Genomic DNA, 226,553 nt, shown 5'->3' on the forward strand with positions numbered 1-226,553 from the left:
GAAGCCGAGGGCCGCGACGTCCGCCTCCGCGAGGCGGCGCACGTAGTCGCCGCCCTCCTCCGGCTGCAGTCCCAGGCCGGTGGTGAGGACGAGTTCCCCTCCGGAGAGCCACGGCCGCGGGTCCAGCAGTTCGGTGGGCTGGACGAAGCCGATCTGGCGATCCTTCCCGGCCCGGCCGCCGCGCAGTGCCAATCCCAGTCCCGGTTGCCGCAGCAGCCAGGCGATGCCGACGCTCATGGGGTCATCGTAGAACGACTCGACGAAATGGCGCGGTGCGTTTCGCCGTGTTGTACGAAACGGCCCTGTCTCGGGTACCTGGCCCACTTTCATACTCGAATCATCTTTTCCGCCGCCGAGCCCGAGGAAGTCCCCCATGACGAGCATCGAATACCGCCTTCCGCAGCAGCGTCGCCTGGTCACCGCGCTGCCCGGCCCGCGCTCGGCGGCACTGACCGAGCGGCGCCGTACCGCCGTCGGGGCGGGTGTGGCGTCCTCCGTGCCGGTCTACGCGGCCGATGTCGACGGGGGCATCGTCGTCGACGTAGACGGCAACGCCCTGATCGACCTCGGTTCCGGCATCGCGGTCACCAGTGTCGGCGCCTCGGACCCGGCGGTCGTGGCGGCGGTGCAGGAGCAGGTCGCACATTTCACGCACACCTGCTTCATGGTCACCCCCTACGAGGGCTACATCGCCGTCGCCGAGAAGCTCGCGGCCCTGACCCCCGGCGACCACGCCAAGCGCACGGTGCTGTTCAACAGCGGCGCCGAGGCCGTCGAGAACGCGGTGAAGATCGCCCGCGTCGCCACCGGCCGCAGCGCCGTGGTGGTCTTCGACCACGCCTACCACGGCCGCACCAACCTGACCATGGCGCTCACCGCGAAGAACCAGCCCTACAAGGAGGGCTTCGGCCCGTTCGCCCCGGACATCCACCGCGTGCCCGCGTCCTACCCGTTCCGGGAGGGCCGCAACTACGACGGCACCGAGGTCACCGGCGAGCAGGCCGCCCACCGCGCGATCTCGCAGATCGACAAGCAGATCGGCGCGCACAACGTCGCCGCGATCGTGCTCGAACCCATCCAGGGCGAGGGCGGATTCATCGTGCCGGCCAAGGGCTTCCTGCCGACCCTCGTCGACTGGGCGAAGGCCAACGGCATCGTCTTCGTCGCCGACGAGGTGCAGACCGGCTTCGCCCGCACGGGTGACTGGTTCGCCAGCAACGACGAGAACGTCGTCCCGGACCTGATGACCCTCGCCAAGGGCATCGCCGGCGGCATGCCGCTCGCCGCGGTGACCGGCCGCGCCGAGCTGATCGACGCCGTGCACGGCGGCGGACTCGGCGGCACCTACGGCGGCAACCCCGTCGCGTGTGCCGCGGCGCTCGCCACCCTGGACCGGATCGAGCAGCTGGACCTGCGCGGCCGCGCCCGTCGCATCGAGCAGATCGCGACCGAGCAGTTGCGGGCGCTCGCCGCGGACGTCGACATCGTCGGCGAGGTCCGCGGCCGCGGCGCGATGCTCGCCGTCGAGTTCGTGCAGCCCGGCACCCGCGAGCCGAACCCGGAGGCCACCAAGGCGATCGCCGCGAAGGCGCTCGAACAGGGCGTCATCGTGCTCACCTGCGGCACCTACGGCAACGTCGTCCGCCTGCTGCCGCCGCTGGTGATCTCCGACGAACTGCTCACCGACGGCCTCGACGTCCTCACTGCCGCCGTCCGCGACGTCGCGGGCGTGCGCCCGACCCTGGCAGGAGCCACCCGATGACCCACACCCTTCCCGCGGGGGTCCCGACCCGCCTCTGGCTCGGCGGCAAACTCACCGACTCCGCCACCGGCGCGACATTCCCCGTCGAGGACCCGGCCACCGGCGCGGTCCTCGCCGAGGTCGCCGACGCCTCCGCCGACGACGGACTGCGCGCCCTCGACCTCGCCGTCGCCGCGCAGGCCGAGTGGGCGGCGACCCCGCCGCGCGTGCGGGGCGAGATCCTGCGCACCGCTTTCGAACTCGTCCACGCCCGCGCCGACGACTTCGCTCGCGTCATCACCCTCGAGATGGGCAAGACCGTCGCCGAGGCCCGCGGCGAGGTGAACTACGGCGCGGAGTTCCTGCGCTGGTTCGCCGAGGAGGCCGTGCGCATCGGCGGCCGCACCGCCACCGCCCCCGCCGGCAACGGGCGCATCCTCGTCACCAAGGAACCCGTCGGGCCCGTCCTGGCAATCACCCCGTGGAACTTCCCGCTGGCGATGGCCACCCGCAAGATCGGGCCCGCCCTGGCCGCCGGTTGCCCGATCCTGGTCAAGCCGGCCGCCGAGACCCCGCTGACGATGCTGCTGCTCGGGCAGGTCTTCGCCGACGCCGGCCTGCCGGCCGGGGTCCTGTCGATCCTGCCCGCCACCGACGCCGCGGCGCTCACCGGGCCGCTGCTCGCCGACGCGCGGCTGCGCAAGATCACCTTCACCGGCTCCACCGGCGTCGGCAAACTGCTGGTCCGCCAGTCCGCCGACCGGCTGCTGCGCACCTCCATGGAACTCGGCGGCAACGCCCCGTTCCTGGTGTTCGACGACGCCGACGTCGATGCCGCCGTCGACGGCGCGATGGCCGCGAAGATGCGCAACGGCGGCGAGGCCTGCACCGCCGCCAACCGCTTCCACGTCGCCCGCACTGTCGCCGGCGAGTTCACCGACAAGCTCACCGCCCGCATCGCGGCGCTGCGCACCGGCCACGGTCTCGACGACGGCACCGACCTCGGCCCGCTCATCACCGCCCGCCAGCGCGCCACGGTCGACACGCTGGTGCGCGACGCCGTCGAGCGCGGTGCCCGCGTCCGCACCGGCGGGCAGATCCCCGACGGGCCCGGCACGTTCTACCCGCCGACGGTGCTCGACGAGGTGCCGGCCGACGCGCGGCTGCTGCGCGAGGAGATCTTCGGCCCGGTCGCGGCGATCACCGTCTTCGACACCGAGGACGAGGCCGTCGCCGCCGCCAACGACACCGAATACGGCCTGGCCGCCTACTTCTACACCCGCGACCTGAACCGCGCGATGCGCGTGGCGGGCGCGCTGAAGACCGGCATGGTCGGTGTCAATCGCGGGGTCATCTCCGACGTCGCCGCCCCCTTCGGCGGCGTCAAGGAGTCCGGTTTCGGCCGCGAGGGTGCTGCCGAGGGCATCGAGGAATACCTCGACACCAAATACATCGCCCTGTAGCGGGACCACCAGGAATCGAATACCGGCTCGGTCCGGGAGTGCGGCACGTCGCACCCCCGGACCGAGCCGTATCTTGTTGCAGATCAGCCCTTCCGAAGCCGGTCCAGGCGGGCCTCGAGTCCGGCGATCATGGCGTCGAGGCCGGCGTCGAAACCGGCGTCCGGGGTGTAGTCGCCGCCCGATCCGGCGAACGCGTCGATCGCCGCGGTGAACACCGGGCTACCGCCGGCGAGGTCGGCGGTGTCGAAGATGTCAGCCGGGGCGTTGGCGTCGAGCGCGGAGCCGAAGATGAACGACTCCAGCGCGACGACGACCGGCACGATCGTCTCGATCGGCCACCCGGCGTCGGCGAAGCCCGCGGCCACCGCCTCGTAGACCGCCAGGGTGCGGGGCGCGCCCGCGACGGGCATCACGGCGATCACCGGGACCAGCGGCGCGTGCCGGGCGAACACGTCCCGGTAGGACAGGGCCCAGCGCCGCGTCGCCGCGGCCCACGGCTCGACGCCGAAACCGCTCACGTCGACCTTGGTCATGAGGTCCTCCTGCACCCACAGCAGGACGTCCTGCTTCGAGCTCACGTGGTTGTACAGGGCGGACGGGGCCACACCGAGGGCGCGGGCGAGCTTGGCGACGGTGAAGGCGTCGTAGCCGCCGTGTTCGATCACGTCGAGCGCGGCGTCGGTGATCACTTGCCGAGACAGCACTTTCGTCGACGGCCGACCGGCGCGCCGGTGCGTCCCCTCTCCCACGCCGCTTCCCTTCGTCTCACGATTTCCGGCCACGAATTGCCGCGAAGGTCTTCTCCTCGCGCCTCGATGAGGTTACAGTGTGATGCGACACATATGAATGTCGTTCATTTTCTCGAAGGGGAATCCCATGCAATCCATCGAGCGTGACGTCGTCGTCGTGGGGGCGGGCCCGTCCGGCCTGACCGCCGCCTACCGCCTGCGGCAGGCGGGCCTGCGGGTCGCCGTCCTCGAAGCCCGCGACCGCGTCGGCGGCCGCACCTGGACCGACACCATCGACGGAGCGATGCTCGAGATCGGCGGTCAGTGGGTCTCCCCCGACCAGACCGCCCTGATCGCCCTCCTCGACGAACTGGGCCTGCGGACGTTCGCCCGCTACCGCGAGGGCGAGAACATCTACCTCGACGCCGAGGGCCGGCCCGTCCGGTACCGCGGCGAGACGTTCCCCACGTCCGAGCACACCCGCGCCGAGATGGACAAGCTGATCGCGCTGCTCGACGAGCTCGCCGCCGAGATCGGCCCCCACGAGCCGTGGGCACATCCGCGGGCGCGGGAACTCGACACCGTCTCCTTCCACCACTGGCTCCGGGCCAACTCCGACGACGAGGAGGCGTGCGCCAACATCGGGTTGTTCATCGCCGGGGGCATGCTCACCAAGCCGGCCCACGCGTTCTCCGCGCTGCAGGCGATCCTCATGGCGGCCTCCGCGGGTTCGTTCAGCAACCTCGTGGACGAGGACTTCATCCTCGACAAGCGCGTCGTGGACGGTATGCAGCAAGTGTCGGAGCGGCTGGCCGAAAAGCTCGGCGACGACGTGTTTCTCGGAAATCCGGTGCGGACCCTGCACTGGTCCGAAGGCGAGGAGGCCGGGGCACCGGGGCGCGTGCGCGCGGTGGCCGACGGGGTCACCGTCGATGCCCGGTTCGCCGTGCTGGCCGTGCCGCCGAACCTGTACTCCCGCATCTCCTACGTCCCGCCGCTGCCGCGCCGCCAGCACCAGATGCACCAGCACCAGTCCCTCGGGCTCGTCATCAAGGTGCACGCCGTGTACGACACCCCGTTCTGGCGTGAAGAGGGCCTGTCCGGCACGTGCTTCGGCGCCGGAGCACTCGTCCAGGAGATCTACGACAACACCAATTTCGAGGATCCGCGGGGCACCCTGGTGGCCTTCGTGGCGGACGAGAAGGCCGACGCCGTCTTCGAGCTCTCCGCCGCGGAACGCAAGGCCGCGATCCTCTCGTCCATGGCTGGTTATCTCGGCGAGAAGGCGCTGAACCCGGTGGTCTACTACGAATCCGACTGGGGTTCGGAGGAGTGGACCCGCGGGGCCTACGCGGCGAGCTACGATCTCGGCGGACTGCACCGCTACGGCAAGGACCAGCTCACCCCCGTCGGACCGATCCTCTTCTCGTCGTCCGACCTCGCCGCCGAGGGCTACCAGCATGTCGACGGCGCCGTGCGCATGGGCGAGGACACGGCCCGGCGCATCCTCGACGCCCTCGGCTCCCCCGCGACGGCGACCGCAGCGTCCGGCGCCCCGACGCACTGACCGGCCGGACCACGACAAGACCGAACATACTGTTCCACAACACTTTTCACGCTCGCCCGGCGCCGGTTTCGGCATCAGGCCCGCTCACGACGAGGTGAGCATTCCGGTCCCGGCGACGCCGCCCCTCCGGCGGCGCCGCCCTCCGAACCCTCCGCACCCCATCCGCCGGCCGGATCCCCTGGCCCGGCACCACCGGTGCGGCCCACACTGATCACCAGAGTCCCTGCCCCCGGCCGGGCAGGCCTCCGAGAGGAACCCCGCCATGACCGATCTCCGCGAGAACTACATCGACGGCGCCTTCGTGCCCTCGACGGCCACGCAATCCCTGCCGCTGATCGACCCGGCCGACGAATCCCTCGTCGGCTCGATCCCGGTGTCGACCGCCGCCGACGTCGACGCCGCCGTCGCGGCCGCGCAGCGCGCGTTCCGGACCTGGGGCAGGACCACCCCCAAGGAACGCCAGGCGGCGCTGCTGAAGCTGGCCGACGCCCTCGAAGAGCACTGCGACGAACTCGTCGAGGCGGAGTGCCACAACACCGGCCAGCCGAAGTCCATGATCGCCGACGAGGAGGTCAAGGTCGGCGCGGACCAGCTGCGCTTCTTCGCCGGCGCGGCCCGCATGCTCGAGGGCAAGGCGGCCGGCGAGTACATGGAGGGCCACACCTCCTACGTGCGGCGCGAGCCGATCGGCGTGGTCGGGCAGGTCACGCCCTGGAACTACCCGCTGATGATGGCGCTGTGGAAGATCGGGCCCGCGCTCGCGGCCGGCAACACCATCGTGCTCAAGCCGAGCGACACCACCCCCGACAGCACGCTGGTGCTGGCCCGCCTGACCCGGGGCATCCTGCCCGACGGCGTCTTCAACGTCGTGCTCGGCAACGCCGCCACCGGCACCGCCCTCGTCGAGCATCCCGCGCTCGGCCTGGTCTCGATCACCGGCTCGGTCCGCGCCGGCACCGAGGTGGCGGTCTCCGCGGCCCGGCAGCTCAAGCGCGCGCACCTCGAACTCGGCGGCAAGGCCCCCGTCCTGGTGTTCGACGACGCCGACGTGCCGAAGACCGCCGAAGCCGTCGCGGCGGCCGCCTTCTTCAACGGCGGCCAGGACTGCACGGCCGCCACCCGGGTACTGGTCCACGAGTCGATCCACGACGACCTCGTCGACGCGCTGGTGCGGCAGGCCGAGCAGCTGCGTCCGGGCCGGCCCGACGACCCGGACGCGTTCTACGGCCCGCTCAACAACGCCGTGCACTTCCAGCGCGTCGCCGAGAAGATCGCCGCCCTGCCCGCCTCGGCGACGATCGTCACCGGCGGCAAGCGCGCCGGCGAGAAGGGCTTCTTCTTCGAACCGACGATCGTCACCGGCGTGGACCAGCACGACCCCATCGTGCAGGACGAGACCTTCGGCCCGGTCCTGACGGTGCAGTCCTTCACCACCGAGGACGAGGCCGTCGCGCTGGCCAACGACGTCCGCTACGGGCTCGCCGCGAGTGTGTGGACCCGCGATCACGGGCGCACCCAGCGGCTGTCCGGCGCGCTCGACTTCGGCGCGGTGTGGATCAACTGCCACATCCCGCTCGTCGCGGAGATGCCGCACGGCGGGTTCAAGCAGTCCGGCTACGGCAAGGACCTCTCCGCCTACAGCGTCGAGGACTACACCCGTATCAAGCACGTCATGAGCACCCACGACTGACCCTCCGCGGCCCCACCGCGCCGTCGCCGGAAGCCGGCCGTACCCCTACCGCCGGCTTCCCCTACCGGATCGGAATCCCATGAGACTGGTTGTCGGATACCTCGCCACCCCCAGCGGCGCGGACGGGCTGACGCTCGGCGTCCAGCTGGCCCGCAGTCTGGGCGCCGAACTCGACATCTGTATGGTCCTGCCCCCGGATCGCCCGGTGCCCTCCCGAGTGCCCGCCGAACCCGGGTACGAGGACGTCCTCGCCGGCACGGGCGAAGCATGGCTCGCCCAGGCGGCGGCCACGGTGCCCGACGACGTCCGGGCACACACGCACCTGAGCTTCCACGATTCCTTCGCGCAGGGCCTGCTCGACGAGGTGGCCCGGCTCGGCGCGCGCGCCGTCGTTCTCGGGGCCGCGGGCGACGGGCTCCTCGGCCGGCACTCCATCGGCACGGTGTCGTCCGAGCTGCTGCATTCGGCGCCCGTGCCGCTGGCCCTGGCACCGCGTGGATTCCGGCACTCCGCCGCGCCCCACGTCCGCGAGGTCACGTGCGCACTCGGCACCCGCACCGGAGCGGACGTCCTGCTCAGGACCGCGGTCCGCGCCTGCGAGCGGATGCGCACGCCGCTGCGGCTCGTCTCGCTCGTCGCCCTCGACCCGCAGGGTCTCGGCCGCGACGCGCGCAAGTCGCACGAACTCGCCCTCGAGTCGGCGCGGGCCCACGCCCGCACCCTGCTGGACACCGCCCGCGCCGAACTTCCCGGCGACTACCCGGTCAGGTCGCTCGTCGCGGACGGGGACACCGTCGAATCGGCGGTGGCGAAGCTCGAATGGCACGACGGCGACGTCGTGATGGTCGGCTCGAGCCGGCTCGCCCAACCGCACCGGCTCTTCCTGGGTTCGACGGCAGCGAAGATGCTGCGGGTCGTTCCGGTGCCCATGATCGTCGTTCCCAAGCACGAGTTCGAGAACAGTGAGTAGACCCGTCATGACGAATTCGCTTCCCACTACCGAGATCCGGGAGGTCACCCCGATGACCGCACCCACCGACGGGGTCGTCTCCAAGGGTCTGGCCGCCAGCCGGATCGGCACGTTCGCCGGGGCCGTCCTGGGCATCTCGTCCGTTGCGCCGGGGTACACGCTGACGGCGAGCATCGGCCTGATCGTCGCGGCCGTGGGGCTGAAGATGCCGGCGATCTTCATCGCCGGGTTCATCCCGATGTTCCTCACGGCGTATGCCTACCGCGAGCTCAACTCCGAATCACCGGACTGCGGAGCGTCGTTCACGTGGTCGACGAAAGCCTTCGGCCCGTACGTCGGGTGGATGTGCGGCTGGGGCATGGTGATCGCGACGATCATCGTGCTGTCCAATCTGGCCGCGATCGCCGTCCAGTTCTTCTACCTGTTCCTCGCTCGGGTCACCGGAGACGCCGCGCTCGCGGATCTACCCGGGAACAAGCTCGTCAACGTCGGCACGACCCTGGTGTTCGTCGCGATCGCGACGTGGATCGCGAGCCGTGGCATCACCACCAGCGAACGCGTCCAGTACGCGCTCGTCGGCTTCCAGATGGTGCTTCTGCTCGCGTTCGCGGTCGCGGCGCTCGTGCACGTCGGCGCGGGCGACGCGCCCGCCGGACTCTCGTTCGACGCGGCGTGGTTCGACCCGTTCCACGGGCTCGCGCTCGGCGCCTTCGTAATCGGCGTGACCGGGTCGATCTTCGCGTTTTGGGGATGGGACACGTGCCTGACCCTCGGGGAGGAGTCCCGGGACCCGAAGAAGACTCCGGGGCGGGCCGGGTTGCTGTGCGTGGCAACGATCCTGCTGACCTACCTGCTCGTGTCGGTTGCGGCGATGATGTACGCGGGAGTCGGCACGACGGGTCTCGGGCTGGGCAATCCCGACAACTCCGAGAACATCTTCGGCGCCCTCGCCGATCCCGTCCTGGGCCAGTGGGGCGGCCTGCTGCTCTTCCTCGCCATCTTCGTCTCGTCGGTGGCAAGCCTGCAGACCACCTTCCTGCCCGCGGCGCGGACGATGCTCGCCATGGGCGCCTACGGCGCGTTCCCACGCCGGCTGGCCGCGGTGCACCCCCGCTTTCTGGTGCCCTCGTACGCGACGGTCGTCGCCGGGGTCATCACCGCCGTGTTCTACGCCGGCGTGACGTTCCTGTCCGAACGGACCCTGCTCGACACCATTGCGGCGCTGGGAATCATGATCTGCTGGTACTACGGGATCACCGCGTTTGCGTGCGTGTGGTACTTCCGCGGACGGCTGTTCACCAGCGCCCGCAACGCCGTGTTCCGCTTCGCCTTCCCCCTGTCGGGCGGGATCATGCTCGCCGCCGTCTTCGCGATCTCCGTGGGCGAGAGCATGAATCCCGACAACGGCAGCGGTGCCGAGATCGGCGGCGTCGGGTTGGTGTTCTTCCTCGGCTTCGGGATCCTGCTGCTCGGCGCGGTCCTGATGCTGGTGATGCGGGTCCGCAACCCGCAGTTCTTCCGTGGGGAGACCCTCACGCGCAGTACCGCCGCGCTCACCGGTGAGACGGACGTGCTCTCTACCGACCGCGGTTGACCTCGGGCCGCACCGATCCCCGCCGGCCGGGCGCTCAGCGCCCGGCCGGCGTCTGTGCGATCAGGCCGGCGACCAGTACGCGCAGGCCGAATTCGAAGGCGGCATCGGCCCGTTGCGGATTCGGGCCGGCGGTCTGCAGCGCGGCGCGCATCGCGTCCCCGGTTTCGGGGACGTTCGCCCACACCACCTCGGGTGCGGCGAGATCGAGCGCCGAGCCGAGAACGAAGCTGTCCACCGTCGTGACGGCATGCAGCACCTGCTCCGGCGTGAACCCGGCATCGGTGAAAGCCTGTGCCAGAGCGTTGTACATCCCGAACGCGACCGGTGACTGCACGGTCTGCGCGGTGAACAGCGGGATCAGCCGCGGATGCGCGGCGTAGGCGCGACGGTACTCGCGGGCGAGGGCGGCGACGGTCTCCGGCCAGTCGCCGGCCGGGTCGCCCACGACGATGGTGGACATGATGCGTGCCCGCATGGCCTCGACGATCTCGGCGCGCCCGGACACGTGGTTGTACAGCGACGACGGCCGCACCTTCAGCCGCTCCGCCAGTCCGGGCATGGTGAAGTCGCCGGCGGTGTCCACCATCCGAATGGCTGCGTCCGTGATGATCTCGGGCGAGAGCAGCCGCTTGGGCGGTCGTGGCATACGAACACTCCTCGAAATCGTCGTGGGCTCTTGCCCTGAACGCGCTCGTCCACCATACTTAACGAATCAAATTCGTTTTATCCCCCGGACCGATTCCCGAGGACTCCATGCTCACCATCACCGCCACCACGCCGCCCGACTCGCTGTGCCGAGTGGAATCCCCCGATCGGCCGCCGCTGCGCGTCGGACTGGTCCAACACCGCTGGCACGACGACGAACGGGCGTTGCGCGCCGAACTCACCGAGGGCATCGCCACCGCCGCCGGGCTGGGCGCACGTGTCGTGTTCCTGCCTGAACTCACCCTCAGTCGCTACCCGGCCGACACACCCGGCGTCGCCGACGCCGCCCGGACGGCCGAGGACCTGCGGACCGGCCCGACCGTCGCCTTCGCCGCGGCCGCCGCCTCCGCCCACGGCGTGTTCGTGCACGCCTCCCTCTACGAACGCGCCGACGGTCCCGACGGACTCGGCTACAACACCGCCGTCCTCGTCTCCCCGGCCGGCGAACCGGTGGCCCGCACCCGGAAACTGCACATCCCCGTGACCGCCGGATACCACGAGGACACCTACTTCCGGGGCGGACCGGCCGACGACCCGTATCCCGTCCACACCCCCGACGGTCTCGACGGCGCCCGCATCGGCATGCCGACCTGCTGGGACGAGTGGTTCCCGGAGGTGGCGCGCGCGTACTCGCTCGCCGGCGCCGAGATCCTCGTCTACCCGACGGCGATCGGTTCCGAGCCCGACCATCCCGAGTTCGACACCCGTCCGCTGTGGCAGCAGGTGATCGTCGGAAACGGCATCGCGAACGGCACGTTCATGATCGTGCCGAACCGGCACGGCTGCGAGGGAGCCGTCACCTTCTACGGCTCCTCGTTCGTCTCCGACCCGTACGGTCGCATCCTCGTGCAGGCACCGCGCGACGAATCCGCCGTGCTGGTGGTCGATCTCGACCTCGCGCAGCGCCGGGACTGGTTGTCGCTGTTCCCGTTCCTGACCACCCGCCGCCCGGACACCTACGGCTCGCTGACCGCGCCGGTGGACGCGCACGCACCCTTCGGAGCCGCGCGATGAGCTGGCGCATGCCCGCGGAGAGCGAACCGCACGAGCGCACGTGGATGGCCTTCCCCACCGAGGGATACTCGCTGGGCGACACCGCGGAGGAGCACCACGAGGCCCGCGCCACGTGGGCGGCGGTCGCGCATGCCGTCGCCGAGTTCGAACCCGTCACCGTGGTGGCCGATCCCGGCCAGGTCGACGCGGCCCGCCGGTACCTGTCCCGCGATGTCGAACTCATCGAGGCTCCGCTCAACGACGCCTGGATGCGCGACATCGGGCCGACCTTCGTCCTCCACGACGACGGGCGCCGCGGCGGGGTCGACTGGGTGTTCAACGGCTGGGGCGCCCAGGACTGGGCCCGATGGGACCACGACGCCCGGATCGCGTCGTTCGTGCTCGAGCGCGCCGGCGTCGAGCGTGTGGCGTCGACGCTCGTCAACGAGGGCGGCGGCATCCAGGTCGACGGTCTCGGCACCGTCCTGCTCACCGAGACCGTTCAGCTCGATCCCGGCCGCAACCCGGACCTGGGCAAAGCCGCGGTCGAGGCGGAACTGCGGCGCACCATCGGTGCGACCTGCGCCGTCTGGCTGCCGCGCGGGCTGACGCGGGACCAGGAACGCTACGGCACGCGCGGGCACGTCGACATCGTCGCCGCGATCGCGTCTCCGGGTGTGGTCCTCGTCCACGACCAGCGCGACCGGGACCACCCGGACTTCGATGTCACCGCCCTGATCGTCGACCGGCTGCAGCACAGCACCGATGTCCGCGGCGAGCCGTGGCGCATCGTCCGAGTGCCGGCCCCGGCGACGGTGCGCGACGACGAGGGCTGGGTGGACTACAGCTACATCAACCACTACGTCGTCAACGGCGGGGTGATCGCCTGCCGCTTCGGCGACCCCGCCGACGACGAGGCCGCGGAGATCCTGGCGGCCGCGTATCCCGGCCGGCGCGTCGTGGGAGTGGACGCACGGCCGCTCTTCCGCCGCGGGGGCGGCATCCACTGCATCACCCAGCATCAACCGCGGTGACGGGTCCTGCGGTGCCGCCGCGGGACCGCCGCGGCGGTGCCGCGCAGGACCGATGCGGCGGTGCCACGCAGGACCGATGCGGCGGTGCCGCGCAGGACCGATGCGTCGGCACGTCCGGCATCGACCGGTCCGCTGGGGAGCGCCCGGAACGGATTCTCGAGCCGCGTCGGTGGTCGCTACCGTGCGGCCGTGCGGGACGCGGTGAAGGGCGTCGGACCCGTGATCGCCACGTTCCCCGGGCGCTCATCGGGGACGAGCACACAGTGGGTACGGCCGTAGACGGTGTACATGCACTTGTTGTTGTGGTTGCACCGTCCGGTCACCGTGTGGTCCGCGCGGATGCGCTCGATCAGATCCGGCTCCCGCAGCAGCGCGCGCCCCATGGCGACGAAGTCGAACCCCTCCCGCATTCCGGTTGTGATGTGGTCGTAGTTGTTGATCCCACCCAAGAGGATCAGCGCGGTGTGCTCCATGACGGGAACGAACTGGCGAGCGGACTCGAGCATGTACAGATCCTCGTAGGGATACGAACCCAGCGCCCGTTTGCCGAACAGGCGCACACCCGTCCTGAAGGGTTCCTTCATGACCGACGCGAACTCGTCGACCGGCACGTCGCCGCGGAACAGGTACATCTGCTTGAAGAAGGACGACCCCTGCGTCAGCTCGAGCGCATCGAGGTTGCGGTCCTGGTCGAGCAATTGCGCTGTGCGAAGGGACTCGGTGAGCCAGATGCTGCCGCGGATCCCGTCGTCCATGCTCATCTTCGCGGTGACAGCCACTTGCGTGCCGACCACTTCCCGCACCCGCCGGGCGATCTCACGGACGAAGCGGGAGCGATTGTCGATGCTGCCCCCGTACTCGTCCTTCCTGCGGTTCAGAAGCGGACTGAGAAACGAGCTCGGCAGATACAGATGGCCGAAGTGCAGTTCGATTGCATCGAACCCGGCCTCGACCGCGACGGCCGACGCCTCGCCGAATTGCTCGACGACCTTCTGGATCTCGGCACGATCGATTTCGCGGCAGTACTCGAAAGACGAAGGGTTGATCACCCGGCTCGGTGCCATTGCAGTGACACCTGTGATCTTCTTCGAGGCCACCACACCGGCGTGGCCGAGTTGAGCGGAGATTGCGCCACCGGCCTCGTGGACGGCATCCGTCAGCTTCCGCAGCCCGGGAAGCGCCTGCCGGTTCATCAGTATCTGGCCGGGCGCGCTGGCGCCCTCGGGAGCCACACAGCAGTACGCGACCGTCGTCATGCCCACCCCACCGCGGACGAAGCCGAGGTGGAAGTCGATCAGGTCGTCGGTGACCAGACCTTCGGGTGAACGCCCCTCCGATGTCGCGGCCTTGATGATGCGGTTGCGAAGCCGGACAGGGCCCAACATCGTGGGGGCGAACGGATCCCGGGGCGCAGTGGCCGACCCGGTCGAGGTTTCCGAAACGGTCATGACGAGCAGCCCTCCCGGCTGATGGAATGTGACCCCACTTACATTCCGCAGGCATCCGTAGCCGTGTCAACGAGCGTCCCTCTCAGCGGACACCCTCGCGAGCTCGATGCTCGTCCGGGATGGCCGCCCCCGGCGACGGTGCGTGACGAGGAGGGCCACCCTTCCGCCGCCGGGGCGGCGTCCACTGCATCCCAGTGTCGACGTGTCCGGTGTCGGCGAAGACGGCCCCCGGGACCCGCCCCCGCCTCTACTGTGTCTTCGGGACGGCCGGCGGCGCGTGCGGGAGGTTTCCAGTGACGGAGGAACGACCCGACACCGGGACGGCAGATCGGATCGTCGGTTCGATCGTCGACTCGACCGGCATCTCCCGTGCGAAAGCATTTCCCGCGCACATGCTTCCGTGGTTCGTCGAGGTCGGCGCCGGGGCGTCGCCGAGCTGGGCGGTGTTCTGCGTCGACGACCACCTGGCGTTCACACCGTCGCTGTCGGTGACGGGTGATCTGCGGCTCCGGATCGACCGCGACCGGCTCCGGTCCGTCGGCGACGGGATCCAGTGGGCTCCTGCCGATCTGTACGACCAGGACGGGACCCGGTCGTCGCTGTGCACCCGCGGGGTGCTCGAGCGCGTCGTGGACGCTCTCGCCGGGATCGGGGTGCAGGCCCGGATCGGGCACGAGGTGGAGTTCACGCTCGTCGGCGGGCACGGCGAGTGGGCCGCATACGGACTCGGCGCCGTCCTCGGGCAGGACGAGTTCGTCGCCGACCTGCTGCGTGCCGCCGCAGGCGCCGGACTGGGGATCGAACAGATCCACGCCGAGGCCGGTGCGCAGCAGTTCGAACTGTCCCTGTCGCCCGCCGACCCGGTCGGCTCAGCCGACGACCTCGTTCTCGCGCGCATCCTGATCGGTCGCACCGCGCGCGTCCACGGGATGCGCGCGTCGTTCTCCCCTGTGCCCGTCGCCGGCGGGTCGGGCAACGGCGCGCACGTCCACGTATCCTTCACCCGGGACGGGCGGCCGCTGCTGTCCGGCGGCGACGGCCCGCACGGGATGACGGACGCGGGCGGCAGCGTCGTCGCCGGCATCCTGCGCGCGCTCCCCGACTTCGGTGCCGTCCTCACCGGGTCCGTGCTCTCACATCTGCGCCTGCGGCCGGGCATGTGGGCGGGCGCCTGGTGCTGCTGGGGACTCGAGAACCGCGAGGCCGCGGTGCGGCTGTGCGCCTTCACCCCCGGCAATCCGCACGGCGCGCATCTCGAGGTCAAGCCGGTGGATCCGTCGGCCAACCCGTACCTCGCCTGCGCGGCGATTCTCGGGGCCGCGCAGGCCGGGCTCGCCGATGCGCTGCCGGTGCCGGTGGAGGTCCCGGTCGATCCGGCCCGGCTCACCGATGCCGAACGCGCCGCGCTCGGCGTCGACCTGCTGCCCACGAGCCCCGACGACCTGCTCGCGGCCCTCGCCTCGTCGCGGCTCGCCGGGGCCCTGTTCGGGCCGTCGCTGCTCGAGGCGCTGCTGGCGGTGAAGAGCTACGAGTTCGGCGAGTACCGCGCGCGGCCGCCAGCCGAGCTCGCGGAGCGGTTCCGCTTCGCATGGACCCCCTGAGTGCGTGGCGAATTTCACCGTAACGAGCGTGCGGGGACCGCCGATCTACGGCCGTCGGTAACTGTGGAGAACGGACGACCATGCACAACCTCGACTCGGTGGACCCCCTCGCGGCCACCCAGCCCATCGCCAAGCTGCTCGCCCCGAGCGAGCCGGCCGCGGCGCCGGCGTCGCACTCCGCGGCGCGGGTCCCGGCCTCCGGCGCCGAGGTCCGACGCGTCAAACGGCTGACCTACGGTGACGAGCCCCGCGGGCGCTCGTGGCGGCCGGATCTGTGGACGGTCGTCGGTGTGCTGGCCGTGCTGCTGGCGGTCGCGTTCGTCGTCGTCGCGGTGCTCGTCTCGGGGAACCGGTCGCAACCGTCGTACCGGCCCGGTTACGCACCGTCGGGCATGGGCGCTGCGTCCGTGCCCGTCGCAGCCGTCGCGTGAGGATCCACGACCTGCCCTCCTCCCGCTGAGCGGGATCGCCGGAGTGTCGCCGCCCTCCCGGGGCAGCAGCATCGACCTGCTGACCGAGTAGGAGGAGTGAATCGATGAGTGAATTCGAAGGCCGGGTCGCGCTGATCACGGGCGGGGCACGCGGGCAGGGACGCAGCCACGCGGTGGCGCTGGCCGAGCGCGGCGCCGACATCGTGCTGTGCGACCGGTGTGCCGACAGCCCGGTGGTGCCGTACCCGCTGGCCACCGAGGCCGACCTGGAGGAGACCGCGGAGGCGGTGCGCGCGACCGGGCGCCGGTGCCTCACCGCGAAGCTGGACACCGCGGACCGCCCGGCGATGGACGAACTCGTCGCGCAGGCGCACGCGGAGTTCGGCCGGATCGATATCGCGGTGGCGAACGCCGGAGTGTCGGTCGCCGCCCCGATCCAGTCGATGACCGAGGCACAGTGGGCCGAGGCGATCGGCTCGAACCTGACCGGGGTGTTCAACACGGTCGGGTCGGTGGCACCCGGCATGGTGGAGCGTGGGTACGGCCGGATCGTGACGATCTCGTCGATGCTCGGGCGCGCGGGCAGCACCAACATGGCGGCGTACAGCGCGTCGAAGTGGGGCGTGATCGGCCTGACCAAGAGCGCCGCGCTGGATCTGGCTCCGCACGGGATCACGGTGAACGCGATCGCCCCCGGGAACATCTCGACGCCGATGATCCACAACGACTTCCTCTACGGCCTGATGCGCCCGGACCTCGAGCACCCCGGCGCCGACGACGTGGCGCCGGTCTTCCAGAGCCTGCACGCACAGCCGGTGCCGTGGCTCGATCCCGCGGAGATCACCCGCGTGGTGCTGTTCTTCGCCGCCGAGGCGAGCGCCCACATCAGCGGCACCGTGCTGCCGGTCGACGCCGGCAACGCGGGCCGGGTGACCGGATAGGCGCCTCCGGCGCCGGTGCGTCCTTTGGGCGGCCAGGGCAGCCCAAAGGACGCACCGGGGGCGTCAGCCCCAGCGGGACTGACCGCCGTCGAGGGGGATGGTCGCGCCGGTGAGGTAGCCGGCGTCCTCGCCGACGAGGAAGACGACGGCCCGGCCGATGTCGGTCTCGGGATCGCCGATGCGACGCAGGGGGATTCCGGCGCGGAACTCCTCGGCCTCCTCGGGGTTGCGTTCCATCCACCGCTCGAGTCCCGGCGACAGGGCGTGGGGGGCGATGGCATTGACGCGGATGCCGTCGACGCCCCACTCGCACGCCGCGGCACGGGTCAGCGACCGCATGCCCTCCTTGATCGATCCGTAGACGCCGTAGTTGCTCGCGTCCCACCGGACCGCCGCCGAGGTGACGAGGTTGACGATTGATCCGCCCCCGCGTTCCTTCATCACCGGGTAGCAGGCCCGCATCAGCCGCAGCGTCGCGAGCGGTCCGGTGGCGAAGGACCGCTCGAACTCGTCGTCGGTGAACGACAGCAGCGGTCCGGGCCGGCAGTCGTTGGCGTTGTTGACCAGGATGTCCACGCCGCCGAAGTGCTCGACGGTGCGCTGGACCGCCGCGTCGACGTCGTCGGGGTTGCTGACGTCGCAGCGCACGGCGAGTGCCTTGCCGCCGAGCTCCTCGATCGCCTCGGCCGTCGAGATCACCTTGGATTCGGTGCGGCCCGCCGCCGCGATCCGCACGCCCTCCTTGGCGAGGGCGAGGGCGATGCCCCGGCCGATCCCCTGCCCCGCGCCCGTGATGAGCGCGACCTTGCCGTCCAGCTTGCTCATGTGTCCTGCTCCGGTTCTCTCGCCACTTCGGAAGTCCCGGTGCGTCCCAGGCTCCCCGTCCACTATCCTTGACCAAGCACTTGCTTGTCTATGTCGGTTTCCACCGTCGCCCGCGAAAAGCGTCGGACGGCAAGCAGTCTCGAACCGCTCCGAACTCGCAGAAAGGTAGCCACGTGCACCTTCCCAATCCTGCCGACCACACCGGGCGCGCCGTGATCGTCACCGGCGGCACCAAGGGCATCGGCTTCGTCGTCGCCGAGCACTTCCTCGCCGCCGGCGCCGACGTCCTGGTCTGCGCCCGCAACGAACCCGAGACGCTGCCCGCGGTCGACGGCCGCAGCGCCGCGTTCCGGGCCGTCGACGTGCGCGACCCGGCCGACGTGGCCGGCCTCGTCGACGACACCGTCGCCCGGTTCGGCCGGCTCGACGTGCTCGTCAACAACGCCGGCGGGTCGCCGGACGCCGACGCCGCCACCGTCTCCCCGCGCTTCGTGGAGAAGATCGTCGCACTGAACCTGCTCGCCCCGTTCTACGCCGCGCAGGCCGCCAACCGGGTGATGCAGGAACAGCCCGAGGGCGGCGCGATCGTCAACATCGGCAGCGTCTCGGCGCACGACCCGCAGCCCGGCACCGCCGCCTACACCGCCGCCAAGGCCGGCCTGCTGGGCCTGACGAAGGCTCTCGCCCTCGAATGGGCCCCGAAGGTGCGCGTCAACCACATCACCACCGGCCTGATCCGCACCGAGGCCGCCGCGTCGGTGTACGGCGACGACGGCGGCGCCGCCGTGACCCGGACCCTGCCGATGGAGCGGATGGCGGTCCCGTCGGACATCGCCCGGGCCTGCCTGTTCCTCGGCAGCGACCTGGCGGCCTACGTCAACGGCGCCGACCTCGCCGTCCACGGCGGCGGCGAGTTCCCGGCCCGGTACATGGCCCTGCACGGGAAGTGACCGCGCGGATCGGTGCCCGGATGCCGGGCACCGATCCCACGTCACGCGAACGACGCCCGCGCCCCCGAGATCACGGCCCGCCCGTCCCCGACCACCTCGAACGCCACGTCGTCGCATCCACCCCAGGCCCGCAACTCGGCGACGTCGCCGGGGAACACCGGCGCCGCGAAGCGGCCCTGCAGCGCGGTGAGATCCGCCGGATGCGCACCGACGAGCCGCGCCAGCGGCAACGTCGCCGCCGCGAGCGTGCACAGCCCGTGCATGATCGGACGCGGTTGCCCGATCCGCGCGGCCGCCTCCGGGTCGATGTGGATGTGGTGCCGGTCGCCGGTGAGCCGGTAGAGCGCGGCCTGGTTGGCGGCGGTGACCAGAGGCGCGGTCAGCTCCGGCTCGCCCTGCGGGGCCGCCGGCTTCGACGGGCCGCGCTCGCCGCCGAACCCACCCGCGCCGGGCGCGAAGATCGACCAGGTCGCGACGAAGTACTCGCACTCGACCCGGACCTCGAACACGGCCGCGGCGCCCTTGTCCCACACCTCACCCACCGACGCCCGCAGCTCCACCTCGCCGCGGCGCGGCAGCGGAGCCAGCACGGTCAGCTCCTGCGAGCCGTGCAGCGCGGTGCCGGTGTCGAACGCGCCCCGCGAGCCCAGCTCGTCCGGCGCCCACTGGGCCAGGGTCAGCGCGAACGTCGGCAGCACCCGCAGCCGGTCCTCGAGCACCAGGTCCAGGTCGGTGGCCGGCTGGGCGCCGACGGCGAGCGCGTACAGGATCGCGTCGCGCTCGTCGTAACTCACCGTGCGGGTGCCCAGGTCGGCGCCGCGCCACGCACCGGCCTTCTGCTCCACTGCCGTCATGTCGTGTCCTTCCGGTTCAGGCCGCGCCGAGGATCAGGCCGGAGGTGGGAACCGCGGTTCCCGCCGTCACCAGCACGTTCTCGACGCCGTCGGGTTGGTTGGTGGAGGTGCCGCGCAGCAGGCGCACCGCCTCGGCGATGCCGTTGACGCCGTGCAGATACGCCTCGCCGACCTGCCCGCCGTGGGTGTTGGACGGCAACCGGCCGCCGAGCTCGAGATTGCCCTCGCGGATGAAGTCCTTCGCCTCGCCGGGGCGGCAGAAGCCGAGTTCCTCGAGCTGCGGCAGCACCAGCGGGGTGAAGTGGTCGTAGAGGATCGCGGCGTCGATCTCGTCCGGGCTCAGGCCGCTCTGCGCGTAGAGCTGGCGGCCGACCAGACCCATCTCCGGGATGCCGGAGATGTCCGGACGGTAGTAGCTGGTCATCATGTGCTGGTCCTTGCCGGAGCCCTGCGCGGCGCCCTTGACCAGGACCGGTGTGTGCCGCAGGTCCCGGGCCCGCTCGGCGGAGACGACGACGAGCGCCTGCCCGCCGTCGGTTTCCTGGCAGCAGTCGAGCAGGTGCAGCGGCTCGGCGATCCACCGCGAGTTCTGGTGGTCCTCGAGCGTGATGGGCTTGCCGTAGAACCACGCCGCGGGGTTGTTCGCGGCGTGCTTGCGGGCGACGACGGCGACCCGGCCGAAATCCTCGCTCGTGGCACCGTACTGGTGCATGTACCGGCGGGCGAACATCGCGACCCACTGGGCGGGAGTCGCCAGTCCCTGCGGGGTCAGCCACGCGTAGGCCGCGCGGTCGGCGGTCGAATCCATCGGCCGGTCGTGCTGGCCGAGACCGAACCGGACCCCGGAACGTTCGTTGAACGCACGGTAGACCACGACGACCTCGGCGACGCCCGTCGCGACGGCCATCGCGGCCTGCTGCACGGTCGCGCAGGCCGCCCCGCCGCCGTACCCGATGCGGGAGAAGAACTTCAGTTCCCCGAGTCCGCAGTTGCGGGCGACGAGGATCTCGCCGTTGGTCTCCATCGTGTAGGTGGCCAGGCCGTCGACCTCGGACGGGTCGATGCCGGCGTCGGCCAGCGCCGCGACGATCGCCTCGCACGCGAGCTGCAGCTCGGAGCGGCCGGACTTCTTGGAGAACTCGGTGGCGCCGATGCCGACGATCGCGGCGGCACCGGAGAGCGGGGTGGTCATCGGGTTCCTCCCGGCCGGTCGGTGAAGGCGATCGTGACGGTGCCGGCGGCGTGGTCGCCGAGGCTGTTGGCGCCGCGGACGCGGACCTCGACGAGCCCGTCGGACTTGCCGACCACCTCACCGGTCATCGTCATGGTGTCGCCGGGGTAGTTCGGTGCGCCCAGGCGGATCTTCACCCGCCGCACCACGGCGCACGGACCGGCCCAGTCCGTGACGAACCGGCCCACCAGGCCGTTGCTGGTGAGGATGTTCATGAACACGTCCTTCGATCCGCGCTCGCGGGCGAGTTCGGGATCGTGGTGGACGTCCTGGAAGTCGCGGGTCGCGAGGGCGGTCGCGACGATCAGGGTGCGGGTGAGCGGGATCGCGAGTTCGGGCAGCACCTCGCCGATCTCGATGTCGTCGTAGCTGCGGTCCGTGGACACGGTGGCGGTCATGCCACCACCTCGACCCCGGCAGCGAGCTGGGCACCGAGCCGCGCCAGATCCGACGCGGACCCGCCGAGGGTGGCGCCGATCTGCTTGCCCCACAACAGGTGCCGATGCACCGGATAGTCGGTGTCGACGCCCATTCCGCCGTGCACGTGCGTCGTGCGGTGCACGACGCGCTGACCGCCGTCGGTGGCCCACCACTTGGCGACGAGCACCGATGTGCCCGGGTCCGCGCCCTCGGTGAGCAGCCACGCCGCCTGCCACAGCGTCACCCGCATGGCCTCGAGGTCGATGTAGCAGTCGGCGAGCTGATGGCCCACCGCCTGGAACGTCGCGAGCGGACGCCCGAACTGCATGCGCCCGTTGAGGTAGGTGACGGCCTGCTCGACCGCCCCGGCACCGACACCGAGCTGCAGGGCGGCGAGCGCGAGCTCGACGCGGTCGAGCAACCACTGCACCGCGGTGCCGTCGGCGGGGCCGAGCAGCTCGGCGGGCGCCGCGTCGAACGTGACGTTGCCGCAGATCTCCCACGTGGTGGACTGCGTCTGCTCCACGGCGACACCGTCACCGGCGAGGTCGACGACGAACAGCGCGGCACCGGCCGGCGTCGTCGCCGACACGATCGCGCGCTCCGCGACGTGGGTGACCGGGACGGCGGCCTTGGCGCCGGTCAGGTGCCACCCGCCGCCGGTCTCGGTCGCGGTGGTCGCCGGAGCGCCGTCGACGTACGGGCCGAACTCCTCGAGCCCGATCGTCAGGAACCGGCTGCCGTCGGCGACGCCGGGAACCAGCGCGGTGCGCTGCGCGTCGGTGCCGAACTCGACCACCGCCAGGGCGGCGAGCACGGACTGCCAGATCGGGACGGGCGCCACGTGCCGGCCCTGCTGCTCGAGCAGCACGTACAGCTCCGACAATCCGAGACCGCCGCCGCCGAGCTCCTCGGGCAGGGCGACGCCGAGCAGACCGGTGGTGGCGAGTTCGCGCCACAGCTCCCGGTCGACGCGCTCGTCGCCGAGCTCGACCTGCTTGACCCGGTCGATGCCGGCCTTGCCGGTGAAGACCTCGCGGGCGAGGCCGCGAATCGCTTCCTGCTCTTCGCTGAAGTTGAAATCCATCTACGAGTCCTCCCGTGCGGCCGGCCGGAACGCGGGCAGCGTCAAATCCGGGTCGGCGTCGATCCAGTCCAGTTCCACCGGCATGCCGATCTCCACCGCGTCCGGCGCGACACCGGTCATGTTCGCGATCAGGCGGGTGCCCTCCTCGAGTTCGATCGTCGCCACGACGAGCGGGTACTCGAAGCCGGGAATCTGCGGGTGGTGGTTGACCACGAAGCTGTAGACGGTGCCGCGGCCCGACGCGTCGACGGTGTCCCAGTCGAGCGAGCGGCACTGCCCGCACATCGGTCCCGTCGGGTGCCGCAGGGTGCCGCACGACGTGCAGCGCTGGATCACCAGCCGGTGCTCCTTCGCCGCCTCGAACCAGAAGGCGTTGTCGGCGTTGAGCGCCGGGCGCGGACGCAGCCCCTTCGGCTTCGCCTGCGCCGCATCGTCAGGCTGCGCCGTGTCCTTCGGCTGCGCCGTGTCCTTCGGCTGCGCCGTGTCCTTCGGCCGGAAACGGAGGGTGCGCCACCGCTGGGTGGCGACGACCTCGCCGGCGCCGTTGCGGTACGTCTTGAGCGTGGTCACGAAGTGCCCGGCACCGAGCCCGGTCCTCTTCTCCTCCGAGATCGACTCGATCACCTCGGTGAGCGAGACCCGGTCGCCGGGGCGCAGCTCGGTGAAGAACTCGAAGTCCGAGTCGGTGGCGACGACGGAGGTGAACCCGGCGGCGTCCAGGGTGGCGATCAGGTCGGTCCACACCTGCGACGGGTCGTTGTTCGCCATCTTGTCGGTGAAGGTGCGCATCGTCCACACCTGCGTCATGAGCGCGGGGGCGACGGCACCGTCACGGCCGGTGGCGCGGGCGGCCTCGTCGTCGAGGTAGATCGGGCTGGTGTCGCCCATCGTCTCGACCCAGTGCCGGATCATCGGGGTGTTGACCTCGTCCGGCCCCCACGTGGTGGGGGTCAGGGTCTGCCCCTCGAACGCCCGCAGCGTGGTCAGCAGTTCGCTCACTTGACCCTCTTCTCCCGCACGAGGCCCAGGCCCATGGTGCCGACCATGTCGCGCAGGACCTCGTTGACGCCGCCGCCGAACGTGTTGACCATGCCCTGCCGGGAGATCTGCTCGATCTGACCGGCCAGCACCGCGCCCGGCGATTCGGGACGGATGCGACCGGCCGCGCCGAGGATGCCCAGCAGCGTCCGGTACACGTCGACGTGGGTCTCGGTGCCGTACACCTTGGTGGCACCGGCGTCCGCGCCCGAGAGGGTGTCGGCCGCGACGGCGGCGGTCATCTTCCAGTTCAGCAGCCGCATCGCCTCGAGCTTCGCGTGCGTGCGGGCAAATTCCTGCTGCACCCAGGGAATTTCGATGGCGCCGTTCTCCTTCGCCCAGTCCAGCACCTGATGCCACAGCCCGTAGGTGCGGCCGCCGATCGCGGCCAGGCCGATGCGCTCGTGGTTGAGCTGGGCGGTGATCAGCGGCCAGCCGCCGTTGATCTCCCCGACCACGTCCCGGACGGGGACGCGGATGCCGCTGTAGTAGGTGGCGGTGACCGACAGGCCGCCGACGGTGTGGATCGGCGACCACGAGAACCCGGGCGCGTCGGTCGGCACCATGAGGATCGAGATCCCGCGGTGCTTGGGGGCGTCGGCGTCGGTGCGGCACGCCAGCCACACGTAGTCGGCCGTGTTGGCGCCCGAGGTGAAGATCTTGTTGCCGTCGACCACCCACTCGTCGCCGTCGCGCACCGCGCGGGTCTTCAGCGACGCCAGGTCGGTGCCGGCCTCCGGCTCGGTGTAGCCGATGGCGAAGACGATGTCGCCGGAGAGGATGCCGGGCAGGAAGCGGTCCTTCTGCTCCTGCGTGCCGTACTTCATCAGGGTCGGGCCGACCGTGTTGACGGTGACGAAGGGGAACGGCAGGCCCGCGCGCTGCACCTCGTCGAAGAAGACGAACTGCTCCTCGATGGACCGGCCCTGCCCGCCGTACTCCGTGGGCCAGCCGATCCCCAGCCAGCCGTCCTTGCCGAGCAGCGTGACGACCTCGCGGAAGTGCTCGCCCCCCACTCCCTGCTCACCGGCGCGGCGACGCTTGTCCTCCGGCAGCAGCGACGCGAAGTAGGCGCGCAGCTCCTTCCTGAGCGCGACCTGCTCCGGGGATTCCTTCAGATCCATCGCGAATTCTCCTAGCGACCGAATGTCGTTGTGACCTCGGACGCTAGTCAGCGGGGCCGCCGAGCGGGCGGACCGTCTCGGACAGCGGGAACCGCCCGGTCAGACCCGGCCGAGGCGTTCGGCACAGGCGGCCATCTCGTCGACGACCCGGTTCAGCGTCCCGGCCTTCGGCGACGCCGACAGCACCATCCGCGTCGCCCCGAGGGCGCGGGCCCGGTCGATGCGGGCCTCGTCGAGCCGCGGCAGCGTCGCCCCGAGCACCAGTTCCACGGCGCCGGGATCGCGGCCGGCCGACTCGGCGGCGCGGCGCATCTGCCCGATCGCCCGATCGAGATCCTCCCCGGCCAGGCCGAGCGGCTGGAATCCGTCGCCGAGGCGACCGGCCCGGCGGGCCGCGGCGGCGCTGTGCCCGCCGATGTACAGCGGCACCCCGCTCTCGCGGTGCGGCTTCGGCCAGCTGTGGGCGCCGCGGAAGGAGTAGAACTCGCCGTCGAAGTCCGCTCCCGCCGGGTCGGTGCCGGCCCACAGGGTGCGCATCACGGCGATCGCCTCGTCGGCGATCTTTCCGCGCCGGTCGAAGTCGCCGCCGCACGCCTCGATCTCCTCCCGCATCCAGCCCAGCCCCAGGCAGATCCGGACGCGGCCGCGGGAGAGCCGGTCGAGGGTGGCCAGACGCTTGGCCAGCACCACCGGATGGTGGTTGGGCAGCACCAGCACGCCCGTGGCGAGACCGAGGTCGGTGGTGGCACCGGCGACGAACGACAGCAGCTCGAGCGGGTCGGGCAGGTCGCAGTCGTCGGGCAGGTGGGACTTGCCGGTCGGCGAGTACGGATACGCGCTGCCGGTGTTCGCGATCACCACGGAGTGCTCGACGGCGGAGATCTCGTCGAACCCCAGTTTCTCCGCGGCACGCGCGAATTCGAGGATCCACTCGGGGTCCCCGCTGTGTCCCAGCTCGATCGGCACCACCACACCCAGCTTCACGTACGTCCGTCCTCTCGTGCCGCCGCTCCCCGAGCGGTCGTCTCCTCGATCAGTTTCGGCGCCCACACCACCTTGCCGAGCAGCCGGTCCGCCTCGGGCGCGGTCGCCAGCCACACCGCGGCGGCGGCGGGCACCGTCGCCGGCACGGCCTCGAATCCGGCGTCCTCGACGGCGCGCGTGCCGCCCCGGGCCCGGCCGGCCTCGGTGACGACGAACCCGGGGCTGAGGTTGAACGCCCGGATCCCGCGGCCCCGGTACTCGGCGTTGATCATCCCGGCGATCCGGGCGAACGCGGCCTTCGACGCGGCGTACGACAGGCCCCAGCCGCCCTCCCCCGGTGGGGCGGGCGGGTCGATCGCCGCCGACCCGGACACCAGATCGATCACCACACCGCTGCCGCGGTCGAGCATCGCCGGCAGCACCGTCTGCATCAACGCCACCTGGTGCAGGTAGTTGCCGTCGATCATGGCGGCGGCGTCGGCGAGGTCGATGTCGAGCAGCCGGTCCATGTTCCCCGCGGTCTGCGCGTACGCGTTGGCGACCAGCACGTCGACCCGGCCCCACGCGTCCAGGACGCGCCGGCCCGCGCCGCGCACCGATTCGACGTCGAGCAGGTCCATCGGGACGGGCAGCGCCCGCACTCCCAGTGCCTCGATCTCCGCGGTGGTGGTCTCGAGGCTGCCGGGCACGGCGATGGGTTCGTCGCCGTCGCGGCGGCTGCGGGGCGGCACGGCGCCCTGGCCCTCGCGGACCGTGCGGGCGGTGACGGCGACGTCGAAGCCCGCACGGGCGAACGCGAGGGCGGTCTCGCGTCCGATGCCGCGGCTGGCGCCCGTGACGAGGGCGACGCGGGTGCCGGGCATCGGCTACACGCTCAGCAGCCGCTGCCGGCCGTGTGCGGCGAATTCCTCGTCCAGGGCGGCCTTGTCGGACTCGCTCATCGCGGTGTACTCCGGCGCGCCGCGTCCCACCCACCGGTACACGGGCTCGGTGGTGTGCCAGCGCTGCGCCTGCAGCTCGCGCTTGAGGACCTTGTTCGAGCCGGTCACGGGAAGGTTCGTCGACACCCGCACGAACCGGGGAATCGCCTTCGACCCGAGATCGGCTTGGCCGGTGAGGAATTCGGCGAGCTCGGCCGGGTCGAAGTCGGTGAGCGAGGCGACCTCGATCGCCGCCATCACCTGATCGCCCGACCGCGGGTCCGGCACCGCGTAGACACCGGTGGTCACGACCTTCGGGTGCCGGCGCAGGACCCGCTCGATCATCAGCGCCGAGGTGTTCTCGCCGTCGACCCGGATCCAGTCGCCCTTGCGGCCCGCGAAGTAGATGAAGCCGGCCTCGTCGACGTAGCCGAGGTCGCCGGTCCAGTACCACCCGTTGCGGATCCGCTCGGCGTCGGCGACGTCGTTCTTGTAGTAGCCCTCGAAGGCGCGGGCGCCCTCCTTGTTGATCATCTCGCCGATCGCCTCGTCCGGGTTGAGCACCCGGCCGTGCTCGTCGAGCACCGCGCGGGCACACTCGGCGAACGTGTCGGGATTCACCACCGCGATCCCGGCGTGCGCGGGCCGGCCGAGCGCGCCCTCCGGCGCCGCCGGATCGAGCCGGACCGAACCGGCGCCCTCGCTCGAGCCGTACCCCTCGTACAGCACCGCGCCGAACCGGCGCACGAACTCGGCCTTGTCCTCCGGCGAGGCCTCGGTGCCGAATCCCCGCTCGAGCCGGTTGTCGGCGTCGTCGGGCTGTTCGGGGGTGGCCATCAGGTAGGCCAGGGCCTTGCCGACGTAGGTGAAGAACGTCGCGCCGAAGAACTTCACGTCGGGCAGGAACCCGGACGCGGAGAACTTGCGGGTCAGGCACACCGTCGCACCGTTGGCCAGGGCCGGGGCCCACAGCGCCATCAGCGCGTTGCCGTGGAACAGCGGCATGCAGCAGTAGTCCACGTCGTCGCGGTGGTGCCCGTACTTGGCGGTGTTGGCGTACGCGAGCCGCGACAACCGGCCCTGGGAGCACTTGACGGCCTTGGACCGGCCGGTGGTGCCGGAGGTGAACAGCAGCAGGAACAGGCTGTCCTCGTCGACGCCGTCGGCGATCGCCGGTTCCACCCGCTCGAGGCGGGCCGCGTAGCCGGGATCGTCGATCAGCAGGAAGCGGTCCTCGCCGAGGCCCAGGTCGAGGCCGCGCAGCTTCGCCATCCCGGCGGTGTCGGTGACGATGAGCTGGCAGTCCACGTACCTGATCTCGGCCTCGAGTTCCGCCGCGCCGCGCGTGGGATTGATGCCGACGACCGTCGCGCCCACCAGCGCGGCCCCGCCGAGCCAGAACAGGAAGTCCGGGACGTTGTCGAGGAGGATCCCGATGTGGAACGGGCCGTCGCCGCGCAGCGACCGCGCGAGAGCGCCACGCGCGGCGCTCTCGCGCACCACGGCGTCCCACGTCCAGTCCTGTTCCCGGGTCCGCAGGCCGAGCCGGTCGTCGCCGACGCGGTCGAGCAGCATCTCGGCGATGGTGGCGCGCTGCACGCCCGCTTCCGTCGCGGCGGTGCCGGGGTTCACGGTGCTCGTCATCGTTGCGGCTCCCTTCACGCCGTCCGGAGCACGCAGTGGGTGCCCCCGTAGATGGCGGTCATGCACTTGTTGCAGTGGTTGCACAGCGACGCGGCGTCCGCGTCCTCCTGCATGCGGTTGACGAGGTCCGGGTCGCGCAGCAGCGCCCGCGCGGCGGCGACGAACTGGAAGCCCTCGGCCATCGCCTCGTCGATGATCGCCCGGTTGGTGATGCCGCCGAGCAGCACCAGCGGCATCTTCAGCTGCGACCGGAACTGCTTGGCGTCCTCGAGCAGGTAGCCGTCGCGGTAGGGGTATTCACGCAGGAAGTGCTTGCCCACCAACTGGATTCCCAGCTTCGTCGGCTGCGGCATCACGGCGGCGAAGTCGCGCAGCGGCGCGTCGCCCTTGAACAGGTACATCGGGTTGAGCAGCGAGCTGCCGGCGGTCAGCTCGAGGGCGTCGAGCGAGCCGTCGGCCTCGAGCCACTTGGCGACCTGGATCGACTCGTCGAGCCAGAAGCCGCCGGGCACGCCGTCGTCCATGTTGAGCTTGGCGAGGATCGCGATCTTGTCGCCGACGGCGTCGCGGACGGCGCGGGCGGCCTCCCGCGCGAAGCGGGCGCGGTTCTCCAGCGACCCGCCGTACTCGTCCTTGCGCTTGTTGATCTTCGGGCTCAGGAACGAGCTGATGAGGTAGTTGTGCCCGAAGTGGATCTCGACGGCGTCGAAGCCGGCCTCGACGGCGCGGCGCGCGGCCTCGGCGTGGCCCTCGGTGATGCGGGCGATGTCCGCCTTGGTGGCGGGCTTGCTGAAGTTCTGGGTCGTCATGCGGAAGGCGCGGCTCGGCCCGAGGGCCGGGGTGCCGAGGTACTTCGCGGCGGCGACCGGACCGGCGTGGCCGATCTGCGCGGAGACCGCGGCGCCCTCGTTGTGGATCGCGTCGGTGAGCTTGCGCATGCCGGGCCGGGTCTCGTCGGTCCACTGCAGCTGACCGGGGGCGGTGCGGCCGTCGGGTGCGACGGCGCAGTAGGCGACCGTCGTCATGCCGACGCCGCCGGCGGCGGGCCGGCGGTGGAACTCGATGAGCTCGTCGGTGACGAGCCCCTTCGGGGTCAGGCCCTCGAACGTGGCCGCCTTGATCACCCGGTTGCGCAGGGTCAGCGGGCCGAGCTTCGCGGGGGCGAAGGGATCGATCCTTGTCGTCGGGGTATCGAGAAATGTGGACATGCGGTTGCTCCTCCGGCAGCGATTCTGCGCCGAACGTAGCCCCGGCTGTCGGGTGGATCACGGTGAGTCCCGCTCAGTGGTAACCACTACCGCACCCACGGCCCGACGTGAGAAATTGCAGTGGCACGCCTCACACGCGGCCGCGGCCAGGGTGAGGTCACAGGTCTATCGCCGCAGGTGACACGGTATTCACGTGACACGAAGGAAAGGTCCCCGCATGACTGCGTCCGCAGATCCCCGGCTGTACCTCGACGAGCTCGTCTCCCGCCTGACCGGCCCGGGTGGCCGGTTCGAGATCGTCGAGGAAGAGGTGCTCGGCGCCTCGATGCCGGTGATGAAGAACCGCGGCAAGGCCGTGGGCGAGCTGCTCGCCGACTCCCTGCGCTGGGGGGACCGCGACTACCTCGTCACCGCCGACCGCCGGCTCTCCTTCGCCGAGCACGCCGCCGCCGCCTACTCCCTCGCCCGGGCGCTGCGCAGCGACTACGGCGTCGAGAAGGGCGATCGCGTCGCGATCCTGGCCGCGAACACCCCGGAGTGGGTGATCGCGTTCTGGGCGAGCCAGACGCTCGGCGCGATCACCGTCGGGCTCAACGGCTGGTGGGTGCCGCGGGAGATCGAGTACGGCCTCGAGCACAGCCGGCCGAAGGTCCTCGTCGTCGACGCCAAGCGCGCCGAGGCCCTCGCGGACGTCGACACCACCGGGATCACGGTCCTGACGATGGAGGAGGACCTGCCCCGGCTGATCGCGCAGTACCCCGGCGCCGAGCCGCCGCGCGTCGACATCGACGAGGACGACCCGTCGGTCATCCTCTACACCAGCGGCACCAGCGGCCGGCCCAAGGGCGCGCTGCACTCGCACCGCAACCTGCTGGCGGTCGTCGACTACCACCGGTTCAGCGATGCCCTGCTCGCGGCGTTCACCGGCCGGACCTACAGCGACGACGTCCCCAGCGACCTGCGGTACCTGCTCACCTCGCCGCTGTTCCACATCGCGAGCCTGCACAACCTGGTGATCCCGCGGCTGGCGACGGGCAGCGCGGTGATCATGCACCAGGGTTCGTTCGACGTGGACAAGGTGCTGAGCCTGATCGAACGCGAACGCGTCACCAACTGGGGCGCGGTGCCGACGATGGCGTCGCGGCTGCTCGAGTACGAGGGCCTCGACAAGTACGACCTGTCGTCGCTGACGGCGTTCGCGCTGGCGTCGGCGCCGTCGTCGATCGCGTTCAAGGACCGGCTGCGCGAGAAGGTGCCGTTCGCGCGCGACGCCCTCGTCGACAGCTACGGCCTCACCGAGTGCAGCACCGCCATCGCGGTCGCCAACTCGCAGGACCTCGAGGCGTTCCCCGGCACCCTGGGCCGGCCGATCATCACGGTGAGCCTCGAGATCCGCGACCCGTTCGGCGAATGGCTGCCGGACGGGGTGGAGGGCGAGGTGTGCGTGCGTAGCCCGTTCGTCATGCTCGGCTACTGGGAGGACGAGGAGGCCACGGCCGCGGCGATCACCCCGGACCGGTGGCTGCGCACCGGCGACTACGGCGTCATCGAGAACGGCCGGCTGCGCCTGACAGGCCGTCGCTCGGACCTGATCCTGCGCGGCGGCGAGAACGTCTACCCCACCGAGATCGAGCAGACCCTCGACGAGCATCCGGCCGTGCGCGAGTGCGCCGTGATCGGCGTCCCGCACCCCGACCTCGGCCAGGAGGTCGCGGCGGTCGTCGTCCTCGCCGACGGGGCGAGCGCGACGGAGGAGGAACTGCGCGAGTACGCGGCCGAGCGCCTGTCGTACTTCAAGGTGCCCACACGCTGGCGGATCACGTCCGACCTGCTGCCCCGCAACGCGACGGGCAAGACGGTGCGCCGCGAGGTCAGCATCTAGTTGCGCGGGGCGGTGCTTCTTGCGCGCGTTCTCACGCGCGCAAGAAGCACCGCCGGTCGCGGATGCGGCTACTGCGACCGCGACACGAACCCGGGGTCCTCGACCGCCAGGCGCTGCCGCACCGGCTCGGGCATCGTCGAGCACGAGTCCGCACTCGGTCGGTCGTCGGCGTGGTCGGCGGCCGAATCCTCGATCCCCACCGACGCGACGATGTTCTCCCAGCCGCCCCAGCCGGCGAAGCGGGCGGGCAGATCGACGTTGGCGGCGCCGTTGATGTGGAACGCCGCGCTCGGGTACGACGCGTCCGGCGGCGTGGCGACGCCCCCGCCGGGCAGGCGCACCACGTCCTCCGGATTGGGCAGCATGCCCGCGAGCTGCATCGCGTGGTACTGGTACATCTCCCACGGCGCGGTGTCGAAGTAGTACCAGCTGGCCGCGCACACCCCGTACAGGTCGGGACCGAACTGCGCGTAGTTCAGGTACAGCTCCATGATGCGGGCGTCGGGCAGGGTGGTGCTCAGCAGGATCGACGGCACCGTCTCGACGGCTTTGCGGATCGCGCTCTGGTCGGGGGTGAAGAACATGTTCTTCGCGAGTTGCTGCGGGATCGTCGAATACGTCTGCTGTGGCTCACCCGTCAGGTGGGCGACGGCACGGTCGGCATAGTCGCCCCAGTGGAATGCCTGCGCACGAAGACCCATCTGGTCGTCCTCGTGGGCGATCACCGAGGCGACGACATAGCGGCTGACATGATCGAGCGAGACGTACTGGTAGGTGACCGGACCGTCGTCGATGCGCATGAACCGCGACGACGCCGGCGTCCACACCCGCAGCGACGCGGTGGCCGTCAACGCGATCAGCACGAGCGCCGCGACCGCCGCCCCGGCCCACTTCGCCCGCGCGGGCCAGGGGTTGCGCGGCGGCTGCGCCGGCAGCGGCGGCTGCCCGGGTCGGGCGACGGGTGGCCACGGCGGTTCGGGCCGACGGAATCCTGCGTATTCGGGCTCGCGGCGGGGCTGCGGCTCGGACCGGCGGGGCCACTGCACCGCGGAGCGCCACAGCCGGCGCGGCTTCGGGCCGCGGCCCTGCGGTTCCCGGCGCACCGGCGCCTCGGGCGTCGCCGCCCAGGCGCGCAGACGTGCGGCGACACACCGGGTGCACCGGCCGTCGACCCGCCTCTCGAACGGACCCACGGTCCGGCCGCACGTTGTGCACCTGCCCGGCCTCATCGCTGCACACGCCTCCCGCTGGTCACCGACACGACCCCCTCATCTTCGTCGCCGACGGTCACGGGCCGGTCTCGGGGGGGTCGGGACCCGGATGCTCAGTCCACCCGCGGCGCCCACTGGACGCCGTTGATGTGCGCACCGCCGTCGACGAACAAGGTGTTGCCGGTGAGGTAACGCGCGGCGTCGCTCGCGAGGAACACCGCGACGGGCCCGATGTCGTCGAGCGGGTCACCGATGCGGCCCATCGGGTTGGCCTGCGCCGACGCCGCCGCCATCTGGGGGTCGGCTGCAGCCACCCGGCGGAACGCCTCGCTCTGCGCGCCCGGGCAGATCACGTTGCAGCAGATCTGCTTCGGCGCCCATTCCCGCGCCGCGGTGCGGGTGAGGGTGCGCAACGCCTCCTTGGCGGCGTTGTACTGCACGGAGTACATGTGCGCGTTGACGCCGTTGAGCGAGCACAGGTTGATCACCCGGCCGGTGCCGTGGCGCTCGAGTTCCGGGAGGGCGCGCTGCATCGCCCAGAACGCCGCCATCACGGCCGTATCGAATCCGGCGCGCAGCTGCTCGTCGGTCATGTTCTCGAAACGGGCGTACCCGGAGCCGCGCCAGGCGTTGTTGACGAGGACGTCGAGACGGCCGAACCGCTCGACCGCGCCGTCGACCGCGGCGTGGACCTGGTCCTTGTCGGTGACATCGGTGCGCACGAAGTGGGCACGCGCACCCCACTCGTCGCGCAGCCACCGGGCGGTGGCGTCGCCGGCCTGCTCGTCGATCTCGGCGACGAGGACGTCCGCGCCCTCCCGCGCGTACGCCGCAGCGATGCCGCGTCCGATGCCCATGCCGGCGCCGGTGACTACCGCGACGCGGCCGTCGAGTGCTCCCATGCGGACTCTCCTATCGGGGGCGCGGAACCGTCTTGTCGATGAAGAGTCCCTCCACCGAGACGCACAGCTGCCCGTCGGCCGTCGTGATGCTGCCGACGGTGCGGATCTTGCGGCCGTCGACGGAGACGAGCCGGCCGGTGATCACCAGCGGCTCGAACAGCGGCGTGGGCCGGTGGTAGTTCGTCTCGAGCTTCGCCGTCATCCCGGACTTGCCGCCCCACGCGTTGGCGACGCCGAGCACATGGTCGAGGATGAGCGCGGACACCCCGCCGTGGACGCACCCGGGCGGACCCTGGTACGGCATCGTCAGCGTGACCGTGCCCCGCACCGAGCCGTCCTCGAGCCCTTCGAGGACCAGCGGTGGGGCGATGGCGTTCTCGGGCCCGGTGACCGGGTCGTGCCGGGTGACGCCCTCGCCGTTCCACATGTCGATCAGTCGTTCGGCGACCTCCGGGGCGTGCTCCTCGAGGTGGTCGGCGATGCTGTTCAGCTCCTCGGCGACCCGGTCGAGGTTGGCGTTGCCGCGGTCGGTGCGCAGCATGGCGTCGACGACGCGGCGCGCGGCGGCGGTCGCCCGGTCCACCGGCGCGTCCTGCGGCGCCGAGGTCAGCACCGTGCCGTGGGCGTGGGTGGCGGCGGTGGGATGCGTGCCGACCTTCACGGACGCACCTCCATGACGGCGTGCGTGAGGACGGGGGCGCCGTCGCGCTCCGGGCAGGTGGCCAGCAACGTCAGCCGGTCACCGTCGCGCCAGACGGCGGTCTCGATGGTCTCGCCCGGGAACAGCGAGCCGGCGAACCGCACCGACCAGCTCCGCACCCGCGCCGGGTCGCCGTCGAGCAGACCGTCGACGACGGCCTTGCACACGATTCCGTAGGAGGCCAGACCGTGCAGGATCGGCCGGTCGAATCCGGCGGCCTGTGCGAATGCGGGCTCGGCGTGCAGCGGGTTCATGTCGCCGCTGAGCCGGTACAGCAGCGCCTGCCGGGTGCCGGTGGGCGAGACGAGGACGGTGTCGGCGTCGCGTTCGGGCACCGCGTGCGGCGTCTCCGGGCCGGGTTCGCCCCCGAAGCCGCCCTCGCCGCGGGCCCAGATCTGCATGCCGGTGGTCCACAGCGGTGCACCCTCAGGGGTGGCGGCGGACTGTTCGAGCACGATGACGGCGGCCTTGCCCTTGTCCCACACGTGGGCCACGCGCGACGAGATGTGCGCCGTCCCGGAGGCGGGGATGGGGGCGTGCAGCTGCAGCGACTGCCCGCCGTGCAGGATGCGTCGCAGGTCGATGTCGATGCCGGGCAGGTTCATGCCGGCCGGCTTCAGGGCGCCGGCCGAGATGCCCTGACCGGCCACCATCGCGAACGTCGGCAGCACCCGCAGGTCCTTCTCGTACACCCAGCGCAGCTCGGCCGGGTCGAGTCCGTCGCCGCCGGCACCGAGGCCGAGGTGATACAGCATGACGTCGCGGTCGGTCCAGACCGCTTCGCGCACAGTCGGTTCGGCGGACAGCGCGATCTTCGGGTCGATGGGCACGGTCAGTTCTCCTTCTCGTCCGCGGATCCGGTGAGGGTCCCGGCCCGGTACAGCGTCACCACGCACGCGCCGCCGAGCCCCAGATTGTGTTGCAGGCCCACGCGGGCGCCGTCGACCTGGCGGTCACCGGCCTCGCCGCGCAGCTGCCAGGTGAGTTCGGCGCACTGGGCCAGGCCGGTGGCACCGAGGGGATGGCCCTTGGAGAGCAGGCCGCCCGACGGGTTGACCACCCACCGGCCGCCGTAGGTGGTGGCCCCCGACTCGACGAGCTTGCCGCCCTCCCCCGGGCCGCACAGGCCGAGCCCCTCGTAGGTGATGATCTCGTTGATCGCGAAGCAGTCGTGCAACTCGATCACGTCGACGTCGTCGACGGTGAGCCCGGACTCGGCGAACACCCGGGCGGCGGCCGCCCCGGTCATCGGGGCGCCGACGACGTCGATCATCGAGCGGCTGTCGAACGATTCGCCGGTGTCGGTGGTCAGCGTCTGCGCCACGATCTCGACGGCCCGGTCCTCGAGGCCGTGCTCGCGCACGAACGCCTCGCTCACCAGGACCGCCGCGCCGGCGCCGTCGGAGGTGGGCGAGCACTGCGAGCGGGTGAGCGGCGCGTGGATCATCTTGTCGCCCAGGACCTGTTCGAGGGTGTACTCGTCGCGGAACTGCGCGTAGGGGTTGTGCACCGAGTGCCGGTGGTTCTTCACCGCCACGGCGGCGATCTGCTCGGCGGTGGTGCCGTAGCGCTCCATGTGCTCGACCGCGGCATTGCCGAACAACTGCGCGGTCATCGGCCCGGTGCCCCACTCGTGCAGGTCGGTCATGACCTTCAGGTGGTGGTCGAGGGTGGTGACCTTGGGCAGTTCGCCGGTGCCGGTGAGGGAGGTGCGGGTCATCTTCTCGAACCCGACGGCCAGCGCGACGTCGGCCTGCCCGCCCTGCACCCAGTCCCGCGCCGTCATCAGCGCCGTGGACCCGGTGGCGCAGTTGTTGTCGACATTGACGATCGGGATGCCGGTCAGCCCCACCTCGTACAGGGCGCGCTGACCGGCGGTGGACGGCTGGAACACGTAGCCGACGGCGGCCCGCTGCACCCGCCCGTAGCCGATGCCGGCGTCGCCGAGGGCGGCGTCGACGGCCTCGCGGACCATCTCGGGGTATTCCCGGCCGCTGGTCTCGATCTTCTCGAACTTCGTCATCCCCACGCCGACGACGAACACACGACGCCCGTGCCGCGCCGACGTCACCGCGGCGCTCACTTTCCGGGCTCGGGGTCGCGGGGCAGGCCGAGCAGGCGCTCCCCGATGATGTTGAGCTGGACGTTGGTGGTGCCGCCGGCGATCGACATGCACTGGGAGTTGAGGAACATCTGCGTCGCCGACCGGCGGTCCTGCGCGCCGAGCAGCGAACGCGGTCCGGCCCAGTCCATCGCGACCTCCCACACCTGCTGGATGTGCTCGACGCCGAGCAGCTTCGCGACCGAGGACTCGGCGCCGGGCTGCGCCCCGGCCAGCGACCGCAGCGTGGTGCGCAGCGCCATCAGCCCGCCGGTCTGCGCGTCGCACAACACCTTCCCGAGGACGGTGGCCTGTTCGTCGTCGAGCCCGCCGGGCAGTTCGGCGCCCAGTTCGAGCAGGGCCTCGCCGCCGGAGCCGAGGGACGAGTCGTGCGAGAGGGAGACGCGTTCGTTGGCGAGGGTGGTGCGGGCGAGCTTCCAGCCGTCGCCGGGCTCGCCGACGAGGCACTCGTCCGGGACGAAGACGTTGTCGATGAAGATCTCGTTGAACAGCGCCTCGCCGGTGATCTCGCGCAGCGGGCGGATGTCGAGACCCTCGCTGCCGCGCATGTCGACGAGGAAGTACGACAGGCCCTTGTGCTTGGGAGCGGAGGCGTCGGTGCGGGCCAGGCAGATGCCCCAGTGGGCGTCGCGGGCCATCGAGGTCCACACCTTCTGCCCCTGCAGGATCCACCCGCCGTCGACCTTGGTGGCCTTCGTGGTCAGCGACGCCAGATCCGAGCCCGCGCCGGGCTCGGAGAACAGCTGGCACCAGACGATGTCGCCGCGCAGCGACGGCGGCACGAACCGCTCGAGCTGCTCCGGGCTGCCGTGCGCGATCAGGGTCGGCACCACCCAGTTGCCGATGATCATGTCGTGCGGCCTCAGGCTGGCCCCGCGCAGCTCCTCGGCGATCACCAGCTGGGTGACCGCGTCGGCGCCCTTGCCCCACGGTGCGGGCAGATGTGGTGCGGTGTAGCCCTTCTCGGCGAGGTACGCGGTGCGTTCGGTGCCGTCGAGAGCGACGGCGGGCTCGAGTTCGCCGCGCACCTCGGCGCGGATCCGTTCCGCCTCCGGCGGCAGGTCGATGCCGAGGACGCGGCGGGTGCCGCCGCGGGTGAGGTCGGTGACGCGCCGGCGCCACGAGGCGGTGGAGCCGAGCAGGATCCGCAGCGACTGGGCGCGGCGCAGATACAGGTGCGCGTCATGCTCCCACGTGTAGCCGATGCCACCGAGGATCTGGATGCAGTCCTTGGCCACGGCGAACGCTGCCTCGGGGGCCGTGGCGCCGGCGACGGCGGCCGCGAGGGACGCCTCGTCCGCCTCGGCACCGCCGGGAGTCAGGGCGCGGGCGGCGTCCCACGCGCACACGCGGGCTTGCTCGGCGAGTGCGAGCATGCGTGCGGCGCGGTGCTTGACGCCCTGGAACTGGCCGATCGGCCGGCCGAACTGGCGGCGCACGGCGGCGTACTCGGCGGCGGTGCGCACGCACCAGTCCGCGATGCCCGAGGCCTCGGCCGCGAACAGAGCGGCGGCGAGATCGGTGACGCGCTGCGGATCGATCCGCAGCACGTCGTCGGCGCCGAGCGCCAGCCGGTCCACCTCGAACTGCGAATTGCCGCGGACCACATCGTGACTGGGCAGGTCCTCGACGTCGATCCGGTCGCGGCGCAGCAGCACCCAGGCGCGGTTGCCGGCGTCCTCGGCCGCGACGAGCAGCAGATCGGCGGTGTGGCCGCCGAGGACGAATCCGGATCGTCCGGACAGTGTGGTGCCGGCCGAGCCGCGCCCCACCCGCAACGTGCCCGGCTCGAGGGCGACGCCGGCGAGCGTGGCACCGTCCGCGAGACCGGCGAGTTCGGCGGTGCGGCCGGCCTCGCGCAGCACCGCGGCGGTCAGCACGGTCGGCAGGAACGGGCCGGGCACCATCGACCGGCCGAGTTCCTCGGTGACGACGGCGAGTTCGACCAGACCGCAGCCGGCGCCGCCGACCTCTTCGGGCAGGTGCAGACCGAGCACACCGAGTTCGGCGAGCGAGTTCCAGAACGCGGGACGGGTGTCGGTCTTGGCTTCGACGGCCTGGCGCACCACGTCGGCGGTGACGTGGCGGGTGGCCCAGCCGCGCACCGCGTCGCGCAGGTCGCGGTCCTCGTCTGTCAATCCAATGGTCATGTCGGCCTCGCGAATTCGATGGTGTCGGTCAGATGCGTTCGATGACGGTGGCGGTGGACAGTGCGCCGCCCGCGCACATGGTGACCAGTGCCGTGGACCGGTCGGACCGCTCGAGCTCATGCAGGGCACTGGTGAGGAGCCGGGCACCGGTCGACCCGACGGCGTGACCGAGGGCGATGGCGCCGCCGTTGACGTTGACCTTGGACATGTCGGCGTCGAGCACCTGCGCCCACGACAGGACGACCGCGGCGAATGCCTCGTTGATCTCGACGAGGTCGACGTCGTCGAGCGTCATGCCGGCCTTGCCGAGGACGTGGCGGGTGGCGTCGATCGGACCGTCGAGGTGGTAGTACGGGTCGGACCCGACCATGCCCGAGGCGACGATCCGGGCGCGGGGCCGCAGGCCCAGCTCCTGGGCGCGCTCGGCGCTGGTGAGCAGGACCGCGGCGGCGCCATCGCTGATCTGCGACGCGGAACCGGCCGTGTGGATGCCGCCCTCGACGACCGGCTTCAGTGCGGCCAGGCCTTCGGCGGTGGTCTCGCGCAGGCCACCGTCGCGGGTGACGACGGTGGTCTCGCCGGTGGGCACGCCGTCGACGAGGACGGGCGCCTCGGTGGGGACGATCTCGCGGTCGAACCGGCCCTCGGCCCATGCGGCAGCGGCGCGGCGCTGCGACTCGAGGCCGAAGGCGTCGGTGTCGCCGCGCTTGATGCCGCGCTTGGCGGCGATGCGCTCGGCCGAGGTGAACTGGTCGCCCATGTCGATGGTCCAGTCGTCCGGGTAGGGGCTGCCGGTCTCGGGGGTGAGGGCCTGGCCGAGGAACACCCGGCTCATGGATTCGACGCCGCAGCCGATGCCCGCGGTGATCTGGCCGGAGGCGATGAGACCGGCGACGATGTGGACGGCCTGCTGGGAAGAGCCGCACGCGCAGTCGATCGACGTGGCGGCTGTCGTGTAGGGCAGTCCGGCGTGCAGCCAGGCCTGCCGGGTGACGTTGTTGGACTGCTCGCCGGCCTGGGTGACGCAGCCGCCGACGATCTGTCCCACCTGGTCGGCGGCGAGGCCGGTGCGCTCGAGAACGGCGCGCTGGGCGGTGCCGAGCAGGGTGGCCGGGTGCAGACCGGACAGGGCGCCGCGGCGGCGGCCGACGGGGGTACGGGCCGCGTCGACGATGACTACGTCGGTCATGAGCTGGCTCCTCGGAACATGAGTGCTGGGCAGGTGTTCATGGGACGCGCCGGGGAACAGAATCGGAACGCGTTCATTTTTGGAATGTATTCCATTTCTTACGCCGAGGCAATGGCCCCCTAGGACTGGATGTCGGTCTATGCCCGGCCCACAGAACTAGAATTCATTTCAGTTCTATGGGTACGCCACGGTTCGACGCACGAGTGCGCGACCGCGGGGGTCAGACAGAGAGCGCCGGGCTCGCGTTCGCCGGGCTCGCGTTCGCCGGACTCGCGTTCGACAGCCCCGCGAGCAGCAGCTCACACGCCACCCGCAGGTCGGACTCCGCGTCGGGAACCGAGATCCGGCCGTTGAGACTGGACTGGATGATCCCGAACCACGCCTGCTCGAGGACCCGCACGAGTGTCGCGTCCCGTTCGGTGACGTACTCGAGCCCGGCCGCACGGTAGAGCACCTCGCGGAAACGGTGGTCGATCTTCGCGACGTCGGGGATGGACGTCGCCTTGGCGGTACTCGTGGACTGGATCATCGCCGTCGCCAGCAACGGCCGTCGCCGCAGCGCCCGCGTCGCCCGCACGAGCGCCTCGTAGACGGCCTCCTGCGGAGTGGCGTCCGGGTTGGTGCGCTGGGCCATCCGGTCGCTCATCTGATCGATCTGATCGACCATGACCGCCACGAACAGGTGTGTCTTGGACGGGAAGTACCGGTACAGGGTGCCGATGGCGACGCCGGCCATCTTCGCGACCTCGTGCATCTGCACCCGCTCGAGTTCCTTCTCGGTCGCCAGGCTCGCGGCGGCGTCGAGGATGCGCCCGAACCGCGCGCGCTGCTCGGCGGACGTCGGCTCCGCGGCGTCCCGCGCTTCGGCAACTCTGGGCACGGGGTCCTCCTCCGTCGTCTCGTCCCTGCGGCAACGCCGCGCCCTCCAGCATCCCGCGTTCCACGCCGAGCCGCCGGAGATCTTCCACTCAGTGGGACGTGCCCGTGCTCGACGCACGAGAGGCAGGATACAGCGGTCCCGGTCACCACTCGTTCCGGCAGGCCCCGGGTCAGATCAGATTGTCCTCCACCGGCAGCCCGAACGCGCCCCGCCCGTACATCGCGAGGGCACGCTCGGGATCGTTGGCGACGTGCACGCTGCCCGCGTGCGCATCACGCCACGCCCGCTCGACGGGGTTCCCCCGGCCGAGCGAGTTGCCGCCCGAGGTCTTGAACAGCAGATCGATCGCCTCGACGGCACGCTCGGTGCCCCGCACCTGGTCGCGGCGCAGCCGCAGCCGCAGCCTCGTCGGCAGCGGCTGCCCCGCCACCGCCAGCTCGTACAACTCCCGGATGTTGCGGTCCGTCTGGAGGATCGCCGCGTCGATCTCGGAGGCGGCCCGGGCGACGGCGACCTGCGCGAACTGGTCCTCGGCGAACCGGCCCCCGCCCAGGCTCAACCGCACCCGGTCCCGCATCGCGCCCAGATACTGCTCGTAGCAGCCGGCGACCGTTCCGATCACCGGCGCGGCGACCGCGGTGGTGAAGATCGCCGCGAACGGCAACCGGAACAACGGCCCCGGATTCACCGCATGTCCGGGGGCCCGCAGCTGCGCCAGGTCGTAGTTGCGCACCGTACGGTGATGCGGCACGAACGCGTTGTCGACGGTGATCTCGTTGCTGGCGGTTCCGCGCATGCCCACGACGTCCCACACGTCCTGGATCCGGTAGTCGCTGCGCGGCACCAGGACGGTCATGAAGTCCACCGGCCGGCCCTCGGCACCGACGACGAGCGCCCCGAGCAACGCCCAGGTCGCATGCTCGCACCCGGACGAGAACCGCCAGCTGCCCGACAGCCGGAAACCGCCGTCGACCGGGACGAGTTCGCCGACCGGCGCGTACGACGAGGACAGCAGCGTCGAATCGTCCTGCCCCCACACGTCGTCCTGGGCCTGCGGGTCGAACAGGCCCAGATGCCAGGAGTGGACCCCGAGGATCGACGTCACCCAGCCGGTCGACCCGCACGCCCCCGAGATCTCCCGCACCACCTCGTAGAAGCGCACGGGGTCGCATTCGAGACCGCCGTACCGGGCGGGCTGCAACATCCGGAACACCCCCGCGGCGGCCAGGTCCTGCACGGTCTGGTCCGGCACCCGGCGCGAGTCGTCGACCACGTGCGCGCGTTCCGCGATGGACGGCAGCAGTTCGCGCACCTTCGTCAGCACGTCGTCGGGCATCGGCGTCACTCCTTCGTGACCGGGGCGGGTACGAGCTCCCCCATCGTGCGGCGCCGTCGCCGCGGACCGCCGGAACGTGTCCCGGACAGTGGGATCGTCGCACCCCCGGTGACCGGCCTCACCTAGCGTCGAATCCACGGTCGCAGGCGGCTGCCGTCCCCCGGCCCACCCGCGCACAGCACCGAGGTGCTCCATCCGATACGACATTTCCTCCGAAAGGACGGACGACAGTGAGCTCCAGCAAGTCCGACGACGTCGAAGTTCGCGAGATCGTGGCCGGTGCCGCGCCCACCCGGTTCGCCCGGGGATGGCACTGCCTGGGCCTGTCCGAGTCCTTCAAGGACGGCAAGCCGCATTCGATCCACGCCTTCGGCACCAAGCTCGTGGTGTTCGCCGACAGCAACGGCAACCTGAAGATCCTCGACGCGTACTGCCGGCACATGGGCGGCGACCTCAGCCAGGGCACGATCAAGGGCGACTCGGTGGCCTGCCCCTTCCACGACTGGCGCTGGGGCGGCAACGGCCGGTGCACGTCGATCCCCTACGCGCGGCGCGTCCCGCCGATCGCGAAGACCCGTGCGTGGCACACCCTCGACCAGGACGGGATGCTCTTCGTCTGGCACGATCCCGAGGGCAACCCGCCGCCCGCCGACGTCACCATCCCCCGCATCGAGGGCGCGACGAGCGACGAGTGGACCGACTGGGTCTGGTACACCACCGAGGTCGACACCAACTGCCGCGAGATCATCGACAACATCGTCGACATGGCGCACTTCTTCTACGTGCACTACTCGTTCCCCACGTACTTCAAGAACATCTTCGAGGGCCACGTCGCGACGCAGATCATGCACGGTCAGGCGCGCGAGGACATGCGGCCGCACGCCGACGGCCAGCCGAGGCTCGTCGGCAGCCGCTCCGAGGCGGCGTACTTCGGTCCGTCGTTCATGATCGACGACCTGCAGTACAAGTACGAGGGCTACGACATCGACTCGGTGCTGCTCAACTGCCACTACCCCGTCAGCGAGAACAAGTTCGTCCTGATGTACGGGATCATCGTGAAGAAGTCGGACGCCCTCGGCGACTCGGCCGACGAGACGGCCCGCAAGTTCGGTGACTTCATCGCCCGTGGTTTCGAGCAGGACGTCGAGATCTGGAAGAACAAGACGCGCATCGAGAATCCGCTGCTGTGCGACGAGGACGGCCCGGTCTACCAGCTGCGCCGCTGGTACGAGCAGTTCTACGTGGACGCCGCCGACGTCAAGCCGGAGATGACCGAGCGGTTCGAGTTCGAGATGGACACCACCCGCCCCGTGGCTGCGTGGATGAAGGAGGTCGAGGAGAACCTCGCCCGCAAGACGGCAGCCGAGGAGGCGGCGACCACCGATGCAACCCCTGCAGTGCACTGAGTGCGGCGCCCGGGTTCTCGTCGCCAAGAACAGCTGGGAGCACACCTCCGTCCAGTGGAACGAGGAGGCGCGGTCCCGGTGCCCGGAGATGCGTGAGCAGGGTGGGCAGGACTCCCGGCCCGGGGCGCCGCGCCGCGGTTGCGCGAAGCTCGCCGAGACCATCACGTGGGCCGCGACCGAAGGTCGCCTGACCGTCCTCGACGACACCCCGGTCCCCGGACCGATCGTCCAGTAAGCCAGCCGGAAAGGAACTTTCGTGATCGACGTCAAGCAGTACGGCCCGTGGGCCGTCATCGCCGGTGGCTCCGAGGGCGTCGGTGCCGCATTCGCCGACGAGTTGAGCAAGGCGGGTCTGAACCTGGTGCTCATCGCCCGCAAGCCGGGTCCGCTCGAGGAGACCGCCGAGAAGGTTCGTGGCAACGGGGTCGAGGTGCGCACCCTCGCGCTCGATCTGCTCGCCGCCGACGCGGTCGAGCAGATCCGGCAGGCGACCGACGACGTCGAGGTGGGTCTGCTCATCTTCAATGCCGGCGCCAACAGCTACGGCCACGAGTTCGTCTCCGGCGACCTCGACGGCTTCCGCGGCGTGATCACCCTCAACATCGATCGGCAGCTGGAACTTTCGCACCTGTTCGGGTCGAAGATGAAGGAGCGCGGACGCGGTGGCATCATGCTGCTCGGCTCGCTCGCCGGCTACATGGGGTCCGAGCACCAGAGCATCTACGCGGCGTCGAAGGCGTTCAGCCGGGTCTTCGCCGAAAGCCTGTGGCTCGAACTGGCCCCACACGGGGTGCATGTCGTCGAACTCGTCCTCGGCGTGACCCGCACCCCGGCGATGATCCGCGCCGGGTTGAACTTCGACATCCCCGGCATGCTCGTCGCCGAGCCGGAGGAGGTGGCCCGGGAGGGTCTCGAACACCTCACCGACGGCCCGGTGTGGGTGGCCGGCGGCAACTACGAGGCCGCGGTCAAGCGCAGCGGATTCCCCCGCGACAAACTTGTCCGGGGCGCGGCCGAGGCGATGCGCAAGCTGCTGAACCGGAGCTGACCGAACGGATTTCCGGGCGCCGGTGTGAAAGCGCCGACGCGGGGGTACCTTACACACGATCGGGTCGGCCGGACTGCGCACATTCCATGACAGTCGGTCCACCGTCGACTTGCTGCGCAGGACGGCCGGCCCGATCGGTTCTCGTATCCGAACTGCCCATCCGCCGAGCACGGCGGGTGGGCAGTTCGTTTCGGTGCGGGCCGGAGCGCCGGCGGTCGGGACCAGAAGTTCGATACCGCAGATTCAGCGCCCGGGGCCCTGATGCGCGAGGCGGCATCGAGGTTCTCTCGGTGTCGGCGGATGGGGTGCCCGTTCGAGCGGGGCGCGTTCGAAGTAGGCAGCGTGCTCGAACGATCAGACCATGACCGTTATCGGCATCTACCCTCAGCAACTGGATCCATACACGCTGATGGACACCACTATGCCCCGGTTTCCTCGGGTTGCATCACATGCACGAGCGCTCCGGTGGGGTCGGTGAACATGGTGATCCGTCCTACGCCTGGAACGTCGTGTGGCTCCTCGAGTACCTTGCCGCCGAGTTCGGCAACCTTGGCGGCGGTGGCGTCCGCATCGGCCACGGCGATGTAGCCGATCCATCGTGGCGGAGGGGATCCGGCGTAATCTCGCGCCGTGGGATTCATCATTCCGGCGATGTCCTTGCCCTCGTGACGGAACAGTGTGTAGGTGCCCAGTGGGCCCGCGTCGACCTCGTGTCTCTCCCAGCCGAAGAGGGCACTGTAGAACTCCCCGGCCGACGCTTGATCGGGTGTGACAAGTTCGTTCCAGATGAAGCTGTTCGGTTCGGTCACGCCGGCCTCCTCGGATGCGTGTGTGGCGCTCCTTCAAGACATATCCGAGTCCTGTCGAACACGAGTTCGTCCAAGCAATCGTCATTGTCTCAGGAGACTTGTACCTGCGGTGCCAACATTTTCGTCGACCCGGTCTTCGGTAGCAGCGGGCGAGTCCCGTCGCCGAGGGCGCGGCCGGTTCACCCCGAGTCGGGTGGGGCCGACCTCGGCGCGGTGGCGCACTCGGCCGTCAACTCCCGGACGCCTGGGTGGGCACCGCGCCACGCTGGCGACATGGAGGGGGCGGCCCCAGCAGATTTCGGCGCCGGGTGGGTGAGCGAGTTCGGCACCCGGTGGCTCGATGCCTGGAACTCGCACGATCCCGGGCGGCTGCTCGAGTTGATGGCCGACGATGTCGTCTACGACGATTCCGCCTGGCCACGCACGATGCGCGGGCGTGGGGATGTACGCGAGTTCCTCGACGCCGTCTGGCGCGCATTTCCGGACCTGACCTTCGAGGAGGTCGGCAGCGCGCACGTCTCGGCCGACGGGCCGCAGGCCGCATTCCGGTGGACGGCGAGCGCCACCATCGGGGTCGTCTCGATCCGCCCGGTCTTCCGGCCACCGGAAAGCGAGTTGCATTCGCCGGCGCCGACTTCCACGAGTACCGCGACGGCAAGGCGGCCCGGTTGTGGACCGTCTTCGACGCGAGGGATCTGCTCGTGCAACTCGGTGTGCTCCCCAAGTCGGGAAGTACCGCCGAGAAGGCCGTGATCGGCCTGCACCGACTCCGCCTTCGTCTCCTGCGTTCGAGAATCGACCGGTGACCGTGTGCGCTCGTTCGTGCGACGTGCCTGGCACGATACGCACACCGCCCGACGAGACCACGACAGCAGGATCTGCGGTTACCGTGTCGGTGCCGGTTCTTCGTCCGTCGTAGTCCCCGGGGTGCCCGCCGTCTCGGTACCCCGAACGCACCCGGGGCGTGGGCGTGTCCCTGGTACTTCGTCGGTCGCCCGCTCTCGTGGCGCGGCGCCCGGCCCCGTACGCTCCGGGCCCCGAGCCCAGCCGGACGATCTCGCGTTCTGCGCCGGATGCCGTGTCCGGCGGTGAGACGTGCGGTCAGCCGCTGCGGGTGCTCTCCGCTGCCGCCTTCCGGGCTCGGCGCTTGGCGAGCGCGTTCCGGATCAATCCGGCCGGTGTCGGGGGCAGCCAGCCTGCCTGGCGTGCCATGCCGAGATCGTCGCGGGCGGCCCAGTGCTCGACCAGTTTGCCGTCGGCGATCCGCAACCAATGGGTTTGGCGCACCGCGAAGCGCTTTCCGGTCGGGGCGAAGGCCTGATCGACCCGGCCGTGCTCGTCGTAGGTCACGAACGGGCCGACCTGCCGGGCGGTCATGACGGTATCGAGGACGACGAGACCGTCCTCCTCCACCGCGTGCACCACCTCGTGGTGCAGGTCCGCGAAGGCTTCCCGGAGCCAGAGTGCGCTGGCGTAGAACCCTTCGGGCCCTGCGGCTCTCGTCGCGGGTGGCTCGCTCCTGGCTTCGTGATTGATCGCCTCGGGGGCCACGAGGCGCGCGAACGCCTCGCAGTCCCCGTCGGCCATGATCTGTAGGCACCGCACGGCGACGGACTTCACGTCGGTGGCCGAGGTCGTCCGGGCGGAATCCGAGACGGAGTGGTTGATGGTCACGGCGGTCCTCCCTGCCGATGAAGATTGGGTACAGTGGACCAGTACCCAATTACGAGTATGGACCCGTGATGCCGAAAGTCAATGGGAAACGTCGCTACGATGCGCCCGGACGCCGCCGGCGCGCCCAGCTCACCCGCCGGACGATCCTGCAGGCCGCGCAACAGTTGTTCGAGGAGCGCGGCTACCGGCCTACGACGGTGACCGCGGTGGCCCACCGCGCCGGCGTGGCCCCCGAGACCGTCTACAAGATCTTCGGCACCAAGGCGGCGCTGGCGAAGGCCGTGTTCGATTTCGCGATTGCCGGCGACGACGAGCCCGTGCCGGTGATCGAACGTCCCGAGACGAAGGCGATCGTCGCCGAACCCGACGTGCGCCGCAAGATCACGATGTATTCGCAGCAGATGGCCACCCGGCAGGTCCGGTCGGCCAAGGTGCAGTTGATGGTTCGCGACGGCCGGCACGGGCAGGACGATCTCGAACGGATCTGGCAGCGGCTGAGCGAGGAACGCCTGGCCGGGATGACGATGCTCGGACGGCACCTGCTCGACACCGGGCAGCTGCGCCCCGGCATCGACCTGGACGAGGTCCGCGATGTGCTGTGGACCTACATCGCGGTCGATCTGTACGAGCTGCTGGTGTTGAGTCGGGGCTGGACCGTCGAGCGGTACACCCGCTGGATCGCCCACGCCCTCATCGCCGCACTCACCTGACTATCCGGCAAGGACCGAGTCCGAGACCGCAGGACGGCCCCGGTGTGGCCGGTGGCGGTGACGCGCCGCGTCGGCGCGACCAATCACGATCCTCCGCACTCGAGGTCCGAACGGCCGGAGACCGACGGCATGCCCCGCGGTCACCGCGCCGGGTGTCACCCCGTCGGGGTTCCGACCGCCTCGCGACGGTCCCTGCAGGGGTTATCGGGCGTGGCGCAGGCGGAACGTCCAGGTGGCGATCTTCATGTCCCGTGCGGGGCGGTCGACGGCGAACAGGGTCAGCGGCGGTCGGAACCTCTCCACCGTGACGGCGTGGGGTCGGCTGAATTCGCGCAGGCCGTCCGCGCCGTGGATGCGACCGAATCCGGACTCGCCGATGCCGCCGAACGGCAACGCCGGGACGGCACCGTAGCTGAAGACGGAGTTCACCGATGCCGCTCCGCTGCGGATCCGCCGTGCCAGCTGCAGGCCCCGCTCGGTGTTGCGGGTGAAGACCGACGCGGCCAGGCCGTAGCGGGTGGCGTTGGCGCGTTCGACGGCCTCGTCGACGTCCCGGACCTTGTCGACCACGATGGTCGGGCCGAACGTCTCCTCCTGCACCGCGCTCGAGGTGTCCGCCACGTCGGTGAGGACCACCGGGTCGATGTAGCGTTCGTGCACCGAGTCGGGGCCGCCCACCGCGGCCGTGCCGCCGTGGTCGAGCGCATCGCGGATGTGCCGGCGCACGATGTCGACCTGCCGGGGCAGGGTCATCGGCCCGTAGGTGGCCGCATCGTCGGCGCCGGGACGCACCCGGGCGAGCACGGCGGTGAGCTTGTCGACAAACGGCCGGTAGACGGAGTCGACCACATAGATCCGCTCGACACCGACGCACGCCTGCCCGGCGTTGCCGACACCGCCGATCGCGGCGGCCTCGGCGGCCTTGTCGAGGTCGGCGTCCTCGGCGACGATCATCGCGTCCTTGCCGCCGCACTCGGCCACCAGCGGGGTCAGACTCTCGGCGCACACCGCCATCACCCGGCGGGCGGTGGCGCCGGAACCGGTGAAGGCGATCTTGTCCACGCCGGAGCGGACGAGCGCGGCACCTGTCTCCCCGAATCCGGTGACCACCTGGAACACCGGTTGGGTGGGGGCAATCGAGTTCCATGTCTGCTCGAGCCACTTCCCGACACCCGGGGTCAGCTCGGAGGGCTTGAACACCACGGCGTTGCCGACGGCCAGGGCGTAGGAGATCGAGCCCATCGGGGTGAAGACCGGGAAGTTCCACGGCCCGATCACCCCGACCACCCCCATCGGCAGGTATTCGAGGATCGCCTTCTGGTTGGACATCGGGATGCCGGCCGGGACCCGCCGCGGCTGCAGCACCGTCCGGGCGTGGCGGGCGGCCCAGTCGAGGTGCTCGACGGCGAGCATCACCTCGAACACCCCGTCGTCGTGCGGCTTGCCGGTCTCGGCGGACACGACCGAAGCCAGGGCATCCGCGTCGGCGGCGATGGCCTTCTTGAACTCGAGCAGCAGCTCGCGCCGGCCCCGGAAGCCGAGGTCGGCCCACCACCGCGCCGCCGGGCGAGCCCGGGCAACCGCGGCCGCGACATCGGTGGCGTCGGCGATCGGGTACCGGGCCAGGACGGACCCGTCGCGCGGATCGACGCTGGTGAACGTGCGGGCGGAATCGGGGGTGTGCGTGGCGGACTGCGCCGCAGCAGCAGTCGCAGCAAGATCATGAGTCATCAGGGATGCGCCTTCCTACGTGGCCACGTCGAGAACGGTCGGCGTGGTCGAGGCGAGCAGAGTCGGGGTTCGGCGCCGACAAAAAGCGTAGCGCCGCCGGGGCCCGGCGGTCCATCCTCGGCGACGCGTCCCCCGGCGCCGGCCTACTCCCCCGGCGCGCACGCAACGCCGCACTATGAGCCCTGGTCACCGAGGTTCCACCACCACTTGTTGCCGAGATACTCGGCTAAAGCCACCAGGTCGCACACAAGCACGCCGAGCTCACCGCAGACCCGTACGCCCGCTACGCCGCCGGCTTCGCCAACCGACGACCGAACCCGGACAGTCCCCAGAAGGTCGTGGGCGATGTCGGTGCTCGGTAGCAGACAGCGTGGACACTGTGCATCCCTCCACCGGTCCCGAGCGTCTCGGCCGTCGGCCACATGGGTAATCGGTAGGACATGCCGATCAACGCCAACCTTCGCTCCACCATCGGTCGGCAGTCAACGCCGAAACGAGGTCGATCGTCCTACGTCCGAATGTCGGCCAGCACGCTTCGGCTCACGCGACTCGACATTCGGTCACGAGCAGAGCGGGCGGTTGTGTCCGTCAGCGCGACACTGTTTACTCGATGTCGGTGAGCTCGCGCCCGACGGCATCGCCCGTCGGTCTCCTAGTGCGCGGGTATGCACGTGCTGCTACTGGATGTCCAAGGCCGAGTGCTCGAGCAGTTCCTCCGCGAAGGGCTGACGCCCCTGGAAGCGGACGGTGTGCGTCGACTGGCGCCGGTCCACCGCGACCTCTTCGACAATTTCCTGTTCCTCGCAACCACCCCCGCGACCGGCGAAGGGTCGTGGTCCCAATTTCCGACCGCCTGCACGATGTACCTGTCAACAGTCGGCGGCGACCTGCAACGTCCACCCCCGCTGATTCCACCCCACGTCACCGCTACCGTCGCAAAGGTTCTTTCCGAGTTCCGGCGAACGCAGCTCGGCGTTACGTTCGTCGAAGGACTGGGTCGTATCACCGAACATCAGTACCAGCTCGCAACGCAGCTCTTCTACAGCCTCGGCGCCGATCTCGGGGACGGCCTATCAGCCGCCGGATTGCGCGTCTACAGCAAGATGATGGCGGCCCGCATCAGCGACGGCTTCGTCCACCCCGCAGTGGGCGGAAACATCTGGAGCGACGTCCCCGCCGGCCCACCCCACCGACCCGACAGCGGCCGCGACATCACCGTCCTTCGCACCATCGAAGCGCTCAGCAAAACATGGTGCACGGCGCCGACCGACCGGCCCCAGATCGAGCGCATGATCCTCGACCGTGCTCATACCCTCGGCTGGAGGACCGAACGCCCGGAGTCGACGTCGAGCTCCCCCGGCACGTGGCACGCCCAAGCGCCCCCAACAGAAGACCGGCCACCGTTCCCCACACCTGAAGGAACCCATCCCAGGCACAGCAGTCCGATGCGGGTCAATACGACGAGTTCGAATACGTAGGGTTACCAGCAGTGGGCGAAGCGGTTCGCCTGAGAGGGACAACACACTATCGAGTGGGTTCGATATCACGAGATACGCGAAAAAGGCAAGTCCTCTCATGACATCGAAATACAGTGCAACGGTTGAAGATGCCTCACTGCGCCGACTTACCGCCGACGAAGACGACACTGCCCCGGGTGCGGGTCGGGACCGAGGAGGAAGGCGGCCGTGGGAGTAGGTACATCCCTTGGGGAATCGGTTGGCCATCTCACGACCGTCACAGGCAGTCGACCCGTCGCGGAAAAGGTGACGTCCGTGCCGGTGGCCCTACCACGTCAAGGCGCTCAAGACGGCCGGCCTCGTGCAGGTGCGCAAGGAGGGACGCAACTTCCACTACACGTACCGCTGCGCCACCGTGCACTCCGTCGCTGCAGCGCTCAGAAATCTGGGTTGAGAGCGGGGTGTACACGTCCATCGTCACAGGCCGCGGTACCGGCGTCTACCACGTCGCCCACGGATCGGACCCCTCGCGACCGATCCGGTTCGACGGCGATCCTGCCTTCGGAGGCAAGGACCGCGCACTCGGCCCGTTCGAGCATCTCCTCGGTTCCCTCAGTGCCTGTTGCCAGATCACCGCCGCCATCGTTGCTCGATCGTGGCGAGTTCACTTGGGCGAGATACGAACTCGGATTGATACGAGCTTCGACAACACCGTGCTCATCCTGGGCAAGACAGGAATATCGCGGTTCGAGACCCTCCATGTCGAGGTGGCGGCGACCTCGGACCTGAGCCCGGAGCAACTGGAACGTCTCGGCCAAGAGGTCGAGCGACGCTGTCCGATCTTTCAGCTCTTCACCGCGAGCGGAACTCACGTCACCAGCCGCTGGTCACCGCTATAAGTCTGGCGTCTATCGGTGAGGACCGCCAGATCAGGGCCGATGATGTGGTCCTGGACCAGCTTCTGGATGTGCGACGCCATGATCCTCACACGGGCCAACCGCATCAGGTCCCGCGGTGCGGACAGCCAATAGCTCCGTTCGACAGCGGCGTCGACCTGGGAAAGACGTTGCAGTCCTTCGATATTCTCGGCGATGAACGACGGCAGGAGCGCAATCCCAAGTCCGTTGACCGCGGCCTGAATGTGGGCGGCGACGTTGTTGCTCTGGATACGTGCCCGGCCGTTCGGTAACACCGCGTAGAGCAAGTTGTATGTGCTGTGATCGAGGGCGTCATCCACGTACCAGATGAGACTGTGGTCATGGAGATCGTCTGTTCGAGTCACGACGGAGTGTGTCGCCAAGTAACTCGGCGCAGCGTAGAACCCGAGTTTGTAGTCGACCAGCTTCTGCACACTGACAGCGCGAGCCTGAGGCTTCTCGATAGTGACCGCCAGATCGAACTCGCGCGGAGTCAGCGACGCATGGCGATTGGCAGTGACCACTTCCAGAGTCAAACCAGGATACTGGCGCTGCACCTCCCCTAACCCGGGAAGCAACAGGTACGCGCCGAAACCGTCCGGCGCAATTATGCGCACGTGCCCCTGCATCGATGAACCTCGGGAGAAGCACTCTTCCTGCGCAGCCCGAACTGCCGCATCCACCGTCTCGGCATGTACCAGCAACTTCATCCCGGCATCCGTCAGAGTCCATCCATCGTGGGCTCGATCGAACAGCCGATTCTCAGTGGCCTTCTCCAAGCGAGTGATGTGCCGGCTCACGGTCGTGTGATTGATCTGAAGCTGCTTCGCAGCCTCCGTCAGTCGACCCCTTCTCGCTACTTCCAAGAAGACCTTGAGATCGTCCGCTGAGAGCATATGAACACTGTATTCCAATGGCTTGCGGAGACCGGACACCGTCGCACCGGTACCACGGATGTCACTTCGGCGATCTCCTTGACCCGTCCACGCGGCGGCGAGGTGCACGAAGCCGGCGAAGTGGCTGTTATGACGTTCGTGGCGGACCGTCAGGCGTCGATTGTCGACGAGCCAGGCGAAAAAGCGTTCGATCTTCCATCGGTGCCGCTGGGATCACGATTGGCCTCGATCGCAATGTCCCACGAACGTCGATTCCCCGAAATCACCGCAAAGAGCAGAAGAGACTGTTTGCCTCGGGGACGATGTGGGTCTTCGATGTTCTTCTTGCCCGGTCGATGGGCCGCGACCGGGCAGCGAGCCGGTTTTGGCCAGGAGTACCTGGTGTACAAGCGCAGGCTCGCGCGCCCCAGCTCGTCTGACACCTGCGCGACGATGATGCCCAATACCCGGGCCAGGTGGCGCCGCACCTGAACCGGCACACCACCGCGGTCCGCGTCGTCGGCGGCGACCTCGAACATGTGCATCGCCCACTGCTGCGGCAGTGCGCGCACCGGGATGACCGCCCGCACCCGCCGATTTACGCGCCGGCGGACCACGGAGCACGAAGGCCCGGCCGGTGCTCCCCGGCCGGGCCTTCATCGTATTTTGCTGGGCGAGCTAGGACTTCGGGCTGAACGCCGCCAGCGGCTCGGAGCCGGACCAGTCGTGGCCCCAGTAGCTGTCGGCGGTGATCTCCTCGGCCGTGTAGTACGACTCGTCGACGAGCATTCCCTCGGTGCCGAACTCGAGGTCCCAGCCGCCGGGGGCGCGCACGTAGAACGAGACCATCTTGTCGTTCGTGTGCCGGCCCAGCGTCGAGGAGATGGAGAACCCGAGCTTGCGCACCCGGTCGAGTGCCTGGCCGACGGCGTCGAGGGTGTCGACCTCCGTCATCAGGTGCACGAGGCCGGGTTCCTCGGTCGGCGGCGCCGGGCACAGGGCCAGGCTGTGGTGGCGCTGGTTCACACCGAGGAACCGCACGCGTCGCGCCGGGCCGGGAGCCTGGAGCCGGATCGCGCCGCGCGGCAGGAAGCCGAGCACCTCGGTGTAGAACGCATGCGCCGCGTCGAAATCGGTAGCGGGCAGCACGACGTGGCCGAGGCCCTGCTCGCCGGTGACCCATCGGCCGCCGTGCGGGGTGACGACGGGGCTGTGGTCGAGCACCGGACCGAAGAACACCTCGACGCGGGTGCCGATCGGGTCGTCGAACGCGATGACCTGCTCGGCGTCGCGGTAGTCGCACTCCTCCTGGGAGAGGACCTCGACGGTGACGCCCGCCTTCTCGACGGTCTCGCGGACACGCTGCAGGGCGAACTGATCGCGCACCTCCCAGCCGACGGCGAGCGCCTTGTCGGATTCGCCGGGCAGCACGATCAGTCGGGCCCGCCGCTCGTCGACCCGCAGGTAGAGGCCGTCCGGTTCGGGACCCGAGCCGACGGCCATGCCGAGGCCGTCGACGACGAGTTCACGCCAGCGCGCGACGTCGGTGGTCTGGATCCGGAGGTATCCGAGTCCTCGAATATCCGTCATCTGATGTTCGGCGCGGATACTCCCTCGTTCACGAGGGAGAGGAAGCGCCGTCCTCCTTTCGGGGGGAGTGGTGGGGTCGGGCACACCTGTCGGTGGGGTCGGTTAGCGTGCCGAGCATGGGGGTCGAGGTGGTGCGCTACAACTACCGGTTGCGACCGGGCACCACCGCCGAACATGCACTGATGCAGGAGTGGCATCGCTGCCGATTCCTGTGGAACGAGGCGGTGCACCAACACAAGGCCGGTCGCAGGCCGACGTTCGGGAAGCTGGCCAAGCAATTGACCGAGGCGCGGGCCCGCTCGTCGTGGTTGCGGGACGGCTCCCAGGTCGCCCAGCAGCAGATGCTGCGCACCTACGCGCAGGCGCTCGACGCGTCGTGCACGGCCCCGGGCCGGGGCCGGCCGCGGTTCAAGGCGCGGAAGAAGACCCGGCCGTCGCTCGAGTACACCCGCCGCGGGTTCCGGGTCCGCGACGGGCGGTTGGTGCTGCCCAAGGGCGTGCGTGTGCCGGTGGTGTGGTCGCGGGCGTTGCCGTCGGAGCCGTCGAGTGTGCGCATCACCCGCGATTGCCTGGGGCACTGGTACGCCTCGTTCGTGGTGACCCGCGAGGCCGAGCCGATCCCGGCCGCCGACCCGGGCAGCGCGGTCGGGATCGACTGGGGCGTGGCCCGCACCGCGACGGCCACCGAGGAGCGGTTCGACCTGCCCCATCACGGGCACCGGAAACGGTGTGCGGCGGAGGTGGCGAGAGCGCAGCGGACGATGGCGCGGCGCCGCCGAGGCACGGGACACCCACCCTCGAAGGGCTATCGCCGGGCCCGCACCCGGGTCGCGAAGGTGCAGAAGAAGGCGGCCCGACAGAACCGGCACGACGGCCGGATCTGGGCCCGGGCCGTGGTCGAGGCGCATCATCTGGTCGCGGTGGAGGATTTCCGACCCCGGTTCCTGTCGAGGTCGACGATGGCGCGCACGGCCGCCGATGCCGCGATCGCGACGGTGAAACGGGAATTGCTCGAGCAGGGCAGGCGGGCCGGCCGGAAGGTGGTGCTGGTGCGGCCCGCGTACACGACCATGACGTGTTCGAGGTGTTTCGCGAGAGCCAAGCAACGCCTCGGACTCGAGGAACGTATCTTCCGGTGCCGGGCGTGCGGGCATACCGCGTGCCGGGACCGGAACGCTGCCAGAGTGATTCTGGCTGTGGCGGAGCGTGGCCACACCGGTGTCGACGACGTGAGTCAAGCGGATCACCTCCCTCCGGGTGGTGGTGCGGTTGCGGTCTGAGTCGGGAATCTCCTGCCTTCAGGAAGGAGAGACGTTAAGTGTGTTCCTTCCGGGACGTTCGGCGGGAGTGCTAGATCATCGAGCGGTGGACGCCCTGCGGCTCGCCGCCGAGCTGGCTCAGGGCCGACGCGTAGAAGATCGAGCCGGGCACGTGGATCGCGTGCGTCAGGCCGGCGTGCGCGTCGCGCCAGAACCGCTGCATCGGGGTGTTCAACTGCAGCGCACCGCCACCCGCGCGGGCGAAGATCTCGTCGACGGCCCGCACGGCCCGCCACGCCGCGGCGGTCTGGGTGCGGCGTCCGATGGCGCGGTCCTCGAAGGTGACTTCCTGGCCCTTCTCGGTCTTGTCCCAGAAGCGGTCGACGGTGTCGAGGATCGCGGCGCGGGACGCGGCGATCTCGGCGGCGGCTTCCCCGATCGCGAACAGCACGTGCGGGTCTTCCTTGATGGGCACACCCGTGATCGCGACGCGTTCCTTCTGCGCGGCGATGTGGCACTGCAGCGCGCCCTCGGCGATGCCGATCAGCGACGAGGTGATGCCCAGCGGGAAGATGCACGAGAACGGGAAGTTGTACAGGGTCTGGGACAGCCCCGCCTCCTTCGGGGCGGTGCCGTCGAAGACCTTCGCCGCGTCGAGGGTGCGGTAGGCCGGAATGAACGCATTCTCGACGATCAGGTCCTTCGAGCCGGTGCCGCGCAGACCCACGACGTTCCAGCTCTCCTGGTCGATCTCGTAGTCCGAGCGCGGCAGCAGCACGTGCAGCACCTTCGGCGGCATCAGGCGGTTGCCGTCCTTGTCGCCCACGGCCGCGCCGATCATCACCCAGCCGCAGTGGTCGGTGCCGGACGAGAAGGACCAGCGCCCGTTGAGGATGTACCCGCCGTCGGTGGGCACGGCGACACCCATCGGGGCGTAGGGCGAGGCCATCCACATGTCCGGGTCCTCACCCCACACCTCGTCCTGCGCCTTGGTGTCGAAGAACGCCAGCTCCCACGGGTGCACGCCGACGATGCCGGTGACCCAGCCCGTCGCGCCGTCCATCGCGCCGATCGCCATCGCGGTCTCGGCGAACTCGCGGGGATGGACCTCGAGGCCGCCGTACTTCTTCGGCTGCAGCATGCGGATCGCTCCGGCGTCGCGCAGCCGCTTGGCGTTGCTGTCGGTCAGGCGCATGAGCTTGTCACCCTCGGCGCCCTCGGCGCGGATCTCGTCCGCGTACTGGATGATGTTGTCCAAAACCTGGCCCATGACTGTCAGCTCTCTGCTCGGGACCCGGGGGTCTACTTCTGGGCGGCGAGACCGACGGCGATCTCGATGAGTTGGTCTTCCTGGCCTCCGACGAGGTTGCGGCGGCCGGCCTCGATGAGGATCTCCGCGCCGGAGACCCCGTACCGATCGGCGTGCGTGGCGGCATGCTTGAGGAAGCTCGAGTACACGCCGGCATACCCCATTGTCAGCGACATCCGGTCCAGGAGGCACTCGCCGTCCATGATCGGCCGCACCACGTCCTCGGCGGCGTCGATGATCTTCAGGGTGTCGATACCCGTTCGGATACTGAGCTTCTCGGCGACGGCGACGAACGCCTCGACGGGCGTGTTGCCCGCGCCGGCGCCGAACCGGCGGGTGGAGCCGTCGATCTGCAGTGCACCGGCGCGCACCGCGAGCACCGAGTTGGCCACGCCGAGCCCCATGTTCTCGTGCCCGTGGAAACCGACCTGTGCGTCATCGCCGAGCTCGGCGACGAGGGCCGCGACCCGGTCCGAGACCCCCTCGAGGACGAGGGCGCCGGCCGAGTCGACGACGTACACGCACTGGCAGCCGGCGTCGGCCATGATGCGCGCTTGCTTCGCGAGCACCTCGGGCGGCTGGCTGTGCGACATCATCAGGAATCCGACGGTCTCGAGTCCGAGCTCGCGGGCCAGACCGAAGTGCTGGGCGGAGATATCGGCCTCGGTGCAGTGCGTGGCGATCCGGCAGATCGACGCGCCGTTGTCGGCGGCCTCACGGATGTCCGACCGGACACCGAGACCCGGCAGCATCAGGAACGCGATCTTCGCCTGCGTCGCGGTCTCGACGGCGGCCTTGATCAGCTCCTGTTCGGGGGTACGGCTGAAGCCGTAGTTGAACGACGAGCCACCGAGGCCGTCGCCGTGGGTGACCTCGATGACGGGCACACCGGCGGCGTCGAGTGCACCGACGATCGAGCGCACGTCCTCGACGGTGAACTGGTGACGCTTGGCATGGGAGCCGTCACGCAACGACGAGTCCGTGATCCGGATGTCGAGATCAGCGCTGTAGGGCATCGACTGTGTTCCTTCGAAAGTACGGTCTGCGGTGGGGGTCTACACGCGGGCGGTGAGCAGCTTGGCCGCGAAGCTCTCGCCCACCTTCGTGGCGGCCGCGGTCATGATGTCGAGGTTGCCCGAGTACGGCGGCAGGAAGTCGCCGGCGCCCTCGACCTCGAGGAAGATCGCCACCCGGGCGCGTCCCCCGCTCATCGGGGTGGGGTCGTCGAACTGCGGCTCGGCGCGCAGGCGGTAGCCGGGGACGTAGCCCTGCACCGTGGCGGCCACCTCGTGGATCGATGCGGCGATCGCGTCGCGGTCCGCGTCCTCGGGGATCGAGCAGAACACGGTGTCGCGCATGAGCATCGGCGGCTCGGCCGGGTTGAGGATGATGATGGCCTTGCCCTTGCGGGCGCCGCCGATGGTCTCGATGCCGCGGCTGGTGGTGATGGTGAACTCGTCGATGTTGGCGCGGGTTCCGGGGCCGGCCGACGGGGAGGCGACGCTCGCGACGATCTCGGCGTACTCGACCTCGGTGACCCGGGAGACGGCGTGCACCATCGGGATCGTGGCCTGGCCACCGCAGGTGATGAGGTTGACGTTCGGCGCGTCCTCGTGTTCGCCCATGTTCACGGCGGGCACGACGGCCGGCCCGAGGGCGGCCGGGGTCAGGTCGACGACCTGGATGCCGAGCTCGGCGTAGCGGGGGGCGTTCGCGCGGTGCACGTAGGCCGAGGTGGCCTCGAAGATCACGTCGGGCCGCTCGTCCTGGGCGAGCAGCCAGTCCACACCCTCGTGGCTCGCGACCAGGCCTTCGGTCGCCGCGCGGGCGAGGCCCTCGCTGCTGGGGTCGACACCGATCATCCACCGCGGCTCGATGACATCCGAGCGCAGCAGTTTGTACATCAGGTCGGTGCCGATGTTGCCGGGCCCGACGATCGCGGCGGTAGCCTTCGTCACTGGTGCACTTCCTTACTTGAATTCGACTGAGACGGAGCCGATGTCGCTGAAATCGGCGCGGAAGACGTCGCCCGGGCGGGCATCGACGGCGCGAGTGCACGAACCGGGCAGGATCACGTGCCCGGCCTCGAGCCGCACCCCGAAGCTCGCCACCTTGCGGGCCAGCCACGCGACGGCGCGGGTCGGGTCACCGAGCACTGCTGCCGCCTCGCCGCGCGCGATCTCCTCGTCGCCCTGGTACAGCACCGCCGAGATCGCTCCGATGTCGACCTTGTCCGGTTCGATGCGGCCCGCTCCGAGGATCACTCCCGCGGACGAGGCGTTGTCGGCGATCGTGTCCGCCAGGCCGATGCGCCAGTCCACGATGCGCGAGTCGATGAGTTCGATGCTCGGGACGATGTACTCGGTCGCCCGCAGCACGTCTGCCTCGGTGCAGTCCTCGCCGGGCAGGGTCTCGCCCAGGACGTAGCCGATCTCGACCTCGATGCGCGGGTAGCAGAACTGCGCCGTGTCGATCGGCTCGTCCTCGGAGTACACCATCGTCGAGAGCAGGTGTCCGTAGTCGGGCTCGTCCACGCCCATCATCTTCTGCATGACCTCGGACGACAGGCCGACCTTGTGGCCGTAGACGGTGGCACCCGCCTCGAGCCGGCGGCGGATGTTGATCAGCTGGATCTCGTACGAATCCACCACGTCGATGTCGGGAAAGGTCTCCGTCAGCGGGGCGATCGCGACGCGGTCGCGCTCGGCGGCCCAGAGGAGATCGGCGGCGGCGAGTCGCCGGGAACCGTCGAGCATCGTGCACTCCTGGAACTGGTCGATGATCCGCGCGTCGTCGCGCCGATCGGGCTGTCTCGAAGGTGACATATGCGCAGGTGGGACGGCGGAAGCCCTCCCGCTCAGCGGGATCGTGGACTAGCTGCGGTCGTCGTCGCGCAGCAGGAACGCGAGCACGGCCGACAGCCACGCGTCGCGGGCTTCGATCATCGTCCAGTGCCCGCACTTCGGGAACGTGTGCAGCTCGCAGTTCGGGATGTCGCGCATGGGCAGCATCGCCATGTCCACGGGGCTGACCCGGTCGTCGCGGCCCCACGTCAGCAGAGTGGGCGCGGTGATCTTGTGCAGCTGCGCCCAGTACGGGGTGACGTTCGACGCGGCCGCTGCGGCGGCACCGGCGGCGAATGCCTTCGAGCTGTACATCCGGCGGGCGATCTCGAGGGTCTTCGGTTCGGTGGCGAGCGCCCAGCGCTCCTCGATGAGCTGGTCGGTGACCACGGCGGGGTCGTAGACCATGGACTGCAGCCAGCGGACGAGGCCCTCGCGGGTCGGGTTGTCGGTGAACTCCATGAGCAGCTTGATGCCCTCGCCCGGACCGGGCGCGAAGACGTTCTTGCCCATCCCGCCGATCGTGACGAGCTTGCGCACGCGGTGCGGCTCGTCGATGGCGACCTTGGCGGCGACGATCCCGCCCATCGAGTTGCCGACCATGTCCACGGCACCGAGACCGAGCCCGTCGAGGAAGGTGCCGACGGCCCCCTGCGCCATCACCATCGGGTGGCCGTCACCGGGGTCGCTGACGCCGAAACCGGGAAACTCGAGCACCAGGCAGCGGAAGTGCTGTGCGAAGTCGGCGAGGACGCCGCGGTAGTTGCGCCACCCCGTCACGCCGGGTCCGGAGCCGTGCAACAGGAGCAGCGGCGGCCCGTCGCCGGCCTCGTGGTAGCGCAGCACACCCTGATCGGTGGAAAGTTCCTTCAGGGTCCCCTCGTAGCTCACTTCGGTCATCGTCGTCCCTGTTCGTCGCCGTGGTGCCGGGCACACCGCCCATTCGAACCGCAGGCTGCCAGCCCTGGTCGACGACGGCCATACACCATCCCGTTCAGCGAGATCGCCGCTCCGGCGACCGGGTCGCCGCCGGCCGCGTCCGCTCAGCGGGACGCCCGTTCGGACCTCCCCTGGCCTGTCCTAGCGTCGAGCCCATCGACCACGGCGTGCTCACGCCGATCCGTCCCACGACCCGGAGGTGGACTCATGCCCCTCGAGACGACGACCCTCGCACCATCGACAGCTGACGCGCCCAGCCCGGAGGACATGCGCCGGGTGATGGGACAGTTCGCCACCGGAGTCACGGTGGTGACGGGACTGGACGACGAGGGCCCGGTGGGGTTCGCGTGCCAGTCGTTCGCCTCGGTGTCGCTCGAGCCGCCCCTGATCCTGTTCTGCGCCGACCACCGCGGCCGTGCCTGGCCCCGGATCCGTGCGACGGGGCGGTTCTGCGTCAACGTCCTCCGCGAGGACCAGTCCGACCTGTGCGCCCGGTTCGGCTCGAGCCGGGGACGCAAGTACGAGGATCTCGCGTGGGAGGTGTCCCGCTGGGGGACGCCGGCGCTGCCGGACGTGCTGATGCGCGTGCACGCGGAAGTGCACGACGTCCACGTCGCCGGCGATCACGACGTGATCATCGGCCGGGTGCTCGAGCTGGACACGGTGTGCGAGGAGCGGCCGATGGTGTTCTTCCGGGGCCGGTTCGGGATCGACCACCCGGTGCCGGTGGCCTGACCGGGTCCGTCGCCGGGAACGGACATCACCGTCGCCGATACCGTCGCCGTCCCGGGATCGGCACGACGACAATCGGAGGATGGATCCCAGGGCGCACGTGAGACGTTTCGACCACATCGGCATCACCGTCGCGGACCTCGACTCGGTGACGGCGTTCTTCGTCGGACTGGGTCTCGAGGTCGAGGGCACCGGATCCGTGGAGGGCGAGTTCGTCGAGACCGTCTGCGGCATCCCCGGCGCGCACTGTGAGATCGCCGTGCTGCGGCCGCCCGACGGAGGGACGCGGTTGGAACTCGCGACCTTCGTCACGCCCGACCACGCGCCCGGATCGCCCATGGCGATGGCCAACGAACTCGGGCTGCGCAACGTGTCCTTCGAGGTCGGCGATCTCCAGGCGGTCGTCGACGCGGTGGCTGCGGAGGGGTACGGCCTCATCGGCGGCATCGGCGAGTACGAGAACAGCGTGCGGATGGCCTACGTGCGTGGACCCGAAGGGATCATCGTGTCGCTGTTCGAGCAGATCGGCTGATGCGCGAGCGCCGTTGCCATGTGTCGATGCGTTGCCGTGGGCGCGACGGAAGGTCCGAGAACGCCTTTCTGCAGCAGTCCCTCGATCGCTTGGACTCGTCGACGAAAGCATGTACAGACCGAGATTCGGTCGGTCAGTTCATTGTGACGGCCTCATACAACCAGCGCCGGGCAGTCCCCAAATTTGCGATTGCGGTCATTCGCTGACCTCAATAGAGGACACGGTGGGTCTACGACCTATCCGAGGAGGAAGTAATGCCCCAGTCCCACCGCAGCCGTTCCGTCCCGTCGGCTCCCGCCGGTTCGAACACCGTCAACCCATTCATCTGGACTCACGACGCCGTCGGACTGCTCGAGTTCCTCGTGGCCGTCTTCGAGGCGCACGAGGTTCGCGAGGCACGCACGATCGACACCGATGGCCTCGTCCTGCACTCCGAGTTGCTGGTTGGTGACTCGACGCTCACCATCGCCGACCGCAAGCTCGGCTGGCCCTACACGCCCGCGTTCACCCGCGTCTACGTCGACGATGTCGCGGCCACGCTCGACCGCGCCCGGTCACATGGTGCACGTATAGTGACCGAGCCGACCGATTTCTGGGGCGACACGCTCTCGCGCTTCGCCGACCCGTTCGGGAACTTGTGGTGGGTCTACCGGCACGACCCGGTTCAGGCATCGTGGGAGGACGGTGAGAGCGCAGGGGCGACTGATGGCGTCCCATCGGCCAGTGCTACTTCCGACGAATCTTGGGAGTCGTTCACCACACCCGAGCTCGACTACATCCATTCCACACTCGTCGCCGCGATGACCTCGCTGCGCGATCCTCGGTCCCCGTAAGGGATCCATCGCGGACACAGCAGCGCGGGCTTAGGCCTCGGTCTTCTGGGGGCGTCGCACAGCAGCAGAGCATACGAGGCCGACGGCAGGCCCAGGGGCATCGCTGCTTTTTCCCTGGCTCGTCGGCCAGCCCTTGGTTACCGTGTGGGCGTGGGTGATGCGAGGCGGGCGATCGGGGATGCGGCCGCTGCGATGACCGACGACGAACTCGCCCCTGCGAACGCGGCGCTGTATACCTGCCAGCGGGACCTGCTCGTCGCCGGTGACAGCGAGACGGCGTTCGCGCTGATTGGCACGAAGTTCGTTCTGCTCTCGACACTGCAGGGCCGGCGGCGCTGACCGGCAGGGTGTGCCCTACCTCGTCCCCGGCCATCCCACAGAATGCCCCGAAAACTGGCTGTGAGCAGGCCCGACGACACGTCCCTCCGGTGGAGGGCCGACGACATCGGCTGCTGCTTCCAGCCCAGTCGCAGGGCGTGGATGCGCTCGGGGCACTACAGATGCACAGGCTGAGCCGGAGACGTCCCCCCCTTTTTTGCGGGCGGTGTCTCCGGTTCTGCTTTTCGCCTTCCGTACCGCGTCGAGCTGGGCGCGGCGGCCCTGCCGACACGGCGGCAGCTCCTGGGCCGCGGGCCCGGCCGCCGGCGGAGCGGCGTCGGCCGGACGGTAGACGCCGCGGGCCGAGCTCGATGTCCAGGTGGACGACGAGCTCGGGGCCTCCCTAGGCGTCGGTGTCCCATCGCTGCCGTCCCCAGCCCGGCCCGGTCTCAATCCTCCGTGCCGACAGGACAAGGGCGTGGCAGCAACATCTCTCTGCTCCACGCTGGCCCGTACCACATCACCATGTGGGCAGGTATGACAGGACCGATACGCAAGTAACCGTCCGTCACCCGCCCGGCAGGGTCAGGGCTCAATCCCGGGCAGACTCTCCGTGGTCGTCACTTTGCCGTTCCGGCGCGTACCCGCAGGGCCACAACGAGTACATCTTCGATCGTCGGGGCTTGCGCTCCTGGAACTTTCGCGCGGTCGTCGTAGCGCCGCAACCGGACGGCATCCGCCCACCAAGGATGCGTCACCCACTCCACCTCGATCGCGGGTCCTCCCTGATAATGCAGTGTCGCAATCGATTCCGACGACAATGTTCGGGTGTAGGCCGGGTCGGTGGCCACCAGGTAGCGCTTGGCGGCGACGTGAGCTCCGGCCAACCAGCCGACCCGCTCCCCGAAGCGCGGCGCGAGCCACTCCCGAGCTACGCGGTCGTGCTGTGCGTCGGTGGTCGGCCCCATCAGCGGGCTGCGCGCGAGATCGTGCAGCGCACTGGCCAACACGAGCTCGTCGTCGGCTCCGTCCGCGATCGCGTGGCCGGCGGCCTGCAATGCGTGATCGAGCTGGTCCACCGCCTCACCGTCGAACACATCGCGGAGCGAGTCCAGCAGCGCAGCAGTCTCTTCCAAGACCTCCGTGTCAGAGTTCACGCGTGTCAGCGTACACCAAATTTGGTCTATACCAATTTGTCGTCGGCGGTTTCCCGAGCGTTCACCCGAGTCGGCACCGGCGCCTGTGGGCACGTACGCGTCAGGCGGCAGGTACGCGATCACCGCTGGGGAGTTCGCAGGACCACCCGGGGATCGTGCCTCTCACACGGATGAGATGTTGTCCTGCACAAAGAGGTATGACGACTTCCCGATACCGTTTCCGTCGGGTCGACCGGAGAGGAGGCTTGTCCGACGCTTCCTGCGAGAGTTCACCATCAGAAGTGCCAGCCCAGTGTTGCGGGGCGGGCGACGTCGAACGCGCGGTCCACGTCGGCGATATCACGAGCACTGCGCGCCTCCACCCGGCCGGCTGCAGCAAACGTGCGGGCCTTGTGCGCGCCGAGGTACAACGCGGACAGCGCGTCCAGGTCCAGTGTGATCACCGGCGCCGCGTCGGTGCGGACACACCGGGCCCTGCCGTTGCGGACCGTCAACGCGAAAGTGCCTCCGGCGCTGCGGAACGGATCCCGGACCGCCAGCACGGTGTCCAGATCGGCGGCATAGTCGCGGGCGGTCAACGCGGCCGGCACGTCCAGGATCCGCAGCCACAACTCGTCGAACCGTGCGGTGGTGCGCGGCAGACGGTAGTCGGTCAACAGCAGACGCAGCGGGTCGTCGGGATGCTGGACGACCTCGATGCGGTGGGTCAGGTCCAGTCCGCACAGGGTGCGCCACAGCGCGGCGTGGGCGTCGTCGGTGATCGCGACCAACTCCTCGACCACCGCGACCGGCTCGGCGTCGGATCCTTTGCGGCGGAAGGTGGCGTACCCGTCGGGATGAACCAGGAAGAACAGCGCCGAGGCGCCGTCCCGGCGCTCCTCGGGATCGGCGAAGGTGTAGTCCCACTCAGCTTTCGGACGCGCCTGCGCACCCGGCGTGTGCAGCCGCCACCGATCGTACAGTTCCGGCAACCGGCCGGCCGCCGTCGCAGCGTCGGCGAGGGCCACCCCGCCGGGATCGGGGGCGTCCTCGCGGAAGCGAGCGAAGCGCCGATCGACGGTGACCTCGGTGACGACGGTGGCCGGACCGTATCCGAAGCGCCCGTAGATGCCGGCGTCGCTGGCGGTCAGGGCAGCGAGCGGTGCCCCGGTAGCCTCCATCCGGCGGTGCAGTTCGGTGAACATCGCCCGCAGCACCCCGCGGCGACGGTGCGTCGGGGCCACCGAAACCCAGCTGACACCGCAGGCCGGGACCTGGTGCCCGCCGGGCACGGTGATCTCCATGTCCAGATACAGTGCCTGACCGATCGGCACCTCCCGTTCGGTTGCCACCACGATGTTCTCCGTGCGGAACATCGGACGAAGCAGCGTCCGCTCGGCATCGATGGGGTGATAGCCGAAGCCCACCGAGTCGAGCAGCTCCAGGGCCGGCCAGTCGTCGTCGGTGGCGGTACGGATGGTGAGGGCGTCGTGCACGGTCATGTCCGAGAGACTGGCACAACCAGCCCCTCGAACGCGAGTGATTTGTCCGGTTCGGGCTCGGTGCGGAGGCAGTGCTCACAGCGACCCCCGGTTCGTGACCTGCAGGGTCATGTCGACGACCCGGTCGGCGATCGCGTCCACCACGGCGCCGTCGTGGCTGATCACCAGCAGGGATATGCGTTGTGTTCGTACGAGATCGGACAAGATGTCGAGCACCCGCTGTCGGGATGCGGGGTCGAGTCCCGTGGTGACTTCGTCGCAGATGAGCAGCGTCGGCTCGACCGCCAGGGCACGGGCGAGGGCGGCTCGCTGGGCCTCGCCGCCGGAAAGGGCGGACGGATGCTGCCGGGTGATCCGTTCGGCCAGACCCACCTGGTCGAGCGCGCGACGGGCCGCCGTGGCCGATTGCGGGCCGGTGGCACCGCGCAGGCGTGTCGGACCGCGCAGGATCTGCTCCCACACGCTGCGATACGGGTCGAAGGCCGCCTTGGCGTCCTGGAAGACGTACCCGATCGCCGCCGTCTGGTGCCGGGTCCGTCGCCGTACCGATGCGGCCAACGGGTGGCCGTCGAGAAGAACCCGCCCGGCCGTGGGTGGGTGCAAGCCCGCGACGATCCGGGCCGCGGTGGTCTTGCCGCAGCCCGAGGGGCCGTGAAGTGCCAGACATTCGCCTGGCTGGAGCGAGAGCGAGAAATGCTGCAGAACTTCGGTGTTGCGGTACCCCGCCGAGACGGCGTCCAGGATCAACCGGGCGTCCGCCCGGGTCGGGCGGCGATCCGTAGTGTCGGCGCGTGTCTGCGGGATCTGCGGGGCGGCGACCGGCAGGATCTCGGCATCACCGGTCTCGAGCACCCGGCCGCCGCCCATGACGATCACACGCTGGGCGACCGCGCGGACCGCGTCCAGGTCGTGGGTGACGAGCACGATCGTCAGGCCCTGCCGGGCCAGTCGGGTGATCTCGTCGAGGACCGCCGTCCGACGAGCCGGGTCCTGCCCGGTAGTGGGTTCGTCGAGGATCAGGCACGTCGGGTCTGTCAGCAGAGCCTGGGCGATGACCAGTCGTTGTTGTTGCCCGCCCGACAGTTGATGCGGGTAGCGGCGCAGCATGCCCGGATCGTCGGCGAAGCCCGCACGTTCGAGTGCGTCGGCCACGCTCACCGGATGCCCGCGCCCTCGGCCGGCACGAGCGATGTCGTCGAGCACGGTACCGATCCGCAAGGCCGGGTTCAGCGCCGAGGAGGGGTGCTGGGGCACATATCCGAACCGTGCCCCGCCCGTGTCCAGGACGGCCGTGGTCACCTCCACCCCCGGGCGGTGCTCACCCATCAATGCCAGCGCGGTGGTGGTTTTGCCGCTCCCGGAAGCCCCGACGAGCGCGGTGACGACCCCGGCGGGAATGTCCAGATCGACCCCTTCGACCAGAAGCCGATCCGGTGTCCGTGCGGTCAGTCCGCGCACGCGGATGGTGCCGCTGGGCACAGCGGCGGCCTGGACCGCCGGGATTAGCTCGGTCATCGCCACTTCCTCGTCGACACCTCGCGTGTTGCCGCGCGAGCACCGGAGTCGAACAGCAGATTCACCCCCATCGCCAAGGCGATGATCAGGGCCGCGGGCAGGACGACACCCCACGGAACGAGGGCGAGGCCGGCGCGGTTGCGGTCGATCATCACGGCCCAGTCGGTGCCGGCCGAGTCTGCGCTCACCCCCAGGAAGCTGGCCGAGGCAACCAGGTAGATCGCCCCGACGAACCTCAGTCCGGCGTCCGCGGCGAGGATCGGGAGCAGTGATCGTCCCAGGTAGCCGAGCTGCCGGCGCCACCAGGTTTCCTGTTGTAGGACCAGCGCCTCCATGGCCGGGGTGTGCGCGGCGTGCAGCGCCGAGGCCCGCACCAGACGCGCCGCATCCGGGAACAGCAGCACCGCCACGGTCACTGTCAGAACGAGCAGGTCGGCGTCGGTGAGTGCCACGGCCAGCAGCAGTACCATGATCGACGGCAGCGACAGCAGCAGATCCAACGGCCGCATCAGCATCTCGTCGACGATCCGTCGCCTGGCGGTCGCGGCAGCTACCCCCCACGGCACGGCGAGCAGGTAGGTCAGGGCCACGGCCGCGGCGGCCACCAGCACCAGCGACCGCCCCCCGAGAAGGACCTGTGTGATCAGGTCGCGCCCCTCGGAATCGGTTCCCAGGAGCCACTGGTCCCCGTAGGTGAACGCCGGGCCACGGGCACCGGGTTCGGTGAGCAGGGGCCCGAGCAGCGCGACCGCGAGCGGGACCGCGGTCAGGGCAGCCCCGATGCGCACCCGGGACCGCCCACTCGCACGCCCGAGAAACGTGGAGCCGGTCACGATGCCAGTCCGGCCGTGGGGTTGAGCTGGAACGCCACGATGTCGGCGACCGTGTTCACGGCCACCGTGATCATCGCGAACACCGTCACCAATCCCATCAACAGCGGAATGTCGCGGCTGCTGACCGCGCTGACCAGTAACTGCCCGAGACCGCCGAGCGCGAATACCGCCTCGACGACCACGACCCCGCCGAGCAGCCAATCGGCGACCCGCGCGAGATGCTGTGTCGCCGGCGTGAGCGAGCCCGGCAAGGCATGCCGCCAGATCACCCGCCGCACGGGCACACCGAGGCGACGGGTGTGCCGGATGTATTCGGAGTCGAGGGTGGTGATCAGCGACGAGCGCACCAACCGCGACAGCGAGCACACCGGGCGGATCACCAGCACCAGTACGGGCAGCACCCACAGCTCCGGTTGCATCAGCAACGGACCGCCGGCGCCGACCGCGGTGGGCGCGAACCATCCCAACCCGACCGCGAACACTGCCACCAGCACGATCGCCACCGCGAATTCCGGTGCCGCGTAGAACGCTACGGTCAGGGCCGTGACGGCCCGGTGGACCCGGTGGCCGCGGCGCACCGCGGCGACCACCCCGAGGAGCAGCGCCAACGGGACGAGCACCACGAACGCCAGGGCAGCGAGGGTCAGCGTCGGCGCCAGCGCCGAGCCCAGCATCGCTGTGACCGGGCGCCCGGATACCACGGAGGTGCCCAGGTCGCCGCCGAGCAGACCGGTCAGCCAGTCCCCGAACTGCACGGACAGCGGCCGGTCCAGCCCGAGGAGCTCGCGCAACTGCGCAATCCGCCTCGGATCTGCGTCATCGCCCGCGATCACCACCGCAGCGTCCCCCGGCAGCGCGGCGGCGATCGAGAAGACGACGACGAGTACGCCCAGCACCTGGACCAGTCCCACCGTGAGGCGGGTACCGGCGTAGCGGGCGAGCATCACGAAAGCCAGGCCCGGTCGAAGCGGGCGTACCCGAGGGTGTTGCTGGGCGCGTTCTCGGCCATCCCCGCCAGATGCGGCGCCATGCCGTGCAGGCCGTCGGAGAAGCCCCACACCAGCAGACCTCCCTCGCTGTGGAGCTGCGACTGCATCTGCTGATATGCGCGGGCCCGGATGTTCTCGTCGGTGGTTTCGCTGGCGGTGGCGAACAATGCGTCGAATTCGGGGCGGCGCCACTGGGTGTAGTTCTTTGCCGATGTCGACAGCATCCGCTGTGCGAGGTGGGTTTCGATGGGCATGGCCCCGGAGCGAAAACTCGACAGCACACCCTCGTCGAGGGTTCGCGTCCAATAGGTCGATCCCTCAGTGACTTTCACCTCGATCTTCAGTCCGGCGCGCCCGGCCTGTTCGGCGAGGATGTTCGCCGCCTCGACGAATCCGTTGGTGGCACCGGTGGTCTGCAGTTCGATGGTGGTGTTCCGGACGCCGGCCTTGCGGATCAGGGCCTCGGCCTCGTCCAGATCCAGAGCGCGCTGCGGCAGATCCGCGGCATAGTATTTGGCGTCCTTGCCGAACAGGTCGTTGCCGACCACACCGGTGCTGCCCAGCACGGTGGTCACCAGTTCCTCGCGATCGACGAGGGCGAACATCGCCCGCCTCAGATCCACGTTGTCGAAGGGGGGCCGGTCCACCTTCATTGCGAACGCCGACATCGCGCTGCGTGGCGACCGCAGGATCTGCATCCGGGCGTCGCTTTCGTAGGTGCGCGCCGAGGTGACACCGAGGTCGTCGGCGTAGTCGACCTGCCCACCGAGCAGGGCGTTGATCCGTGCGGTCTCGTCCGGAGCGGTGAGGATCTCGAGTTCGTCCACATGGGGGGCGCCGTCCCAGTAGTCCGGGAATCGCGCGGTGACGAGCGAGCGACCCGGTTCGAACGAGACGAACGTGAACGGCCCGGAGCCGATCGGACGGCTGAAGTCGGTGGTGCCCTCCGGGATGATGTAGGCGCCGAACGCGGCCAGCACGTTCGCCAGTTCCCCGCACGGGCGCGCGCAGACGAATTCGATGGTGTGGTCGTCGAGGGCGCGGGAGCGGGCGATGTCGATCACCTCGAGTGAGGCCCGCGGGCGCAGTGCGTTCGCCGGGTTGAGGATGCGCTGGTAGGAGTACAGCACGTCGGCGGCGCGCACCGGCCGGCCGTCGTGGAAGACCGCCGGGCGCAGCTTCACCGTCCAGGTGGTCGCGTCGGCGTTCGGGTGCCAGGCGGTGGCGAGCCGCGGTACCGGGCCGAGGTCGTCGCCGTATTCGACGAGTTTGTCGTAGAGCGCGTTCGCGCGGGCGACGTCGGCGTACAGGTTGGTCTTGTGCGGGTCCAGCACCTCCTGTGCGCCACCGCCGGCGAACACCGCTCGCAGTCGGCCGCCGTCCCGGGGCGCGGCGGTGGGCGCGGGGGCGGTCTCGCCGCTCGTGCTGCATGCGCCGAGCAGTACGGCGCCGGCGGCGGCGCCGAGGCCGAGGAACGAGCGCCGGCTCAGGTGCGGCAGCGCGGACAGGGTGACCGGATTCATCGGGGTTTCTCCTTGAGCAATGGATCGAGGGGTCGAGGTGAAGCGTGGGGGTGAGTCAGAGAGCCTCGGCGATCACGTGGATCCGGTCTCCGCAGAGTGCGGTGCCGGCGAGATCGGTCAGGGCTGAGCGCCCCGGCCAGCCGGTCTCGGTACGGGGTCCGGGTGTGTCGAACAGGGCCCGCACCGCGAACCCGGCGCGCTGCAGGTGGCCGGTCAGCTCCAGCGGAAACAGCAACCGCCACGCCGAGGTTTGGACGAGGGGCTCGGCGGATTCCGGGATCTGCCACTGCCGACGGCGGCGTAGCAGCTGGGCGGCGTGGTCGATCCACAAGGTGGTCTCGGCCCGCCAGGTGCGGGCGTGCCAGGAGAAGGACGAGTGGGTGGGCTCGTCGAGAAGTTCGGTGTTGCCGAGGAAGAAGGCGCCGTTGCGCATTTCGGCGATCAGCAGCCCACCGGGACGTAGGTGCCTGCGGCAGCAGCGCAGGCATGATTCCAGCTCGGCGTCGGTGTGGCAGTACAACAGGGCACTGTCGAGGCAGACGATGGCGTCGACGCCCGCGTCGACCTCGAAGGTGCGCAGGTCGCCGACCGCGGCTCTCACACCGGGATACTGGTGTTGCGCGAATCGCACCATCGCCGGGGATTGGTCGATGCCCAGGCAACGGTATCCGCGTCGGGCCAGGTATCCCAGGTCGCGGCCGGTGCCGCAGCCCAGGTCCAGCACCGTCGCGGGGTGTGTCCGCGGCGCCGGAGCGTCGGAGGTCAGGTAGGTCGCGAGAATGTCGTCGACGAACCGGGCGGCACTGTGGTCCGGGTCGGGAAATCGTGCCTCGTACAGGGCGGGGTTGTCCGTCAACAAGTTCCGAGCCTCCTCAGCCGCGGTCATGTCCGTGCTCCGGCCGGGTCGGCGAGCAGGCCGCGGCGGTGCAACAGCCAGATTCCGGTGGCCGAGCCCCACGCGAGGGCGATGCATATCAGCGCGCCGGGCCACCCGTTGCCCAGGTCGAGGCCGTACCCGATCAGCGCGTTTCCGCCGGCGGCAGCCAGCCCGGAGACCAGGTAGAACATCCCGAACAGAGTCCCGGAGATGTTCGACGCCCCGTATGCCGGGATCAGCTCCATCACGAACGGCTGCGCGATCAGGATGCCTGCTTCGAGGATCAGGGCGGAGAGCACCAGTGGCGCCAGCGCCAACGCGATCCGTCCCGCCCCGGGGGAGGGTGCGCCCCACAGGACCGGCAGTGCCACCACGAACGCGGCACCCATCAGGATCAGTCCCGCCGCGATAGCGGTGCCGCGGCTGGTGTGGCGATCGAACCATCGAGTCAGACGCACCTGGGTGAGCAGCCCGAAGACGGTGGTGGACAGGAACAGCACCGCAACAGCTCCACTCCAGTCGGTGATCCGCCCGGCCAGTACCGGATACACCAGGTACATCTGCGTCTGCAGGGCGAACATCCCGAGCATGGCCACCGTGAACAGCACGAACCGGCGGTCGGCCAGCACCGCACCCCAGCCGCGCAGCACCGTCGTCTCGGCGCGGTCCACCGGGTGGGCGGGCAGAAACCGCCACTGCGCCAGGGTCAGGGCAGCGAAGACGACCGCCGCGGCGACGGCTACGGTACGGAAGTCCACCGTCAGCAGCGCGCTGCCGATCAGCGGTCCCGACAATGCTCCCGCCTGCGCGAAGACATTGAAGACCGCGAACGCCTCCGCCCGGCGGCGGGGTTCGGCAACTGCGATGTAGGAGCGCACGGCCGGATTGAACAGAGCCCCAGCCAATCCCGACAGAACGGAGGCGAGCAGCAGCAGCGGCACGCTGGTGCCCACAGCGAACACCGCGAAGCCCACCGACCGCAGTGCGCAGCCGGCGATGATGACCCGATGGGGTCCGAGCCGGTCGGCAGCGGTGCCCCCGATCAGGAACAAACCCTGCTGGCTGAGGGTGCGCGCCCCGAGGACCAGGCCGGTGATCGCCAGGGACAGACCCAGGTTCCCGGTCAGATGCATCGACAGGTACGGCACCAGCATGTAGAAGCCGGTGTTGACGCCGTACTGATTGAGCACCAGCAGTTGTACCGAGCGGGGGAAACTGCGCAGCAGAGCGAATGTCCCGGCCGGGGAGTCGGTGGCGGTCATCGTGATTCCTCGTTGTCGGGTCGGTACACGCCGAGTCCGGGCAGGCCGCTCGGACGCAGCTTTCCGTCTTCACCCCCGAGGCCGGTCCACGGATCTCGGGCGAGCAGGAGGTGCCCGTCCAGATCGCACCACCGGGCCAGGGACGCCAGCTGCGCCGCGGGGGCGATACCCAGCGAGCTGCACACCAGGCAGCCGAGCATCACCTCCATTCCGCGCGCGCCGGCCGCCACGGCCAGTGCACGGGCGCGGTAGATGCCGCCGCACTTGGCGAGTTTGATGTTCACCACGTCCGCGAGGCCGGTCAGCTCGTCCAGGTCCGCCAGGTCGTGGACCGCCTCGTCCGCGACGAGCGGAAGATCGGTGCGGCTGCGCAGCTCCCGCATTCCGTCTCGGTCGTGCACCGGCAGTGGTTGTTCGAGCGCGACGACCGGCAGACCACCGGTGTCGGCGAGCACTGACAGGGCGGTGGCCGCGGTCCACGCTTCGTTCGGGTCGACGATCAGATCCACGCCTGGAGCGGCAGCGGCGATGGCGGCCAGCCGCCGGACCGATTCGGTCGGGTCGGCGTCGGTCTTGACCTTCAGCAGAGTGAACCCACGCTGCGACAACTCGGCGGCCTCGGCGGCCATGTCCTGGGGCGCACCGATTCCGAGGGTGCGGGAGATCGGGATCTCGGCGGACAGCGGCAGTCCGAGGTGCGCAGCGACCGTCTGCCTGTTCACGCGTGCCCGGTAGTCGGCGACGGCGGACCACACGGCGCCGGCGACCGCCGGGTGCACCTGCGCCGGGATCGTTTCGGGAATCCCTGGGGCACCGCAGCACGCAGCGACTGCCCGCAGCTGGGTCTCGATGAGGTGCACGTCCAGGCCCGCGAATGTGGAGGTGACGACCTCGCCGCGGCCGCACGATCCCGTGTCGGGATCGATCACGGTGACCGTGACCGCCTGACGGGACGACATCACCGCCCGGCTGATCCGGAACGGCCGGGCCAGGGCGAGGGTGCTCACCGACCAGGTCAGGCTCATCGCGCCGTCTCCATCCGGTCCCTCGCCCCCGGCTGCGGGGCCCGCACGGCTTCGCACCGCGTCCAGCACTCCGCCGGGTCCCCGTACTCGGCGATCTCGTGCGGATGTGTTCGCGGCGGAGCGAGCAGGCCGTGCCGAGCACACCAGTCGTCGTCGAAGATGGTGCGCAGGTAACGATCGGGGCCGTCCGGAAAGACGGTGACCACCGGGCCCGGCCAGCGGGTGGCCGCCCACCCGGCCACCGTGGCCACTGCACCCGTCGACCAGCCGCCGGTGTGGAAGCCGTCCCGCGCCAGGCTGCGGCAGGCGTGCACGGCCTCGCGCGGGCCGACCCAGTGCACCTCGTCGAACATCTCGTATCGCACATTGCCCGGATGCACGCTGCTACCCAGTCCCCGCATGACCCGGCAGGTGGCGGGCTGTCCGAAGATCGTCGACCCCACCGCATCGACCCCGATGATCCGCAGGTCCGGCCACAGCTGCCGCAACCGCAGACCCACTCCGCTGCTGTGGCCGCCGGTGCCCACACTGCACACAAGCACCTCGGCCCGCTCGATACCCTGTGCGGCCAGGCCCGCGACGATCTCGTCGGCGAGCCCGTGGTAGCCCACGGCGTTGTCGGGATTGTCGTACTGGTTGGGCCAGTATGCATCCGGGTCGGCGGCAAGAATCCGGTGCAGGACGTCGAGCCTGGCCTGCTGCCACCCGCCCTCCGGGTGCGGACGGTCCACGATCTCCAAGGTGGCACCCAACGCGCACAGCAGATTGCGCATGGCGGGCTCGAGCTCGCAGTCCACCACCAGGGTGACGGGGTGGCCGAGTGGCTGTGCTACGTATGCCAGCCCCACCCCCAAAGTGCCGCTGGTGGATTCGACGATCCGAGCGCCGTCCCGCAGCTGCCCGCGTCGCCGGGCACCGACCAGCATCGACAGGGCCGACCGTGCCTTGAGCCCACCGAAACCGAGCGACTCGATCTTCGCGAAGTAGCCCGGATGCGGGTTCGGCACCGGGGTGAGGATGCGCACGAGTGGGCTGTTCCCCACCCGCGCCGGCGAATCGATCACGGTCATCGTGCCCGCGACCCGTGGTACAGGTAGATCGGGCCGGTGTCCCCGGTCAGCCAGAAGAACGGGTACGGCTCGGCCGAGAGCGCGTCGATGCCGCGGCCGAGCAACTCCCGGGCGACCGCGGCGCCACTCTGGGCGAACATCGCGACCGGAAGCCGCCGGTCGGACGCTGCCGCCCGCGCGAACAAGGTGTCGACGGTGCCGTTGCCCAGCATCATTCCGCTGGCCAGCACCGCATCACACTCGTCGAGATGCTCGGCGAAGTCGGTGACGATCGGCTCACCCCACTCGGTGGTGCCGCCCTTCAGATCACACGGCACGTACCGCAGTCCGCGCTCGCGCAAGCTGACGAGCAGCGAGTTGACCACTCCGATCACCAGCACCCGCCCGCCCGGTGGAGCGTCGACCAGTCCGGTCACGTGATGCGCCCGGGCCAGCGAGCGCTGCAGCGAATCCCCGGAATCCAGCTGCACCGTCACTGCGCGAGGCTCACCCGCGTGCGGGCACCGGTGCGTCAGGTAGGCGTCGAGTGCGGCGATCTGCACGGCGATCTCGGCATGGTGCAGCAGATCGGTCACCGCCACCCCTGCGCAGGCGTGCACGATCTCCGGGTCCACCGAGCCCGGCTCGACCGCGCACGAGCCCGTCGCAGCCCCGACCCGCAGCGAGATCACCTGGTTGCGGTAGCCACCACTGCGCCCGCTGTGCCGTGCCCCCTGTGACGTGGTGAACGCAACCGACACCACCACGTCGCGCGGGGGACGCCGGGCAGGGTCGGTGCGGTAGCGTTCGAGAAGCGCAGCCAGGCGACCGTTCGTCGCGGTACCGATCGCTGAGGTGGTAGTCACGACGCCGGCTCCTCGCCGTATGTGGCGGAGATCGACGACAACAGGCGCTCGGCCAACGGGCGGGCCCCGGACCGTTCCGACGAGACGACGACGACGCTGCCCAGGTAGCTGTTGTTGTCCATTCCCGGCGTGGTTCGGTGACCGGGCCCCTTGAACGCCGCCGAGACCACTGCCGGATCGGCTGTGACGGTGTCGATTCCTTCGATTCCGGCGACGACACCCGCCCTCGTCGGCACCAGCATGCTCACGGCTGCGCTCGAGGGCCGTCCGCCGTCACGCTGCTCGTCCGGGATCGTCGGGAGGATCGGCTCGCGTCCCAGTGCGAGCTCGACCGCCACCCGCGGCAGGTCGACTCCGCTCACATGCCGGATCAGCTCGGTGATCTGGTTGCCGGCCGGCCGTGGATTGATCTCGATGATCCGGGGCCCGGCGGCGGTCAGGCGTAGTTCGGTGTGCACCACCCCGTGATCGAGACCCACCGCATCGATCGCGTCCTCCGCGGCGGCCACCACTTTCACGCGGTCCCGCTCTGCCAGGTCGGCCGGGAACATGTGCCCGGTCTCCACGAAACCCGACACCCCACCCAGGCTCTTGTCGGTCACGCCGATCGTGTGGACCTTGCCGCGCGAAATCCAGCTCTCCACACTGAATTCCGGACCGTTGAGGAACTCCTCGAGCAACACCACCGGACTCCGCCGCTGCCCACGCGCATTGACCTCGAATCCCCGCAGTGCGTCCACCGCCGACTCGACATCCAGCCAACTGTCCGCGCGTCGCACGAACATTCCCGCACACAGATCGATGGGCTTGACCACCAAGGGGAAGCCCACCGACTCGGCCGCGGTACGGAGCCGGATCGGGTCGTCGACCGACACGGTGGTGTGCCGGGGCCCCGGGACGCCGACGCAATCCAACACCGTCCGGGTGCGCGCCTTGTCGCAGGCCGTCTCGATCGCGTCGGGCGCCGGACCGGGAAGTCCGAGTGCGGCGGCAATTCGCGCGGCGGTCGGCAGGTAGTAGTCGCAGCTGGTGAGGACGCCGTCGATCCTTGCCTCGACATCGATCCGCCGCGCCGCCTCGAGTGCGGCAGCCGGATCGTTGGTCTCGGCAGTGACCACCGCACGACCGAGACGCAGCGGATGCGGGGAACCGTCCGGCAGGGTGTCCGGGTAGTGCTCCGGTCGTCGGGTCAGAAAGGTGAACTCGACTCCCAGGTCGGCAATCGCTCTCGGCAGCAACGTTCCCATTGCTCCGACCCAACTCTCCACCAGCAGTAGGTGTGCCACACGTGGCCTTCCGCTCGCATCCTCCGCAGTACCCAGCGACACAGAAGCTACTGACAATCGTTATCATTAGCAAGACCGGTCGGTGCCGGAGGATTACGCGGTCGGTGAGAAGGGTCGCCCACGGAGGTCCGCTGATCGAGCCGGGGCTCGATACCACGCAGGCCAGCGGCACCGGGAAAGCCCGGAACAGCGGGGAATCGGAAGCATGACGAACGGCCGGCGGGTCGCTCACCTCGCCGCGTCATGCACCTCGTGCTCGCCAGGGGAAGTCGCACGGGAGATCTCGGTACGGACCGCCAGGACGGCGTCACGATGCGCGGCATCGGTGGCGACGTTGCAGCCGAGCGCGAGATCCTCGAGGAGGAGACCCCGATGGGCCGCGAGGATGCGTGAGGCGACGGACCGTGCCGCGCCCGGTGACGCGCCCGCGGCCTCGATCGCCGCGGCCATGGGGTCGAGCCATTCGGTTACCACGGGGACGAGGAATATCTGCTGCAGCTCGGGATCCCGCGTCGCTGCGGTATAGATCTCGAAGAACATGGCGGTTCGCCGGCGCCCACCCGGCGTGTGCGCGTCTACCCAGGCCATCTCGAGCCCCTGCGAGATCACGGAGGTCACGTGGGCGGCGGTCACCGACGGCGACGACTCGTCCACCGAGAGATCGCGGATCCGCAGGAGCAGCTCCCGCGACGCGGCCAGATGGGTCACCAGAGTGCGGTCGACGATCTCGGCGATCAGGTTCTCACGACTACCGAAGTGGTGGAGGAGATTTCTGGTCGACGTTTCGAGCCGCTCGGCCAGCGGACGCAGAGTGAGACCGAACAGCCCGCGCTCCTCGGCGTAGGCGCAACAGCCCTCGAGGAGTGCGCGCCGACGCTCGACATCCTTGTGGCGACCCATGCCGGCGAGTTTATACTCCACACGTTTCATGAATCAAACGTGGAAGGAAGAATGGTGATGCAGGCACTGTCCCGCGACGAGATCCTCGGGTCGTTCGTCAACAGCTCGCGCAGCAGGATCAGGACGGTGACGTTCCCACCCGACTTCGACGCGGTGCGCTGGGCGGAACTCGACTTCTTCGGCTGGACGGACCCTCGAGCTCCGCTCCGCGCATATCTGATTGCCCAGCGCGCCGAGCACACGGTCGGCATCGAGTTGCGCCAGGCCGACACCGACGGGTCCCGGTCGCGCAGCACGATGTGCACCCTCTGTCACGCCGTTCACCGCGCCGGTGGGACGTCGCTGTTCACGGCGCGCAAGGCCGGCGCCGGCGGCAAGGCCGGAAACAGCATCGGAACCTACATGTGCAGTAACTTCGCATGCTCACTGTATGTGCGGGAGCTGGCGCCTCTGCCCGGCAATCAGCCCGATCGAGCACTGCCCACCGAGACTCGGATCCGGCAACTCGAGACTCGACTCGGCGGATTCGTCGGGCGGGTGTTGGACGAGCAGGATCCGTGACCACGCTGTGCACTACCCGGGCGGCGCCGTCACCCGGGCGTCTTCACGCGAAGGACCACAGTCCCAGCGTGTCGCGCAATGTGGTCCCGGGGTATGCGGTGCGAAACAGGCCGCGGCGCTGCAGTTCCGGGACTACCAGGTCGACGAAGTCGTCCAGCGAATCCGGATACGCCGGACACATCAGGTTGAATCCGTCGCAGGCGCCGGCGACGAACCACTCCTCGATCCGATCCGCGATCGCCTCGGGCGTGCCGATCATCGTCGCGTGCCCTCCTCCGGCCGCGAGGTAGCCGAGCAGTCCACGCAGTGTGGGCCGGTGCGATCCGATGATCCGTTGCACCGTTGCGTAGCGACCCTGGGGGCCGGAGAACTGGTCGATGGGCGGCAGGTCGGCAACCGGCGCGTCGAGATCGTGGCCCGTGTAGTCCTGACCGGTGAAGACGCCGAGCTGGGCGAGCGCGGCGTCGATGTCGATCAACGCGTCCAACGTCGCCTTCTTCGCCCGGGCCTCGTCCTCGGTGCGACCGACATAGGGGACGAGGCCCGGAAGTATCGCGATCGACGCGGGATCTCGTCCGGCGGCGGCAGCGCGGCCACGTAGATCGGTGGCGAAGTCGAGCGCCATAGCCGAATCCCACGAAACCGAGTACACCGCTTCGGCGTGCCGCGCTGCGAGGCTGCGTCCGGTCTCCGACGCTCCTGCCTGGAACAGCACCGGACGCCCCTGTGGACAGCGCGGGACGGTGAGCGGACCGTCGACGCGGAAGTGCTGACCGCGGTGCTCGATCCGACGGATGGCGTCGGCGTCGAGGTATCGACCGGCGGCGCGATCGACGGCGATGCCGGCCTCGTCCCACGAGTCCCACAGCGCAGTCAGCACCTCGATGAACTCCTCGGCGCGGCCGTAACGCGCGGCATGGTCCGGCAGAGCGTCGAGCCCGTGATTGCGGGCCTCCGCGTCGAACATCGAGGTCACGATGTTCACCCCGGCCCGTCCACCGCTGATGTGGTCCAGCGACGCGAGCATCCGCGCCGCATGGAACGGTGTGTAGAAGCTCGCGGACACCGTGGTGACCAGCCCGATGTGTTTCGTCGCGCGCGCCATCGCGGACAGCGCGGTCAGGGGTTCGAGAAACCACGTGGTCCCGGCCGTGTAGCTCGTATTCACGCAGTGTCCGTCGGCGAAGAACACCGCATCGAAGCAGCCACGCTCGGCTGTCCGGGCGAGTTCCTCGAAGTAGGTGATGTCCCCGATTCGCTCCGCCGCGGATGTCGGATGCCGCCACGCCGCCGAATGATGGCCGACACCATGGAGAAAGGCATTGAGATGGAGGGTGCGGGACAGCATCAGTTCATCACCAGCCCGCCGTCGACCACGAGGTTCTGACCGGTGACTGCTCGCGACCAGTCGGAAGCGAAGAACAGGACGGCGGCAGCGAAGTCCTCCGGGGTGGTGACCTTCCGCAGGGGCGTGGAGGCGGCGATCAGTTCGAATACCTCCTCGGGGGTCGCTGCCGATGCGTCGGTGGTGCGCAGCAGCCCACCGGAGACCATGTTCACGCGGATGCCTTCAGGCCCCAGGTCTGCCGCGAATGTGCGGGTCAGCGACAGCAGTGCTGCCTTGGCGGCGGTGTAGTCGTGATACGGCACCACCGGGTTCTGGAACAGGTTGGTGCCGATATTGATGACGCTGCCGCCGCCGGCCTCGCGCATGCCGGGCAGAACCGCCTGGACCGTGTTGATCGCGCCGCCGACGATACCGTCGAGTTGAGCGGCGAAATCGCCGTAGCCGATCTGGTCGGCCCTGCGGCGCGCGTCGCCGTTGAAGGAGAAGTCGGGCAGCGCGTTGTTGACCACGGTGGTGACCGGTCGGCCGAAGTGCTTCCTGGCCTGTGTGAGCATGGCGTCGACCTGGGCGGGGTCGGTCACGTCGGCGGCCAGCGCGACAGCGCGGTCCGAGCCGATCTTCTGGGCAAGGGCGTGGGCGGCGTCGCTGCTGTTGCGGTAATTGACTACGACGGCGGCGCCCTCGTCGGCGAACGACTGTGCGAGGTGGTGACCGAGACCGCGCCCGGCGCCGGTGACGAGTACCGTCTGGTTCTGCAGGAGCATTGTGTGTTGTTTCCCTTCGGTGGGAAGGGGTTCACCGCAGCGACGGACCACACGGCCGCGCCGGCTCGGCATCCCTTCGCTCGCATGATCGAGATCAGGTTCGACGGGTCTGTCTCTCAGCCGTTTCCGGCACCCCGTGTCGAGTCCGTCGCAAGACTACCCCGGTTGTGCCTGTCCGTCGAACTTCACTGTCACTTCGGGCAAATCACGAGCCTGCCCGGGATTGCCACCCGGCTCGAGGGCGGCGCGCACGGCAATATTGTTCCTCGACAGCAGATCACGTCCACAGATCGACGAAGTGGTGGACAGGGCCATGGCCGCAACCGACATGCAGCTCCCCGCCTGCTTCGATGCCTGCGGTGAGCCACCGTTTGGCTTCCTCGAGCGCGGCATCCCAGCTTTCTCGCTGCGGCCGAAGGGTAGCCATGGCTGCCGACAGCGAGCAACCGGTGCCGTGCGTGTTCGAGGTGCGTATGCGGGGACTGTCGACCACGACCGCATCGTCCTCCCCCGCTAGAGGGCCGATGACGGTGTCGTAGACGGTGTCTCCAGGAAGATGTCCGCCCTTGGCCAACACCGCCACCCCATAGCGATCGGCAATCTCGTGGGCTTGCCCGAGCAGTTCCTCCCAGGAGTCGGCCGGAGACGTGGAGCTGAGGACTGCGAGTTCAGGAACGTTCGGCGTGATCAGATGGACCTGGGGAATGAGGTCTTCGAGCGCCCTTTCGGCTTCGCGGCTGAGCAACCGGTCGCCGCTGGTGGCGACGATGACCGGATCGAGCACCACCACGGGGGGCGCGACCGTTGCAAGCCATTCGGCGACGGCTTGCACCTGATCGGTGTCGGCGAGCATGCCGATCTTGACGGCGTCGACGGTGACATCGTCGCTGACCGCTTCGAGTTGAGCGGTGAGAAACGATGCCGGAGGAAGGTGGACACTGCGTACACCGCACGTGTTCTGGGCGACCAACGCCGTGACCACCGCCATCCCGTAGCCTCGATGCGCGGCAATGCTCTTCAGGTCCGCCTGGATGCCGGCGCCGCCGGTCGGATCCGTACCGGCAATGGAAAGCACTCGCGGCGGTGGAACAGCAGACATCGACATTCGGACATCCCTTCGCTAGTACGAACTAGAGCAGGTTCGACGGGTGTGATCTCAGCCCTCCTACCGGGCACCCCGTGTCGAGAGGATCATAGGCGTCGACCTCGCTCGGCGGCCCGGTGGGTCTGGGCAGTGGCGGGTCCACCGCTTGCGCCCACCCAGGCGGGCCGCACGGCAGAAGCGGGGGCCCGAGGACCGAAAGCGTTCGTGCGGAACGTTCTTGTCCAAGAAGTGTGCCGGTCGACCCGCGTCTCGCCGAATGTGCGAACTCGTCGACGGGTTCGCTGTTGGGTTGGCCGCAGACGGCAGGGGCCATGGTGCGGCTGGCCCCCTGACGGTAGGCTGGACGCTGTGAGTAGGGCCAGTTCGGCGCGCCAGCGGTTGCTCGCTTTCGGTTCCGGAGAAGACTTGTCGCGACGCGCCCGATTGTTGAGCGACGTCCACGACGCGGTGATGTCCGGCCGGACGCCGCCGGTGCCTCCGCGTGACGTTGTCGCCCGGTCGTGGTCGCGTCTCCAGGCAGACGGCGTCAGTCCGGCCCGGTGTGAGGACGTGGTACTCGCGGACGTCTCCGAACTCGAAGCGCGCCGTGCACGAAGCGCCCTGAGGTCGGTTCTGCCCGAACTACGCGGCACCTTGACCGAAATGGCGAGCGACGCGAACTTCATCGTGGTCGTCGCCGACTCGGACGGGGTGGTGCTGTGGCGAGAAGGTGCACGTGACGTGCAGAGGGAAGCCGACGTCCTCGGATTCGTGGAAGGCGCCCGCTGGTCGGAGACGTCGGTAGGCACCAATTCTGTCGGCACGTCGCTGGTCGAAGACGCTCCGGTACAGCTTTTTTCGGCCGAACACTATGCCCGGTCCCACTACGGCTGGTCGTGTACGGGGTCACCGGTCCACGATCCACGCTCCGGCGAGGTCCTCGGCGTACTGGATATCAGCGGGTCGGCGATGTCGGTGCATCCGGCCACCGTGGCCCTCGTGCAGACGGCTGTGCGGTTGGCCGAGTCGATGCTCTGGCGCGAGCATGCCGTCCACCTCGACAGGCTCCGTACCGATGCGGCGCCGGTGCTGGCAAGGACGTGCGGGCCTGCTGTCGTCGTGGACGGTCACGGATGGGTCGTGGCAGCCAGCGGCATCGGCGTTCCCGAACGACTGGCCTCACCGGAGGCCGACCGACCGCTGCTCGTGCCCGGTCTCGGACTTTGCGTACCCGAACCGCTCGGTGACGCATGGTTGGTGCGCCGCCGCGCGGAACGGGCGGCCATCCGACTCGAACTCGACCTGGGGGCGGCCCCTCGGGCGACGGTGCGGGGGGAGACGGAATGGACGCGTGCCCTGTCACCGCGGCACGCGCAGATTCTGAGGGTATTGGCACGTACCGGGTCGGCCGGCATCGATGCCGCGTCGTTGAGTGAGGCCCTGTTCGGCGACCGGGACCACATCGTTGCCGTCCGCGCCGAGGTCTCCCGGCTGCGCAAGAGCCTCGGCCCTGTGCTGACGCCCCAGCCGTACCGGTTCGCGGACGGTGTCGAAGTCCGTGTGATCAGGTGACATTCCGCCTCCGAACCTGGTCGCTCCGGTTCGGCGCGGCGCGCGGTGCAGAGGTGCGCGCAGCGACGAAGTCGCGCAGTTCCGCACGTAGTCGGGGGTGCAGTCGTAAGGCGGCGGGGCTGTCGAGGATCTCCCCCAGCCGGGTCAGGTAACCGGCTGGGGTCATTCCGAATTCGACCAGAAGGTCTCCGGGACTTCCGCCGCCGTAGGGCAGCCAGCGACGGGCGAAGTCGATGATGCGGTCGTCTTCGGTGGCGGAACTCATGTGGGTCGAACTCCTGGCGGGTGCGATTCGGCGAGATGACTGAGGGGAGAAGTGAGTTCACGGTCGTGGTGGGCCATGGCGTCGGCGTAGAGGCGGCCGGCGCGATACGAGGAACGCACGAGCGGCCCCGCCAGGACGCCGGCGAAACCGATCTCCTCGGCGGCTTTCGAGTGTTCGACAAATTCTTCCGGCTCGACCCACCGCTCGACCGGGTGGTGTCGCGGCGAGGGACGCAGATACTGGGTGATGGTGAGGATGTCGCAGCCGGCATCGTGCAGGTCGATCATCGCCTGCTGCACTTCCTGTGGGGTCTCCCCCATACCGAGGATCAGGTTCGATTTGGTGATCAGGCCGAAGTCGCGGGCCGCGGCGAGCACACCGAGCGAGCGTTCGTAGCGAAACGCGGGACGGATCCGCTTGAAGAGCCGCGGCACGGTCTCGAGGTTGTGGGCGAGCACCTCGGGCCGGGAGTCGAACACCTCGGCCAGCAGGTCCGGCCGTCCGCTGAAGTCGGGAACGAGATTCTCGACGCCGGTGCCGGGGTTGAGGGCGTGGATCTGTCGGACGGTCTCGGCGTAGAGCCATGCGCCGCCGTCGGGCAGGTCGTCGCGGGCAACCCCGGTGACGGTGGCGTACCGAAGTCCCATCGCCTGCACGGACTCGGCGACGCGGCGGGGCTCATCCCGGTCGAGGTCGGCGGGTTTGCCGGTGTCGATCTGACAGAAGTCGCAGCGGCGCGTGCACTGCCGACCGCCGATCAGGAACGTGGCTTCGCGGTCTGCCCAGCATTCGAAGATGTTGGGGCAGTCGGCTTCCGCACACACCGTGTGCAGTCCTTCGCGTTCGACCAGGCTCTCGAGTTCGGCGTACGCGGGACTGTTCTTGACGCGGGTCTTGATCCAGTTCGGCTTGCGTTCGACGGGGGTTTGCGCATTGCGGACCTCCAGTCGAAGCAACCTGCGGCCCGAAGGGACCGGCGCGTCGGGTGTTGTTCCAGGTATGGGATTCACGTTTCGTTCGATTCCTGGGCGTGGGTTCCCGCCGAACCGCGGTTCCACGCGGGTCCGCGGTTCGGCGGGACTTGCTACATGTTGATCGGACGGCCCAGCGCGGCCAGAACCGATTCGTGCATCGCCTCCGACAGCGTCGGGTGCGCGAAGACGACCTCGGCGAGATCGTCGGCGGTCGCCTCCAGAGATCGAGCGATGCCGAATCCCTGAAGCTGCTCGGTGACATCCGGACCGACCATGTGGGCACCGAGGAGTTCACCGCTGTCGGCGTCGAAGATCGTCTTCACGAACCCGTCGGCTTCACCGATCGCGAGCGCCTTCCCGGACGCCTGCAGATCGAAATGTCCGATCTGGAGGCGACGGCCGGTCGCACGCGCTCGTTCCTCGGTGAGACCGAGGCTCGCGACCTGCGGCCTCGCATAGGTACAGCCCGGAACGTAGTCGCGGTCCAACGGCCGGACGTGATCCGCACCGGCGAGCTTGTCCACACAGAGCACGGCCTCGTGGCTGGCCTTGTGGGCGAGGCAGGGTGCGCCCGCCACGTCACCGATCGCGTACACGCCGAATGCGGTGGTGCGACACCACTGGTCGGTGGTGACGAATCCGCGATCGACCTCGACACCGAGTTCCTCGAGACCGAGGTCCTCGACGTTGCCCTGGATTCCGGCCGCAACGAGGACTCGGTCCACGGTCGACTCGTCGATCGTTCCGTCGGCCGACCGGACGGCCACGGTGACGGCGTTCGTGCCGGCCGTCAGTTCGGACACCGAGGCGCCGGTGTGAATCCTGATGCCTCGCTTCTCGAACTGCCGCCGTACATGGCCCGCGACGGCGGCATCCTCGATCGGCATGATCTGCGGGGCCAATTCGACGAGGGTGACATCGGTGCCGAGATCGTTGTACAGACTCGCGAATTCGACACCGATGGCACCGGAGCCGATGACCAGCAAGGACTTCGGCAACTCCGGCGGGACCAGAGCGTCGAAGTATGTCCAGACCCGGTCGCCGTCGGGCACGACACCGGGAACCGAACGCGGCCGGGCCCCGGTGGCCAGGATGACGTGGTCGGCCCGGTACTCGGACACCGACTCGTCCGCGGCCGTCACTGCGACGACGCCCTTGTCGAGCAGCCGCGCCGACCCCCGGACGACGTCGATGCCGTTCTTCCTCATCAGGTAGCCGATGCCGTCGGACAGTCGCCCCGACACCGACCGGCTGAACTCGACGAGCCGGCTCATGTCGAATTCCACACCGCTGGCACTGAACCCGAGCGGCCGAAGGTTCGCCAGCGTGTGGGCGACATCGGCACCGTGCAGCAACGCCTTGGTAGGGATGCACCCCCAGTTCAGGCAGATCCCCCCGAGCCGGTCGCGCTCGACGACGGCGGTGCGCAGACCGTGCTGCGCGGCACGGATGGCCGCGACATAGCCACCCGGCCCGCTCCCGACGACGATGACGTCGTACTTCTCTGTCATGGTGTACCTCTCAGACGAGCATCAGCGCGGGGGACTCGACGAAACGCCGGAGTTCTCGCAGGAAGGTGGCGCCGAGCGCGCCGTCGATCACCCGGTGGTCGCACGAGAGCGTGACGGTGAGCATCGTGCGCGCAACGACCTGACCGTCGACGACGACGGGACGCTCCTGTCCGGCACCGACCGCGAGGATGGCGCCCTGCGGCGGGTTGATGATCGCGTCGAATTCCCGCACACCGAACATGCCGAGGTTCGACACCGTGAAAGTGCCGCCCTGGAACTCGTCGGCCGTCAGTTTCCCGGTCTTGGCCTTGGTCACCAGCGACTGCACCTCCCCGGAGATCTCGGCGAGTGTCTTGCCGTCGGCGCCGCGCACGATCGGGGTGATCAGTCCCGACGGCAGTGCGACAGCCACCGAGATGTCGGCACTCGCGAAGCGCAGGACCGACTGTGTCGCCTCGTCGAACTGAACGTTGACATCGGGCACCTTCCGCAGCGCCGCGGCACACGCCTTGACGACGAAATCGTTGACCGACAGTTTGACGGCGGGCACGGTCGCATTGATCTTCGTCCGCAAGGCGAGAAGGTCGTCGATCTGCAGGTCCGCGGTGAGCCGGAAGTGCGGGGCGCTGCGCTTCGACTCCTGCAACCGCTGCCCGATCGCCTTGCGCATCGCGGTGAACGGAATCGTCTCGAACTCCGCCTCCGCGACGGGTTCGGCCGCTGCGACGACTTCCGGTTGCAGCCGGAACCGGCGCTCGGCTTCACGGACGTCTGCCTCACACACCCGGCCGCGTGAACCGGTAGCCCGGCAGTCGTGCAGATTGATCCCGAGGGATGCGGCCAGACGTCGGGCCACGGGGGTGGCCGGGACGGCGGTGTCGTCCTCGAAGGAACGTCCCGGAATACCTGACCGCGGCGGCGACAGCGGCTGAGCGACGGTGCCACCGGCCGCCCGGATCGTGTCGTGGATGTCGGCGACGGAGATCCGGCCGTCCCGGCCGGTCCCCGTCACACGCGCCAGGTCGATCGACAACTCGTCCGCCAAGCGGTGGGCGTGCGGGGTCGCGAACACGTCACCGTTCGTCCGTCCTCGCAGGGCATCGGGAACGGTCGTCGCACCGGGACGCTGACGGGACCCGGCGACCGCCCCGGTCACCGGTACCGATTCGTAGGCCGCCGGCGCGGGTGGGCTGATCTCGAGATCCGGCTGCGCGACGGGGGGCTGTCCGGCCGGTGAGCGCCCGGACTCGGCCGGGGTCGGCACCTGATCTGCCCCGATGCCGGCGAGAAATTCCTCGATTTCGGCGTCGGAGACTGCAGCCTCGGCCGACACCGCCAGCACCGCACCGACCGGCAACGTCTCCCCCGGCCTGGCGACGACCCGGCGGAGCACCCCGTCGAACGGTGCCTCCAACTGGTTGGCGATCTTGCTGGTCTCGATCTCGCAGATCAGGTCGCCCTTCGAAAAGGACGCACCCTCCTCGACCAGCCACTCCGCCACGGTGCCTTCCTCCATGGACAGGCCCCACTTGGGAACTTCGATCAGTTTGATCTCACTCATGTCAGGCACTCACAACCTTGCGGACGGCGGCCTCGATCCGAGCGGCATTCGGAAGCCACGCCTGCTCGAGGACCGGGGAGAACGGCACCGGAGTGTGCGGCGGGGTGACCAGTTCGATCGGCGCCTTCAGTGCCCCGAACGCACGCGTCGCGATCAGCGCGGCGACGTCGTGACCGAACCCGCAGCGCGCCGCGGACTCGTCGGCGATCACTACCCGGCCCGTGGAGGCGACGGATTCGAGGATGCCCTCCTCGTCGAGCGGCGACACCGTGCGGGGGTCGACGACCTCGACGGAGATCCCCTCGGCGGCCAGCTTGTCCGCGGCGGTGTTGGCGGCGTTCACCATCGCCGACAGCGCGATGATCGTGACGTCCGTGCCTTCACGGGTGTAGTTGGCGACACCGAACGGGATCGTGTACGGCTCGTCCGGAACCTCGCCCTTGACGTCGTAGAGAGTCTTGTGTTCGCAGAACACGACCGGATCGTCGTCGCGAATCGACTGGATCAGCAGTCCTTTGGCGTCGTAGGCGTTCGACGGGGCGACGACCTTGAGGCCGGGAACGGCGGCGAAGACGTTGTACGGTGACTGCGAATGCTGGGCGGCGGCGGAGAATCCGGCGCCGATCATGCCCCGCACCACCAGCGGGGTACGGGCCTTGCCGCCGAACATGTACCGGAACTTCGCGGCCTGGTTGTAGAGCGCGTCGTAGCAGACTCCGAAAAAGTCCATGAACATCAATTCGGCCACCGGACGCAGCCCGGTCAGAGCAGCACCGGCTGCCATGCCGATGATCGCGGACTCGGTGATCGGGGTGTCGATGACACGGTCGGAGCCGAACTCGGTCCACAGACCCTTCGTCACCCCCAGCACGCCGCCGAACGCCTCCACCTTCCCGGACTCGAGTTCCGGATTGGTGCCGGCGTGACCGCCGCGCAGGTCCTCACCGATCTGCACGACCGTCGCGTCCCGCTGCATCTCCTGCGCGAGTGCGGCCTTGATCGCTTCGCGATATGTCGTCTTCGACGTGGTCATTCTCGTTCTCTCTCTCAGTACGACACGTAGACGTCGGTCAGCAGGTTCGTCAGCGGCGGGTACTCGGCAGCTCGCGCCTTCGTGACGGCGACGTCGACCCGTTCACGAGCCCCGGCCTCGATCGCATCGAGTTCCTTCGCCGTGACCTTCTTGCCGTCGACCTTCGCGCGGAACTTCACCAGCGGATCCTGGGTCCTGCGGAGTTCGGCGACCTGCTCCGCGGTGCGGTACAGCTGCGCGTCGCCCTCGAAGTGGCCGTGCCAGCGGTGTGCCACCGCCTCGATGGTGGAGGGACCGCCTCCTCTGCGGGCTCGCTCGACCGCCTCGCGCGCTGCCTCGTGGACCTCGAAGAAGTCGGTACCGTCGACGGTGGTGGCGGGCATCCCGAACGACGCGGCCCGCGCAGCGATACTCGGTGTGCCGACCGCGTAGTCGCGGCCGGTGGCCTCACCGAATCCGTTGTTCTCGATGACGAAGACGATCGGCAACTCGAGCACGACCGCCATGTTCATGGCCTCGAACACGGTGCCCTGATTGGATCCGCCGTCGCCGGTGAACGAGGCCGCGACACCGCCGTTCCCCAGGGTCTTGGCGCTCAGCGCAGCGCCGATCGCCAGCGACGGGGCACCGCCGACGATCGCGTTCGCGCCGAGCATGCCGACCGACAGGTCGGCGATGTGCATCGATCCGCCCTTGCCGTGGCACAATCCGTCGTTCTTGCCGAAGATTTCGGCCATCATCCCGTCGAGGTCACACCCCTTGGCAATGCAGTGGCCGTGGCCGCGGTGGGTGGAGCCGATGTAGTCGGTGTCGTTCAGGTTCTCGCACACACCGACTGCGATCGCTTCCTGCCCCGAGTACAGGTGGATGAACCCCGGGATGTCACCGGTCGCGTTCTCCTCGTGCAACCGGTCCTCGAATTCGCGGATCTCCGACATCTTGCGATACGCGCTCAGTAATGCACTCTTGTTCAGCGCCATTGCTCTCCTCTGCTTTCTGCCTGAGGGCCGGCCGCACAGGGCCAGGCCCCGAGCGTGACGAGACTTCGGGACGGTTCCCGTCTCACGCCGTGTAACCCAGGTCACGAATGTAGGGAGAGGGTGCGAGCCCACTCAACGTTGCAGCGGATTGCAGCCCGGACGCCGCGCGGGCACTCGCGGTGACAACCGGGTCGACCGCCGCACGGAACGCGGTTCGGCGGCGACCGCTGTGGCCTGCCCGAAGTGGGCCGGTGCCGCGGCTACCGGCCCATGGCTGGAACTCACAGCGAGTCGAGCAGATCCAGCGCCGTCGGAACGGCGGCCGGTGTCAGCACTCCGAGGCCGAACGAGGCCACCGGTGCTCCGATCGGCCGGTGGCGCAGAGAGAACACCGCTATACCCAGCAGGATCAGCCAGGCACCGACCACCGCGACACGGATCGGCGTGACCCCCAGCAGTGCCCCGATGCTGCAGACGCCACCCAGCAGCACCCATCTCCAGCGCAGATTCCGCTCACAGAACGCCCGGATGCGCGGCTCGCTCACGCCCCGGTCGGGTTCTGCCGGTCAGTGGTCGTCGTAGTGCCCCTCGTGCGCGGCGTGCCGATGCCCGTCGTGGATGTAGTCGACGTGGTCGCCGTGCGGGACGGCCACGTGCCCACAGCCCTCGCCGTGGGTGTGGTCGTGTCCTTCGTGGACGTGGTGCTCGGTGGGCTCGCACTCGTCGACGTGCCCGTCGTGGGCCTGGTGCAGATGCCCGTCGTGCACGTAGTCGACGTGGTCACCATGCGGGACGGCCACGTGCCCACAGGATTCGCCGTGGGTGTGGTCGTGGTCTGCATGCTCTCGGTGGTCGGTCATCGCTGGACTCCTGCGTCGGGTTACGGCACCCCTCGTTCAGTATCCCATCGCGACCGGCGGTGAAGACCCGTCTCGGGCGCACACCTCGGACACCGTTCTCCGGCGGAGACCGCCGCGGCGCGAGTCGGAACAAGACCGGCACGGAGCGAGAGGCGGGTCCCGGTACCGACGGGCAGTCGACACCTCGGCACCGCAGACCGACACGCAGTAGGAAACCTCGACCGGCCGACCGATGCGCCGGACCCCGGCTCGAGAATCCGGCTGTGCCGACTCAGGTAGTCCCGGCGTCTCCGATACGCCGGTGTCGGATCACGCGCCCGGGTGGTGGCCCGGACGCGGTTCCCTGGTGACGGAGCAGGACGCGCCGACGAATCGTCGTCGGCGCGTCCCGGTCGGGAGATTCCTCAGAGCCACTGTCCGCTCTGGACCGACAGCAGGCGGTCCATCGCATCCGGCGACCACGTGCTCTCGGGGGGCTCGGGCGCCCGGCGGCCCCGGCGCGGGGCGCCGAGTTCGGGGTAGAGGCTGCGGGAGACCTCCCGGGCGGCGTCCACCACGAGCGGTGCGACCCGCTCGAGCTGCGCGGTGCGGGCGTCGCCGCACAGCGAGATCGCGGCAACCGGACCGTCGTGCCCGCGCACAGCGACGGCGACGCATGCGACGCCGCGCACGGACTCGCTGCGCTCGAACGACAGTCCGCGCCGCTGCCGGATCCGGCTGAGTTCCTGGTGCAGAGTCGCGAGGTCACCGATGGTGTGTTCGGTGCGGCGGGCCAGGCGCCGCTCGTACAGGTCGTCGACGCGCTCGGGCTCGAGCCAGGCGAGCATCGCCTTGCCGCCGGCGGTGGTGTACGCCGGGGCCCGGCCGCCCACCCGCGACGGCAGTGCCGTGGCGAACCGGCCGCCGACCTTGTCGAGGTAGACGCTCTCGGCCCCGTCGAGGACGGCGAGATGAACGACCATGCCGGTCTGCATGTGCAGCTCGTGCAGGAGCGGCGCCGCCGACGCCCGGATCTCCCCGTGGCCACCGTCCCCGCCGCCGAGACCGAGCGCCCGCCGGCCGAGGCAGTAGCCGAAGGATGCGTGATCGACCCAGTTCAGCTTCACGAGCTGATCGAGGATGCGGTGCACGGTCGAGCGGGGCAACCGGGTGCGGCAGGCCACCTCCTCCAGCGTCAGCCGCGAGGACCGGCCCTCGAACGCGTCGAGGATGAGTGTCATCCGTTCGACCATCGACGGCGGCACGTCGCGCCGCGGGGCGGAGGTAGCTGTCGGTTCCGTTGCTTCGACGACTGCCATCTGCGGCCTCCCGATACTTCTGCTCCCGAGGGGAGCGGGAAAACTGAAATGAATTCTGAAAGTGTATCAGCTCACTCTCGCCACCAGTAGTGATCGGGGGCGCGAATTTCCCACCTGCGACCCTCGCGCGCCTCGCATCCGCGGTCGACCCCGGATCCCGCTCATCGGAACGTCGGCCGCGACGGAGCGGCGCGGTCCGGTACAACGGACCGACACCCTCCCAGTCCCGGCAGCGGAGAGGCTCGCATGCGCATCGGAATCGTCAGCCCCGTCGTGGTCCAGCACCCCGGCGTGCACTCCCCGTGGGAACGCACCGCCGGCGTCGACGACCTCGTCCGGGTGGCCCGGGCCGCCGATCGGCTCGGCTTCCACCATCTGACCTGCAGTGAGCACGTCGCCGTCCCGGTGGACGTCGCAGCCGCCCGCGGCGGCACCTACTGGGATCCGCTCGCGACCCTGAGCTATCTCGCCGCCCGGACGCAGCGCATCCGGCTCGCCACCCAGGTACTCGTCCTCGGCTACCACCACCCGCTCGAGATCGCCAAACGCTACGGCACCCTCGACGTCCTCAGCGGCGGGCGGCTGACGCTCGGCCTCGGGGTGGGCAGCCTGCGCGAGGAGTTCGACCTCCTCGGCGCATCCTTCGAAGACCGGGGCCCCCGCGCCGACGACGCCCTGGCCGCGTTGCGCGCCGCGTTGTCCCGACGCCTGCCGGAGTACCACGGCTCCTATTACGAATTCCAGAACCTGCTCGTCGAGCCGCACGCCGTCCAACCCCGCGTCCCGCTGTGGATCGGGGGGCGCACGCTGCGCTCGCTGCGCCGCGCCGTCGCCCACGGCGACGGTTGGGTGCCGTTCGGGCTGCCCCTGCCCGATCTGACCGCGATGCTGGGCCGGGTGGACCTCCCGGCGGGCTTCGACGTCGTTCTCGACACCGGGGCGCCCCTCGACCCGCTGGGCGCGCCCGAGCGCACCGTCCGGTCCCTGGAACGACGTCGCAAGGCCGGCGCCACCGTCGTAGGGGCGACCGTCGCCGCGACCGACGTGACCCACTACTGCGAACAGCTCGAGTGTCTGCGGGCACTCGGCACCGACCTGCGGCTGGACTTCGCCCCGGCCGAACCATCCGAACAGGAGACCCGATGACCGACACCGCAGCGACCGACACCGCAGAGCTCGTCCAGTCCCTCCTCGCCCGCGTCCAGCTCCTCGAGGACAAGATCGCCGTCCAGGAGATCGTCACCGCCTACGGCCCCGCCGTCGACGCCGGTGACGCCGACGCGGTGGGCGAACTGTGGACCGAGGACGCCGTCTACGACGTCGACATGCGAATCATGAACGGTCGCAAGGAGATCATGGAGATGGTGCGCACGCGGCCGCACCAGGACTACATCCACGAAGGATGCGGACACCTCCTCGACCCCGTGCACATCCGGGTCGAGGGCGACACGGCCGTGGCCACCTGCCACTCGCAGCTGCTGCGTCACGACGAAAACGGCTTCCGCGTCTGGCGCGTGACGGCCAACCGCTTCGAACTCGTCAAGAACGACGGCCGGTGGCGGATCCGCAAGCGCACGGCCCGGGTGCTCGACGGCCGCGACGAGTCGCGTGAGCTGCTCGCCCGCGCCGGCCGCTGACCCGGCCCCGAACCGGTGACGGCCGGCCCCGCATCCGGGGCCGGCCGTGTGCGTGTCCGACCGCGTCAGGCGTCGACGGTCGCGTTCTCGAGCGTCGCCTTGGCCCACCGGTAGTCCGCCTTCCCCGCGGGCGAACGCAGCACCTCGGGAACCGGCACGATCGTCTTCGGGATCTTGTACCCGGCGATCAGGGTCCGGCAGTGGTCGGTCAGTTCCCTGGCCGAGGGCGCTGTCACCCCGGGACGGAACTGCACGGCCACCGAGACCCGCTCACCCAGGAGCGGGTCCGGGATGCCCGCCACGACCGCGTCGAGGACGGCCGGATGGCTCTTGACGGCCTCCTCGACCTCCTCCGCGTAGACCTTCTCGCCGCCGGTGTTGATGCAGGCCGAGCCCCGGCCGAGCACGACGATCGAGCCGTCCGCCTCCACGGTGGCCAGGTCACCGAGCAGACACATGCGCACGCCGTCGCGTTCGGGGAACGTCGCCGCGGACTTGTCCGGGTCGTTGTAGTAGCCGAGGGGGACGTGGCCGATGCGAGCGAGGTAGCCGATGGTCTCCGAGCCGGGCTCGACCTCGGTCAGATCCGTGTCGACCACCCGCAGTGTCGGCGACGGGGAGATCCGGGCACGCCCGTCCGCGCCGGCGTCGACGGTGCCGGTCGCGCCCGCTTCCGACGAGCCGAAGGAGTTGCGCAGGTAGACGTTCGGCAGCAACTCCGCCAGTTGCGCGCGGACACTCGCCGACCACAGCGCTCCGCCGGAGCCGATGACCAGCAGAGAACTCAGGTCGAACTCCTTGCCGCGTGCGGCCACCGCGTCGGCCAGCGGCCGGCTGATGGCGTCGCCGACCACCATCACGATCGCGATCCGGTGCCGGTCGATCAGGCGTAGCGCCTCGATCGGCTCGAACGACCGCATCAGCACCTGCTTCGCACCCGCGAACAGCCCCATCAGCACCGAGTACATCGCGGCCCCGTGCATGAGCGGCGCCGTGACGAGATAGGACATCGGGTGCTCGTTCGCCGCGGCGGCCGCGGCGAGATCGGCAGAGCTGCGGTGCGGTTCGCCGTAGGGGTTGCCGCTGGCCAGCGCCGCGAAGTAGAAGTCCTCGTGCCGCCACATCACTCCCTTGGGCATGCCCGTCGTGCCGCCGGTGTAGAGGATGTACCGGTCGTCGCCGCTACGCTCACCGAAATCCCGCTCCGCCGAGGCGCTCTCCACCGCTTCCGCATACCGAGCCACGGTCGCACCCACACCTGCCGCAGCCTGTTCGAGTGCCGCCGTCTCCGCACTTCCGACGACGACGATGCGCCGCAGCTGTGAGGTGTGCGGCACGGCCTGCGCCGCGACGTCGGCGAACTCGTCGTCGATCACGAGTGCCACGAGGTCTGCATCGGTGTAGAGGTGCACGAGCTCGGCACCCACGTAGCGGAAGTTGATGTTCACCGGCACCGCGCGAATCTTCAAGCAGCCCAACATGACCTCGAGGAATTCGAGGCTGTTGCGCATGTGCAGGCCCACATGATCACCTGCCGCCACCCCGACGGCCGCGAGGTGGTGCGCGACCCGGTTGGCGCGGGCGTCGAACTCGGCGTACGTCCGGGACTCGTCCCCGCAGATCAGGGCCGTCCGGTCGGGTATCGCATCGACGACGGCCTCGGTGAGATCGGCCAGGTTCAGAGACATCGCGGGTCCTTCCGGGGTTCGTGGGTGGGTGAGGACGCGCACGACCACGCGATCGTCGCGTGTGTGCCGCGGATCACAGCGGCCTAAGTAGAACATATTCTCGTTTCGGGATCAAAGGCCGGACAGCGACGACGGGGAGCCGGGTCCCGGGCCTGGCTGCAGCCCCCGAGGACCGCCCCGCCATCCGGGGACCACGGTCCGAGGACGCCCTTGCGCAAGTAATAGAATGAATACTAGTTTTCAGTCATCGTTCCGCACCTCCGCACGGACCCAAGGAGCCCACCATGACCCAGAACACGACCCTCGACGGCCGCACCGCCGTCGTCACCGGAGCAGGCGCCGGCCTCGGCCGCGCCGAAGCCCTCGCCCTCGCCGACGCCGGTGCCGCCGTCGTCGTCAACGACATGGGCGCCGCCGCCCACGACGTCGTCGACGAGATCCGCGCCGCCGGAGGCCGCGCCGTCGCCGTCACCGGCGACGTCTCGGACTGGGCGCTCGGCGAGGAACTCGTCCGCACGGCGGTCACCGAGTTCGGATCGATGGACATCCTGGTCAACAACGCCGGCATCCTGCGCGACAAGATGATCTTCAACCTGTCCGAGTCGGACTGGGACGACGTGATCCGGGTACACCTCAAGGGCCACGCTGCGACGTCGCGCGCCGCGGCCGTGCACTGGCGGCAGGCGTCGAAGGACGCGAACGGACCGGTCTACGGCCGCGTGATCAACACCTCCTCCGAGGCGTTCCTGTTCGGCTCGGCCGGGCAGCCCAACTACTCGGCCGCCAAGGCCGGCATCACCGCCCTGACCCTGTCGACCGCCCAGGGCCTGTCGCGCTACGGAGTGCGGGCCAACGCCATCTGCCCGCGCGCCCGCACGGCCATGACGGCGGACGCGTTCGGCGAGAGCAACACCGGCGCGTCGGGCCTGGACCCGCTCGCGCCCGAACGAGTGGCCACGCTGGTCCGGTACCTCGCCTCCCCCGCCTCCGACAAGGTCAACGGCCAGGTCTTCGTCGTGTACGGCAAGATGGTCGCGCTCATGGAGGCCCCCAAGGTCGAGCACCGCTTCGACGCCGCGGGCTCCGCGTTCACCGTCGACGAACTCGGCGACCAGCTCTCGTCCTACTTCTCCGGTCGCGGCCCGTACGAGACCTACGCCGCCTACAGTGTGGCCGAGCTGGAGAAGGTCGCGCTCGCCACGGGCGACCCCGTCGACGCATGAGCGGAAGGGACACGGTCGTGAAACTGAGCGGGAAGACGGCCGTCGTCACCGGCGGTGCGGGCGGGATCGGCCGCGCCGTGACCCGGGTGTTCGTCCGCGAGGGCGCCCGCGTGCTGTTCGTCGATGTCGACGACGACCGCGGCCGCGCGCTCGAAGCCGAGCTGACCGGCGCCGGCGGCGAGGCGAAGTTCCTGCAGGCCGACATCTCCCGGCGCGAGAGTGCGGAACAGATCCGCGATGCCGCCGTCGCGGCGTTCGGCGGCATCGACATCCTGGTCAACAACGCGCACGCGTCGCGCCAGGCACCGCTGCTCGAGCACACCCCGGAGATGTTCGAGCTGTCGTTCGGCACGGGCTTCTACCCCACCGTGCACCTCATGCAGGCCTGCTACCCCCAGCTGAAGGAGGCCCGCGGTTCCGTCGTCAACTTCGGCTCCGGATCCGCGCTCGACGGCATGCCGACGCAGACGTCGTACGCGGCGGCCAAGGAGGCGATCCGGGCGGTCAGCCGGGTGGCTGCGAACGAGTGGGCCGCCGACGGCATCCGCGTCAACGTCGTGTGCCCGTTCGCCGCGACCGAAGGCGTGCAGGCCTGGCAGCAGGCCTTCCCCGACCGGGCGGCCGCCGCGGCGGCGAAGGTGCCGTTGCAGCGCATCGGCGACCCGGAGACGGACATCGCGCCGGTGGTGGTGTTCCTCGCCTCCGACGACTCGAAGTACATGACGGGACAGACGCTGATGGCCGACGGCGGCAGCATCAAGCTGCGCTGATCGGCCGCCGGCCCACCGCGCCGGGTTCCGTCGCGCCGGGTCCATCGCACTGAGTGGGACACCCGGTCGACAGCGCCGGCGCCGCGTGGAAATCTGCGTCCTACAGGCCCGCCGGCCGGTGTCGTACCCGGCCGGCGGGCCGCTTCCATACCCGGCCTGCCGCACGGCAGGTCACGCCCGTACCGTCCGAGAGAGGGTTTCGACCGCATGGCTGCCTCCTCCCCCCTGTTCCGCCCGCTCCGTGTGCGTTCGCTGGAGCTGGCGAACCGCATCGTGATGTCACCGATGACGCGGTCGTACTCGATCGACGGTGTGCCGGGCGAGGACGTCGCCGCGTACTACCGGCGGCGGGCCGCGGGCGGGACCGGCCTGATCGTCACCGAGGGTGTCGCCATCGATCACCCGACGGCCGTGGACAATCCGCGGGTGCCGCGCATGCACGGCGCCGAGGCGCTCGCGGGCTGGCGCCGGGTCGTCGACGAAGTACACGACGCCGGGGGCCGGATCGTCCCGCAGCTGTGGCACGTCGGACCGCTGTGGGGCGCGATGAGCGCGGTCGATCCCGCGCTGAAGCCGATGCGCCCGTCGGGCAGCTGGGGCACCCTGGGCATCACCTCGTACCCGGAGGACTACGTCGCGTGGGCCACCCGGCCGACGGAGGCGATGACCGAGCAGGACATCGCCGACGTGATCGCAGCCTACGCTCGCGCCGCTGCGGCCGCCGCGGAGGCCGGATTCGACGGCATCGCGCTGCACGGCGGGCACGGCTACCTGCTGGACTCGTTCCTGTGGGAGGGCACCAACACCCGTACCGACGCGTGGGGCGGTGACCTCGAGCGGCGCACCCGATTCCCCGCGGCCGTCGTCGCGGCCATCCGCGCCGAGATCGGCGACGATCTGCCCATCGTGTTCCGCTTCTCGCAGCACAAGCAGCAGAACTACACCGCGCGCATCGCCGAGACGCCCGACGAACTGAAAGTGATCCTCGGTGCCCTCGTCGAGGCCGGCGTCGACATCCTCGACGCGAGCATCCGGCGTTTCGACACCCCCGCCTTCGAGGGCAGCGACCTCTCCCTCGCCGGCTGGGCCAAGCAGCTGACAGGCGTGACCACCATGGCCGTCGGCAGCGTCGGCATCGGCAAATCGCTGCGGGAGAGCCGGATCAGCGGCTCGGCCCCGATCGACGACAACGTCCACGAGGTCGAACGGCGGATCGACAACGGCGAATTCGACCTCATCGCGGTCGGCCGCCTGCACCTGGCCGACCCGGCCCTCGCGACCACCCTGCGGTCCGGGGGGCCGTTGCCCGAATTCGACCGCGCGATCCACGAAGCGTCGCTGACCTGACCCCGAACGGGCGGGTGCGCGGCGGTGACGACAGGAGGCCTCCATGGGATCCTCGTTCCCCGAGCAACTTTCCGCTGTGCTCGACCGGCAGCGCCGGACGCCGGCCACGGCGTCGGCCACCGATCCGGGCCAGCGGGTCCGGCCCGTCCGCGCCATGATCGATCTGCTCGTGCAACACCACAAGCCGCTCACCGAGGCGGTCCACGCGGACTTCGACGGACAACTGCCGACGCACGTGGTCATGGACGACATCCTCACGTCCCTGACGGCACTGCACCGGGTCCGGGAGTCGTTGGAAGGCTGGGACAGCGCCGGTCGGCCCACCTACCGGATACCCGGACCGTCGGGGGCGCTGTGGCACTGCGGCCCGCATCACGACGCCGGGACGGTGGCCATCGTGGGAAGCCGCACCGCTCCCCTGTTCTCGCTCCTGGGACCGTGGGTCAGCGCGATCGGCACCGGTCACCGCGCCGTGCTGATGCCCGCCCACGGACTGCCGCGCACCGTGCGGGTGCTGTCGGACGCCGCCGCAGCCCTGCTCGACCCCGCCCACATCGCGGTGCTCGTCGGGATCGAGAACCACGACGACCAGATCACCGCCGACCGCTTCGACCACGTCGTGGTCACCGGCGAGCACCACGCGTCGCCCCCCGGCGGGACCGCGACGACCTCCTTGCTGCGTCCCGGCGCTGCGGGACCGGTGAATCCGCACCGGCGCACGTTCGCCGACGCGCTCGCGACGACGTACGCCGCACTGCTGCCCGCCGTCACCGACCACGCCGGTCTCGTCGTGACCGTCGCCGACCACCCGGGCAGCTGCCCGGTCCTGCGCTTCACCCGTCCCGGCGCGGCCTCTGCTCCGACCGATCCGCCGACCGATCAGTGGGACGAGGATCGAGCTCCGGGTGTCGACCGGTGGAGAATGCCGGCATGAGCAGTCCATTCGAGGATCGCCTCGAACTCGCGGACGTCGTCGCCCGGTACGCCCGTGCCGTCGACCGCCGCGAGCCGGCCGCGCTGCGTTCGCTCTTCACCGACGACGCCGAGTTCGTGCAGCCGCCCGGGCTGGTCCGTCGCGGGCACGACCCGGTACTCGCCGGCGCGGGACCGATCGCCGGCGGCGTGCTCGCCGCGGTCGCGCACCTGCACTCCACGCGCCACGTCCTCGGCCAGCACGTGGTCGACCTCGACGGCGACCGCGCCCGCGGCGAGCTGTACTGCGAGGCGCACCACGTGTACCCGAGCGGTGAGGGGTACCGGGACTACGCGGTGTCCGTCCGCTACCGGGACGAGTACCGGCGCGGGCCCGGCGGCTGGCGCATCTCGCGCCGGGAACTGGTCGTCGATCTCACCGCCGACCGTGAAGTGACGTTGCTCCGATCCGAGTGAAGGGAAAATCTTCGTGACACAGACGGAACCGGCCCTGACCCTGAGCGCCGCGGAACAACTGCTGGCCGTCGAGGAGATCAAACGGCTCTTCGCCGCACGGCTGCGGGTGATGGACACCAAGCAGTGGGATCTGTACCCCACGCTGCACACCGAAGACGTCGTGAGCGAGACCTGGGGCGGCCTGCCCGAGGACACCCAGCCGCGCACCGGTGGGCAGTCCAATCGGGTGGTGGGCCGCGAACCGTTGCGGCGCGCCATCGAGAACCTGCTCGACGGAGGCACTCCGGTCACCAGTGCGCACCACGGTCACACTCCCGAGATCACCCTCACCGGCGACATCACCGCGACTGGCGTCTGGGCGATGGAGGACGAACTGTGGTGGACGAACGGGACCGTCGAGGAACACCTGCACGGCTGGGGCCACTACCACGAGCAGTACCGCAAGGTCGACGGTGTGTGGTTGATCAGCTACCGCAAGCTCACCCGGCTGCGCCAGGTGCACACGCCCGCGTTCTTCGACTTTCTGAAGCCGCTCCAGTAGGACTTCGTCGGTTGCCGTCTCGGGGATCGAGATGGTGATGGAGCGCTTTTCGCGGTAACGCGTCTCGTCCGTTCACCGGCTCTCGGTCCTCGTCGACACGCCACGGATGACCCAGCAATTCTCCTGCAGAGCCGTGGGCAGCGCACGCGGAATATCTTCGAGACGTCTCTGGCGGAAATCGTCCCAGAGCAACGGAATTGCTGCCATCGAGCACATTGCGCTCGCCCCTACCGCCCCAGTCTCCGCTTCGGCGGAACAGGCTTCGGCTCTTCGACTACTCGACGAAGTGCGTGATACCCCTGATTTCGGAACTGTTCGGGAACCTGCAACCAGGACGGATGCGACTCTGCGGCCAATGCCTCGGCCAAGATCCGGACCCGTCCACGATCACTGCCTTCCATACGTAGGCTGTCGCCCAACGGATCGTTCATCGCACACGCCAACACCACCGCGTCGTCGAGGTGTCGCGCTCGGTCCCGTGCGTCCTCCTTGTAGGCAGCACCTTTCAGCACCAGCGCACCGAGGACGTCAGGAACACTCAGCCGGATCGATCCGTCGTCGTACTCGACGATGCAGTCGACTGTCTTGCGGAGAGCCGAAGTTCCTGCAGGCACGGCGAATACCTCTCGGCCGGCCACTTTCGGTCGATGACGGGGCGCGAGATGGTCCGCGACCATGACATCGACCTGTTCATCGCCGCGCATGAACCGGTGCACGGGCCCTGCTCCGGTAGGCAGACACAGGCAGTATCCCAGCGCTTCGAGCCGGTCGCGGACTCCGGCAAACGTGATCGCGCCGGTTTCGATATGGAGCACCATGTCGACGTCGACGGTCGGCCGCGTCAGCGGCAACCCTGCACGCGCGGCGTGCACCTGTACCATCAGGCCGCCGACCAGGGTCCATTGCTCGGACGAAATCGTCCGGGACAGTTCCGCTACTTGGGGCCACGGCGGCGCCCACCCGCCGGCAGGAGCCGGCACTTCCCATCTCGGCCGTTCACCGGACGTCATCGAGCAAACTCTGTAGCACCCGCGCGCCGGCGCTACGCTCGCGATTGTCGAGAGAGTCCATCAGATCCACTGCCACAGCTGCCAGCGGCACCTCTCCCCCACGAAAGGCATCCGCGATCGTCACCGCCCGCACAGTTATGTCACCATCCCCGTCGACGATCAAACCGAAGTGATCGACAAGACCGTCGTATTCCTCCGCCAGTACATATCCGTCGATTCCTCTCCGGCTCGCGGCCAAACCGAACCTGCTCGCGACGGGGCGTCTTACCAGCGCGCTTGCGCCGGTCAGCACCAGACACTCGGAGAGGTTCGCCGCGCTGCCAGCCCATCCACGCATGCGATGAACCGCCGCACGGCGACGCGCGAGAAACGCGACTTCCTGCGCGCTGGATCGCCGGAGCCGGTGCTTGAGCCGGGTCATCTGCGCCGCCGGTATCCAGTCCACTTCCTCCCCGGACAGCAGCGTCAACGCCGCCCATGCGGCGTCTTCGTTCCAGGGCCGCCCGCGGACCGGGCGCAACTGTGCACGACGGTGCACCGAGCCGGCATCCAGGAGGAGCATGTCACCGATCTCACGCGCTACCACCACTTCGCCGGCGCGAGCCAAGCGGGCGACCTGTCGCCTGCTGACTCCCAGTTCTGCAGCTGCGGCCGCTACGGACATCTCCATCACTCATATATAGTCTCAACTACGACCATATAGCGCAATATTGCCACTTCAAGCCCGCTTCTATTCAACCTCGACAGCAAGGGCGGATTCGAAGATTCGCGTAGCCGTCGGACAGACCGTGCGAGCCTCATCAGAGATCTGCGGGCGAGCCCGATCTCCGGCTCGGGGCGGGAGGTGCCGCACAAGCCAAAAGGGCGTGACGGCACAGGACGCCGACGTCACGGCCGCGACGTGCCGTGCTCACCGTGGAGGTGGGCACGCTCGCCGTCGTGGTCGAAGATCGTGAGAATCTCCACCGGGCCTTCGTGGGCACCGATGACGTGCGGGACCATCGTCGAGAACGCGGCGGCCTCCCCGGTCCGCACCAGCACCGTCCGCTCGCCCAGCTGCAGCCGGGCGATGCCGGAGAGCACGGTGAACCACTCGCGGCCCGGATGCACCGCCGCCGCACCGGTTCCGGTGGGCCGGTCGGGGGTGATCCGCATCTTCGCCACCGTCACGCCGTGCAGGGCACGTTCCCGGGACAGTAGCCACGTCGTCACGCCGGGCATGTGCTCGGGCTGCGGCCGGATCACCACGTCCTCGTCTTCGGCGGATTCGACGAGCTGATCGAGCGTGGTGCCCAGGGCCCGGGCGAGGGGCACCAGTTGATCGAGAGCGATCCGGCGGTTGCCGGTCTCGATGCGGCTCAGCGTCGACGGGCTGAGCCGGCAGCGGGCGGCCAGCGAATCGAGCGACCAGCCGCGGGCCAGGCGCAGGCTGCGGATGCGGCGGCGGATCACGGCGTCCAGATCTTGCGTCATACGCAAGATGGTATGCGTTCTCGGCACTACGCCCGCTACCGTGAGCGACATGGCGCACCACTCCCACTCTCCGGATCACCCGCACACGCATCCCGAGGCCGGGCTGGCGGACCTCCTCGACCTCGACGCCGAGGTGCTCGGCGCGTATCTGGACGAGGTGACGGCGTGGGCCGAACCGTACGCCCCGGCCCGTCCCCGGCTGATCGCCGACGTGGGGGCAGGAACCGGAACCGGCAGCGTGGCCCTGGCCCGCCGATTCCCCGACGCGGAGATCGTCGCGATCGACCGGTCGGCATCGATGCTCGACCGCGTGCGCACCGCCGCTCGCGAACACGGTGTCGCCGAACGTATCCGGACCGTCCTGGCCGACCTGGACACCACCGGGATTCCGGTCGACGAGATCGACCTCGCATGGGCGGCGTCGTCGCTGCACGAGGTCGCCGACCCCGCCCGGGTGCTGCGCGACCTCCACACCGGCCTGACGTCCGGCGGACTGCTCGTCGTCGTCGAGATGGACGAACTGCCGCGCTTTCTGCCCGACGACACCGGACGGGACCGGCCCGGTCTCGAAGAGCGCTGCCTTCGGGCGCTCGAGGAGGCGGGGTGGAACGCCCATCCCGATTGGCAGGCCCATCTCGAGCGCGCCGGATTCGAGGCCGTCGGCCGGCGACGGTTCACGACGGAATCCACTGCGGCGCAAACGAATACGGTTCGTTATGCGTCGACCTACCTGGCGCGCATCCGTGAGGCGCTCGACGATCGACTGGACAGGGACGACCTCGACCGTCTCGATCGTCTGCTGTCACCCGGCAGCCCCGAACACCTGGCGCGGCGACCGGACCTGACGGTCCGCAGTGTCCGCACGGCGTGGGCTGCCCGGCGGCCCTGACCGACACCGTCCGGTTCGGACGGCGAACATTGCGCGACTACCTGCGTGGCCTGTCCCCGAAGGGCAGCACTCCCGCGACGCCCGCGATCTCGAAACCGAACAGCACGTCGTCACCCCGTCGGGCGGCGTGGACCTTGCGGATCCCGGTGGGCAACGGCGGCAACGGGACTCGCCGAGCCGCCACGACCGGCACGAGCAGACCGTAGCAGCGCAGGCGCAGCAACTCCACGTAGGCGACGTCGTCGACGACCGCCCCGTCCACGAGGGCGCTGACGCTGCGCCGACGATGATCGGCGCGGATATCGTCCCCGTCGCTCAACCGCCACGGCGTGTCGAGGGAGTTGAACCAGTCCAGCACGACGGTGATCGGCGCGATGCCCTGCACGTCGAGACGCGCCGCGCTGATTCGGGTGGGCAGGCCCGGCACGATCCGCAGCCCGTGGGCGGTCACCGTCAGGCTGTCGATGCGCCGATCGTCCCAGTCGAGATCGTTCAGCCGGACACGGGCACGGAGATGCGCGCGGTCACGGCGGATCCGGACGCCGTCGACGACGGCACGCAGCGGCACTCCCTGCACGGTCGTCTCGATCGGACGGCCCGCGTACCGGAGGGCGAGGCCGCGGCCGAGGAGGTCGACGAGGGTGTCGGGAACCAGCGCGGTGACAGTGCCCGCGCCCAGTTCGGCGAGCGGCTGCATCCATGCACGTTCCACCCCGGCATGATGCCACCGCACCGCCGGTCATGGCGGGAGCACTGCGGGTGGTCGGGTCGCTCCGCAGGCTCTGCTCCCGTCGCTCTAGGCCGCTGCCTCCCGCAGCACCGTGACGAGCGTCGCGAGCCGGTCCGCGGCCCGGTCCGGATCGGGATGCAGCATGGTCAGCGGGACCATCACATCGGTGACTCCGACGGCGAGAAGCTCCTTCATCGCTCGCGCGGTCTCCGGCACGGCGATCTCGCCCCTCGTCTCGTGCACCACCTGCAGCCGCCCGCGAATCTGCAGGTCCTCGGGATCGCGCTCCTCCCCTTCGAGCGCGGCACGGAGCAGGTCGCGGCCCCGCTGCAGCTCGTCCGGTCCGGCACCCATGATGGGAATCCACCCGTCGCCCCACCGGGCGAGCCGGCGGATCACCGGCTTCGACAACGACCCCGAGACCCAGACCGGGATCCGCCGGTCCCCCGGGCGCGGCGAGCAGTACACGTCGGTGAAGGCGACGCTGGGGCGCTGCACCGAAGCCGGGGCGTGCGCCCACAGGGCCCGGCAGGCGGCGAGCGTGTCGTCGAGCAGCGGCCCACGATCGCGGAAGCTCGACCCGGCCGCCTCGTATTCCTTCTCCTGCCAGCCGGTTCCGACGCCGAGATCGAGCCGCCCACCCGACAGGTGGTCCAGGGTGGCCGCGGTCTTGACGAGCACGGCCGCGCCCCGCAACGCCGCGATGATCACGCCGGTGCCGAGGCGGATCGTGCGGGTCCGGCCGGCGATCACCGCGAGGACGGTCATGGGTTCGAGCCACACGGCATCCGGTTCGGTGGCGAACGGTCCCCACGCGTAACCGGAGGTGTCGGCTCCCATCACGACGTGGTCGGTGACGTTGACCCGGTCCACCCCGCTCTCCTCCGCGCGGACCGCGACGTCCAGGAGGTGGGCGTAGTTGTCGCGGGCCAGCACGTCGCCGAAGTTGGGGAGATTGACGCTCAGGGTGGGAGAGTTCACGCGAAAGGTCCTTCGGGGGAGGGGTCAGGGCGCCAGGGGACGATTGGTCCACGACCCGTCGGGGCGGGCGAACCACCCGCCGGCCGCGTAGCTGCCGCCGTCGACGTGCAGCGTGGACCCCGTCATGTAGCGGGAGAGGTCGGACGCGAGGAACAGGGCCGGTCCGGCGACGTCCTCGGGCCGGCCCGGGCCGCCGAGCGGCGCCCAGCCCGGCCAGCGGTGCCGGTCCGCCTCGGGCACGAGCCGCCCGTACGGCACCTGCGGCGTCTCGATCAGGTCGGGTGCGATCGCGTTCACCCGGATGCCGTGCCGGCCGACCTCGACTGCGAGACTGCGGGTGAAGTGCCGCAGCCCGGCCTTGTACGTGCCGTACACGACGTGCCCGGGAATGCCCCGGTGTGCCTCGACCGTGGTGACGTTGACGACGGAACCGCCCCGCCCCCGGTCGATCATGCCGGGAAGGACGGCGCGGGTCATCCGCAGGGCGTGGTCGAGGTTGACGCGGGCGAGGGCTTCCCACTCGGACTCGTCGGCCTCCGCGAAGGGCGTCGCGGCGCGGAGGAAGTCGCCGACGTTGTTGACGAGCACGTCCGGGTCATGGCCGGCGGCCTCCGTCGCGACGGCCGGGTCCGCTGCGTCTCCGACGATCGGTACCGCGCCGGGGACTTCGGCGGCGAGCCGCTCGGCCGCCCGGCGATCGGTGTCGACGAGGACGACGTGGGCGCCGTGCTCGGCGAACAGCCGCACGACGGCCGCGCCGATGCCGTTCGCTCCTCCGGTGACGAGCGCGGTCCGTCCGGACAGCAAGGGATGCGACGGATTGTTCGAGGTCGGCACGGGGGTCATCGCCGCGACGGTAGCCGTCCCACCCCGTCGGCATCAGGCCGTTCCCGTTGGCCGGGAACGGCGCCGGGCTACCCCTGCGGACCGAAGGCCTGCGGTGGCACGCGCAGCCCGGTCTCCCGCCAGATCCGCGTCGCGTCGTAGTAGTGGTCGTGGCCGGCGAGATCGATGTGCCGCTCGGTCAGTCCCCGCTCCGCCGCGACGGCCACGGCCTCGTCGTACCCGAGACTGGTGCGGGGCAGGTCGAATCCGGCTTCGCGCGCGACGGCCGAGGCGAGTGCCCGCACACTCACCGGCTCGGGATGGGCGGCATGCAGGACAGCACCACCGGGCCCGGGACGGGTACCGCGAACCGCGAGTGCCGCGATCAGGCGGCCGAGATCGCCGACCGAGATCACCGACAGCAGTGGACGACCGTCCTCGACCCATGCGCCGAGACGAGAGAGGATCTGCGCGATTCCGGGCACGAACCAGCGGTCTCCGGGTCCGTGGACGAAGGCGGCGCGCACCACGGTGCCCCCGTAGTCCCGCACGGCCAGCTCGGCCGCGAGCCGGCTCGCACTGAGCGCCGAGACCGGGTTCGGCTCGACGGCGTCCTCGGCGACCCCGCGGTGCGGGCCCGGGCCGTAGACCCCGATCGTGCTGACGTAGATCACGTGGGGCCGGTGCTGCCGGGTCGATGCCGCCAGCAGGTTCTCGGTCCCGGCACGGTTCACCTCGTCGCACGTCTGCGGGTCCGATCCGGTGTACGAGGCCGCGTGCACGATCACGTCGGCGGCGGCGATCACGGCGCCGAGGGACGACGGTTCGGTCAGGTCCGCCGCGATCCTCCGCGTTGCCGCGGCAGGCACGTCGTCGGGCCGTCGCGCGACGCCCGTGCAGGGCACGCCGGACTCCGCGAGCCCCGTCAGCACGGCGCCGCCGACGAAGCCGGTCGCGCCGATCACCGCGATCCGCGGGGGTCGCACCGAAGGTTCGTCACGGCGGCACTCCGTGACGGCGGGTACCATTCGGCCGGGTGGGGGAAACCCGATGGGGTTCGTCACGGTGCACCTCGTCGGAACACAGGGTGGGAACGGAGTGAGGACGGATGGCTCAGCAAGCGCGGGCGGTGGCTACCAGGCAGCAGATCGTCCTGGGCGCGGCGGAGAACTTCGAACGGTCGGGCTACGAGGGCGCAAGCCTGGGCGCGATCGTCGAGAGCTCGGGTATCACCAAGGGTGCGCTCTACTTCCACTTCCGGTCGAAGGACGAGCTCGCGCAGGTCGTGATCGAGGAGCAGCATCGCATCTCGATCGCCGCGGTCGAGGCCATCGCGAACCTCGACATTTCCGCACTGGAGCAGATCGTGATGCTCTCGCACGAGATGGCGCGCCAGATGATCGACGAGCCGATCGTGCGGGCCGGAATCCGTCTGACCCTCGAACTCAGTGCCACCAACGGGCCCACCGGTCCGTACCTGGACTGGATAGCCGCCTGCGAAAAGCTCACCGAGCAGGCGATCGCCCAGGGCGACATCCTCGACACGATCGACGCGGCCATGCTGGCCCGGTTCGTGATCTCCGCCTACAACGGTGTCCAGCTCGTGTCCAACGTCCTCACCCACCGGCAGGATCTCGAGCAGCGCCTCGACGAGATGTGGATCCTGCTGCTGCCCGCCGTGATGCCCGCCGACCGCCACGGTGAGATCCCGCGGATCCGCGCGGCTCGCTGGACACCGCCGTCCGGCGACTGAACGACGGTCGCCGGCGGTCAGCATCGCGACCGGTCCGGTGCGAGCCGCACGACACCGCTCGCCAGTACCTCGCCCCACTGCTCGACGGTGGTGTGCACGGTCCAGGAATCGTGCGGATCGGTCCGCGCCACCACGTTCGCAGGCTCGTCCAGTTCGACGAACCGGTGGTAGGTGGCCTCGACGAGCGCGATGTCGGCGTGCGGGTAACCGCACGCGGCCCGGGCACTCTGGCGGAACGCTTCGAGGAGCAGCATTCCGGGGACGTGATCACTGGGATGGTCGAACAGCACGGGGTGCCGATCGTCGACCCGCAGGCGCCAGCGGTTCTCGGCGTACTGCGGACCGAGTACGACATCCACGGGCCGGGACTGGCCGACGACGCCAGGGGAAATCGGCGGAGGGCACACGGGATCCCCGATCCGGCGGGGGCCGGCGCCGTTCCAGCGCAGCCGCTGGTAGGCGTCCGGGGTGAGGACGTTGGCCACCCCCTCACCCGTACCCACCCGCTGTCCGTCGACGGTGAACACCACCGTGAGATCGAACTGGGAGAGCAACCCGCCGCGATGGACCGGGTCGTCGAGGGAGGCGTCGAGCACGACCTCTGCGGCTCCGGCCCCGATGGCCAGCGCGTCCACCGCCGCGTCCACCCGCAGGGTCTGCATGACGAACGGATGGCCGAGCGGCACACGATACTGAGTGTGCCCCAAGTAGATTGCCGTCTGGCGTAGAGTCTCGGCGATCAGCATGGCGTCGTAGCGACCGGTGTCGGTCCGGTAGAAGCCGTGCAGCCGCGGCCATTGCGCACCCAGAAGGAACCGATGGGCGACGCCGACGGACGTGCAGTCCGTCAGGAACACCTCCGACACCGATTGCCGATGGACGTACCGCCTGGGCACCGTCGACTCGAAACCGAGGACGGGACTGTTCCGGGGTACTGCGTCCGCATCCACGGTCATTGTCGCTTCTTTCATTGCAAACCGGCCGGACTGCTTTTATCGAGGGACTATAGACGACCGGGACGAATCGGGACACGCTCGAGTCCGGTAGCCGGCACGCCGGTGGCGAACAGCTTCCGTCCCCCGTCGATCGCTCGGATGAATTCTTCGAACTCGACAAACCGATCGACCGGTTTATACTAATGTGTAGTGCAGTCGGGAAACAAAAAGGGTCGGTCATGGAGCACGCGGAGGGGTGTTCCCGATCGACCCGAAATCACAGCACCTCCGCGCCGCCGGGACTATACGAGGGGTAGTCCCAGCGGCGCGGAGGCGTGTCTGCACCCGCATCGTGTCTGCACCCGCATCGATTCTGTACCCGCATCGTGTCTGTGCCCGCACCGGCCCGGCCGGAACCTGGCGCTCTACTTGGTCGGGATCCGGCTCCGCGCTTCGGCGAGCTGGTCTTCGAGGCCGACGATACGGCACGCCGCGTCCACCGCCGTGCCGCTGTCGACCAGTTCCCGCACCCGCGCGACGATCCGGAGCTGGTTGCGGGAGTAGCGGCGGTGGCCCCCCTCGGAACGGTGCGGAACCACGAGGCCGGGGGCGTCGAGGCTGCGGAGGAAGGCCGGAGTGACGCCGAGCGCCGCAGCGGCGCGGCCCATGCTGAAGGCAGGGTAGTCGTCGTTGTCGAGTTCGTTGGTGACCGCGGGAGCGCGGTCGTCGGTGGGATCCACGTGCCCTTCGTTGCTACGAGAGGGAACCCCGGCACGTGCAGCGCCGGGGTTCGTGACGGTTATGACAATGCCGGCCTCGACCGGCACGAGGAAATGACATATACGAGTTCGCAATCCCGATGGATACGCATCACCAGCCTCTCGCTCTGCTCTCCGGTGGCGACGTGGTCGGCCTCCCAGAGTCCGCCCCGTCGCGTCGTCGGGGTGGAGCCGCAGAACCGAGTGCGGCTCCACCCCCCTCTGCAACTTCGCCGGCAACCCGTCGGTTGCCCCTCTTCCGGATCCTTCGCGTTGACGCCCTCGATGTTATCGGCCTCGCTACCGAAAGTCTACCGCTGCGACTGCAGGTTTTTCCGGCCGACGCGAGACCGGCCTCCGATCCTGTCGGACCGGTGCGGCACCATGAGCGCACCGCCGCCGGAAGGAACGCTCATGTCCGAGATCCTCGACCTGGCACCGGCCGCCCACGAGATGGCACGACTCGTCGGCGCGCTCACACACGAACAACTGGCGCGTCCCACCCCGTGCGCGGACACCACCCTCGGAGACCTGGTGGATCACGTGGGCGGACTGTCCCTGGCGTTCACCGCCGCCGCGACCAAGGCTGTCGCCGACCACAGACCGTCTGCGGATGCCTCCCGACTCGGCGACGACTGGCACACCAGAATTCCCGCCCAGGTCCTCGCCCTCGCCGAGGCGTGGCACGACCCCGGCGCATGGACCGGAACCACCAGGGCCGGCGGCATCGACCTGCCCGGATACGTCGCGGGAATCGTGGCGCTCGACGAACTCGTGATCCACGGCTGGGACATCGCCACTGCCAGCGACCAGGAGTTCTCCTGCGATCCTGCCGCGCTGGCCGCGTGCCTGACGTTCGTCGCCGCGACCACCGACGAGGAGCGCGCAGCCGGCGGGCTCTTCGGGCCGGCCGTCGCGGTTCCCGACGACGCCCCGGACCTCGATCGCCTGATCGGGCTCAGCGGACGTGACCCGTCGTGGCGTCCACCCCACGACCGCCCGGAAGGAACCCCGCACGACGGTCCGGACTAGGCTCGGCGGGCGCACCGATCACCGTCCGCCCGCCGAGAAGGACACGTATCCCTTGCCCGACCGCTCCTCTCCCCGCCCGGAACTGCTGGCCGACTGCGCCGACTGCTTCGGATTGTGTTGCGTGGCTCTGCCGTTCGCCGCATCGTCGGACTTCGCGATCGACAAGGACGCGGGCCGGCCCTGCCCGAACCTGCAGGACGACTTCCGATGCGGCATCCACCGGGACCTGCGGGCCCGGGGCTTCACCGGATGCACCGTCTACGACTGCTTCGGTGCGGGGCAGAAGGTTGCACAGGTCACCTTCGGCGGGGAGGACTGGCGGCGCTCGCCGCAGCTGGCCCGGAAGATGTTCGACGTCTTCCCCGTCGTGCGCCAACTGCACGAGCTGCTGTGGTATCTCGACGAGGCGGCCGCCCTGCCCACCTCCGGGCCGATCCGCGCGGACCTGCGCGCTGCGCGGGCCGCGACCGACCGGCTGAGCAACGGCGACGCCGACACCCTCGCCCGCCTCGACGTCGCGGCGCATCGGCAGCAGATCAACACCCTGCTGTTGCATGCGAGCGAACTCGCCCGGGCCGCCGTGCCCGGCCGCAGGAAGAACCGCCGCGGCGCGGACCTGGTCGGCGCGAGGCTCCGGCGGGCGAACCTGCACGGCGCGAATCTGCGGGGCGCCCTCCTCGTCGCCGCGGACCTGCGCGAGGCCGACCTGCGCCGCGCCGACCTCATCGGCGCCGACCTGAGGGACGCGGATCTGCGCGGCGCCGACCTCACCGGCAGCCTGTTCCTCGTCCAGTCCCAGCTCGACTCCGCGCGGGGCGACGGCCGTACCCGGCTGCCCGCCACAGTGACCACACCGAAGCACTGGTAGCGCAACGGGCGAATCGGGCCCGTTGCCGTCGAAAGCCCTCGATCCGGCTGCGATCGGGTGTGCAATAGGTGCCATGAACATCCCCGACCTCCTTCCCACAGACCGCCGCCGGATGGCTCGTGCTGCCGTCGATTCGCTGGGCACCCAGCGCAGTGACCACGCCCTCGTCCGCGTGAAGTGCCCCGCCAGCCACAACGTCGCCACCGTCTACCGCACCCCGGAGGGGCCGGTGCTCGTCGCCGGCGGTGGGCCGACGGCGCACGGCAATCGCGACCGCTCCGAGACCGCACATCACGGCGGCTCCCTCGGGTCCGAATTCGTCGACACCCTCGAGACGACGCAGTTCGAGGACGACGACGTGCCCGCGCGCTGTGCGTGCGGCCCGCACACCCTGTCGCGCCAGGACCTGCAGGATGCGGTCCGCTCGCACACCCGCACGGTCACCCTCGCCTGAGCCGAATCCGATGAGCACCGCCGACAGCGCGCGAGACGTCGAGCTCGAGCTTCGCGACGTGGCCCTGGCCGGCACCCTGACCGTTCCGGCCGGCTCGGACGGCCTGGTGATCTTCGTGCACGGCAGCGGCAGCAGCCGGTTCAGCCCGCGCAACCGGTACGTCGCCGGGGAACTGAACGCCGCCGGTCTGGGCACGCTGCTGTTCGACCTGCTGACGGCCGGCGAGGAGGGCGACCGCAATCTCGTCTTCGACATCGAGTTGCTCGCGGGCCGGCTCGGCGAAGTGACCGACCTCGTCCGCACGGAGGCCGGGTGGATCGGTTACTTCGGTGCCAGCACGGGTGCTGCCGCGGCGCTGTGGGCCGCCGCGGATCCGGACCGGGAGATCGCCGCCGTCGTCTCCCGGGGCGGGCGACCCGATCTCGCGATGCCCCGGCTCGGCCGGGTCCGCGCCCCCACGCTCATGCTCGTCGGCGGCCTGGACCGCACGGTGATCGAACTGAACCGGCAGGCCGCCGCGGCCATGCGGTGCGAACACGACCTGCGGATCGTGCGCGGGGCGACGCACCTGTTCGAGGAACCCGGCACGCTCGAGGTCGTGGCGCAGCAGGCGCGGGACTGGTTCCTCGACCACCGCCCTTCGACTTGAGCGGCGCGCAACATACACGATGTCGGAAACCCGTGCAGCTGCGACGAATTCGGACATCGAAGACGGAACGCCCCCGGGCCCGGCTCCGCGTCACCGGCCTGCGCTGGGTAAACACGGGTACGGTGGACACGACGACACAGTCCTCGTACTGTGACGGAGGACACAAGAGCGGGTAGTTGCCGAACCGGCGGGGTACCCGAACGACAACGAGTTGACACACGCCCAGTGGCGACACCTCAGAGGCGGACAATTGACGATCGAAGCACACCGTGACATCCCTGCGGTACGACGCCTGACGGCACTCGACACCGCGCAGACCCTGCTCCGCGCCGCGCGGGGCCGCTCCTACAGCGAAGACCAGGCGTTCGACGAACTGCTCGACGCCTCGATGCGTTTCCACGTCGACATCGTCGACCTGTGCGAAGCCCTCACCGACCTGACAACCACTCCCGACACGGTTCCGGCGCACCGGCGCGCCCACACCGTCGCGACCGAACTGTGGGGTGCGCTGATCGCCCGGCGGGCCACCACCGTCGAGAACTGATCACCGGACGCGGAAGCTGAGCGTGCGACGGACGAGGTCACCGACCTCGTCCGCCCACGCGAGAATGCCGAGCGTCGAGTCGATGTTCCCCGGGGGCGTCCGCACGAGGGTGTCCCTGCGGATCAACCTCTCGAAGTCCACCGTCACCGGATCGGGGCGCACGCCGCCGTTGGTGTGATGGAACTGCACCCCTGCACGACGCATCACGTTGATCAGTTCCTGCGCGAGGATCCCGTTCGCCACCGTCGTCGGGTGCACACCGTCGAGGGAGAACAGCCCGCCCGCGGCCCGACCGCCTCGGCCGTCGGCCGTCAGGAACCGCGAATCGGGTACGGGGTCGAGCGCGGCGAGCGCGGGTGGAAGCGGATAGGGCGTCCACCACGCCGGACGGGCACCGACGTCCGTGACGAAGCGCCGGGACGCGAGACGTTCGAGCAGACCGGCCACGTCCAGCAGATACCAGTCCCGTGCCGGCCCGTGTGCTCCGGCGCGCGCGTCGGCCACTGCCTGCTCGATGTGCTCGTTGTAGAGGTCGATCGCGACGTCCACCGAGTACGCCCCGGCTCCCGTGATGTGCTCGTCCTGGGCGGGATCGAACCGGGACTCCTCGATCCACGGGCGGGTGTAGTACGGGAAGTAGGGCGAACCCGGTTCCATCTTGTGGCCGAGTCCCTTGGCGATCGGGGCGATGGTGACGTGGGGAATCGTGCACCACACGACGTGCCGCGCCCGGATCGCCGCCACCCGATCGACCACCTCCGCGAATTCGGACGCGAAGTGCTCTGGTCGCCAGATGGTGTAGGCGTCCTTCGCGGTGAGGTCACGGAAGTCGGGACCGCTCCACGCGATGCGCAGGTCCGTGACCGTCCCGAGCGCGTTGTTGGAGCCGAGGAAGACCACCAGCGTCTCGATCCCGGCTTCGGTCGTGTCGTCGTGATCGTCGCCGAGGGCCGCGGCCGCGTCGAACACCGTCATCGCCTTCACCTCGTCGCTCCAGCGTGGATACACCCGCAACGCGGCCCGCTCGCCGTTGTTCTGCACGATCTGGTCGAGCAGGTCGTCCTTCGGCGTGGCGATCGCCGCCTCGCACGTCGCGGCGGTCTTGCTGAGGGCGTCGCGCAGGTCCCAGCCGAAGCAGGACAGGTTGTGCCGGTACGTCGCGGGCACCGGCGCGGCCCGACCGGGTCCGCGCTCCCAGTAGTCCTCCACCTCGTCCATCAGCGCACGCACGGCGAACAGCGCGAGGGGTGTCTCCCACACATTCACCGAGGACCCGAAGCGTCGCTCCAGGTCGCGCAGAAGCAGTTCGATGTTGAGCGGCAACCCGCCCGGGCCGGCGTAGCGAGGGTAGCGGAACCGGCGCAGCCAGCCGAGTTCGTAGGCGACGATCGCGGGTACCGAGACGTCGGTGTGGAAGACGGCGCCGCTCTGGAACCCCTGCAGCACCGAATCCCCGATCGCGACGAGCCGGTGCGGTGGGACTCCGCGGGCGTCGACCCGCACGTCGCGCCCGAGCGTGGGATCCGACACCGGCACCCGGGGGGCCGACGCCGCACGCCTCCGCACGTCTTCGGGGGTGCCGTCCGGGAGTTCGATCGGAGTCACCGGCATGTCGTCCTCCCCCGGGCCGCAGCTACGCCTGCTCCGAGCGTGAGCCGCGCGGGGTGGGTTGTCAACGGCACGGCCGGCGGCCAATCCTGTAGGGCATGGCCACCGACGAGGACTTCGCGCACACCGACGAGGCAGCCCGCAACCGTCGGGAAAAGGCGATCGTCCTCGCCCGGTTCGCGTGGAATCGCGGCATCACGGCGGAGGAGTTGCTGGCCCTGAGCGAGGACGTGCGCCGGAAGCTGGCACGGGCGGCCGGGGCGCACCCGCCGCGCACGATGGAGACGTGGACGCTCGTCGCTCGGCTGCTCGACGAGAAGTCGGCCTGGGCCGCGCAACACCCCGACCACCCGGCGGCCTCCCCCACCGCCGCGGACGAGAAGATCATGTGGGTGAAGAAGCCGCCCCGCCGGTGGCTGTGATCGGCCTGCGGGAGCCGCACGCGCCGTGCGCACCCCGTCGCTGGGGCGACCGAATGTCACACCGCTTCGATCACATCGAAGCGGTGTGACATTCGGTCACGGCGATGGGCACGGCCACCGGGCACCGGGCACCGGGGGTCAGCGGTCGGCGTCGTCCCAGATCCGCAGGACGGTCGAGAGGATGTCCTCGGACACGCCGAGGCCGCCGAGGTGGCTCTCTCCCGGCAGGTGGTGGAACTGGGCGTCGGGGAGCCGGCCCACCACGTGGAGGCCGTGTTCCATGGGGACGATGTGGTCGGTGTCGCCGTGCCACCACCGGACCGGCACCTTGACGTCCTCGAGGCGGAAGCCCCAGTCCCGCGTGAACACCACGACGTCGGCGAAGGGGGCGGCCATCTGCTTGCGGCTGCCGTTGAGGAGATCGTCGAGGAACATCGCCTTGAACTCGGGGCGGGCCAGCAACTGCCGGTCGGCCTCGGGCGAGAGCCGGCCGTACAGGTCGATGATCGGCGACGCGAACGGGCGCACGACCCGGATGATCGAGGTCACGCCCATACCGATGGGGACACCCGCCACGGCGAGCAGCGGTGCGACCATCGTGCCGAGCCGCATCAGGCCGCTGCTGATCGCGTCGGGACCGACGACGGGTGCGACACCCCCGAGTACCGCGGCGGCCATGACGCGTTCGGGCATCGCGTGCGCCGCGGCGAGGGTGTAGGGCCCGCCACCGGAGAGTCCGACGACCGCCATCCGGTCCACCCCCAGGGTGTCCGCGACGATCTGCAGGTCGTCCGCGAAGGCGAGGACGTTCTCGTAGCGGTGCGGGCTCGACGAGCCGATGCCGGGGCGGTCGAGGCCGATGAGCCGGACGTGCTCGCGCTCGGCGTAGCGACGTGCCTCGACGGGGATCTGCCGGCGCGCCCCGGGGGTGCCGTGCAGCCAGAACACGGCGCGGCCCTGGGCCGATCCGAACTCGGCGAATCCGATCCGGCGGTCGCCTCCGACCGCAACGGTGCCCTCCAGTTTGGGACGTTCGACGTCGATCATGATCGTCAGCATGCCACGTGACCGTGGCCACACGAGGCAGGTGTCCGTGACGACGCGTGCCGGACACCTCCGCTCAGCGCAGCGCGTCGATCAGTTCGCCGACGGCGTGCGGATTCGAGCGGATGCCGCAGCCGCCCTCCGGATTCAGCGAGTAGGTGCTGCGGCGGCCCACCCGGGTGCGGGTGAGGTAGCCGCCGTCGACCGGATCGGCGAAGATCGTCTGCACGGAGCGCTCGGTGATCCCGATCCGTTGCGCGAGCTCGCGGACGGTGGAGTGTCCGCCCCGCGCGACACACAGCAGCACGTGCGCGTGGTTGGTCAGGAACGTCCAGCCCCGGGGGTGGTCCTCGCTGTCGGTGAGTGACAGGCGGGCGGAGGAGTTCACCCGCACCACAGGGCACCACGATTTCCGGTATCGCTCTTCGTGTACGCCAACCCCGCCTCTTGACAAGTAACCAGAAATACTCTTCACTAATTTAAGTTCGCGAAAGGGAGTATCCCTCCGCGCTTCGTCGTCAACTCGGGCGCCGTTCACCGGCTCCCCGGCGGAGCGGGCTCACCGGAGCCGGGAAAGACTTTCGGCCGTTTCGAGGCTGAAGGGTGGTCCCGATGACCGTTCCGTTGTGGTTGTGGGCGGCGGTGCTCGCCGCGATCGTGGCGATGCTCGCCGTGGATCTGTTCGCGCACCGGCGCGCTCACGTGATCGGCGTGCGCGAGGCCGCGGGCTGGTCGGTGTTCTGGGTCGGCACCGGTGTCGGATTCGGTGCGCTGATCTGGTGGCAGTACGGCGCGGAGTTCGGCCAGCAGTACTTCTCCGGCTACCTGATCGAGAAGTCGCTGGCCGTCGACAACGTCTTCGTCTGGGCGATCATCCTGACGTACTTCGCCGTGCCGCGCGAGTACCAGCACCGGGTCCTGTTCCTGGGTGTGCTCGGCGCCCTGGTGTTCCGCGGCCTGTTCATCGCGGCGGGATCGGTGCTCATCGCGAGCTTCGGCTGGATCCTCTACCTGTTCGCGGCGTTCCTGCTCTACACCGGCTACCGGATGATCCGGCAGCGCGACGAGCACCTCGATCCCGAGAAGTCCCGGGCGCTGCGGCTGTTCCGCCGCTACGTGCCGATGACGGACGCGTACCACGGACAGAAGTTCCTCGTCCGCCGCGGCGGCGCCCTGCTCGCCACCCCGCTGCTCGCGGTGCTCGTCCTCATCGAGATCACCGACATCATCTTCGCGGTCGACTCGATCCCCGCCATCTTCGCGGTCACGGACGAACCGTTCCTCGTCTTCACCGCCAACGCATTCGCGGTGCTCGGACTGCGGGCGATGTACTTCCTGCTCGCCGACCTGATCCACCGCTTCGTGTACCTGAAGATCGGGCTGGCGCTGGTGCTGGTGTGGGTCGGCATCAAGATGCTGCTCAAGATCGACGTGTTCTACATCCCGACGCCGATCTCGCTGGGTGTCGTCGCCACGATCCTGACCGTGTCGATCGTCGCCAGCCTGCGCGCCACGCGCGGCCAGGGCCGTCGCAGCCTCGAGGCGCCCACGACGCCGCCGTTCCGGGTGGCCACGGCCGAGGAGACCGCGGCGCTCGAACCCGTGTGGCGGATGCCGGGCACGCGACGGCGGGCAGAGCGGGCCGAACGCGACGACAGCCTCAGCGGTGGGCGGTGAATGCGTACTGGCGGGTCGCGGCCTCGACGATCTGATCGGGGGTCACGTCGATCTCGCCGCCGAGCCAGGCGGTCGTGAGTTCGGCGAGACCCCCGACGAACAGGAGCGCGGCGATCTGGTCGTGGGGCGGCTGCAACGCGCGGTCGCCCCACAGCTCGCGGGATTCGACGGCGACGAGGCCGGCGAACTGGCGCAGCAGTTCCCGGCGACGGACGCGCACGGGCTCGGATCCCGTGGACTCGACGACGGCGACCCGGCCCTTGCGCGGATCGTCGGTGAGGACCGCGACGAACGCGGCGATGGCGGCACGGGCGCGCTCCTCCGGCCCGCGCTCGGACTCGGCGAGTGCGGCCAGCGCGCGCTCCCGGATCTCGTCGGCGATCCGCTCGACGACGCACACGAGCAGTTCGTCCCGGCCGGAGAAGCTCTCGTAGAAGTACCGTTCGGTGAGCCCGGCCTCCTGGCAGATCGCGGTCATGGTGGCACGGTCCCCGCCCTCGCGGCCGAACACCGTCAGACCGGCCTCGAGCAACTGCTCACGTCGGTCGGCCGTGCGCTGCTCGGCGCTCTTTCCGCGGTACTGACGACTGGGCCGGTCCATAGTCGAATCTTGACAGATCGCGGTCCGTGATCCACGCTACAGTCAATTGACAGAGCTTCATGTCAGATACGGTCCGACGAATCGAGAGACCTCATGACGAAAGTGCTCGCGCCCTCCCCACCCGGTCTGACCGCCGTTCCCGGGGACGCCGGCCTGCCGTACGTCGGGTACGCCCTCGACTACATGCGCAACCCGCTGAAGGCCTACGACCGGCGCTACCGCGAACACGGGCCGGTGTCCTGGTTTCGGTTCGCGGGCCGGCCCTGGGTGGTGCTGCTCGGCCCCGACGCCTGCGGCGCCGCGCTGCAGAACCGCGACCGGGCACTCGCGAACGGTCCGGGCTGGCGCACCCTCATCGGCCCGTTCTTCGACCGCGGCCTGATGCTGCTCGACGGCGACGAGCACCGCACGCACCGCCGGATCATGCAACAGGCCTTCACCCGGGACCGCCTCGCGCGTTACACGGACTCGATGCAGCCCGCCATCGCCCGGGCCCTCGACTCGTGGACACCGAGCGAGGACTTCCGCGCCTACCCGGCGCTCAAGGAACTCACCCTCGGGCTCGCCACCTCGATCTTCATGGGCGGCGCCGAGGGCTCGTCGGCCGCGGAGATGGCCGAGGTGAACAAGGCCTTCATCGGATGCGTGCAGGCGGCCACGGCGATCGTGCGCTACCCCCTGCCCGGAACCCGCTGGCGCCGTGGCGTGGTGGGCCGTCGCCGGCTCGAGGAGTTCTTCCGGCGCTACCTGCCGGCGCGGCGCGCCGGGGACGGCGACGACCTGTTCACCGCACTGTGTCACGTGGAATCGGAGGACGGCGAACGGTTCTCGGACGAGGACGTCGTCAACCACATGATCTTCCTGATGATGGCCGCGCACGACACCTCGACCATCACGCTGTCCACCGTGCTGCAGTACCTCGGCCAGTTCCCGCAGTGGCAGCAACTGTGCCGGGAGGAGTCGGAGGCGCTCGGTACGACCACCCCGACCCTGGCGGACCTGGAATCCCTCACCAGCCTGGACCTGGTGATCAAGGAATGCCAGCGGCTCGTGACGCCGGTGCCCGGCATCGTCCGGTACACCACCGCCGACACCGACATCCTCGGACACTTCGTGCCGCGCGGCACCCTGATCAACGTCGGACTGCACTACAGCCACCACATGTCCGAGTTGTGGCCGGAACCGGAGAAGTTCGATCCCGGGCGCTTCGCCCCGGAACGCCGCGAGGACCGAGTGCACAAGTTCGCGTGGACGCCGTTCGGCGCCGGAGAGCACCGCTGCCTGGGTATGTACTTCTCCGGCGCCGAGATCAAGACGGTACTGCACCACCTGCTGCTCGGGTACAGCTGGCATGTGCCGTCCGATTACATTGCCCCACTGAACTTCACGTCGTTGCCGTACCCGTCCGACGGGCAGCCGATCGCGCTGCGCCGACGGCGGCGACTCGGACTGTAGGGCTCAGATGCGGCCCTTGACCATCCCGTGCCAGTACATCGCCGGCAGGCCGTGGCGCTTGAGCAACCACATGTCACGGCGGTCCTTGGTGGTGTCGATGACGGGAATGGTCGGGGACGGCTCGAGCTCGTAGTCGAACTCCGCAAGCATCATCCGGTCCCGGGCGGTGACGAACGGGCAGGACGAGTACCCGTCGTAGCTCTTGCGCTTGCCGACCCCGCGCATCTCGGCGACGAGGTTGGCGACGAGGACGGGCGCCTGCTTGCGCACGGCGGCGCCGGTCTTCGACGTCGGCAGGTCCGCGACGTCGCCGAGTGCGAAGACGTTGGGGTACCGGCGGTGCTGGAGGGTGTGCTTGTCGACCTCGACGTAACCGAAGGGGCTCGCCGGGTTGGCGAGCGGGCTCGCCGCGACCCAGCCGGGCGCGCGCTGCGGGGGCACGGCGTGGAGCATGTCGAAGTCGAGAATCTCCTCGGCTCCGGTGGCGTTGTTCACGATCGTCGCTTTGTGCGACGGTCCGTCGAGCGCGGTCATCTCCGAGCTCAGCCGGACCTCGATGCCGTACCTCGCGGCGACCCCCTCGAGAGTCTGCCGCCAGGACGCGATGCCGAACATGGAGTCGCCGGGCAGGACGAGAACCACCCGGATCTTGTCGAGCAGGCCCTGCCGTCGCCAGTAGTCGGAGGCGATGTAGGCGATCTTCTGCGGCGCGCCGGCGCACTTGATCGGCCCCGCCGGCTGGGTGAAGATCGCTGTGCCGGAGCGCATGTTGCGGATCAGTTCCCATGTGTAGGGGGCGTACCGCGGGGAGTAGTTGCTCGAGACGGCACCGCGCCCGACGGCGTCGGCGAGGCCCGGCACGCCGTCCCAGTCGAGCTGCAGGCCGGTGGCGAGGACCAGGTAGTCGTAGCCGACGACGGACCCGCGATCGGTCGTGACGGTCTGCGCGTCGGGGTCGACGGCGGTCGCGGCGGCACGGATCCACCGGACGCCCTCGGGGATCAGTTTCTCCTCGGCTCGGCGGGTCTCGTCCAGCGAGGCCTGTCCCCCGCCGACGAGCGTCCACAGCGGCTGATACCAGTGGTCGTCGGAGGGCTCGATCACCGCGATGTCGGTGATTCCGGCCCGACGCAGGCGTGCTGCGGTCGCGATGCCGGCCGTGCCTCCCCCGACGACGAGTACTCGATGTCGCGCGGCACCTGAATGGAGCGACATGTGAACAGTCCTTTCCGTCCGTGACCAGGCGCGGACGCAGGCTGGGCCTCCACGCCCCTGGATACCGGGTGGGGTATCCACCGACGACTGTAGGCGCCCGGCACCGGCTCTTCAAGTACCCCGGCGGGTATTTCCGCCCGCCGAAGGTCCCCGCTTTCCGAGACCTTCGTCCCGGCGGGCGGACCACGGCCCCCGACCGGCGCCGCTACTCGGCGGCCGCGCTGACGACGTCGTCCTCGGACAGCAGTATCTCGGCCGCCGCCGGGCCGAGCGGCACGAAACTGTCGCGGCTGGTGACCCGCGAGATCCGGCCCCGGTGGCCCGCGTCCACCAGTGCGGTGACCACCGCCTCCGACACCCCACCGCTGCGCCGCGTCTCGTCCACCACCAGCACGCGCGGGAAGGACTGCGCGCACGCGAGGAGTTCGGCCAGCGGCAGCGGAGCCAGCCACTGCAGGTCCAGCACCGCGGCCTGCACACCGCGCGCCGACAACCGACGCGCCGCACGCAGGCTTATCCGGACGCCGTTGCCGAACGTCACGAGGAGCACGTCTTCCCCCGTGCCGTACAACCGCACCGAGCCCGGCTGTACCGCAACGGAATCGGGCGGCTCGCGCCACAGCCCGTCACCCTCGTCGTACAGGTCGCGTTCGTGGTAGAGCGCGATCGGCTCGAGGAACACGCACACGCGGCCCTCGCTGCGCGCGAGGTGCACGCAACTGCGCAGCAGCGCCCCCGCCGCCGACGGGCGGCTCGGCACCGCGAGCACCAGACCGGGGATGTCGCGCAGCACCGCGACGGAGTTGTCGTTGTGGAAGTGCCCACCGAACCCCCGCTGGTAGGCGAGGCCGGCGATGCGCACCACCATCGGATTACGGAAACGGCCGTCGGAGAAGAACATCAGGCTCGCCGCCTCGCCGCGCAACTGGTCCTCGGCGTTGTGCAGGTAGGCCAGGTACTGGATCTCCGGAATCGGCAGCAGGCCCGTCACCGCGAACCCCAGGGCCGTGCCGAGGATCGTCTGCTCGTCGAGGACGGTGTCGAAGACGCGGTGCGGCCCGAATCGGCGGAGCAGACCACGCGTGAGCCCGTACACCCCGCCCTTGTCGGCCACGTCCTCCCCGAACACGAACGACTCCGGTATCTCGTCGAGAATTCCGGCGAGCGCACCGTTCACGGCCTGGGCGAGCGTGCAGGGCTCCGTCGTCGCAGGCTCCGGCCCGTCCGGAACCCGGCGCCGGCCGTGCACGTGCAGCGGCCGCATCACCTCGGCCGCCGATCCCAGTCGGGGGGCGTCCGCGACGGCGTCCACCTCCGCGGCGACGGCGGCACGCATCGCCTCGTATCTTTCGAGCACCTGTGCGGGCGTGAGCGTTCCGTGGTCGACGAGGATACGTGCGGTGGCCGGCAACGGATCCCGGGCATAGTCGGCGGCGATCTCCTCACGGCTGCGGTACGCGGTCTCGGCATCGGAGCCGGCGTGGCCGAGGAACCGCACCGTCCTCAGATGCAGCACGGCCGGTGCGCGCGCGGTCCGGACGGCGACGAGCAGGTCCGCGACGGCGGCGAGCACGCCGATCGGGTCCGCGCCGTCGGCCGCGCGGTAGCTCACCCCCGGATACGAGGAGAGGGCGCGTTCCGTCCAGCCCTCCGGCGTGCGGACACTGATGCCGAGACCGTTGTCCTCACACACGAACAGCAGCGGCAGCGGCAGGCCCCGGTACGCGCAGTAGGCAGCCGCATTGAGCGCACCGACCGCGGTGGAATGGTTGGCGGAGGCGTCCCCGAAGCTGCACACCACCACCGAATCCGCCGGCCACGGGCACTGCAGGCCCAATCGGGCCGCGCGGGCGAGGGCGAACGCCGTCCCCACCGCGCGCGGCAGATGGGAAGCGATCGTCGAGGTCTGCGGGAGGATGTTCAACTCGGCGTTGCCGAACACCTTGTGCCGACCGCCGGAGATCGGATCGAGCGTCGAGGCGGCGCACCCGGCGAGCACGTCCCGCACCGGCGTCGTACCCGGCACCTGCGCCGCCCGCGCGGCGTAGAAGGCACCCGACCGGTAGTGCAGCAGCGCCGGATCGGTGACCCGCGACAGCAGCCCCAGCGCGGCGTTCGCCTCGTGGCCGGACGATCCGATGGTGTAGAACCCGGCACCGCGTCGCTGCATCTCGCGGGCCGCGAAGTCGAGGTGACGGGACTGCAGTTGCGCGTCGAAGTACCGCAGCAGCGGTTCGTCCGACGCCTGCCCGCCCGCGGCGCTCCAGCCACGGACGGTGGCGGTGAAGTACTCGTCGAGCGGCTCGGCCGTCATCGCGCTGCCCCACACCCTCGCAGGTCCTGCCCAATACTGTGTACCGGCACAGTACCGCCCGGTCCCGGGCGGCGCGGGTCGTCGCGCCGGCCGCTCGCAGACCGGCGCCGAACGGAAGGAACACCGGGATGCCCACCCGCCTCACCGACGACGAGCTCGTCGACCGGTACGTGCATGCCGTCGTCGTCCACCTGCCCCGGTCCCGGCGCGCCGAGGTGGCCGCCGACGTGCGCGGCCGCATCGAAGGCGCCGGTGCCGAGCGCGAGGTACGTGCGGTGCTCACCGACCTCGGCACTCCGGAGGATCTCGCGCGCACCTACCGGGGTGCGCCGCGGCATCTGATCGGCCCGAAGTTCTACGACACCTATCTGCGTGTGCTGTGGCCCGTCGTCGGCGTGGTGGCGGCGGTGCTCGGCGGTCTGACCCTGCTCGGCGCCCTGACCGAGGCCACCGACCCCGCGGCCGCGCCGCTCGACAGCGCCGGCGTCGTGTGGGACGCGATCGACGCGGCCCTGACCGGCGGTGTGTACGCCGCGTTCTGGGTGACCGTCGTGTTCGCGGTGATCGAACGCACCGCGCCCACCGCCACGGATCTCGGGCGGTGGGATCCGGACGACCTGCCCGCAGTGCCGCACGGCCGGGAGATCCCGGTCGGGGAGGCGATCGCGGAGCTGGTGTTCGCGGTGGTCGTGCTGATCGGGGTGGCCGGTCTGTCCCCGTCGCTGGCGCCGTCGTTCTTCGGCGCCGGGTACGAGGCGCTCGACCCCGGTTTCACCGACCGGCTGGTGCCGGCGATGGTGGCCGTCGCGGTGCTGTGGGTGATCTCGGCGAGCGTCGCGCTGGCCGTGCGCAGCTGGACGCTCGTCGTCACCGCCCTGTCAGTGGTCTCCGATCTGCTCGCCGTCGCGGTGGCCACGGCCGTGCTCGTGCACCGGCCGTACTTCTCCGCCCAGTTCCTGTCCGACCTGCGCGACAGGACGGGCTCGGACCTGACGGCACAGCTGAACCTCGCCGTCGGCATCGTGTGCATCGTGGTGATCGTCGCCTCGGCGGTCGGGGTGGTGACGGCGGTCCGCAAGTACCTCGCGCACCGCCGCGCCTGAGAGCGGTCAGCAGGTGGCCAGGACGCCCGCCATCGCGTCCTTCTCGTCCGGCGTGATCCACAGTCCGTACTCGGCCTTCACCTCGATCTGCCGGGACACGTAGGTGCAGCGGTACTCCGAGTTGGGGGGCAGCCACTGCGCGGCGTCCTTGTCGCCCTTGCCCTGGTTCGTGGGGCCGTCGACGGCCTGCAGGTTCCGGGGATCGTTCGCGAGGTTCTTGCGGGTCTGCGCGTCGAGCAGTCGCGCGCCCTTCTGCCACGCGTCCGACAGGGCGACGACGTGATCGATCTGCACCGCCGACGACGTGTCCACCCCGCGCCGGAAGTAGATCTCCCGGCCCGTGTACGGGTCGTACAGGGTTCCCGCCTCGACGGTGCACTCCTTCGTCACCGGCGCCAGCTTGATGTTCACCAGATCCCGCTTCAGGACGTCGTTGCGGGTGTCGCAGCCGTTGCGCCCGCCCGCGACGGTCACGTCGTCGGTCCACGCCGGCCCGAACTGGGCACGGTCGTACCCGCCCGAGGGGTCCGGTGCACGCACGGCAAGGCTCTTCAGCAGTTCGACTGTCTCGGCTGCGGCAGCCGACGACGGTGCCGGCGCCGGCGCCGGTCCGGGGCCCGCCTCGTCGCCGCCGTACGTCTGCTGGAGGACGACGAAGACGACGAAGGCGAGCACGTAGGCGAGCAACCACAGCCGGCGGCGGCCGGCGGAGTTCGCCGCGGCCACTACTGCGCGAGCTGCGGCATCTTCACGACCTGCCCCGCGTAGGACAGCCCGGCGCCGAAGGCGAGCAGCAGGGCGAGCCCGCCGGGCCGGACCTGACCGGTGCGCAGCATCTTCTCCATCGCGAGGGGGATGGAGGCGGCGGAGGTGTTGCCCGTTTCGATGATGTCGTCGGCGACGGCCACCGTCTCCGGAAGGTCGAGCTGCCGGACGATGACGTCGTTGATGCGCAGGTTGGCCTGGTGCGGCACGAACGCGTCGAGGGCGGCGAGTTCGACCCCGGCCTTGTCGGCGACCTGGCGGGCGATCTTCCCCATCTCGAAGGCCGCCCAGCGGAACACCGCCGTGCCCTCCATGATGATCCAGGGCCGCTTCTGATCGGGGTTGTCCGCGAAGCTCACCCAGTCCGGTTCCTGGCGGATGGCGTCGGCCTGGGAACCGTCCGACCCCCACACGGTGGGGCCGATACCCACCTCGTCGGACGGGCCGACGACCACGGCGCCGGCGCCGTCGCCGAAGATGAACCGCACCGAGCGGTCGGTGGGCTCGGTGGTGTCGCTCATGCGCTCGACGCCGACGACGACCACGTAGTCCTCGGTGCCGGTGCGCACCATGTCGGACGCCACGCCGAGCGCGTAGCAGAATCCGGCGCACCCGGCCGAGATGTCGAGAGCGGCCGCGCCCCCGGTGCCCAGGGCGTGCGCGACCAGGGCCGCGGACTGCGGCGTCTGATTCGGGTAGGTCGAGGTGGCCACGATGACGGCGCCGACGCGGTCACCGGTGATGTCGGCGGCCTCGAGCGCCTTGCGGGCCGACGTGATCGCCATGTCCACCACCGACTCCTCGGGGTGCGGCTTCGCGAAGCGCCGTTCCTTGATGCCCGACCGCGACTGGATCCACTCGTCGCTCGAGTCGATCTGCTCGCAGATCTCGTCGTTGGTCACGACCCGCTCGGGGCGGTGCACGCCCAGCCCGAGCAGTGCGGTGTTCCGCAGCGGGGCGGGACCGGCGATCTGTGCACCCATCAGGCGAATCTCCTCTGCTTCGTGCACTGCCTGTCAGTGCATCGCGTCCCTGACACGGTAACGCGCGCGCGAATCGTAGCGGAGCCGACCCGTCGGCCCGGCCCTCGTGCGAGCACCGCCGGGACACGCCGACGGACATCGAAGGACGTGTGACGGTTGTCACCCCCTGTTACCGTCTGTGGCCGTGCACACACGTAATGGGGGTTACCGACGTGCTTCGATCCGGCTCGGGGTCACCGCACTGACCTGTGCGGTCGTCACCATGGTCCCGTTCGTGGGCACCTCCGCGGCGAACCCGAACGCGATCAATCCCATCCCGGGCCTCAACGGGGTCAACGGCCTGCCGGAGTTGCGCGGCCGCACACAGGTGGTGGCACAGCAGACCGGGATGCTCAGCACCAACCGCACCCAGGACCTGAACGTCCTGGGCACCGATCTGGGCGTGATGTGGGACAACGGACGCGGCCAGGTGCTGACCGCGTTCGGCGACACCGCGGGCCTCGGCCTGCCCAATCTGCTGTCGGGCAGCATCTGGGCCTGGCGCAGCAGCTCGCTGTTCCGCAGCTCGGACCGCAACCTCGCCGACGGGATGACGTTCGACAGCGCGGCCCGCGACTTCTTCGGCCAGGCGAAAGAACTCGTCCCGAGCCCGAAGATCCCGTTCCTGGAGATCAGCCGGATCCCCACCGCGGGGATCGCCGTCGGCGACACCCAGTTCCTGAGCCTGATGTCGGTGAAGAACTGGGGGCCGGCCGGTTCGTGGGAGACCAACTTCTCCGGGCTGGCCTTCTCCCACGACAACGGGGAGAACTGGACGGTGGCGCCGCAGACCGAGCGGCCGAACGCCGAGGGGAACCGGAACTTCCAGATGGGCGCCTTCGTCCGGCACGGCGGGTTCGTCTATCAGTACGGAACCCCGCCCGGTCGCGGCGGACCGGTGCACCTGGCGCGGGTACCGGAACAGCAGATCCTCGACCTCGCGGCGTACGAGTACTGGGACGGCGGCGCGTGGGTCCGCGACGTGGACGCGGCGCGCCCGGTGATGACGGGTGGTGCGGCGGAGCTGTCGGTGCAGTGGAACGACCACCTCGGGCAGTTCGTGCTGCTGACCACCGACGCGCACAACTCCGTCGTGCTGCGCCGGGCACCGTCGCCGACAGGCCCGTGGAGCGCGCCGGAGGTCGTCCTCGACACCCGCGAACTGCCGACGGCGTACGGCGCGTACATCCACCCGTGGTCCTCGGGCCCGGATCTGTACTTCCTCACGACCGTGCACCAGAACTACAACGTGCTCCTGCTGCGCACCACGCTCCATCCCTGACCGGCGCGGCGTCCGGGCTACCGTGCGTCCATGGACGCACAGGACTGGGATGCGCGGTACTCGAAGAGCGAGACGGTGTGGGGGGTGCCGCCGAACCCGGTGCTCGTCGAGTTCGCGACGTCGCTGCCGCACGGCCGCGCCCTGGATCTGGGCTGCGGCGAGGGCCGGCACTCGCTCTGGCTGGCCACGCGCGGCTGGGAGGTGACCGGACTCGACTTCTCCCGCGTGGCGGTGGACAAGGCCCGGGCGATCGCGGCGCAGGCGCCACGGCGGGTACGCGAACGCCTGACGTACGAGTGCGCCGACGTGACCGGGGCCACTTTCGACGCTGGTTATGATCTCGTCCTCTCGGCCTATCTCCATTTCCCTCCACCACAGCGACGGGCATTGATCGACAATGCGGTCGCGGCCCTGAAACCTGATGGAATCCTCATATTTCTGGGACACGATTCGCTCAATCCCACCGAGGGCGCCGGCGGCCCCCAGGATCCCGAAATCCTCTATACCCCAGCAGATGTCGTCGCGGAAATCGACGGACGACTGGAAATCCGGACCGCCGAACGGAGAATGCGGGAAACGGACGCAGGAATGGCGATCGACGCGTTGGTGGTGGCCCGCAAACCAACCCTTGGCAGTTAGTTGCCCGACGGGTAACATAGGCGGATGTTACCGACGAGTAATAACTTGGGCGGTACTCGAACACAGCTTGACCGCACCATCTCACTGGGAGTAGCGCAGACATGGGCCATTACAAGAGCAACCTCCGGGATCTGGAGTTCAACCTCTTCGAGGTGCTGAGGATTCAGACGCTCCTCGAGGCCGGGAAGTTCGGCGACCTCGACGAGGAGACCTCTCGTGGCATTCTGGCCGAGGTGAAGACCCTCACCGAGGGCCCCGCGGCGGAGTCGTTCGCCGAGACCGACCGCACCCCCCCGGTCTTCGATCCCGAGACCCACTCGGTCTCGCTCCCCGAGGGCTTCAAGAAGGCGTTCAACTCCTGGTACGAGGCCGGCTACTGGTCCATGGGCCTCGAGGAGGAGATCGGCGGAACGCCGGCACCGCGCGCCCTGAGCTGGGCCGTCAACGAGATGATGCTCGGCGCCCAGCCGGCCGCCTTCATGTACGCCGCCGGCCCCTCCTTCGCCGGTGTGCTCCACGCGAACGGCACCGACGAGCAGAAGCAGTGGGCCGCGACCATCGTCGAACGCGGCTGGGGCGCCACCATGGTGCTGACCGAGCCCGACGCCGGCTCCGACGTCGGCGCCGGCCGCACCAAGGCGATCAAGCAGGACGACGGCTCCTGGCACATCGAGGGCGTCAAGCGGTTCATCACCTCCGCCGACTCCGACGACCTGTTCGAGAACATCTTCCACCTCGTCCTCGCCCGCCCGGAAGGCGCCGGCCCCGGCACCAAGGGCCTGTCGCTCTTCTTCGTCCCGAAGTTCCACTTCGACTTCGAGAAGAACGAGATGGGTGAGCGCAACGGCGTGTTCGTCACCAACGTCGAGCACAAGATGGGCCTCAAGGCGTCCGCCACCTGCGAGCTCACCTTCGGCGGCCACGGCGTCCCGGCCAAGGGCTGGCTCGTCGGTGAGGTCCACAACGGCATCGCCCAGATGTTCGACGTCATCGAGCACGCCCGCATGATGGTGGGCACCAAGGCCATCGCGACGTTGTCGACCGGTTACCTCAACGCCCTGGCCTACGCCAAGGAGCGCGTGCAGGGCGCCGACCTGACCCAGATGACCGACAAGACCGCTCCCCGGGTCACCATCACCCACCACCCGGACGTGCGGCGCGCGCTGGCCATGCAGAAGGCCTACGCCGAGGGCCTGCGCGCGGTCTACCTCTACACCGCCGCGCACCAGGACGACGTCGTCGCCGAGCAGATCTCCGGTGCCGACCACGAGCTGGCGCACCGCGTCAACGATCTGCTGCTGCCGATCGTCAAGGGTGTGGGCTCCGAGCGCGCCTACCAGTACCTGACGGACTCGCTGCAGACGTTCGGCGGCTCGGGCTTCCTGCAGGACTACCCGATCGAGCAGTACATCCGCGACGCGAAGATCGACTCCCTCTACGAGGGCACCACCGCGATCCAGGCGCAGGACTTCTTCTTCCGCAAGATCGCCCGTGACCGCGGCGTCGCCCTGGCGCACGTCACCGGCCAGATCCAGAAGTTCCTCGCCTCCGACAGCGCCGACGAGCGCCTCAAGTCGGAGCGGGCCCTGCTGGCCACCGCGCTCGAGGACGTCCAGGCCATGACCGCCACCCTGACCGGCTTCCTCATGGGTGCCCAGGAACAGCCCACCGAGCTGTACAAGGTGGGTCTGGGCTCGGTGCGGTTCCTGCTGGCCTTCGGCGACCTGCTCATCGGCTGGCGGCTGCTCGAGCAGGCCGAGATCGCTCTCGCGGCCCTCGACGCCGGCTCGGACGCCAAGGACAAGGCGTTCTACGAGGGCAAGGTCGCCGTCGCCGGCTTCTTCGCCAAGAACGTCCTGCCGGAGCTGACCGCCGTCCGCAGCATCGTCGCCAACGTCGACCTCGACATCATGGAGCTCGACGAAGCGGCGTTCTGAGCCGGCGCTCGGACGGAACCGAACAGGTAGACAGAAGCCGAGTACGTAGACAGAAACACTGTGCCCTCCCGTCTCGCGACGGGAGGGCACAGTGCTGTGTGCACTTACTGCCGCGGCTACTCCGTCCCGGCCGGCGTCTGCGATGCCGCCGCGGGCGTCTCGGCAGGAGCTTCCTCCGCCTCGTCCGCGCCGCTCGGTGCGGGCTGCGGGGTCGTCGTCCCGGCCGGGCGCGCGCCGGCGGGTTCGTCCGAGCCACCGCCGGGCGTCTCCGCCTCACCGGGTGCCGGCTGCGACGGCGCGGCCGGTGCCGACTCCCGCTCGGGCTCCGGCTCGGCGCTGACGCAGCGCACCACCGGCACCGGGTCGTAGCGGACCGTGCGGGTGGTGCTCGAGATCTGCCGGCCGGTGGCTGCGTCGGTGATGATGCGGGTGTCGCTCACCGTGAACCCTTGCGCACCGCTCGACGGGATGCACCCGGGCCCGGCCGGCAGGGTGATCGTGTTCGGTGCCGTGAAGTCGGTGCGGGAACCGGTGACGGACTCGACGTCGACGGTCTTGGTGCCCCAGATCCGCACCGTGATGTCCGACGACGTGCCGATCGCCTGGATCAGCACTCCGGTGTCGGAGGGATTGCGGAACTTCAGGTCGATCGCGCCCTCGTAGACCGTCGCCTCCCGGGCCGCCGGGTACCGCGAGATGTAGTAGCTGTGCTCGGTGTGCTCGACGTCCTCCATACCGGCGAAGTACGTCGCGTTGTACAGGGTGGTCGCGAGCTGGCTGATGCCGCCACCCACAGCCTTGGACGGGCGCCCGTTGTTGATGATCCCGGACTCGACATACCCCTGTGCCGCGCCGCGCGGGCCCGTGTAGCCGTTGAGCGAGAACGTCTCCCCCGGCTTCACCAGGGCACCGTTGATCTCCGACGCCGCCAGGCGGATGTTCACGCCCGAGGCGTACTCGAAGCCCCCGGTGGTGAATTCACCGATCACCTCGCGGATGCCCAGCTTCTCGGCGGCTTCCGTGGTCAGCGCAGGCTCGGCCGGCTTGTACACGGCGTCGGTCACCCGCTCGCCCGGCGCGGCCAGCAGCTGCGGCAGCGACTCGAGACTCACCGGCCAGTCGACGAGCTCGCCGGCGACCGATGGGATCACCGTCGGGCCGCCGCCTTCGATCACGATCCGGGCGTCCTTCGGTTCGACCTCGGTCGCCGCCAGTTGCGGCCGGAGGATCTCGGTCGCGGCCTCGATCCCGTACTGCGGGGTCAGGCCCCCGTTGCCGTCCGGCACGAAGGTCAGCACGGCGCCGATCCGGTCGCTGGGCAGGGTCGCGACGGCCCCGTCCCGTCCTCGCACCGTGACGTCGCCGGCGACGGCCGGGTCCGCGACCTCCCGCAGTGCGCGCTCGAGCCCCTCGGGCGTGACCGTCACGTCGACCGTCTCGACCGGGAACTCGACGTCGCCGAACGCCCATCGCTCGGCGAACAGGTCGGCGGCGGCCTCCACATCGAGAGTCTGCCCGGGCAGCGGCGCCACCGGCACCGGCGTCGCCCCGTCGAACACGAGATTGCCCTCGCGGGGCGGGCGGTCGGCGACCGCGCGCACGCCGCCGATCGCGGCCGCCAACGCGGCGTCGTCGCGGGTCGACACGACACCGATCTCGTCGCCACCCCCGAAGAACGACGTCACGCGGGTGATCGGATCGAGCGGCTGCGATCCGATGCGGTCGAGGGTGTGCTCCCAGTCGACGTCCAGACCGGCCTGCGCCGGCACGATCTGTGCGGTCACATCGCCCGCGGTGACGGTGACGGGCTCCTCGGTGCGCGGCCCGAGTTCGGTCCGCAGGATCTGTTCGGCCTCCGGGACCGACCGTCCGCCGATGTCGATGCCGGCAACGGTGACACCGCGCGGAACGTTGCCCGAGGAGACGACGAGGTCACCGACGTAGAGGGCCGCGAGCACGGCGAACACCCCGCCGGCGACGAGGGCGATGCGGCGCCAGGGCGGACCGCCGTCGCCTCCGGGTCCGGTCGGCGCCGGCTCCTCGGGTGAGGGCCCGGCAGGCGGGGGTCCCGGGGGCGGGGGTCCGGCGGGCGGGGGTCCGGCGGGCGGCGGGGTGTCCGCTCCCTCCGACGGAGTTGCCGAGTGGGCGGTCGCGTCCCTCGCGACGGCAGGCTCGCGGGAGGCGTCGTCCGACAGAGTGGGGAGGACCTCGGTGTCGGCGTCGGTGCGGCCCGTCGCCGGCCCTTCGGCGGCGGTGCGGTCCGTACCCGGCCCGTCGGCGGCGGTGCTGCCTATCGCCGGCCCGACGACGGGCAGCACGGCCGTGGGCGCCTCCCAGGGCGGTACCTCCGCCGGCGGCACCGGCTCGGCATCCGGGCTGGGCTCGGGCGCAGCGTCGTCGGCGACGGACTGCGGGGCGCGGCCGGGGCTTTCCACGGGGACGGCCTCCGACCGGTCACCGGCAGCGTCCCGGGCCGCCTCCGGTTCGGGGACGACCGGTCGAACGTCGTCCTGGCCGCCCTCGGGGTCGTTCGTCCCGTTCTTGCCGCTCACCCGTGTCCTTTCACCGGGGTGCGCCCCGGATCGGGCGCACCACTCGGTATCCAGCCTAATGTCGGATCCCGGGGCTCCCGATCGGACGGGCAGCCGGAGCGCCCGCGGAGAAGCGAAAGACCTCGCGCTGCCGCCAGGTCGGGGGTCAAGCAGCAGCGCGAGGTCGACTGGTTTATCGACGGTCCCGCCGGGGCGTTACAAATCTCCGAAATTTTTTTCCGGACGGGACCGCGGGACGCGGGACTCAGGCCTCGAGAATGGCGGTCACACCCTGTCCACCTGCGGCGCAGATGGAGATGAGTCCCCGCACGGGCTTACCGGTCTCCTGCTTCTTCTCATGCAGCATCTTCGCCAGGGACGCGAGAATGCGTCCGCCGGTCGCGGCGAACGGGTGCCCGGCCGCCAGCGACGAGCCGTTGACGTTGAGCTTGGTGCGATCGATGGATCCGAGCGGAGCGTCCAGGCCGAGCCGGCCCTTGCAGTACTCCTCGGACTCGAACGCCTGGAGCGTGGCCAGCACGACGGACGCGAACGCCTCGTGGATCTCGTAGAAGTCGAAGTCCTGCAGGGTCAGGCCGTTGCGGCGCAACAGCCGCGGGATCGCGTAGGTGGGGGCCATGAGCAGGCCGTCACCACCGTGGACGTAGTCGACGGCCGCGGTTTCCGAGTCCACGAGGTAGGCCAGCACGGGGAGCCGGCGCTCCGCGGCCCACTCCTCCGAGGACAGCAGCGCTGCCGACGCACCGTCGGTGAGCGGGGTCGAATTGCCCGCGGTCATGGTGGCGTCACCGAGTTTCACGCCGAACACCGGCTTCAGGCCGGAGAGCTTCTCGACGGTCGAGTCCGGACGCAGGTTGTCGTCGCGGGTGAGTCCCAGGAAGGGGGTGACGAGATCGTCGAAGAAGCCACGGTCGTAGGCGGCGGCCATGTTGCGGTGGCTCGCGGCGGCCAGCTCGTCCTGCGCCTCGCGGGAGATGCCGAACTCCTTGGTGGTGATCGCCGCGTGTTCCCCCATGGACAGCCCCGTGCGGGCCTCGCCGTTGCGGGGGATCTCGATGCCGAGCATCGACGGCCGGACCTGGCCGAGCAGCTTGATGCGGTCGCCGGTCGAACGGGCCCGGTTGAGGGAGAGCAGGAACTCGCGCAGTTCGTCGTTGACGCCGATGGGAGCATCGGAGGTGGTGTCCACACCGCCGCCGATGCCGGCCTCGATGCGGCCGGCGGCGATGGCGTCCCCGACGGAGATCGCCGACTGCAGACCGGTGCCGCAGGCCTGCTGCAGGTCCCAGGCGGGGGTGTGGGGGTTCAGCGCACTGCCGAGCACGCACTCGCGGATCAGGTTGAAGTCGCGACTGTGCTTGAGGACGGCCCCACCGACGACGGCACCGAGCCGCTCGCCCTGGAGATTGAACCGGCTCACCAGGCCGTCGAGCGTGGCGGTGAACATGTCCTGGTTCGAGGCACGGGCGTACGTGCGGTCCGAGCGGGCGAACGGGATCCGGTTGCCGCCGAGGATTGCGACACGGCGCAGCTGTGTGGAACGGGCGGTGGTGGTCACTGACGTCTCCCGGGATGCTGGTGGATGATGGCGGTGAGTACTGGCTCTCGCTACTATTCTTACTCGCGAGTAAGTTCATTGTCGACACCACATCGTCGGCCCCTCCCGACAATACCGACGTCCGAACCAGAGAAGGTGGAATCGTGGCTGAAACCAAGAACGCCCCCGGCCTCTACGCCCAGTTGATCGGGTCCGCACCCGGAGCATTCCTCGCCAAGCAGTTCGGCCTGCCGCAGCCGGAGAAGCTGCGCCGGTTCGAGCCGGGGCAGCCGCCGCTGGCCGGCCCGCTGCTCGTCGGGGGCAACGGCCGCCTCGTCGAACCGATCCGCACGCTGCTGTCCGACTACCCCTTCGCCGACCCCGCCGACACCGAATACGGCGCGCTCGTCTTCGATGCCACCGGCATCACGGACGTCGCCGGTCTCGAACAGCTGTTCACCTTCTTCCAGCCCGCGATCAAGGGCCTCGGGCCGAGCGGCCGCGTCGTCGTGCTCGGCACCACCCCGGAGGAGGCCTCCTCCGTGGACGAGCGCATCGCCCAGCGGGCACTCGAGGGCTTCACCCGCAGCGTCGGCAAGGAACTGCGCCGCGGTGCCACCGCGCAGCTGGTGTACGTCTCCCCCGACGCCGCCACCGGGCTCTCCGGCCTCGAATCCACGCTGCGTTTCCTGCTGTCCGCGAAGTCCGCGTTCGTCTCCGGTCAGGTGATCCGTGTCGGAGCCGACGACGCGACGGCGCCCGAATCGTGGGAGCGTCCGCTCGCCGGGAAGGTCGCCGTCGTGACCGGCGCCGCCCGCGGCATCGGTGCCACGATCGCCGAGGTACTCGCCCGCGACGGAGCGCATGTCGTCTGCGCGGACGTGCCGGCGGCCGGCGACGCCCTGTCGCAGACGGCGAACAAGGTGGGCGGCGTCTCCCTCGCGCTGGACGTCACCGCCCCGGACGCGGGCGACAAGCTCGCCGAGTACCTGCTCGAGCGGCACGGCGGCGCCGACGTCATCGTCCACAACGCCGGGATCACCCGCGACAAGCTGCTCGCCAATATGGACGCCGCGCGGTGGAATGCCGTCATGGCCGTGAATCTGCTCGCCCCCCAGAAGATCACCGAGAAGCTGGTCGAGCGGGGCGCACTGAAGGAGGGCGGCCGGGTGGTCGACGTGTCGTCGATCGCCGGCATCGCCGGCAACCGCGGCCAGACCAACTACGGCGCGTCCAAGGCGGGCGTCATCGGCATGGTGCAGGCGACCGCGCCCGTGCTGGCCGCGAAGAACATCACCGTCAACGCCGTCGCACCCGGCTTCATCGAGACGGCCATGACCGCGGCCATCCCGGTGGCCACCCGCGAGGCCGGCCGGTTGATGAGCTCGCTGCAGCAGGGCGGGCAGACCGTCGACGTCGCCGAGACCGTCGCCTGGTTCGCCAACCCCGCCTCGAGCGCGGTCACCGGCCAGGTCGTGCGCGTGTGCGGCCAGTCCATGCTGGGGGCGTGATGGCTGTCGTCGAACTTTCCTCGCGGCCTTCGACTCTCGACGTCTACTCCCGGGCGGTGCTCTCGGCGCTGCCGGTCGTGGGCGCCTCCGGCGACAGCCTGCCCGACGACACCCTCGTGCTGCGCGGCCTGCGCGTGGACCCGGACAACCTGGCCGGGTACACGAAGGTGTGCGGGCTGCGCTTCGGCGACACACTGCCGCTGACGTATCCGTTCACACTGACGTTTCCCCTCGTGATGAAACTGATGGTGTCGAAGGGCTTCCCCTTCCCCGCTGTCGGTTCCGTCCACGCCGAGAACGTGATCGAGCAGTTGCGGCCCGTGTCGGTGACCGAGCCGCTGGATCTGAAGGTCCACGCCGAGAACCTGCGGGAGCACCGCAAGGGGCTGCTCGTCGACCTGGTGAGCGAGATCAGCGTCGGCCGGGAGCCGGTGTGGCGGCAGACGTCGTCGTTCCTGCACCAGCAGCGCACCTCGTTGTCGGATCAGCCGAAACCCGAACCGAAGGCCGAAGAGATCGCCCCCGTGCCGACGTCGACGTTGCGGGTGGACCAGAAGACGATCGACCGCTACGCCTCGATCTCGGGCGACCGCAACCCGATCCACGTCTCGCGGCTCGGCGCCAAGGCGTTCGGGTTCCCGAGGACCATCGCGCACGGCATGTGGAGCGCGGCCGCTGCGCTGCGGGCAGTGGAGGGCCGCATCCCGTCGCACGCGACGTACTCGGTGCGGTTCGGCAAGCCGGTCCTGTTGCCCGCGACCGTGAATCTGTACGCCGAGCGCGCCGCCGACGGCTGGGACCTGGCACTGCGCAACCCGAAGAAGGGCTACCCGCACCTCACCGCCACCCTGCGCTGAGAGCCGCTGCGCCGCACTCGCACCACCACCACCGCCGTGCGTGTTTTCGGTAGTACCGACTACCGAAAACACGCACGGCGTAGCTGACTCTGGCGTCCCTCGCACGGGAAGGCTTCTCCGTCGCGGACTGCCGTCGTGTACAAATTTCCATCTTTGTCTACCGCGCGGACCCGAACTGTTGTACTGTCCAAGAGACAGTGAGCTGGCTCATACCGGCTCCTCCGAGCATCACAGGGACAGGGAGGTCGAACGGTGACGACGTCGGACATCGGCCGGCACGCGCACACGCCGGTGGAACAGTGGCGCGATCGCAAGCGGTATTTGTGGCTCATGGGGCTGATTCCGCCCACGGCGATCTTCCTCGCGACCGCCCTGGTCTGGGGATTCGGCCAGCTCGGCTGGACCGCGGTCGCGCCGGTGTGGTGGTGGATCGGGCCGCTCCTGGTGTACGTGCTGCTGCCGATCCTCGACCAGTTCTTCGGCCCCGACGGGCAGAACCCGCCCGACGAGGTGATGGAGATGCTCGAGAACGACAAGTACTACCGGTACTGCACCTACGCCTACATCCCGTTCCAGCTGGCCAGCCTCGTCTTCGCCTGCTACCTGTGGTCGGCCACGGACCTGTCCTGGCTGGGGATCGACGGCGGCCTGGGGCTGGTCTCGAAGATCGGCCTGGCGTTCAGCGTCGGCGTGATGGGCGGCGTCGGGATCAACACCGCCCACGAGCTCGGCCACAAGAAGGACGACCTCGAACGGTGGCTGTCGAAGATCACCCTGGCCCAGACCGGCTACGGCCACTTCTACATCGAGCACAACCGCGGCCACCACGTGCGGGTGTCCACTCCGGAGGACCCGGCCTCCGCCCGTTTCGGCGAGTCGTTCTGGGCGTTCCTGCCGCGCAGCGTGTGGGGCAGCCTGAAGTCGTCGTGGGAGCTCGAGAAGACCCGCCTGCAGCGGCTCGGCAAGAGCCCGTGGACCCTGCGCAACGACGTCCTCAACGCGTGGGCGATGTCGGTGGTTCTGTTCGGCGTGCTTGTCGCGGTGTTCGGCCCGGTCATCGTGCCGTTCCTGATCCTGCAGGCCGTCTACGGTTTCTCCCTGCTCGAGACGGTGAACTACCTCGAGCACTACGGACTGCTGCGGCAGAAGACGGCCTCTGGCCGGTACGAGCGCTGCACCCCCGCGCACAGCTGGAACTCCGACCACATCGTCACCAACATCTTCCTGTACCACCTGCAGCGGCACAGCGATCACCACGCCAACCCGACGCGCCGCTACCAGACCCTGCGGAGCATGGACGGCGCCCCCAACCTGCCCAGCGGCTACGCGAGCATGATCGGCCTCGCCTACATCCCGCCGCTGTGGCGCAAGGTCATGGACCACCGCGTCGTCGAGCACTACGACGGCGACCTCACCCGAGCCAACATCCAGCCGCGCAAGCGCGACAAGGTCCTCGCGCAGTACGGGGCACGGTGATGGCCGCCTACGAATGCCCGGTGTGCAACTACGTCTACGACGAGACCGCCGGCGCGCCGCGCGAGGGTTTCCCCGCCGGCACCCCCTGGGACGCGATTCCCGACGACTGGTGCTGCCCCGACTGCGGGGTTCGCGAGAAGATCGACTTCGAAGGACGCTGAGATGACCACCGACTACAAGTTGTTCCGTTGCCTGCAGTGCGGATTCGAGTACGACGAGGCCGAGGGCTGGCCCGAGGACGGCATCGAGCCCGGCACCCGCTGGGACGACATCCCCGACGACTGGTCCTGCCCGGACTGCGGCGCCGCCAAGTCCGACTTCGAGATGGTCGAGGTCAGCCGGACGTGACCGAGACGATCGTCGTCGTCGGCACCGGGGTGGCCGGCGCGACCGCCGCACAGACCCTGCGCAAGGAAGGCTTCACCGGCCGCGTCGTGCTGATCGGCGAGGAGGCCGCACTGCCGTACCGGCGGCCGGTGCTCTCGAAAGACCTGCTCGCCGGCAGCATCACCGACGAGAAGGCGCAACTCGAACCGGCCGGCTACTGGACCGATCACGACATCGAACTGCGCACCGAGACCCGGGTCGTCGAACTCGACCCGGAACGTCACCGGCTCCGGCTGTGGGACAACGAGATCGTCGACTACGACGCGGTGATCCTGGCGACGGGCGCCCGCGCCCGCCACCTCGAGCACGACGCCGGGGACAGGGTGCTGAGCCTGCGCACGGCGGAGAACGTCGCGCCGCTGCGGGCCGCGATCGCGGCGCACCGATCGCTCCTCGTCGTCGGAGCCGGCCTGATAGGCTGCGAGGTCGCTTCCACCGCAAGGGAATTGGGAGCCGAGGTCACGGTGCTCGAGAGCGCGCCGTCGCCGCTCGCCCGCATCGTCCCGCCCGCGGTGGCCCGGATGTACGTCGGTCTGCATGCCGAACACGACGTGCCCGTCCATACCGGCGTCGCGCTGCGCTCCCTCGCCGGGAGCGACGACGGGGTGCACGCCGTCGCGGAGGACGGGCGCTTCTGGACGGCGGGCTCCGCTCTCGCTGCGGTGGGTTCGGTGCCGGACACCGCGCTTGCCCGGGCGGCCGGGCTCACCGTCGGTGACGGCATCGTCGTCGACGAGTCCTACCGCACCTCGGCCGCCGGGGTGTACGCCGCGGGCGACGTGACCGAGCAACCCAACCCGGTGCTCGGCGGCCGGCACCGCACGGAGAACTGGAACAGCGCCCGGGCGCAGGGCGTTGCCGTGGCGAAATCCGTACTCGGGCAGCCGCTCGACGCCGCGGAGGTGCCGTGGGGCTGGTCTAACCAGTACGGGCACAACCTGCAGTTCGCCGGCTGGTCCCGGCACGACGACGACTACGTGGTGCGCGGGTCGATCGAGGACCGGGACTTCACGGCGCTCGCGCTGCGCGGCGACCGCCTCGTGGGCGCGATCGCCCTCGGCCGTCCGAAGGACATCCGCACTGTGCGCCGGCTCGTGGCCGCGAGCGCGCCGATCGATCGCGCCGCGCTCGCGGACGAGTCCGCCGCACTGGACGACGTCGCCGGTCGGGGCGCGGCCGTGCCGGCCTCGCTGTAACGGGAAGCCACCTCGGCTCGCCCGGGCGAGGTCCGGGCGCCTGCTCCTTCCGCCGACCCCCCATCCGGCGGAAGGACCCCCGGTTCCGTCGGGGTCGTCTCCGGACGGCCCCGACGGGGCCTCGGGGCTGCTCAGCCGTGCTGGTCGGTGCGCTTCTTGCCGGCCAGGCCGCGCCAGGCGAGGTTCTCGAGCAGATCGGCGGCCTTCTCCACGTCGATCTCGCCGCCCGCGATGCGGTCGGCGACCGCCTCACCGGCGCCGACCAGCGCCACCGCCATGATGACGAAGTCCGTCCCGGGCTCCGGGTCGCGGGTGCTCGACTCGAGCAGATGCGCGGTGAGCTCGATGAGCCGGTCCCGGCTGCTGCGGACCTGCCCGGCGAACGCCTGCTGCGACATCGCCTGGCGGTAGAGCACCATCCACGAGTTGCGGTGGGCGTCGACGAATCCGAGGAACGACTCGAGCGCCACCCGCAGCTGGTCGCGCGGCGTGAGCCCCGGGTCGCCGGCGGGTGTCAGCGCCTCGACGAACCGCTGTCCCTCCCGGCTGATGCACGCGGCGAACAGTTCGTCCTTCGAGCCGTAGTACAGGTAGAGCATCGGCTTGGAGATCTGCGCCCGGGCCGCGATGGCGTCCATCGAGGTGTTGTGGAATCCGTTCTCGGAGAAGACCTCCACCGCGGCATCCAGCATCTGCTGTTCCCGCACCGCGCGAGGCAGTCGCTTGGTACCGCCGGCCATGTCTCCTCCAAGTCCCGATGCTCCGATTCCTTACCCTAGAGTAAGGATGGGGTTTCCGACGTCGATTCAGCAGTCCAGCGCGCCCTTGGCGCGCGCGACGGTGCGTACCGCGTCGTCCACCCGCGCGGCCGGCAGCGCTCCCGTCGCCACCGCCTGCTCGAGATGGTCGAGCACCCGGGGGACGTCGTCGGTGGACAGCCACAGCGCCTGATCCACCCCGGCGGCGAGCGCCGCCTGCACCGCCTCGGTGATGTCGTAGGTATCGGTGATGGCCTGCATCCCCGACAGGTCGTCGGTGAAGACCACCCCGTCGAACGGCGGGGCGCCGTAGCCCGTTCCGGAGCGCAGCAACTGCACGGCCTGCGGGCTGATGCTCGCCGGTAGACCCTCGGTCAGACCGGGCACGTCCAGGTGCCCGAGCATCACCGCGACACCGGAATCGACCAGCTCCCGGTACGGCACCAGGTCCACCTGCTGCAACTGGTCGAGCGGCGGCGCGGTGACCGCACCGGTGTGCGAGTCGCCCGACGCCGAGCCGTGGCCCGGGAAGTGCTTGAGCACCGGCAGGATTCCCGCATCGCGCAGCCCGCGCGCGTAGGCGTCGGCGTACTGCACCACCACCTGAGGATCGGCGGAGAAGGACCGGTCGCCGATCACCGCGTCGTCGGGCTGGCTGCTCACGTCCACGTCGGGCGCGAAGTCGACGGTGACGCCGAGCTCGCGGAGCTCCCGGCCCCGCTCGAGCGCCATCCGGTAGGTCTCTTCCACCGTCATGGTCTGCGCCGTCACCCGCGCCGACGGATCGGGACCCAGCAGTGCCCCGACGCGCGAGACCCGGCCGCCCTCCTCGTCGATGGTGACCATCAGCGGCAGCCGGCTCGCCGCCGCCACCTGCGGGATCTCCCGGTTCGCCAGCATCGACACATCGGTCCAGCTGCCGACGAAGATCCCGCCGATCTGTTCGGACTGCACCGCCTCGAGGGCGTCGGCCGTGCCGGTGACGCCGACGTTGAGCAGCTGCGCGAGCCGCTGCCGCACCGTCAGCGACGCGAGTAGCTCGTCGCCGCACGCCGGCGCGGCAGACGCGGTCGCCATCGGGGCGGGCGACGGTGGCGGCGCGACGGCCGAGGTGTCCGTGGGCGGCGGCGTGGACTCGGCAGCCCGGGGAGCGTCCTGTCCTCCGCACCCGGCGACGGCGAGGACGGCCGCGACCGCGACGGTGAGGGTGTGACGGATCCGCATGGCCTCCGACGGTAGCCGACCACCACCGTGGCGGTCCCCACGACCCGCGGCGGCGGGTGGTCCCCACGGCCTACGACGGCCGGTAAAGTGTCCCCCAAGGACCGCCACGACAGCAGGGATTCGTGATGCCCGCAGATCTCATCCTCATCGCCTACGACGGCTCCGAGAACGCCAAGCGGGCCGTGGAATATGCGGGGAGATTCCTCGCCTCGTGCCGCGCCGTCGTCGTCACGGCCTGGGAACCGATGGTCCGTCAGGCCGCCCGCATGTCCGGGCTGTCGGGGGTGATGCAGCCGGAATGGGTCCCCGACGAGGAGACCGAGGACGTCGCACTCACCGACGCGAAGGTGATCAACGCGGAGGGACTCGACCTGGCCCGCTCCGCCGGGCTCGCCGCGGAGGGCCGCACCCTCGAGGTGGTCAGTGCCGTGTGGACCGCCATCGTCGAGGCCGCCGACGAGCTGAACGTCGACATCATCGTCACCGGCACCCGCGGCACCACGGGCCTGCGCTCGCTGCTGCAGTCGTCGGTGGCCGACCATGTGCTGCGGCACAGCCATCGGCCCGTGCTGATCGTCCCGCCGGGACGCTAGCCGCGGCGCGAACCGCACGCGGGCGGGGATATCGTCGACCCACCATGGACGGTTTCCTCCTCTCCCGCGCCGATCGCACCGTGCACGCCACCGGGACGCGCCGCCGGTTCACCGACATCGCCGAGGCCTCCCTCGCGTTGCGCCGCGGGGAGGCCGACCTGATCGTGGGCGCCCTGCCCTTCGATCCCGAGCGTCCGGCCGCGTTGACCCAGCCCGAAACGGCCGAGGTGACCGGCACGGCCTGGCAGCCGCCGGACACCCTGCCCGACCTGCCCACGGTGCGGATCGCCGCGCAGACCCCCGAGCCCGAGCAACACGTCGCGCGGGTCGCGGCGCTGCGCGACCGGCTCGGCCGCGGCGAACTCGACAAGGTCGTCGCCGCCCGCTCGGTCACGCTCGTCGCGGACACACCCGTCGACCCGCTCGCCCTCGCGGCCCGGATGGCCGAGCGCCACCCCACCGCCCACGTCTATGCGGCGGATCTGAGCGCCGCCGGCGAGCGGTACCGCGGTCACACCCTGGTCGGTGCGACGCCCGAGCTGCTGGTCAGCCGCCGCGGCGACGCCGTCACGTGCCGTCCGCTCGCCGGCACCGCCGCGCGCTGCGCCGACCCGGACGCCGACCGGGAGGCGGGCCGGCAGTTGCTCGCCTCGGCGAAGAACCTCGCCGAGCACGCCTTCGTCATCGAGTGGATCCGCGCCCGCCTGGCCCCGCTGTGCGATGACCTGCAGATCCCCGGCACACCCGTGCTGACCGCGACGAGCGACGTGTGGCACCTGGCCACCCCGATCACCGGCACCCTGCGCGACCCCCGGACGGACGTCCTGACCCTGGCCGCCGCGCTGCACCCCACCCCGGCCGTGGCCGGCACCCCCACCGAGGCCGCGCTCGCCGCGATCCGCGGCACTGAGGGCGACCGTCGCTTCTACGGCGGGGCGGTGGGGTGGTGCGACGCGAACGGCGACGGGGACTGGCTGGTGGCGATCCGCTGCGCCGAACTCAGCGCCGACGGCAGGCGCGCCCTCGCGTGGGGCGGCGGGGGCATCGTCGCGGCATCCGATCCGCAGGCCGAACTCGACGAGACCACCGCGAAGCTGCGCACACTGCTGGGCGTGCTCGGCCTCTAGGCCGCCACGAGTGGAGCACGCCACAGTTGTCCCCCTACGGGTGATACCTTGACGCGGAGCGCGACGACACCGGGTCGGACCCGGCGACGGCGCGCGCGACGGATGTCGGCTCACACGGGAGCCGACGATGGACGATGGGGAGATGGGTATGGCGAAGTTCGTGGGCCCGGGCCTGGCCAGCGCGGCGATCGGTGCCGTCCTCGGCGCCGTGGCGGTGTTCGGCGTCACGGCGGCGGTTCAGGAGAACACCCGCCCGCAGGTCGACCGCAGCGGCAACGCCGATTCCTCCCTGCTGAACCAGGTTGAGTACGGCAGCCGCTGACGGCGCCGTCCACGCGACGAGTTCACGCACTTCCCACGGCACGGCACCCCACCCCGGTGGGGCACCGTCCGCCGACCCCTTCTCCAGGCGGTGGTTGTACGGGGCCGCCGTGGTGTCGCTGCTGCTGGCGTTCGCGCAGGCCCCCGGCCTGATCGTCGCCGACACCAAGTACGACCTGACCCAGAATCCCCTGGGATTCCTCGCCCGCGCCGCCCACCAGTGGAGCAGTATCGCGCCGCTCGGCCAGGTCCAGAACCAGGCGTACGGCTACTTCTTCCCGCACGGTTCCTTCTTCGCCGTCGGCCAGCTCCTGCACATCCCGCCGTGGATCACCCAGCGGGTGTGGTGGGCGCTGCTGCTGCTCGCCGGGTTCTGGGGCGTGGTGCGGCTCGCGGAGGCGCTCGGTGTCGGCAATCGTGGCTCGCGGCTGATCGCCGCGGCGGCGTTCGCGCTCTCCCCCCGCGTGCTGACCACCCTGGGATCCATCTCGTCGGAGACGCTGCCGATGATGCTGGCGCCGTGGGTGCTCCTGCCGCTCGTGCGCTACCTCGACGGCGACGGGTCGTATTCCGCTCGTCGAACGGCAGCTCAGTCCGCCGTCGCCGTCGCACTCATGGGCGCGATCAACGCCGTCGCCACCGTCGCCGCGTGCCTCGTCGCCGGGCTGTGGTGGCTGGCGCACCGCCCGAACCGGCGCTGGTGGCGGTTCACGCTGTGGTGGATCCCGGCCTGCGTCGTCGCGGTGCTGTGGTGGATCGTGCCGCTGCTGCTGCTCGGCCGCGTCAGTCCCCCGTTCCTGGACTACATCGAATCGTCCGGGGTGACCACGCAGTGGACCTCACTGGCGGAGGTGCTGCGCGGCACCGACAGCTGGACCCCGTTCGTCTCCCCCGAGCGCATCGCCGGCGCGGTGCTGGTCACCCAACCGGCGGCAGTCCTGGTCACCGGGCTGCTCGCGGCCGCGGGCCTGGCGGGACTGGCGACGCGCTCGATGCCCGCCCGGGGGCGGTGGACGCTGATCCTGTTCGCCGGCATCGCCGGGCTGGCCGCCGGGTACGTCGGTGACCTCGGCTCGCCGATCGCCGAGCAGGTCCGGCTCTTCCTGGATTCGACCGGCGCCCCGCTGCGCAACGTGCACAAGCTCGAGCCGCTGGTGCGGTTGCCGCTCGTGCTCGGGCTCGCGCATCTGCTGCGCCGGGTGCCGCTGCCCGGTGCGGTGCCGTGGCGGCAGGCCCGGACCGCGTTCGCGCACCCCGAGCGACAGCCGATGGTCGCGTTCACCACCCTGATCCTCGTGGCGCTGACCCTCGCGACGTCGCTGGCGTGGACCGGCCGGCTCGCCCCGCGCGGTGCCTACGATGCGGTGCCCGGATACTGGCACGAGACCGCCGCGTGGCTCGACGAGCACACCCGCGGGGAACGCGCGCTGATCGTGCCGGGCGCACCGTTCGGCAGCCAGATCTGGGGCCTGACCCGCGACGAGCCCATCCAGGCCCTCGCGTCGACGCCGTGGGCCTCCCGCGACGCCGTGCCCCTCGTGCCGCCGGGTGCGATCCGGGCCCTGGACTCGGTGCAGCGGCACATCGCCGACGGCCGGCCCACCCCGGGGCTGGCGGCGACGCTGCGCGGTCAGGGCATCGGATATGTGGTGATCCGCAACGACCTCGACCCGGAGACGTCGCCGTCGGCGCGGCCGGTGCTCGTGCACCGGGCGATCGAAGGTTCCTCCGGGCTGGTCCGGGTCGCGGAGTTCGGCAACGAGATCACCCGGAACTTCGAGGAGGGCTTCACCGCCGATTCCGACCTGCGGCCCGCGTACCCGGCGATCGAGATCTACCGCGTGGACCTGCCCGGCGCCCCGGTCGGGCCGTACGCGGTGGACGCGGCCGACGTGCCCCGGGTGCAGGGCGGCCCCGAGGCCCTGCTGCGCCTCGACGACGCCGAGCCGGGCAGCACCGGCCCCGCCCTGCTCGCCGCCGACGCGAACCGCGCCGGTCTGCCCGTCGACGACGTCCTCGTCACCGACACCCCCACCGCCCGCGAAACCGACTACGGCCAGGTCGACCACCACAGTTCGGCGATCCGTGCCGCCGGTGACCCGCGGCGCACCTACAACCTCGTGCCGGACTATCCGGTGCCGGACACCGACCTCGTGCACGCCGAATGGGAGGGCGCCCGGATCAGTGTGTCCAGCTCCGCGGCCGACGCCACCCAGCTCGGCGGCACCTCCGTGGGGAGCGGACCGGCGGCCACCGTCGACGGCGATCCCACCACCGGCTGGCACAGCAACGGCCTCGAGTCCGCGGTCGGCCAGTGGCTGCAACTCGACCTGGACCGGCCCCTCGAGGCCGGGCTGCTGCGGCTGAGTACCAGCCCCGGCGCGCTCGGCCCCGCCGTGAAATGGCTCGAGGTGACCACCGACCGCGGCAGCACCGCCGTGCGCGTCGAGAAGCCCGGCCGCGAACAGACCGTGGCGCTGCCGCTCGGACGGACGACCTGGATCCGGATCACCTCCACCCGCACCGAGGACGGGTCGGTGGGCAACCAGTTCGGGCTGACCGAGGTCGCGGTGGACGACTTCACCGACCGCGACAACCCCCGGCCCGTCGAGATCCGGCAGCGGATCGTGTTGCCGGACGTCGTCGCCGGGGCGACGGTGCGGGGCTGGAATCTCGGTCAGGAACTGCCCGGACGCGGCGGCTGCGTCGACACCCCCGATCGGGTGCGGTGTGCGCGGGGTCTGGCCGTCGCGGCCGAGGAGCCGAACCTCTTCACCCGCACCCTGTCGGTGCCGGAAGCGACGTCGGTGGCGCCGCAGCCGTGGGTGCGGGCCCGGCCCGGCCCGGCCCTCGCCGAGATCGTCGCGCTGCCGGACCGGGTGGTCGCCCGCGGCGCCGCGGACGTCGTCGACCTGCAGGGCTCCGCGTTCGCCGCGACCGACGGTGATCCGCGGACCACGTGGACGGCGTCGGAGGAGTCGGTGCGTCCCGGCGCACCGCGACCGACCGTCACGCTCGACCTGCCGTCCCCGCAGCTGGTGACCGGCCTGGAGGTGGCCGCGGGCCTGGGACCGCTGCCGGCGCGCCCGACCCGCGTCGCCGTCGACCTCGGCAACGGACCCCAGGTGCGCGACGTCGAATCATCAACGGCGACAATCGATCTCGAACCACATGTGACGGATCGGGTGGTGCTCGGCCTGGTCGACTGGGAGGACGTGCTGGACCAGACGGTGCTCGGCTTCGCCAAGGTCGTCCCGCCGGGTCTGGCGGAAGTGACCGTCCTCGGCCCGGACGGTCCGATCGGCCCGCAGGATTCGGTGTACGACCGGCAGGTCACGGTCGGCTGCGACACGGGCCCGGTACTCACCGTCGACGGCCGCAGCTACCGGACCTCGGTCACCGCGACCGTCGCGGACCTCGCCGCCGGCGTCGAGGTGCCGGCCACCCTGTGCGACGAGACCGTCGCGCCGCTGCCCGCCGGGCACGTCGACGTCGAGATCGATCCGGGTCAGGCGTTCACCGTCGGGACGGTGCGGCTCCCGGTTCCGGGCGCCGCGAGCCCGCCGGCCCCCGAACCCACCGAACTCGCCGTCGGCACCTGGACCGAGAACCTGCGCGAGCTCGAGGTGCCTGCGTCCGAACGGGACCGGATCGTCGTCGTGCCGGAGAGCACCAACGTCGGCTGGGTCGCCACGGCCGCCGACGGCACCGAGCTGACACCCGTGGTGGTCGACGGCTGGCAGCAGGGCTGGGTCGTGCCCGCCGGCACCGGCGGCACCGTGACGCTCGAGTTCGCCACCGACCGGTGGTATCGCCTCGGCATCTTCGGCGGTCTGCTCCTGCTGCTGCCGCTGTTCGCGCTCGCGGCGTGGCCGCGCCGACGCCCCGTCGCCGATCCGGGGCCCGCGCCCCGGGTCTGGGGCAGTACCACCGTCGGGTTCGCCGGCGTGCTGGCCGTCGCCGTCCTCGCGGCCGGCGCGGTGGGGGCGGCGACGACGATCGTGGCGGCAGCGGCGATCGTGGCGGTGGGTGCGCGCTGGGGCCGCGACGTGGCGGCCCGCACGCTGGTCGTCGTGACCGGATGCGCCACCATGACGGCGATGGCGTTGCTGTCCACCGGGCCGTGGCGGGCCCCGGGCGGCTACGTCGGGCACTCGTTCCTCGTCCAGTTCGCCGCGCTGTGCGGGCTCGTCGCGCTGGGACTCGCCGCGCTGCCGGTCTCGGTCAGGGCGCGGCGGAGTCTGCGACGCGTTCTGCGGTGGAGGCGACGCGGCTCTGCCGACGCCTGACCTCCCGGCGCACCGGTTCCTCGACGAGGGCGTAGCTGACCGACGCGACGGCGATGCTCAGCACGAGGGTCACCGCGAGCACGAACCAGAAGTCGCCCTGGAACGGGATGATGCCGAAGACCGGGAACACGATGGACAGCACGGCCAGATGCCAGATGAAGATGCCGTACGACCATCGGCCCACGGTCAGCGCCGGTCCGCTCGCCAGGATGCGGTGCTCGGCGCGCGGCGCCAGGACGAGGGGCGCGAGCAGCGCGAAGCTCATGAGCGCACCGAGCAGGATCTTGCCGTTGTACTGCCACGGATCGATCTTCACGAGTCCTTCCGGCCCGCCGAGGGCCGTGGTGGACAGCGCGAACGCGGTCACGGCGACCACCGCCATGAGCACCCGGTGCGCCGCGAGGCGGTGCACCCAGGTCCGCTCGCCCGTCACGAGCTCCGCGAGCACCATGCCGGCGGCGAACCACGGCAGATAGCCCGGCAGCCAGTTGTCGTGGTTGATGTGGCCAGGGGTGGGAACCGGCAGCCACGCCCACACCAGCGACAGCGCACTCAGGGCGAGGAGCAGCGGGACGCGGAACCGGGCCCGTTCGCCACGCAGACCGGCGAGCGCCGCGGCGAACAGCGGCAGCAGCAGGTAGAAGGCCACCTCCACCGACAGGCTCCACATCTGGGTGAGCCCCTCGGTGAGACTCAGCGGCACGAACACCTGCACCAGGGTCAGGTTCGCCAGCCACAGCCGCCACCCGCTGCCGGCCTCGGGCAGCAGGAGCAGCACGATGCACACCACCACCCAGTAGGCGGGCAGGATGCGGGTAGCCCGGGACAGCAGGTAGCGCCCGGCGGGCGGCGCGGCCCCGAGACCCCGCGCGGCCGCCGCGTGCGGCCGCCACAGCAGAAAGCCCGACAGTGCGAAGAACAGGGCGACGGCCAGGTCGAACCGCCCCCAGATGCGGCCGAGCACCGGGTCGTGCACGGCGCCGGTCTGGAATGCCACATGCGTGATCAGGACGCCGACGGCCGCGAATCCGCGCATGCCCTCGAGCGCCGGCAGGAAGCCGGAGACGGCGGGAGCCGAGGCGGTGGGCGGGGCGCTGCTGGTCATCGACGACAGTCTGCCCGGTCGCTGCGGGGCGGGGAAGCCGGGATCTCGAGTCCGAACGGTGGCGCGCGCCGGGCGGATGCCCTGTTAGTGTCTGGGCTCACGTGGTATTCGCGAGCCGGATGCCAGGCGATCCGTGCAGACCGGCTGCCGGTGGGGGTACTCGATGGAACCGTTGAGTGAGGAGACACAGCATGGCTGAGCGTTCGGGCTCGGGCCGGAAACTGGCATTGGTATTGGTGGGCCTCGGCGCCTTCCTCATCGTCGCGGCAATACTGATCCCGACGTACACCGTCGGCAAACTCGCCAAGACGCCGCTGGACCTCGAGGTGACCACGGTCGCCGAGGGCACCGGCGACATCCTCAACGCGCGGGCGCTGCTGTCGGGGCGGGCGCAGGTCGACACCGACGTGCCGATCGTGGCGCAGCGGTTCGTCACCGTCGAGGACCCGGCGGATGCGGACATCATGACCCTGCAGGCGGGCCAGACGGTCCGTCGTCTGGACATGCAGGGCGACACGGGTCTGGTCTCCGCCACCGTCGACCGGGTCACGGTGGACCGGGTCAGCGGCATGCCGGTCACCAAGGAGGAGAACCCGGACGCGGTCAGCACCATCCAGACCTCGGCCACGGCTCCCCCGACGGAGATCCCGGACCGCGACGGCCTGCAGTACCGCTTCCCGTTCGGCACCGAACAGAAGTCCTACCCGTACTTCGACCTCAATGCGCGTGAGACCTACCCGATCGACTACGTCGACGAGACCGAGATCAACGGCGTGAAGGTCTACCACTTCCGGCACGAGATCGAGCCGGTCGACCTGTCCGCGGTCGATCCGTCGGTGCCGACCTACAAGCTGAGCCTGCCCGCCTCGACGTGGGGTGTCGAGGGCGGCGAGACGCCGGTGACCATGACCCGCTGGTACACCAACGTTCGTGACCTGTGGGTCGAGCCGGAGACCGGCGTCGTCATCAAGGGCCAGGAGCAGCAGTACCAGTACTACGCCCGCGAGGCGGACCGTCCCGAGGTGACGGTGCTGCAGGTGTCCCTGCCGTTCAACGAGGACACCATCGAGTTCCAGGTGGAACAGGCCAAGAACGGTATCGACACGCTGAACCTGTTCGGTCGCACCGTGCCGATCATCCTCGGCATCCTCGGCCTGCTCGCGCTGATCGCCGGCATCGTGCTCGGCCTGCGCGGTGGCAGCGGCCGCACCGGCCGTCCCGTCGCCGCGACGGGTGGCCCGACCGCCCCGGCCGGACCGGCCCACGCCGCCCCGGGCCAGCGCGACTGGACCAGCGACCGCACCGAGGAGATCCCCCGCACGGACGCTCCCCCGCAGCAGCGGGACTGGACCACGGACCAGACGCAGGAGATCCCGCGCACCGACCTGCGCAAGGAACCGCCGCAGCAGTAACTACCCGGCCGATGCCCCTTCCGATCCGTTCGGGAGGGGCATCGTCGTGTGACCGAATGTGACATCGCGTCGGTTGGATCGAACGGATGTCACATTCGGTCAGAGGGGGCGGGCCTCGTATCCGGCCCGACGGTGCGGGCGGCGCGCACAGCGAGAACGGAGACCACCGCGGCCGTCGTCGCCGCGACGGCCACCGCGACGAGCACGAACTGCCGCGTGGTGGTGGCGACGGTGAGCATGAGCGCGGCCTCCGCCGCGAGACCGACCCACGCGACGGCCGCGAGGTGGGTGCGTTCGCCGGCGATCGCGGACAGCAGCGCGCCCTGCAGGACCGCCAGGCACGCCCCCTGCAGTGCGAACAGCCACAGCAGCGACTGCACCGGGGCGTACGCCTCACCGACGAGCAGCGGCACCAGCGGCGCGCCCACGGCTGCGCCCGCGACGAGCGCCGCGCCGATCCCGACGAGGACGGTCAGGGCTGATCGGACCGCGGCCGCGGACTGGGCGGGGTCGGCCATCCGCGGGTACAGCACCACCCCGACCGCCTGCGGCAGCCAGAACGCGACCTTCGTCGCGACGGCGCCGAGCGCATACAGTCCCGCGTCCCGCGGGTCGAGCACGGTGCGGGCGAGCAGCAGATCCAGCGACGTCAGCGCGATCAGCGCCAGCTGCACCTGCGAGGCGCGCAGCACCGCGAGCACACCGACTACCGGAGTCGCACCGGATCCGGGGCCCGCCGGGGAGCGCGACACGAGCGTGGCGGCCGCGGCCGCGACGAATCCGGTACCGACCGCACCGGCGAACAGCGCCGCCCCCGGCCCGCCGCCGACGGCGAGCACCGCGACGGCGGGCACGACCTTCGCCACGCCGGCCGCGGCGAGAACGACGCTGAGCGCGCCGAACCGTCCCCGGCCCTGCAGCAGGCCCTGTTCGGCGGCGAGCAGCACGAGCAGGGGTGCGGTGACGAGCGAGCCGAGAGCCCCGGCGACGCTGGTGTCGAGAGCCCACGCGACGAGGGGCGCGACGGCGAGCGCGACAAACCCGGCGAGGCCGGCGCAGCGATACCCGAGGCGGCGCAGAGCCGCGGTGCCGGCCCCCCGCACGGTCTCCCGGGCGACGACGGTCTGCAGGGCGAGGGCCGGCACCGCCAGGACCAGCTGGGCGGCCAGCAGACTGGCGAACTCGCCGTATCCCGCGGGCCCGAGCCACTGGGCCGCCGGCAGGTGCAGCAGGTAGGACGCCAGGTTGGCGGTCATGGCACCGGCGGTCACCATCGTCATCCCGGCGACGGCGGTTCCGGTGGCCGAGCGCGGCATCTCAGGTCGCGGCATCGGACCATGGTTGCACGCGGCAGGTGCGGGCGACGAGGCGCCGGGAGACCGGCGCGGGATGGGTATTGTGCGGCCATGCCCAGGCCGGTGTCGCTGCGTCCCGCTGTCCCGGCCCTCTACAGCCTCGCGCTGGCGGCCGTGGTGCTCGGGCCGCTGCTCACCTCCCCCGGCTACCTGCTGTTGCGCGACGCGGTGAGCACTCCACGGTCGTTCCCGACGGACTCGGCGCTGGGCCTGACCGATGCCGCGGCGCGGGCCGTGCCGCAGGACGCGCTGCTGGCGTCGGCGAGTTCGGTGGTGGACGGCGGTCTGGTGGTGATCGCGTTGCTCACCGGCGCGCTGTGGGCGGCCGGCTGGGGCAGCGCCCGCCTGGTGGCGGTGCTGTTGCCGACGGCCGGGCTGCCGGCCCGGCTGGTGGCGGCGACGGTGGGCGTGTGGAACCCGTACGTGGCGGAACGGCTGCTGCAGGGGCACTGGAGCCTGCTGGTGGGCTACGCGGCGCTGCCGTGGACGGTGGTGGCCGCCGTGGCGGTGCGGCGGGGCGCCCGCTCCGGGTGGCCGGCGCTGGCGGTGTGCCTGGGCGTGGCGGGCCTGACCCCGACGGGTGCGCTGCTGGCGTCGGTGACGGCGCTGGCCGTGCTCGCGCCCCCGGGTGGGCGGTCCCGGCTGGTGCCGCGGCTGGCCGGTGCAGTGGCGCTGGCGGGTGCGGTGGCGGCGCCGTGGCTGGTGGCGACGGCCGTGTCCGGCGGTGCGGGTGACGGGTCGGATCCGGCGGGGGTGCGCGCCTTCGCGGCACGGGCCGAACCCGCGCTGGGCACGCTCGGCAGCGTGGCGGGGCTCGGCGGCATCTGGAACGCCGACGCGGTGCCCGCGTCGCGGACGACGGTGTGGGCGCTGGTCGGCACGGCGGCGCTGCTGCTGGTGGTGGCGTGCGGGGTGCCGGCGCTGTGGCGGCGGCGGCGCAACCCGGTGCTCGGCGTGCTGACGGCGCTGGCCGCGGTCGCGGTGCTCGGTCCGGCCCTCGCGGCGACCGGGCCGGGGCTGCAGGCCGGCGAGTGGGCGATGGTGCACGTCCCGGGTGCGGGTCTGCTGCGCGACACGCAGAAGTGGGTGGCCTGGGCGGTGCCGCTGTACGCGCTGGCCGCGGCGGCGGGGGTCGGCACGTTGCACGCACGCTTCGGCGGGCGAGCCGGCGTCTGGGCCACGGCGACCGCACTGACGGTGCTGCTGGCCCTTCCGGACCTGGCGTGGGGCGTGGGTGGACGCGTGCGTCCGGTGCAGTATCCGGACGCGTGGCAGCGGGTCGCGGCGACGGTCCCGTCCGGCGACGGCGATGTGGCGGTGCTGCCGGCCGGCATGTTCCGCCGATTCGAGTTCAGCGGCGCCGCACCGGTTCTCGATCCGGCCCCCCGGATGCTGCGCGCGGACGTGCTGCAGTCCGGGGAACTGGTCGTCGCCGGCGGCACCGTTGCCGGCGAGGGCCGGGGGGCCGCGGAGGTGGAACGCCTGCTGCTGGCGGGGGCGGCACCGGCCGACCTCGCGGCCCACGGCGTGGGATGGGTGCTCGTCGAGCACGGCACGCCCGGGGATCTCGGCGACTCGGCCCGCACGCTCGAGCAGCTCGAGCCGGTGGTCACCGACGCCGCGCTGTCGCTGTACCGGGTGCCCGGGGTCGCCGGGACCCCGTCGGACGACCGGACGGCGGCGCTCGCCGCGCACGCGCTGTGGGCGGCGGTGTCAGCAGGCGGGCTCGTGGGCCTGCTGGTCCTGCGACGGCGCGTCCGGCGCCGCGAGCATCACGGCGGTCGGCGCCGGGCGCGGGAACAGTCCTGAGACGCGACGGCCCGCGGCCGTAGCGGCGAGCACCTCGTGCACCCCGTCCCCGGTCGCGGACCAGGAGAACTCGGCGGCGCGCACCCGGGCCTTGCCGCCCAGGGTGCGGCGGCGGTCGGCGTCGGCGAGCAGGTCGGCGACGGCACCGGTGAGCTCGTCCGCGGAGTCGACGAGCACGCCGGTGACGCCGTCGATGATCGAGTCGGTCAGGCCCTTGGAACTGCGGTAGCCGATCGTGGGCACACCGTGCTGGGCGGCCTCGACCACGGCGAGCCCCCAGCCCTCCTTGCGGGACGGCATCACGTGCACCCAGGACCGGGCGAGCAGTTCGTGCTTGCGGTCCTCGGCGACGTGGCCGTGGAAGGTGACGGCATCGGTGATGCCGAGGTCCGCGGCGGCCGCGCGCAGGTTCCGCTCCCACCAGCCGCCGCCGATGACGTCGAGGTGCAGGCCGGGGACGCGGTCGCGCAGCGCGGCGACGGCGACGAGGGCGTCCTCGATCTGCTTGTGCGGTACGAGCCGCGACAGCACGCACACGGTGGGGTGCGCGGTGCGGGTGTGTTCGTCGCCGGGCTCGACGCCGGCGGGCACGGCGTCGGCACCGTTGCGCACGACGGCGATGCGGTCGCGGTCGACCCCGAGGGCCATCAGCTCGTCGGCGGACGGCAGCGACACGGTCAGGTACTGGTCGTCGCGGTGCACGCGCGGCGACAGCGTGGACTCGATCCACCAGCCCAGGGCGGCCATGACGCGGCCGGCGACGGGCCACTGCTCGCGGTGGCAGTGGTGCACGAGCACGGTCACGGGCGCCCCGGCGACGAGCCGGGAGAAGAACGGGATGCCGTTCTGGGTGTCGATCACCGCGTCGGGCCGGAGGTGGCGCAGCGGGCCGAAGCCGAGACGCCCGGCGGCGATCGCGGCGAGAGCCCGGGGATAGACGGTGAGCCGTCCGCCGCCGCGGCTGACGGTGATGCCGTCGATCTCGTCGCGGCGGGGGGCACCGGGGTAGGCGGCGGTGCGAAGGGTGACGCGGATGCCGCGCGCGGCGAGCTGGGCGCCGACCTGCTCGAGGTACCGTTCGCTGCCTCCGCCCTGGGGGTGCCCGGTATCGCGCCAGCACAGCAACAGAACCTCGCGCACGTGGCGACCCCCTGTGGTTCGTCGTCGACGGTTGTATCCCGGAACACACTAACGGGTGCAGGGGCACCCGCGGTGGAGGGTTACCGGCGGGTAGTGCAGTGCGAGGGCCGCTATGGTTGCTCCTCGTGGTTGTTCCGACCCTGCCCGTCCCTCCGGTGGCCCGCACCTTCGCCCGGCGCGCCACCCTGCGCCGGTCCGTCGGACTGCTCGGCGACTTCCGGCACGAGCAGTCCGCACCCGAGCTGTTCTACGGTTCGCTCGCACGCGACACCGTCGACCTGATCGGTGATCTGTACGCGGGCCTGACCGGCCGGGACCTCACCGGCACGGCCGTCGTCGACGTCGGCGGCGGACCGGGATACTTCGCGGAGGTGTTCGGCGCGGCGGGCGCCCGCTACGTGCCGGTCGAGCCGGATCCGTCGGAGATGCACGCGGCCGGCCTCGCCGTGGGCGGATCGGTCCGCGGCTCGGGCCTCGCGCTGCCGCTGCGCACGGGGTCGGTGGACGTGTGCTTCTCGTCGAACGTCGCCGAGCACGTGGCGCAGCCGTGGGTGATGGCCGAGGAGATGCTGCGGGTGACGCGGCCGGGCGGATTGACGGTGCTGTCGTACACGCTGTGGTGGGGCCCGTTCGGGGGGCACGAGACCGGCCCGTGGCACGCGTTCGGCGGTGAGTACGCGGCCCGGCGGTACGCCCGCCGGCACGGCCGGGAACCGAAGAACCGGTACGGGGTCTCGTTGTTCGAGGTGGGCTGCCGCGACGGGCTGCAATGGGCACGGTCGACGCCGCACGGGGAGCTGCTGGCCGCGTTCCCCCGGTACCACCCGCGCTGGGCGTGGTGGCTGGTCCGGGTTCCCGCGCTGCGGGAGTTCCTGGTCAGCAACCTGGTGCTCGTGCTGCGCCGGCGCTGATGGTCGCGCTCGCCCTCGACGTCGGCGGCACCAAGATGGCGGCTGCCCGCGTCCGCGTCGACGGCACGCTCGACCCACCGCGGACGGTGCCGACGCCGGTGCACGGGGTGTGGGCGGCGTGCGCGCAGCTGCTGCGGCAGGCCGCCGCGGGGGGCGAGGTGACCGCCGTCGGAATAGCCAGTGCCGGACCGGTCGACGCCGGCGCCGGCTCGGTGGCGCCGATCAACATCGGCGAGTGGGCGCGCGGATTCGATCTGGCCGATGCCGTGCGCGGGCTGTTCCCGCGCGCACGGGTGCGGCTCGCGGTCGACGGGGCCGCGGCCGCGCTGGCCGAACACCGACTCGGGGCGGGCCGGGGTGCGGCCGACCTCGTCGGCGTGGTGGTCTCCACCGGCATCGGCGGTGGCCTGGTGCTGGGCGGCCGGATCGCCGGGGGCCGGACCGGCAACGCGGGCCACATCGGGCACATGGTGTCGAGCGCGGGTACCGATCCGTGTGCGTGCGGGGGCATCGGGTGCGTGGAGACCGTGGCGAGCGGGCCCGCCGCGGTGCGGTGGGCGCGGGCGCACGGCTGGTCCGGTGCCGACGGGGCGGCGCTGGCCCGCGACGCGGGTGCGGGTGATCCTGTCGCGGTGGCCGCGCTGGAACGGGCGGGGACGGCCCTGGGGGAGGTGATCGCGTCGGCCGCGGCGCTGGTCGACGTGGACCTCGTGGTGGTCGGCGGGGGATTCGCCCAGGCCGGCGCGCCGCTGTGGCAGCCGATGCGCGCGGCTGCGGCCCGGCACGCGCGGCTGCCGTTCCTGTCCGGGCTGCGGCTCGTCCCGGCGCGGCTCGCCGCCACGGGAACCCTGGCCGGCGCCGGGTTCCTCGCCGTCGCGGACTGAGCTTCGGCGCGAATCGCCCGCGCCGCGGCCCCTTCTCGCGTCACAATACGAAGGTATTGCCCTCGGGGACGGGAGCGGCCATGACGCCTTTCCAGCGCTACATCGCCGAGGAGATCGCGGTGGACCACGCCGACGGTCTGCTCACCCGCCGCGAGGCGCTGCGTCGGCTGGGGCTGATGGGGCTGAGTCTCACCGCGTCCGCCGCCCTGCTGGCGGCCTGTGCGAACGAGAACGATTCGCCCGCAACATCTTCCACCCCGACCGGGGCCGCACCCGCATCCCCGGACCGGCCGCCGCCGGGCACCGCGGAGGCCGTTGCGACGGAGCCGATCACGTTCGCCGGGCCGGAGGGACGGACGCTGCAGGGCGCGTGGGCGCCGGCGGCGGACCCCCGGGGCGCCGTGCTCGTGATCCACGAGAACAAGGGGCTCACCGACCACATCCGCTCGGTGGCCGGGCGCCTGGCCGGGGCCGGCTACTCGGCGCTCGCGATCGACCTCCTCTCCGAGGAGGGCGGCACGGCCGTGTTCACGGACCCGGCACAGGCCACGGCGGCGCTGAGCACCGTTCCGCCGCAACGGTTCTCCCAGGACATGCGGTCGGGCATCGACGAACTGACCCGGCGGGTACCCGATCGGGGCATCGGCGCCGTGGGATTCTGCTTCGGCGGCGGTATGACCTGGCTGCTGCTGACGACCGGCGACCCGCGCGTCGCGGCGGCCGTCCCGTTCTACGGACCGCTGCCCGACGCTGCCGACTTCGCCGGCTCCCGCGCCGCCGTCCTCGCGATCTACGCCGAACTCGACCAGCGGGTGAACGCCTCGCGGGACGCGGCGACCGCGGCGCTCGAGCGGGCGGGCCTGGCCCACGAGGTGGTCACCTACCCCGGCGCCGACCACGCCTTCTTCAACGACACCGGCCCCCGGTACAACGCGGACGCGGCCGCCCAGGCGTACGACCGGATGCTCGCCTGGTTCGGGACCCACCTGGCCTGACCCCTTCCGAAAACTTGTAACGTGTTCTAGTGTTCGAGGTCACAGTCCCCGGTGGCCGGAAGGAGAGCGCGTGAGCATCGACCCTGCCGCGTCGACGTCCGCCGGCCACGACGCCGAGGTCGCCCGGCCCAGCGACTCCCGGCGCGATCCCGAGCAGGTCCGGGAGAACCTGCGTTCGTGGCTCGCGACGAAGGTGACCGACCCGGTCGTCGAGAACGTGCACATCCCCGAGACCACCGGCATGTCCAGCGAGACGCTGCTGTTCGACGCCCGCTGGGACGGCGTCGACCGTCCGCTCGTCGCCCGTGTCGCCCCGGCCGAGACCGCCGTGCCCGTCTTCCCCACCTACGACCTCGAGGGCCAGGCCCGTGTCATGCGCGCCGTCGCCGAGCACTCCCGTGTGCCCGTCCCGGCTGTGCACTGGTACGAACCCGACCCCGCACCGCTCGGAGCCCCGTTCTTCGTCATGACCCGCGTCGCCGGTCGCGTACCGCCGGACGTGATGCCGTACAACTTCGGCTCCTGGGTCACCGAGGCCGGCGACGCCGAGCGCGCCGCCATGCAGGACGCCTGCGTCGAGGTGCTCGCCGGGGTCCACGGCGTCCCGCCGGCGAGCGCCGGGCTGGGACCGGCCGGCACCGTCGCCGACGCCGTCCGGGCGCACCTGGACCGTCAGCGCGCCTACTACGAATGGACCACCCGCACCGGTGGTCCCCGCTCCCCGCTCGTCGAGCGGGCGCTCACCTGGCTCGACACCCACCGTCCCGACGACCGCTCCCCCGCGGTGCTGTGCTGGGGCGACGCGCGGATCGGCAACATCCTCTTCGACGGGTTCCGGCCCGTCGCGGTGCTCGACTGGGAACTGGCCACCCTGGGCGCCCGCGAGATGGACCTGGCCTGGATGACGTTCCTGCACCGGTTCTTCGAGGACATCGCCGTCGCCGCCGGGCTCCCGGGCCTGCCGGACTTCCTGCGTCTCGACGACGTGGCCCGCACGTACGCGCAGCGCACCGGTCACGTCCCCCGCGACCTGCACTTCTACACCGTCCACGCGGCGCTGCAGCACGCGATCATCATGCTGCGCATCCACACTCGCGCGGTGCACTTCGGGCAGGCGGAACCACCCGACGACCCCGACGACGGGATCATGCACCGCGCCACCCTCGAGGCGATGCTCGACGGCACCGACCGGCAGGGGCCGGCGTCGTGAGCTCCCTCTCCCCGCTGGACGACTACCCCGTCCATCAGACGGCCGAACCGATCCGGCGCGTCGCGACGTCCGATCGCAACTTCTACGACCGGTACTACTTCAACTGCTACCCCGCCGACACCGCCGACCTGTTCCTGATCGTCGGCATGGGTCAGTACCCGAATCTCGGTGTGGCCGACGCTTTCGCGGTGCTGCGCCGCGGCGACGACCACCTCGTCGTCCGGGCGTCGAAGGCACTCGGGACCGATCGGACCCACACGACCGTCGGACCGCTGCGCGTCGAGGTGCTCGAGGGACTGCAGCGGCTGCGGGTGGTCCTCGAGCCGGGTCACGCCGAGACCGCCGACCTTTCCTTCGATATCACCTTCGACGGCACCGTCCCGGCCACCGAGGAGACACCGCAGCGACTGCGCCAGCTCGAGCGCGTCGTCATGGACACGTCACGCTTCGTGCAGTCCGGCCGATGGTCGGGCACTCTCACGGTCGACAGGCAGACGCGGCAGGTGGATCCACGGACATGGCTCGGCAACCGCGACCGCTCGTGGGGCGTGCGCCCGGTCGGGGAACCGGAGCCGCCCGGACGCAAGGCGCACGAGGGCACGCCCGGCTTCTTCTGGATCTATTCGGTGATGCAGTTCGAGAACGACACGCTCGTCACGATCGTGCAGGAGGACGACCAGGGTCGGCGTCTGGTCGAGGAGGCGATCCGGATCCGGTCCGGCGCCGAGCCCGAGTGGCTGGGCCGGCCGGAACACCGGCTGGTGTTCGCGCCGGGCACCCGCAACGTCACGGGGGCGGTACTGACGTTCCACCGGCCCGGGTCCGAAGTCGTGACCGTCGACTGCGAACTGCTGGTGCCGAACCTGCTCGCCGTCGGTACCGGCTACGGGCTCGAGCAGGACTGGCGGCACGGCATGTGGCAGGGCGAGCTGGTGGTGCAGTCGCTGCGCCGCGACGTCCGCGAGATCGACCCGGCGTTGCTGCTGTTCTGCCCCACCGACCATCTCGCGCGGTTCCGGATCACCGGTTCGGACGCGGTCGGTACGGGGCTGTTCGAGGTCGCCGTGATCGGGCCGCACCGGCAGTACGGCTTCACCGGGTTCGTCGACACCCACCCCGCCCGGTCGGACAAGTGAGCAACCGAAGATCGTTGAGGAAAGGTGACATGACCGATTACGACAAGCTCTTCATCGGCGGACGCTGGGCCGCCCCTTCCACCGACGAGCGCCTCGAGGTGTTCTCGCCGGCCACCGAGGAACGCGTCGGTTCCGTGCCGGTCGCCGGACCGCAGGACATCGACGCCGCCGTCGCCGCTGCCCGTCGCGCCTTCGACGACGGGCCGTGGTCCCGAACCACGCCGTCCGAGCGGGCCCAGGTGCTCGCCAAGGCGGCCAAGCTGATCGAGGAACGCAGCGCCGACCTCGCGGCGTCGCTGTCCGCCGAGATGGGCCAGCCGCCGGCCTCGGTGCAGATGATGCAGGTGACGCCGTCGCTGGCGACGATCAACTACTATGCGGGCCTTGCCGATTCGTTTCCCTGGACGGAGGAGCGCACCGGCGCCTTCGGACGCTCCCGGGTGACGCGCGAACCCGTCGGCGTGGTCGCCGCCGTCATCGCGTGGAACGTGCCGCTGTTCCTGATGATCAACAAGCTCGGGCCGGCCCTGCTCGCCGGCTGCACCGTCGTGCTCAAGCCCGCGCCCGAGTCGCCACTGACCACCAACGCGGTCGCCGAGATCTTCGTCGAGGCGGGCCTGCCCGAGGGCGTGCTCTCCCTCGTCCCGGGCGGTGCCGAGACCGGCGAGTACCTCGTCTCGCACCCGGACATCGACAAGATCACCTTCACCGGTTCGACCGCCGTCGGCAAGCACATCGGCGAGATCGCGGCCCGCAACCTCAAACGCTGCTCGCTCGAGCTCGGCGGCAAGTCCGCCGCCATCGTCCTCGAGGACGCCGACCTCGACTCGACGATCGCGATGCTCGTGATGTCCGGTCTGATGAACACCGGACAGGCCTGCGTCGGCCAGACCCGCATCCTCGCGCCGCGCTCGCGCTACGACGAGGTCGTCGAGAAGATGGTCGCGACCGCCGCGTTCTTCCCCGTCGGCGCCCCCGACGACGCAACCGCACAGCTCGGGCCCCTGATCTCCGCCAAGCAGCGCGACCGGGTCGAGGGCTACATCGCCAAGGGCAAGGAGGAGGGCGCGCGAGTGGTGCTCGGCGGTGGCCGGCCCGCCGGACTCGACAAGGGATACTTCGTCGAACCGACCATCTTCGCGGACGTCGACAACTCCATGACCATCGCGCGCGAGGAGATCTTCGGTCCCGTGCTGTGCGTGATCCCGTACGACAGCGTGGACGAGGCGGTGAAGATCGCCAACGACTCCGACTACGGCCTCGCCGGCTCCGTCTACACCACCGACGTCGACAAGGGCCTCGAGGTGGCGTCGCGGGTACGCACCGGCACCTACGGCATCAACTGGTACGCCTTCGACCCGGGCTCGCCGTTCGGCGGCTACAAGAATTCCGGTATCGGACGGGAGAACGGCCCTGAGGGCGTCGAGGCGTTCTGCGAGACCAAGTCGGTGCTGTACCCGCCCGGCTACGGCGCCTGACCCCCTCTCCCGGGTCTGGGCCGAATGTCACATCGGGTCGATCCAGTCGACCCGATGTGACATGCGGCCGTCAGACGGCGATGGACGTCAGATGTACATCGCGGGATCGATGTAGCACGCCGGGTCGACGAGTTCCTCGTGCGATTTGCGCGGCCGGATCGTCGCCGGGATGCCGACGGCGATCGAGTCGGCGGGGACGTCGCGGGTGACGACCGCGTTCGCGCCGATCGCGACGTCGTCGCCGATCACCACCGGCCCGAGGACCTTCGCCCCCGCGCCGATGGTGACCCGGTTGCCGATGGTCGGGTGCCGCTTCGTCCGTGCCAGCGACCGTCCGCCGAGCGTGACGCCGTGATAGATCATCACGTCTTCGCCGATCTCGGCGGTCTCTCCGATCACCACGCCCATGCCGTGGTCGACGAAGAATCGCCGGCCGATCGTCGCGCCGGGGTGGATCTCGATGCCCGTGAGGAAGCGGGTGAACTGCGCCAGGATGCGGGCAGGTCCCCGCAGCGCCGGCCGCGCCCACATCCGGTGTGCCAGCCTGTGCGACCAGATCGCGTGCAGGCCCGAGTACACGAGGGCGTTCTCCATGTCACCACGCGACGCCGGATCGTGGCCCCGGGCCGCCTGCAGGTCTTCCCGGAGGGTACGCAGAACACTCACGATTCGTTCAGTCCCGGATGTGCTCGAACAGCGGAGTGGAGATGTACCGCTCGCCGAAGTCGCAGACCACGGCGACGATGAGCTTGCCGGCATTCTCCGGGCGCTTCGCCAGTTCCAGCGCCGCCCACACGATCGCACCGGACGAGATGCCGCCGAGGATGCCCTCCTGCGTGCCGAGATCCCGGCCCACGCGCACGGCGTCGTCGAACGAGACGTCGACGATCTCGTCGTAGACCGCGCGATCGAGCACGTCCGGCACGAAGTTCGCGCCGATGCCCTGAATCTTGTGCGGGCCCGGCTGCCCGCCGGTGAGGATCGGCGAATCGATGGGCTCGACGCCGACGATCTTCACCTCCGGCTTGTATTCCTTGAGCCTGCGGCCCGCTCCGGTGATGGTGCCGCCGGTGCCGATGCCGGCGACGAAGATGTCGACCTCCCCGCCGGTGTCCTTCCAGATCTCCTCACCGGTGGTGTTGTAGTGGATCTCCGGGTTCGCCGGGTTCGCGAACTGGCGGGCGAGGATCGCGTTCTCGGTCTTCGCGACGATCTCCTCCGCCTTCGACACCGCGCCGGCCATACCCTCGGAGCCGGGGGTCAGGACGATCTCGGCGCCGAACGCCCGCAGCATCACGCGCCGCTCGGTGGACATCGTCTCGGGCATCGTCAGGATGACCTTGTAGCCGCGTGCGGCACCGACCATCGCCAGCGCGATGCCGGTGTTGCCGCTGGTCCCCTCGACGATCGTCCCACCGGGACGCAGCTCGCCGGACTTCTCGGCCGCGTCGATGATCGCCACGCCGATCCGGTCCTTGACGCTGTTGGCCGGGTTGTAGAATTCGAGCTTCACCGCGACCTGGGCGTCGAGCCCCTCGGTCAGCCGGTTCAGCCGCACGATCGGGGTTCGCCCGACCAGCTCGGTGACATTGTTGTAGATACCGCTCATGGGCCCGATCCTCCTCCCGGTCGCAGTGCCGACCGGATTGGTTCCGTCGTCACCTATTGCATCATTCCGCCGGATGCCCGATTCACGTGGGGAGCCGACAACGGCCCTACCGCGAACCCCTCTCCGCGGAACTGACCGAATGTCACATTCCTTCGATCGAATCGAACCTATGTGACATTCGGTCCGTGGCACGGGACGAAGGATGTCGGAAACGTCCAATACTGCAGCTCGTGACGACGCCAGACTGGTCGCATGACGCATTCCGTGAAACCGATTCCCACCGGCTACACCGCCCTCACACCGTTCCTCGTCGTGGACGGTGCGGCCCGCGCCGTCGAGTTCTACCGCACCGTGTTCGGCGCCGAGGTCGTCGACCGCACCGACGGACCCGACGGCACGATCGCCCACGCCGAACTGGACTTCGGCAGCGGCCGGCTCCAGCTGAGCGACCCCGCGCCGGCCATGGGCCTGCGCGCCCCGGACGGGACGAACGTCGTCGACCATTCCTACGTGCTGTACTGCACCGACGTCGACGCGACGTTCGTCCGGGCCGTCGAGCAGGGGGCGCAGGTCTTCGAGGAACCGTCGACGTTCGTCACCGGGGACCGGTTCGGGACGATCCTCGATCCGTTCGGGCACCGGTGGGCGATCATGACGCGGGTCGAGGACGTCCCGCCCGAGGAGGCACGACGTCGCATCGACGAATGGCTCACGAGCCGGTCGTCCTGAGCAGCCGGCACCCCTGAAACGCCGAATGTCACATCGGATCGATCCAAGCGATCCGATGTGACATTCGGTCGGTCAGGCGTCAGCCGAGGCGCTGCTTCAGGGCCTCGAACTCGTCACGGATGCCGGAGGGCACCTTCTCACCGAGGAACTCGAAGTACTCCTCGATCAGGGGCAGCTCTTCCTTCCACTCCGCCACGTCGACCTTCAGTGCCTCGTCGACGTCGTCGCGGTCGACGTCGAGGCCCTCGAGGTCGAGGTCCGCGGCCGACGGCACGAAGCCGATGGGCGTGGACTGGGCGCCGGCCCGGTGCTCGATGCGGTCGACGATCCACTTGAGCACTCGGGAGTTCTCGCCGAAGCCCGGCCACAGGAAGCGGCCGTCGTCACCGCGACGGAACCAGTTCACGTAGAAGATCTTCGGCAGCTTGTCCGAGTCGGCGGACTTGCCGATGTTGATCCAATGGTTCAGGTAGTCGCCGGCGTTGTACCCGATGAACGGCAGCATCGCCATGGGGTCACGACGGACGGTGCCGACCTTGCCCTCTGCGGCGGCGGTCTGCTCGGACGACAGCGTCGCACCGAGGAAGGTGCCGTGCTGCCAGTCGAGGGACTCGCTCACCAGCGGCACCGTCGTCTTGCGGCGACCGCCGAACAGGATCGCGGAGATCGGCACGCCCTGCGGATCGTCCCACTCGGGCGCGAGGATCGGGCACTGCGACATCGGGGTGCAGTACCGCGAGTTCGGGTGCGCGGCCGGGGTGCCGGACTCGGGAGTCCAGTCGTTGCCCTTCCAGTCCGTGAGGTGCTGCGGATCGCCCTCGAGCCCCTCCCACCACACGTCGCCGTCGTCGGTCAGCGCGACGTTGGTGTACAGCGTGTTGCCGGCCTCCATCGTCTTCATGGCGTTGGGGTTGGAGCCGTGGTTCGTGCCGGGCGCGACGCCGAAGAAGCCGTACTCGGGGTTGACCGCGTACAGCCGGCCGTCCTCACCGAACCGCATCCACGCGATGTCGTCGCCGAGGGTCTCGGCGCGCCAGCCCGGGATGGTCGGCTGGATCATCGCGAGGTTGGTCTTGCCGCAGGCGCTCGGGAACGCGGCCGCGATGTAGTAGGCCTTGTCCTCCGGCGAGATCAGCTTGAGGATCAGCATGTGCTCGGCGAGCCAGCCCTCGTCGTGCGCCATGGCCGACGCGATACGCAGCGAGTAGCACTTCTTGCCGAGGAGGGCGTTGCCGCCGTAGCCGGAGCCGTAGCTCCAGATCTCCCGGTCCTCCGGGAAGTGGGTGATGTACTTGGTGTCGTTGCACGGCCACGGCACGTCCTTCTGGCCGGGCTCGAGCGGTGCACCCACGGAGTGCAGGGCCTTGACGAAGGGCTTGTCGGTGCCCAGCTTCTCCAGGGCCGCGGTGCCCATGCGGGTCATGATCCGCATGGAGACGACGACGTACTCCGAGTCGGTGATCTCGACGCCGAGCTTCGGGTCGTCCGCGCCGAGCGGGCCCATGCAGAACGGCACCACGTAGAGGGTGCGTCCGCGCATGCTGCCGCGGTACAGCTCGGTCATGGTGGCCCGCATCTCGGCCGGGTCCATCCAGTTGTTGGTGGGTCCGGCATCGACCTCGTTGCGCGAGCAGATGAAGGTGCGCGACTCGACGCGCGCGACGTCCGACGGGTCGGAGTTACCCAGGAAGGAATTGGGCTTCTTCTCGTCGTCGAGGCGGGTGAAGGTCCCTGCCTCGACCAGCTGGGTGGTCAGCCGGTCCCATTCCTCGTCGGACCCGTCGGCCCAGACGACCCGGTCCGGCTGAGTGAGTTCGGCGACCTCCTGTACCCATGCGAGCAGCTCGGCGTGCTGGGTCGGGGGCGTGCCGTCGGTGCCGTTCAGACCGGGAATGGTCACTGAGGTCATCAAACTCTCCTGGGGTGCGCCGGAACCGGATCCCTCCCCCGACCTGCGACGAACCGTCCCAGGGACCAGCGGCGGACCCGGACTCCCCCTCTCGGCAGGGGTACCACCCGCTTCCTCCGTGGCCGAACGGACGAGGCGGGCGCCGGATGTCCTATTCATAGAGGTTAACGCCGGACTTCGGGGTGATGGCAATCGGGGCCGGTCGGAAATGTCACAGAAACGATTCAGAGGGGCGACAGCGTACCCGCCTCACACCCTCTCGGCACAGGCGATTTGTCTCACTTTTCCCCATCCAGGTGACCTTCGTCAATGCGGGTCCAGGACTCTGCCCCGTCGACGTCGCACCGGAACTGCCACACGCCGAACCGTCCGTCGTCGCCGAGTTCGGTGACCCGGTCGAACCAGCCGTCGGCGTCGGTGTCCGACGCGACGACGAGGGCCTCCGCGGTGGTGAACGTGACGGTCTCGGGCAGGCCGTCGCCGTCGACGTCCACGGGCGGGGGCAGTGCAGCCGGGCCGACCGGGTCGAGCAGGGCCGGGACCAGTCCCGGGACGAACGACGGACGTCCCGGGACGGGTGGACCGGGTTCCCCGTCGTCGATGTCGATCGAACCGTCCACCATCGTGCGCTCCTCACTCCCGTGCCCCACCGTCGGATGCCGTCATCGCGTTGGACGCACCCGCCCGGCCGGCGGTTCCCGCCCGGGCGAGTACCGCGAGATCGCGCTCGCAGGCGGCCAGCTTCCCGGCCCGGTCCTCGGCGCGACGTCGCAGTTCGTCGTCGACGGCGGCGATGCGCTCCCGCGCGGCGGCGATCCGGGCGGCACGCGCGGTGGCGACGGCGGCCGCGAGCCGGGCCTCGGCGTCGACGAGGCGCTCGAGCGCGACGGCCTCGAGTTCGGCCCGCACGTCGACGAGTTCCTCGAGCGCCCACCGGCGCATCCGATCCCGATCGGCGAGCCGGCGGCGTATCCGCACCAGCCACCACGCGGCCGCCGCGCCGAGCAGCAGGCTCAGCGGTACCGTCGCCAGCTCGAGCCCGGGCACCAGGGACAGTGGGGACACCGCGACCCGTCCCAGTCCGGCCGCCGCCGAAGCACCGATCACCACGGTGAGGCGGTCCTCCACGGAACGTCGTGGGGAGGGCGGCGCGAGACGCGGAGGCGCCACCGGCGGTCCGGCCGGTCGCTGTTCGATCGGATCGAGGCGGGCCAGCCGCGCGGTGACGACCGCGTCCACCCGGACGTACAGGCCGCGCACCGCGTCGTCGAGCAGATCCGGCACGAGCGCCGGATCCACCGACTCGAGTGCGTCGCGGACCTCGGCGGACGCCGCCCGGACGGCCGCCGCCACGGCCTGCGCGGTGTCGAGGCGGGCCCGTTGCAGCTCGGCTCGGAGACTGCCGTCGTCGGTGGGAGTGGACGCGCACAGGCTCCATCGCGCCCGTTCGGCGCGCAGTGCCGCGGTGTCGTCGCCGGCGCGCAACTCGGCGGCCGCGCGGATCACGAGGTGGCGGGTCTCGGCGACGACGGCGGTACGCAGGGCCCGGTCCGTGTGCGGGCCCGCGACGAGCGCCGCCGTCAGGGCCTCGTGCAGGTCCACGATCCCGGATTCGAGTCGCAGCACCGCGCCCGCGTCGCCGCCGACGACGCGGGCGCGGGCGGCGAGCGACGCCCCGACGGGCAGCAGGGCCACCGGACCGAGCCAGGGCGCGTGCCGCTGCAGCAGGGCGACGTCCCGGTCGTGCACGTCCCGCCAGTCCGGGTGCGCGTCGATGCCGGTGAGGGCGCACACCACGCGGCCGGCGCCCCGTCCGGCGGACTCGAGGACGGCGAGTTCGGTCCGGCCGAGGTAGGCCGAGGCCTCGAACACCATGAGCACGACGGTCGCGGGACCGTCGCGGACGTACTCCGGGGCAGCGTCGAGCGCGGAGAGTTCGTCGACGAGGACTGCGCAACCGCAACCGTCGACCCCGGCCACCCGGACCCGCGGCGGGCCCACCGGTGCGTGCAGCCGAGCCCATCCGTCCGGGTTCCAGCGGCGCACGACGTCGCCGACATCGGCCGGGATCACCACTCCGACCCGAGGAGATCGTCGAGGACGGATTCGATGACGTCGCGGGCTCGCGGGCCGGCCGCGATGCCGGCCAGGTCGCGGGCGAGCGCGGCGGCGCGGCGGCGGCGCGCGGATCCGAGCCGGTGGGCCACCGCCGCCGGCGCCGACCCGGGCGCGAGGACCGGCCGTCGCACCTGCGCGGCGGCGTGGGCGAATGCGGCGTCGGCGTCGTCGAGTCCCTCGGTCCGATCGAGCACGACGACGAGTCGTTCGGCGTCGACGGTGAGGAGCGCCGCCAGATCGGCGGGGTGCGCCCGCGCGGCGAGGACGAGGAGGACGACGTCCGCGTCGAGGACCGGTTCGAGCCGGTCCGGCGAGTCGAGTTCCGCGGCCTCGACGCGCGCGACCGCCGCCTCGACGGCGCTGCGGAGGGTGGGACGGACGGCCCCGCCGCGACCGGCGATCTGCACCCGCAGCGGGGCGTCGTGCCGCTCGAGGGCGCGCTGGGCCTGCCGGCCGGCTCCGGCGTCGAACCGGCCGATGTCCTCGACGATGTGCCGCCAACGAGCGTGCGCGACCCCCGCATCCCCCACCATGACCACCCCCGTGTGTCGCCGCCGATTCTGACAGAGGGGGCGGGCGACGGCAGCGGCCCGGGGCGTCGGCACCCTGAGAAAACACTGTGGTCACTTCAGTCCCTCCTGCCACACACTCCGTCGATACGCGACAATGGTCGGGTGAACGACGCCGATCTGGACACGACCGAGACGCTGGAGCAGGGCCCGACCCGAGGAAACCGTCTGTACCCGCGGGTGACGAGTTTCCGCTCGCGGCGGGGTGCGCTGACGCTCCCGCAGCAGGAGTCGTGGGACCGCTGCTGGCCCGAGCTGGGCCGCGACGTCGGCGACGACCGGCTCGACATGGATGCCTGGTTCGGCCGCTCCGCACCGGTCGTGCTGGAGATCGGCTCCGGCACCGGAACCGCCGCGGTGACGATGGCCCGTGCCGAACCACACGTGAATCTCGTCGCCGTCGAGGTCTACAAGCCCGGTATCGCGCAGACCCTGCAGCAGATCGAGCGCACCTACGACACCGACACGCCGATCCGGAACCTGCGGATCCTGCGCGGCGACGCCGTCGAGGTACTGGAGCACATGGTGGCCCCCGAGTCGCTGACCGGAGTGCGGGTCTTCTTCCCCGACCCGTGGCCCAAGGCCCGCCACCACAAGCGGCGGCTCCTGCAGCCCCCGACGTTCGCCCTGATCGCGAGCCGGCTGCAGCCGGGCGGCGTGCTGCACGTCGCGACCGACCACGCCGAGTACGCCGAAGCCATCGCCGAGGCGGGCAACGCCGAGCCGTTGCTGACGAGCCTCGACTGGGAGTCCCCCATCAGCCACGAACGGCCCGTCACGAAGTTCGAGGACAAGGCGCAGCGGGTGGGCAGCAGCATCACCGAGCTCGTCTGGGGGAAGATCAGGGCATGAGCGTCCACGAAGAAGTGTCCGACGTGTCCGCGGCTCCCCCGGCGGACGGCACCGAGCGGCGCGAGCGGGTGCTGCTCGTGTGGGACGCGCCGAACCTGGACATGGGTCTCGGTGCCATCCTGGGTGGCCGGCCCACCGCCGCGTACCGGCCGCGGTTCGACGCGCTCGGACGGTGGCTGCTCAGCCGCACGGCCGAACTCTCACGCACCACGACGGCCACCCTCGAGCCCGAGGCGACGGTGTTCACGAACATCGCCCCGGGCAGCGCCGACGTGGTCCGCCCGTGGGTCGAGGCGTTGCGCAACGTGGGTTTCGCGGTGTTCGCCAAGCCGAAGATCGACGAGGACAGCGACGTAGACTCCGACATGTTGCGGCACATCGCGCTGCGACGCAGTGAGGGTCTGGCGGGGGTGATGGTCGCCTCCGCCGACGGGCAGGCGTTCCGGGAACCGCTCGAGGAGATCGCCGCCACCGGCGTGGCGGTGCAGGTCCTCGGTTTCCGCGAGCACGCCAGCTGGGCGGTCACGTCCGAGGTGCTCGACTTCCTCGACCTCGAGGACATCCCGGGGGTGTTCCGCGAGCCGCTGCCACGCGTGAGCCTGGACTCGCTGCCCGACGAGGGCGCCTGGTTGCAGCCGTTCCGACCGCTGTCCGCCCTGCTCGTGGGCCGCAAGAGCGTGGCCGAATAGGAGAGTTTCGTGTTCGACCGCTGGGGAGAGCTCGTCCACCGTGCGCGCTTCACCGTTATCGCGGTGATGGTCGCCGGTCTGCTCGGGCTCGCCGGGTACGGCGCGGGCCTGAGCGATCATCTCAGTCAGAGCGGCTGGGACGATCCCGGCTCGGAGTCCGTCGCCGCGGCGAAGCTGGCCGACGGCACCTTCGGCCGGGACACGAACGGCGACGTCCTCGCGCTGTACACGGCGCCGGAGGGCAGGACGGTCGACGATCCGGAGTTCGCGGCGAAGGTCAAGGACAGCCTGAACTCGCTGGTCGCCGACCACTCCGATCAGATCCTGAAGATCAACGGCGCGTACTGGCCGACGGACGGGGCCCCCGCGGTGCCCGCTCTCGCGGACGAGTCCCGGCAGCACGCGGTGGCGTCGATCGCCATCGCCGGCGACAACGACACAGAGCTGACCAACAACTTCCGCGACGTGAAGGACGAGTTCCTCATCGACGGGGTCGACGTGCAGCTCGCCGGCCTGCAACCGATCTCCGGCGCCCTCAACGACACGATGGCGCAGGACATCAAGCGCATGGAACTGCTCGCCATCCCGGCGGTCGGTATCCTGCTGTTCTTCGTCTTCGGCGGGGTGATCGCGGCCGCGATGCCGCTGATCACCGGCGGACTGACGGTCGTCGCCGCCAACGGCATCGTGCGGCTCATCACGAACTTCACCGAGGTGAACTCGTTCGTCGCCCCGGTGGTGTCCCTGATCGGCCTGGGTCTGGCGATCGACTACGGCCTGTTCATGGTGTCCCGGTTCCGGGAGGAACTCGCCGAGGGTTACGCCACGCCCGCCGCGATCCGCCGCACGGTGATGACGGCGGGACGCACCGTGGTGTTCTCCGCGACGATGGTCGTCACCAGCCTCGGCGGCCTGCTGCTGTTCCCGCAGGGATTCCTCAAGTCCGTCGCCTACGGCGCGATCGCGACGGTGTCCCTTGCGGCGATCACCTCGATCACACTGCTGCCCGCCATGCTGGCCATCCTCGGCAAGAACATCGACAAGTGGGGCTGGTCCCGGTTCGGGCAGATCCAGTCCAACGAACAGATCGAGAACAGCATCTGGGGACGCATCACCCGCTGGGTGATGCGCAACCCGCTCAAGGTCACGATTCCCACCGTGATCGGCCTGCTGCTGCTCATCGTGCCGCTGACCGGCATCAAGTTCGGCGGCATCAACGAGACCTACCTGCCGCCCGACCACCCGACCCGGCTCGCCCAGGAGCAGTTCGACGAACTGTTCCCCGGCCAGCGCGCCGAGCCGGTACGCATCGTCGTCCGCGGGGCCGAGGGGGGCGATCTCAACCAGATCATCCAGACGGCCAGCTCGGCGCCCGGCCTGGTGGAGAAGTTCACCATCGAAGGCCCCGCTCGGGACGGCGTCCGCGTCGTCAAGGCCGGCCTCGAGGACCGCAACAACTCTGCGGAGACCATCGACTATCTGCATGCGGCGCAGTGGCCCGACGGCGTGGAGGTACTCGTCGGCGGGACACCGGCGATCGAGCAGGATTCGATCGCCGCCCTGATGAACACGCTGCCGTTGATGGTGACGGTGGTCGTGGTGCTCACGACCCTGCTGATGTTCCTGGCCTTCGGGTCACTGGTGCTGCCGATCAAGGCGGCACTGATGAGCGCACTGGGCCTGGGCTCCACCCTCGGCATCCTCACGTGGATCTTCATCGACGGCCACGGCGCCGGCGCCCTGAACTTCACCCCCGGCCCCATCATGTCGCCGGTACTCGTACTCATCATCGCGATCATCTACGGCCTGTCCACCGACTACGAGGTGTTCCTGCTCTCCCGGATGGTCGAAGCCCGCTCGCAGGGGGCGAGCACCACCGAGTCCATCCGGATCGGCACGGCCCACACCGGCCGCATCATCACGGCCGCGGCGCTGATCCTGATCGTCGTGACCGGCGCCTTCGGCTTCTCGGAACTGGTGATGATGAAGTACATCGCCTACGGCATGATCGCGGCCCTGATCATCGACGCCACCGTCATCCGCATGCTGCTCGTGCCGGCGACGATGAAGCTGCTCGGCGACGACTGCTGGTGGGCACCGGCGTGGATGAAGCGCATCCAGGCCAGGATCGGGCTCGCCGAGCCGATCCTCGACAACGAGCTCATGCCGCAGGACGTGCCGGAGCTGATCACCGTCGGCATGTTCGGTCCGGCCACCGTCGCAGCCACCGGGTCGCATCGCCTGCCGACCGTCGCCGGCGTCGCCATGGACGATCCGATGACGCAGCCGCTGCCGAAGATCGCCCCACCCCGCTCGGCCGCCGAGCAGCGGCGCGTGCGCGACCTGCAGCCACCCGTCCGCCGGTCGGCGCCCCCTCGCCCACCGCGCCCGGCGGAGCCGCCGGCACGGGCCCCGGAGGGTCGGGACCGGCCGTCCCGCCGCCCGACCGGTGCCGCCCCGGCCTCGCCGCCGGCACGGCCGCAGCAGCCGGCGGCGGCGAATCCGTCGGGCCGGATCCCGACGCCGCCGCGGCCGGCTCCCACCCCGGACAGTCCCCGCCCGCCGGCACCCGAACCCCAGCCACGCCCCGAGCGGGCGCAGGCCCCGCAACCGCAGGCCCCGCAACCGCAGGCACAGCATCCCCTGCCGCAGCGGCCCCGCCCGCAGCAGGTCCCGGACCCGCAGACGCCGCCCCCGCCCTCGAGCGGCGAGCGGGGCGGGGTTCCCCCCACGGAGAGCCGTCGCTCTGCCACGCCCCCGTTGCCTCGCCGGCAACGCGGCGACGTGCCACCGCCGGTGACCCAGACCTACGTACGCCCGCAGGCACAGCCGCAACGGCGCTCTTCCGGCGCACCGGCCCGGGACCCGCAGGCGATCGAGAACTGGCTCTCACAGCTGCGACGGGCCAACCCGCGGACGGCGGATCAGCCGGTCACCGACGATCGGGCGCAGCCGACACCGCCGGCTGAGGCCGGCGCCCCCGCCGACGACGCCCCGGCGCAGCGGTCGCAGACCGACGAGCAGGATGCGCAGGGCGGCCGGCACGGAGGAGCCGAGAACAGCCAGTCGATCAGCGTGAGCGAACTGATCGCCCGGCAGCGCCGCGACTGACCGGCCGGATCAGTCCTGGTCGTGTCCCGGCTCCGGCGAGTCGGCTTCGCGACCGGCGAACGCCTTGGCGTAGCGGGTGCCGACCGCGAGCAGTAGCAGGCCCACGACGATGAAGGCGACGACCCGCCACACCCCTTCGAGGGCGGCGAGGTCGAACAGGAAGAGCTTGGCCAGCGCGGCAGCGGTCAGCGACAGCCCCGCGGCCAGGGCGGCGTGTGCGTACTCGGTGCGCGCGAGACCGAGCGCCAGCATCGCGGTCGCCGCGATCATCCAGCAGATGGTCGCGGCGGCGTGCCCGGCGACGAACCCCGCATCCGCGCCCCCCAGGAGGACGCCGGCCGTGACGAGCGCCGTGGTCACCGCGTACAGCACCACGAGCGCCACCCCGCTCCACATCCACGGCACGCCCCGGTCCCGGACGAGATGCAGTCGTGTCGCCGTCCACGCGAACAGCAGCGTGACCGCGGCGAGCAGGACCGCCGTGACCAGCGTGGTCACGTCGAGGCGGTCCACCGCCTGCATCCGGTCGGTGAGATTCTCGATTTCGGCCCCGTCGTAGAACATCGCGCCGCCGAGCACCCAGAAGCCGAGGCCGGCGACGAACAGCAGACGCGAGCGCATCGATGCGGCCGCGCCCGCATACCCGGCGGCGACGGCAAGCAGTACCGTGGCCGACGCATCGGGGCTCGCACCGGTGAGGCACGCGTGCAGCAGCGCGAACGCCGCCACCGCGGCGGACGCCACCCGCAGCGGCCGCGACCGGGGACCGGCGAGCGCGAACAGCGCGAGGTACCCGGCGGCGGCCGTGGCTTCGAGTGCGACGGCAGGCCACCGGTCCAGCCGCAGACCGACCGTGAGCAGCGGCAGTGCCGCGACCGCCAGGCACACCGCGGCGACGACGTCGCCCGGGTCCCGGCGCAGCAGCAGCACCGCGGTGCCGGCGACGAAGACGGCCACCGCCACCGGGAATCCGACCAGCCAGGCCAGCTCGCCACGGTCGGCTAATTCGCCCCCGGCGATCGTCGCCAGCAGGACCGCGACGATCGGCACGACCCGCGCGAGATGCAGCAGCGCCCAGTTGCGCTGCCACTGGGCCGGGAAGCTCGCGACGAGCAACACCAGCAGGAAGCCGAGCAGCGGCAGCGGATCGCCCTCCGACAGGGCCGGGGCGAGCAGAGCGGCACCGAGTACGAGCAGCACGGCCAGGATCCGGTCCGACCAGCGCACCGCGAGCGCGATGCCCGCACCGGCGACGACGAGGGCGGCGGCCAGACCCGCGACGGCAGGCACCCACCGGTAGTACGCGGTCGCCGCGAAGAGCACCAGGTAGCCGCCCGCGAAACCGGTCGCGGCCAGGGCGGCACCGCCGATGCGTCCGCCCTCGCGTCGGTGCACCCGGATCCCCACGGCGACGAGCGCGACGGCCAGCACCGCACCGGAGACGACGCGGGGCACGGGACCGAAGATCCCGGCCTGCGCGGCGAGCACGAGCAGCATCACGACGCCGATGAGGGTGACCGCCACCCCCGCGACGGCGAGCACCCGGCTGATCACGCCGTCGCGCTGCCACCACGGCTCCCGCGCCGGCGCCGGCGGCGGCGGGACGACGGGCGGGACCGGCCGTGGGGGTGGCGGCGGGGTCCGCGACACGGACGGCGCGGGGGCCGGCACCGGCACCGGGGCCGGGGTGACAGCGAGGCGGTCGAGCTGGGCCCGTAGGTGCGCGACGTGCGCGCCGACGGCGAGCAGGTGCTGTTCGAGCGCGTAGCACTCGCCGGACAGCTGGGCGACGAGCCGCGGATCGAGACCGGGCGGGGTCGGCGTACTCATCCCTTCATGGTCCGCGGCTCGGCGTCCGGGGGCATGAGTATCACTACCGCAATGTTGGGCTCGTGCATCGCCTCTCGGAGTGGCAGCGGGCGTAGATGGTCAGAGGGCGGGAACGAGCTCCTCTCGGATCCAGCCGCGCAGCTGCGTGGGAGTCGTCGTGACCAGGGAGCGCTGCTGCTCGGGGACGAAGCCGTCCCGCAACCCGACCGACATCCCGAGCACGGCATCGGCCATGGCGGGCGGCATGCCTGCTGCGAGGTACTGCTGGGTCATGTCCTCGTCGGTGATCTGCTCGACGCGCACGTTGCGCCCCGTTTCCTCGCTCAGGATCGAGGCGACCTGGGCCCAGGTGAGGTCCTCGGGGCCGTGAACGGCTTGAACCCGGCGACCGCTCCAGTCGCCGTTGAGCAGCGTCGTCGTGGCGACCTCGGCGATGTCGCGTGGAGCCACCCAGCTCATCGGACTGTCGACCGGAAGCACGGTCTGCAGCAGGCCGGCTGTGATCGACTCGGTTTCGAAGAGCAGGTTGGTGAAGAAGTAACCACACCGCAGATGCGTGGCGGCCACCCCGAGTCGATCGAGAGCTACCTCAGTCGCCGCCAGACCGTCGATCTCGCCGGCCCCCCGACGCTTCTCGGCCCCCACACTGCTCTGGAAAACCACGCGACCGATCCCGTTGGACTCCACCGCCGCCCGGATCGCCTCGGTTGCCCGCGCGTAGTCGGCGAGCGGGTCTGCAGACTCGGCAGGCGGATCCACCCAGTAGATGGCGTCGACGCCGACGGTAGCGGCGACGACGTCGCTCGGTGTGCGTGAGTCGGCCTCGACTACGTCGGCACACTCGTCGATCCCGGCCGGGATGCTGCCTGGATGTCGGGTCAGCAGCAGTGGCCTGACGCCCGCCCGGATGAGCATGGTGGTCACGTGGTGGCCTACATGTCCCAGAGGTGTGGTGACTGCGATGCGCACAGTGGCTCCGTTTCGTTTCTCGGGTCTGTTCTGTCACCGTAGGAGCTGATGCGGCCTGTTCCTGTCCGCCATTTCGACGATGCTGGGGCTTATGGAGTCTGCTTCGTCGCGCTCACTTCAACTGTTGATCCTGCTCCAGACCGGCCGTGAATGGACCGCTGCCGAGCTGGCCCGCCGACTGGAAGTCAGCGAACGCACGGTGCGCCGCGACGCCGGGCGCCTGCGCGACCTCGGCTACGACGTGACCTCACGGCCTGGGCCAGGTGCCACCTATCGGCTACGCCCGAGCATGAAGATTCCCCCGCTGTTGCTCACCCCGGACGAGGTTGCAACCATCATCACCGGCCTGCTCGTACTGGAGGCTCGGGCGCCGGACGACGCGTCCGTCGCAGCCGCGCGAGCCAAGATCGAGCAAGTGCTTCCGGCCGGCTTGCGCAGGCGTGCAGCAGCGACCGCTCTCGCCACGCAGATTCTGACCGACGCGCCGTTTCCGGTGGACTGGCGACTCGTCGGGACAGTCGCCGACGCCGTGGCGACCGGCGCGCACCTCTGCTTCGACTACACGGACCGACAGGGACTTGAATCGCAGCGGACAGTCGATCCTTATCGCCACATCCTGCGCCGGAGGCACTGGTACCTCATCGGGTACGACCTCGGTCGCGCCGACTGGAGGCTTTTCCGCCTCGACCGTGTCCAGGCGCCCAGGACCCTGCCCGGCCCGCATCACCGCCACGAGTTCCCCTACGACTCGATCGACGACTGGCTCGTGAGCGACTTCGGGGCGCATCCGCGAGCTTCGATCGACGTCCCCGATCAGTACAGCTGATATGTAGAGAAGTTTGTCAAGAGGGCAAGGTGAGGCGCCGTCGGGGAGCGACCCCGACGGCGCCTCGTTGCTTCGCCCTCATGTCTGCGTGGTGAGCGTGTCGATAATGCGACGCGCGGTCAGACTGATATACGCGGGTTGGATACCGCAGGACGGGATTTCGGCTGGATCGCATCCGCGTGTCTAGGATCGAGCGTCGGTCTCTCGGGGCCTGCTCATAGCTGTTTCGCGGGTCGATCCACGCGCTGCCACCACCGAACCCATGGGACGAAGTCCATCAGGTGGGCTCTAGCAATCCATCACCGCCAGCGACCAGCACCAACCCGCCAGTTCCCGGGCGATCGCCGCATTCGCGACGACGGGTCGTTTACGGCGTTCGAGGAAGCCCACCCACCGCTGATGCAACCGACGATTACCTTCATCGCCCCTGGCACGGGCCGCAGCCGGCGCCCGGTCCCACCGCGACCGCATCACCGCCCCGATCCGGTATCGCGGTCGGTGATGCCAGGCCGCTTCCACCAGGAGCCGCCGGGCATGGGTGTTGCCGGTCTTGGTGATCGCCCCCTGGACTCGGGACGACCCCGAGGAGTACTCCGCGGGAACCAGCCCGACGAACGAGCCGATAGTGTTGCCGGTGAACCGATCCCAGTCCCCGATCTCCACCGCCAGACCGAACCCGGTCAAGATGGATACTCCACGCAGACAGCACATCCGGCGCACGACCGGAGTGAATTCACTCGCCGTGGCCATCTCTTCGATCGCCGCATCGAGTCGCCGGCGCCGGGCCTGCATGGTGAGCACATGGTCGTAGTCGGCGTCGAACGCCATCCGCGTCGCCGGCCAAGTCAGCTGCGGTGCGGCCTCGGTGCGCAGCCAGCGGTCGTGCGCACCGGTCCACGCCTGTCCGCCGTAGTAGACGATGCCGTGCCGCAAGAGCAGTTTCGACAGGCGGTGACGGGCTCGCATCAGATCTCCGCGGCAGTCCTCCCGGGCTCGCACCAGATCGCGGGCCGCTTCCTGATCCACGGTGGGGATCGCCACCGAGGTGATCTCGTCGAGTCGTAGCAAGCGGGCTAGGTGCAGAGCGTCGCGGGCGTCGGTCTTGACCCGGTCCCCGGCCGGTTTCTGCAGCTTCGATGGGGCGGCGACCTCGCACCGCACCTGCGCGTCGGTCAACGCTCGATACAGTCCGAAGCCGGTCGGTCCGGCCTCGTAGGTCACTGCCGCCGGGCCGGGGAGGTCCGCGATCCAGGATCGGATGTGGTCGTAGGAGGGCGTCAGTTTGGTTTGGAACACTTCGCCGGTGACGCTGTCGATGGCTGCTGCCGCGACCGAACGTGCGTGCACGTCCAGTCCAATGCTCGTACGCTCGGTAAACACCGGGGCCTCCCACAATTGTCGGATAGGCCGGACAGACGGGTTCGTCTGCTCGGTAACCCACGAATCTTGTGCGTGAGGTCTCGGGCCACAGCCACCGGCCCACAGTCATCGGGGGGTGTCCCTCGATCATCGCTTCACCCGCCTGTGCAGGAGACTCGATGTCAACGTGGAGCACGCGCAGCGCAGCGAGCATGAACGACGTTGACCTCGGCCCTGCGCGGGCGCACCCTGATCGGACCGAGGGGACACTCCTCAGTCCCCGAGGAGGCAAGGTCACGCCAAGTCGTGAGTCACTCCATATCGTCTAGCCCAGCAATCTGCGCAGGGTCGTCCCCAGCGGGTGTTTGACGTTGACGGAACCGAGGCGGACGGTCCCGTCGACGATCAGATGCAGCGGACCGAACGGGGGCCCGTTGCGCACCTTCGACTCGGCACTCGCGGCGACCGTGTCGAGACCGTTTATGTCGGCCGTGGCCTCGGCGGGAACGACCAGGGTGATGGAGCTGAGGTAGTCGTCCACCTGGATCCGCACGACCTGGGTGCGCATGACGGCCTCGGTGAAGTCGAGGGTCACCGAAGACAGCACAGTGTCGAGCCGCAGCACCGGTGGCACCTCCCACCGGCCCTTGCGGCTGAGGTTGGACATCCGGCCGCGAATGGTGGGTACATGCATGTGCGGAGACGGTGCGGGGTATGCCGGCCCGGGTGTCGGTGACGCGGGATACCCCTGCCCGGGCATCGGTGGCGCGGGATGCCCCGGGGCGGGCATCGGCGGCGCCGGGACGGGACCGGGCTGGGTGGGGTGCGGCAGGTATTCGGGCCGCACCTGCATGCCGGGCAGGTCGACGAGTACGGCGTTCAGTTCTCCGCGGGTCTTCGCGGCCAGCGCGGTATCCATGCGTTCGGTGAACTCTCCCAGCGACAGCATCCCCTGCCCGACCGCACGTTGCAGCAATGTCCCGACGTGTTCGCGCTCGGCGTCCGAGACACGCAGATCCCTCGACTCCATGATCGACAGGGTAGGCGTTGCCGCACCCGGGGTCATCAGGGTCAGCGCTGCCGCGAGTGCCGGACGATCATGGAGTCGAGGAATCGTCACTGTCGGTTCAGATCGCCGTTGCGGGCCAGCGCGCCGCAGACGCGAAGACACCGGCGGGGTCGTAAGCCGCGCGGATCCGGGCGAGCCGCGCACGCTGGGCCGGGGTCCACGCGCTCGCCACGCGGGCGGCGGGGACACCGTCCGCTGCACCGGCGAAGTTCATCAACGCACCCCCGGTGCCCCACGGTGCGAGTGCCTCGACGACGGACTCGAGGGCACCGGGCACCGCGTCGGCGACGGGCGGCGCCAGCACTCCGACCGTGAAGAGGTTGAACGCGGCGTCGCGGCCCCCGACCGCGTTGGCGGTCTCCGGCGGCGCGCTCAGGGCGCCACCCATCGCGCGGAGCTCGGCGAGCGTGATCGGCAGCGCGCCTGCGGGACCCGCGACGGCGAGCAGGGCGTCGAGGGCGGCGTCCGGGAGTTCCCGCAACAACAGGGAACGTTCCGTGGCGGGCATCGGATCGGTGGGGTCGGCGTGGATCGAGCCCAGCGCCGGGTACACGATCTCGGCGACGGTGTCGAGGATCGGGGTGGCCGCCGCCCGCATCGGTGCGAGCAGTGCTGTCCCGTCCTCGTGGTCGTCGACGTGCGCGAACCGCACATGCACGGCGGTACGGCCGCGCAGCGGCTCGGGCAGTACGGGCAGGGGCGGGAAGTCGACGATCGCCAGCGAGCTGGACACGGACATCGGCGCGGCGGAGATCCAGTCCCGCCAGCGGCGCAGCACGGCCGGTGCGTCGGCGATGTCGAAGAAGAGGCCACCGCCGTCGAGGGTCTGGATGGGGAGCAGCTCGAAGGTCATCTGGGTGACGATCCCGAACGCCGCGCCGCCGCCGAGGAGCGCCCAGAACAGGTCGGGTTCCTCGTCGGGGGTGACCCGCCGCAGCTGTCCGTCGGCGGTGACGACCTCCATCCGCAGCACCCGGTCGGCGGCGAAGCCGTGGGTGCGGGCGATCGGTCCGAGACCACCGCCGAGGGTGTACCCCACCACACCGACGTCGGGCGACGACCCGGCCAGCGGTGCCAGCCCGTGCGGGGCGGCGGCATCGAGCACCTGCCGCCAGCGGACCCCGGCCTCGACGGTGGCGGTGCGTTCGGCGCGGTTGATACTCACCCCGTCGAGGAGGGCGGTGTCGACCAGGATGCTGTTCTCCGGTGCGGGGGCGGCGCCGTGGCCGGTGGCCTGCACCGCGACGGTCAGTTCGCACTCGGCGGCGATCCGGACGGTGGTGGCGACGTCGGCAGCGCTCGAGGCGACCACCACCGCGGCGCTGCGATGCACGGTGGCGACGTTGAAGCCGGTGGCGGACAGGCGGTAGCCCTCGTCTCCGGGGGCGTGTACCGCACCGGCGACGGCGGCGCGGAGGCGGTCGGCGACGGACGTGGCGGCCAGGGTCTGGAACGACTGGTGGGACATGATGCTCCTCGGAGGGGACGACTCGGGGTCCCCTCCAGGACAGCGAACGGGGCTTAGCTGCCGCTTAGCTCCGGCTGCGCACCGACATGCCCCGTTCGGCACAGCCGGTCGAGCAGTGCGCTCACCTCCGTGCGGTCCAGGCCGGCGCCGAGACCGACGTACCGTTCGAACTCGGCGTCGCCGAGCGCATCGCGGACGACCGCCACCTCGCGCGGGCCGTCGACGGGATCCATCACCTCGGGCAGGAAGCCGATGCGGCCACCGAGGGCACGGACCGCGCCGAGCAGCATCGCGCCGACGTCGGGTGTGCCGAGCCGGGCCACCAGGGCCGCGGCGCTGTGGACGAGAACGAGCCACGACGTCACGTCGCCCTCGGCTTCGAGCACCGGCTGCATCACCCGGACCGCGTCGAGCGCCGCATCCGTGTCCCCGACGTCCATCGCTGTGCGCATGAGGGTCCACGACGCCGAGCCGACCGCCCAGCCGTGGCCGCAGCGCTCGCCCGTCTCCACGGCCTCCCGCAACACCTGCCGGGCCCGCTCGGGACGGCCGAGGAAGCGCAGGATCATCCCCTCGATGAGCAGCGCGTCGGCACGCTGCCACACGGCGCCTTCCCGGCGCAGGACGTCGGCACTCTCGTGCGCTGCGTGCAGGGACTCCTCGGACGGTCCCGTGATCGCGGAACAGTAGGCCCACCAGGAGCGCATCCATGCCTCCGTGACGGCATCGCCGGTGCGCGCCGCGGTCTCGGCGGACCGGTGCAGCGCCGCCGCCGCGGCGGCCGCGTCGCCCGCCAGGTAGGTGAGTCCACCCAGACCGGTCAGCGCCGACGACAGCGTCGCATCCGGGACGACGGTGGCTGACCGCTCCACCGCCCCGAGCCCCGCCGAGATGACTCCGAGGCCCTCCCGGATGTGCCCGCGCCGGTACCAGAACCAGTAGAGCGCTCCGGCGAGCTCGAGCAGGTAGACGGCATCGCCGGCAGCTGCGGCGGACGCCGCCGCGGCACGGTGCTCGGCGATGTCCGCAGTCAGCGCGTCGAACGTCTGCCGTGCCCGGGAACCGCGCAGATGGGGCGTCGCCGCGAGGGCTCGTTGCAGCACGAACCGGCGGTGCACGACGGCGATCCGGTCCCGTTCGGACGCGTCCACACGTTCCAGGGCGAACTCCCGGATCGTCTGCAGCATCGAGTACCGCCGCGGCGACGACGCCGGTTCCACCCGCAACAGCGACCGTCGCACGAGTGCGGTCAGCGGCGGCAGGACGCTCAGCGGCGGCGCGCTGCCGTGCACGGCGGCAGCGCCCTCGAGATCGAAGCTGCCCGCGAACACCGCCACCTCGCGCAGCAGCCGCGCCTGCTCGTCGTCGAGGAGCCGGTAGCTCCACTCGATGGCGTCGGCGAGTCCGCGTTGCCGGGGCGGAGCGGTGCGGGAGCCGCCCTGCAGCAGCGCGAACCGGTCGCTCAGCCCCTCGGCGATCTGCTGCTCGGACAGCACGCGCAGCTGGGCCGCCGCCAGTTCGATGCCCAGCGGGATCCCGTCGAGCTCGGTGCAGATGCGGCGAACGGGTTCGGTCACCTCGTCGTGGATCGTCCAGCCCGGCACCACCCCGGCGGCCCGGACGCCGAACAGCTCGACGGCCGCGTCCTCGTCCAGCGGCGGCACCTCGTAGACCCACTCGCCGTCGATGCCGAGCGGCTCCCGGCTCGTCGCCAGGATCCGCACGCCCGGGCAGCGCTCGAGCAGCGCCGTCACCAGCTCCACGACCCCGTCGAGCAGGTGCTCACAGTTGTCCAGCACGAGGACGAACTCGCGGGGCGCGAGGACCGTCGCCAGATGGTCGACGGTCCCGGGGCCGAGGATCTGCAGGGCTGCCGCGACGGTCGCGGCGACCAGCGCATCGGTGCCCACCGCCCCCAGGTCCACGAACCACGGTCCGTCGGTGGGACGTTCACCGCCCTGGCGGCACACCTCCACCGCCAGCCGTGTCTTGCCGACCCCACCGGGGCCGACGAGCGTGACCAACGGTTCCCGGGCCAGCGCCGCGGCGACCTCCGCGAGTTCACGGTTGCGGGCGACGAGTGCAGTGCGTGGGGACGGCAGAGTGGAGTTCGTGTTCCGCGGGGCAGCGGCCGACGGCGGGATCACCGTGCCGAGCAGCCGGGCGTCGTCCTGCCGCAGCACCGCCGTTTCGAGTTCGCGCAGTCCGGTCCCCGGTTCGATGCCGAGTTCACCGTCGAGCACGGTGCGCACGCGGCGCAGCGCCGCCAGCGCGTCCGCCTGCCGGCCCGCCCGGTAGAGGGCGACGACGAGGAGTTCCCAGGCCCGTTCGTCGAGCGGATGCGCGGCGACGAGCCGCTCGGCGGTCTCGACGACGTCATCGGCGCCGCCCAGGTCCAGCCGGATCTGCAGCAGGGCCTTGCGGGTGCGCAACTCGACGGCCGTCAGCCGGGCGACCTCGGAGCGGACGAACTCGGCGTCGGCGACGTCGGCGTAGGGCGACCCTCGCCAGCACGACAGGGCGGTCGCGTACGCGTCGGCCGCGGCCTGAGCGGCACCTTGCTCGCGCAGCCGGTCGCCCCGTGCGACGAGGTCGGTGAACCGGACGGCATCGATCTGCTCGGCGGCGACGGCGAGCCGGTACCGCGAGCCCTCCCGGACGATCACCCCCTCGTCCCCACGTGGTCGCTGCGGGCTGAGCCGGTCGCGCAGCTTGGAGACGGCGAAGTGCAGTGAGCTCGTCTTCGGGTCGTCGACGTCGTGCCAGACCTGCTCGAGCAGCCGCTCGCCCGACACGTCGCCCGGGAACGCGACGACGAGCGCGGCGAGCAGGGCGCGCTGCCGGCTGCCACCGAGGTCGACGGGTCGTCCGTCGACGCTGACGGCGAAGCCTCCCAGTACGCCGAGCGCCACGCCAGCGATGGTCATCGGCGCTCCACCTTTCGATCGCCCAGCCTTTCGATCGAGCACGTCACCGCCGCAAACGGACTGCGGAAGCGGTCGAATTCTAGAGGATCGGTGGCGCCCGGTGAGCCCGGTGAGCTAGTCCAGTCCTTGTTCGATCGCGTACCGGGTGAGCTCGACGCGGTTGGCCAGCTGCAGCTTGCGCAGCGTGGCCTGGACGTGGTTCTCCACCGTGCGGTGGCTGAGGGTGAGCCGGGCGGCGATCTGCTTGGCCGACAGTCCCTTCGCGACGAGCCGCAGCACCTCGGTCTCGCGTTCGGTGAGGGTGGGCGGGGCGGGATCGCGCCGGCCGGAGTCCGAGGACATGCGGCGGTTCTCGCCGGAGGACATGCGCCGGTACTCGCCGAGGACCAGACCGGCCAGTCCGGGCGTGAACACCGCCTGCCCGGCAGCGGTCGCCCGCACGGCCTCGGCCAGCTCGGCGGCCGACGCGCTCTTGACCAGGTACCCGGAGGCACCGGCCTTCACGGCCCCGAGGACGTCGTCACGCTCGGAGGACGCGGACAGCACGAGCACACGACTGGCCGGGGAGGCCCCGAGCACGGCGACGGTGGCCTCGGTGCCGGTGCCGTCGGGCAGCGACATGTCCATCAGTACGACGGTCGGCTGCACCGCCGCGGCCCGGCGCGCGGCCGCACCGACGCCGTCGGCGGTGGCGACGACCCGGAAGCCGGCCGCCTCGAGGTCCCGCGAGACGCCGTCGCGCCACATCGGATGGTCGTCGACGACCATCACCGTGATCGGGCCGCTCGTCGCGCTGTCCTCACCCACCTCGTGCTCCCCTCTTCGGAACGCGGATCTCCCATTCGGTGCCCTCGCCGGGCGCGCTGTCGAGCACCGCGACGCCACCGAGCCACTGCGCGCGGCCGACGATCGACTTCGACACACCCATCCGGCCCTCGGCGCGGGCCTCGGCGAGCCGCCCCTCCGCGATGCCCTTCCCGTCGTCGCGGACACTGAGGATCACCTCGTCGCCGAGGTCCTCGACCAGCACGTAGGCTTTCGCGCCGGCACCCGCATGCAGCGTGGTGTTGGTCAGCGCCGTGGTGGCGACGGCCGCCAGTTCCGTGGCGCGGACGCGGTCGAGCAGGACCGGATCGGCGGGCGCGGAGACGGTGACGCCGGCACCGGCCTGGGCGCGCAGCAACGCCCGCAGGTCCACCAGTTCGTCGCCGCGGTCGAGGCGGGTGTTCTGTTCCGAGACGAGCATCCGGAGGGCGGCCTCCTGTTCCCCGGCGAGCCGGGCGAGTTCGGCGGCCTCCCCGCCGAGAGCGGTGCCGCGGCGCCGCACCAGGGCCAGCACCTGCAGCACCCCGTCGTGCACCTCGCGGGCGAGCCGGTCGCGTTCCTCGGTGGCGGCCGCCACTCGCACGGCCTGTTCGAGCTGCCGGTGGGCGCGCCGGGCGGTGGTGGTGGCGAATCCCATCGCGACGCCGACCGCGACGAGGACGGGGGCAGTCGCGTCCCGCCACAGGTCGAGGTTGATCTGGTCGCGGACGATCGCGCTGACCGACGCCATCACCAGTGCGGACGCCACGCCGGCGACGGGACCGCCGAGGATCGCGGCCGAGAGCACCGCGTTGGCGACCCAGAGGGTTGTGGGCAGCGTCTGGTGGGCGCTGTACCAGTCGTGGTCGGCGACGAGCCGCGTCGCGCCCATGAGCGCGACCGCGACGACCTGGTCGATCCCGACCACCACGGCGCGCCGGCCGACCCCCTGCGACAGCAGCACCGCCGACACCCCGGACCACACCGCCAGCAGCGCGACGAAGAACCAGCTGAGCTGCGGGGAGGTGTAGTGGGCGACGGTGGAGAACTGGGAGCTGACGGCATAGACGACGGTGACGAGCCGGAACACCTGCGCGGCCCGCCACAGCGGCGCGTCGGGGTCGGCGCCGATCCGGTCCCGGGCGGGCACGGCGACGCGACGCGGCGGCCTGTCGTCGGCTCTGCGCCGGACCATGCGGACGGTCCCCTTCCCGGTCGGTCGTCGCGCCGAGGGTAACCGCCCGAAACGCCCGGATCACGACCATGGTGCACTGTGACGGTGGGCACAGTGGTTTGATTTGATGTCGTGTTGAGGTCCTATCGAGCCGTCGCGGCGACGTTGCGTAGTCGCTGGCCGCTCTACATGGCCTCGATGGGCGCGTCGAACCTGTTCGGTGCGCTGCTGGTGTTCGCGTTCGTCCGGTACGGCATCCCGCTGTCCGAGAACGAGCACATCATCGCGGACCGGGTCCGCAACTTCGCGGTGTTCGCGGTGTATCTGGTGTTCGCCGGGATCGTGAGCCTGACGGCGGCCGCCCTGATGCTGCGGGCGGTGGTGCGGTGGCAGCTGCGCGGCGGCCCCCCGACCCGGTCCGAGCAGATGTCCGCGCTGCACGCGCCGCTGCGGCAGGCGATCGTGCACCTGATCCTGTGGATCCTCGGCGGTGCGCTGTTCGTGTTCCTCACCGCGGAGGAGATGCCGCAGCTGGCGGTCGCGGTGGCGATCACCGTCGCGATGGCCGCCACCAGCACGTTCGGGTTCACGTACATGCTGGGCGAGCGGATCCTGCGGCCGGTGGCAGCGCGGGCCCTGAGCGAGGGGGAGTTCGACCGGACCCTCGCGCCGGGTGTCGGGACGCGCCTCGCCATGACGTGGGGGCTCGGCACGCTGATGCCGGCCGGCGGCATCGCACTGCTGTGCGTCACGCAGCTGACCACCGACGTCGAGTTCCCGGCGGACGCGATGGCCTGGGCGGTGCTGGCGCTGTCGGTGATGGCGATCGGTCTGGCGGGGGTGCTGTCGTCGCTCACCGCGGCCCAGATCTCCGATCCGGTCAAGCAGCTGCGCTGGGCCATCGAGCGAGTCCAGCGCGGCGCGACGGACGTGCAGGTCGAGGTGTTCGACGGCAGCGAGATCGGACGCCTGCAGGTCGGCTTCAACCGGATGATGGCCGAGTCCGACGAGCGGCGGCGGCTGCGCCAGCTGTTCGGTCAGCATGTCGGCGAGGACGTGGCCCGCCGCGCCCTGCAGTACGGCACCGAGCTCGGCGGGGAGACCCGCTACGTCGCGGTGCTGTTCGTGGACATGGTCGGATCGACGGCGACGGCGGCCGAACGTCCGCCGGGCGAGGTCGTCGAGCTGCTCAACGAGTTCTTCCGGGTGGTGGTCGACGTCGTGGACCGGCACCACGGCTTCGTCAACAAGTTCATGGGCGACGCGGCGCTGGCAATTTTCGGCGCTCCGCTGGACCGGCCCGACGCACCCACCGCCGCGCTCGCGGCGGCCCGGGAACTGCGGTTCGCGCTGGACGAGATCACCGACCTCGACATCGGCATCGGGGTCTCGGCCGGGCTGGCGGTGGCCGGCAACATCGGCGCGGCCGAACGGTTCGAGTACACCGTCATCGGCGATCCGGTGAACGAGGCGTCGCGCCTGACCGAACTGGCGAAGCTGCGGCCGAGCCGGGTGCTCGCCTCGTCGAGCGCGTTGTACTTCGCCGACGACGAGGAACGGGCCCACTGGGAACTCGGCGACGAGGTGCAACTCCGGGGCCGCCGCCGGGTGACGCATCTGGCCTGGCCGGTGCGGTACCCGGAATCGGGCCACGAGTGACGGGCGGCCGGGACGACCGGCGACGAAAAGGACGATCCGCCCTCCGGGCCACTTGGCTACGCTGAATCCTGTGGCGCAGCCCCGACGTGATCCGCCAGCACCCGACGCCACGCGGCGCCGGGGTCGCTTCGGACGGGTGAAGTGGCTGCTCGCCGTGGCCCTGGTCGCACTGCTGGTGGTCGAGGGCATCTACCTGTGGCCGACGCTGGCCGACTCCTGGCGCGCCCTGACCGAACTGCACTGGGGCTGGCTGGCCGCCTGCATCCTCGCGCAGGCCCTGTCCCTGAGCGGCTTCGCGGAGGTGCAGCGCCGGCTGCTGCGAGCCGGGGAGGTCGTCGTCGGGCACGTGCGCTCGGCGTCGGTGATCTATGCGAGCACCGCGATGGCGGTGACGTTGCCGGCCGGTCCGGTGTTCTCCACCGCGTTCACCTACCAGCAGACCCGGCGCTGGGGTGCGACGCCGGTGGTGGCGTCGTGGCAGCTGGCGGTCTCAGGAGTGATCGCGGCGGTGACGCTCGCGGCGGTCGGCGTGGGCGGCGCGTTCGCGGTCGGCACGCGGGTGAGCCCGGTGACGCTGGTCCTGTCGGTCGCCGGGGTGATCGCGCTGATCGTCGGGGTCCGGTACGTGTCCCGCAATCCGTCGTCCGTCGAGTCGGCCGGGGCGTGGGTTCTCGCGCGCGTCAACCGCCTGCTGCGCAAGCCGGCCGACACCGGGATGGAGAAGTTCGAGCAGATCCTCGGGCAGATCGAGGCGGTGCACCTGGGTCGGCGCGACGGGCTCGCCACGATCGGCTGGTCGGCCGTGCACCGGACCTTCGACGTCGCGTGTCTGGGGTTCGCGTGCTGGGCGGTGGGTGGGGAGCCGTCGCTGCCGGGACTGCTGATCGCGTTCGCAGCCGCCAAAGCGGTGGGGAGCATTCCGCTGGCGCCCGGCGGGCTGGGTTTCGTCGACGGCACGTTGATCGCCACGCTCACCGCGGCCGGGATGAGCGCCTCGCAGGCCCTCGCAGCGGTGTTCGTGTACCGGGGCGTCAGCTTCATCCTGGTCGCGCTGGTGGGGTGGACGGTGGTGGCTTTCAAGTTCCGGTCGGGCCGGCACGAGGAGAGCATCGACGCCGATCTCGAACGCGAGGAACACGCCCGTTCGGTGCTCGAACGACGTCGCGGCCGGGCCGCGAGCGAGGGCACCCCCGCGCCGGAGTGACGAGTGAGATCCACCTCACACCTCAAGTAGTTGCGGAATCAATCATTCGATGCGATCGTTGACTGCATCGAAGGTTGAAACTTCAACTAAGACTCGACCAGGAGGAACCCCCATGACCACCGCCACCACCGCCACCTTCCCGGGACTCACCGCCGGCACCTGGGTCATCGACTCGGTCCACTCCACGGTGGGCTTCACCGTCCGGCACCTCGTCGTCAGCAAGGTGCGCGGCACCTTCGACGACTTCTCGGGCGCCGTCACCGTCGCCGAGGACGGCACCGCCGCCGTCGCCGCCGACATCCAGGTCACGTCCATCGACACCAAGAACGCCGACCGCGACGCCCACATCCGCTCCGCCGACTTCTTCGATGCCGAGCAGTTCCCCACCGCGACCTTCCGGTCCACCGGCGTGCGCACCGCCGGCAGCGACTACGTGGTCGACGGCGAGTTCACCCTGCACGGCGTCACCAAGCCCGTCGAACTGAAGCTCGAGTTCAACGGCGTGAATCCCGGGATGGGCCAGGGCCCGGTCGCCGGCTTCGAGGCCACCACCGTCCTCAACCGCAAGGACTTCGGCATCTCCATCGACATGCCGCTCGAGGGCGGCGGCGCCGTCGTCGGCGACAAGATCACCATCAACCTCGAGATCGAGGCCGGTCTGCAGGCCTGATCCCCGCTCCGCACAGCGAGCGCTCTCCGTCCCGGAGGGCGCTCGCTGTCGTCGTCGACCTACGCTGGACGTCGTGAAGAAGTACGCACCGGCCCTGATCGACGTCGTCCTGGTCATCGTGTTCGCCGCGCTCGGACGCGCGAGCCACGACGAGGGGGGCGGCCTGGCGGGACTCGCCAACACGGCATGGCCGTTCCTGGCCGGCCTGACCGCGGGATGGATCGCGACGGCGGCTCTCTACAAGGAGAAGTTCGACCCGTGGCTGGTCGTCCCGACCGGCGTGCTCGCCTGGCTGTGCACCGTGGTCGTCGGGATGCTGCTGCGCGTCGTCACCGGCCAGGGCACCGCCGGGTCGTTCATCGTCGTCGCCTCGATCGTGCTCGCGGTGTTCCTGCTCGGCTGGCGGCTGCTGGCCGGCCTCTGGCTGCGCCGGCGCGTCGACGCCGCCTGACCGTTCCGCCCTGCCCTGGCCGTACTGCGCATATCGGACGGAGTGCGGGGCGGACGGCATCCGGAAGGGCCGGCGCTGTGCGAGAGTGACAACCATGAGCGAGACCGCGCCGCCTCCCGAACGGACCCGGGAACGAACCTTCTTCGGTCAGCCGTTCGCCCTGGCCAACCTGTTCGGTGTCGAGATGTGGGAGCGATTCTCCTTCTACGGCATGCAGGGCATCCTGATCTACTACCTGTACTACTCCGCCGCCGACGGTGGACTGGGGATCAGCGAGCTGGCTGCCACGTCGATCGTCGGCGCGTACGGCGGCACGGTCTACCTGTCGACGATCCTCGGCGCCTGGATCGCGGACCGGCTGCTCGGTTCCGAGCGCACACTGTTCTACAGCGCGATCCTCATCATGCTCGGCCACATCTCCCTGGCGCTGCTACCCGGACTGGCCGGCGTGGCGGTGGGCCTGGTGTTGGTCGCGGTCGGCAGCGGCGGCCTCAAAGCGAATGCGACGTCGCTCGTCGGCGATCTGTACGACGAGCAGGACACCCGTCGCGACGCCGGGTTCTCCATCTTCTACATGGGTATCAACATCGGAGCGCTGATCGGCCCGCTGCTCACCGGCTGGGCCCAGACCGAGCTGGGCTTCCACTACGGTTTCGGGCTGGCCGCGATCGGGATGGCGCTCGGACTGCTCCAGTACACCCTCGGCCGCAAGCACCTGCGCGGGATCGGCGCCACGCCCCCGCACCCGCTGCCCGCCACCCAGCGGGTCCGCGCCGCCGGCATCGCCCTCGTCGTGCTCGCCCTGATCGCGGTGTTGTTCGCGACCGGACTGGTCACCGTCGACAACCTGTCCGATGTCGTGGTCGGCACGATCGTCGCGGCCTCCGTCGTGTACTTCGTCGTGATCCTGTCCAGCCGCCAGATCACCCCGGTCGAACGCAGCCGGGTGGTCAGCTTCATCCCGATGTTCCTGGCCAGCGCGGCCTTCTGGTCGCTGTTCCAGCAGCAGTTCACCACCGTCGCGGTCTACGCGGACAAACGCCTCGACCGCAACCTGTTCGGCTGGGACTTCCCGCCGGCATGGGTGCAGTCGATCAACCCCGTGTTCATCATCGTGTTCGCCGGTGTGTTCGCCGCGCTGTGGACCCGGCTCGGGCCCCGGCAGCCGTCGTCGCCGGCGAAGTTCGCGATGGGCACGATGCTCATGGGCGTCGCGTTCCTGTGCTTCATCCCGATGTCCGGTGGCGGCCCCAACAGCGCTCCCGTGCTCGGTCTCGCCGGCATCCTGCTGCTGTTCACGTTCGCCGAGCTGCTGCTCTCCCCCGTCGGGTTGTCCCTCGCGACGAAGCTCGCCCCGCGCAACTTCCACACCCAGATGGTGGCGCTGTTCTTCCTGTCCGTGGCGCTCGGCACGGCGATGGCCGGCACGCTCGCGAAGTACTACGACGAGGCGAACGAGAAGCCGTACTTCGCGTGGGTCGGTTTCGGCTCGATCGCGATCGGCGTCGTGCTGGCGCTGCTCTCGCCCTGGATCCGGCGGAAGATGCAGGGGGTCCACTGACCCGGCAGCGTCACCGACCCGGCGGTGTGCACGGGCGCGGCGGACTCATCGGACGGCCAGCCACACCGCCAGCCCGAAGCCGGCGAGTGCGACCGACACCCGCAGCACGTCGGGCGGGATCCGCCGGACCACGGGCGGCCCGCACCACCCGCCCGCGACGGCCCCCAGCGCCATCGCCGCGGCCGCGCCCCAGTGCACCGGGCCGAATGCGGCGAACCCGATCGCCGCGACGAGGTTGGCCACCCCGAGCAGGAAGCTCTTGAGGATGGTGGCACGCCAGATGTGCTCGGAGGTGCAGATCAGGGTCACGGCGAGGAAGACGACGCCCGCCCCGGCCCCGAAGTAGCCCCCGTACACGGCGACGACGAACAGCAGCGCCGAGTACGGTCCCGGCAGGTCCCGGCCGCCGGCCAGGGCACGGATCCGCGGCTGGAGCAGCAGCGCGAGAGCCGCGAACGCCACCATGTAGGGCACCACGGCCTCGAACGATCCGGCCGGTGCCCACAGCAGCACGACGGCGCCGACGAGGCCGCCGAGCGCCGAGTACGCAGTCCACCGCCACAGCCGTGGTCCGGTGTCGACGACCTCGCGGGTCGAGTTGGCCAGCGCCCCCACACCGACCCCCACCATCGCGACGGTGTTGGTGACGTTGGCGGCGACGGGTGGCAGCCCCACGGCGAGCAGTGCCGGGTACGACACGATGGACGCGAGGCCGGTGACGAACCCGACGAGCCCGGCGAAGAACCCCGCGACCGCGAGCAGCAGCAGGTCGACAGGGGTCACGAGCGACAAACGTACCCGGGTCCGCTTCGAGGGAACCGTCGAGGTCCGCGGCGGTCAGCCGTCGGCAGGCGGCTTGGCGAGCTCCCGGAGGAACATGTCGGCCATCTTCACCGCACGGTCGCCGCCGTCGGCGTTGGCGACGAACACCGCGAAGGCCAGATCGCCGGTGTATCCGTAGAACCATCGGTCGTCGCCGCTCGCGGCTGCGATGCCGGCCAGACCCGGATGGCCCTTCAACAGCGATGCGGGGCCGCTGCGCACGTTCTCGGCCATCGCGACGCGCAGCGCGTCGGTCACCTGCGGTGGCAGCGGTTCGACGGCCTCGTCGACCTTCGCCGACCTGCCCTGCACGATCGCCGGCAGCGGCGCTTCACCCCGCGCGACGGACGCGGCGAGCAGCGCGGCACCGAACGGGCTGAGCAGCGCCTCACTGCCGCCGTCCGATCCGGAGAACTGCACCACGCCCGACCGGTTGTCCCCGATCTGCGCGGTCTCGAAGTCGAACCCCGGAACGTCGTAGTCGAGTCCGAGCCCGAGCCGGCGGGCGGTGGCAGCCAGATCGTCGGTGCTCACCGAGACCGGGTCGACGCCGCGGTCGAGACCTGCGGCCAGGCGCACCGGATCCAGCGTTTGTCCGGCCGGGTAAAGCCCGCGCGAGGCGACCGGTCCGAGTTCCATCGCCCAGTTGTTCACGTCCAGGGCCAGGACACCGCCGGTGGACGGCTGGATCGCCACGATCGCCGCGGGGGTACCCACGCTGACCACGGCTTCCTTGGCGGCGAGCTGGACGTGCGAATCGAGGGTCGCCTGCAGGTCCGGCGGCGGCGGGCCCTGGAAGCCGGCGAGCTGCACGGGGTCGGCGCCGGGTTCTTCGAGAGTGACTGCCCAGCCGGCGGTGGCGTCGCGTTCGAGCTGCCAGGCCGCGCGCAGCGGGTCGAGCAGAGGAGTGGAGATCCGCCGGTCCGCGCTGATCAGGGTCGGTGTCTTGACCACCACGACGCCCGGGATGGGCACGATCTCGTCCTCGAGGAACTGGTAGTCCTGGTCGCGCAGCTTCACCGCGGTGATGCGCGCGCCCGGGTCGGCCGCGAGGTTGCGCTGCAGCAGGTCGGCGGTGATGACCGGGGCGACCGGTTCGAGCACCTTCGCCAGCCGGGTCGTGGTGTCGACCGGGTCGGACGTGAGGGTGGGGTCGACGACGACGGCATTGATGGTCTGCTCGGCCATGAGCAACCGACCGGTGCGGTCGAAGATCTTCGGCGGGGCGGCGTCGGTGCGCACGTGGTGCACGGTGCGGGTCCGGTTCAGCTCGGGCACCAGCACCTGCGGGTCCCAGGAGATCCGCCAGCCGACGGCGAGGTTCTTCGCCACGCCGTCCACCTGGTATCCCCAGTCCTTGCCGGGCCCGAAATTCCAGTCGGCCCCCAGGGAGAAGAAGCCCGTCTGCTCGTTGAGTTCGACGAACTGGGCGACGTCGAACTCGACGTCGCCGTCCTTCATGCCCTCGAACATCTGGCGGATCGACGCCTCGGCGGCGTTCGGGTACGAGGTGAGGGCGGCCGCGCCGGCGGCATCTTGTTCGTTCAGTTCCGCGACGAAGTCGTCGACGAGTCGCTGCGCGTCGCTCCGGGGGTCGTCGAACACGCACGAGGCCATGCCCGCTGCGAGAACCACGACGGCGACCAGGGCTGTCACGCGGCCGCGCATCGTGCGCCAGTCCCGAAAACCCATAACGACCAACCTTCACTTCTGTCACTTCAGTAACAAGCACGCCCTGCCTACGATGCGATCACGATTGCGCCTCGAACCGCGCCTCACCCCCTCAGCAGGCGTCCCGCCACGTCCACTGCCGGTGCCGAACTGCCCGCTCCCGCAACGAAAACCGCGAACGCGAGGTCTTCCTGCGAGCCGACGAACCACCCGTGGGCACCGGTGCCATCACCGTACTCCGCCGTCCCCGTCTTACCGACGAGTTCGGGGATGTCCCGCAGCACACTCGCGGTTCCACCCGTGACAGTCTCCCGCATCATCGTCCGTAACGCGGCAGTGACCTCCTCCGGCGCGGCGACGGGCGCACGATCGGCCACCGCCGGCCGGCCCTCCACCAGCATCGGCAACGGAGTCGACCCGTGCGCGATGGACGCCGCCACGAGTGCCATCCCGAACGGAGACGCCGTCACCCGACCCTGGCCGATCGCGGACTCGACGCGCTCCGCCGGCGTCTGCGCCTCGGGCACGCTGCCGGTGACCGTGACCAGCCCGGGCGTGACGTAGTCGACCCCGAGCCCGAACTGCGCGGCCGCATCGGTGAGCGCGGTCGCCGGCAGGCCGACGGCGAGCCGGCCCATCGTGGTGTTGCACGAGAAGGCGAAGGCCGTGTGCAACGGCACGGAGCCGAGGTCGAAACTGTCGTCGTTGGGGATGACGCGGCCCTCGATGTTCGCCGTCCCGGGGCACGGCACCACCGTGTCGGGGGTTGCGGCCCCGGCCTGCAGCGCGGCCGAGGTGGTGACGGTCTTGAACGTCGAGCCGGGCGGATACAGCCCGGTCAGGGCGAGCGGCCCCTCGGCGTCTGCGGCGGCGTTCTGCGCCACCGCCCGCACCGCCCCGGTGGACGGTTCGATCGCGACGATCACCGCCGGTTGCTGCAGTGGCGCCAGGACCGCCTCGGCGCGCGTCTGCAGGTCCAGGTCGAACGTGGTCTGCAGGTCCGGTGCCGGCGGACCGTCGGCTCCGGCGAGGCGGCGCGTGGTGCCGTCCCCGGACACGAGCCGCACGGCCCATCCGGCGGACGCGTCCTGGCCCTCCTGCCACAGCTCTCCCAGCCCGGACAGCACCGGCGAGGCCAGGGCGCGGTCGACCGTCAGCAACCGGGTCTGCCGGACGAGGCTCACTCCGGGCAGCGCGGCGAGCTGAGCTTCGATCGGCGCGAGGTCCGCCTCCCGGAGGGTCACCGCCGTCACGGGCTTGCCCGCGGCGGCGGCGACGTCGGCGGCGAGCGATGGCGCGGTGACGGTGGGCGCCGCCGTGGCGAGCAGCGGCGCGACGGCCGCCGGGTCGGCGGTGGCGTCGAGGTTCACCAGCGTCACCACCTGTTGTTCGAGGATCGGCTGCCCGCGGCGGTCGAGCACCGACGGTGCCGGACCCGTCGTCGTCGTGTAGCTCAGGGTGGCGTCGGCGGTCAGGTCCGGGGCGAGCAGCGCCGGGTCCCACTCGATGCGCCAGCCCTGCGGGTCGAGGTCGACCGCACTGCCGGACGTGCGGTACGCCCAGTCCTGCCCTTCGCCGAAGGTCCACGCGACGTCGAGGTCGAACGTGCCCGCATCAGCCGTGCCGGCGAGGTTCACGTCGGGGCGGACCGTGCCGGAACCGTCGACGCCGAGACCGTCGAACACGTCGCCGATCGTCGTGGCTGCCGCCGCGGGGTCGGTGGTGAGTTCCGCCGCGGCCTGCACGTCACCGGCCTCGAGCGCCGCCGCGAACTCGCCCACGACGGTCTCGGGCTGGTCGGGACCGAAGGAGCACCCGGCGGCCGCGAGCGCGGCGACGACGGTCGTCAGGAGCGGAACCGGTCGGCGTCGAAGGATGGGCACGACCACGATCATGCCCGAATCCGGACGGTGCCGTCGTGCACGACCGGAGCGCGTGCCGTACAGGCGGCACGTTGTGACGCAGGCCGCGGTGACGGAAAACCGGTTGCCGCTCCGCGATCACCGCTCTACCGTGGATTCTCGTCACGTTCCCGTCGATCGGAGAAGGCCGTTGCTCCTGTAGAGGTTTCGCCCGCCGCGCCGCACCCTGCGCGCGGTATGTCGTCACCTACTGCCGGGAGCAGCCATGTCACACCCTTCCCCGACGCTGTCGGACCTCACCTTCACCTGGCCGGACGGCACCGTCGTGTTCGACGGTCTCGACACGACCCTCCCGGCCGGGCGCACCGGACTCGTCGGACGCAACGGGTCCGGCAAATCGACTCTGCTGCACATCATGTCGGGCGAACTGTCGCCGACCCGCGGCTCCGTCACGATGCGTGGCCGGGTCTCGCTGCTGCCGCAGGACATCGTGCTCGACCCGCACCGCACCGTCGACGCCGTCCTCGGCATCGACGGCGTGCGTGCGGCGCTGCGGCGCATCGAGTCCGGCTCGACCGCCGCCCACGACTTCGACACCGTCGGCGAACGCTGGGACGTCGAGGAGCGCGCCCTGGCCACCCTGCACCACCTCGGCCTCGACCGAATCGTCGGATCCCCCAGCGACTTCGATCGCACCGTCGGCACCCTCTCCGGCGGCGAGACCGTCCTGCTGGCACTCACGGCCCGGCTGCTCGACGAGCCGGACGTCCTGCTGCTCGACGAGCCGACGAACAACCTGGATCCGGCGGCCCGCGCGCGGCTGTACGACGTGCTGCGGGAGTTCCCCGGGACCCTCGTCGTCGCGACCCACGACCGTGACCTGCTCGAGCGGGTCGACACCGTCGCCGAGGTGCGCGACGGGCGGCTGCGGCTGTTCGGCGGCAACTACAGCGAGTACGAACGCATCGTCACGGCCGAACAGGAAGCCGCGCTGGCCGCGGTGCGCGACGCCCGGGCGGACGTGCGCCGGCAGGCACGCGAACTGAGCGACTCGCACATCAAGCTCGCCCGGCGAGAGCGCTACGGCCGCAAGATGTTCGAGAACAAGCGGGAGCCGAAGATCGTGATGGGGGCCCGCAAACGGCAGGCCCAGGAGTCGGCGGGCCGGCTGCGGCGCGAACACGAGGGCAAGCTCGCCGGCGCGCGCGAGACCCTCGAGCGGGCCCAGGACAGCGTGCGCGACGACCGGGAGATCCGGGTGGACCTCCCGGAGACGGAGGTGCACCCCGGGGCGCGCGTCGCCGAGGGACCCCTCGAGATCGTCGGTCCCGAGCGGATCGCGCTGCGCGGCGCCAACGGTTCGGGCAAGACGACGCTGCTGCGCGCCGTCGTCGCAGCCGGCCCCCGGGTGCCGTTCGCGGTGCTGCCGCAGCGGCTGGACATCTTCGACGAGTCGCTGTCGGTGGCGGACAACGTCGCGCTGCGTGCCCCGCACATGTCGTCGCAGCAGGTCCGGGCACTGCTCGCCCGGTTCCTGTTCCGCGGCGCCGACGCGGACGTGCCGGCGGCCGTCCTCTCGGGCGGCGAGCGTCTGAGGGCGGCGCTGGCGACGCTGCTCGCGGCGGATCCGGCGCCGCGGCTGCTGCTCCTCGACGAGCCGACCAACAATCTGGACCTGCCCGGCCTCACGCACCTGGTGCAGGCGCTGCGCGCGTACCGGGGTGCCCTCGTCGTGGTCAGCCACGACGAGCGGTTCCTGTCCGACATCGGCGTGACCCGGTCGGTCAGACTGGAGCGGTGAGCCATGCGATCAACCCTGTCGACGGAACCCGCATCGCCTTCTCGGTGATCGACTCCGACGCCGGCGCCGGCAGCCCGTCGCTGCTGCTCGCGCACGGCAGCGCCCTGTCGTCCGCCATCTGGCGGGGATTCGGGTACGTGCGTCCCCTGCGGGAGCGGTACCGGCTCATCCTGCCCGACCTGCGCGGCCACGGCCGCAGCGACAAGCCCGACGTCCCGGACGCCTACGGGATGGACCTGATCGTCGACGACGTGCTGGCGGTGCTGGACGCCGCCGGCACCGACCGCGTGCACTATCTCGGATACTCGCTCGGAGCCCGGGTCGGCCTGTCGCTGGCGGTACGTGACACCGGCCGGCTACGGACGCTCACCGTGGGTGGGGGCAGCGCACGTGCGCAGACCGGGACGTTCGATCGGCTGTTCTTCCCGGGGTGCGCCGACGTGCTCGGCCACTACGGGGTCGACGGGTTCCTCGAGGCGTGGGCGGAACACCTCGGTTCACCCGTCGACGCGGCGACACAGGCCGCGTTCCGGGCGAACGACGCCGCCGCCCTCGCCGCGTACATGCGGCGGTCGGATCGCGAACCCGGGATCGACGACGCTGCCCTCGCCGCGCTGGACGTGCCGACGCTGGCGTTCGTCGGTTCGGAGGACGGCGAACGGATCGACGACACCCGGGAGTTGTCGCGGACGATCCCCGGCGCCCTGCTCGCCGTCATCCGGGGGTACGACCACGCGACGACGATCGCGGCGGCGCCGGAGGTACTGTCCGTGATCGAACCGTTCCTCGCGGCGCACGCCGGCGAATCGTCCGGCTAGCTCACCGAGGACGGCTCGCCCACCCACTGCACGAGCTGGTAGACGATGCCGTTCGGGTCGCGCATCTGGAAGTACCGCTCGCCCCACGGCTCGGTCTCGATCGGGGTGACGATCGGTACCCCTTCGGCCCGCAGACGTTCGTACTCGTCGTCGATCGCGTCGACGACGAAGGCGACGAGCATCCCCTGCCCCGCGTCGCCGGCGACGCTCGCCGGCTTGAAACTGCCGAGGCCGGTGCGCAGGAAGACGAGGTTGAAGCCGGCGTCCTCGCGGGTGAGGGAGACGAACCCGTCCGCGGCCATCGCTTCGGTGAACCCGAGATGGCGGGTTGCGAAGTCGGCCGACGCGGCCACGTCGGGAACGTTGAGGGACAAGGCACTGGCAGTGATCTGCACTGTGAACTCCTTCCGGTTGCACGACTGCGAACGTCCGGTGGACGCATCCGGTTCCCGCGCCCCGCTGCGTGGGTGCGGCCGAATGTCACATCGGTTCGATGTGATCGAAGGGATGTCACATTCGGCCCCCAAGGGGGTGTTGTCCGCCGCCCCGAACCGGAGGACTCTCGGAATCACCCCTGTCCCCTCCGGAAGGTCCCCCCGTGACGCACACCGTCTCCCCCGTCGACACCGCCGCTCAGCGCGTCCTCGACTCGGCGCTCGGCGCCGTCGATGTGATTGCGATCTACATCGGCGACCGGCTCGGCTGGTACCGCAGTCTCGTCAACGACGGTCCCGCCACGGCCGACGAGCTCGCGACGCGCACCGGAACCGACCCGCGTTACGCCCGCGAATGGCTCGAACAGCAGGCGGTGACCGGTCTGCTCGAGGTCGACGACGACGTTCCGCCGCGCTTCACGCTTCCCCCGGCGGTGGCCGAGGTCCTCACCGACGAGCAGAGTCTCAACTATCTCGGGCCGCTGGCCCGCCTGTTCGCCGGAGTGTCCGTGCAGCTCCCGGCCCTGCTCGACGCGTACCGCACCGGCGGCGGCGTGAGCTGGGCGCAGCTCGGCACCGATGCGCGCGAGAGCCAGGCGGACATGAACCGGCCGTGGTACGAGAAGGTGCTGCCGGGTGCTCTGGCGTCCGTACCGGACCTGGACGCCCTGCTGCGCCGGCCGGGGGCCGCGATCGCCGACATCGGCTGTGGCGGAGCATGGTCCACGATCGCCCTGGCCCGCGCGTACCCGCAGGCCCGGTTGTTCGCCGTCGACATCGATCCGGCGACCATCGCCCTGGCCCGGACGAACGTCGCCGCGTGCCCCGACGTCGCCGACCGGATCACCGTCGTCGAGGCCGACGCGGCCGGCCTGCCCGACGAACGTTTCACCGCCGCGTTCGCCTTCGAGTGCGTCCACGACATGCCGCGTCCCGTCGAGGTGCTCTCCTCGGTGCGGGGTGCGCTCGCGGACGACGGCGTCATGATCGTGATGGACGAGGCCGTCGCCGACCGGTTCACCGCGCCCGGCGACGAGGTAGAGCGGCTGATGTACGGGTTCAGCATCGTGTGCTGCCTGCCGGACGGCATGAGCCATCCGCCGAGCGCGGGAACCGGCACGGTGATGCGCGCGGACACCCTGCGCCGGTATGCGCTCGACGCGGGCTTCTCGGATGTGTCGGTGCTGCCGATCGAGGACTTCGGGTTCTGGCGGTTCTACCGGTTGACCCCCTGACCGGTCTCAGCACGACGCCGGTTGGCGTGCCTCCGACAGCTCCGGCCGGCCGGCCTCAGACAGTGCCGGCCGGCCGGCCTCAGACAGCAGCGCGGTGACGGTGTGCTTCATCAGCTCGGTGGCTTCGGCGACGGGCAGGCCCAGCACGTCGCGCAGCGCCACCCAGGACCCCCAGGTGCTCGCCACCGCCACGGACCGCACCAGCCGGGCGCGATGCGACGGGTCGAGGGCGGCCAGCTCCGCCGCGAACAGCTCGTCGACCTCTTCGACCACCCGGGCGATGTGCCGCAACCTGTTCCGCCGGATCCGTTCGGACTGCGACGCCCTGATCGCCGACGAGCGCGCGAACGGCGCCACCAGCTCGAGCAGCTCCGCGCGCTGCCGGCAGAACGCGTCGATCCGCTCCCCGAGGGGCAGTCCGACAGGGACCGGGACGAAGGCGGAGTCCTGCCGCCGCAGCAGCTCTGCCCCGGTCTCCTCGAACAGCGTTTCCAGATCGTTGAAGTTCGCCCACAGCGCCCGGAGCGAGACCCCGGCCCGGGCGGCGATCTGCGCCCCGGTCGGTTTCAGCTCCCCGGCCTCGATCAGGGCGATGTGTGCCTCTATCACTGCGTGGCGGGTCCGTTCGGCCCGCGCGACGCGTCCGTCGGTGACGGTCACGTGTCTCTCCTCCCGTGTCGCCGACCGGTTCCTCCCAACCGGTGCGGCGAACCCAATTGTGCCAGGGCCTGTGTCACCTGGGAGCGCGGCGCCGCGCGGGAGACGGTTCAGTCGTGATCGAGCACGGGAGTGCGGGCGGTCGCCCGGACGATCGCGTCGCACAGCGCGCGGGTGGCGCCGGCGTCCCGGACGAGGACGGACTCGTCGGATATGCCGGGGCGGCAGTGCAATTCGACAGGAACGCCGGCTTGCCGGAGCCGTCGGGCGTAGTCGGTCGCCTCGCCCCGGAAGGGAGCGCGTTCGCCGACGGTGAGGTAGGTCGAGGGCATCCCGGTCAAATCGATCCGGCGGGCGGGCACGGATTGCCCGGTGGCTTCCCGGCCGCCGAAGGGGTGTGGCCAGCTTCCGGCGGCGTCGGCGTCGGGGCCGGGGGCGAGGTCGGGGTCGAGCAGTGCCTGCAGCGCGATGCACGGGCCGCCCTCCTCCCGTGCCCGCAAGGCGACGGTCGCGGCGAGCGCGCCACCTGCGGCATCGCCGAGAACGACGATGCGGTCCGGGTCCATGTCCGGGCAGGCCGTACCGGAGGCGACCCATTCGAGGACCGCGTAGCAGTCGTCTGCCGCAGCGGTGGGATCCTCGGCCGCGAGCCGGTAGCCGACGGAGACGACGATCGCGCCGGTCGCACGGGCGACGGCGAAGGCGAAGGCCTCGCGGTGCGTGGCACCGCCGAGGGCTGATCCGCCGCCCGGGATCTCGAGCACGACGGGCCGTGCCGCGGGGTTGCCGATCGGACCCGTATCCGGTGTGTGGATCCGCACGGGCACCTCGGGGTCGCCGGGCGCGCCGGGGACGAGCCATTCCTCGAGGGTGCCACCAGGCCCGGCGGCCGCGACGACGGAGTCCAGGTCCGGACGGTCTCCGTCGGGGTCCGAAAGGAGTGTCGTCGCGGCGGCCGGTTCGGGATCGACCTCGGTCGAGTCCGGAATGAGCTCGGGCATGGCGACACGATAATGGAACCTGCATCCCGAGTGCAGATACTTGTCCCGGGTACCGGGACTTCCGGACCGCGGGGGACGACCCGGACTCCCCGTCACCCGGAGAGCAGCCCCTTGGCGATGTGCGTCACCTGGATCTCGTTGCTGCCCGCGTAGATCATCAGCGACTTCGCGTCCCGCGCGAGCTGCTCGACCCGGTACTCGGCCATGTAGCCGTTACCGCCGAAGAGCTGCACCGCCTCCATCGCGACCTCGGTGGCCGCCCGGGAGGAGTACAACTTCATCGCCGACGCCTCGGCGAGAGCGACGGGTTTGCCGGCCTCGGCACGCTCGATGGCGCTGAACACCATGTTGCGGACGTTGATGCGGGCGATCTCCATCTCGGCGAGTTTGAGCTGGATCAGCTGGAACTGCGCGATCTCGCGGCCCCACAGGGTGCGGCTGCGGGCGTAGTCCTTGCACAGGCGCAGGCACTCTTCGATGATGCCGAGGGCCAGGTAGGCGATACCGATCCGTTCGGCGGCGAACGACTCGCGCGCGCTCTCCTTGCCGTCGCTGCGGCCGCCCTCCTCGGTCTCGCCGAGCAGCCGGTCGCGCGTAATGCGCACGTTGTCGAAGAACAGCTCGCCGGTGGGCGAGGAGTTCATGCCCATCTTCTTGAACGGCGGACTCTGGGTGAGTCCCTCCATGCCCTTCTCGAGCACGAAGGCCAGCACCTTGCGGTCACGCCGGTCGACGCTCGGGTCACCCTCGTCGAGCTTGGCGTACACGATGAGGACGTCGGCGTAGGGACCGTTGGTGATGAACGTCTTCTGTCCGTTGAGGATGTAGTCCTCACCGTCGCGCCGGACGGTGGACTTCATCCCGCCGAAGGCATCCGACCCGGAGTCGGGTTCGGTGATCGCCCAGGCGCCGACCTTCTCGAACGTCACGAGTTCGGGCAACCACCGCTTCTTCTGGGCGAGGGTGCCGCGGCTGCGGATTGTCCCGGCGGTGAGGCCGAGGCTGACCCCCATCGAGGCGACCAGCCCGAGGCTGACGCCGGCGATCTCGCTGTTGAGCAGGGCCGCCATGCCGCCCGAGCCCATGCCGCCGCCCGACTTGGCCGACGGCGCCTCGCCGGCCTCCTCGCGGGCGAGGGCCTTGTTCAGGCCGTCACGGGCCAGCTCGTCGATACCGAAGGCGGCGAACAGTTTGCGGATGATGTCGTAGGGCGGCAGATCCCCGCTCTCGAGCCGATCCACATGCGGGCGGATCTCCTTGTCGATGAATCCGCGCAGCGCGTCACGGAACATGAGATCGGTGTCGGACCACTCGTACATGCACGAAATATAGAACACGTTCTCGGATTCGTACACAGGCCGAGACACGGGGCCGTGACCCGAATATATTTAGCCTGCGATTAGTTAATGCACTATTTAAATGGCTAGACTACGGGTGCGTCGACCCTGCACGAAAGGCCCCAGAGAATGAGCACCCGCCCCGGACCGTTCCAATGGCTCGCCTACGCCTTCGGCCGCCCCCTCCCGGCCTCGATGCGCGAATGGGTGCGCAACGACCTGGTCGGCGACCACGCCGTCGCCCGGCACATGATCCGCAGCCAGGTCCCGTTCCTGCCGCTGTACGCCGCATTCCTGCTGCTGCCCGGCCCGGTCTGGCTCCGCCTGTCGACGATGGGGCTCGGCGTCGCCCTCGCCCTGTTCTTCTCCGCCGCCTACATGGCACAGAACCGTCGTCGCCGGCTCGAGCGCCACGGGTTGCCGGGCGAGCTCGAGAACCCGCGCCGGGCCGAGCGGCGCGAGGCAGAGAAAGCCGCCTACGAGCGGATGCACTCCACGATGCGCCCCGATCCGTACGCGCGCCGGGGGTAGGCGAACGCGGACACCATCGCAGATGCGGGCGACCGCGCGCCGAGCGGTCGCCCTTCGTGCGGCTCAGCCGGCGGCGACCGCCTCGGCAGCAAGCGCCCGGCCGAGGCGCAACGGTGCGTCGGAATGCTCCATCTTGGAACCGGACAGCGCGCCGTCGTAGATCAGCTGGATGCGCCGCGCCGTGGCCGCCGGATCGCGCACCCCGGCCTCGGCAAGCAGCCCGGTGAGGGTGTCGCGCAGCCAAAGCCGGTGCGCGCGCACGGGCGCGAGGTCCTCGTCCGGGAATTCGGTTGCCGCATTGGCGTATTGACACCCCCGGAAGTTGCGCACCGGCGCCGAGGCGAGTGCGAGGTCGAAGAACGCCAGGATCCGGGCCACCGGGTCGGGGTCCCCGGCGACGGCGTCGGCCCAGCGCGCTCGGTCCCGTCGGTCGAGGTGCTCGAGATAAGCGAGTACGAGCGCGTCCTTGGACCCGTAGGCCGAGTACATGCTGGCGCGGGCGACACCCGACTCGGCAAGGATGCGATCGATGCCCACGGCGCGGATCCCGTAGCGGGAGAACAGGTCCGACGCGGTGGTGAGCAGCCGCTCAGCGGGCGGGGCCTTGATCGAGCGGACTCTGGGCGCGGCGTCGACGCGGGTATCGGCGGGAGCGGGCACGAATCCAGGATAACCGAGGCCCCGCATAGACAGATCGTTCTGTTCGCCTGTACTGTGGGCGGCGTGACCCGCAGCAACCTCACCCGCCGCCTGCACGTGGACTTCGTGCGCGTGGCCGCTGCGGTGTGTCGTCACTGCTGTCGCTGACCAGGGCCATCGGCTCCCAGCGCCCGCGCGCCACCCTCTCGCGGTTCGGCGCGTCCCGTCTTTCACATCCCGTCCCCGGAAGGTGACCCATGTCCCTGTACCTGTACGAACTCGTGCCCACCGCCGGCAACGCCGATCAGGCTCTGAAGGAATTCGACACCCGGATCGCCGTTGCCGGCGGCGAGCTGATCGAGGCCCAGGTCACGAACGGTGCGCAGCGCGTCTTCGCGATCGCCGAGTTCGACGGCTGCAGCGCCCCCGAGCTCGACGCCGGGTCGCTGTCTGCCGCCGAACTCGACGGCCCGCACCAGGTCCGGCTCGTCGGCGCCGAACTCGACCAGATCAAGGCGGCCCGCCCCGAGGCCGGCTACCTCGTCGAGTGGGACATCCCCGACACCATCGACATGGAGACCTACCTGGCCCGCAAGAAGGCCAACTCGCCGAAGTACGCGAACGTCCCCGAGGTGAGCTTCCTGCGCACCTACGTGCGCGAGGACATGGACAAGTGCCTGTGCTTCTACAACGCGCCCGACGAGGCTGCGGTCTTCCGCGCCCGTGAGGCCGTGAGCACCCCCGTCGACCGCATCCACACCCTCGAGAGCTGACACCCACGATGACCGCGGCTGTTTCCCGATCCACTGACGAACGACGCCGAGCCGTAGCCGAATTCGTTCGCGGCCGGGCAGACTCGCTCGACCGGGGCGAGACCGACGTCCGTACCGACCTCGCCCAGATCGGCGAGAGTTGCCTGCTCGCTGCAGGTCTCGGTAAGCACGGGATCGGCGAGATGGTCGCGGTCATCGAGGACGTCGCCGCCGAGAGCCTGACGGTCGGCTTCTCGCTGTGGGCACAGCGGATGAGCCTCGAATACATCGACCGGGCTCCCGCCCCGCTGCGGGACCGTTACCGCGACGACCTCGCCGCCGGGCGGATCGTCGGCGTCACCGCGATGGCGGCCGCGCTCAAGCATCTCGCCGGCCTCGGCGAGCTTCCGCTCACGGCCGAACGCACCGCCGACGGCCTCACGGTCTCCGGGCCGATCCACTGGGCCTCCAACGTGTTTCCCGACTCGCTCATCGTGTTCCCGGCACGCGGGACCGACGGCACCCGCTACGTCGCCGCGGTGCGGGCGAACGCGCCCGGCGTGCGGATCGCTCCGGCGCCGGACCTGCTGGCACTCGGCGCCACCTCGTCGACCTCGCTGACGTTCGAGCGGGTGCACGTGCCCGCCGACCACGTCGTCACCGACGACCTCGGTGGTTTCTGCGGGGGCATCCGCCCGACGTTCCTGCTGTTGCAGACCGCGTTCTGCAGCGGCATCACCCGCGCCGCCCTGACCGAATCCGCGGCCCGACTCACGGGTCTCGGCGCCCAGTTCGCAGGCGAGCACGAGGCTCTAGCGGCGCGGTACGAGTCCCTGCGCGAGCGTCTGCACCGCTTCGCCGCGGATCCCGTGACCGCGGGATCGGCCGACCTGATCCGGTTACGGCTCGACGGCTCGGTCGTCGCGGTCGCGGCGACCCGTCTCGAGTCGACGCTACGCGGTGGCGCCGGCTACGCCTCGTCGAGCGCGACGAACCGCCGCTTCCGCGAGGCCGCCTTCCTGCCCATTCAGTCGCCCTCGGAAGGACAACTGCGGTGGGAACTCTCGCAGTACGAATAACGGATGGCCACAAGAGCTTCCACGGACGACGCGCGCCCGTCCTGGACGGGGTCGATCTCGACATCGCCGACGGCGAGTTCCTCGTCGTGCTCGGCACCAGCGGCAGCGGCAAGTCCACGCTGCTGCGCATCGTCGCCGGCCTCGAGCACCTCGACGGCGGCACCGTCACCTGGCCGACCGCCGACGACGACACCCGCCCGCGCACGGGAGTGGTGTTCCAGCAACCGTTTCTGATGCCGTGGCTCACCGTCCGCGAGAACATCGCCTTCGGTGGCCGGTTCGCCGCCCACCGCGACCGGTTCGACGCCGCCTACGCCGACGAGCTGCTGCGCACGTTCGGGCTCGCGGAACTGGCCGGGTACTACCCCGATCAGCTCTCCGGTGGGCAGGCCCAGCGGGTCGCGGTGATCCGCGCCGTCGCCGTCCGCCCCCGGCTGCTGCTGCTCGACGAGCCGTTCAGCGCGCTCGACCCGGCCATTCGCGCCGACCTGCAGGTGTGGCTGCGCGACCTCGCCCGCGAGCTCGGCTTCACCACGGTGCTCGTCACCCACGACATCGACGAGGCGCTGCTGCTCGCCGACCGCATCGCGCTGCTCGGCCACGGCACCGTCCGGCAGCAGTGGCGCCTGGACGACCGCATCGACGGGCAGCCGGACCGTCTGCGCACCGAGATCCTCGCCCGCTACCGCGACACGTCGCTGACAGCATCGTGAGCGCCGCCATCACGCGCCGCACGCTGCTGCGCGGCACCGTCGGGCTGGCCGCGGCCGGCGGCCTGGCCGGTCTGGTGGACCTCGGCCGGGTTGCGGCCACCGACCGCGCCAACACCACGGGGCAGCTGCGGATCGGCTACCTGCCCATCACCGACGCCGCCCCGCTGCTCGTCGCGCACGGCACCGGTCTGTACCCGCAGGGCGTCGTGGACGGCGCGAAACCGGTGCTGTTCCGCAGCTGGGCGTCGCTGGCCGAGGCGTTCCTCACCCGGCAGGTCGACGTCGTGCACCTGTTGATGCCGATGGTCGTGCAACTGCGGTATGCGCTCGGCAGCGCCGTGCGCATCCTCGGCTGGAACCACACCAACGGTTCGGCGCTGACGGTCGCGCCGGACGTCACCGACCTCGGGCAGCTCGCGGGCCGGCAGGTGGCGATCCCGTTCTGGTGGTCCATCCACAACATCGTCCTGCAGAAGATGCTGCGCGCACGCGGGCTGCGCCCGGTGATCCGGCGGTCGGCGTCCCGCGCCGACGGCACCGTGGAGCTGATCGTGATGAGCCCGTCGGACATGATCCCCGCGCTCGCCAACGGCTCGATCGGCGGCTTCACCGTCGCCGACCCGTTCAACGCCGCCGCCGAACTGCGCGGCGTCGGCCGCATCCACCGCTTCCTCGGCGACGTCTGGCGCGACCACGCGTGCTGCGCGCTGCTCGTGCACGAGGATTTACTCGAGCGGCGACCCGCCGTCGCGCAGTCGGTCGCCGACTCGCTCGTCGCCGCGCAGCAGCGGATCGGCACGGATCGCCCGGCCGCCGCGAAGCTGCTCGCGGGCGGCTACCTGCCGCAGCCGCTGCCGGCGATCACCACGGCCCTCACCTATCCCGGCCGCGCCCCCGGCGTGCATCCGCACTGGCAGCCCAAGCGGGTGGGTTACCAGCCGTTCCCCTTTCCCAGCTTCACCGCGGCGCTGATCGAGGCCATGCACGGGACGCTCGTCGACGGCGACACCCGGTTCCTGGACCGACTCGACCCGGCGACCGTGCACGACGACCTCGTCGACGACCGGTTCGTCCGGGCGTCGCTCGGCCGTCTCGGCGGCCCCACCGCCTTCGGCCTGCCCGCAGACCTGACGCGCACCGAGGAGGTCGACCCGTCTTGACTACCCCCGCCCCCACCCCGCCGTCCCGGCGACCGTCGCTCGTGCCGCAACTCGTCGCGGTGCTCGTCGCCGTGGCCGTGTGGTGGCTGCTCACCAGCGTCGTCGCCGGGACGGACTCGCTGCTGCGGGAGTTCGCGCCGCAGCACGTGCTGCCCGCCCTGGTCGGGCTCGTCGAACGCGGTGTGCTGCTGCCCGACGTCGCCGCCAGCATGTGGCGGCTGCTCGTCGGCCTGCTCGTCGCGGCGACCGTCGGTATCCCGCTCGGCCTGCTGATCGGACTGAACCCGACCGTGGAGCGGGCGACCCTGCCGGTGATGCAGTTCCTGCGGATGATCTCGCCGCTGTCGTGGGCGCCGATCGCCGTGGCGCTGTTCGGGATCGGCCATCAGCCGGTCTTCTTCCTCATCGCCGCGGCGGCCGTGTGGCCCATCGTCATCAACACCGCCGCCGGCGTGCACGCCGTCGACCCCGGTCACCTGCTCGTGGCCCGGTCGTTCGGGGCGACCCGGTTCGAGCAGCTCACCGCCGTGGTGCTGCCCGCAATCCGCGGCCAGGTGCAGACCGGGCTGCGGGTCGGGCTCGGCATCGCCTGGGTGGTCCTGGTTCCCGCCGAGATGCTCGGCGTCCGCTCCGGCCTGGGCTACCAGATCCTCAACGCCCGCGACCAGCTCGCCTACGACCAGGTGATGGCTGTGATCGTCGTGATCGGCGTGCTCGGATTCTGCCTCGACTGGGCGGCACGACACGTGTTGCGCGACCGGCGCCGCCCGGTGCGCGTCGAGGACGCCGACCGCGGCGCCCGCGAACCGGTCTGAGCCCATCGCACCGGAATCCGCTCGCGCCACAGCGTGGGCGGATTCCGGTTTCCCGCACGAATGCCGCGAGCCGTCAGCCCTTCGGGGTCAGCAGATAGACCGGGATCTCCCGCTCGGTGCGCCGGGCGTACAGCTCGTAGTTGGGCCACACCTGCACCAGTACCTCCCAATGCATGTCGCGCTCGTCGCCGCGCGCGCGGCGCGGCACGACCACCGTGTCGTCCCCGCGATAGGTCACCAGGGCCTCGTCGGCGGCCTCGAGGTTGTGCGCCCAGCCCGGCAATTCGGGCATCCCCCAGTTGGATCCGGCGACGAGCCAGCCGTCGTCGCGCGGGGCGCACAGCAGGGGCGTGCGCCGCTCGACCCCGCTCTTGCGGCCGCGGACCGTGAGCACGAGCTCCGGCAGCCCGGCGAGCGTCAGCAGCGTCACCCGGCCGAACGTCACCCGCTGGATGGTGTGGTCGACGGTGACGATCTGCGGGGTGAACCGCGGCAGCCACGGTTGCCGGCCGAGTTGTACCGCGACGGGACGCAGGGGGTTCACGGCGCCGACCATCCGGCCAGGACCGTCCGCACGGCGGTCACCACCGCCAGCGGCTGGTCGATCATCGGATGGTGTCCCGCGGCGGGCAGTTCGGCCACGAGCGCACCCGGACCGAACTGCGGCCGCATCCGATCCAGCAGGTCGAGGCCGACGATCCCGTTCTCGGAACGGAAGTAGGCGACGCGGCACTTCGCTTCGAAGCTCTCGAGGCTGGTGCGCTGGTCCTTGGTCATCCGCAGGGCGTCGAACTTCCAGCTCCAGCCGCCGGGCACCTGCCGCATGGACTGGCGGGCAATGTGCTCGAGCACGTACGGCTCGGCGGTGTCCTGCGGCGGGACGAGCCGGAAGCGGGCCATGGCCTCCTCCGCCGTCGGATACACCTTCGTGCCGCTGCGCTCGCGGGCCACCTGCGCGCGCAGCTCGATCTCCTCGGGTGTCAGGTCCCGGATCGGCGAGTCGAGGATCATCACCCCGGCCAGCCGGTCGCCGTACACGTGGGAGGCCACGAAGGACACGATCCCGCCCATGCTGTGCCCGACCAGTACCGGGGGCCCGGCGATCCCGCCCGCCTGCGCCGCCGCGAGCACCTCTCGCGCCCACGACTCGAGGGAGTAGTGCTCGCGGTGGTCGCTGTCCCCGTGTCCGCTCATGTCCAGCGCGACGACGCGCCGGTCCCCGGCGAGCTGGGGTGCGATGTGATCCCACCAGCGCGAGTGCGCCATCCCACCGTGCACCAGCACGAGGCCGGGACGGCCCTCCTCACCCCACGCGCGATAGGCGATCGAGGCGCCGTCGACCTCGACGCTGCCCGTCTCCACCGGCGCGGACAGGGCCTCGACGAACCACTTCGGCGCCGAATCGTTGTCGATGCTCATTACCTGAATCTACTGCGTGGCGTGGCCCCGGTCACCAGCCGGGCCATCAGTTCCAGGCGCGGTTCCTCCTGCTCGGGTTGCGAATGCACCACCGACGCGACGGCCTCCCCGTCGAGCAGGTGCACGAGTGTGAACAGCAGCATGTCGAATTCCGCCGGCTCGAACCGCGACGCGATCGGCAGGGTGCGCCCGAACTCGGCGATCTGGTCGTGGTACCGCTGCGCCATGGGGGCCAGGCGTTCGCGCAGCGCGGGGTCGGTGCGTGCCGCGCCGAGCAGTTCGTACCAGGCGGCATTGATCGGGGCACGGCACGCGGCCCGCAGCAGGCGCAGGCACTCGCGGACCGACTCGGGGCTGTCGTCGGGCCCGCCGAGTTGCGCCAGCCCCAGCCGGAAGTTCGCGAACTGCCGCTCACGGACGGCGTCGGCGGCCGCGACCATCAGGTCGAGCCGGGTCGGAAAGTGCCGGAACACCCCGCCGGAGGACACACCGGAGCGGCGGCACACCTCCCCGATGGTGGTGGCCGTGTAACCCAGCTCGCCCAGTGCGGCGACGGTCGCGTCGAGGATCCGTTCGATCGTCGCCGTGCGCCGCTGCTGCTGGGTGCGGCGCGACGGTGCCGCGGTCCCGGTCACGGTGCCGCGCTGCCGGCCGGCGCAGCGGCGGGCGGCGCGGGCCGGCGCACCGGCACGGGTCCGCGCTCGTCGGTGCCCGCGCGCAGGAACCGGCCGGTGCCGACGGTGGCGCCGTAGCCGGGGACGAACTCACCCGCGCGGAACACCACGCGACCGGCCACCGCGGTCGCGGTCACGGCGGCGTCGTTGCGGTTGACCATGCGGCTCAGTCCCCCGAACTCGGGCATGGGCGCCTCGTGGTAGGCGTCGGTGTCCTGGTTCAGCCCCGCCGGGTCGACGACCACGAGGTCCGCCCGGTCGCCGATGCGCAGGTGCCCGGCGTCGATGCCGTAGAAGTCGCCGAGTTCGCCGGTGAGCTTGTGGACCGCCGATTCCAGGGGCATGACGGGCTTTCCGCGCCGGGCGTACTCGTGGATACGGCGCAGCATGCAGATGCCGTAGTTGTAGAACGCCATGTTGCGCAGGTGGGCACCGGCGTCGGAGAAGCCGACGGTCACGCCGGGCTGCCGGAGCAGCCGGTTGGCCACCTCGGGCCGGTCGTTGGCGATCACCGTGTGCCAGCGGAACTTCCGTCCGTGCTCGACGACGAGGTCCAGGAAGGTGTCCACCGGATGCACGCCGCGGTCGCGGGCCACGTCGCCGATGGAGCGACCGACGAGCGACGCGTCGGGGCACTCCACGATGGTGGTGTCGTCGAAGTCGCGGTGCCACACGCGAGGCGAGAACTTCTTGTCGAAGTCCTGCCGGAACCAGCGGCGGTACGCCTCGTCGCGCAGCAGCTCGTTGCGGGCGACCTCCTCCTTCAGGTGCAACGCGGCACGCCCCGAACCGAACTCCTCGAACACCACGAGGTCGATCCCGTCGGAGTACACCTCGAACGTCGTGGGCAGGTGCTGCCAGCGGAACGCGCCGCGCCCGATCCGGTTGGCGGCGAAGGCGATCGGACCGAAGATCCGGTGCACCCAGCGCTCGGCCTTGGTGTCGGCGGCGGCGAGCACGGCCGCCTTCATCGGCTTGCGGCCCAGGCCGGTGGTGGCAAGGGCGAAGAAGGCCACGTCGTACTTGGTGTTGAGGTTCGGCACGGCCTGCAGGACGCGGCCACGGCGGCGCAGGATGCGGTGGATGCGGCGGAACTCGGCCCACGACGCGTGGGTCGACGGCAGGGTGCGGGAGCGGTAGCGATCGCCGTCGAGCTTGTCCCAGGGATTCGTCATGGTGGACACCCCCAGGAATCCGGCGTCGAGGGCGTCCTCGACGCCGGCGTCGATCGCGGCGAGTTCGGCCCGGCTCGGCCGGCTCGAGGGATCGGTGGAGCGGCCCAGCCCCAGGACGGCCGCCCGCACGTCGGAGTGCCCGATGAACGCGGCGACGTTCGGACCGAGCGGCAGGGCGTCGAGCGCGGCGACGTACTCCCGGGGCGAGGACCAGGTCCGGCCCTGTTCGAGTGCCGTGAGGACGTGCTCGCGGGGCAGCGCCTCGACCCGGCTGAACAGGTCCGCGGCGTCGAGTGGCGGCACGAACACCGTCGAGAGCGAGCAGTTGCCCATGAGGACGGTGGTGACGCCGTGCCGCACCGATTCCGGCAGGCCGGGCGAGACGAGCACCTCGGCGTCGTAGTGCGTGTGCGGGTCCACGAAGCCGGGCATCACCCACCGGCCGGCCGCCTCGACCACCTCGGTGTCCGGTCCGACGGGCAGCGGGTCCGCGCTCGCCGTCGCCACCACCCCGTCCTTGATGCCCAGGTCGCGGACGGCACCGGGGGCGCCGGTGCCGTCGAACCACAGTCCGCCGCGGACGACCAGGTCGAACTCGGTGAGCGCCGGTGTCGTGCTCATGTGACCTCCCTCACATCGATATGCGAAGCATAGCCGGAAAGAGGACGGTCGCTCTCTATTTTCGGGCAACCCGGGGTGCGGACCGCCGCCGGGCAGCACCGCGAATAGAGTGCGGCCATGCCCGCGTTCCCGGCGGTTCCCGCCACCCCCGCCCTGCTCGTCGATCGTGACGTCCTCGACCGCAACATCGCGCGGATGGCCGACGCGGCACGCACCCGCGGGGTGTCCCTGCGTCCCCACGCGAAGACCCACAAGTGCGTCGAGATCGCCCGGCGCCAGATCGCCGCCGGCGCCGTCGGGCTCACCGTCGCGACGGTCTCCGAGGCCGAGGTCTTCGCCGATGCCGGCTTCCGTGACCTGTTCGTCGCCTATCCGCTGTGGACGGACGCCGCGCGCGGGGCCCGCCTGCGGGCGCTCGCCGCGGAGGTCCGGCTGACCGTGGGCGTGGACTCCGTCGAGGGCGCGCGGGCACTCGCCGAGCACGCCCGGCCGGGTCTGACCGTGCTCGTCGAGGTCGACAGCGGTCACCACCGCACCGGCGTCGCCCCGGAGCGGACCGGATCGGTCGCCGTCGCGGCGGCGTCCGTCGGGCTCGAGGTGCGCGGCGTGTTCACCTTCCCGGGGCACTCGTACGGCCCGGGACAGCCGGCGGTCGCGGCGACGGACGAGGCGGCGGCGCTGAGCCGGGCCGTGGCGGCGCTGGAGGCCACCGGACACGACGCCGACGTGATCAGCGGCGGCTCGACCCCCACCGCTCACCTCGACGTGCCGGCCGCCACCGAGCTGCGCCCGGGCGTGTACGTCTTCGGCGACGCCCAGCAGCTCGAACTGGGCACGATCGACGAGGACGCGATCGCGCTGACCGCGCTGGCGACGGTGGTGTCGGCGCGGGACGACACCGTCGTGCTCGACGCCGGCAGCAAGGTGCTCGGCGCCGACCGCGCCCCGTGGGCGACGGGCTACGGCCGCATCCTCGGCGCTCCGGACGCGCGCATCGTCGCACTGTCCGAACACCACGCCACCGTGCAGTGGCCGGCCGACGCCGACCGCCCCACCCTGGGCACGCGCATCCGGGTGATCCCCAACCACGTGTGCTCCACGGTCAATCTCGCCGACGATCTGACCGTCGTCGCCGGAGACACAGTCGTCGACCGGTGGCCCGTCGCCGCGCGAGGCTGCAACACGTAGGCGACTCCGCCGCCGGTGGCTGCTAGGGCAGCCCGAAGGGCACACCGCCGGGTAGGGTCGCGCCGATCGCGGCGGCCGCGGCCGCCGCCCGCGATTCCGGCAACCGCGCATACCCGCACACGAGTCCGCTCGGACCGCCGGGCCCGGCGCTGTACCTGCTGAGGGGTGCGGTCTCCACACCCAGCCGGCGCGCTGCCTCTGCGATCGCGACGTCGTCGACACCCTCCGGAAACCGCAGTACCACATGCAGACCCGCTTCGATGCCGGTCACCGTCACGTCGGACCGTTCGAGATCGCCGAGGGCACCGACGAACGCGGCCCGACGAGCGCGGTACGTGCGGGACGCACGCGCCAGATGCCGCGACAGCGCCCCCGACTCGATCAGCCGGGCCAGCGCGGACGCGGTGACCGAGCAGGCCACCTCCCCACTCTCGGCCACGGCCGCCGCGATCCGCGAGCGCAGCGGAGTCGGGGGGATCAGCCACGCGAGTCGCAGATCCGGGGACAGGATCTTCGAGGCGGTCCCCACGTACGCGACGCACTCGCGGCCGCCGTCGATGCTGCGCAGCGCCGGCAGGGCCGACACGTCGTACCGGAACTCACCGTCGTAGTCGTCCTCGACGACGATCGTGCCCATGTCGGCGGCACGGGCGACGAGCCGGGCACGGTGGGACACGGGCATCCGCGCTCCCATCGGATACTGATGCGCGGGTGTGCAGTACACCGCGGCGTCGGTCTCCCGCACCGTGTCGGGATCCAAGCCGTCCTCCCCCACCGGGATCGGACGGGGACGGGCGCCCTCGCCGACGAGTGCCCGTCGCGCACGGAGGTATCCCGGATCTTCGAAGGCGACGTCGCGGTCTCGCAGCAGCGCCGCGATCGCGAGCACCCGGATCGCGGCGGCGACGCCCGGCAGCACGACGATTTCGTCCGCCCCGCAGGCGAGGCCCCGCGTCCGCCGGAGATGGTCGGCCAGCGCCCGGCGCAGATCCGGATGAGCCTCCGGATCCGCGACGCCGAGAGCCCGCGGCGCCGCGGCGGCCGCCCGCCACGCGCGACGCCACTCGGGTTCCGAGATCAGCGCCGGATCCGGTATCCCCGGCCGCAGGTCCAGTACCGGCGCGCGCCGCGCCGGATCCGGTTCCGTCACCGCCGCCGCGGGCACGACCGGATGGAATACGGCGTGCGCCCGCGCCGCGACGTCGGCACCGGACGCGACTCGCGTGCCCGAACCCGCCCGCGCCACGGCGAATCCCGAGGCGCACAGCTCGTCGTACGCCTCGACCACGCAACCGCGGGAGATCCCGAGTTCCGCGGCCAGCACGCGGGTCGACGGCAGCGGGTCACCGACCCCGATGCGGCCCTGCCGGATCTGGTCGACGACGGCCTCGGCGACGCGCTGCCGGAGTGGCGCGTCAATGTCGGGCAGGTCGAAGGCCGGATGGACGGCGGGCGCGACACGGGGCACGGCGCCACGATACTGGTCCTATCTTCTGCGCGCTTTGTGGACCTGTTCAGTGATCCGGATTGCCGCCAGACTCACCGGCATGGACAACATCAGGCGCCACCCCGAACGGGCCCGCACCCGGAGAGCCGACCTCGACACGGTGCTGGACGCGGCCGTCACCTGCACCTTCGCGACCGTCGTCGACGGCCTGCCGTGGGTGGTACCCATGCTCTACGCACGCGACGGCGACCGGATCCTGCTGCACGGCTCCACCGGCGCGGGCGCGCTGCGCCTGGCCGCATCCGGTGCGCCGGTGGCCGTGTGCGTCTCGCTCCTCGACGGTGTCGTCGTCGCGCAGGATCTGTTCCACTCGTCCGCGAACTTCCGATCCGCCGTCGTCCGCGGCGAGGTCCACGTCCTGCCCGCGGAGGAGTCCGCCGCCGCCCTGGATGCTCTGTCGGACGGCCTGATTCCGGGGCGCAGCACCGAGACCCGGGCACACACCCGGAAGGAACTGGCGGCCACCGCCACCTTGGTCCTGCCGATCCGGGCGGGGCAGTGGACGGTCAAGATCCGCGACGCACCCCCGTCTGCGCCCGACGTGAACGACGGCTCGTGGGCGGGTGTGGTCCCGTTGCGGACGGTCGCGGACCGGCCGGTCGCCGCACCGTGGGTCGCGGACGACGTGCCGGTGCCCGAGTCCGTCCGCAGACTGGTCGACCGTTACGCCACGAGCACGGCGATGGTCTCGGCGACGAGCGCGGGCTTCTCGGCGCCCTCGGCCTCGACGGTGTAGGTGACGGTGAGGTTCGCGCCCTTCGCGGTGCGCTCGAGCGAGGTGAACTTCGCGGTCGCCCGCACCTTGGATCCCACCGGAACCGGCGACGGGAATCGAACCTTGTTGGCACCGTAGTTGATCCGCATCTTCAGCCCCTCGGCGGAGAAGATCTGCGATCCGAGGACGGGCAGGAGGGAGAGGGTGAGGTAGCCGTGGGCGATGGTCGTGCCGAACGGTCCGTCCTTCGCGCGCTCGGGGTCGACGTGGATCCACTGGTGGTCCCCCGTCGCCTCGGCGAACAGGTTCACCCGCTCCTGGGTGATCTCCAGCCACTCGCTGTGGCCGAGATCCTCGCCGACGGCCGCCTCGATCTCGTCGATTCCGTGGAAGGTACGCATAATTCGTTTCTCCTGGGTCGGGGCCGCTACGGACGGTGTCCGGCGCGACGGAGGGTGACGCGATACGTGTAGTGCTCGGGCAGAAAGTAACTGACGGACAGCTCGGTGGGTTCGCCCACGTCGTTCGAGTACAGCCGGTCCACCCGCAGCAGCGGATGCCCCGTCTCGCAGTTCAGCTCGCGCGCAACCTCTTCCGTGGCCCGCGCGACGGTGATCGTCTGTGCCGCTTCGACGATGGGATGCTCGAGGTGCGGCTCGAGCAGACCCATCACGGTGTTCCGGCTCGACGCGCCGGCCGCGAGTTCCGGGGCCTCGTGTACGTGCGCGGCCACGCGATCGGGCAGGTACACGGAGGTCAGCGCGAACGGGATTCCGTCGTGCACGCGGCGCAGCACCACCGCGTGCACCAGATCGGTGTCCAGGCGCAGCCGGCTGGCGGCCTCGATGTGCACGCCGCGTCTCAGTGGCGCGACGATCTCCATCGTGGTGTCCGCCGCGAGGTCGAGCAGGTCCTCGATGGAGCCGAGCTGGCGCCGGTAGCGCCGCCCGTCCTCGTCGGCGAACGTGCCCCGGCCGGGCACCCGGTAGACGACGCCGTCGGCGACGAGGTCCTGGAACGCGCGCCGCACCGTCTGCCGGCTCAGTCCGTAGCGCCGCGCGAGCTCGGCCTCGGTGGGCAGCCGGACGCCGCCGCGGTACTCCCCGGCGTCGACGGCCTCGCGCAGCCGTCGCGACAGCTGCGCGTACGCCGGTTCCGTGTCGCGTTCGCCCATGACGATCACGGATCCTAGTGACGGGCGGTCACAGGCCGCCGCGGGCCACCAGTTGGGACGCGATGACGCCCTTCTGGATCTCGTTGGTGCCCTCGCCGACGATCATCAGCGGGGCGTCCCGGAAGTAGCGTTCGACGTCGTACTCGGTGGAGTAGCCGTAGCCGCCGTGGATGCGCACCGCGTTCAGCGCGATCTCCATCGCGATCTCCGAGCAGTACAGCTTGGCCATGCCGGCCTCCATGTCGCACCGCTCGCCGCTGTCGAAGCGCTCGGCGGCGTAGCGGGTCAGCTGCCGCGCCGCGGTGAGCTTGGTGGCCATCTCCGCCAGGTAGTTGCCGATCGACTGGTGCTTCCAGATCGGCTGCCCGAAGCTCTCCCGCTGCTGCGCGTACGCCAGGGAGTCCTCGAGCGCGGCCGCGGCGACACCCAACGCGCGGCACGCCACCTGGATGCGGCCGGTCTCGAGGCCCTTCATCATCTGCGCGAAACCCCGGCCGGGCTCGCCGCCGAGGATCGCCGTCGCCGGGGCGCGGTAGCCGTCGAAGCTCAGCTCGCACGACTCGACGCCCTTGTACCCGAGCTTGGGCAGATCCCGCGAGACGGTCAGGCCGGGCCCGTGCTCGACCAGGACGATGGAGATGCCCTTGTGCCGCGGCGTGGCGGCCGGATCCGTCTTGCACAGCAGCGCGATCAGCCCGGCGCGACGCGCGTTGGTGATCCACGTCTTGGCACCGTTGATCACCAGCTCGTCGCCGTCGCGGCGGGCGGTGGTGGTCATCGCCTGCAGGTCCGACCCACCGCCCGGCTCGGTCAGCGCCATCGTCGCCCGCACCTCGCCGGTCGCGAGCTTCGGCAGCCAGGTCCGCTTCTGCTCCTCGGTGCCGAACAGCACCAGCAGCTTGGCGACGACGGTGTGCCCGCCCATCGCGCCGGCCAGCGACATCCAGCCCCGGGCCAGTTCCTCGGTGACCTGCGCGTAGCACGGCATCGACACCGGCATCCCGCCGTACTCCTCCGGCACCGCCAGCCCGTAGATCCCGATCTGCTTCATCTGCTCGATCCACTTCTCGGGGTACTCGCCTGCGTGCTCGACTTCCTGCACCGACGGCTTGACCTCCCGGTCGATGAACTCGCGCACCGTCTCGACCAGGTAGGTCTCTTCGTCGCTCAGGTAGCTCACGGAAAAATCCTCGAATCGACACGGGACCTGCGATCCCACCCGCCATTTGTACGGCCATTTTTCGTCGCACACCCGACCGTGTCAACACCGTACGGTCGCTCGACATCCCTCGAATGAGCTATATGTCGACCCTGTCGTCACCTATGGGTCCGCTCCGGGTAGCGCCGGACCAGACAATGGCCGTACATTTAGCGCGTTCCCGACCGCCCCACAGCAGAGGTTGATCCGTGACTCTCGCCCAGCCCCGCCGCCGGCGAGCCGTGCTCGTCGCCCCCGGCTCCGACGAACGCAAGGCCGGTAAGGCCCTGGCCTCCTCGGCCGACGAGGTGGTCCTCGATCTCGAGGACGCCGTCGCCACCGCCCACAAGGACACCGCCCGCGGCCTCGTCGCCGATCTGGTGTCCACGCACGGCACCGGCCGCACCATCGCGGTGCGCGTCAACGGTCCCGGCACGCCGTGGTTCGCCGACGATCTGCGCGCCTGCGCCGCCCTCGGGTCGGCCCTGTCGTCGGTGGTGGTGCCCAAGGTCGAAGGCCCGGACGACCTCGCCGAGACCGACCGCATCCTCACCGAGGCGGGCGATACCGGCCTGGCCGTGCAGGCGCTGATCGAGACCCCGGCCGGAGTGACCCGCCTCGACGAGATCGTCACCGGCCCACGATTGGCCGCGGTGATCCTCGGTTACGCCGACCTCGGCGCCGCGCTCGGCCGCACCCGCACCGCCGCCCCCGAGCACTGGCTGTACGTGCAGGACCGGATCCTGCACGCCGCCCGCGCCGCGGGCGTGCAGGCGATCGACGGCCCGTTCCTCGGCATCACCGACGACGACCGGTTCCGTCACGCCGCCCGCTGGACCGCCGACCTCGGCTTCGACGGCAAATGGGTCATTCACCCGGCCCAGATCGTCTCGGCCGCAGCGGCCTTCACCCCCGACGACGAGCAGGCCGAGCAGGCGCGGCGGGTGCTGGCCGCCCTGGCCGAGGCCGAGGCCCGCGGCGCGGGCGCCGCCCAGCTCGACGGACAGATGCTCGACGAGGCGGTCGCCGTCGCCGCCCGCCGCACCCTCGCCCTGATCGGAGAGAGCTGAGATGACCACCGCGAACGCCGCCGAGGTCGGCGGACCCTACTTCGACGAGCTGACCGTCGGCCAGGTCTTCGACACCGCCCCCGCGGTCACAATCACCGACGGCCTCGCAGCCGCCCACCAGGCGATCCTCGGTGACCGTCTGCGCCTGCCCCTCGACGCGCACCTGTCGGCAGCCGTCGCGGGTGGGCCCGTCGCACACGCCGGACTCGTCACCGATCTCGCCATCGGACAGTCCACGCTGGTCACCCACCACGTCAAGGCCAACCTGTTCTACCGCGGCCTGCGCTTCCACCGCTTCCCGCACATCGGCGACACGCTCTACACCACCACCGAAGTGGTCGGCCTGAAAGAGAATTCGGCCAAGCCCGGCCGCAAGCCGACCGGTCTGGCGGCGCTGCGGATGAACACCGTCGACCAGAACGGGCGGACCGTCCTCGACTTCTACCGGTGCGCGATGCTGCCGCTGAGCGGCAGCCCCGATCCGGATCGGGTCGTGGCCGCCGACGACCTGTCCGCAATCGGACCGCAGGAGCCGCCGCGGTGGTCCGCCCCGGTCGACTGGGACCTCGACACCTACCGGAAGCGGGTTCCGGGAACGCATTTCGATCCGTCGCTCGCCGGGGCGGCGCTGCGGTCGAGCGGCGACGTCGTCTCCAGCGCACCCGAGCTGGCGCGCCTGACCCTCAACATCGCCGCCACCCATCACGACGAACGCGTCGGCGCTGCAGGACGACTGGTGTACGGCGGCCACACCATCGGCCTGGCTCTGGCCCAGGCCAGCCGGGCGCTGCCGAACCTCGTCACCGTCCTCGGCTGGCACTCGTGCGACCACACCGGTCCGGTCCACGAGGGCGACACCCTCACCAGCGATCTGCACATCGAGTCCGCCCACCCGTTGGAAAGTGGTGGGGGCGTGCTCGAACTGCGCTCGATCGTCCATGCCCACCGCGGCACCGATGCGCCGGCAGCCGTGCTGGACTGGCGCTTCACCGCGCTCATGGCCTGACCCCGGAACCGACATGACTTCTCCTGCCCCGGCACCGATTCCCCCCGTCGTCCCGGACACACACGACTGGCGTCTGCACGCCCGCTGCCGGTTCATCGGGCCGGACACCTTCTACGCCCCCGAGGGTGAGACCCTGGGCGAGAGGCAGCGCCGGGAACGAGCGGCCCGGGACATCTGCGCGGCCTGCCCGGTGCGCCTGACGTGCCGCGACCATGCCGTGAAGAACAAGGAACAGCACGGGATCTGGGGCGGGCTCACCGAGAGGGAACGTCGCGGACTCCGCTACGTCCGCTGGCTGCCGGACCGTGCTACGTCGGCGGCAGGCTGACCGCGCTCAGACACCGAGGTCGTGCGCGAGCCGCTGCACCTTCTCGCGCGCGGCGTCCAGGCTCGCCGCAGAACGGTCCGCCATCGACTCCAGGGCCGGAATGCGTCCCGCCAGTGTGTATTCGGCGGTGACGACGGTGACGTCCATGCCGAGGGACGCGCCGAGCACCTGCTGCAACGGCGGCACGGTGCAGTCGAGTCCCTCGTCCGGATCACCGGGACCGTAGGCCAGCCCGCGACTCGAGATCACGACGACGGGCGTGCCGGCGAACGGCTGGTCCGGGGTGTCGAACGGCACGGTGGTGCCGAGCACGTGGACGTAGTCGATCCACGCCTTGAGCGTCGACGGCAGCGACCAGTTGTACATCGGGGCACCGATCACGACGGCATCGGCGCTCCGGGCCTCGGCGATCAGCTCGGTCTGCAATGCCTCCGCCGCGGGATCGACGGAGGCGCCGGGTGCCCGCAGTCGCGGCGCGTAGTGCAGTTCCGCGTCCCGCAGGTGCGGGACCGGATCGCGGTGCAGATCCCGTTCGATCACGGTGTGGTCCGGTCCGCGCCGGCGCCATGTATCGGCGAAGAGACGGGTCAGCTCACGGGAGACGGACGTCTCGAGGTTTGCGGACGAGTCGAGCTGCAACAACTGGGGCATGTCGGACTCCTTCGGGTTCGAGTACTGCGCCAGTGGATCACTGGGTCGATCGGCGTACTGGGCCGGCTACTGCACGATGCCGGCGGCGCGCAGCCCGGCGATCTGCTCGTCGGTGAGGCCGAGGTCGGCGAGCACCGCGTCGGTGTGCTGGCCCAGCGCCGGGACCGCACCCATGCGCATCTCCACGTCGGTGAACGTCATCGGCGGCAGCACGGCCCGCACGGGGCCCGCCTCGGTGGCCACCTCCCGCCACCGGTTGCGCTCCTCGAGCTGCGGGTGCTCGATCAGATCCTTCATCTCGTTCAGCCGGGCGGCGGGTACGCCCGCGGCGGCGAGACGCTTGTCGAGTTCGGCGGTCCCGAAGCGGCGCGTGTGCTCGGCGACGACCGCGTCGGTCTCGGCGCGGTGCTGCACCCGCAGGATGTTCGTCGCGAACTTCGGGTGCTCGGCGAGATCCGGACGGCCGAACACCTCGGTGACGAGGGCCCGCCAGCCGCGGTCGTTCTGCACGCCGATCAGGATCTTCCCGTCGACGGTGGGGTACGCGTCGTAGGGCGCGATCGACGCGTGGCTCAGGCCCATCCGCTGGACCTGCGTGTCCTGATACATCTGCAGGTACATGGGGTGGCCGAGCCATTCGACGGTCGCGTCGAACATCGACACGTCGATCGTCGCACCCGCCCCGGTGCGCTCGCGCCGGAACAGCGCCGCCTGGATGGAGGTGAGCGCGTACATGCCGGCGGCGATGTCGGAGGTCGGGATGCCGGTCTTCGTGGCGGTCTCCGGGGTGCCCGTGATCGAACACAGCCCGGTTTCGGCCTGCACGAGCATGTCGTAGGCCTTGCGTTCGCGCAGCGGACCGTCGGTGCCGTAGCCGGTCATGTTCACCACGATCAGCTCGGGCCGTGCGCGGCGCAGCTCGTCGGCGCCGAGCCCGAGCCGCGCCGCCGCGCCGGGCGCGAAGTTCTGGAGCACCACGTCGGCTTCGTCGACGAGGCGACGCACCGTGGCGACGCCCTCGGCGGCCTTGAGGTCGATGCAGATCGACTCCTTGCCGCGGTTGAGCCACACGAAATGCGACGCGAGGCCGTGCACGGCGGCGTCGTAGTTGCGGGCGAAGTCGCCCTCCCCGACCCGTTCGATCTTGATGACGCGGGCGCCGAGATCGGCGAGGTGACGGGTCGCGATGGGGGCGGCGACCGCCTGTTCGAGGCTGACGACGATGATGCCTTCCAGCGGCAGGCCCGTCGACGCCTCGCCTGTCGGCTCGCTGTTCTCACTCATCCCGTCCGTGCCTTCCTGTCTCGGTATGCCGCTGCGGCTTCTCCCCTGGCACGCGAACGCCACCGCCGCACGTCGTCCTCCCGCGCCCCGTGTCCGATCAGCCACGCCTCCGGCCCGCCGGGATGCGCGACCAGGCGCTCGACGATCGGGGTGATCGCCTCGGCGGGAGCGCGGAACAGGTCCGGCGGCACCGCCCGGTCGCGGTCCGAGGACGAGCCGCCGCGCAGCCCGACGGCCTCCCAGCGACGGTACAGAAGGGGCATGTTCGTGTCGGTGGCCACGTAGTCGTCGACGACGGCCTGCGGTTCCACACCCGCCGCGAGCAGCAGGACGGCGACCGCGAGACCGGTGCGGTCCTTGCCGGCGGTGCAGTGCACGAGGACCGGGCCCGCGGCCCGCGCGACGACCGGCACGAGACCGGCGAACAGCGGCGCGGCCACGTCGAACACGCGGCCGTAGAGTTCGGCGAGGCCGAGGCCGGTGCGCCCGCCCGGTGCGGCGTCCGCGTGCAGCGACAGCTGGTGCACGCGCGTGCCGTCCGGCCAGGTGTATGCGCGGTGACCACGCTCGGCGTCGGACCGCAGGTCGACGACGGTCGCAGGCGGCCGGTCGGCGAGGAGTCCGCGCGCCACGTCGCCGGTGTAGCAGGCGTCGCCGCGGTACAGCACACCGGCGGCGGTGCGGCCGCCGTCGGTCAACGGCAGCCCACCGAGGTCCCGCAGGTTCACCGGCCCGGGTCCGGACTGTTCTTCGTCCTGCACGTGCGCCCCTTCTCGTCCGACCGGGACCCCGTGCCCCGTCACCCCACAATCGATACCCGACCGGCGGTACCTGTCCAGCGGGGCCCCGAGCGGACTACTCCGGCCGGCCGTCGGTGATCAGCGGCCACAACCCCCGCGACCCGGCCTCGACGGCCGCGGCGGTGAGCCTGTCGTCCCAGAACCGGACGGAGCCGAACTCGCGGCGCCACGACAGCAACCGGTTCGCGTGCCGGTGCAGTTCGTGCTCCATGGTGAAGCCGATCGCACCGAGACTCTGGTGGGCGTTGCGCACCACCACCGACGCGGCGTGCCCCGCGCAGGACTTCGCTGCGGCGATCGCGAATCCCGCCTCGGCGCTGCCGAATCCGGACTCCTCGGCGATCGTCACGGCCGCCTGCGCGGCGGCGCGCGCGAGCGCGCCCTCGGCAGCGATGTCCGACACCAGGTGCTGCACCGCCTGGAACTTGGCGAGCGGACGGCCGAACTGGACGCGGGCGGTGGTGTGGCCGACCACCAGGTCGAGCACCCGTTCCATCGCGCCGCTCATCGCCAGGGCCCGGGCGAGTGCGCCGCGGCGCAGGAACTCCTCCGCGGTGCCGTCCGGCACCTCGGCACCGGAGAGCGCGGCGACGTCGACTCGGATGTGGTCGCGCGGCTCGGACGCGACATCAACCGCCTCGGTGACCTCGACGTCGGCGCGGGCGACGTCGGCGACCCGCCACGTGCCGTCCGTCTCCCACAGCACGACCACGGCGTCCACGTCCCGGGCCCACGGCACGTGCCGGGCCGAGCCGTCGGCATTCAGCACGGCGGCGGTGCGTGCCGCCGCCGGATCGGTCACCGCGCGCGCACACCCGGACAGCTGCAGCAGCCAGCCTGCGAGGAGATCGTTCTCGGCCACCGGCACCGCCGCGGCACCGGCGCCCGCGGCGCCGAGCAGGTAGGCGGCCTCGGCCCAGCCCGCCTCACTGCCCCCGTCCGCCTCCGGGCCGGTGAGCCGGGCGAGACCGAGTTCGGCCAGGGTCGACCACAGTTCGCGGTCGAGACGCAGCGGCCCGCTGAGGCGGTGATCGTCGCCGCGGCGCTCACCGAAGAGCTGTTCGAGCATCTGCGCGAGTTCGCGCATCTCCACGTCGTTGCCGGTAGTCGCGTTACTCATCAGCGCATCCCCAATCCCCGCGCGATGACCCCGCGCAGAATCTCACTCGTGCCGCCTCGGAGGGTGAATCCGGGACGCTGCATGACACCGGCTCGGACCAGTTCGGCGAACCCCTCCCCGGCGGTGTCGCTCTCGTCGGCCAGTTCGTCGGCGAGGTCGGCGATGTCGCCCTCGGTCTGGGTGCCGAGCACCTTGACCACCGACGCGGCGACCTCCGCGTTCTCGTGCCGCTGCAGCGCCTCGGACACCCCGCGGGACATGTGGTGCAGGCCGAAGATCCGGCCGACGAACGCGCCGATGCGGGGATCGGCCGGCAGGCGCCCGGCGCCGGCCTCGTCCACCGCCCCGGCGAGCACCCCGAAGGTGGACATGAAGCGTTCCGGGCCGCTGCGCTCGTAGCCGAGTTCGGAGGTGACCTGCGCCCAGCCGTCGCCGACGGTGCCGAGCACGAGGTCGTCGGGCACGAACACGTCGTCGAGGACGACCTCGTTGAAGTGGTGTTCACCGGACATCGACAGCACGGGCCGGATCTCCACGCCGGGCGAGTCGAGCAGGACGATGAACTGGCTCAGCCCGGCGTGCCGGTGCGCCGGGTCGAGCGGCGCGGAGCGGGCCAGCGCGAAGAAGGCGTCGGCGTGGTGGGCGCCGGAGGTCCACAGCTTGGTGCCGGTGATGCGCCAGCCGCCGTCGACCTGCACGGCCCTGGTCTTCACGCTCGCCAGGTCGGATCCGGACTCGGGTTCGCTCATGCCGATGGCCCAGCAGATCTCGCCGCGGGCGATGCCGGGCAGGAAGCGCCGTTTCTGTTCCTCGGTGCCGTACTTGAGCAGCGACGGTGCAGCCTGTCGGTCCGCGACCCACTGGGCGGCGACCGGCGCGCCGACGGCGAGGAGTTCCTCGGTGACGACGAAACGCTCCATGAAGGTGCGGCCCTGCCCGCCGTACTCGGTGGGGATGGTCATGCCGACCCAGCCGCGGGCAGCCAGGGCCTTGGTGAAGTCGGTGTTCCAGCGGGCGAGCCAGGTGTCCACGCCGGGGGTGAACACGCCTGCGTCGATCTGCTCGCGCAGGAAGGCGCGCACCTCGGCTCGCAACGCCGCGAGGCTCGGGTCGGGGGCACCGGCGTCCGGCACCAGTGATGTACGCATCGTCGTCTTCTTCCGTGAGGGGGTCAGGGTCGCGGTTGCAGCAGCAGCAGGGCCAGATCGCCGTACCGGGCCGCGATGTCGGCGGGGGTGTCCGGACCGTCCGGGTCGTACCAGTTCGCGATCGAGGTCGTCATCGCCAGGATCGAGCGGCGACAGTCCTCCGGGTACGGGGTGGTGAACGCGCCGGTTTTCACGCCGTCCTCGATGATGCTGCCCAGCAACTCGTTTCCGGAACGTCGCCGTTGCTCGTAGACCGCCGCGTTCTCCGGTTCCAGGTTGCGGACCTCGGTGCCGATCATCAGGCTCTGCTCCTGGCAGGTGGTGCGGAACCGGACGAGGGCGATCACCAGGGCCCGGAGCCGCTCCACCGGGTCGTCCCCGACACGCGAAAGTTCCTCGTCGCACATCGCGTCGAAGGCGTTGACGCCGTCGATCAGGATGGCCAGCAGCAGGTCCTGCTTGTTCTTGTAGTGGTAGTACAGCGCCGACAGGCTGACGCCGGCCTCCTGGGCGATCGTCCGGATCGACGAGGCCCCGTATCCGTTGCGGACGAACTCGCGGCGGGCCGCCTCGATGAACACCCGTTGCCGCTCCGAGGGCGCCACGGTGTCTCCCGGTCGTGCGTACGTTCCCCGCCGCGCGCTCATCGGCTACCTCCGGCGGTCGCGAGACGCAGCGCGCCCTTGACCAGCTTTCCGGTGGGGGTCCTGGGCAGCGCGTCGACGAAATCGACGCTGCGCGGGCACTTGTATCCGGCGATGCGGTCGCGGCAGTAGGCGATCAGTTCGGCGGCGAGCGCGTCGTCGCCGGCGACGCCCGCCGCCGGTTGGACGACCGCCCTGACCGATTCGCCCATCTCGGCGTCCGGCACGCCGATCACCGCGACGTCGAACACCGCGGGGTGCAGGGCGAGGGTGTTCTCGATCTCCTGCGGATAGATGTTCACCCCGCCGGAGATGATGGTGAACATGGCCCGGTCGGTGAGGAAGAGATAGCCGTCCTCGTCGAGGTATCCGATGTCCCCGGTCGTCGCCCACGTGGGATGCAGCGGGTGGCGCGACTCCGCCGTCTTCTCCGGATCGTTGTGGTACTCGAAGCTGTAGCCGGGACGCTCGAAGTAGATCGACCCGATCTGCCCGGCCGGCAACTCCGTTCCGTCCTCGGCGCAGACGTGGGCACGGCTGGGGTGGCCGTGACCGGTGCGGCCCACGGTGCCGGGTTTGCGGAGCCACTCCTGCGGCGAGACGAGGGTGCTGCCGACGGATTCGGTGGACGAGTAGTACTCGTAGATCCGCTCGTCCCACCAGTCGATCATGGCGCGCTTGACCTCCGCCGGGCACGGCGCGGCCGAGTGGATGGCCACCCGCATCGCGGACAGGTCGTAGCGGGATCGGGTCCGGTCGGGCAGCTTCAGCATCCGGACGAAATGCGTGGGCACCCACTGACTGTGAGTGACGCGGTGGCGCTCGAGGTCGGCGAGGCAGGTCTCGGCCTCGAACCTTCCGGCGACGATCGCCGTGCCGCCGAGGGCCTGCGCCGCGGCCCCGAATCGCAGCGGTGCAGCGTGGTAGATCGGGGCCGGGGAGTAGTACACGCAACTGTCGTCGAAGTCGAAACGCTGCAGCAGCC

At 70.5% G+C, this 226,553-nt stretch carries 212 protein-coding genes, 1 pseudogene and 2 riboswitches (2 of these 215 only partly in view); of the genes and pseudogenes, 91 read left to right on the forward strand and 122 right to left on the reverse strand.

What is annotated here, in order from left to right:
- On the reverse strand, window positions 1–237 hold the start of the coding sequence (locus tag AC2IPW_RS20585) for a PucR family transcriptional regulator (RefSeq protein WP_486375541.1). Its footprint begins 1,266 nt before the window's first position; the window shows 237 of its 1,503 coding nt (coding positions 1–237); it begins with the start codon at window positions 235–237; its stop codon lies off the left edge, out of view.
- Window positions 238–373: 136 nt separating this feature from the next.
- On the opposite strand from AC2IPW_RS20585, the gene gabT reads away from it, so the two are divergent.
- Window positions 374–1,762, forward strand: coding sequence for a 4-aminobutyrate--2-oxoglutarate transaminase (gene gabT, locus AC2IPW_RS20590; RefSeq protein ID WP_010596042.1), 1,389 nt, complete (start codon window positions 374–376; stop codon window positions 1,760–1,762).
- Window positions 1,759–3,204 carry an NAD-dependent succinate-semialdehyde dehydrogenase gene (locus AC2IPW_RS20595; protein ID WP_486375542.1) on the forward strand — a complete coding sequence of 482 codons (1,446 nt, stop codon included), beginning with the start codon at window positions 1,759–1,761 and terminating at the stop codon, window positions 3,202–3,204. The genes gabT and AC2IPW_RS20595 overlap by 4 nt, the downstream gene beginning before the upstream one ends.
- An 83-nt stretch (window positions 3,205–3,287) precedes the next feature.
- On the opposite strand, the gene AC2IPW_RS20600 is transcribed toward AC2IPW_RS20595, so the two are convergent.
- Window positions 3,288–3,893: a TetR/AcrR family transcriptional regulator gene (locus AC2IPW_RS20600; protein ID WP_010596044.1), complete on the reverse strand. Its 606-nt coding sequence runs from the start codon at window positions 3,891–3,893 to the stop codon at window positions 3,288–3,290.
- A 187-nt stretch (window positions 3,894–4,080) separates the two neighbouring features.
- Between AC2IPW_RS20600 and AC2IPW_RS20605 the strand changes: the two genes are divergently transcribed.
- The 4 genes from AC2IPW_RS20605 to AC2IPW_RS20620 all read left to right on the forward strand — a co-directional run bounded on the left by AC2IPW_RS20605 (window position 4,081) and on the right by AC2IPW_RS20620 (window position 9,753).
- A complete protein-coding gene (locus AC2IPW_RS20605) occupies window positions 4,081–5,499 on the forward strand; it encodes a flavin monoamine oxidase family protein (RefSeq protein ID WP_486375543.1) in 1,419 nt (472 codons plus the stop codon).
- Between the two features lie 262 nt (window positions 5,500–5,761).
- Window positions 5,762–7,189 carry a gamma-aminobutyraldehyde dehydrogenase gene (locus AC2IPW_RS20610; RefSeq protein ID WP_486375544.1) on the forward strand — a complete coding sequence of 476 codons (1,428 nt, stop codon included), beginning with the start codon at window positions 5,762–5,764 and terminating at the stop codon, window positions 7,187–7,189.
- A 79-nt stretch (window positions 7,190–7,268) separates the two neighbouring features.
- Window positions 7,269–8,159 (forward strand): universal stress protein, encoded by an 891-nt coding sequence (locus tag AC2IPW_RS20615; RefSeq protein WP_486375545.1) that lies wholly within the window; start codon window positions 7,269–7,271, stop codon window positions 8,157–8,159.
- A 7-nt stretch (window positions 8,160–8,166) separates the two neighbouring features.
- Entirely contained in the window at window positions 8,167–9,753 is a 1,587-nt protein-coding gene (locus AC2IPW_RS20620) for an APC family permease (RefSeq protein WP_486375546.1), read from the forward strand.
- Between the two features lie 34 nt (window positions 9,754–9,787).
- On the opposite strand, the gene AC2IPW_RS20625 is transcribed toward AC2IPW_RS20620, so the two are convergent.
- Window positions 9,788–10,399 carry a TetR/AcrR family transcriptional regulator C-terminal domain-containing protein gene (locus tag AC2IPW_RS20625; RefSeq protein WP_486375547.1) on the reverse strand — a complete coding sequence of 204 codons (612 nt, stop codon included), beginning with the start codon at window positions 10,397–10,399 and terminating at the stop codon, window positions 9,788–9,790.
- 107 nt (window positions 10,400–10,506) lie between these two features.
- On the opposite strand from AC2IPW_RS20625, the gene AC2IPW_RS20630 reads away from it, so the two are divergent.
- A complete protein-coding gene (locus AC2IPW_RS20630) occupies window positions 10,507–11,472 on the forward strand; it encodes a nitrilase-related carbon-nitrogen hydrolase (RefSeq protein ID WP_486375548.1) in 966 nt (321 codons plus the stop codon).
- On the forward strand, window positions 11,469–12,485 hold the full coding sequence (locus AC2IPW_RS20635) for an agmatine deiminase family protein (protein ID WP_140188893.1): 1,017 nt from the start codon (window positions 11,469–11,471) through the stop codon (window positions 12,483–12,485). Before AC2IPW_RS20630 ends, AC2IPW_RS20635 begins: the two co-directional genes overlap by 4 nt.
- 176 nt (window positions 12,486–12,661) lie before the next feature.
- On the opposite strand, the gene AC2IPW_RS20640 is transcribed toward AC2IPW_RS20635, so the two are convergent.
- The gene (locus AC2IPW_RS20640) at window positions 12,662–13,933 is read right to left on the reverse strand and encodes an NADH:flavin oxidoreductase (RefSeq protein ID WP_486375549.1); all 1,272 of its coding nucleotides are present in this window, start codon (window positions 13,931–13,933) and stop codon (window positions 12,662–12,664) included.
- A 293-nt stretch (window positions 13,934–14,226) separates the two neighbouring features.
- Between AC2IPW_RS20640 and AC2IPW_RS20645 the strand changes: the two genes are divergently transcribed.
- The 3 genes from AC2IPW_RS20645 (at window position 14,227) to AC2IPW_RS20655 (ending at window position 16,906) form a co-directional block, all read left to right on the forward strand.
- Entirely contained in the window at window positions 14,227–15,534 is a 1,308-nt protein-coding gene (locus tag AC2IPW_RS20645; RefSeq protein ID WP_486375550.1) for a type I glutamate--ammonia ligase, read from the forward strand.
- Between the two features lie 80 nt (window positions 15,535–15,614).
- Window positions 15,615–15,965, forward strand: a complete 351-nt coding sequence (locus AC2IPW_RS20650; protein WP_486375551.1) for a hypothetical protein — start codon at window positions 15,615–15,617, stop codon at window positions 15,963–15,965.
- Between the two features lie 104 nt (window positions 15,966–16,069).
- Window positions 16,070–16,906 (forward strand): mycofactocin-coupled SDR family oxidoreductase, encoded by an 837-nt coding sequence (locus AC2IPW_RS20655; RefSeq protein WP_124258870.1) that lies wholly within the window; start codon window positions 16,070–16,072, stop codon window positions 16,904–16,906.
- A 63-nt stretch (window positions 16,907–16,969) separates the two neighbouring features.
- Here AC2IPW_RS20655 and AC2IPW_RS20660 read toward each other — a convergent pair whose 3' ends face one another.
- A complete protein-coding gene (locus AC2IPW_RS20660) occupies window positions 16,970–17,731 on the reverse strand; it encodes an SDR family NAD(P)-dependent oxidoreductase (protein WP_010596058.1) in 762 nt (253 codons plus the stop codon).
- 173 nt (window positions 17,732–17,904) lie between these two features.
- Between AC2IPW_RS20660 and AC2IPW_RS20665 the strand changes: the two genes are divergently transcribed.
- Complete coding sequence (locus AC2IPW_RS20665) at window positions 17,905–18,681, forward strand: SDR family oxidoreductase (protein WP_119700054.1); 777 nt, start codon at window positions 17,905–17,907, stop codon at window positions 18,679–18,681.
- 41 nt (window positions 18,682–18,722) lie between these two features.
- On the opposite strand, the gene AC2IPW_RS20670 is transcribed toward AC2IPW_RS20665, so the two are convergent.
- From AC2IPW_RS20670 to AC2IPW_RS20715, 10 genes are all read right to left on the reverse strand, one after another.
- A complete protein-coding gene (locus AC2IPW_RS20670; RefSeq protein ID WP_486375552.1) occupies window positions 18,723–19,535 on the reverse strand; it encodes a MaoC/PaaZ C-terminal domain-containing protein in 813 nt (270 codons plus the stop codon).
- A gap of 16 nt (window positions 19,536–19,551) precedes the next feature.
- Entirely contained in the window at window positions 19,552–20,727 is a 1,176-nt protein-coding gene (locus AC2IPW_RS20675) for a lipid-transfer protein (protein WP_010596061.1), read from the reverse strand.
- Window positions 20,724–21,164: a MaoC family dehydratase gene (locus AC2IPW_RS20680; protein ID WP_010596062.1), complete on the reverse strand. Its 441-nt coding sequence runs from the start codon at window positions 21,162–21,164 to the stop codon at window positions 20,724–20,726. Before AC2IPW_RS20680 ends, AC2IPW_RS20675 begins: the two co-directional genes overlap by 4 nt.
- Complete coding sequence (locus tag AC2IPW_RS20685) at window positions 21,161–22,273, reverse strand: acyl-CoA dehydrogenase family protein (protein ID WP_486375553.1); 1,113 nt, start codon at window positions 22,271–22,273, stop codon at window positions 21,161–21,163. The genes AC2IPW_RS20680 and AC2IPW_RS20685 overlap by 4 nt, the downstream gene beginning before the upstream one ends.
- On the reverse strand, window positions 22,274–23,272 hold the full coding sequence (locus AC2IPW_RS20690; protein WP_486375554.1) for a bifunctional MaoC family dehydratase N-terminal/OB-fold nucleic acid binding domain-containing protein: 999 nt from the start codon (window positions 23,270–23,272) through the stop codon (window positions 22,274–22,276).
- Window positions 23,269–24,435: an acyl-CoA dehydrogenase family protein gene (locus AC2IPW_RS20695; protein ID WP_486375555.1), complete on the reverse strand. Its 1,167-nt coding sequence runs from the start codon at window positions 24,433–24,435 to the stop codon at window positions 23,269–23,271. The genes AC2IPW_RS20690 and AC2IPW_RS20695 overlap by 4 nt, the downstream gene beginning before the upstream one ends.
- 99 nt (window positions 24,436–24,534) lie before the next feature.
- Window positions 24,535–25,419 (reverse strand): LLM class F420-dependent oxidoreductase, encoded by an 885-nt coding sequence (locus AC2IPW_RS20700; protein ID WP_048773241.1) that lies wholly within the window; start codon window positions 25,417–25,419, stop codon window positions 24,535–24,537.
- Window positions 25,416–26,282 (reverse strand): SDR family NAD(P)-dependent oxidoreductase, encoded by an 867-nt coding sequence (locus AC2IPW_RS20705; protein WP_017679878.1) that lies wholly within the window; start codon window positions 26,280–26,282, stop codon window positions 25,416–25,418. The genes AC2IPW_RS20700 and AC2IPW_RS20705 overlap by 4 nt, the downstream gene beginning before the upstream one ends.
- Before the next feature lie 3 nt (window positions 26,283–26,285).
- A complete protein-coding gene (gene casI, locus AC2IPW_RS20710) occupies window positions 26,286–27,983 on the reverse strand; it encodes a steroid-22-oyl-CoA synthetase (protein WP_486375556.1) in 1,698 nt (565 codons plus the stop codon).
- A gap of 14 nt (window positions 27,984–27,997) precedes the next feature.
- Window positions 27,998–29,191, reverse strand: a complete 1,194-nt coding sequence (locus tag AC2IPW_RS20715; RefSeq protein ID WP_010596069.1) for an NADH:flavin oxidoreductase — start codon at window positions 29,189–29,191, stop codon at window positions 27,998–28,000.
- Between the two features lie 217 nt (window positions 29,192–29,408).
- Between AC2IPW_RS20715 and casG the strand changes: the two genes are divergently transcribed.
- Window positions 29,409–31,073 carry a steroid-24-oyl-CoA synthetase gene (gene casG / locus AC2IPW_RS20720; protein WP_486375557.1) on the forward strand — a complete coding sequence of 555 codons (1,665 nt, stop codon included), beginning with the start codon at window positions 29,409–29,411 and terminating at the stop codon, window positions 31,071–31,073.
- Between the two features lie 68 nt (window positions 31,074–31,141).
- Here the strand turns inward: casG and AC2IPW_RS20725 are convergent, their stop codons facing one another.
- The 9 genes from AC2IPW_RS20725 to hsaA all read right to left on the reverse strand — a co-directional run bounded on the left by AC2IPW_RS20725 (window position 31,142) and on the right by hsaA (window position 41,563).
- Entirely contained in the window at window positions 31,142–32,266 is a 1,125-nt protein-coding gene (locus tag AC2IPW_RS20725) for a biosynthetic peptidoglycan transglycosylase (RefSeq protein ID WP_486375558.1), read from the reverse strand.
- A 131-nt stretch (window positions 32,267–32,397) separates the two neighbouring features.
- The gene (locus tag AC2IPW_RS20730) at window positions 32,398–33,186 is read right to left on the reverse strand and encodes an SDR family NAD(P)-dependent oxidoreductase (RefSeq protein ID WP_289380127.1); all 789 of its coding nucleotides are present in this window, start codon (window positions 33,184–33,186) and stop codon (window positions 32,398–32,400) included.
- A 10-nt stretch (window positions 33,187–33,196) separates the two neighbouring features.
- Window positions 33,197–33,847, reverse strand: a complete 651-nt coding sequence (locus AC2IPW_RS20735) for a PaaI family thioesterase (protein WP_003934705.1) — start codon at window positions 33,845–33,847, stop codon at window positions 33,197–33,199.
- Window positions 33,844–34,716: a MaoC/PaaZ C-terminal domain-containing protein gene (locus tag AC2IPW_RS20740; RefSeq protein WP_003934706.1), complete on the reverse strand. Its 873-nt coding sequence runs from the start codon at window positions 34,714–34,716 to the stop codon at window positions 33,844–33,846. Before AC2IPW_RS20740 ends, AC2IPW_RS20735 begins: the two co-directional genes overlap by 4 nt.
- 2 nt (window positions 34,717–34,718) lie before the next feature.
- Window positions 34,719–35,969: a lipid-transfer protein gene (locus AC2IPW_RS20745; RefSeq protein ID WP_416061827.1), complete on the reverse strand. Its 1,251-nt coding sequence runs from the start codon at window positions 35,967–35,969 to the stop codon at window positions 34,719–34,721.
- On the reverse strand, window positions 35,966–38,158 hold the full coding sequence (locus AC2IPW_RS20750) for an acyl-CoA dehydrogenase family protein (RefSeq protein ID WP_416061828.1): 2,193 nt from the start codon (window positions 38,156–38,158) through the stop codon (window positions 35,966–35,968). Before AC2IPW_RS20750 ends, AC2IPW_RS20745 begins: the two co-directional genes overlap by 4 nt.
- 28 nt (window positions 38,159–38,186) lie before the next feature.
- On the reverse strand, window positions 38,187–39,347 hold the full coding sequence (locus AC2IPW_RS20755) for a steroid 3-ketoacyl-CoA thiolase (RefSeq protein ID WP_416061829.1): 1,161 nt from the start codon (window positions 39,345–39,347) through the stop codon (window positions 38,187–38,189).
- Between the two features lie 220 nt (window positions 39,348–39,567).
- Window positions 39,568–40,227 carry a TetR/AcrR family transcriptional regulator gene (locus AC2IPW_RS20760; protein WP_054371286.1) on the reverse strand — a complete coding sequence of 220 codons (660 nt, stop codon included), beginning with the start codon at window positions 40,225–40,227 and terminating at the stop codon, window positions 39,568–39,570.
- Window positions 40,228–40,396: 169 nt separating this feature from the next.
- A complete protein-coding gene (gene hsaA / locus AC2IPW_RS20765; protein WP_003934711.1) occupies window positions 40,397–41,563 on the reverse strand; it encodes a 3-hydroxy-9,10-secoandrosta-1,3,5(10)-triene-9,17-dione monooxygenase oxygenase subunit in 1,167 nt (388 codons plus the stop codon).
- 230 nt (window positions 41,564–41,793) lie between these two features.
- Here hsaA and AC2IPW_RS20770 point away from each other — a divergent pair, with 230 nt between their 5' ends.
- From AC2IPW_RS20770 to AC2IPW_RS20780, 3 genes are read left to right on the forward strand one after another with little or no spacing between them, the layout of a single operon-like run.
- Complete coding sequence (locus AC2IPW_RS20770; protein ID WP_371382223.1) at window positions 41,794–42,969, forward strand: 3-ketosteroid-9-alpha-monooxygenase, oxygenase component; 1,176 nt, start codon at window positions 41,794–41,796, stop codon at window positions 42,967–42,969.
- Complete coding sequence (locus tag AC2IPW_RS20775) at window positions 42,947–43,204, forward strand: hypothetical protein (protein WP_102031583.1); 258 nt, start codon at window positions 42,947–42,949, stop codon at window positions 43,202–43,204. Before AC2IPW_RS20770 ends, AC2IPW_RS20775 begins: the two co-directional genes overlap by 23 nt.
- A 21-nt stretch (window positions 43,205–43,225) precedes the next feature.
- Window positions 43,226–44,017 (forward strand): SDR family NAD(P)-dependent oxidoreductase, encoded by a 792-nt coding sequence (locus tag AC2IPW_RS20780; protein WP_003934714.1) that lies wholly within the window; start codon window positions 43,226–43,228, stop codon window positions 44,015–44,017.
- Window positions 44,018–44,436: 419 nt separating this feature from the next.
- On the opposite strand, the gene AC2IPW_RS20785 is transcribed toward AC2IPW_RS20780, so the two are convergent.
- Window positions 44,437–44,826, reverse strand: coding sequence for a VOC family protein (locus AC2IPW_RS20785; RefSeq protein ID WP_486375559.1), 390 nt, complete (start codon window positions 44,824–44,826; stop codon window positions 44,437–44,439).
- Window positions 44,827–45,099: 273 nt separating this feature from the next.
- On the opposite strand from AC2IPW_RS20785, the gene AC2IPW_RS20790 reads away from it, so the two are divergent.
- Window positions 45,100–45,579 (forward strand): nuclear transport factor 2 family protein, encoded by a 480-nt coding sequence (locus AC2IPW_RS20790; protein ID WP_486375560.1) that lies wholly within the window; start codon window positions 45,100–45,102, stop codon window positions 45,577–45,579.
- A 348-nt stretch (window positions 45,580–45,927) separates the two neighbouring features.
- On the opposite strand, the gene AC2IPW_RS20795 is transcribed toward AC2IPW_RS20790, so the two are convergent.
- The gene (locus AC2IPW_RS20795) at window positions 45,928–46,500 is read right to left on the reverse strand and encodes an ester cyclase (RefSeq protein WP_486375561.1); all 573 of its coding nucleotides are present in this window, start codon (window positions 46,498–46,500) and stop codon (window positions 45,928–45,930) included.
- A gap of 68 nt (window positions 46,501–46,568) precedes the next feature.
- On the opposite strand from AC2IPW_RS20795, the gene AC2IPW_RS20800 reads away from it, so the two are divergent.
- Window positions 46,569–47,210: a TetR/AcrR family transcriptional regulator gene (locus AC2IPW_RS20800; RefSeq protein ID WP_486375562.1), complete on the forward strand. Its 642-nt coding sequence runs from the start codon at window positions 46,569–46,571 to the stop codon at window positions 47,208–47,210.
- Window positions 47,211–47,411: 201 nt separating this feature from the next.
- Here AC2IPW_RS20800 and AC2IPW_RS20805 read toward each other — a convergent pair whose 3' ends face one another.
- The gene (locus AC2IPW_RS20805) at window positions 47,412–48,941 is read right to left on the reverse strand and encodes an aldehyde dehydrogenase family protein (protein WP_486375563.1); all 1,530 of its coding nucleotides are present in this window, start codon (window positions 48,939–48,941) and stop codon (window positions 47,412–47,414) included.
- Between the two features lie 698 nt (window positions 48,942–49,639).
- Between AC2IPW_RS20805 and AC2IPW_RS20810 the strand changes: the two genes are divergently transcribed.
- The gene (locus AC2IPW_RS20810) at window positions 49,640–50,419 is read left to right on the forward strand and encodes a hypothetical protein (protein WP_486375564.1); all 780 of its coding nucleotides are present in this window, start codon (window positions 49,640–49,642) and stop codon (window positions 50,417–50,419) included.
- A gap of 440 nt (window positions 50,420–50,859) precedes the next feature.
- Window positions 50,860–51,297 (forward strand): OsmC family protein, encoded by a 438-nt coding sequence (locus tag AC2IPW_RS20815; RefSeq protein ID WP_486375565.1) that lies wholly within the window; start codon window positions 50,860–50,862, stop codon window positions 51,295–51,297.
- Here the strand turns inward: AC2IPW_RS20815 and AC2IPW_RS20820 are convergent.
- From AC2IPW_RS20820 to bphC, 3 genes are all read right to left on the reverse strand, one after another.
- The gene (locus tag AC2IPW_RS20820) at window positions 51,267–52,211 is read right to left on the reverse strand and encodes a LysR family transcriptional regulator (protein WP_486375566.1); all 945 of its coding nucleotides are present in this window, start codon (window positions 52,209–52,211) and stop codon (window positions 51,267–51,269) included. The genes AC2IPW_RS20815 and AC2IPW_RS20820 overlap by 31 nt on opposite strands.
- A gap of 149 nt (window positions 52,212–52,360) precedes the next feature.
- The gene (locus AC2IPW_RS20825) at window positions 52,361–52,762 is read right to left on the reverse strand and encodes a hypothetical protein (RefSeq protein WP_486375567.1); all 402 of its coding nucleotides are present in this window, start codon (window positions 52,760–52,762) and stop codon (window positions 52,361–52,363) included.
- A 106-nt stretch (window positions 52,763–52,868) separates the two neighbouring features.
- Window positions 52,869–53,780 carry a biphenyl-2,3-diol 1,2-dioxygenase gene (gene bphC / locus AC2IPW_RS20830; protein ID WP_003934755.1) on the reverse strand — a complete coding sequence of 304 codons (912 nt, stop codon included), beginning with the start codon at window positions 53,778–53,780 and terminating at the stop codon, window positions 52,869–52,871.
- Window positions 53,781–53,896: 116 nt separating this feature from the next.
- Between bphC and AC2IPW_RS20835 the strand changes: the two genes are divergently transcribed.
- A complete protein-coding gene (locus tag AC2IPW_RS20835; RefSeq protein ID WP_486375568.1) occupies window positions 53,897–55,060 on the forward strand; it encodes an RNA-guided endonuclease InsQ/TnpB family protein in 1,164 nt (387 codons plus the stop codon).
- A 70-nt stretch (window positions 55,061–55,130) separates the two neighbouring features.
- Here the strand turns inward: AC2IPW_RS20835 and AC2IPW_RS20840 are convergent, their stop codons facing one another.
- The 5 genes from AC2IPW_RS20840 to AC2IPW_RS20860 all read right to left on the reverse strand — a co-directional run bounded on the left by AC2IPW_RS20840 (window position 55,131) and on the right by AC2IPW_RS20860 (window position 60,091).
- Window positions 55,131–56,309, reverse strand: coding sequence for an acyl-CoA dehydrogenase family protein (locus AC2IPW_RS20840; RefSeq protein WP_003934757.1), 1,179 nt, complete (start codon window positions 56,307–56,309; stop codon window positions 55,131–55,133).
- Between the two features lie 32 nt (window positions 56,310–56,341).
- Window positions 56,342–57,364: a 4-hydroxy-2-oxovalerate aldolase gene (gene dmpG / locus AC2IPW_RS20845; RefSeq protein WP_416061858.1), complete on the reverse strand. Its 1,023-nt coding sequence runs from the start codon at window positions 57,362–57,364 to the stop codon at window positions 56,342–56,344.
- Between the two features lie 39 nt (window positions 57,365–57,403).
- On the reverse strand, window positions 57,404–58,306 hold the full coding sequence (locus AC2IPW_RS20850; RefSeq protein ID WP_003934759.1) for an acetaldehyde dehydrogenase (acetylating): 903 nt from the start codon (window positions 58,304–58,306) through the stop codon (window positions 57,404–57,406).
- A gap of 12 nt (window positions 58,307–58,318) precedes the next feature.
- Window positions 58,319–59,104, reverse strand: a complete 786-nt coding sequence (locus AC2IPW_RS20855) for a 2-keto-4-pentenoate hydratase (RefSeq protein WP_003934760.1) — start codon at window positions 59,102–59,104, stop codon at window positions 58,319–58,321.
- A 117-nt stretch (window positions 59,105–59,221) separates the two neighbouring features.
- The gene (locus AC2IPW_RS20860) at window positions 59,222–60,091 is read right to left on the reverse strand and encodes an alpha/beta fold hydrolase (RefSeq protein WP_054371298.1); all 870 of its coding nucleotides are present in this window, start codon (window positions 60,089–60,091) and stop codon (window positions 59,222–59,224) included.
- Window positions 60,092–60,337: 246 nt separating this feature from the next.
- Here AC2IPW_RS20860 and AC2IPW_RS20865 point away from each other — a divergent pair, with 246 nt between their 5' ends.
- The 4 genes from AC2IPW_RS20865 (at window position 60,338) to AC2IPW_RS20880 (ending at window position 62,566) form a co-directional block, all read left to right on the forward strand.
- Complete coding sequence (locus tag AC2IPW_RS20865; RefSeq protein ID WP_040781099.1) at window positions 60,338–60,865, forward strand: flavin reductase family protein; 528 nt, start codon at window positions 60,338–60,340, stop codon at window positions 60,863–60,865.
- Window positions 60,866–60,944: 79 nt separating this feature from the next.
- Window positions 60,945–61,394, forward strand: a complete 450-nt coding sequence (locus AC2IPW_RS20870) for a VOC family protein (protein ID WP_486375569.1) — start codon at window positions 60,945–60,947, stop codon at window positions 61,392–61,394.
- Between the two features lie 254 nt (window positions 61,395–61,648).
- Window positions 61,649–62,227 carry a VOC family protein gene (locus AC2IPW_RS20875; RefSeq protein WP_486375570.1) on the forward strand — a complete coding sequence of 193 codons (579 nt, stop codon included), beginning with the start codon at window positions 61,649–61,651 and terminating at the stop codon, window positions 62,225–62,227.
- A gap of 150 nt (window positions 62,228–62,377) precedes the next feature.
- Window positions 62,378–62,566: a hypothetical protein gene (locus AC2IPW_RS20880; protein ID WP_486375571.1), complete on the forward strand. Its 189-nt coding sequence runs from the start codon at window positions 62,378–62,380 to the stop codon at window positions 62,564–62,566.
- Between the two features lie 599 nt (window positions 62,567–63,165).
- Here the strand turns inward: AC2IPW_RS20880 and AC2IPW_RS20885 are convergent.
- From AC2IPW_RS20885 to AC2IPW_RS20945, 13 genes are all read right to left on the reverse strand, one after another.
- Window positions 63,166–63,702 (reverse strand): HD domain-containing protein, encoded by a 537-nt coding sequence (locus AC2IPW_RS20885; protein WP_486375572.1) that lies wholly within the window; start codon window positions 63,700–63,702, stop codon window positions 63,166–63,168.
- A gap of 275 nt (window positions 63,703–63,977) precedes the next feature.
- Entirely contained in the window at window positions 63,978–65,183 is a 1,206-nt protein-coding gene (locus AC2IPW_RS20890; RefSeq protein WP_486375573.1) for an enhanced intracellular survival protein Eis, read from the reverse strand.
- A 75-nt stretch (window positions 65,184–65,258) separates the two neighbouring features.
- Complete coding sequence (locus tag AC2IPW_RS20895) at window positions 65,259–66,698, reverse strand: ABC transporter ATP-binding protein (RefSeq protein WP_486375574.1); 1,440 nt, start codon at window positions 66,696–66,698, stop codon at window positions 65,259–65,261.
- A complete protein-coding gene (locus AC2IPW_RS20900) occupies window positions 66,695–67,531 on the reverse strand; it encodes an ABC transporter permease subunit (RefSeq protein ID WP_486375575.1) in 837 nt (278 codons plus the stop codon). Before AC2IPW_RS20900 ends, AC2IPW_RS20895 begins: the two co-directional genes overlap by 4 nt.
- On the reverse strand, window positions 67,528–68,442 hold the full coding sequence (locus AC2IPW_RS20905) for an ABC transporter permease (RefSeq protein WP_486375576.1): 915 nt from the start codon (window positions 68,440–68,442) through the stop codon (window positions 67,528–67,530). Before AC2IPW_RS20905 ends, AC2IPW_RS20900 begins: the two co-directional genes overlap by 4 nt.
- A 32-nt stretch (window positions 68,443–68,474) precedes the next feature.
- Complete coding sequence (locus tag AC2IPW_RS20910; RefSeq protein WP_102031593.1) at window positions 68,475–70,043, reverse strand: ABC transporter substrate-binding protein; 1,569 nt, start codon at window positions 70,041–70,043, stop codon at window positions 68,475–68,477.
- Window positions 70,044–70,098: 55 nt separating this feature from the next.
- Entirely contained in the window at window positions 70,099–70,929 is an 831-nt protein-coding gene (locus AC2IPW_RS20915) for a class I SAM-dependent methyltransferase (protein WP_486375577.1), read from the reverse strand.
- Window positions 70,926–72,182 (reverse strand): MFS transporter, encoded by a 1,257-nt coding sequence (locus AC2IPW_RS20920; protein WP_486375578.1) that lies wholly within the window; start codon window positions 72,180–72,182, stop codon window positions 70,926–70,928. The genes AC2IPW_RS20915 and AC2IPW_RS20920 overlap by 4 nt, the downstream gene beginning before the upstream one ends.
- A complete protein-coding gene (locus AC2IPW_RS20925) occupies window positions 72,179–73,207 on the reverse strand; it encodes an enolase C-terminal domain-like protein (protein ID WP_486375579.1) in 1,029 nt (342 codons plus the stop codon). Before AC2IPW_RS20925 ends, AC2IPW_RS20920 begins: the two co-directional genes overlap by 4 nt.
- Window positions 73,204–74,277 carry a PLP-dependent cysteine synthase family protein gene (locus tag AC2IPW_RS20930; RefSeq protein WP_486375580.1) on the reverse strand — a complete coding sequence of 358 codons (1,074 nt, stop codon included), beginning with the start codon at window positions 74,275–74,277 and terminating at the stop codon, window positions 73,204–73,206. The genes AC2IPW_RS20925 and AC2IPW_RS20930 overlap by 4 nt, the downstream gene beginning before the upstream one ends.
- Complete coding sequence (locus AC2IPW_RS20935) at window positions 74,274–75,122, reverse strand: hypothetical protein (protein WP_486375581.1); 849 nt, start codon at window positions 75,120–75,122, stop codon at window positions 74,274–74,276. Before AC2IPW_RS20935 ends, AC2IPW_RS20930 begins: the two co-directional genes overlap by 4 nt.
- A complete protein-coding gene (locus AC2IPW_RS20940) occupies window positions 75,119–76,408 on the reverse strand; it encodes an ATP-grasp domain-containing protein (protein ID WP_486375582.1) in 1,290 nt (429 codons plus the stop codon). Before AC2IPW_RS20940 ends, AC2IPW_RS20935 begins: the two co-directional genes overlap by 4 nt.
- Window positions 76,409–76,636: 228 nt before the next feature.
- A complete protein-coding gene (locus AC2IPW_RS20945; RefSeq protein WP_486375583.1) occupies window positions 76,637–77,338 on the reverse strand; it encodes a TetR family transcriptional regulator in 702 nt (233 codons plus the stop codon).
- 27 nt (window positions 77,339–77,365) lie between these two features.
- Between AC2IPW_RS20945 and AC2IPW_RS20950 the strand changes: the two genes are divergently transcribed.
- Window positions 77,366–77,869 (forward strand): FBP domain-containing protein, encoded by a 504-nt coding sequence (locus AC2IPW_RS20950; protein WP_486375584.1) that lies wholly within the window; start codon window positions 77,366–77,368, stop codon window positions 77,867–77,869.
- Between the two features lie 43 nt (window positions 77,870–77,912).
- Here AC2IPW_RS20950 and AC2IPW_RS20955 read toward each other — a convergent pair whose 3' ends face one another.
- The 3 genes from AC2IPW_RS20955 to thiD form a co-directional block, all read right to left on the reverse strand.
- Complete coding sequence (locus tag AC2IPW_RS20955) at window positions 77,913–79,217, reverse strand: LLM class flavin-dependent oxidoreductase (protein ID WP_486375585.1); 1,305 nt, start codon at window positions 79,215–79,217, stop codon at window positions 77,913–77,915.
- Window positions 79,217–79,981 (reverse strand): 3-oxoacyl-ACP reductase, encoded by a 765-nt coding sequence (locus tag AC2IPW_RS20960; protein WP_486375586.1) that lies wholly within the window; start codon window positions 79,979–79,981, stop codon window positions 79,217–79,219. Before AC2IPW_RS20960 ends, AC2IPW_RS20955 begins: the two co-directional genes overlap by 1 nt.
- A 54-nt stretch (window positions 79,982–80,035) precedes the next feature.
- A riboswitch (TPP riboswitch) is annotated at window positions 80,036–80,128 on the reverse strand.
- Between the two features lie 130 nt (window positions 80,129–80,258).
- Entirely contained in the window at window positions 80,259–81,086 is an 828-nt protein-coding gene (gene thiD, locus AC2IPW_RS20965; protein WP_486375587.1) for a bifunctional hydroxymethylpyrimidine kinase/phosphomethylpyrimidine kinase, read from the reverse strand.
- A riboswitch (TPP riboswitch) is annotated at window positions 81,077–81,171 on the reverse strand. It overlaps the preceding gene by 10 nt.
- Before the next feature lie 338 nt (window positions 81,172–81,509).
- Between thiD and AC2IPW_RS20970 the strand changes: the two genes are divergently transcribed.
- Entirely contained in the window at window positions 81,510–82,637 is a 1,128-nt protein-coding gene (locus tag AC2IPW_RS20970; protein ID WP_486377043.1) for a GAF domain-containing protein, read from the forward strand.
- Here the strand turns inward: AC2IPW_RS20970 and AC2IPW_RS20975 are convergent.
- The 9 genes from AC2IPW_RS20975 to AC2IPW_RS21015 all read right to left on the reverse strand — a co-directional run bounded on the left by AC2IPW_RS20975 (window position 82,630) and on the right by AC2IPW_RS21015 (window position 91,119).
- Window positions 82,630–82,902 (reverse strand): DUF3263 domain-containing protein, encoded by a 273-nt coding sequence (locus AC2IPW_RS20975; protein ID WP_486375588.1) that lies wholly within the window; start codon window positions 82,900–82,902, stop codon window positions 82,630–82,632. The genes AC2IPW_RS20970 and AC2IPW_RS20975 overlap by 8 nt on opposite strands.
- On the reverse strand, window positions 82,899–83,912 hold the full coding sequence (gene lipA / locus AC2IPW_RS20980; protein ID WP_486375589.1) for a lipoyl synthase: 1,014 nt from the start codon (window positions 83,910–83,912) through the stop codon (window positions 82,899–82,901). Before lipA ends, AC2IPW_RS20975 begins: the two co-directional genes overlap by 4 nt.
- 74 nt (window positions 83,913–83,986) lie before the next feature.
- Window positions 83,987–85,387 carry a dihydrolipoyl dehydrogenase gene (gene lpdA, locus AC2IPW_RS20985; RefSeq protein WP_486375590.1) on the reverse strand — a complete coding sequence of 467 codons (1,401 nt, stop codon included), beginning with the start codon at window positions 85,385–85,387 and terminating at the stop codon, window positions 83,987–83,989.
- 10 nt (window positions 85,388–85,397) lie between these two features.
- Window positions 85,398–86,948 (reverse strand): 2-oxo acid dehydrogenase subunit E2, encoded by a 1,551-nt coding sequence (locus AC2IPW_RS20990; RefSeq protein ID WP_371382203.1) that lies wholly within the window; start codon window positions 86,946–86,948, stop codon window positions 85,398–85,400.
- Window position 86,949: 1 nt separating this feature from the next.
- The gene (locus AC2IPW_RS20995; RefSeq protein ID WP_371382202.1) at window positions 86,950–87,981 is read right to left on the reverse strand and encodes an alpha-ketoacid dehydrogenase subunit beta; all 1,032 of its coding nucleotides are present in this window, start codon (window positions 87,979–87,981) and stop codon (window positions 86,950–86,952) included.
- Window positions 87,982–87,995: 14 nt separating this feature from the next.
- The gene (locus tag AC2IPW_RS21000; RefSeq protein ID WP_416061878.1) at window positions 87,996–88,961 is read right to left on the reverse strand and encodes a thiamine pyrophosphate-dependent dehydrogenase E1 component subunit alpha; all 966 of its coding nucleotides are present in this window, start codon (window positions 88,959–88,961) and stop codon (window positions 87,996–87,998) included.
- A gap of 281 nt (window positions 88,962–89,242) precedes the next feature.
- Window positions 89,243–89,506: a hypothetical protein gene (locus AC2IPW_RS21005; RefSeq protein ID WP_416061879.1), complete on the reverse strand. Its 264-nt coding sequence runs from the start codon at window positions 89,504–89,506 to the stop codon at window positions 89,243–89,245.
- Window positions 89,507–89,527: 21 nt separating this feature from the next.
- Window positions 89,528–89,821 carry a hypothetical protein gene (locus tag AC2IPW_RS21010; protein WP_486375591.1) on the reverse strand — a complete coding sequence of 98 codons (294 nt, stop codon included), beginning with the start codon at window positions 89,819–89,821 and terminating at the stop codon, window positions 89,528–89,530.
- A 404-nt stretch (window positions 89,822–90,225) separates the two neighbouring features.
- On the reverse strand, window positions 90,226–91,119 hold the full coding sequence (locus AC2IPW_RS21015) for an IclR family transcriptional regulator (RefSeq protein WP_040781113.1): 894 nt from the start codon (window positions 91,117–91,119) through the stop codon (window positions 90,226–90,228).
- Window positions 91,120–91,365: 246 nt separating this feature from the next.
- Between AC2IPW_RS21015 and AC2IPW_RS21020 the strand changes: the two genes are divergently transcribed.
- Window positions 91,366–92,265 (forward strand): TIGR03619 family F420-dependent LLM class oxidoreductase, encoded by a 900-nt coding sequence (locus tag AC2IPW_RS21020; RefSeq protein WP_486375592.1) that lies wholly within the window; start codon window positions 91,366–91,368, stop codon window positions 92,263–92,265.
- Window positions 92,262–92,756 carry a nuclear transport factor 2 family protein gene (locus tag AC2IPW_RS21025; protein ID WP_003934795.1) on the forward strand — a complete coding sequence of 165 codons (495 nt, stop codon included), beginning with the start codon at window positions 92,262–92,264 and terminating at the stop codon, window positions 92,754–92,756. The genes AC2IPW_RS21020 and AC2IPW_RS21025 overlap by 4 nt, the downstream gene beginning before the upstream one ends.
- Window positions 92,757–92,821: 65 nt before the next feature.
- Here AC2IPW_RS21025 and AC2IPW_RS21030 read toward each other — a convergent pair whose 3' ends face one another.
- Window positions 92,822–94,444, reverse strand: coding sequence for an acyl-CoA synthetase (locus tag AC2IPW_RS21030; protein WP_486375593.1), 1,623 nt, complete (start codon window positions 94,442–94,444; stop codon window positions 92,822–92,824).
- 284 nt (window positions 94,445–94,728) lie between these two features.
- Between AC2IPW_RS21030 and AC2IPW_RS21035 the strand changes: the two genes are divergently transcribed.
- From AC2IPW_RS21035 to AC2IPW_RS21060, 6 genes are all read left to right on the forward strand, one after another.
- Entirely contained in the window at window positions 94,729–95,667 is a 939-nt protein-coding gene (locus tag AC2IPW_RS21035; protein ID WP_416061882.1) for a 3-oxoacyl-ACP reductase, read from the forward strand.
- A 17-nt stretch (window positions 95,668–95,684) separates the two neighbouring features.
- Window positions 95,685–96,437, forward strand: coding sequence for an SDR family NAD(P)-dependent oxidoreductase (locus AC2IPW_RS21040; RefSeq protein ID WP_054371312.1), 753 nt, complete (start codon window positions 95,685–95,687; stop codon window positions 96,435–96,437).
- A gap of 207 nt (window positions 96,438–96,644) precedes the next feature.
- Window positions 96,645–97,784: an oxidoreductase gene (locus AC2IPW_RS21045; RefSeq protein ID WP_416061883.1), complete on the forward strand. Its 1,140-nt coding sequence runs from the start codon at window positions 96,645–96,647 to the stop codon at window positions 97,782–97,784.
- A 43-nt stretch (window positions 97,785–97,827) separates the two neighbouring features.
- On the forward strand, window positions 97,828–98,718 hold the full coding sequence (locus AC2IPW_RS21050; protein ID WP_003939172.1) for an aldehyde dehydrogenase family protein: 891 nt from the start codon (window positions 97,828–97,830) through the stop codon (window positions 98,716–98,718).
- The gene (locus AC2IPW_RS21055) at window positions 98,715–99,173 is read left to right on the forward strand and encodes a nuclear transport factor 2 family protein (protein ID WP_486375594.1); all 459 of its coding nucleotides are present in this window, start codon (window positions 98,715–98,717) and stop codon (window positions 99,171–99,173) included. The genes AC2IPW_RS21050 and AC2IPW_RS21055 overlap by 4 nt, the downstream gene beginning before the upstream one ends.
- Window positions 99,174–99,186: 13 nt before the next feature.
- Window positions 99,187–99,714 carry a nuclear transport factor 2 family protein gene (locus AC2IPW_RS21060; protein WP_486375595.1) on the forward strand — a complete coding sequence of 176 codons (528 nt, stop codon included), beginning with the start codon at window positions 99,187–99,189 and terminating at the stop codon, window positions 99,712–99,714.
- A 227-nt stretch (window positions 99,715–99,941) separates the two neighbouring features.
- On the opposite strand, the gene AC2IPW_RS21065 is transcribed toward AC2IPW_RS21060, so the two are convergent.
- The 3 genes from AC2IPW_RS21065 to AC2IPW_RS21075 form a co-directional block, all read right to left on the reverse strand.
- Complete coding sequence (locus AC2IPW_RS21065) at window positions 99,942–100,724, reverse strand: hypothetical protein (RefSeq protein WP_040784304.1); 783 nt, start codon at window positions 100,722–100,724, stop codon at window positions 99,942–99,944.
- The gene (locus tag AC2IPW_RS21070; RefSeq protein ID WP_486377044.1) at window positions 100,711–101,394 is read right to left on the reverse strand and encodes a hypothetical protein; all 684 of its coding nucleotides are present in this window, start codon (window positions 101,392–101,394) and stop codon (window positions 100,711–100,713) included. The genes AC2IPW_RS21065 and AC2IPW_RS21070 overlap by 14 nt, the downstream gene beginning before the upstream one ends.
- Before the next feature lie 218 nt (window positions 101,395–101,612).
- Window positions 101,613–102,197, reverse strand: a complete 585-nt coding sequence (locus AC2IPW_RS21075; protein ID WP_486375596.1) for a helix-turn-helix domain-containing protein — start codon at window positions 102,195–102,197, stop codon at window positions 101,613–101,615.
- A gap of 49 nt (window positions 102,198–102,246) precedes the next feature.
- Between AC2IPW_RS21075 and AC2IPW_RS21080 the strand changes: the two genes are divergently transcribed.
- Window positions 102,247–103,086 carry a class I SAM-dependent methyltransferase gene (locus tag AC2IPW_RS21080; protein ID WP_486375597.1) on the forward strand — a complete coding sequence of 280 codons (840 nt, stop codon included), beginning with the start codon at window positions 102,247–102,249 and terminating at the stop codon, window positions 103,084–103,086.
- Window positions 103,087–103,123: 37 nt separating this feature from the next.
- On the opposite strand, the gene AC2IPW_RS21085 is transcribed toward AC2IPW_RS21080, so the two are convergent.
- From AC2IPW_RS21085 to AC2IPW_RS21100, 4 genes are all read right to left on the reverse strand, one after another.
- Complete coding sequence (locus AC2IPW_RS21085; protein ID WP_486375598.1) at window positions 103,124–103,798, reverse strand: hypothetical protein; 675 nt, start codon at window positions 103,796–103,798, stop codon at window positions 103,124–103,126.
- Between the two features lie 84 nt (window positions 103,799–103,882).
- Window positions 103,883–104,797 (reverse strand): TIGR03619 family F420-dependent LLM class oxidoreductase, encoded by a 915-nt coding sequence (locus AC2IPW_RS21090; RefSeq protein WP_486375599.1) that lies wholly within the window; start codon window positions 104,795–104,797, stop codon window positions 103,883–103,885.
- A gap of 24 nt (window positions 104,798–104,821) precedes the next feature.
- The gene (locus tag AC2IPW_RS21095) at window positions 104,822–105,643 is read right to left on the reverse strand and encodes an SDR family NAD(P)-dependent oxidoreductase (RefSeq protein WP_486375600.1); all 822 of its coding nucleotides are present in this window, start codon (window positions 105,641–105,643) and stop codon (window positions 104,822–104,824) included.
- Window positions 105,644–105,711: 68 nt separating this feature from the next.
- The gene (locus AC2IPW_RS21100; protein WP_486377045.1) at window positions 105,712–106,650 is read right to left on the reverse strand and encodes an NAD-dependent epimerase/dehydratase family protein; all 939 of its coding nucleotides are present in this window, start codon (window positions 106,648–106,650) and stop codon (window positions 105,712–105,714) included.
- A gap of 80 nt (window positions 106,651–106,730) precedes the next feature.
- Between AC2IPW_RS21100 and AC2IPW_RS21105 the strand changes: the two genes are divergently transcribed.
- Window positions 106,731–107,375 carry a ScbR family autoregulator-binding transcription factor gene (locus AC2IPW_RS21105; RefSeq protein WP_040784311.1) on the forward strand — a complete coding sequence of 215 codons (645 nt, stop codon included), beginning with the start codon at window positions 106,731–106,733 and terminating at the stop codon, window positions 107,373–107,375.
- A 17-nt stretch (window positions 107,376–107,392) separates the two neighbouring features.
- On the opposite strand, the gene AC2IPW_RS21110 is transcribed toward AC2IPW_RS21105, so the two are convergent.
- On the reverse strand, window positions 107,393–108,331 hold the full coding sequence (locus AC2IPW_RS21110) for a ScbA/BarX family gamma-butyrolactone biosynthesis protein (RefSeq protein ID WP_416061891.1): 939 nt from the start codon (window positions 108,329–108,331) through the stop codon (window positions 107,393–107,395).
- Window positions 108,332–108,735: 404 nt separating this feature from the next.
- A complete protein-coding gene (locus tag AC2IPW_RS21115) occupies window positions 108,736–109,050 on the reverse strand; it encodes a helix-turn-helix domain-containing protein (protein WP_003939185.1) in 315 nt (104 codons plus the stop codon).
- 432 nt (window positions 109,051–109,482) lie between these two features.
- On the opposite strand from AC2IPW_RS21115, the gene AC2IPW_RS21120 reads away from it, so the two are divergent.
- From AC2IPW_RS21120 to AC2IPW_RS21140, 5 genes are all read left to right on the forward strand, one after another.
- Window positions 109,483–110,100: a TIGR03086 family metal-binding protein gene (locus AC2IPW_RS21120; RefSeq protein ID WP_486375601.1), complete on the forward strand. Its 618-nt coding sequence runs from the start codon at window positions 109,483–109,485 to the stop codon at window positions 110,098–110,100.
- A 121-nt stretch (window positions 110,101–110,221) separates the two neighbouring features.
- Complete coding sequence (locus AC2IPW_RS21125) at window positions 110,222–110,968, forward strand: pentapeptide repeat-containing protein (RefSeq protein ID WP_486377046.1); 747 nt, start codon at window positions 110,222–110,224, stop codon at window positions 110,966–110,968.
- 73 nt (window positions 110,969–111,041) lie between these two features.
- Window positions 111,042–111,422, forward strand: coding sequence for a hypothetical protein (locus tag AC2IPW_RS21130; RefSeq protein ID WP_003939188.1), 381 nt, complete (start codon window positions 111,042–111,044; stop codon window positions 111,420–111,422).
- 10 nt (window positions 111,423–111,432) lie between these two features.
- Window positions 111,433–112,071 carry a dienelactone hydrolase family protein gene (locus tag AC2IPW_RS21135; protein ID WP_054371324.1) on the forward strand — a complete coding sequence of 213 codons (639 nt, stop codon included), beginning with the start codon at window positions 111,433–111,435 and terminating at the stop codon, window positions 112,069–112,071.
- A 250-nt stretch (window positions 112,072–112,321) separates the two neighbouring features.
- Window positions 112,322–112,615 (forward strand): ANTAR domain-containing protein, encoded by a 294-nt coding sequence (locus tag AC2IPW_RS21140; protein WP_003939190.1) that lies wholly within the window; start codon window positions 112,322–112,324, stop codon window positions 112,613–112,615.
- Here the strand turns inward: AC2IPW_RS21140 and AC2IPW_RS21145 are convergent, their stop codons facing one another.
- Complete coding sequence (locus AC2IPW_RS21145) at window positions 112,616–114,226, reverse strand: hypothetical protein (protein WP_486375602.1); 1,611 nt, start codon at window positions 114,224–114,226, stop codon at window positions 112,616–112,618.
- Window positions 114,227–114,321: 95 nt separating this feature from the next.
- On the opposite strand from AC2IPW_RS21145, the gene AC2IPW_RS21150 reads away from it, so the two are divergent.
- Complete coding sequence (locus tag AC2IPW_RS21150) at window positions 114,322–114,645, forward strand: hypothetical protein (RefSeq protein ID WP_003939192.1); 324 nt, start codon at window positions 114,322–114,324, stop codon at window positions 114,643–114,645.
- Between the two features lie 138 nt (window positions 114,646–114,783).
- Here AC2IPW_RS21150 and AC2IPW_RS21155 read toward each other — a convergent pair whose 3' ends face one another.
- Both AC2IPW_RS21155 and AC2IPW_RS21160 read right to left on the reverse strand, forming a co-directional pair.
- Complete coding sequence (locus AC2IPW_RS21155) at window positions 114,784–115,704, reverse strand: alpha/beta fold hydrolase (protein WP_054371327.1); 921 nt, start codon at window positions 115,702–115,704, stop codon at window positions 114,784–114,786.
- Window positions 115,705–115,765: 61 nt separating this feature from the next.
- Window positions 115,766–116,083 (reverse strand): annotated as a pseudogene (locus AC2IPW_RS21160) (helix-turn-helix transcriptional regulator).
- A gap of 218 nt (window positions 116,084–116,301) precedes the next feature.
- Between AC2IPW_RS21160 and AC2IPW_RS21165 the strand changes: the two are divergent.
- The gene (locus AC2IPW_RS21165) at window positions 116,302–117,366 is read left to right on the forward strand and encodes a TerC family protein (protein WP_054371328.1); all 1,065 of its coding nucleotides are present in this window, start codon (window positions 116,302–116,304) and stop codon (window positions 117,364–117,366) included.
- Here AC2IPW_RS21165 and AC2IPW_RS21170 read toward each other — a convergent pair.
- Window positions 117,350–117,967, reverse strand: a complete 618-nt coding sequence (locus tag AC2IPW_RS21170; RefSeq protein ID WP_054371329.1) for a TetR/AcrR family transcriptional regulator — start codon at window positions 117,965–117,967, stop codon at window positions 117,350–117,352. The two genes, AC2IPW_RS21165 and AC2IPW_RS21170, sit on opposite strands and share 17 nt — an antisense overlap.
- A gap of 93 nt (window positions 117,968–118,060) precedes the next feature.
- Between AC2IPW_RS21170 and AC2IPW_RS21175 the strand changes: the two genes are divergently transcribed.
- Window positions 118,061–119,422: a cytochrome P450 gene (locus AC2IPW_RS21175; RefSeq protein WP_486375603.1), complete on the forward strand. Its 1,362-nt coding sequence runs from the start codon at window positions 118,061–118,063 to the stop codon at window positions 119,420–119,422.
- A gap of 3 nt (window positions 119,423–119,425) precedes the next feature.
- Here the strand turns inward: AC2IPW_RS21175 and AC2IPW_RS21180 are convergent, their stop codons facing one another.
- Both AC2IPW_RS21180 and AC2IPW_RS21185 read right to left on the reverse strand, forming a co-directional pair.
- Window positions 119,426–120,637, reverse strand: a complete 1,212-nt coding sequence (locus AC2IPW_RS21180; protein ID WP_486375604.1) for an NAD(P)/FAD-dependent oxidoreductase — start codon at window positions 120,635–120,637, stop codon at window positions 119,426–119,428.
- 205 nt (window positions 120,638–120,842) lie between these two features.
- The gene (locus AC2IPW_RS21185; RefSeq protein WP_486375605.1) at window positions 120,843–122,951 is read right to left on the reverse strand and encodes a thiamine pyrophosphate-dependent enzyme; all 2,109 of its coding nucleotides are present in this window, start codon (window positions 122,949–122,951) and stop codon (window positions 120,843–120,845) included.
- A gap of 128 nt (window positions 122,952–123,079) precedes the next feature.
- Here AC2IPW_RS21185 and AC2IPW_RS21190 point away from each other — a divergent pair, with 128 nt between their 5' ends.
- On the forward strand, window positions 123,080–124,054 hold the full coding sequence (locus AC2IPW_RS21190) for an HAAS signaling domain-containing protein (RefSeq protein ID WP_289381309.1): 975 nt from the start codon (window positions 123,080–123,082) through the stop codon (window positions 124,052–124,054).
- A 6-nt stretch (window positions 124,055–124,060) separates the two neighbouring features.
- Here the strand turns inward: AC2IPW_RS21190 and AC2IPW_RS21195 are convergent, their stop codons facing one another.
- Window positions 124,061–124,780, reverse strand: a complete 720-nt coding sequence (locus tag AC2IPW_RS21195; RefSeq protein WP_289381307.1) for an HNH endonuclease family protein — start codon at window positions 124,778–124,780, stop codon at window positions 124,061–124,063.
- Window positions 124,780–125,802: a beta-ketoacyl-ACP synthase III gene (locus tag AC2IPW_RS21200; protein WP_289381305.1), complete on the reverse strand. Its 1,023-nt coding sequence runs from the start codon at window positions 125,800–125,802 to the stop codon at window positions 124,780–124,782. The genes AC2IPW_RS21195 and AC2IPW_RS21200 overlap by 1 nt, the downstream gene beginning before the upstream one ends.
- A 262-nt stretch (window positions 125,803–126,064) precedes the next feature.
- Here AC2IPW_RS21200 and AC2IPW_RS21205 point away from each other — a divergent pair, with 262 nt between their 5' ends.
- The 3 genes from AC2IPW_RS21205 (at window position 126,065) to AC2IPW_RS21215 (ending at window position 129,699) form a co-directional block, all read left to right on the forward strand.
- Window positions 126,065–127,123, forward strand: a complete 1,059-nt coding sequence (locus tag AC2IPW_RS21205) for a glycoside hydrolase family 183 protein (RefSeq protein WP_486377047.1) — start codon at window positions 126,065–126,067, stop codon at window positions 127,121–127,123.
- A 30-nt stretch (window positions 127,124–127,153) separates the two neighbouring features.
- Window positions 127,154–127,762, forward strand: a complete 609-nt coding sequence (locus tag AC2IPW_RS21210) for a class I SAM-dependent methyltransferase (protein WP_054371335.1) — start codon at window positions 127,154–127,156, stop codon at window positions 127,760–127,762.
- Window positions 127,763–127,863: 101 nt separating this feature from the next.
- Window positions 127,864–129,699, forward strand: a complete 1,836-nt coding sequence (locus tag AC2IPW_RS21215) for an acyl-CoA dehydrogenase (protein WP_054371336.1) — start codon at window positions 127,864–127,866, stop codon at window positions 129,697–129,699.
- 116 nt (window positions 129,700–129,815) lie between these two features.
- On the opposite strand, the gene AC2IPW_RS21220 is transcribed toward AC2IPW_RS21215, so the two are convergent.
- Together AC2IPW_RS21220 and AC2IPW_RS21225 are read right to left on the reverse strand one after the other, a co-directional pair.
- Window positions 129,816–132,251, reverse strand: a complete 2,436-nt coding sequence (locus AC2IPW_RS21220; protein WP_486375606.1) for a VanW family protein — start codon at window positions 132,249–132,251, stop codon at window positions 129,816–129,818.
- Between the two features lie 244 nt (window positions 132,252–132,495).
- Window positions 132,496–133,809: an acetyl-CoA C-acetyltransferase gene (locus tag AC2IPW_RS21225; RefSeq protein WP_003939207.1), complete on the reverse strand. Its 1,314-nt coding sequence runs from the start codon at window positions 133,807–133,809 to the stop codon at window positions 132,496–132,498.
- Between the two features lie 143 nt (window positions 133,810–133,952).
- On the opposite strand from AC2IPW_RS21225, the gene AC2IPW_RS21230 reads away from it, so the two are divergent.
- From AC2IPW_RS21230 to AC2IPW_RS21255, 6 genes are all read left to right on the forward strand, one after another.
- Entirely contained in the window at window positions 133,953–135,299 is a 1,347-nt protein-coding gene (locus AC2IPW_RS21230) for a 3-oxoacyl-ACP reductase (protein WP_486375607.1), read from the forward strand.
- Entirely contained in the window at window positions 135,299–136,156 is an 858-nt protein-coding gene (locus AC2IPW_RS21235; protein WP_289380204.1) for a MaoC family dehydratase, read from the forward strand. Before AC2IPW_RS21230 ends, AC2IPW_RS21235 begins: the two co-directional genes overlap by 1 nt.
- A gap of 252 nt (window positions 136,157–136,408) precedes the next feature.
- A complete protein-coding gene (locus AC2IPW_RS21240; RefSeq protein WP_486375608.1) occupies window positions 136,409–137,632 on the forward strand; it encodes an alkane 1-monooxygenase in 1,224 nt (407 codons plus the stop codon).
- Window positions 137,632–137,793, forward strand: coding sequence for a rubredoxin (locus AC2IPW_RS21245; protein ID WP_003939211.1), 162 nt, complete (start codon window positions 137,632–137,634; stop codon window positions 137,791–137,793). The genes AC2IPW_RS21240 and AC2IPW_RS21245 overlap by 1 nt, the downstream gene beginning before the upstream one ends.
- 1 nt (window position 137,794) lies before the next feature.
- Window positions 137,795–137,980, forward strand: a complete 186-nt coding sequence (locus AC2IPW_RS21250; RefSeq protein ID WP_003939212.1) for a rubredoxin — start codon at window positions 137,795–137,797, stop codon at window positions 137,978–137,980.
- The gene (locus AC2IPW_RS21255) at window positions 137,977–139,215 is read left to right on the forward strand and encodes an NAD(P)/FAD-dependent oxidoreductase (protein WP_486375609.1); all 1,239 of its coding nucleotides are present in this window, start codon (window positions 137,977–137,979) and stop codon (window positions 139,213–139,215) included. The genes AC2IPW_RS21250 and AC2IPW_RS21255 overlap by 4 nt, the downstream gene beginning before the upstream one ends.
- 131 nt (window positions 139,216–139,346) lie before the next feature.
- Here AC2IPW_RS21255 and AC2IPW_RS21260 read toward each other — a convergent pair whose 3' ends face one another.
- Together AC2IPW_RS21260 and AC2IPW_RS21265 are read right to left on the reverse strand one after the other, a co-directional pair.
- Complete coding sequence (locus tag AC2IPW_RS21260) at window positions 139,347–139,955, reverse strand: TetR/AcrR family transcriptional regulator (protein WP_054371341.1); 609 nt, start codon at window positions 139,953–139,955, stop codon at window positions 139,347–139,349.
- Between the two features lie 66 nt (window positions 139,956–140,021).
- The gene (locus AC2IPW_RS21265; RefSeq protein ID WP_003939227.1) at window positions 140,022–141,197 is read right to left on the reverse strand and encodes a glycoside hydrolase family 3 N-terminal domain-containing protein; all 1,176 of its coding nucleotides are present in this window, start codon (window positions 141,195–141,197) and stop codon (window positions 140,022–140,024) included.
- A gap of 125 nt (window positions 141,198–141,322) precedes the next feature.
- On the opposite strand from AC2IPW_RS21265, the gene AC2IPW_RS21270 reads away from it, so the two are divergent.
- The 4 genes from AC2IPW_RS21270 to AC2IPW_RS21285 all read left to right on the forward strand — a co-directional run bounded on the left by AC2IPW_RS21270 (window position 141,323) and on the right by AC2IPW_RS21285 (window position 147,527).
- Window positions 141,323–141,790, forward strand: coding sequence for a universal stress protein (locus AC2IPW_RS21270; RefSeq protein ID WP_010593519.1), 468 nt, complete (start codon window positions 141,323–141,325; stop codon window positions 141,788–141,790).
- Window positions 141,791–141,834: 44 nt separating this feature from the next.
- Complete coding sequence (locus AC2IPW_RS21275; protein WP_486375610.1) at window positions 141,835–142,917, forward strand: isochorismate synthase; 1,083 nt, start codon at window positions 141,835–141,837, stop codon at window positions 142,915–142,917.
- A 148-nt stretch (window positions 142,918–143,065) separates the two neighbouring features.
- The gene (locus AC2IPW_RS21280) at window positions 143,066–143,239 is read left to right on the forward strand and encodes a DUF2613 domain-containing protein (RefSeq protein ID WP_003939230.1); all 174 of its coding nucleotides are present in this window, start codon (window positions 143,066–143,068) and stop codon (window positions 143,237–143,239) included.
- Window positions 143,220–147,527, forward strand: coding sequence for an alpha-(1->3)-arabinofuranosyltransferase (locus AC2IPW_RS21285; RefSeq protein WP_486375611.1), 4,308 nt, complete (start codon window positions 143,220–143,222; stop codon window positions 147,525–147,527). Before AC2IPW_RS21280 ends, AC2IPW_RS21285 begins: the two co-directional genes overlap by 20 nt.
- On the opposite strand, the gene AC2IPW_RS21290 is transcribed toward AC2IPW_RS21285, so the two are convergent.
- Window positions 147,463–148,632 carry an acyltransferase family protein gene (locus tag AC2IPW_RS21290; protein ID WP_003939232.1) on the reverse strand — a complete coding sequence of 390 codons (1,170 nt, stop codon included), beginning with the start codon at window positions 148,630–148,632 and terminating at the stop codon, window positions 147,463–147,465. The two genes, AC2IPW_RS21285 and AC2IPW_RS21290, sit on opposite strands and share 65 nt — an antisense overlap.
- A 191-nt stretch (window positions 148,633–148,823) precedes the next feature.
- Between AC2IPW_RS21290 and pgfA the strand changes: the two genes are divergently transcribed.
- On the forward strand, window positions 148,824–150,044 hold the full coding sequence (gene pgfA / locus AC2IPW_RS21295) for a cell envelope lipid trafficking protein PgfA (protein ID WP_040784329.1): 1,221 nt from the start codon (window positions 148,824–148,826) through the stop codon (window positions 150,042–150,044).
- Between the two features lie 89 nt (window positions 150,045–150,133).
- On the opposite strand, the gene AC2IPW_RS21300 is transcribed toward pgfA, so the two are convergent.
- On the reverse strand, window positions 150,134–151,360 hold the full coding sequence (locus AC2IPW_RS21300; RefSeq protein WP_486377048.1) for a polysaccharide biosynthesis protein: 1,227 nt from the start codon (window positions 151,358–151,360) through the stop codon (window positions 150,134–150,136).
- A 90-nt stretch (window positions 151,361–151,450) separates the two neighbouring features.
- Between AC2IPW_RS21300 and AC2IPW_RS21305 the strand changes: the two genes are divergently transcribed.
- Window positions 151,451–153,208, forward strand: coding sequence for an MmpA family trehalose lipid delivery protein (locus tag AC2IPW_RS21305; protein ID WP_486375612.1), 1,758 nt, complete (start codon window positions 151,451–151,453; stop codon window positions 153,206–153,208).
- Here the strand turns inward: AC2IPW_RS21305 and AC2IPW_RS21310 are convergent.
- A complete protein-coding gene (locus tag AC2IPW_RS21310) occupies window positions 153,113–154,348 on the reverse strand; it encodes a glycosyltransferase family 4 protein (protein ID WP_486375613.1) in 1,236 nt (411 codons plus the stop codon). The genes AC2IPW_RS21305 and AC2IPW_RS21310 overlap by 96 nt on opposite strands.
- A 155-nt stretch (window positions 154,349–154,503) precedes the next feature.
- Here AC2IPW_RS21310 and AC2IPW_RS21315 point away from each other — a divergent pair, with 155 nt between their 5' ends.
- The 6 genes from AC2IPW_RS21315 to AC2IPW_RS21340 all read left to right on the forward strand — a co-directional run bounded on the left by AC2IPW_RS21315 (window position 154,504) and on the right by AC2IPW_RS21340 (window position 160,962).
- Window positions 154,504–155,259, forward strand: a complete 756-nt coding sequence (locus tag AC2IPW_RS21315; protein ID WP_040784250.1) for a class I SAM-dependent methyltransferase — start codon at window positions 154,504–154,506, stop codon at window positions 155,257–155,259.
- A complete protein-coding gene (locus tag AC2IPW_RS21320) occupies window positions 155,259–156,143 on the forward strand; it encodes an ROK family protein (RefSeq protein WP_416061903.1) in 885 nt (294 codons plus the stop codon). The genes AC2IPW_RS21315 and AC2IPW_RS21320 overlap by 1 nt, the downstream gene beginning before the upstream one ends.
- 80 nt (window positions 156,144–156,223) lie before the next feature.
- Window positions 156,224–157,138, forward strand: a complete 915-nt coding sequence (locus tag AC2IPW_RS21325; protein WP_416061904.1) for a dienelactone hydrolase family protein — start codon at window positions 156,224–156,226, stop codon at window positions 157,136–157,138.
- A gap of 70 nt (window positions 157,139–157,208) precedes the next feature.
- Entirely contained in the window at window positions 157,209–158,348 is a 1,140-nt protein-coding gene (locus tag AC2IPW_RS21330) for a phosphotransferase family protein (protein WP_289380167.1), read from the forward strand.
- The gene (locus AC2IPW_RS21335) at window positions 158,345–159,484 is read left to right on the forward strand and encodes an Rv3169 family protein (RefSeq protein WP_486375614.1); all 1,140 of its coding nucleotides are present in this window, start codon (window positions 158,345–158,347) and stop codon (window positions 159,482–159,484) included. Before AC2IPW_RS21330 ends, AC2IPW_RS21335 begins: the two co-directional genes overlap by 4 nt.
- Before the next feature lie 29 nt (window positions 159,485–159,513).
- On the forward strand, window positions 159,514–160,962 hold the full coding sequence (locus tag AC2IPW_RS21340) for an aldehyde dehydrogenase (RefSeq protein WP_486375615.1): 1,449 nt from the start codon (window positions 159,514–159,516) through the stop codon (window positions 160,960–160,962).
- 87 nt (window positions 160,963–161,049) lie between these two features.
- On the opposite strand, the gene epsC is transcribed toward AC2IPW_RS21340, so the two are convergent.
- The gene (gene epsC / locus AC2IPW_RS21345) at window positions 161,050–161,628 is read right to left on the reverse strand and encodes a serine O-acetyltransferase EpsC (RefSeq protein WP_040784247.1); all 579 of its coding nucleotides are present in this window, start codon (window positions 161,626–161,628) and stop codon (window positions 161,050–161,052) included.
- A 7-nt stretch (window positions 161,629–161,635) separates the two neighbouring features.
- A complete protein-coding gene (gene cysK, locus AC2IPW_RS21350) occupies window positions 161,636–162,571 on the reverse strand; it encodes a cysteine synthase A (RefSeq protein ID WP_003939081.1) in 936 nt (311 codons plus the stop codon).
- A 252-nt stretch (window positions 162,572–162,823) separates the two neighbouring features.
- On the opposite strand from cysK, the gene AC2IPW_RS21355 reads away from it, so the two are divergent.
- Window positions 162,824–163,300: a VOC family protein gene (locus AC2IPW_RS21355; RefSeq protein WP_054375073.1), complete on the forward strand. Its 477-nt coding sequence runs from the start codon at window positions 162,824–162,826 to the stop codon at window positions 163,298–163,300.
- Window positions 163,301–163,379: 79 nt separating this feature from the next.
- On the opposite strand, the gene AC2IPW_RS21360 is transcribed toward AC2IPW_RS21355, so the two are convergent.
- From AC2IPW_RS21360 to AC2IPW_RS21375, 4 genes are all read right to left on the reverse strand, one after another.
- Entirely contained in the window at window positions 163,380–165,209 is a 1,830-nt protein-coding gene (locus AC2IPW_RS21360; protein ID WP_003939079.1) for a phosphoenolpyruvate carboxykinase (GTP), read from the reverse strand.
- Between the two features lie 278 nt (window positions 165,210–165,487).
- Entirely contained in the window at window positions 165,488–165,832 is a 345-nt protein-coding gene (locus tag AC2IPW_RS21365) for a DUF6802 family protein (protein ID WP_486375616.1), read from the reverse strand.
- Window positions 165,833–165,842: 10 nt separating this feature from the next.
- Window positions 165,843–167,282, reverse strand: a complete 1,440-nt coding sequence (locus AC2IPW_RS21370; protein ID WP_486375617.1) for a hypothetical protein — start codon at window positions 167,280–167,282, stop codon at window positions 165,843–165,845.
- Window positions 167,279–167,860: a hypothetical protein gene (locus tag AC2IPW_RS21375; protein ID WP_486375618.1), complete on the reverse strand. Its 582-nt coding sequence runs from the start codon at window positions 167,858–167,860 to the stop codon at window positions 167,279–167,281. Before AC2IPW_RS21375 ends, AC2IPW_RS21370 begins: the two co-directional genes overlap by 4 nt.
- Before the next feature lie 105 nt (window positions 167,861–167,965).
- Between AC2IPW_RS21375 and trmB the strand changes: the two genes are divergently transcribed.
- The 3 genes from trmB to AC2IPW_RS21390 are packed head-to-tail and all read left to right on the forward strand — an operon-like array spanning window position 167,966 to window position 172,548.
- Window positions 167,966–168,748 (forward strand): tRNA (guanosine(46)-N7)-methyltransferase TrmB, encoded by a 783-nt coding sequence (gene trmB / locus AC2IPW_RS21380; protein ID WP_193788867.1) that lies wholly within the window; start codon window positions 167,966–167,968, stop codon window positions 168,746–168,748.
- Window positions 168,745–169,437, forward strand: a complete 693-nt coding sequence (locus tag AC2IPW_RS21385) for an NYN domain-containing protein (protein ID WP_054375337.1) — start codon at window positions 168,745–168,747, stop codon at window positions 169,435–169,437. The genes trmB and AC2IPW_RS21385 overlap by 4 nt, the downstream gene beginning before the upstream one ends.
- Window positions 169,438–169,446: 9 nt before the next feature.
- Window positions 169,447–172,548 (forward strand): MMPL family transporter, encoded by a 3,102-nt coding sequence (locus AC2IPW_RS21390; RefSeq protein WP_486375619.1) that lies wholly within the window; start codon window positions 169,447–169,449, stop codon window positions 172,546–172,548.
- A gap of 9 nt (window positions 172,549–172,557) precedes the next feature.
- Here AC2IPW_RS21390 and AC2IPW_RS21395 read toward each other — a convergent pair whose 3' ends face one another.
- Window positions 172,558–174,378, reverse strand: coding sequence for a DUF2339 domain-containing protein (locus AC2IPW_RS21395; protein ID WP_486375620.1), 1,821 nt, complete (start codon window positions 174,376–174,378; stop codon window positions 172,558–172,560).
- Window positions 174,379–174,477: 99 nt separating this feature from the next.
- The gene (locus tag AC2IPW_RS21400) at window positions 174,478–175,347 is read right to left on the reverse strand and encodes an NmrA family NAD(P)-binding protein (protein WP_416061915.1); all 870 of its coding nucleotides are present in this window, start codon (window positions 175,345–175,347) and stop codon (window positions 174,478–174,480) included.
- A 91-nt stretch (window positions 175,348–175,438) separates the two neighbouring features.
- Here AC2IPW_RS21400 and AC2IPW_RS21405 point away from each other — a divergent pair, with 91 nt between their 5' ends.
- On the forward strand, window positions 175,439–176,173 hold the full coding sequence (locus AC2IPW_RS21405) for a helix-turn-helix transcriptional regulator (protein ID WP_486375621.1): 735 nt from the start codon (window positions 175,439–175,441) through the stop codon (window positions 176,171–176,173).
- Window positions 176,174–176,461: 288 nt separating this feature from the next.
- On the opposite strand, the gene AC2IPW_RS21410 is transcribed toward AC2IPW_RS21405, so the two are convergent.
- The 6 genes from AC2IPW_RS21410 to macS form a co-directional block, all read right to left on the reverse strand.
- Complete coding sequence (locus AC2IPW_RS21410; protein ID WP_486375622.1) at window positions 176,462–177,553, reverse strand: IS110 family RNA-guided transposase; 1,092 nt, start codon at window positions 177,551–177,553, stop codon at window positions 176,462–176,464.
- Between the two features lie 304 nt (window positions 177,554–177,857).
- Window positions 177,858–178,562 carry a DUF1707 SHOCT-like domain-containing protein gene (locus AC2IPW_RS21415; protein WP_486375623.1) on the reverse strand — a complete coding sequence of 235 codons (705 nt, stop codon included), beginning with the start codon at window positions 178,560–178,562 and terminating at the stop codon, window positions 177,858–177,860.
- Window positions 178,563–178,659: 97 nt separating this feature from the next.
- The gene (locus tag AC2IPW_RS21420; protein WP_486375624.1) at window positions 178,660–180,069 is read right to left on the reverse strand and encodes an FAD-binding oxidoreductase; all 1,410 of its coding nucleotides are present in this window, start codon (window positions 180,067–180,069) and stop codon (window positions 178,660–178,662) included.
- Between the two features lie 53 nt (window positions 180,070–180,122).
- Window positions 180,123–182,996: an AfsR/SARP family transcriptional regulator gene (locus tag AC2IPW_RS21425; protein ID WP_486375625.1), complete on the reverse strand. Its 2,874-nt coding sequence runs from the start codon at window positions 182,994–182,996 to the stop codon at window positions 180,123–180,125.
- A gap of 114 nt (window positions 182,997–183,110) precedes the next feature.
- Complete coding sequence (locus AC2IPW_RS21430; protein WP_486377049.1) at window positions 183,111–183,764, reverse strand: response regulator; 654 nt, start codon at window positions 183,762–183,764, stop codon at window positions 183,111–183,113.
- A 31-nt stretch (window positions 183,765–183,795) separates the two neighbouring features.
- Complete coding sequence (gene macS, locus AC2IPW_RS21435; RefSeq protein ID WP_416061920.1) at window positions 183,796–184,995, reverse strand: MacS family sensor histidine kinase; 1,200 nt, start codon at window positions 184,993–184,995, stop codon at window positions 183,796–183,798.
- 168 nt (window positions 184,996–185,163) lie between these two features.
- Between macS and AC2IPW_RS21440 the strand changes: the two genes are divergently transcribed.
- The 5 genes from AC2IPW_RS21440 to AC2IPW_RS21460 all read left to right on the forward strand — a co-directional run bounded on the left by AC2IPW_RS21440 (window position 185,164) and on the right by AC2IPW_RS21460 (window position 190,519).
- A complete protein-coding gene (locus tag AC2IPW_RS21440; RefSeq protein WP_486377050.1) occupies window positions 185,164–186,633 on the forward strand; it encodes an adenylate/guanylate cyclase domain-containing protein in 1,470 nt (489 codons plus the stop codon).
- A gap of 70 nt (window positions 186,634–186,703) precedes the next feature.
- A complete protein-coding gene (locus AC2IPW_RS21445) occupies window positions 186,704–187,837 on the forward strand; it encodes a lysylphosphatidylglycerol synthase transmembrane domain-containing protein (protein ID WP_289378663.1) in 1,134 nt (377 codons plus the stop codon).
- A 112-nt stretch (window positions 187,838–187,949) separates the two neighbouring features.
- Window positions 187,950–188,507 carry a YceI family protein gene (locus AC2IPW_RS21450; RefSeq protein WP_486375626.1) on the forward strand — a complete coding sequence of 186 codons (558 nt, stop codon included), beginning with the start codon at window positions 187,950–187,952 and terminating at the stop codon, window positions 188,505–188,507.
- A gap of 73 nt (window positions 188,508–188,580) precedes the next feature.
- Window positions 188,581–188,958 carry a DUF3054 domain-containing protein gene (locus AC2IPW_RS21455; RefSeq protein ID WP_289378659.1) on the forward strand — a complete coding sequence of 126 codons (378 nt, stop codon included), beginning with the start codon at window positions 188,581–188,583 and terminating at the stop codon, window positions 188,956–188,958.
- A 94-nt stretch (window positions 188,959–189,052) separates the two neighbouring features.
- Window positions 189,053–190,519, forward strand: a complete 1,467-nt coding sequence (locus AC2IPW_RS21460) for a peptide MFS transporter (RefSeq protein ID WP_289378658.1) — start codon at window positions 189,053–189,055, stop codon at window positions 190,517–190,519.
- Between the two features lie 45 nt (window positions 190,520–190,564).
- On the opposite strand, the gene AC2IPW_RS21465 is transcribed toward AC2IPW_RS21460, so the two are convergent.
- From AC2IPW_RS21465 to AC2IPW_RS21475, 3 genes are all read right to left on the reverse strand, one after another.
- Window positions 190,565–191,302 (reverse strand): sulfite exporter TauE/SafE family protein, encoded by a 738-nt coding sequence (locus tag AC2IPW_RS21465; protein ID WP_054373588.1) that lies wholly within the window; start codon window positions 191,300–191,302, stop codon window positions 190,565–190,567.
- Window positions 191,303–191,356: 54 nt separating this feature from the next.
- On the reverse strand, window positions 191,357–193,033 hold the full coding sequence (locus tag AC2IPW_RS21470; RefSeq protein WP_486375627.1) for an NTF2-like N-terminal transpeptidase domain-containing protein: 1,677 nt from the start codon (window positions 193,031–193,033) through the stop codon (window positions 191,357–191,359).
- Window positions 193,034–193,116: 83 nt separating this feature from the next.
- The gene (locus tag AC2IPW_RS21475) at window positions 193,117–194,907 is read right to left on the reverse strand and encodes a penicillin-binding transpeptidase domain-containing protein (protein WP_486375628.1); all 1,791 of its coding nucleotides are present in this window, start codon (window positions 194,905–194,907) and stop codon (window positions 193,117–193,119) included.
- 232 nt (window positions 194,908–195,139) lie between these two features.
- Here AC2IPW_RS21475 and AC2IPW_RS21480 point away from each other — a divergent pair, with 232 nt between their 5' ends.
- Window positions 195,140–196,675, forward strand: a complete 1,536-nt coding sequence (locus AC2IPW_RS21480; RefSeq protein WP_486375629.1) for an ABC-F family ATP-binding cassette domain-containing protein — start codon at window positions 195,140–195,142, stop codon at window positions 196,673–196,675.
- Window positions 196,672–197,493: an alpha/beta fold hydrolase gene (locus tag AC2IPW_RS21485; RefSeq protein WP_450121680.1), complete on the forward strand. Its 822-nt coding sequence runs from the start codon at window positions 196,672–196,674 to the stop codon at window positions 197,491–197,493. Before AC2IPW_RS21480 ends, AC2IPW_RS21485 begins: the two co-directional genes overlap by 4 nt.
- Here AC2IPW_RS21485 and AC2IPW_RS21490 read toward each other — a convergent pair.
- Window positions 197,490–197,888, reverse strand: coding sequence for a VOC family protein (locus AC2IPW_RS21490; RefSeq protein WP_054373583.1), 399 nt, complete (start codon window positions 197,886–197,888; stop codon window positions 197,490–197,492). The genes AC2IPW_RS21485 and AC2IPW_RS21490 overlap by 4 nt on opposite strands.
- Before the next feature lie 203 nt (window positions 197,889–198,091).
- Here AC2IPW_RS21490 and AC2IPW_RS21495 point away from each other — a divergent pair, with 203 nt between their 5' ends.
- Window positions 198,092–199,162 carry a class I SAM-dependent methyltransferase gene (locus AC2IPW_RS21495; RefSeq protein ID WP_486375630.1) on the forward strand — a complete coding sequence of 357 codons (1,071 nt, stop codon included), beginning with the start codon at window positions 198,092–198,094 and terminating at the stop codon, window positions 199,160–199,162.
- Window positions 199,163–199,168: 6 nt separating this feature from the next.
- Here AC2IPW_RS21495 and AC2IPW_RS21500 read toward each other — a convergent pair whose 3' ends face one another.
- From AC2IPW_RS21500 to AC2IPW_RS21510, 3 genes are all read right to left on the reverse strand, one after another.
- Entirely contained in the window at window positions 199,169–199,822 is a 654-nt protein-coding gene (locus tag AC2IPW_RS21500; protein ID WP_416061928.1) for a TetR/AcrR family transcriptional regulator, read from the reverse strand.
- A gap of 107 nt (window positions 199,823–199,929) precedes the next feature.
- Window positions 199,930–200,820 (reverse strand): alpha/beta hydrolase fold domain-containing protein, encoded by an 891-nt coding sequence (locus tag AC2IPW_RS21505; RefSeq protein ID WP_486375631.1) that lies wholly within the window; start codon window positions 200,818–200,820, stop codon window positions 199,930–199,932.
- Window positions 200,821–200,912: 92 nt separating this feature from the next.
- Window positions 200,913–202,139: an acyl-CoA dehydrogenase family protein gene (locus AC2IPW_RS21510; protein ID WP_486375632.1), complete on the reverse strand. Its 1,227-nt coding sequence runs from the start codon at window positions 202,137–202,139 to the stop codon at window positions 200,913–200,915.
- Window positions 202,140–202,286: 147 nt separating this feature from the next.
- On the opposite strand from AC2IPW_RS21510, the gene AC2IPW_RS21515 reads away from it, so the two are divergent.
- On the forward strand, window positions 202,287–202,688 hold the full coding sequence (locus AC2IPW_RS21515) for a DUF5313 family protein (RefSeq protein ID WP_416061931.1): 402 nt from the start codon (window positions 202,287–202,289) through the stop codon (window positions 202,686–202,688).
- Window positions 202,689–202,751: 63 nt separating this feature from the next.
- Here the strand turns inward: AC2IPW_RS21515 and AC2IPW_RS21520 are convergent, their stop codons facing one another.
- Window positions 202,752–203,348, reverse strand: coding sequence for a TetR/AcrR family transcriptional regulator (locus tag AC2IPW_RS21520; protein WP_414706281.1), 597 nt, complete (start codon window positions 203,346–203,348; stop codon window positions 202,752–202,754).
- A 236-nt stretch (window positions 203,349–203,584) separates the two neighbouring features.
- On the opposite strand from AC2IPW_RS21520, the gene AC2IPW_RS21525 reads away from it, so the two are divergent.
- Genes AC2IPW_RS21525 through AC2IPW_RS21545 form a run of 5 tightly spaced genes read left to right on the forward strand, consistent with a single transcriptional unit; the run spans window position 203,585 to window position 207,846 of the window.
- Entirely contained in the window at window positions 203,585–204,100 is a 516-nt protein-coding gene (locus AC2IPW_RS21525) for a DUF4242 domain-containing protein (protein WP_486375633.1), read from the forward strand.
- An 8-nt stretch (window positions 204,101–204,108) separates the two neighbouring features.
- The gene (locus tag AC2IPW_RS21530) at window positions 204,109–205,158 is read left to right on the forward strand and encodes an acyl-CoA dehydrogenase family protein (RefSeq protein WP_486375634.1); all 1,050 of its coding nucleotides are present in this window, start codon (window positions 204,109–204,111) and stop codon (window positions 205,156–205,158) included.
- The gene (locus tag AC2IPW_RS21535) at window positions 205,134–205,871 is read left to right on the forward strand and encodes an ABC transporter ATP-binding protein (protein ID WP_416061934.1); all 738 of its coding nucleotides are present in this window, start codon (window positions 205,134–205,136) and stop codon (window positions 205,869–205,871) included. Before AC2IPW_RS21530 ends, AC2IPW_RS21535 begins: the two co-directional genes overlap by 25 nt.
- Window positions 205,868–207,031: an ABC transporter substrate-binding protein gene (locus tag AC2IPW_RS21540; protein ID WP_486375635.1), complete on the forward strand. Its 1,164-nt coding sequence runs from the start codon at window positions 205,868–205,870 to the stop codon at window positions 207,029–207,031. The genes AC2IPW_RS21535 and AC2IPW_RS21540 overlap by 4 nt, the downstream gene beginning before the upstream one ends.
- Window positions 207,028–207,846 (forward strand): ABC transporter permease, encoded by an 819-nt coding sequence (locus tag AC2IPW_RS21545; RefSeq protein ID WP_054373574.1) that lies wholly within the window; start codon window positions 207,028–207,030, stop codon window positions 207,844–207,846. Before AC2IPW_RS21540 ends, AC2IPW_RS21545 begins: the two co-directional genes overlap by 4 nt.
- 73 nt (window positions 207,847–207,919) lie before the next feature.
- Here the strand turns inward: AC2IPW_RS21545 and AC2IPW_RS21550 are convergent, their stop codons facing one another.
- From AC2IPW_RS21550 to AC2IPW_RS21565, 4 genes are read right to left on the reverse strand one after another with little or no spacing between them, the layout of a single operon-like run.
- A complete protein-coding gene (locus AC2IPW_RS21550) occupies window positions 207,920–208,402 on the reverse strand; it encodes a nitroreductase family deazaflavin-dependent oxidoreductase (protein WP_371382140.1) in 483 nt (160 codons plus the stop codon).
- Complete coding sequence (locus AC2IPW_RS21555) at window positions 208,387–209,265, reverse strand: alpha/beta fold hydrolase (protein WP_289378644.1); 879 nt, start codon at window positions 209,263–209,265, stop codon at window positions 208,387–208,389. The genes AC2IPW_RS21550 and AC2IPW_RS21555 overlap by 16 nt, the downstream gene beginning before the upstream one ends.
- Window positions 209,265–209,900 (reverse strand): TetR/AcrR family transcriptional regulator, encoded by a 636-nt coding sequence (locus tag AC2IPW_RS21560; RefSeq protein WP_289378642.1) that lies wholly within the window; start codon window positions 209,898–209,900, stop codon window positions 209,265–209,267. The genes AC2IPW_RS21555 and AC2IPW_RS21560 overlap by 1 nt, the downstream gene beginning before the upstream one ends.
- Entirely contained in the window at window positions 209,897–211,735 is a 1,839-nt protein-coding gene (locus AC2IPW_RS21565) for an N-acyl-D-amino-acid deacylase family protein (RefSeq protein ID WP_486375636.1), read from the reverse strand. Before AC2IPW_RS21565 ends, AC2IPW_RS21560 begins: the two co-directional genes overlap by 4 nt.
- A 117-nt stretch (window positions 211,736–211,852) precedes the next feature.
- Here AC2IPW_RS21565 and AC2IPW_RS21570 point away from each other — a divergent pair, with 117 nt between their 5' ends.
- Window positions 211,853–212,923, forward strand: a complete 1,071-nt coding sequence (locus AC2IPW_RS21570) for an alanine racemase (RefSeq protein ID WP_450121852.1) — start codon at window positions 211,853–211,855, stop codon at window positions 212,921–212,923.
- Window positions 212,924–212,945: 22 nt separating this feature from the next.
- Here the strand turns inward: AC2IPW_RS21570 and pdxR are convergent, their stop codons facing one another.
- Complete coding sequence (pdxR, locus tag AC2IPW_RS21575; protein WP_486375637.1) at window positions 212,946–214,391, reverse strand: MocR-like pyridoxine biosynthesis transcription factor PdxR; 1,446 nt, start codon at window positions 214,389–214,391, stop codon at window positions 212,946–212,948.
- A 79-nt stretch (window positions 214,392–214,470) separates the two neighbouring features.
- Between pdxR and AC2IPW_RS21580 the strand changes: the two genes are divergently transcribed.
- Window positions 214,471–215,166 carry a pyridoxamine 5'-phosphate oxidase family protein gene (locus AC2IPW_RS21580; RefSeq protein WP_040783756.1) on the forward strand — a complete coding sequence of 232 codons (696 nt, stop codon included), beginning with the start codon at window positions 214,471–214,473 and terminating at the stop codon, window positions 215,164–215,166.
- On the opposite strand, the gene AC2IPW_RS21585 is transcribed toward AC2IPW_RS21580, so the two are convergent.
- The 3 genes from AC2IPW_RS21585 to AC2IPW_RS21595 are packed head-to-tail and all read right to left on the reverse strand — an operon-like array spanning window position 215,094 to window position 217,499.
- Window positions 215,094–215,546, reverse strand: a complete 453-nt coding sequence (locus AC2IPW_RS21585; protein WP_003938510.1) for a MaoC family dehydratase — start codon at window positions 215,544–215,546, stop codon at window positions 215,094–215,096. The genes AC2IPW_RS21580 and AC2IPW_RS21585 overlap by 73 nt on opposite strands.
- A gap of 26 nt (window positions 215,547–215,572) precedes the next feature.
- Window positions 215,573–216,319 carry a GntR family transcriptional regulator gene (locus AC2IPW_RS21590; protein WP_486375638.1) on the reverse strand — a complete coding sequence of 249 codons (747 nt, stop codon included), beginning with the start codon at window positions 216,317–216,319 and terminating at the stop codon, window positions 215,573–215,575.
- A gap of 28 nt (window positions 216,320–216,347) precedes the next feature.
- Window positions 216,348–217,499, reverse strand: coding sequence for an acyl-CoA dehydrogenase family protein (locus AC2IPW_RS21595; protein WP_486375639.1), 1,152 nt, complete (start codon window positions 217,497–217,499; stop codon window positions 216,348–216,350).
- Between the two features lie 260 nt (window positions 217,500–217,759).
- On the opposite strand from AC2IPW_RS21595, the gene AC2IPW_RS21600 reads away from it, so the two are divergent.
- Genes AC2IPW_RS21600 through AC2IPW_RS21610 form a run of 3 tightly spaced genes read left to right on the forward strand, consistent with a single transcriptional unit; the run spans window position 217,760 to window position 219,921 of the window.
- Window positions 217,760–218,587 carry an HpcH/HpaI aldolase/citrate lyase family protein gene (locus tag AC2IPW_RS21600; protein WP_486377051.1) on the forward strand — a complete coding sequence of 276 codons (828 nt, stop codon included), beginning with the start codon at window positions 217,760–217,762 and terminating at the stop codon, window positions 218,585–218,587.
- Window position 218,588: 1 nt separating this feature from the next.
- Window positions 218,589–219,593, forward strand: a complete 1,005-nt coding sequence (locus AC2IPW_RS21605) for a MaoC family dehydratase (RefSeq protein ID WP_416061940.1) — start codon at window positions 218,589–218,591, stop codon at window positions 219,591–219,593.
- A 13-nt stretch (window positions 219,594–219,606) separates the two neighbouring features.
- Window positions 219,607–219,921, forward strand: a complete 315-nt coding sequence (locus AC2IPW_RS21610; RefSeq protein WP_416061941.1) for a WhiB family transcriptional regulator — start codon at window positions 219,607–219,609, stop codon at window positions 219,919–219,921.
- Window positions 219,922–219,927: 6 nt separating this feature from the next.
- On the opposite strand, the gene AC2IPW_RS21615 is transcribed toward AC2IPW_RS21610, so the two are convergent.
- From AC2IPW_RS21615 to AC2IPW_RS21645, 7 genes are all read right to left on the reverse strand, one after another.
- A complete protein-coding gene (locus tag AC2IPW_RS21615) occupies window positions 219,928–220,572 on the reverse strand; it encodes an FMN-dependent NADH-azoreductase (protein WP_416061942.1) in 645 nt (214 codons plus the stop codon).
- 66 nt (window positions 220,573–220,638) lie between these two features.
- Window positions 220,639–221,856: a CaiB/BaiF CoA transferase family protein gene (locus AC2IPW_RS21620; protein WP_486375640.1), complete on the reverse strand. Its 1,218-nt coding sequence runs from the start codon at window positions 221,854–221,856 to the stop codon at window positions 220,639–220,641.
- Entirely contained in the window at window positions 221,853–222,617 is a 765-nt protein-coding gene (locus tag AC2IPW_RS21625) for a tyrosine-protein phosphatase (protein WP_486375641.1), read from the reverse strand. Before AC2IPW_RS21625 ends, AC2IPW_RS21620 begins: the two co-directional genes overlap by 4 nt.
- Before the next feature lie 94 nt (window positions 222,618–222,711).
- Complete coding sequence (locus AC2IPW_RS21630) at window positions 222,712–223,776, reverse strand: acyl-CoA dehydrogenase family protein (RefSeq protein ID WP_003938184.1); 1,065 nt, start codon at window positions 223,774–223,776, stop codon at window positions 222,712–222,714.
- The gene (locus AC2IPW_RS21635; protein WP_486375642.1) at window positions 223,776–224,924 is read right to left on the reverse strand and encodes an acyl-CoA dehydrogenase family protein; all 1,149 of its coding nucleotides are present in this window, start codon (window positions 224,922–224,924) and stop codon (window positions 223,776–223,778) included. Before AC2IPW_RS21635 ends, AC2IPW_RS21630 begins: the two co-directional genes overlap by 1 nt.
- 23 nt (window positions 224,925–224,947) lie before the next feature.
- The gene (locus AC2IPW_RS21640; RefSeq protein WP_486375643.1) at window positions 224,948–225,529 is read right to left on the reverse strand and encodes a TetR/AcrR family transcriptional regulator; all 582 of its coding nucleotides are present in this window, start codon (window positions 225,527–225,529) and stop codon (window positions 224,948–224,950) included.
- A 38-nt stretch (window positions 225,530–225,567) separates the two neighbouring features.
- Window positions 225,568–226,553, reverse strand: the 3' portion of a protein-coding gene (locus tag AC2IPW_RS21645; protein ID WP_486375644.1) for an acyl-CoA synthetase. 565 nt of this gene lie beyond the right edge of the window; the window shows 986 of its 1,551 coding nt (coding positions 566–1,551); its start codon lies beyond the right edge, outside the window — the gene reads right to left on this strand; its stop codon occupies window positions 225,568–225,570.

The sequence above is a fragment of the Rhodococcus sp. NS-SX18 genome, assembly GCF_057367935.1.

Bases quoted from the DNA above. Each gene is read 5' to 3' on its own strand.
- gabT (WP_010596042.1), top strand. From the start codon at position 374: ATGACGAGCATCGAATACCGCCTTCCGCAGCAGCGTCGCCTGGTCACC.
- AC2IPW_RS20595 (WP_486375542.1), top strand. From the start codon at position 1,759: ATGACCCACACCCTTCCCGCGGGGGTCCCGACCCGCCTCTGGCTCGGC.
- AC2IPW_RS20605 (WP_486375543.1), top strand. From the start codon at position 4,081: ATGCAATCCATCGAGCGTGACGTCGTCGTCGTGGGGGCGGGCCCGTCC.
- AC2IPW_RS20610 (WP_486375544.1), top strand. From the start codon at position 5,762: ATGACCGATCTCCGCGAGAACTACATCGACGGCGCCTTCGTGCCCTCG.
- AC2IPW_RS20615 (WP_486375545.1), top strand. From the start codon at position 7,269: ATGAGACTGGTTGTCGGATACCTCGCCACCCCCAGCGGCGCGGACGGG.
- AC2IPW_RS20620 (WP_486375546.1), top strand. From the start codon at position 8,167: ATGACGAATTCGCTTCCCACTACCGAGATCCGGGAGGTCACCCCGATG.
- AC2IPW_RS20625 (WP_486375547.1), bottom strand. From the start codon at position 10,399: ATGCCACGACCGCCCAAGCGGCTGCTCTCGCCCGAGATCATCACGGAC.
- AC2IPW_RS20630 (WP_486375548.1), top strand. From the start codon at position 10,507: ATGCTCACCATCACCGCCACCACGCCGCCCGACTCGCTGTGCCGAGTG.
- AC2IPW_RS20635 (WP_140188893.1), top strand. From the start codon at position 11,469: ATGAGCTGGCGCATGCCCGCGGAGAGCGAACCGCACGAGCGCACGTGG.
- AC2IPW_RS20640 (WP_486375549.1), bottom strand. From the start codon at position 13,933: ATGACCGTTTCGGAAACCTCGACCGGGTCGGCCACTGCGCCCCGGGAT.
- AC2IPW_RS20650 (WP_486375551.1), top strand. From the start codon at position 15,615: ATGCACAACCTCGACTCGGTGGACCCCCTCGCGGCCACCCAGCCCATC.
- AC2IPW_RS20655 (WP_124258870.1), top strand. From the start codon at position 16,070: ATGAGTGAATTCGAAGGCCGGGTCGCGCTGATCACGGGCGGGGCACGC.
- AC2IPW_RS20660 (WP_010596058.1), bottom strand. From the start codon at position 17,731: ATGAGCAAGCTGGACGGCAAGGTCGCGCTCATCACGGGCGCGGGGCAG.
- AC2IPW_RS20670 (WP_486375552.1), bottom strand. From the start codon at position 19,535: ATGACGGCAGTGGAGCAGAAGGCCGGTGCGTGGCGCGGCGCCGACCTG.
- AC2IPW_RS20675 (WP_010596061.1), bottom strand. From the start codon at position 20,727: ATGACCACCCCGCTCTCCGGTGCCGCCGCGATCGTCGGCATCGGCGCC.
- AC2IPW_RS20680 (WP_010596062.1), bottom strand. From the start codon at position 21,164: ATGACCGCCACCGTGTCCACGGACCGCAGCTACGACGACATCGAGATC.
- AC2IPW_RS20685 (WP_486375553.1), bottom strand. From the start codon at position 22,273: ATGGATTTCAACTTCAGCGAAGAGCAGGAAGCGATTCGCGGCCTCGCC.
- AC2IPW_RS20695 (WP_486375555.1), bottom strand. From the start codon at position 24,435: ATGGATCTGAAGGAATCCCCGGAGCAGGTCGCGCTCAGGAAGGAGCTG.
- AC2IPW_RS20705 (WP_017679878.1), bottom strand. From the start codon at position 26,282: ATGCCCGGCACCCGCGTCGCCCTCGTCACGGGCGCCAGCCGCGGCATC.
- casI (WP_486375556.1), bottom strand. From the start codon at position 27,983: ATGACGAGCACCGTGAACCCCGGCACCGCCGCGACGGAAGCGGGCGTG.
- AC2IPW_RS20715 (WP_010596069.1), bottom strand. From the start codon at position 29,191: ATGTCCACATTTCTCGATACCCCGACGACAAGGATCGATCCCTTCGCC.
- casG (WP_486375557.1), top strand. From the start codon at position 29,409: ATGACTGCGTCCGCAGATCCCCGGCTGTACCTCGACGAGCTCGTCTCC.
- AC2IPW_RS20730 (WP_289380127.1), bottom strand. From the start codon at position 33,186: ATGGGAGCACTCGACGGCCGCGTCGCGGTAGTCACCGGCGCCGGCATG.
- AC2IPW_RS20750 (WP_416061828.1), bottom strand. From the start codon at position 38,158: ATGACCATTGGATTGACAGACGAGGACCGCGACCTGCGCGACGCGGTG.
- AC2IPW_RS20755 (WP_416061829.1), bottom strand. From the start codon at position 39,347: ATGACCGACGTAGTCATCGTCGACGCGGCCCGTACCCCCGTCGGCCGC.
- hsaA (WP_003934711.1), bottom strand. From the start codon at position 41,563: ATGCCCGACGACGTGCTGACGAAGGTGCGCGAACTGCTGCCGTCCATC.
- AC2IPW_RS20775 (WP_102031583.1), top strand. From the start codon at position 42,947: ATGCAACCCCTGCAGTGCACTGAGTGCGGCGCCCGGGTTCTCGTCGCC.
- AC2IPW_RS20790 (WP_486375560.1), top strand. From the start codon at position 45,100: ATGGAGGGGGCGGCCCCAGCAGATTTCGGCGCCGGGTGGGTGAGCGAG.
- AC2IPW_RS20800 (WP_486375562.1), top strand. From the start codon at position 46,569: ATGCCGAAAGTCAATGGGAAACGTCGCTACGATGCGCCCGGACGCCGC.
- AC2IPW_RS20805 (WP_486375563.1), bottom strand. From the start codon at position 48,941: ATGACTCATGATCTTGCTGCGACTGCTGCTGCGGCGCAGTCCGCCACG.
- AC2IPW_RS20820 (WP_486375566.1), bottom strand. From the start codon at position 52,211: ATGCTCTCAGCGGACGATCTCAAGGTCTTCTTGGAAGTAGCGAGAAGG.
- bphC (WP_003934755.1), bottom strand. From the start codon at position 53,780: ATGACGGATATTCGAGGACTCGGATACCTCCGGATCCAGACCACCGAC.
- AC2IPW_RS20835 (WP_486375568.1), top strand. From the start codon at position 53,897: ATGGGGGTCGAGGTGGTGCGCTACAACTACCGGTTGCGACCGGGCACC.
- AC2IPW_RS20840 (WP_003934757.1), bottom strand. From the start codon at position 56,309: ATGGGCCAGGTTTTGGACAACATCATCCAGTACGCGGACGAGATCCGC.
- dmpG (WP_416061858.1), bottom strand. From the start codon at position 57,364: ATGCCCTACAGCGCTGATCTCGACATCCGGATCACGGACTCGTCGTTG.
- AC2IPW_RS20855 (WP_003934760.1), bottom strand. From the start codon at position 59,104: ATGCTCGACGGTTCCCGGCGACTCGCCGCCGCCGATCTCCTCTGGGCC.
- AC2IPW_RS20860 (WP_054371298.1), bottom strand. From the start codon at position 60,091: ATGACCGAAGTGAGCTACGAGGGGACCCTGAAGGAACTTTCCACCGAT.
- AC2IPW_RS20865 (WP_040781099.1), top strand. From the start codon at position 60,338: ATGCCCCTCGAGACGACGACCCTCGCACCATCGACAGCTGACGCGCCC.
- AC2IPW_RS20870 (WP_486375569.1), top strand. From the start codon at position 60,945: ATGGATCCCAGGGCGCACGTGAGACGTTTCGACCACATCGGCATCACC.
- AC2IPW_RS20875 (WP_486375570.1), top strand. From the start codon at position 61,649: ATGCCCCAGTCCCACCGCAGCCGTTCCGTCCCGTCGGCTCCCGCCGGT.
- AC2IPW_RS20890 (WP_486375573.1), bottom strand. From the start codon at position 65,183: ATGACCGTGCACGACGCCCTCACCATCCGTACCGCCACCGACGACGAC.
- AC2IPW_RS20895 (WP_486375574.1), bottom strand. From the start codon at position 66,698: ATGACCGAGCTAATCCCGGCGGTCCAGGCCGCCGCTGTGCCCAGCGGC.
- AC2IPW_RS20910 (WP_102031593.1), bottom strand. From the start codon at position 70,043: ATGAATCCGGTCACCCTGTCCGCGCTGCCGCACCTGAGCCGGCGCTCG.
- AC2IPW_RS20915 (WP_486375577.1), bottom strand. From the start codon at position 70,929: ATGACCGCGGCTGAGGAGGCTCGGAACTTGTTGACGGACAACCCCGCC.
- AC2IPW_RS20920 (WP_486375578.1), bottom strand. From the start codon at position 72,182: ATGACCGCCACCGACTCCCCGGCCGGGACATTCGCTCTGCTGCGCAGT.
- AC2IPW_RS20925 (WP_486375579.1), bottom strand. From the start codon at position 73,207: ATGAGCCTGACCTGGTCGGTGAGCACCCTCGCCCTGGCCCGGCCGTTC.
- AC2IPW_RS20930 (WP_486375580.1), bottom strand. From the start codon at position 74,277: ATGACCGTGATCGATTCGCCGGCGCGGGTGGGGAACAGCCCACTCGTG.
- AC2IPW_RS20945 (WP_486375583.1), bottom strand. From the start codon at position 77,338: ATGAAACGTGTGGAGTATAAACTCGCCGGCATGGGTCGCCACAAGGAT.
- AC2IPW_RS20950 (WP_486375584.1), top strand. From the start codon at position 77,366: ATGCAGGCACTGTCCCGCGACGAGATCCTCGGGTCGTTCGTCAACAGC.
- AC2IPW_RS20955 (WP_486375585.1), bottom strand. From the start codon at position 79,217: ATGCTGTCCCGCACCCTCCATCTCAATGCCTTTCTCCATGGTGTCGGC.
- AC2IPW_RS20960 (WP_486375586.1), bottom strand. From the start codon at position 79,981: ATGCTCCTGCAGAACCAGACGGTACTCGTCACCGGCGCCGGGCGCGGT.
- thiD (WP_486375587.1), bottom strand. From the start codon at position 81,086: ATGTCGATGTCTGCTGTTCCACCGCCGCGAGTGCTTTCCATTGCCGGT.
- AC2IPW_RS20975 (WP_486375588.1), bottom strand. From the start codon at position 82,902: ATGAGTTCCGCCACCGAAGACGACCGCATCATCGACTTCGCCCGTCGC.
- lpdA (WP_486375590.1), bottom strand. From the start codon at position 85,387: ATGACAGAGAAGTACGACGTCATCGTCGTCGGGAGCGGGCCGGGTGGC.
- AC2IPW_RS20990 (WP_371382203.1), bottom strand. From the start codon at position 86,948: ATGAGTGAGATCAAACTGATCGAAGTTCCCAAGTGGGGCCTGTCCATG.
- AC2IPW_RS20995 (WP_371382202.1), bottom strand. From the start codon at position 87,981: ATGACCACGTCGAAGACGACATATCGCGAAGCGATCAAGGCCGCACTC.
- AC2IPW_RS21000 (WP_416061878.1), bottom strand. From the start codon at position 88,961: ATGGCGCTGAACAAGAGTGCATTACTGAGCGCGTATCGCAAGATGTCG.
- AC2IPW_RS21010 (WP_486375591.1), bottom strand. From the start codon at position 89,821: ATGACCGACCACCGAGAGCATGCAGACCACGACCACACCCACGGCGAA.
- AC2IPW_RS21015 (WP_040781113.1), bottom strand. From the start codon at position 91,119: ATGGCAGTCGTCGAAGCAACGGAACCGACAGCTACCTCCGCCCCGCGG.
- AC2IPW_RS21020 (WP_486375592.1), top strand. From the start codon at position 91,366: ATGCGCATCGGAATCGTCAGCCCCGTCGTGGTCCAGCACCCCGGCGTG.
- AC2IPW_RS21025 (WP_003934795.1), top strand. From the start codon at position 92,262: ATGACCGACACCGCAGCGACCGACACCGCAGAGCTCGTCCAGTCCCTC.
- AC2IPW_RS21030 (WP_486375593.1), bottom strand. From the start codon at position 94,444: ATGTCTCTGAACCTGGCCGATCTCACCGAGGCCGTCGTCGATGCGATA.
- AC2IPW_RS21035 (WP_416061882.1), top strand. From the start codon at position 94,729: ATGACCCAGAACACGACCCTCGACGGCCGCACCGCCGTCGTCACCGGA.
- AC2IPW_RS21045 (WP_416061883.1), top strand. From the start codon at position 96,645: ATGGCTGCCTCCTCCCCCCTGTTCCGCCCGCTCCGTGTGCGTTCGCTG.
- AC2IPW_RS21050 (WP_003939172.1), top strand. From the start codon at position 97,828: ATGGGATCCTCGTTCCCCGAGCAACTTTCCGCTGTGCTCGACCGGCAG.
- AC2IPW_RS21055 (WP_486375594.1), top strand. From the start codon at position 98,715: ATGAGCAGTCCATTCGAGGATCGCCTCGAACTCGCGGACGTCGTCGCC.
- AC2IPW_RS21065 (WP_040784304.1), bottom strand. From the start codon at position 100,724: ATGACGTCCGGTGAACGGCCGAGATGGGAAGTGCCGGCTCCTGCCGGC.
- AC2IPW_RS21070 (WP_486377044.1), bottom strand. From the start codon at position 101,394: ATGGAGATGTCCGTAGCGGCCGCAGCTGCAGAACTGGGAGTCAGCAGG.
- AC2IPW_RS21075 (WP_486375596.1), bottom strand. From the start codon at position 102,197: ATGACGCAAGATCTGGACGCCGTGATCCGCCGCCGCATCCGCAGCCTG.
- AC2IPW_RS21080 (WP_486375597.1), top strand. From the start codon at position 102,247: ATGGCGCACCACTCCCACTCTCCGGATCACCCGCACACGCATCCCGAG.
- AC2IPW_RS21095 (WP_486375600.1), bottom strand. From the start codon at position 105,643: ATGACCCCCGTGCCGACCTCGAACAATCCGTCGCATCCCTTGCTGTCC.
- AC2IPW_RS21100 (WP_486377045.1), bottom strand. From the start codon at position 106,650: ATGGTACCCGCCGTCACGGAGTGCCGCCGTGACGAACCTTCGGTGCGA.
- AC2IPW_RS21105 (WP_040784311.1), top strand. From the start codon at position 106,731: ATGGCTCAGCAAGCGCGGGCGGTGGCTACCAGGCAGCAGATCGTCCTG.
- AC2IPW_RS21110 (WP_416061891.1), bottom strand. From the start codon at position 108,331: ATGACCGTGGATGCGGACGCAGTACCCCGGAACAGTCCCGTCCTCGGT.
- AC2IPW_RS21120 (WP_486375601.1), top strand. From the start codon at position 109,483: ATGTCCGAGATCCTCGACCTGGCACCGGCCGCCCACGAGATGGCACGA.
- AC2IPW_RS21130 (WP_003939188.1), top strand. From the start codon at position 111,042: ATGAACATCCCCGACCTCCTTCCCACAGACCGCCGCCGGATGGCTCGT.
- AC2IPW_RS21135 (WP_054371324.1), top strand. From the start codon at position 111,433: ATGAGCACCGCCGACAGCGCGCGAGACGTCGAGCTCGAGCTTCGCGAC.
- AC2IPW_RS21145 (WP_486375602.1), bottom strand. From the start codon at position 114,226: ATGCCGGTGACTCCGATCGAACTCCCGGACGGCACCCCCGAAGACGTG.
- AC2IPW_RS21150 (WP_003939192.1), top strand. From the start codon at position 114,322: ATGGCCACCGACGAGGACTTCGCGCACACCGACGAGGCAGCCCGCAAC.
- AC2IPW_RS21155 (WP_054371327.1), bottom strand. From the start codon at position 115,704: ATGCTGACGATCATGATCGACGTCGAACGTCCCAAACTGGAGGGCACC.
- AC2IPW_RS21165 (WP_054371328.1), top strand. From the start codon at position 116,302: ATGACCGTTCCGTTGTGGTTGTGGGCGGCGGTGCTCGCCGCGATCGTG.
- AC2IPW_RS21170 (WP_054371329.1), bottom strand. From the start codon at position 117,967: ATGGACCGGCCCAGTCGTCAGTACCGCGGAAAGAGCGCCGAGCAGCGC.
- AC2IPW_RS21175 (WP_486375603.1), top strand. From the start codon at position 118,061: ATGACGAAAGTGCTCGCGCCCTCCCCACCCGGTCTGACCGCCGTTCCC.
- AC2IPW_RS21180 (WP_486375604.1), bottom strand. From the start codon at position 120,637: ATGTCGCTCCATTCAGGTGCCGCGCGACATCGAGTACTCGTCGTCGGG.
- AC2IPW_RS21185 (WP_486375605.1), bottom strand. From the start codon at position 122,951: ATGACGGCCGAGCCGCTCGACGAGTACTTCACCGCCACCGTCCGTGGC.
- AC2IPW_RS21190 (WP_289381309.1), top strand. From the start codon at position 123,080: ATGCCCACCCGCCTCACCGACGACGAGCTCGTCGACCGGTACGTGCAT.
- AC2IPW_RS21200 (WP_289381305.1), bottom strand. From the start codon at position 125,802: ATGGGTGCACAGATCGCCGGTCCCGCCCCGCTGCGGAACACCGCACTG.
- AC2IPW_RS21205 (WP_486377047.1), top strand. From the start codon at position 126,065: ATGGTCCCGTTCGTGGGCACCTCCGCGGCGAACCCGAACGCGATCAAT.
- AC2IPW_RS21210 (WP_054371335.1), top strand. From the start codon at position 127,154: ATGGACGCACAGGACTGGGATGCGCGGTACTCGAAGAGCGAGACGGTG.
- AC2IPW_RS21215 (WP_054371336.1), top strand. From the start codon at position 127,864: ATGGGCCATTACAAGAGCAACCTCCGGGATCTGGAGTTCAACCTCTTC.
- AC2IPW_RS21235 (WP_289380204.1), top strand. From the start codon at position 135,299: ATGGCTGTCGTCGAACTTTCCTCGCGGCCTTCGACTCTCGACGTCTAC.
- AC2IPW_RS21245 (WP_003939211.1), top strand. From the start codon at position 137,632: ATGGCCGCCTACGAATGCCCGGTGTGCAACTACGTCTACGACGAGACC.
- AC2IPW_RS21250 (WP_003939212.1), top strand. From the start codon at position 137,795: ATGACCACCGACTACAAGTTGTTCCGTTGCCTGCAGTGCGGATTCGAG.
- AC2IPW_RS21260 (WP_054371341.1), bottom strand. From the start codon at position 139,955: ATGGCCGGCGGTACCAAGCGACTGCCTCGCGCGGTGCGGGAACAGCAG.
- AC2IPW_RS21265 (WP_003939227.1), bottom strand. From the start codon at position 141,197: ATGCGGATCCGTCACACCCTCACCGTCGCGGTCGCGGCCGTCCTCGCC.
- AC2IPW_RS21270 (WP_010593519.1), top strand. From the start codon at position 141,323: ATGCCCGCAGATCTCATCCTCATCGCCTACGACGGCTCCGAGAACGCC.
- AC2IPW_RS21275 (WP_486375610.1), top strand. From the start codon at position 141,835: ATGGACGGTTTCCTCCTCTCCCGCGCCGATCGCACCGTGCACGCCACC.
- AC2IPW_RS21280 (WP_003939230.1), top strand. From the start codon at position 143,066: ATGGCGAAGTTCGTGGGCCCGGGCCTGGCCAGCGCGGCGATCGGTGCC.
- AC2IPW_RS21290 (WP_003939232.1), bottom strand. From the start codon at position 148,632: ATGACCAGCAGCGCCCCGCCCACCGCCTCGGCTCCCGCCGTCTCCGGC.
- pgfA (WP_040784329.1), top strand. From the start codon at position 148,824: ATGGCTGAGCGTTCGGGCTCGGGCCGGAAACTGGCATTGGTATTGGTG.
- AC2IPW_RS21300 (WP_486377048.1), bottom strand. From the start codon at position 151,360: ATGCCGCGCTCGGCCACCGGAACCGCCGTCGCCGGGATGACGATGGTG.
- AC2IPW_RS21305 (WP_486375612.1), top strand. From the start codon at position 151,451: ATGCCCAGGCCGGTGTCGCTGCGTCCCGCTGTCCCGGCCCTCTACAGC.
- AC2IPW_RS21320 (WP_416061903.1), top strand. From the start codon at position 155,259: ATGGTCGCGCTCGCCCTCGACGTCGGCGGCACCAAGATGGCGGCTGCC.
- AC2IPW_RS21325 (WP_416061904.1), top strand. From the start codon at position 156,224: ATGACGCCTTTCCAGCGCTACATCGCCGAGGAGATCGCGGTGGACCAC.
- AC2IPW_RS21340 (WP_486375615.1), top strand. From the start codon at position 159,514: ATGACCGATTACGACAAGCTCTTCATCGGCGGACGCTGGGCCGCCCCT.
- cysK (WP_003939081.1), bottom strand. From the start codon at position 162,571: ATGAGCGGTATCTACAACAATGTCACCGAGCTGGTCGGGCGAACCCCG.
- AC2IPW_RS21355 (WP_054375073.1), top strand. From the start codon at position 162,824: ATGACGCATTCCGTGAAACCGATTCCCACCGGCTACACCGCCCTCACA.
- AC2IPW_RS21360 (WP_003939079.1), bottom strand. From the start codon at position 165,209: ATGACCTCAGTGACCATTCCCGGTCTGAACGGCACCGACGGCACGCCC.
- AC2IPW_RS21365 (WP_486375616.1), bottom strand. From the start codon at position 165,832: ATGGTGGACGGTTCGATCGACATCGACGACGGGGAACCCGGTCCACCC.
- AC2IPW_RS21375 (WP_486375618.1), bottom strand. From the start codon at position 167,860: ATGGTGGGGGATGCGGGGGTCGCGCACGCTCGTTGGCGGCACATCGTC.
- AC2IPW_RS21385 (WP_054375337.1), top strand. From the start codon at position 168,745: ATGAGCGTCCACGAAGAAGTGTCCGACGTGTCCGCGGCTCCCCCGGCG.
- AC2IPW_RS21395 (WP_486375620.1), bottom strand. From the start codon at position 174,378: ATGAGTACGCCGACCCCGCCCGGTCTCGATCCGCGGCTCGTCGCCCAG.
- AC2IPW_RS21405 (WP_486375621.1), top strand. From the start codon at position 175,439: ATGGAGTCTGCTTCGTCGCGCTCACTTCAACTGTTGATCCTGCTCCAG.
- AC2IPW_RS21415 (WP_486375623.1), bottom strand. From the start codon at position 178,562: ATGGAGTCGAGGGATCTGCGTGTCTCGGACGCCGAGCGCGAACACGTC.
- AC2IPW_RS21420 (WP_486375624.1), bottom strand. From the start codon at position 180,069: ATGTCCCACCAGTCGTTCCAGACCCTGGCCGCCACGTCCGTCGCCGAC.
- AC2IPW_RS21425 (WP_486375625.1), bottom strand. From the start codon at position 182,996: ATGACCATCGCTGGCGTGGCGCTCGGCGTACTGGGAGGCTTCGCCGTC.
- AC2IPW_RS21430 (WP_486377049.1), bottom strand. From the start codon at position 183,764: ATGGTCGTCGACGACCATCCGATGTGGCGCGACGGCGTCTCGCGGGAC.
- macS (WP_416061920.1), bottom strand. From the start codon at position 184,995: ATGGTCCGGCGCAGAGCCGACGACAGGCCGCCGCGTCGCGTCGCCGTG.
- AC2IPW_RS21440 (WP_486377050.1), top strand. From the start codon at position 185,164: ATGGCCTCGATGGGCGCGTCGAACCTGTTCGGTGCGCTGCTGGTGTTC.
- AC2IPW_RS21450 (WP_486375626.1), top strand. From the start codon at position 187,950: ATGACCACCGCCACCACCGCCACCTTCCCGGGACTCACCGCCGGCACC.
- AC2IPW_RS21460 (WP_289378658.1), top strand. From the start codon at position 189,053: ATGAGCGAGACCGCGCCGCCTCCCGAACGGACCCGGGAACGAACCTTC.
- AC2IPW_RS21470 (WP_486375627.1), bottom strand. From the start codon at position 193,033: ATGGGTTTTCGGGACTGGCGCACGATGCGCGGCCGCGTGACAGCCCTG.
- AC2IPW_RS21475 (WP_486375628.1), bottom strand. From the start codon at position 194,907: ATGATCGTGGTCGTGCCCATCCTTCGACGCCGACCGGTTCCGCTCCTG.
- AC2IPW_RS21480 (WP_486375629.1), top strand. From the start codon at position 195,140: ATGTCACACCCTTCCCCGACGCTGTCGGACCTCACCTTCACCTGGCCG.
- AC2IPW_RS21505 (WP_486375631.1), bottom strand. From the start codon at position 200,820: ATGCCCGAGCTCATTCCGGACTCGACCGAGGTCGATCCCGAACCGGCC.
- AC2IPW_RS21510 (WP_486375632.1), bottom strand. From the start codon at position 202,139: ATGTACGAGTGGTCCGACACCGATCTCATGTTCCGTGACGCGCTGCGC.
- AC2IPW_RS21515 (WP_416061931.1), top strand. From the start codon at position 202,287: ATGAGCACCCGCCCCGGACCGTTCCAATGGCTCGCCTACGCCTTCGGC.
- AC2IPW_RS21525 (WP_486375633.1), top strand. From the start codon at position 203,585: ATGTCCCTGTACCTGTACGAACTCGTGCCCACCGCCGGCAACGCCGAT.
- AC2IPW_RS21530 (WP_486375634.1), top strand. From the start codon at position 204,109: ATGACCGCGGCTGTTTCCCGATCCACTGACGAACGACGCCGAGCCGTA.
- AC2IPW_RS21550 (WP_371382140.1), bottom strand. From the start codon at position 208,402: ATGGTCGGCGCCGTGAACCCCCTGCGTCCCGTCGCGGTACAACTCGGC.
- AC2IPW_RS21555 (WP_289378644.1), bottom strand. From the start codon at position 209,265: ATGAGCATCGACAACGATTCGGCGCCGAAGTGGTTCGTCGAGGCCCTG.
- AC2IPW_RS21565 (WP_486375636.1), bottom strand. From the start codon at position 211,735: ATGAGCACGACACCGGCGCTCACCGAGTTCGACCTGGTCGTCCGCGGC.
- AC2IPW_RS21570 (WP_450121852.1), top strand. From the start codon at position 211,853: ATGCCCGCGTTCCCGGCGGTTCCCGCCACCCCCGCCCTGCTCGTCGAT.
- AC2IPW_RS21580 (WP_040783756.1), top strand. From the start codon at position 214,471: ATGGACAACATCAGGCGCCACCCCGAACGGGCCCGCACCCGGAGAGCC.
- AC2IPW_RS21585 (WP_003938510.1), bottom strand. From the start codon at position 215,546: ATGCGTACCTTCCACGGAATCGACGAGATCGAGGCGGCCGTCGGCGAG.
- AC2IPW_RS21590 (WP_486375638.1), bottom strand. From the start codon at position 216,319: ATGGGCGAACGCGACACGGAACCGGCGTACGCGCAGCTGTCGCGACGG.
- AC2IPW_RS21605 (WP_416061940.1), top strand. From the start codon at position 218,589: ATGACCACCGCGAACGCCGCCGAGGTCGGCGGACCCTACTTCGACGAG.
- AC2IPW_RS21610 (WP_416061941.1), top strand. From the start codon at position 219,607: ATGACTTCTCCTGCCCCGGCACCGATTCCCCCCGTCGTCCCGGACACA.
- AC2IPW_RS21615 (WP_416061942.1), bottom strand. From the start codon at position 220,572: ATGCCCCAGTTGTTGCAGCTCGACTCGTCCGCAAACCTCGAGACGTCC.
- AC2IPW_RS21620 (WP_486375640.1), bottom strand. From the start codon at position 221,856: ATGAGTGAGAACAGCGAGCCGACAGGCGAGGCGTCGACGGGCCTGCCG.
- AC2IPW_RS21630 (WP_003938184.1), bottom strand. From the start codon at position 223,776: ATGAGTAACGCGACTACCGGCAACGACGTGGAGATGCGCGAACTCGCG.
- AC2IPW_RS21635 (WP_486375642.1), bottom strand. From the start codon at position 224,924: ATGCGTACATCACTGGTGCCGGACGCCGGTGCCCCCGACCCGAGCCTC.